General features: G+C 47.1%; 168 protein-coding genes and 3 pseudogenes (1 of these 171 only partly in view). 70 read left to right on the top strand and 101 right to left on the bottom strand.

Annotated elements, in window-relative coordinates:
- On the top strand, nucleotides 1–1,023 hold the 3' portion of the coding sequence (locus tag BUQ91_RS10040; protein WP_074209157.1) for a polysaccharide deacetylase family protein. 240 nt of this gene lie to the left of the window's left edge; only the last 1,023 of its 1,263 coding nucleotides appear in the window; its start codon lies beyond the left edge, outside the window; it ends in the stop codon at nucleotides 1,021–1,023.
- A gap of 115 nt (nucleotides 1,024–1,138) precedes the next feature.
- Here the strand turns inward: BUQ91_RS10040 and BUQ91_RS10045 are convergent, their stop codons facing one another.
- On the bottom strand, nucleotides 1,139–3,316 hold the full coding sequence (locus BUQ91_RS10045) for a glycosyl hydrolase family 8 (RefSeq protein WP_074209158.1): 2,178 nt from the start codon (nucleotides 3,314–3,316) through the stop codon (nucleotides 1,139–1,141).
- A 140-nt stretch (nucleotides 3,317–3,456) separates the two neighbouring features.
- Nucleotides 3,457–5,724, bottom strand: coding sequence for a response regulator (locus tag BUQ91_RS10050; protein ID WP_074209159.1), 2,268 nt, complete (start codon nucleotides 5,722–5,724; stop codon nucleotides 3,457–3,459).
- Between the two features lie 207 nt (nucleotides 5,725–5,931).
- Here BUQ91_RS10050 and BUQ91_RS10055 point away from each other — a divergent pair, with 207 nt between their 5' ends.
- Both BUQ91_RS10055 and BUQ91_RS10060 read left to right on the top strand, forming a co-directional pair.
- Complete coding sequence (locus BUQ91_RS10055) at nucleotides 5,932–7,473, top strand: HD-GYP domain-containing protein (RefSeq protein WP_074209160.1); 1,542 nt, start codon at nucleotides 5,932–5,934, stop codon at nucleotides 7,471–7,473.
- Between the two features lie 15 nt (nucleotides 7,474–7,488).
- Entirely contained in the window at nucleotides 7,489–7,842 is a 354-nt protein-coding gene (locus tag BUQ91_RS10060) for an Hpt domain-containing protein (RefSeq protein WP_072828001.1), read from the top strand.
- Between the two features lie 3 nt (nucleotides 7,843–7,845).
- Here the strand turns inward: BUQ91_RS10060 and BUQ91_RS10065 are convergent, their stop codons facing one another.
- Both BUQ91_RS10065 and BUQ91_RS10070 read right to left on the bottom strand, forming a co-directional pair.
- Entirely contained in the window at nucleotides 7,846–10,230 is a 2,385-nt protein-coding gene (locus tag BUQ91_RS10065) for an ATP-binding response regulator (protein WP_074209161.1), read from the bottom strand.
- A 190-nt stretch (nucleotides 10,231–10,420) separates the two neighbouring features.
- Nucleotides 10,421–11,569 carry an acyltransferase family protein gene (locus tag BUQ91_RS10070; RefSeq protein WP_072827749.1) on the bottom strand — a complete coding sequence of 383 codons (1,149 nt, stop codon included), beginning with the start codon at nucleotides 11,567–11,569 and terminating at the stop codon, nucleotides 10,421–10,423.
- 145 nt (nucleotides 11,570–11,714) lie between these two features.
- Between BUQ91_RS10070 and BUQ91_RS10075 the strand changes: the two genes are divergently transcribed.
- Complete coding sequence (locus tag BUQ91_RS10075; RefSeq protein ID WP_074209162.1) at nucleotides 11,715–13,235, top strand: HD-GYP domain-containing protein; 1,521 nt, start codon at nucleotides 11,715–11,717, stop codon at nucleotides 13,233–13,235.
- Here BUQ91_RS10075 and BUQ91_RS10080 read toward each other — a convergent pair.
- From BUQ91_RS10080 to BUQ91_RS10130, 13 genes and pseudogenes are all read right to left on the bottom strand, one after another.
- Nucleotides 13,228–16,863 carry a response regulator gene (locus tag BUQ91_RS10080; RefSeq protein ID WP_074209163.1) on the bottom strand — a complete coding sequence of 1,212 codons (3,636 nt, stop codon included), beginning with the start codon at nucleotides 16,861–16,863 and terminating at the stop codon, nucleotides 13,228–13,230. The genes BUQ91_RS10075 and BUQ91_RS10080 overlap by 8 nt on opposite strands.
- A gap of 137 nt (nucleotides 16,864–17,000) precedes the next feature.
- A complete protein-coding gene (locus BUQ91_RS15880; protein WP_254842347.1) occupies nucleotides 17,001–17,804 on the bottom strand; it encodes a carbohydrate-binding protein in 804 nt (267 codons plus the stop codon).
- Nucleotides 17,802–18,521 (bottom strand): annotated as a pseudogene (locus tag BUQ91_RS15885) (endo-1,4-beta-xylanase); the annotation flags it as partial. The pseudogene BUQ91_RS15885 and the gene BUQ91_RS15880, both read right to left, overlap by 3 nt.
- An 18-nt stretch (nucleotides 18,522–18,539) precedes the next feature.
- The gene (locus BUQ91_RS15890) at nucleotides 18,540–18,764 is read right to left on the bottom strand and encodes a hypothetical protein (protein ID WP_254842318.1); all 225 of its coding nucleotides are present in this window, start codon (nucleotides 18,762–18,764) and stop codon (nucleotides 18,540–18,542) included.
- Nucleotides 18,765–19,707: 943 nt separating this feature from the next.
- The gene (locus BUQ91_RS10090) at nucleotides 19,708–21,558 is read right to left on the bottom strand and encodes an endo-1,4-beta-xylanase (protein ID WP_074209164.1); all 1,851 of its coding nucleotides are present in this window, start codon (nucleotides 21,556–21,558) and stop codon (nucleotides 19,708–19,710) included.
- A 198-nt stretch (nucleotides 21,559–21,756) separates the two neighbouring features.
- Nucleotides 21,757–23,586 carry an endo-1,4-beta-xylanase gene (locus BUQ91_RS10095; RefSeq protein ID WP_074209165.1) on the bottom strand — a complete coding sequence of 610 codons (1,830 nt, stop codon included), beginning with the start codon at nucleotides 23,584–23,586 and terminating at the stop codon, nucleotides 21,757–21,759.
- 181 nt (nucleotides 23,587–23,767) lie between these two features.
- On the bottom strand, nucleotides 23,768–25,423 hold the full coding sequence (locus BUQ91_RS10100) for a carbohydrate-binding protein (RefSeq protein ID WP_074209166.1): 1,656 nt from the start codon (nucleotides 25,421–25,423) through the stop codon (nucleotides 23,768–23,770).
- 162 nt (nucleotides 25,424–25,585) lie between these two features.
- Complete coding sequence (locus BUQ91_RS10105; protein ID WP_074209167.1) at nucleotides 25,586–26,116, bottom strand: hypothetical protein; 531 nt, start codon at nucleotides 26,114–26,116, stop codon at nucleotides 25,586–25,588.
- A gap of 254 nt (nucleotides 26,117–26,370) precedes the next feature.
- Complete coding sequence (locus tag BUQ91_RS10110; RefSeq protein ID WP_074209168.1) at nucleotides 26,371–29,370, bottom strand: glycosyl hydrolase family 95 catalytic domain-containing protein; 3,000 nt, start codon at nucleotides 29,368–29,370, stop codon at nucleotides 26,371–26,373.
- Between the two features lie 219 nt (nucleotides 29,371–29,589).
- The gene (locus BUQ91_RS10115; protein ID WP_074209169.1) at nucleotides 29,590–33,084 is read right to left on the bottom strand and encodes a beta-galactosidase, LacZ type; all 3,495 of its coding nucleotides are present in this window, start codon (nucleotides 33,082–33,084) and stop codon (nucleotides 29,590–29,592) included.
- A gap of 268 nt (nucleotides 33,085–33,352) precedes the next feature.
- Nucleotides 33,353–35,416 (bottom strand): family 43 glycosylhydrolase, encoded by a 2,064-nt coding sequence (locus BUQ91_RS10120; protein WP_254842319.1) that lies wholly within the window; start codon nucleotides 35,414–35,416, stop codon nucleotides 33,353–33,355.
- Between the two features lie 20 nt (nucleotides 35,417–35,436).
- Nucleotides 35,437–38,037 carry a carbohydrate-binding protein gene (locus BUQ91_RS10125; RefSeq protein ID WP_074209171.1) on the bottom strand — a complete coding sequence of 867 codons (2,601 nt, stop codon included), beginning with the start codon at nucleotides 38,035–38,037 and terminating at the stop codon, nucleotides 35,437–35,439.
- Nucleotides 38,038–38,285: 248 nt separating this feature from the next.
- Nucleotides 38,286–40,178, bottom strand: a complete 1,893-nt coding sequence (locus tag BUQ91_RS10130; RefSeq protein WP_074209172.1) for a carbohydrate-binding protein — start codon at nucleotides 40,176–40,178, stop codon at nucleotides 38,286–38,288.
- Between the two features lie 331 nt (nucleotides 40,179–40,509).
- Here BUQ91_RS10130 and BUQ91_RS10135 point away from each other — a divergent pair, with 331 nt between their 5' ends.
- Nucleotides 40,510–40,716, top strand: a complete 207-nt coding sequence (locus BUQ91_RS10135) for a hypothetical protein (protein ID WP_139299732.1) — start codon at nucleotides 40,510–40,512, stop codon at nucleotides 40,714–40,716.
- 64 nt (nucleotides 40,717–40,780) lie between these two features.
- On the opposite strand, the gene BUQ91_RS10140 is transcribed toward BUQ91_RS10135, so the two are convergent.
- Together BUQ91_RS10140 and BUQ91_RS10145 are read right to left on the bottom strand one after the other, a co-directional pair.
- Complete coding sequence (locus BUQ91_RS10140) at nucleotides 40,781–42,277, bottom strand: carbohydrate binding domain-containing protein (protein WP_074209174.1); 1,497 nt, start codon at nucleotides 42,275–42,277, stop codon at nucleotides 40,781–40,783.
- A 249-nt stretch (nucleotides 42,278–42,526) separates the two neighbouring features.
- Entirely contained in the window at nucleotides 42,527–44,854 is a 2,328-nt protein-coding gene (locus tag BUQ91_RS10145; protein WP_074209175.1) for a beta-xylosidase family glycoside hydrolase, read from the bottom strand.
- A gap of 329 nt (nucleotides 44,855–45,183) precedes the next feature.
- On the opposite strand from BUQ91_RS10145, the gene BUQ91_RS10150 reads away from it, so the two are divergent.
- Complete coding sequence (locus BUQ91_RS10150) at nucleotides 45,184–46,683, top strand: prolyl oligopeptidase family serine peptidase (protein ID WP_074209176.1); 1,500 nt, start codon at nucleotides 45,184–45,186, stop codon at nucleotides 46,681–46,683.
- A gap of 373 nt (nucleotides 46,684–47,056) precedes the next feature.
- Here BUQ91_RS10150 and BUQ91_RS10155 read toward each other — a convergent pair whose 3' ends face one another.
- From BUQ91_RS10155 to BUQ91_RS10205, 12 genes are all read right to left on the bottom strand, one after another.
- On the bottom strand, nucleotides 47,057–48,715 hold the full coding sequence (locus BUQ91_RS10155) for a sialate O-acetylesterase (protein ID WP_074209177.1): 1,659 nt from the start codon (nucleotides 48,713–48,715) through the stop codon (nucleotides 47,057–47,059).
- A gap of 264 nt (nucleotides 48,716–48,979) precedes the next feature.
- Entirely contained in the window at nucleotides 48,980–50,587 is a 1,608-nt protein-coding gene (locus BUQ91_RS10160; protein WP_254842320.1) for a sialate O-acetylesterase, read from the bottom strand.
- Between the two features lie 88 nt (nucleotides 50,588–50,675).
- Complete coding sequence (locus tag BUQ91_RS10165; RefSeq protein ID WP_074209179.1) at nucleotides 50,676–52,751, bottom strand: carbohydrate-binding protein; 2,076 nt, start codon at nucleotides 52,749–52,751, stop codon at nucleotides 50,676–50,678.
- Between the two features lie 196 nt (nucleotides 52,752–52,947).
- On the bottom strand, nucleotides 52,948–53,079 hold the full coding sequence (locus BUQ91_RS15955) for a hypothetical protein (protein WP_256375015.1): 132 nt from the start codon (nucleotides 53,077–53,079) through the stop codon (nucleotides 52,948–52,950).
- A 27-nt stretch (nucleotides 53,080–53,106) separates the two neighbouring features.
- The gene (locus BUQ91_RS10170) at nucleotides 53,107–54,915 is read right to left on the bottom strand and encodes a hypothetical protein (protein ID WP_074209180.1); all 1,809 of its coding nucleotides are present in this window, start codon (nucleotides 54,913–54,915) and stop codon (nucleotides 53,107–53,109) included.
- 72 nt (nucleotides 54,916–54,987) lie between these two features.
- Nucleotides 54,988–55,248, bottom strand: coding sequence for a hypothetical protein (locus BUQ91_RS10175; RefSeq protein WP_074209181.1), 261 nt, complete (start codon nucleotides 55,246–55,248; stop codon nucleotides 54,988–54,990).
- A 103-nt stretch (nucleotides 55,249–55,351) separates the two neighbouring features.
- A complete protein-coding gene (locus tag BUQ91_RS10180; protein WP_074209182.1) occupies nucleotides 55,352–57,544 on the bottom strand; it encodes a carbohydrate-binding protein in 2,193 nt (730 codons plus the stop codon).
- 255 nt (nucleotides 57,545–57,799) lie between these two features.
- Nucleotides 57,800–60,022: a carbohydrate-binding protein gene (locus BUQ91_RS10185; RefSeq protein ID WP_074209183.1), complete on the bottom strand. Its 2,223-nt coding sequence runs from the start codon at nucleotides 60,020–60,022 to the stop codon at nucleotides 57,800–57,802.
- 187 nt (nucleotides 60,023–60,209) lie between these two features.
- The gene (locus BUQ91_RS10190) at nucleotides 60,210–62,438 is read right to left on the bottom strand and encodes a carbohydrate-binding protein (RefSeq protein WP_074209470.1); all 2,229 of its coding nucleotides are present in this window, start codon (nucleotides 62,436–62,438) and stop codon (nucleotides 60,210–60,212) included.
- A 122-nt stretch (nucleotides 62,439–62,560) separates the two neighbouring features.
- A complete protein-coding gene (locus BUQ91_RS10195; RefSeq protein ID WP_074209184.1) occupies nucleotides 62,561–63,778 on the bottom strand; it encodes a hypothetical protein in 1,218 nt (405 codons plus the stop codon).
- On the bottom strand, nucleotides 63,775–64,641 hold the full coding sequence (locus tag BUQ91_RS10200) for a DUF4423 domain-containing protein (RefSeq protein WP_074209185.1): 867 nt from the start codon (nucleotides 64,639–64,641) through the stop codon (nucleotides 63,775–63,777). Before BUQ91_RS10200 ends, BUQ91_RS10195 begins: the two co-directional genes overlap by 4 nt.
- A 410-nt stretch (nucleotides 64,642–65,051) precedes the next feature.
- A complete protein-coding gene (locus BUQ91_RS10205; protein WP_074209186.1) occupies nucleotides 65,052–66,242 on the bottom strand; it encodes an FKBP-type peptidyl-prolyl cis-trans isomerase in 1,191 nt (396 codons plus the stop codon).
- A 72-nt stretch (nucleotides 66,243–66,314) separates the two neighbouring features.
- Here BUQ91_RS10205 and BUQ91_RS10210 point away from each other — a divergent pair, with 72 nt between their 5' ends.
- Both BUQ91_RS10210 and BUQ91_RS10215 read left to right on the top strand, forming a co-directional pair.
- Nucleotides 66,315–66,878, top strand: coding sequence for a hypothetical protein (locus BUQ91_RS10210; protein ID WP_072827721.1), 564 nt, complete (start codon nucleotides 66,315–66,317; stop codon nucleotides 66,876–66,878).
- Complete coding sequence (locus BUQ91_RS10215; protein ID WP_074209187.1) at nucleotides 66,871–69,039, top strand: PorV/PorQ family protein; 2,169 nt, start codon at nucleotides 66,871–66,873, stop codon at nucleotides 69,037–69,039. Before BUQ91_RS10210 ends, BUQ91_RS10215 begins: the two co-directional genes overlap by 8 nt.
- A 311-nt stretch (nucleotides 69,040–69,350) precedes the next feature.
- Here the strand turns inward: BUQ91_RS10215 and rsmG are convergent, their stop codons facing one another.
- Entirely contained in the window at nucleotides 69,351–70,115 is a 765-nt protein-coding gene (gene rsmG, locus BUQ91_RS10220; RefSeq protein WP_139255881.1) for a 16S rRNA (guanine(527)-N(7))-methyltransferase RsmG, read from the bottom strand.
- An 80-nt stretch (nucleotides 70,116–70,195) separates the two neighbouring features.
- Between rsmG and BUQ91_RS10225 the strand changes: the two genes are divergently transcribed.
- The 3 genes from BUQ91_RS10225 to BUQ91_RS10235 all read left to right on the top strand — a co-directional run bounded on the left by BUQ91_RS10225 (nucleotide 70,196) and on the right by BUQ91_RS10235 (nucleotide 72,839).
- Nucleotides 70,196–71,587 (top strand): hypothetical protein, encoded by a 1,392-nt coding sequence (locus tag BUQ91_RS10225; RefSeq protein WP_074209188.1) that lies wholly within the window; start codon nucleotides 70,196–70,198, stop codon nucleotides 71,585–71,587.
- A 179-nt stretch (nucleotides 71,588–71,766) separates the two neighbouring features.
- A complete protein-coding gene (locus BUQ91_RS10230; protein WP_074209189.1) occupies nucleotides 71,767–72,153 on the top strand; it encodes a hypothetical protein in 387 nt (128 codons plus the stop codon).
- 32 nt (nucleotides 72,154–72,185) lie between these two features.
- Nucleotides 72,186–72,839 carry an epoxyqueuosine reductase QueH gene (locus tag BUQ91_RS10235; protein WP_074209190.1) on the top strand — a complete coding sequence of 218 codons (654 nt, stop codon included), beginning with the start codon at nucleotides 72,186–72,188 and terminating at the stop codon, nucleotides 72,837–72,839.
- 29 nt (nucleotides 72,840–72,868) lie between these two features.
- On the opposite strand, the gene BUQ91_RS15895 is transcribed toward BUQ91_RS10235, so the two are convergent.
- Nucleotides 72,869–73,216 carry a hypothetical protein gene (locus tag BUQ91_RS15895; protein WP_254842321.1) on the bottom strand — a complete coding sequence of 116 codons (348 nt, stop codon included), beginning with the start codon at nucleotides 73,214–73,216 and terminating at the stop codon, nucleotides 72,869–72,871.
- Between the two features lie 82 nt (nucleotides 73,217–73,298).
- Between BUQ91_RS15895 and BUQ91_RS15900 the strand changes: the two genes are divergently transcribed.
- Entirely contained in the window at nucleotides 73,299–73,898 is a 600-nt protein-coding gene (locus tag BUQ91_RS15900) for an FISUMP domain-containing protein (RefSeq protein ID WP_254842322.1), read from the top strand.
- A 75-nt stretch (nucleotides 73,899–73,973) separates the two neighbouring features.
- Nucleotides 73,974–76,253 carry a YgiQ family radical SAM protein gene (locus BUQ91_RS10245; RefSeq protein ID WP_074209192.1) on the top strand — a complete coding sequence of 760 codons (2,280 nt, stop codon included), beginning with the start codon at nucleotides 73,974–73,976 and terminating at the stop codon, nucleotides 76,251–76,253.
- Between the two features lie 133 nt (nucleotides 76,254–76,386).
- Here the strand turns inward: BUQ91_RS10245 and BUQ91_RS10250 are convergent, their stop codons facing one another.
- A complete protein-coding gene (locus BUQ91_RS10250; protein ID WP_074209193.1) occupies nucleotides 76,387–77,229 on the bottom strand; it encodes a 50S ribosomal protein L11 methyltransferase in 843 nt (280 codons plus the stop codon).
- A gap of 84 nt (nucleotides 77,230–77,313) precedes the next feature.
- On the opposite strand from BUQ91_RS10250, the gene BUQ91_RS10255 reads away from it, so the two are divergent.
- Nucleotides 77,314–78,351 carry a Fic family protein gene (locus tag BUQ91_RS10255; protein ID WP_074209194.1) on the top strand — a complete coding sequence of 346 codons (1,038 nt, stop codon included), beginning with the start codon at nucleotides 77,314–77,316 and terminating at the stop codon, nucleotides 78,349–78,351.
- Between the two features lie 258 nt (nucleotides 78,352–78,609).
- Nucleotides 78,610–79,452, top strand: coding sequence for a metallophosphoesterase (locus BUQ91_RS10260; protein ID WP_074209195.1), 843 nt, complete (start codon nucleotides 78,610–78,612; stop codon nucleotides 79,450–79,452).
- Nucleotides 79,453–79,586: 134 nt separating this feature from the next.
- On the opposite strand, the gene BUQ91_RS10265 is transcribed toward BUQ91_RS10260, so the two are convergent.
- The 5 genes from BUQ91_RS10265 to BUQ91_RS10285 all read right to left on the bottom strand — a co-directional run bounded on the left by BUQ91_RS10265 (nucleotide 79,587) and on the right by BUQ91_RS10285 (nucleotide 85,410).
- The gene (locus tag BUQ91_RS10265) at nucleotides 79,587–80,594 is read right to left on the bottom strand and encodes a virulence RhuM family protein (protein WP_074209196.1); all 1,008 of its coding nucleotides are present in this window, start codon (nucleotides 80,592–80,594) and stop codon (nucleotides 79,587–79,589) included.
- 91 nt (nucleotides 80,595–80,685) lie between these two features.
- Entirely contained in the window at nucleotides 80,686–81,471 is a 786-nt protein-coding gene (locus BUQ91_RS10270; protein ID WP_074209197.1) for a DUF2971 domain-containing protein, read from the bottom strand.
- On the bottom strand, nucleotides 81,468–82,238 hold the full coding sequence (locus BUQ91_RS10275) for a hypothetical protein (protein ID WP_074209198.1): 771 nt from the start codon (nucleotides 82,236–82,238) through the stop codon (nucleotides 81,468–81,470). Before BUQ91_RS10275 ends, BUQ91_RS10270 begins: the two co-directional genes overlap by 4 nt.
- A gap of 15 nt (nucleotides 82,239–82,253) precedes the next feature.
- Nucleotides 82,254–82,997, bottom strand: a complete 744-nt coding sequence (locus BUQ91_RS10280) for a hypothetical protein (RefSeq protein ID WP_074209199.1) — start codon at nucleotides 82,995–82,997, stop codon at nucleotides 82,254–82,256.
- Entirely contained in the window at nucleotides 82,981–85,410 is a 2,430-nt protein-coding gene (locus BUQ91_RS10285) for a hypothetical protein (RefSeq protein WP_074209200.1), read from the bottom strand. Before BUQ91_RS10285 ends, BUQ91_RS10280 begins: the two co-directional genes overlap by 17 nt.
- A gap of 143 nt (nucleotides 85,411–85,553) precedes the next feature.
- Between BUQ91_RS10285 and BUQ91_RS10290 the strand changes: the two genes are divergently transcribed.
- From BUQ91_RS10290 to BUQ91_RS10305, 4 genes are read left to right on the top strand one after another with little or no spacing between them, the layout of a single operon-like run.
- Nucleotides 85,554–87,296: a type I restriction-modification system subunit M gene (locus BUQ91_RS10290; protein WP_074209201.1), complete on the top strand. Its 1,743-nt coding sequence runs from the start codon at nucleotides 85,554–85,556 to the stop codon at nucleotides 87,294–87,296.
- 3 nt (nucleotides 87,297–87,299) lie between these two features.
- The gene (locus BUQ91_RS10295) at nucleotides 87,300–88,508 is read left to right on the top strand and encodes a restriction endonuclease subunit S (RefSeq protein WP_074209202.1); all 1,209 of its coding nucleotides are present in this window, start codon (nucleotides 87,300–87,302) and stop codon (nucleotides 88,506–88,508) included.
- 9 nt (nucleotides 88,509–88,517) lie between these two features.
- Nucleotides 88,518–89,174, top strand: coding sequence for an AbiTii domain-containing protein (locus BUQ91_RS10300; RefSeq protein WP_074209203.1), 657 nt, complete (start codon nucleotides 88,518–88,520; stop codon nucleotides 89,172–89,174).
- Nucleotides 89,175–90,065, top strand: a complete 891-nt coding sequence (locus tag BUQ91_RS10305) for an AbiTii domain-containing protein (protein WP_074209204.1) — start codon at nucleotides 89,175–89,177, stop codon at nucleotides 90,063–90,065.
- Here BUQ91_RS10305 and BUQ91_RS10310 read toward each other — a convergent pair.
- Complete coding sequence (locus tag BUQ91_RS10310; RefSeq protein WP_074209205.1) at nucleotides 90,062–91,090, bottom strand: hypothetical protein; 1,029 nt, start codon at nucleotides 91,088–91,090, stop codon at nucleotides 90,062–90,064. The two genes, BUQ91_RS10305 and BUQ91_RS10310, sit on opposite strands and share 4 nt — an antisense overlap.
- Before the next feature lie 649 nt (nucleotides 91,091–91,739).
- Between BUQ91_RS10310 and BUQ91_RS10315 the strand changes: the two genes are divergently transcribed.
- The 4 genes from BUQ91_RS10315 to BUQ91_RS10330 all read left to right on the top strand — a co-directional run bounded on the left by BUQ91_RS10315 (nucleotide 91,740) and on the right by BUQ91_RS10330 (nucleotide 96,451).
- A complete protein-coding gene (locus tag BUQ91_RS10315) occupies nucleotides 91,740–92,207 on the top strand; it encodes a polymorphic toxin type 50 domain-containing protein (protein ID WP_074209206.1) in 468 nt (155 codons plus the stop codon).
- Between the two features lie 263 nt (nucleotides 92,208–92,470).
- Nucleotides 92,471–95,740 (top strand): type I restriction endonuclease subunit R, encoded by a 3,270-nt coding sequence (locus tag BUQ91_RS10320; protein ID WP_074209207.1) that lies wholly within the window; start codon nucleotides 92,471–92,473, stop codon nucleotides 95,738–95,740.
- A gap of 116 nt (nucleotides 95,741–95,856) precedes the next feature.
- Nucleotides 95,857–96,132 (top strand): type II toxin-antitoxin system Phd/YefM family antitoxin, encoded by a 276-nt coding sequence (locus BUQ91_RS10325; RefSeq protein WP_074209208.1) that lies wholly within the window; start codon nucleotides 95,857–95,859, stop codon nucleotides 96,130–96,132.
- Nucleotides 96,122–96,451, top strand: a complete 330-nt coding sequence (locus BUQ91_RS10330) for a type II toxin-antitoxin system RelE/ParE family toxin (RefSeq protein WP_074209209.1) — start codon at nucleotides 96,122–96,124, stop codon at nucleotides 96,449–96,451. Before BUQ91_RS10325 ends, BUQ91_RS10330 begins: the two co-directional genes overlap by 11 nt.
- Nucleotides 96,452–96,507: 56 nt before the next feature.
- Here BUQ91_RS10330 and BUQ91_RS10335 read toward each other — a convergent pair whose 3' ends face one another.
- Complete coding sequence (locus tag BUQ91_RS10335) at nucleotides 96,508–97,575, bottom strand: glucokinase (protein ID WP_074209210.1); 1,068 nt, start codon at nucleotides 97,573–97,575, stop codon at nucleotides 96,508–96,510.
- 206 nt (nucleotides 97,576–97,781) lie between these two features.
- On the opposite strand from BUQ91_RS10335, the gene BUQ91_RS10340 reads away from it, so the two are divergent.
- The 6 genes from BUQ91_RS10340 (at nucleotide 97,782) to nagZ (ending at nucleotide 106,573) form a co-directional block, all read left to right on the top strand.
- Entirely contained in the window at nucleotides 97,782–98,504 is a 723-nt protein-coding gene (locus BUQ91_RS10340; protein WP_074209211.1) for a 1-acyl-sn-glycerol-3-phosphate acyltransferase, read from the top strand.
- Nucleotides 98,505–98,506: 2 nt separating this feature from the next.
- On the top strand, nucleotides 98,507–100,963 hold the full coding sequence (locus BUQ91_RS10345; RefSeq protein WP_074209212.1) for a ribonuclease R family protein: 2,457 nt from the start codon (nucleotides 98,507–98,509) through the stop codon (nucleotides 100,961–100,963).
- Between the two features lie 12 nt (nucleotides 100,964–100,975).
- Nucleotides 100,976–101,887, top strand: a complete 912-nt coding sequence (locus tag BUQ91_RS10350; RefSeq protein WP_074209213.1) for a hypothetical protein — start codon at nucleotides 100,976–100,978, stop codon at nucleotides 101,885–101,887.
- Between the two features lie 81 nt (nucleotides 101,888–101,968).
- A complete protein-coding gene (locus BUQ91_RS10355) occupies nucleotides 101,969–104,104 on the top strand; it encodes a histidine phosphatase family protein (protein WP_074209214.1) in 2,136 nt (711 codons plus the stop codon).
- 159 nt (nucleotides 104,105–104,263) lie between these two features.
- Nucleotides 104,264–105,400: a S66 peptidase family protein gene (locus BUQ91_RS10360; RefSeq protein WP_074209215.1), complete on the top strand. Its 1,137-nt coding sequence runs from the start codon at nucleotides 104,264–104,266 to the stop codon at nucleotides 105,398–105,400.
- Nucleotides 105,401–105,415: 15 nt separating this feature from the next.
- Entirely contained in the window at nucleotides 105,416–106,573 is a 1,158-nt protein-coding gene (gene nagZ, locus BUQ91_RS10365) for a beta-N-acetylhexosaminidase (RefSeq protein WP_074209216.1), read from the top strand.
- 261 nt (nucleotides 106,574–106,834) lie between these two features.
- Here the strand turns inward: nagZ and BUQ91_RS10370 are convergent, their stop codons facing one another.
- From BUQ91_RS10370 to rpmH, 4 genes are read right to left on the bottom strand one after another with little or no spacing between them, the layout of a single operon-like run.
- Nucleotides 106,835–108,688 carry a YidC/Oxa1 family insertase periplasmic-domain containing protein gene (locus tag BUQ91_RS10370; protein WP_074209217.1) on the bottom strand — a complete coding sequence of 618 codons (1,854 nt, stop codon included), beginning with the start codon at nucleotides 108,686–108,688 and terminating at the stop codon, nucleotides 106,835–106,837.
- On the bottom strand, nucleotides 108,685–108,936 hold the full coding sequence (gene yidD, locus BUQ91_RS10375; protein ID WP_074209218.1) for a membrane protein insertion efficiency factor YidD: 252 nt from the start codon (nucleotides 108,934–108,936) through the stop codon (nucleotides 108,685–108,687). The genes BUQ91_RS10370 and yidD overlap by 4 nt, the downstream gene beginning before the upstream one ends.
- Nucleotides 108,920–109,282 (bottom strand): ribonuclease P protein component, encoded by a 363-nt coding sequence (locus BUQ91_RS10380; protein ID WP_371590752.1) that lies wholly within the window; start codon nucleotides 109,280–109,282, stop codon nucleotides 108,920–108,922. Before BUQ91_RS10380 ends, yidD begins: the two co-directional genes overlap by 17 nt.
- 14 nt (nucleotides 109,283–109,296) lie before the next feature.
- Complete coding sequence (gene rpmH / locus BUQ91_RS10385; RefSeq protein ID WP_014546417.1) at nucleotides 109,297–109,452, bottom strand: 50S ribosomal protein L34; 156 nt, start codon at nucleotides 109,450–109,452, stop codon at nucleotides 109,297–109,299.
- A 489-nt stretch (nucleotides 109,453–109,941) separates the two neighbouring features.
- On the opposite strand from rpmH, the gene BUQ91_RS10390 reads away from it, so the two are divergent.
- The 4 genes from BUQ91_RS10390 (at nucleotide 109,942) to BUQ91_RS10405 (ending at nucleotide 113,901) form a co-directional block, all read left to right on the top strand.
- A complete protein-coding gene (locus BUQ91_RS10390) occupies nucleotides 109,942–110,451 on the top strand; it encodes a DivIVA domain-containing protein (RefSeq protein ID WP_072827696.1) in 510 nt (169 codons plus the stop codon).
- Between the two features lie 8 nt (nucleotides 110,452–110,459).
- Nucleotides 110,460–110,684, top strand: coding sequence for a DUF167 domain-containing protein (locus BUQ91_RS10395; RefSeq protein ID WP_072827695.1), 225 nt, complete (start codon nucleotides 110,460–110,462; stop codon nucleotides 110,682–110,684).
- 97 nt (nucleotides 110,685–110,781) lie between these two features.
- Nucleotides 110,782–112,257, top strand: coding sequence for a sensor domain-containing diguanylate cyclase (locus BUQ91_RS10400; RefSeq protein ID WP_254842323.1), 1,476 nt, complete (start codon nucleotides 110,782–110,784; stop codon nucleotides 112,255–112,257).
- A gap of 3 nt (nucleotides 112,258–112,260) precedes the next feature.
- On the top strand, nucleotides 112,261–113,901 hold the full coding sequence (locus tag BUQ91_RS10405; protein ID WP_072827693.1) for a sensor domain-containing diguanylate cyclase: 1,641 nt from the start codon (nucleotides 112,261–112,263) through the stop codon (nucleotides 113,899–113,901).
- 24 nt (nucleotides 113,902–113,925) lie between these two features.
- Here the strand turns inward: BUQ91_RS10405 and BUQ91_RS10410 are convergent, their stop codons facing one another.
- From BUQ91_RS10410 to BUQ91_RS10460, 11 genes and pseudogenes are all read right to left on the bottom strand, one after another.
- Nucleotides 113,926–114,801: a helix-turn-helix domain-containing protein gene (locus tag BUQ91_RS10410; protein ID WP_254842324.1), complete on the bottom strand. Its 876-nt coding sequence runs from the start codon at nucleotides 114,799–114,801 to the stop codon at nucleotides 113,926–113,928.
- Nucleotides 114,802–114,993: 192 nt separating this feature from the next.
- A complete protein-coding gene (locus tag BUQ91_RS10415) occupies nucleotides 114,994–116,214 on the bottom strand; it encodes a DUF1302 family protein (RefSeq protein WP_074209221.1) in 1,221 nt (406 codons plus the stop codon).
- Between the two features lie 116 nt (nucleotides 116,215–116,330).
- Nucleotides 116,331–117,102, bottom strand: a pseudogene (locus BUQ91_RS16060) (outer membrane lipoprotein-sorting protein).
- A gap of 2 nt (nucleotides 117,103–117,104) precedes the next feature.
- Entirely contained in the window at nucleotides 117,105–119,483 is a 2,379-nt protein-coding gene (locus BUQ91_RS10425; protein WP_083601231.1) for an efflux RND transporter permease subunit, read from the bottom strand.
- A gap of 5 nt (nucleotides 119,484–119,488) precedes the next feature.
- Complete coding sequence (locus tag BUQ91_RS10430; RefSeq protein ID WP_074209222.1) at nucleotides 119,489–119,881, bottom strand: ExbD/TolR family protein; 393 nt, start codon at nucleotides 119,879–119,881, stop codon at nucleotides 119,489–119,491.
- Complete coding sequence (locus BUQ91_RS10435; RefSeq protein WP_074209223.1) at nucleotides 119,874–120,440, bottom strand: MotA/TolQ/ExbB proton channel family protein; 567 nt, start codon at nucleotides 120,438–120,440, stop codon at nucleotides 119,874–119,876. Before BUQ91_RS10435 ends, BUQ91_RS10430 begins: the two co-directional genes overlap by 8 nt.
- On the bottom strand, nucleotides 120,440–121,159 hold the full coding sequence (locus BUQ91_RS16000; RefSeq protein ID WP_074209224.1) for an energy transducer TonB family protein: 720 nt from the start codon (nucleotides 121,157–121,159) through the stop codon (nucleotides 120,440–120,442). The genes BUQ91_RS10435 and BUQ91_RS16000 overlap by 1 nt, the downstream gene beginning before the upstream one ends.
- A gap of 334 nt (nucleotides 121,160–121,493) precedes the next feature.
- Entirely contained in the window at nucleotides 121,494–123,527 is a 2,034-nt protein-coding gene (gene feoB, locus BUQ91_RS10445; RefSeq protein ID WP_074209225.1) for a ferrous iron transport protein B, read from the bottom strand.
- The gene (locus BUQ91_RS10450; protein WP_074209226.1) at nucleotides 123,524–123,745 is read right to left on the bottom strand and encodes a FeoA family protein; all 222 of its coding nucleotides are present in this window, start codon (nucleotides 123,743–123,745) and stop codon (nucleotides 123,524–123,526) included. The genes feoB (BUQ91_RS10445) and BUQ91_RS10450 overlap by 4 nt, the downstream gene beginning before the upstream one ends.
- 15 nt (nucleotides 123,746–123,760) lie before the next feature.
- Nucleotides 123,761–126,010 (bottom strand): TonB-dependent receptor plug domain-containing protein, encoded by a 2,250-nt coding sequence (locus BUQ91_RS10455; RefSeq protein ID WP_074209227.1) that lies wholly within the window; start codon nucleotides 126,008–126,010, stop codon nucleotides 123,761–123,763.
- A gap of 105 nt (nucleotides 126,011–126,115) precedes the next feature.
- Complete coding sequence (locus BUQ91_RS10460) at nucleotides 126,116–127,318, bottom strand: hypothetical protein (RefSeq protein ID WP_074209228.1); 1,203 nt, start codon at nucleotides 127,316–127,318, stop codon at nucleotides 126,116–126,118.
- A 179-nt stretch (nucleotides 127,319–127,497) separates the two neighbouring features.
- Between BUQ91_RS10460 and BUQ91_RS10465 the strand changes: the two genes are divergently transcribed.
- The 4 genes from BUQ91_RS10465 (at nucleotide 127,498) to BUQ91_RS10480 (ending at nucleotide 131,745) form a co-directional block, all read left to right on the top strand.
- On the top strand, nucleotides 127,498–129,261 hold the full coding sequence (locus BUQ91_RS10465; protein ID WP_074209229.1) for an ABC transporter ATP-binding protein: 1,764 nt from the start codon (nucleotides 127,498–127,500) through the stop codon (nucleotides 129,259–129,261).
- Nucleotides 129,254–130,981, top strand: a complete 1,728-nt coding sequence (locus tag BUQ91_RS10470) for an ABC transporter ATP-binding protein (protein WP_074209230.1) — start codon at nucleotides 129,254–129,256, stop codon at nucleotides 130,979–130,981. The genes BUQ91_RS10465 and BUQ91_RS10470 overlap by 8 nt, the downstream gene beginning before the upstream one ends.
- Nucleotides 130,982–131,143: 162 nt before the next feature.
- On the top strand, nucleotides 131,144–131,446 hold the full coding sequence (locus BUQ91_RS10475; RefSeq protein ID WP_074209231.1) for a type II toxin-antitoxin system RelB/DinJ family antitoxin: 303 nt from the start codon (nucleotides 131,144–131,146) through the stop codon (nucleotides 131,444–131,446).
- Entirely contained in the window at nucleotides 131,443–131,745 is a 303-nt protein-coding gene (locus tag BUQ91_RS10480) for a type II toxin-antitoxin system RelE/ParE family toxin (RefSeq protein ID WP_074209232.1), read from the top strand. Before BUQ91_RS10475 ends, BUQ91_RS10480 begins: the two co-directional genes overlap by 4 nt.
- A 3-nt stretch (nucleotides 131,746–131,748) precedes the next feature.
- On the opposite strand, the gene BUQ91_RS10485 is transcribed toward BUQ91_RS10480, so the two are convergent.
- Complete coding sequence (locus tag BUQ91_RS10485; RefSeq protein ID WP_074209233.1) at nucleotides 131,749–132,345, bottom strand: class I SAM-dependent methyltransferase; 597 nt, start codon at nucleotides 132,343–132,345, stop codon at nucleotides 131,749–131,751.
- 73 nt (nucleotides 132,346–132,418) lie between these two features.
- A complete protein-coding gene (locus BUQ91_RS10490; protein ID WP_254842330.1) occupies nucleotides 132,419–133,600 on the bottom strand; it encodes an alpha/beta hydrolase in 1,182 nt (393 codons plus the stop codon).
- Nucleotides 133,601–133,705: 105 nt separating this feature from the next.
- Here BUQ91_RS10490 and BUQ91_RS10495 point away from each other — a divergent pair, with 105 nt between their 5' ends.
- Nucleotides 133,706–134,494 (top strand): ZIP family metal transporter, encoded by a 789-nt coding sequence (locus tag BUQ91_RS10495; protein WP_074209234.1) that lies wholly within the window; start codon nucleotides 133,706–133,708, stop codon nucleotides 134,492–134,494.
- Between the two features lie 107 nt (nucleotides 134,495–134,601).
- Nucleotides 134,602–137,304, top strand: coding sequence for an SUMF1/EgtB/PvdO family nonheme iron enzyme (locus tag BUQ91_RS10500; RefSeq protein ID WP_083601233.1), 2,703 nt, complete (start codon nucleotides 134,602–134,604; stop codon nucleotides 137,302–137,304).
- An 11-nt stretch (nucleotides 137,305–137,315) separates the two neighbouring features.
- On the opposite strand, the gene BUQ91_RS10510 is transcribed toward BUQ91_RS10500, so the two are convergent.
- Nucleotides 137,316–138,212 carry a LysR family transcriptional regulator gene (locus BUQ91_RS10510; RefSeq protein WP_074209235.1) on the bottom strand — a complete coding sequence of 299 codons (897 nt, stop codon included), beginning with the start codon at nucleotides 138,210–138,212 and terminating at the stop codon, nucleotides 137,316–137,318.
- A gap of 138 nt (nucleotides 138,213–138,350) precedes the next feature.
- On the opposite strand from BUQ91_RS10510, the gene BUQ91_RS10515 reads away from it, so the two are divergent.
- The 3 genes from BUQ91_RS10515 (at nucleotide 138,351) to BUQ91_RS10525 (ending at nucleotide 140,678) form a co-directional block, all read left to right on the top strand.
- On the top strand, nucleotides 138,351–138,890 hold the full coding sequence (locus tag BUQ91_RS10515; RefSeq protein WP_074209236.1) for a flavodoxin family protein: 540 nt from the start codon (nucleotides 138,351–138,353) through the stop codon (nucleotides 138,888–138,890).
- A gap of 17 nt (nucleotides 138,891–138,907) precedes the next feature.
- Nucleotides 138,908–140,107 (top strand): alpha/beta hydrolase, encoded by a 1,200-nt coding sequence (locus tag BUQ91_RS10520; RefSeq protein ID WP_217693439.1) that lies wholly within the window; start codon nucleotides 138,908–138,910, stop codon nucleotides 140,105–140,107.
- Nucleotides 140,108–140,180: 73 nt separating this feature from the next.
- On the top strand, nucleotides 140,181–140,678 hold the full coding sequence (locus BUQ91_RS10525) for a cyclophilin-like fold protein (RefSeq protein ID WP_254842331.1): 498 nt from the start codon (nucleotides 140,181–140,183) through the stop codon (nucleotides 140,676–140,678).
- A gap of 519 nt (nucleotides 140,679–141,197) precedes the next feature.
- On the opposite strand, the gene BUQ91_RS10530 is transcribed toward BUQ91_RS10525, so the two are convergent.
- The 8 genes from BUQ91_RS10530 to BUQ91_RS10565 all read right to left on the bottom strand — a co-directional run bounded on the left by BUQ91_RS10530 (nucleotide 141,198) and on the right by BUQ91_RS10565 (nucleotide 150,304).
- Nucleotides 141,198–143,297, bottom strand: coding sequence for a heavy metal translocating P-type ATPase (locus tag BUQ91_RS10530; protein WP_074209237.1), 2,100 nt, complete (start codon nucleotides 143,295–143,297; stop codon nucleotides 141,198–141,200).
- Nucleotides 143,298–143,412: 115 nt separating this feature from the next.
- Nucleotides 143,413–143,637: a DUF1490 domain-containing protein gene (locus BUQ91_RS10535; RefSeq protein WP_074209238.1), complete on the bottom strand. Its 225-nt coding sequence runs from the start codon at nucleotides 143,635–143,637 to the stop codon at nucleotides 143,413–143,415.
- A gap of 280 nt (nucleotides 143,638–143,917) precedes the next feature.
- Nucleotides 143,918–144,346, bottom strand: a complete 429-nt coding sequence (locus BUQ91_RS10540) for a flavodoxin (RefSeq protein ID WP_074209239.1) — start codon at nucleotides 144,344–144,346, stop codon at nucleotides 143,918–143,920.
- A 24-nt stretch (nucleotides 144,347–144,370) separates the two neighbouring features.
- Nucleotides 144,371–144,931: a DUF3793 family protein gene (locus tag BUQ91_RS10545; RefSeq protein WP_074209240.1), complete on the bottom strand. Its 561-nt coding sequence runs from the start codon at nucleotides 144,929–144,931 to the stop codon at nucleotides 144,371–144,373.
- 282 nt (nucleotides 144,932–145,213) lie between these two features.
- Nucleotides 145,214–146,338, bottom strand: a complete 1,125-nt coding sequence (locus BUQ91_RS10550; RefSeq protein WP_074209241.1) for a hypothetical protein — start codon at nucleotides 146,336–146,338, stop codon at nucleotides 145,214–145,216.
- 288 nt (nucleotides 146,339–146,626) lie between these two features.
- On the bottom strand, nucleotides 146,627–149,584 hold the full coding sequence (feoB, locus tag BUQ91_RS10555) for a ferrous iron transport protein B (RefSeq protein ID WP_074209242.1): 2,958 nt from the start codon (nucleotides 149,582–149,584) through the stop codon (nucleotides 146,627–146,629).
- Nucleotides 149,584–149,868 (bottom strand): FeoA family protein, encoded by a 285-nt coding sequence (locus BUQ91_RS10560; protein ID WP_074209243.1) that lies wholly within the window; start codon nucleotides 149,866–149,868, stop codon nucleotides 149,584–149,586. The genes feoB (BUQ91_RS10555) and BUQ91_RS10560 overlap by 1 nt, the downstream gene beginning before the upstream one ends.
- Before the next feature lies 1 nt (nucleotide 149,869).
- The gene (locus BUQ91_RS10565) at nucleotides 149,870–150,304 is read right to left on the bottom strand and encodes a metal-dependent transcriptional regulator (protein WP_072829744.1); all 435 of its coding nucleotides are present in this window, start codon (nucleotides 150,302–150,304) and stop codon (nucleotides 149,870–149,872) included.
- Nucleotides 150,305–150,559: 255 nt separating this feature from the next.
- On the opposite strand from BUQ91_RS10565, the gene BUQ91_RS10570 reads away from it, so the two are divergent.
- The 3 genes from BUQ91_RS10570 (at nucleotide 150,560) to BUQ91_RS10580 (ending at nucleotide 153,443) form a co-directional block, all read left to right on the top strand.
- Nucleotides 150,560–151,141 (top strand): xanthine phosphoribosyltransferase, encoded by a 582-nt coding sequence (locus BUQ91_RS10570; protein WP_074209244.1) that lies wholly within the window; start codon nucleotides 150,560–150,562, stop codon nucleotides 151,139–151,141.
- Nucleotides 151,142–151,234: 93 nt separating this feature from the next.
- Nucleotides 151,235–152,545: a nucleobase:cation symporter-2 family protein gene (locus BUQ91_RS10575; protein ID WP_074209245.1), complete on the top strand. Its 1,311-nt coding sequence runs from the start codon at nucleotides 151,235–151,237 to the stop codon at nucleotides 152,543–152,545.
- A gap of 88 nt (nucleotides 152,546–152,633) precedes the next feature.
- Nucleotides 152,634–153,443 carry a thioredoxin family protein gene (locus tag BUQ91_RS10580; protein WP_074209246.1) on the top strand — a complete coding sequence of 270 codons (810 nt, stop codon included), beginning with the start codon at nucleotides 152,634–152,636 and terminating at the stop codon, nucleotides 153,441–153,443.
- Between the two features lie 148 nt (nucleotides 153,444–153,591).
- On the opposite strand, the gene BUQ91_RS15715 is transcribed toward BUQ91_RS10580, so the two are convergent.
- The 6 genes from BUQ91_RS15715 to BUQ91_RS10600 form a co-directional block, all read right to left on the bottom strand.
- Nucleotides 153,592–153,762, bottom strand: coding sequence for a hypothetical protein (locus BUQ91_RS15715; RefSeq protein WP_175545457.1), 171 nt, complete (start codon nucleotides 153,760–153,762; stop codon nucleotides 153,592–153,594).
- Nucleotides 153,763–154,079: 317 nt separating this feature from the next.
- Entirely contained in the window at nucleotides 154,080–155,627 is a 1,548-nt protein-coding gene (locus BUQ91_RS10585) for a hypothetical protein (protein ID WP_074209247.1), read from the bottom strand.
- A gap of 160 nt (nucleotides 155,628–155,787) precedes the next feature.
- Nucleotides 155,788–155,952, bottom strand: a complete 165-nt coding sequence (locus BUQ91_RS15720) for a hypothetical protein (RefSeq protein WP_175566626.1) — start codon at nucleotides 155,950–155,952, stop codon at nucleotides 155,788–155,790.
- Nucleotides 155,953–156,329: 377 nt separating this feature from the next.
- On the bottom strand, nucleotides 156,330–159,023 hold the full coding sequence (gene leuS / locus BUQ91_RS10590; protein ID WP_074209248.1) for a leucine--tRNA ligase: 2,694 nt from the start codon (nucleotides 159,021–159,023) through the stop codon (nucleotides 156,330–156,332).
- Between the two features lie 73 nt (nucleotides 159,024–159,096).
- Complete coding sequence (locus BUQ91_RS10595) at nucleotides 159,097–160,050, bottom strand: hypothetical protein (protein WP_074209475.1); 954 nt, start codon at nucleotides 160,048–160,050, stop codon at nucleotides 159,097–159,099.
- A gap of 138 nt (nucleotides 160,051–160,188) precedes the next feature.
- Nucleotides 160,189–160,974: a hypothetical protein gene (locus BUQ91_RS10600; RefSeq protein WP_074209249.1), complete on the bottom strand. Its 786-nt coding sequence runs from the start codon at nucleotides 160,972–160,974 to the stop codon at nucleotides 160,189–160,191.
- Nucleotides 160,975–161,262: 288 nt separating this feature from the next.
- On the opposite strand from BUQ91_RS10600, the gene BUQ91_RS10605 reads away from it, so the two are divergent.
- Nucleotides 161,263–162,081: an outer membrane beta-barrel protein gene (locus BUQ91_RS10605; RefSeq protein WP_072829768.1), complete on the top strand. Its 819-nt coding sequence runs from the start codon at nucleotides 161,263–161,265 to the stop codon at nucleotides 162,079–162,081.
- A 128-nt stretch (nucleotides 162,082–162,209) separates the two neighbouring features.
- On the opposite strand, the gene BUQ91_RS10610 is transcribed toward BUQ91_RS10605, so the two are convergent.
- Nucleotides 162,210–165,335 carry a fused MFS/spermidine synthase gene (locus tag BUQ91_RS10610; RefSeq protein ID WP_074209250.1) on the bottom strand — a complete coding sequence of 1,042 codons (3,126 nt, stop codon included), beginning with the start codon at nucleotides 165,333–165,335 and terminating at the stop codon, nucleotides 162,210–162,212.
- A gap of 251 nt (nucleotides 165,336–165,586) precedes the next feature.
- Here BUQ91_RS10610 and metH point away from each other — a divergent pair, with 251 nt between their 5' ends.
- On the top strand, nucleotides 165,587–169,237 hold the full coding sequence (gene metH / locus BUQ91_RS10615) for a methionine synthase (RefSeq protein ID WP_074209251.1): 3,651 nt from the start codon (nucleotides 165,587–165,589) through the stop codon (nucleotides 169,235–169,237).
- A 248-nt stretch (nucleotides 169,238–169,485) separates the two neighbouring features.
- The gene (locus BUQ91_RS10620; RefSeq protein ID WP_074209252.1) at nucleotides 169,486–170,172 is read left to right on the top strand and encodes a DUF3800 domain-containing protein; all 687 of its coding nucleotides are present in this window, start codon (nucleotides 169,486–169,488) and stop codon (nucleotides 170,170–170,172) included.
- Between the two features lie 18 nt (nucleotides 170,173–170,190).
- On the opposite strand, the gene BUQ91_RS10625 is transcribed toward BUQ91_RS10620, so the two are convergent.
- From BUQ91_RS10625 to BUQ91_RS10635, 3 genes are read right to left on the bottom strand one after another with little or no spacing between them, the layout of a single operon-like run.
- A complete protein-coding gene (locus tag BUQ91_RS10625) occupies nucleotides 170,191–170,541 on the bottom strand; it encodes a P-II family nitrogen regulator (protein ID WP_072829777.1) in 351 nt (116 codons plus the stop codon).
- 2 nt (nucleotides 170,542–170,543) lie between these two features.
- The gene (locus tag BUQ91_RS10630) at nucleotides 170,544–170,957 is read right to left on the bottom strand and encodes a hypothetical protein (RefSeq protein ID WP_072829779.1); all 414 of its coding nucleotides are present in this window, start codon (nucleotides 170,955–170,957) and stop codon (nucleotides 170,544–170,546) included.
- Nucleotides 170,958–170,965: 8 nt separating this feature from the next.
- On the bottom strand, nucleotides 170,966–172,498 hold the full coding sequence (locus BUQ91_RS10635) for a DUF1538 domain-containing protein (protein ID WP_074209253.1): 1,533 nt from the start codon (nucleotides 172,496–172,498) through the stop codon (nucleotides 170,966–170,968).
- Between the two features lie 127 nt (nucleotides 172,499–172,625).
- On the opposite strand from BUQ91_RS10635, the gene BUQ91_RS10640 reads away from it, so the two are divergent.
- The 7 genes from BUQ91_RS10640 (at nucleotide 172,626) to BUQ91_RS10670 (ending at nucleotide 184,666) form a co-directional block, all read left to right on the top strand.
- A complete protein-coding gene (locus BUQ91_RS10640) occupies nucleotides 172,626–173,171 on the top strand; it encodes an RNA polymerase sigma factor (RefSeq protein WP_074209254.1) in 546 nt (181 codons plus the stop codon).
- Entirely contained in the window at nucleotides 173,164–173,505 is a 342-nt protein-coding gene (locus BUQ91_RS10645; RefSeq protein WP_072829785.1) for a hypothetical protein, read from the top strand. Before BUQ91_RS10640 ends, BUQ91_RS10645 begins: the two co-directional genes overlap by 8 nt.
- The gene (locus BUQ91_RS10650; RefSeq protein ID WP_074209255.1) at nucleotides 173,505–174,236 is read left to right on the top strand and encodes a Spy/CpxP family protein refolding chaperone; all 732 of its coding nucleotides are present in this window, start codon (nucleotides 173,505–173,507) and stop codon (nucleotides 174,234–174,236) included. Before BUQ91_RS10645 ends, BUQ91_RS10650 begins: the two co-directional genes overlap by 1 nt.
- 107 nt (nucleotides 174,237–174,343) lie before the next feature.
- Nucleotides 174,344–178,045, top strand: a complete 3,702-nt coding sequence (locus BUQ91_RS10655; RefSeq protein ID WP_074209256.1) for an exodeoxyribonuclease V subunit gamma — start codon at nucleotides 174,344–174,346, stop codon at nucleotides 178,043–178,045.
- Between the two features lie 2 nt (nucleotides 178,046–178,047).
- Nucleotides 178,048–181,746, top strand: a complete 3,699-nt coding sequence (locus tag BUQ91_RS10660; protein WP_074209257.1) for a UvrD-helicase domain-containing protein — start codon at nucleotides 178,048–178,050, stop codon at nucleotides 181,744–181,746.
- 1 nt (nucleotide 181,747) lies between these two features.
- On the top strand, nucleotides 181,748–183,886 hold the full coding sequence (locus tag BUQ91_RS10665; protein WP_074209258.1) for an ATP-dependent DNA helicase: 2,139 nt from the start codon (nucleotides 181,748–181,750) through the stop codon (nucleotides 183,884–183,886).
- 75 nt (nucleotides 183,887–183,961) lie between these two features.
- Nucleotides 183,962–184,666, top strand: a complete 705-nt coding sequence (locus tag BUQ91_RS10670; RefSeq protein ID WP_074209259.1) for a hypothetical protein — start codon at nucleotides 183,962–183,964, stop codon at nucleotides 184,664–184,666.
- Between the two features lie 194 nt (nucleotides 184,667–184,860).
- On the opposite strand, the pseudogene BUQ91_RS10675 reads toward BUQ91_RS10670, so the two are convergent.
- From BUQ91_RS10675 to BUQ91_RS10735, 14 genes and pseudogenes are all read right to left on the bottom strand, one after another.
- Nucleotides 184,861–185,394, bottom strand: a pseudogene (locus BUQ91_RS10675) (PDDEXK nuclease domain-containing protein); the annotation flags it as partial.
- Between the two features lie 647 nt (nucleotides 185,395–186,041).
- A complete protein-coding gene (locus BUQ91_RS10680; RefSeq protein WP_083601239.1) occupies nucleotides 186,042–186,623 on the bottom strand; it encodes a putative toxin-antitoxin system toxin component, PIN family in 582 nt (193 codons plus the stop codon).
- A gap of 17 nt (nucleotides 186,624–186,640) precedes the next feature.
- On the bottom strand, nucleotides 186,641–186,934 hold the full coding sequence (locus tag BUQ91_RS10685; protein ID WP_074209261.1) for a type II toxin-antitoxin system RelB/DinJ family antitoxin: 294 nt from the start codon (nucleotides 186,932–186,934) through the stop codon (nucleotides 186,641–186,643).
- Between the two features lie 323 nt (nucleotides 186,935–187,257).
- Nucleotides 187,258–188,184, bottom strand: a complete 927-nt coding sequence (locus BUQ91_RS10690) for a DUF4238 domain-containing protein (protein WP_074209262.1) — start codon at nucleotides 188,182–188,184, stop codon at nucleotides 187,258–187,260.
- Nucleotides 188,185–188,540: 356 nt separating this feature from the next.
- Nucleotides 188,541–190,460, bottom strand: coding sequence for an LlaJI family restriction endonuclease (locus tag BUQ91_RS10695; RefSeq protein ID WP_083601241.1), 1,920 nt, complete (start codon nucleotides 190,458–190,460; stop codon nucleotides 188,541–188,543).
- The gene (locus tag BUQ91_RS15810) at nucleotides 190,457–192,142 is read right to left on the bottom strand and encodes an AAA family ATPase (RefSeq protein WP_217693440.1); all 1,686 of its coding nucleotides are present in this window, start codon (nucleotides 192,140–192,142) and stop codon (nucleotides 190,457–190,459) included. The genes BUQ91_RS10695 and BUQ91_RS15810 overlap by 4 nt, the downstream gene beginning before the upstream one ends.
- Nucleotides 192,143–192,156: 14 nt before the next feature.
- Nucleotides 192,157–192,333: a hypothetical protein gene (locus tag BUQ91_RS15725; RefSeq protein WP_175566627.1), complete on the bottom strand. Its 177-nt coding sequence runs from the start codon at nucleotides 192,331–192,333 to the stop codon at nucleotides 192,157–192,159.
- Entirely contained in the window at nucleotides 192,330–193,514 is a 1,185-nt protein-coding gene (locus BUQ91_RS10705) for a DNA cytosine methyltransferase (RefSeq protein ID WP_074209265.1), read from the bottom strand. Before BUQ91_RS10705 ends, BUQ91_RS15725 begins: the two co-directional genes overlap by 4 nt.
- Entirely contained in the window at nucleotides 193,515–194,717 is a 1,203-nt protein-coding gene (locus tag BUQ91_RS10710; protein ID WP_074209266.1) for a DNA cytosine methyltransferase, read from the bottom strand.
- Entirely contained in the window at nucleotides 194,710–195,018 is a 309-nt protein-coding gene (locus BUQ91_RS10715; RefSeq protein ID WP_074209267.1) for a hypothetical protein, read from the bottom strand. The genes BUQ91_RS10710 and BUQ91_RS10715 overlap by 8 nt, the downstream gene beginning before the upstream one ends.
- On the bottom strand, nucleotides 195,011–195,949 hold the full coding sequence (locus BUQ91_RS10720) for a response regulator (protein ID WP_074209268.1): 939 nt from the start codon (nucleotides 195,947–195,949) through the stop codon (nucleotides 195,011–195,013). Before BUQ91_RS10720 ends, BUQ91_RS10715 begins: the two co-directional genes overlap by 8 nt.
- Before the next feature lie 10 nt (nucleotides 195,950–195,959).
- Nucleotides 195,960–198,350 (bottom strand): ATP-binding protein, encoded by a 2,391-nt coding sequence (locus BUQ91_RS10725; RefSeq protein ID WP_074209269.1) that lies wholly within the window; start codon nucleotides 198,348–198,350, stop codon nucleotides 195,960–195,962.
- Nucleotides 198,343–199,533, bottom strand: a complete 1,191-nt coding sequence (locus tag BUQ91_RS10730) for a DNA cytosine methyltransferase (protein ID WP_074209270.1) — start codon at nucleotides 199,531–199,533, stop codon at nucleotides 198,343–198,345. Before BUQ91_RS10730 ends, BUQ91_RS10725 begins: the two co-directional genes overlap by 8 nt.
- A 245-nt stretch (nucleotides 199,534–199,778) precedes the next feature.
- Entirely contained in the window at nucleotides 199,779–200,096 is a 318-nt protein-coding gene (locus BUQ91_RS10735) for a hypothetical protein (RefSeq protein ID WP_074209271.1), read from the bottom strand.
- Nucleotides 200,097–200,296: 200 nt separating this feature from the next.
- Here BUQ91_RS10735 and BUQ91_RS10740 point away from each other — a divergent pair, with 200 nt between their 5' ends.
- A complete protein-coding gene (locus BUQ91_RS10740) occupies nucleotides 200,297–201,094 on the top strand; it encodes a KilA-N domain-containing protein (protein WP_074209272.1) in 798 nt (265 codons plus the stop codon).
- A 63-nt stretch (nucleotides 201,095–201,157) separates the two neighbouring features.
- Here BUQ91_RS10740 and BUQ91_RS10745 read toward each other — a convergent pair whose 3' ends face one another.
- The 3 genes from BUQ91_RS10745 to BUQ91_RS10755 form a co-directional block, all read right to left on the bottom strand.
- Nucleotides 201,158–201,613: a hypothetical protein gene (locus BUQ91_RS10745; RefSeq protein WP_074209273.1), complete on the bottom strand. Its 456-nt coding sequence runs from the start codon at nucleotides 201,611–201,613 to the stop codon at nucleotides 201,158–201,160.
- Between the two features lie 188 nt (nucleotides 201,614–201,801).
- Nucleotides 201,802–202,104 (bottom strand): hypothetical protein, encoded by a 303-nt coding sequence (locus tag BUQ91_RS10750; RefSeq protein ID WP_074209274.1) that lies wholly within the window; start codon nucleotides 202,102–202,104, stop codon nucleotides 201,802–201,804.
- A 155-nt stretch (nucleotides 202,105–202,259) separates the two neighbouring features.
- The gene (locus BUQ91_RS10755) at nucleotides 202,260–203,045 is read right to left on the bottom strand and encodes a hypothetical protein (protein ID WP_074209275.1); all 786 of its coding nucleotides are present in this window, start codon (nucleotides 203,043–203,045) and stop codon (nucleotides 202,260–202,262) included.
- Between the two features lie 571 nt (nucleotides 203,046–203,616).
- Here BUQ91_RS10755 and BUQ91_RS10760 point away from each other — a divergent pair.
- The 10 genes from BUQ91_RS10760 to BUQ91_RS10810 all read left to right on the top strand — a co-directional run bounded on the left by BUQ91_RS10760 (nucleotide 203,617) and on the right by BUQ91_RS10810 (nucleotide 213,230).
- Nucleotides 203,617–204,771 carry a PDDEXK nuclease domain-containing protein gene (locus BUQ91_RS10760; RefSeq protein ID WP_074209276.1) on the top strand — a complete coding sequence of 385 codons (1,155 nt, stop codon included), beginning with the start codon at nucleotides 203,617–203,619 and terminating at the stop codon, nucleotides 204,769–204,771.
- A 345-nt stretch (nucleotides 204,772–205,116) separates the two neighbouring features.
- A complete protein-coding gene (locus BUQ91_RS10765; protein WP_074209277.1) occupies nucleotides 205,117–205,494 on the top strand; it encodes an Hsp20/alpha crystallin family protein in 378 nt (125 codons plus the stop codon).
- 543 nt (nucleotides 205,495–206,037) lie between these two features.
- A complete protein-coding gene (locus BUQ91_RS10775) occupies nucleotides 206,038–207,075 on the top strand; it encodes a metal ABC transporter substrate-binding protein (protein ID WP_074209279.1) in 1,038 nt (345 codons plus the stop codon).
- A 50-nt stretch (nucleotides 207,076–207,125) separates the two neighbouring features.
- On the top strand, nucleotides 207,126–207,779 hold the full coding sequence (locus BUQ91_RS10780) for a metal ABC transporter ATP-binding protein (RefSeq protein WP_074209280.1): 654 nt from the start codon (nucleotides 207,126–207,128) through the stop codon (nucleotides 207,777–207,779).
- Nucleotides 207,780–207,910: 131 nt separating this feature from the next.
- Nucleotides 207,911–208,753: a metal ABC transporter permease gene (locus tag BUQ91_RS10785; protein WP_074209281.1), complete on the top strand. Its 843-nt coding sequence runs from the start codon at nucleotides 207,911–207,913 to the stop codon at nucleotides 208,751–208,753.
- Between the two features lie 12 nt (nucleotides 208,754–208,765).
- A complete protein-coding gene (locus BUQ91_RS10790; protein ID WP_074209282.1) occupies nucleotides 208,766–209,218 on the top strand; it encodes a hypothetical protein in 453 nt (150 codons plus the stop codon).
- A 2-nt stretch (nucleotides 209,219–209,220) separates the two neighbouring features.
- A complete protein-coding gene (locus BUQ91_RS10795; protein WP_074209283.1) occupies nucleotides 209,221–209,496 on the top strand; it encodes a hypothetical protein in 276 nt (91 codons plus the stop codon).
- A gap of 161 nt (nucleotides 209,497–209,657) precedes the next feature.
- Nucleotides 209,658–210,161: a hypothetical protein gene (locus BUQ91_RS10800; protein ID WP_074209284.1), complete on the top strand. Its 504-nt coding sequence runs from the start codon at nucleotides 209,658–209,660 to the stop codon at nucleotides 210,159–210,161.
- Complete coding sequence (locus BUQ91_RS10805; RefSeq protein WP_074209476.1) at nucleotides 210,151–212,166, top strand: TonB-dependent receptor; 2,016 nt, start codon at nucleotides 210,151–210,153, stop codon at nucleotides 212,164–212,166. The genes BUQ91_RS10800 and BUQ91_RS10805 overlap by 11 nt, the downstream gene beginning before the upstream one ends.
- A 158-nt stretch (nucleotides 212,167–212,324) precedes the next feature.
- Nucleotides 212,325–213,230: a DUF58 domain-containing protein gene (locus tag BUQ91_RS10810; protein WP_074209285.1), complete on the top strand. Its 906-nt coding sequence runs from the start codon at nucleotides 212,325–212,327 to the stop codon at nucleotides 213,228–213,230.
- 141 nt (nucleotides 213,231–213,371) lie between these two features.
- On the opposite strand, the gene BUQ91_RS10815 is transcribed toward BUQ91_RS10810, so the two are convergent.
- A complete protein-coding gene (locus BUQ91_RS10815; RefSeq protein WP_074209286.1) occupies nucleotides 213,372–214,016 on the bottom strand; it encodes a CatB-related O-acetyltransferase in 645 nt (214 codons plus the stop codon).
- Nucleotides 214,017–214,076: 60 nt separating this feature from the next.
- On the opposite strand from BUQ91_RS10815, the gene BUQ91_RS10820 reads away from it, so the two are divergent.
- Complete coding sequence (locus BUQ91_RS10820) at nucleotides 214,077–215,444, top strand: carboxylesterase family protein (protein ID WP_072829841.1); 1,368 nt, start codon at nucleotides 214,077–214,079, stop codon at nucleotides 215,442–215,444.
- Between the two features lie 49 nt (nucleotides 215,445–215,493).
- On the opposite strand, the gene BUQ91_RS10825 is transcribed toward BUQ91_RS10820, so the two are convergent.
- The 4 genes from BUQ91_RS10825 to BUQ91_RS10840 are packed head-to-tail and all read right to left on the bottom strand — an operon-like array spanning nucleotide 215,494 to nucleotide 219,929.
- Nucleotides 215,494–217,548: an elongation factor G gene (locus BUQ91_RS10825; RefSeq protein WP_254842332.1), complete on the bottom strand. Its 2,055-nt coding sequence runs from the start codon at nucleotides 217,546–217,548 to the stop codon at nucleotides 215,494–215,496.
- Between the two features lies 1 nt (nucleotide 217,549).
- Nucleotides 217,550–218,659, bottom strand: a complete 1,110-nt coding sequence (locus tag BUQ91_RS10830; protein WP_074209287.1) for a GTP pyrophosphokinase — start codon at nucleotides 218,657–218,659, stop codon at nucleotides 217,550–217,552.
- Complete coding sequence (locus BUQ91_RS10835; protein WP_074209288.1) at nucleotides 218,659–219,228, bottom strand: HD domain-containing protein; 570 nt, start codon at nucleotides 219,226–219,228, stop codon at nucleotides 218,659–218,661. The genes BUQ91_RS10830 and BUQ91_RS10835 overlap by 1 nt, the downstream gene beginning before the upstream one ends.
- Nucleotides 219,229–219,230: 2 nt before the next feature.
- Nucleotides 219,231–219,929 carry an SIMPL domain-containing protein gene (locus BUQ91_RS10840; RefSeq protein WP_072829847.1) on the bottom strand — a complete coding sequence of 233 codons (699 nt, stop codon included), beginning with the start codon at nucleotides 219,927–219,929 and terminating at the stop codon, nucleotides 219,231–219,233.
- 218 nt (nucleotides 219,930–220,147) lie between these two features.
- On the opposite strand from BUQ91_RS10840, the gene pgi reads away from it, so the two are divergent.
- Nucleotides 220,148–221,812, top strand: coding sequence for a glucose-6-phosphate isomerase (pgi, locus tag BUQ91_RS10845; protein ID WP_072829849.1), 1,665 nt, complete (start codon nucleotides 220,148–220,150; stop codon nucleotides 221,810–221,812).
- Nucleotides 221,813–221,925: 113 nt separating this feature from the next.
- Here pgi and BUQ91_RS10850 read toward each other — a convergent pair whose 3' ends face one another.
- Nucleotides 221,926–223,863, bottom strand: coding sequence for a putative bifunctional diguanylate cyclase/phosphodiesterase (locus tag BUQ91_RS10850; protein ID WP_254842333.1), 1,938 nt, complete (start codon nucleotides 223,861–223,863; stop codon nucleotides 221,926–221,928).
- Between the two features lie 288 nt (nucleotides 223,864–224,151).
- Here BUQ91_RS10850 and BUQ91_RS10855 point away from each other — a divergent pair, with 288 nt between their 5' ends.
- Together BUQ91_RS10855 and BUQ91_RS10860 are read left to right on the top strand one after the other, a co-directional pair.
- Nucleotides 224,152–227,355 carry a histidine phosphatase family protein gene (locus tag BUQ91_RS10855; RefSeq protein ID WP_074209289.1) on the top strand — a complete coding sequence of 1,068 codons (3,204 nt, stop codon included), beginning with the start codon at nucleotides 224,152–224,154 and terminating at the stop codon, nucleotides 227,353–227,355.
- Nucleotides 227,356–227,501: 146 nt separating this feature from the next.
- Entirely contained in the window at nucleotides 227,502–227,891 is a 390-nt protein-coding gene (locus BUQ91_RS10860) for a hypothetical protein (protein WP_074209290.1), read from the top strand.
- Nucleotides 227,892–227,900: 9 nt separating this feature from the next.
- Here BUQ91_RS10860 and BUQ91_RS10865 read toward each other — a convergent pair whose 3' ends face one another.
- Nucleotides 227,901–230,570, bottom strand: a complete 2,670-nt coding sequence (locus tag BUQ91_RS10865) for a TIGR02171 family lipoprotein (protein WP_254842334.1) — start codon at nucleotides 230,568–230,570, stop codon at nucleotides 227,901–227,903.
- Nucleotides 230,571–230,686 lie beyond the last annotated feature (116 nt).

The following is a 230,686-nucleotide window of genomic DNA, read 5'->3' on the forward strand; positions in this document are numbered from 1 at the left end:
CTAAACGAAAATGCAGCCGGGTTTGCGGCCCTTGCTATCGCAGGCCATGAAATTGGAAACCACACCATATCGCACTGGCATTTACCCCAAGAAACAGACGAAGAACTTGAAGAAGATGTCGTGAAATTCGCAGACACTATCGAAGCGACGCTTGCAAAACACGGTGCCGATGTTCAAGTCATATCGTTTGCTACCCCGTTTTGCGAAAACGACGACCATGTCAAAACCATTATCGAAAAGCGGCATTTAATTAACCGCGATTGCACCTATGACGGAGCCCGAACAAAATGGAACGAAGAACCTGACTGGATGAGCATGCCGGCCAAGATATGGTCCCGTTCAGGCGCCACCGTGAACGAAATGCTAAACGCGCTGGATACAGCGGCATTCATTGGCAACTACGCAAACGCCAACCCGCTAGACCCCCAGATAACCGAAGGCACATGGCTCATTGTTTTACAGCACGACGTTTCTGAAAGGTTAATCGACAATTACGCCATCAACCCTGATGACATCAAGGCTCTTTTTGAGCGTGCCGTCAGGAATAAACTTTGGGTAGCACCAATCGGAACTGTAGGCGCCTACCAGCGCGCACACTTTGTTTTTGATAACGCTTTGATGACAAAAACAGATGACGGCTACAGCGTAAAATGGAAAATTCCAAACGAACGCATGCCCAAAAGCGTACCGCTCCGCGTACGGATAGATACGACGCGAGTCAGCAGCAAAACAATCATCGAGCAAGACGGAAAAGTTCTCACCCCCGAAAGCGATGGTTCCTACATTATCGAGTTCATGTCCAAAAGCCTCATATTGAAAAATACAGGAGAAGTTTCAATACCTAAGGCAATAAAGGCAACGCAAAACAAGCAAGCATACAAGTATACGCTATTTGATATAAAAGGACATAAACTTGAGAAGATAAACGATTTTGCAGTTCCAGAAAGATATCCGAAAGGCGTTTATTTCATTCGAGCAGAAGCAAACGGAATGCCGACAATCACGAGGAAAGTTGCTAGATAAAGCAATCGACATTTGCGCAAAGCACACAGACTTCTAGAGACAAAGCGACAAAAACAAAAAGCCGAGGCGAACGCCTCGGCTTTTTGCAATTTCGTTTTCGAACTTCGTTCGTGAATTACTTCACGTTGACGCGGTTCATTTCGGAACCAACGCGAACGATGTAGGAACCAGCGCTCGGAACGTTAACGGTGAGGTTGCTGTTCATGAGCATGCCACCGGCAATAGCCTTGCCCTGCATGTTGTAGACCATGAACACGTTACCAGCCTTAGCACCGTTGATTTCAAGTTTCATGCCATTTGCACGAACGCTGAAGCTCGGAGCAAAGGAAACCTTGTAGAGGCTAACAGGCTTGATTTCGATGCCAGTGAGCTTGACCGGATCAACAGCGGTCTTGCTTGCGTCGAGGAATTCGACAGCGCTGATGGTGAGTTCACCGAGGCCGCCCTTAGCGTCCTTGACTTCCCACTTGAGGCCCTTGATGCAGGTGAGGATTTCGCCGCCTTCCGGAGCGTTGTTCTTGCTAACCCAGTCAAGGATATTGATTTCCTTGCCATCACCCAAACCCTTGAAGCCGTATTCATACGGAGTCATGTCATAGGTCACAGCCTTGAATTCTTCGGAGTTGTCAACATAGATACCCGGTTCAGAACCTGCACCTGCGTTTTCAACTTTCTTCTTTTCGTTTTCGTCGGTGATGGTGTTGAGGATAGCCATGCGGATCGGACCAGAAGTCTTAGCCGTCACGCGGATGTACTGGATGCCGAGAGTCTTGAAGTTGACACCGCAGGAACCATCGTTCTTGCATTCGTCCTTCTTGAAGGAAACTGCAATACCAGCAGACGGATACTTGAGCGTGCCAGCCTTAGCAGCTGCTTCAGTCCATTCCGGTTCCGGACCGATTTCCATAGAAGCGCGAGCAACGATAGAACCATCATCAAGTCTGTAGAGCGGAGATGCGCCAGAATCCGGGACCATCTTGGTGCCGATACCGAGCTTGTCGTGGTATGCACCCCAGTTCCAGAGACCAGAGACAGCAACAGTCGTATCACCGAATGTCAAGTGTTCACCTTCGCCTTCGCTGATGGACGGAGCCTTAGACGGGTCCGGTGTGAACGGAGTGAAACCAGTGGTATTGTAGAGGTTCGGCATGTTACCCGTCACGAGGAGGAGGTAGAGCATGTTCAAAGTAGCCGGATAGTACTTTTCACCAGCAACAGAGCCTTCACCGCAACCCTGAGCGGTAGCGCAGCTTGTCTTTTCCTTGAGAACCTTGTAAACCGTACCGAGGTAGGTTTCAGCTTCCTTGCTGTCGATAGAAGACGTTGCAAGGCCGAGACCACCGGAGAAGGTAGAAGAAACGAAGCGACGGATATCGCTGTTATCAATATGATAAGCACCACCTTCGTACTTATAACCGGAGTTCACGCCACTAGCAGTGCGGGTTTCCGGGATAAGCCAGCTAACAACTTTCTTGTTGAATGCCTGAGCCTTGGTATCGCCGTACCAGTAATAAGCCCAAGCCATACGCCACGGCGTACGAGCAGCGTCATCGTAGAAACCGATATCGTTAGAAACGGCTGCAGATGTCAAAATCGGCTTGTGGGAGTTCCAGTCGCACCAGTCCGGCACAAGACCAGTCTTGGAATCCTGGCAAGCGTTCAAGTCAGTATAAGCCTGAGAGATAACACTAGACCAAGAACCGCCAGCAACGTCCTGGAAAAGCTGGAAGTTGGCAGTCGTTGCATAGCTCGGGTTGAAACCGTCATTCCACTGGTTACCCGGCTTAATCTTGCCGCCATTGATGTCGTTGGAAGCAATCCAAGAAATGAGGGACTTGCCTGCAGAGAGGTAAGAAGCATCATTCCACTGCTTGGAAGCCATCACGAGAGCGAGAGCAGCGTCAAAGTCAGCGTCAGATGCCGTACCGGAACCGCCATTGCAGCCGATACGCCAGTTCATGCCACCGCCACCAGCGCTATTGCTTGTCCATGTGTTGTAAAGTTTCTTGAAAACATCCTGATCGTCCATGTAGACGGAAATCAACATACCGTATGCAATAGCTTCAGAAACGGTAGAGCAAGTTCCTTCCGGAGCAAAAACCCAGCCCTGGGAAGCATCGTACCAGGCCTTCTTCCATGTCTGGTAGTGAGTCTTGATCATATCCGTATCGGCATATTCAATAATCTTGCCGTGCGGATACTTCATGTTCTGCGGGAACGGGAACTGTCCAGCAGTAGCCGTTACTGCAGCGAATGCAGCAAGGCCAAACATAGCTTTAACCAAAGTCTTCATATGAATTCCTTTTAAAAAAAGATTTCACCCATCCAACCTAAAAGATAGTTTGATACTATATAAAAAATCAACCCTTCTTTTGTAAAAGGATTGACATAATGCGTAAAATCACACGAAAAGTGTTCTTAAAACGTTCCTGTTCAGCGAGTTACGTTAACTTTTCTTTGCATTACTCTGTTCATCGTCTCTAGGACTTTCGCCACCACGAACGGTTTTGGCAAATGATCATCCATTCCGGCATCGAGAGACTTTTGGCGGTCTTCATCAAACGCATTTGCCGAAAGTGCAATAATTGGAATTTTTGCTTGCGGGTAAATCTTTCGGATGGCCTTCGTCGCCTCGTAGCCATCCATGACTGGCATCTGGACGTCCATCAGAATGCAATCGTAAAAATCCGGAGAATGTTCACGGACACGTGTCACGGCCTCGAGGCCATTTTCGGCGATATCCACACTCATTTCGGCATCTAGCAAAAAGTCCTGCGCAACTTCCCTATTGAATTCGTTATCTTCAACAAGCAAAACATGCTTGCCTTTCAAAAATTTACCTTCGTCGAGCGTATTCATTTCGCCATGGTCCAAGGCAACGTCGCTTTCTGTCGCTATCTTGAACTGGATACGCACATGAACAGTCGTCCCAAGCCCAATTTCGCTTTGGATATCAATTTCTGCACCGATCATATCGGCAAGGCGCTTTACAATGGACATTCCAAGCCCAGTTCCCTGCAAGCGGCTTTGCGTTGAATTTTGCTCGCGAGCGAATTCTTCGAAAATGTGTTCCAAAAACGCCTTGGACATGCCAAGCCCATTGTCGCTAATTTCAAAGTCAAATACAGTATAGCCATCTACTTGGCAGGGCAATTCTTCTACCGTAAAGACAACGCGGCCCCCATAAGTCGTAAACTTTTCGGCATTCGATATAATATTATACAGAATCTGGCGAAGGCAGTTCACATTCGCCATGACGAACTTATTCTTGACTTCCGAAAAGTCCCAAATAAACGAAAGATTCTTTTGACTCATCATGGGAACAAAACTTTCGCAAAGTTCCGTCATGCACGACGGCAAATTCATCATCCGTTCTTTCAGCATCAGCTGCCCGGACTCGATTTTCGCCATGTTTAGCACTTCTTCGATCAATTGGAGCAAGTAACCGCCCGATATGCGGATTTTCTTGAGCGCATCCTGAACATCTTCAGTATTTGTGATATGGCGTTCTGCACGATCGGCATAGCCTATAATTGCATTCATCGGCGTTCGGATATCGTGGCTCATGTTGAGAAGGAACTTCGATTTGGCCTCTTTGGCCTCGGCGGCAAAAGCATTCGCCTCGCGCAATTTATAATCCAATTCATTTTGGCGATATTTCAACTTGCGCCTAAAACCAAGCCATACGAGCGATGCAATCAAAGCCAATCCCAAAATTCCAAAGACTAAACCAAAAACAGCCACAATGCGGGAATGAGCATGCAACAATTCACCCGAATAGTTCGGCATTCGAAATCCCGCATACTTTACCACCTTTGCACGGACAACCTTAGGGGATAACGACAACACTCCCTTTGTCAAAATGGAAGCGAGTTCACGCGGAGCGCTCCTCGGCACAGCAATGCTCATTCCTTGTAACAAACTATCATAGCCGGCAAGCACTTGATCGTGCAAGTACTCCGGAGTAAACACCCACGCATCATCGTCACCAGTTATACCATAGCGGCCATCAAGCACAACCAAAGGTTTCTTTGTATCGTAGGTCATGACAAATTCATACTTCAAGCCATTGTGAAGTGCAATTTCGGCAAATATGTCGAGCAAAATACCTTTCGGCATGCCGTCATCGATAAACGCATACGGGAACACCGCATTGCGGACTGTCACTTTAAGCATGCGGTCGTTACCGCGAAACTCCTGCAAAAAAGCGCGTTCCCGTTCCGAAAGTACTGACAAATCCAAAGTTTCATCGCCAAAGTACTTGCTATTCATCTGGCTTTTCCAGTTCGGTTCTATCAAATTCATTTGCTGAATTGCATAATTGATTTCATTCAGCAACGTCGAATCTGATTTGCGAACGGCAATGCAATCGGAGCTGGGGCCAATAGGCAACGAGAACGCGAATAGGGATTCCAATTCCTTAGACTTGTTTACCGGTAGGACAATATCGACAGCACCGCTTTCGAGCCTTTTCAGCATTTCGTCACGAGACTTGCGGCCATAGGTAAAATCAAAATTCAAATTTGCATAGCGGGACATGCGGCGGAAAAGTTCATAGCCATAGCCATTTTTTTCTCCATTTTCCGAAATTTCATAGTAGCCGGAACTAGCATAAAACCCCACATTAATTTTTTGTGGTGCAGCAAAGGCTATTCCCCCCAGCAACAATAAAATCGGCAAAATGAAGATTTTTGCACGCATAAGCAAACATCCTGTCCAACAATCTTACATTTATATTACAGAATATATACAATTTTTATAAAAACGGCAATATTGAACATTTAAGCACAATATTACCGCCATTCGAGCGTACAATTATTTCAACGAGGTTACATTTTTCTTACACTAAATGTGCGAAATTATATACATTTAATATGTATTGTATTTGGGTTTTAAAGGAATGCGTATATGGATGAAAAGCGCCCTCTTATACTGATTGTTGACGATGTGGCCATGAACAGAGCCCTGTTGTCCGACATACTCAGTGACAAATACAATATCATCGAGGCGCAAAACGGAAACGAAGCTCTGCTCTTGCTCAGAGAACGGACATCCGAAATTTCACTCGTACTCCTCGACATCGTAATGCCCGAAAAAGACGGCATGGAAGTCCTCGCCATCATGAACAAGAACGGCTGGATTAACGAAATTCCGGTCATCATGATTTCTGGGGAAACAGCCCATTCGCTTATTGAAGGCGCCTACATGCTTGGCGTTACGGACTTTATCGGGCGACCTTTCGACGAGATGGTGCTCAAGAATCGAGTAAACAACACTATCCGCCTTTACCGGAAGCAAAAGAATCTTTCGGACCTCGTTTTAAATCAGATTTACGAAAAGACCCGCAACAACAGCATGATGGTCACCATGTTGAGCCACATCGTAGAATTCCGCAACGGCGAAAGCGGAATGCATGTACTCCACATCAACACCATCACCGAAATGCTCTTGCGCGAACTGCTACGCCAGTGCAAACGGAACAACATCACAAAGTACAATATCAACAAGAACGATATCGGAATCATTTGCACGGCGTCATCCATGCACGACATCGGGAAAATCACGATTCCCGATGAAATTTTGAACAAGCCCGGCAAACTCACGCCCGAAGAATTCAACATCATGAAAGGGCATACCGTAAACTGCGCCCAAATGCTGAACGCAGTCCCCATCGGAAAAGATGAACCCTTGATGAAATACGTCTACGAAATTTGCCGCTGGCACCACGAACGCTGGGACGGCCGCGGCTACCCCGATGGTCTCAAGGGCGATGAAATTCCTATAGCGGCACAAATCGTATCTATCGCTGACGTGTACGATGCCCTCACAAGCGAACGTTGCTACAAGCATGCATTCACGCACGAAAAAGCGCTCGAAATGATCCACAACAACGAATGTGGCGTGTTCAACCCGCTTTTGATACAATGCCTCGACGCCATAGCCGACAAGCTTGTGATTTCGCTACAGACGTTCGACTGGAGCAAGCAAGCCGACAAGGATTTCTTCTATATCGCCGACGCCATGATGAATAGCAGCCAGCATCCCATATACAACCAGATGTTTAGGCAGTTCATCGATGAGCGCAAGAAATCGCATTTCTTTGAATCTATGCTCGACGGTATGCTCTTTGAATACTCCTATACACCTGGCGTAATGAAGTTGTCTTCAAAGGCATCGAAGATTCTTGGACTTCCAAGAACTATCGTTGATGATTTTACCCCTAGCGATAACGAACAAAACAGCGCCGCAACAGAAAACCTGAAAATTATCCAAAAAATTTTACGGCGCCAGACAACCCCCAAAGAAAAGCCGACTATCATCAAACAGGCTTTCAACATAGACGGCAAAAGCACACCTTGCAACGTCAAGGTGCTACAGATATGGACCAAAGGAACGAACGAAGCCCCAGCACTCACTTCTGTATATGGACACATTGATATAATTCATTAAAAAAGGATGTTTGTTATGACTCTCTCTGAATTTTACAGCTCTCTCGGTGAATCTCTGGATGAAGTACTTGAACGTCTCCGCATGGAGTCCCGTATTGTGAAATACTTGGGACTGTTCCTCAGTGACCCCAGCTTTACCGAACTCAAGACCGCCTTTGACGGGAACGACGCAAAGACGGCGTTCCGTGCAGCCCATACGCTTAAAGGTGTTGCAGCAAACCTCGGCCTGAACAAGCTCGCCTCTTCTAGCAGCGAGCTTACCGAAGATTTGCGACCGGGAGAATTTACTGCAAATTCTCAAGCACTTTTGGAAAAGGTAGAACTGGACTATACCGTCGCTGTCGGCGGCATTAAGCAGCTTACTGCCTAAATTCTATTTCTTGAGGAATTTCTTTAGGGCGTCATCGAGTTGAGCGATGACAATCGGCTTTGCCAAATGACCGTCCATACCCGCCTCAAAGGACTTGCGGCGGTCTTCATCAAATGCATTTGCAGAAAGTGCGATAATCGGAATTCGTTTGTCGGGGAACATTTTACGGATGGCACGGGTAGCTTCAAAGCCATCCATCACCGGCATCTGGATATCCATCAAAATGCAATCGTAATAATCAGGGCCCTTTACTTTCAAACATTCCACAGCTATAGAGCCATCGGCTGCAGCTTCAACAATCACGCCCGCGCTTTCAAGAACATCCCTTGAAATTTCAAGATTCAGTTCGTTATCTTCAACCACGAGAACCTTGAATCCTTCGAAAGAAACAGATTCACGTTCGGAGTGCACAAAACGAACCTGTTCAACGACTTCCGGATTTTCCTGGATGCGCATGGGAATACGAATCGTAAACTTGGAACCTTCCCCAACCTTACTTTCAACATCTATACTGCCTTCCATCATATCGACAATGCGCTTTGTGATGGCAAGCCCAAGGCCTGTTCCCTGTTGCTTACTGACCGTAGATGTTCTTTCACGAGAAAATTCATCAAAGAGATGTTTCAGGTATTCCGAACTCATGCCGATACCCGTATCCTTGATGACGAATTGATACATTCCGTATCCTTCGCGGTCCGAAGGAACCTCACTAATATCGACATTTACAGAGCCACCCGACGGGGTGTACTTTACCGCGTTAGAAACAACGTTGATGAGCACTTGGTTCATGCGCAAGAAATCAACGTAGACATAGCGGTTCTCGACATCGTGACGAACAAATTCAAACTTGACATTTTTCTTTTCGGCGAGCGACTTGAGCATCGGGACAACGTCATCGCCGTTTTCATCCAAATTGACCGGATTCAAGTCCAATTCCACCTTGCCGCTTTCAATACGAGACATGTCCAGCACATCGTTAATCAAAGACAAAAGGTGTTCGCTCGAAAGTTTAGACTTGTTCAGGTAGTCAAGCGCCTTTGTTTTGTCATCGATGTTTTTTACGGCCATGTCGGTAAAGCCAATCATCGCATTGAGCGGTGTGCGGATATCGTGCGACATGTTGAAGAGAAACGCACTCTTGGCCTTGTTTGCAAGTTCTGCTTTTTCAAGGCTCGCCATTTCTCTTTTTGTTTCGGCATCGACACTATGGAAACCCGCAATCACGTGATTCTTGGAATTTTCATCCTTCACGAACTTAATTTGGTAGTAAATATCTTCGCCATCGATTTGCAACCTGAAATTGACGAAGTACATGTGTTCGCGCTCGACCATTTCGAGAACCTTCGCCGGTTCTGTCGCCGCACAAAAAGTTTCACGGTCGCTAGGATGCACAACGGTATTGACCAGGAGTTCCAAGCGCTTGCCAAAATTATCAATTTTAGACCATCCCGGTATAAATTCATCGAACACCGGATCAAAGCGATAATGAGCCTCGGAAAGCGTTTCGTAATCAACGTACACCACGCAACCAAAGTCATCGGACAAACCAGAAATCACAGCCATGTCTCGAATCGAGATTGCCTTACGTTCGGCCTTCGCGGTTTCTTCTTCGTCTACGTTTTCGAGAGTCACCACAATGTGGTTGTCGGAATCAGGGGTTTTCGCAGCCTTCAAACGATAATAAACCATCCGACCATCAATAAAGAAACGGAACGCAACAGACACTGCACGGTCATTTTCGAGACCATTCAAAAGTTTTTCTTTATTGATAAAATCCTTGACGGTATCCCAGTCTTCCTTGCAAACAACTTTCTCTAGCGCTTGTTCAAAGCCCTCAAAAAAATCAGTAATGTTTTGGAAATCAAGAGTTTTAGCCACGCCTTGCGCGTTAAATTCAATAAAAGAATTATCGTTTATATTTACGTAATAAATGTTATCGAAGCCATCACCAAGCGTATTTGCAATGTCGGAATACTGGTCCAGTTCACGCAAATGCATCTTGAATTCAATCTGTTCGGTAACATCGGTGCAGCACCCTTCAAGGCGGACTCCGCGAGTGTATTCATTATTTCGGCCACCATGGCTCCGCAAGAATATAATTCCGCGGGACTGGTGGTTCCAGGCGTACTCGAGTTCCGACATTTCGCCACGAGTCATCATGTCGATAGACTCGGCAAACTCTTCGTAATACGAGAGGTCGATGTTATTGCACCATAAATTGTAAAGATCTTCAGGGAGCGTTTCGTCGGGAAGTCCAAGAATTTGGAGGAAGGCTTTATCGGCATACATTCTGGGAGGTTTGCCGTCATCAAGCTCAATCGTCCACAAGCCGAGGCCTGCACTAGAAAGAATCGCATGCGTCAAGTCTGACGATTCAATACAGTCCATGATTTGCAGATCCTCCGACAAGAATATCCCTTCCAAACAACCATTAGCGGTTGCCCTATAGTATAAAATACACTTATTTTTAGGACTTGTTTGAGGAAAGACAAATAAAGTCTTGGATTTTAGGGATATTTAGCTGGTCGAACTTAGATAGATTGCCGCGCTTCGCTCGCAATGACGTGGATGCAGCCATCTAAGTTCTAGACTTTGCTTTCTTGCGGCGCCAGACTTTAAATTCCATGTACAGCGTGCTGACCGTGTAAATGAAGATGAGCAAAAGAATGGTATTCTTCGGACGGTTCAAGTTACAGATACCCCATGCAAACGTAATGATAGGCAAATGGATCAAATACGGGTAGAACGACGCGCGGCCGATATGGCGCACAAGCGGAATGCAGAAAAATCTCGCCAAGAAGCCCTTGCCCGAAAGGAGGCTCACCACAAACATGCCGTAAATAAAAATCGGTAGGCTATGATGAATAAAGTAATTATATCCGGGATTGGCATCGGGCCGCATCAAAAAGAGACTTCCATAAAGAGCCAATAGCAATATTGCCTGGGCAATACCGCTCACAAAATTCTTTTTGAGAAAATCAAACACGCCCTCGTTATACAGGCGATAAAGCACCATGCCAAACAAATATTCAAAAACGCGGACCGGCGCAAACATGTGGAAGAAGCGGTACTTTGCATCAAATCCATCAAACCAGAGATTGCCCGAATTGCCATACACGATAGCCCAAAGAATTCCCGGAATGAACACCGCCCCAAACAGCACCCAAAGCGTACGGCGGTTCTGCTTGATCAGCCAACGGCTGAACCACGGCGTAATCGCATAGCACAGGAAAAAACTTGTAAGCGACCATGAAGGCTCATTCAATTTCATGCCGAGATCGGGAACAATCGACCACGTCAGCGTGAGATGCATGAAGAGGCTGCGCCACGGGTGGAACATCTTCGAAAGCCCCGCCGATGCACAATCGCCAATTTCAGAGAGTGCAGGCAAATGCGTGTAGCCGCTCATCTTGAACATCACCAGTACAAACATGAGGAGCGTCATGAAGAAATGCAAGCGATAAAGCTTTGCAATGCGGCTAAACATGAAGGGGATTACAGGGATTCTGCGATCGGGGTCGCTATACTTGCTTGCAAAAAGAAAACCCGCCAACACATAAAAAATTCCCGCTGCAAAAGCCGGTGCCGAAATAATGGGCATTACCCATTTGCAATCGGACATGTACATGAGGGCGTTGGAACTGCCCAAATGAAGCATGACAATGTTAAGGCTTGCAAGCAGGCGCAAGCCATCGATAGCGGGAAAGTAATTTGCGGATTTCGACATTTCAGGGATAAAAAATAGAAAAACGTGCAAAAAACAGGGTTTAGGCAAAAAACGCGACAATAAAAATACCACTTTAAGTCGTTTTTTCTTAAATTAATACTACACTGCGTTTTGACTTTCCAGACGCGCAACACGATATAAGCCAATGAGTAACGAGAGGGCAAAAATATTAATCGTCGATGATGACGCGATGAACAGAGTCGTTCTTTCAGACCTGCTCTCGGACGAATATGATATCATCGAAGCAAAGGGCGGCGACGAAGCCATCGAGATTCTCGAAAAGATGGCTAAGGAAATCACGCTCGTCTTGTTAGATATGGTTATGCCAGGACGCGACGGGCTCGAAGTCCTCCAAGTTATGAACGAAAAAGACTGGATCAAAGGGACTCCTGTCGTGATGATTTCGGCCGAGACCTCAAGCCCTCACGTGGAAAAAGCTTTTGCACTTGGCGTTACCGATTTTATTTACCGCCCGTTCGACCAAATGGTCGTGCAAAACCGTGTACGCAATACCATCGGGCTATACGTGAAGCAGATGCAGCTTTCGGAACTTGTCACGGACAATATTTACGAAAGAACGCGAAATAGCGACATGCTGATTTCCATCTTGAGCCATATCGTTGAATTCCGCAACGGCGAAAGCGGCCAGCATGTTCTGCACATCAAAAAGATTACCGAAATTCTTTTACGCGCATTGCTCGCACGCACCAGTGAATACAATTTTACCGAAGATGAAATCGACTCTATCGCCACAGCATCTTCGATGCACGATATCGGTAAAATTACGATTCCCGACGAAATTTTAAACAAGCCCGGCAAACTCACGAAAGAAGAGTTCGATATCATGAAGCAACACTCCATGAATGGCGCCAAGATGCTCGACGCCATCCAGTTCTTCAAGAAAGAACCTCTGATGAAGTTCGCTTACGATATCTGCCGTTGGCACCACGAACGCTGGGACGGCCGCGGCTACCCCGACGGTCTCAAAGGGAACGACATTCCCATTAGCGCCCAGGTGGTTTCCATTGCCGATGTTTACGATGCACTGACAAGCGAACGCTGCTATAAAAAGGCGTTCACCCACGAAAAAGCACTCGAGATGATCCGCAACAACGAATGTGGCGTGTTCAATCCGTTGCTTTTGGAATGTCTGGGCGATGTCGCTGATCGTTTACCGCAAGAAATCAACGACCAGCGCACGAACAACTTGAGCGAAGCGGAATTTTCGAAAATCGCAAGGTCCATTTTCGAAAGCACCGAAGACGATACAAACAATATCATTGCCGAACAATACATAAACGAACACAAAAAAAGCCTTTTCTTTGCTTCCCTGCAAAGAGGGGTTACGTTCGAATACACCTACGAGCCTTCGCTCTTAAAGCTCGAAACCAAAAGGGCTAAGGACTTAAGCTTTCCGAAGACGATGGTCGAACCGGAAAACAATCCTGATTTTTGGAACATCTTTGGGCGAGAAAACTGGGATGAGTTTGCAAGACTATTGCACGATCCGCAGCTCAACAACGATTCCTTTATTTTCAACAGCGATATGAGAATCAAGGGACAAAAGAAGCCGTGCAAAATCAAGGTTCAACAGAACTGGAATAGGCGCGACCCGGAGAATCCGGAACTTATTTCTATTTACGGGTGCGTGGAATTTATTAAATAAGAAGATTCCTAAAGACTTTCTTGAGTTTGTCAACATCGATGGGTTTGGCAACGTGTTCGTTCATGCCTGCATCTAAGGCGGCCTTACGGTCTTCTTCGAACGCATTGGCAGTCATTGCAACTATCGGGACATTTTTGAAGTATTCATGATGCAAAGCCCTGATGCGGCGTGCGGCTTCGAGGCCGTCCATAACCGGCATTTGCACATCCATCAAAATTAGGTCATAGACATTTGGCTTTTCGGCACAGAGCATTTCTAGAGCAACACTACCGTCTTCGGCATAATCTACAGCAAAGCCCATCTCCTCCAAGACGCTTTCTGCAATTTCACGATTCAGTTCGTTATCTTCGACGAGAAGAATTTTCTTTCCCGAAAAATCAACGCCCTTTTCATCAACCTTTTGGGGGTCGTCTTTCATAACACCAATTGCACGTGCCAAGACATTATGCATTTCGGTAAAGAACAACGGTTTACTCATAAAGTCTGTCACGCCGGCATCACGAGCGGCGTTTTCTATATTCGTCCAATCGTAAGATGTCATGATGATAATCGGATTTTCGCTATTCGAGATAGAACGTATTTGGCGCACCATTTCGACACTTTCCAAATCCATCATGGAATCGTCGATAAAGATAACCGCAAAGTGTTCATGGCGTTCTACAGCTTCTTTTACTCGTAATACAGCCTCTTTGCCATACATCGTCCATTCCGAACGTAAGCCCAAGCGGCGCAATAAGTTTGTCGCGCTGGAACATGCATTGTAATCGCGATCAACGACAAGAGCACGTGCATTCTGCAAAGATTCAAGCATCGAAAAGTCGACCGTTGAATCTTGAATTTTCAACTTGAGACGGACGGTATATTCCGTTCCCTTTCCAGGGGCACTCACGACATCAATCGTTCCGCCCATCATGTCTACAATTTTCTTTGTAATAGACATGCCAAGCCCGGTGCCTTGCGTCTTAGAAAGCGTTGACGTGCGTTCACGTTCGAACGGTTCGTACAAGACCTTCAAGAATTCAGGGCTCATGCCGATTCCATCATCCTTGACATGGAATTCATATGATGCCGTTTTTTCGTCCTTGCCGGTCTGGCGCACAAACACATGGATATTTCCACCTGCGGGCGTAAACTTGACAGCGTTCGAGAGCAGGTTAATCAGCATTTGGTGCAAACGGAGTTTATCGCAAATAACATATTCATTTTCGATATCAAAGCTATCCGTATAAAGGTTCTGCTGTTTTACCCTGGCCTGCCCTAGAACAATCGTATTCAGGTCATGCATAATTTCGGACAAGCTGCAATTAACTTCTTCAAGGCGAATCTTGCCTGATTCGATACGGCTCATGTCGAGAATATCGTTGATTAGCGAAAGCAAATGCGTGCTAGAAACAACCGTTTTGTCCAAATAATTCTTGACTGTCGAAGGATCATCCAAGTTATTCAACGCTAAATTAGTAAACCCGATAATAGCATTCATCGGCGTGCGAATATCATGTGACATGTTCGAAAGGAACATGGTTTTTGCCTTGTTTGCAGACTCGGCTTGAACTAGCGCCTTTTCTAAAAGCACTTGCTGTTGCTCGAGCGCTATTTTCTGCTCTGCAATTTTGGCATCGAGTTCCATCTTTTGCGCCGTCACATTGTCAATGAACATAAACGCCAAAATAAAGCTTGTCGGAATGCCATTTTTACGTTCAATCACAAAAGTAGTTGCACGGCGCCATTCCCCTTTTAGGGCCCTATAGTTGTATTCGCGTTTATCATCATTTGCCAAGTACGAACGCATAAATTCGACATTCGCCATGTTCACCCAAGTTTCGCGGAACTCCGGCAAAACAGCCTTGCTAAATTCGAGAACTGCACTGCTGTATTTTCTATAACCGCCATAGGTACTTCCTTTTTCATAAATGGTCGACTCGCGGACGCCACGGATGGTATCATCTTCAAGATTTACAAAATAAACACCAAAGTAATCTTCATAGAGCCTACTATCGACATAGCGGTTCAGAATTTCGGCATCCTTGTCGGCAAATCCTAGCACAACGGCACGCGGTTTTCCATTTTCGGGCCCGACTTTCACGAACTTCATTTCGCAAAAACGCGCAACACCACTTTCATAACTGCGGTACTGCGTAATGAACGACTTTTGCAATGCCAACTGGGCCTTGATTTTTTCGATAGATCCCGCTTCAAGAACCATTTTCTTGTCGAGTTCATAGACAATACTATCAACATACATCTTGAATGCATCGGAATAGTGGATGCCGCTCGAAAAAATCGTTCCGAACTTCGATTCCGTATTTGCATTCATCGTGTACGGCGTGAGGCTATCCGTTTCAAGGTCAATGTAATAGACTGACGAATATTCCGTCGCAAGCACTTTAATGATATCGAAATTGCGCTCCATATCGCGTTTGTGTTCTTCTCTTGCAACGACTTCCTTATTGACATTTGCAACAGCAATTATGATATGGTCGTCTGCAGCCTTAGACCAAAGAACCTTGAGACGATAATACTGCGGTTCGCCATCGACAATAAGCCTGTACTCTACAGAAAAGGACTTATCCCTAGCCAACTGGGATAGCAAATAGTCCTTTCTCATAACAGAAGACAGTCTTTCGACATCTTGCGGATAGATAATCTTTTTGATGTCCCTTGCACATTCATCGAAAAAATTCTGACCGGACAGCAAAAGCTTTAGCTTGATATAGCTGTCTTCCTGATTGAATACGTCGTACGATTCGTCTTTCAGGTTCACGTAATAAATGATTTCGTATTCAACACTCAACGCATTCGCGATTTCGGAAAACTCGCGGTTTATCACCCCCGTACGCATTTCCTCGTCGCAGTCGGCGACACCAAGCACTACCGTAGATGTATTTTCATCGGATATCCGAACGAACTTCATTTCGAAATAACGGCCATTTTTTTGGCGGTAGTTAATTTCAAAATGGCGAACTATCGAGAGCATTTTTCGAATATTCTCGATTGACGCCATGGATAACAGGCGTTTGGCATCTTCTTCGCACACAATTTCTTTGCAGTATCGTTCTAGAGCATCGGAATACTTTGTATCTCTGCGGATTTTCTTTTCGAATCCACTTTCAGTCTTGGACTTGATATAAGAAAGCATCTTCTCGGTATCAAGTTCGATGCGATAAAGCACACTATATTCTGCAGCGAGCGCCTGAATGATGCGGTTACTTTCATCAATTTTCATGCGTTTGCGGATTTCATCATCCACATTCAAAAAACAGAAGGCAATGTGGTCTTCGTCGCGCCCCCGAGTCACCTGAATTTTGCAATACCGTTCTTTACCGGTGACAACTTCGCGCACCACGTACGAAAAACTGCTTTCTTTTTTAAGGCGTTCGCGGATATATTCTGCCGATGAAATATTTTTCAGTTGCTCACGGTCATCGGGATGGACATCTTCGGAAATAAACTTTTTTATGGCTTTTACGGCATTTTCGCCATTTCCATACTTTTTTTCGAGCCCTTTTCTGCGATAGTAAACAACATACGTGTAGTCCAATAAGTTTACATAATATGCAGAAATAAATTGCTCATAGAAAATATCAGCAAATAATTCGGCATATGCAGCTTGATTGTTACTATCACTCATTTTTGCTCCCGCTCTGCATTTAAATAAAATACATCATTTTTTCCAAGAGGAACAAAAAAAAGAACCTTCGAGGGGTTATCTCGAAGGCCTTTGGGTATAAACACCCTTTTTGGGGGAGTTCTGTGGATTAGAGAAACTTAGCGAGCGACACGGACCGACTTCACGGCACCATTCTTGACGGATCGGAGCAAATAGATGCCCTGAACCTTGATTGCACTCGTATTTTTGAGCGTTTCTACGGCTTCATCCATACTGTAGGCACTCATACGGCCGATACGGACACCGTTCACGTCAAAGACATAGTAGTCGCTGACTTCCGGAGTTTCATAGCTAACCTGAGTCTGGATGGAGATAGGCGGTTCATCACCCTTCGTGAAGTTGATGTAGTCAATATCAAAGTATTGTGCCGTCACATCCATACGGAGAATATGCTTACCGGCCGGGAGCGTCACCTTTTTCTTCACATCAATGAAGTCGTCCCAGCTTGACCCAGTAACATCGAACTCACCGACAGACTTTCCATCAATGGAGAGCTTGAAGGAGCCAGTTCCATCAGCAGCGACAGAAGCCGTTGCCGTATATTCGCCAGCTTCTGCGATGTCGACAGAATATTCCAGCCAGTCACCAGTCGTGTTATAACCAACAATCTTTCCGGTTGCCTTACCGTAGATGTCGACATCGGCGGCATCGCTCTTGCGGTAGTCGGAATCACCATGGTTTTCAGGATCGCCATCGCTGTAAGACACGTTGCTTACGCCATCGGTTTCACCGACACCGGTAATATCAAAGTCTTCGACTTCAATCTTGCCCGGGATTGGCAATGCAGCACCCTTGAACGGCTTGCGCGGCACTGGCTCAGGCGGTACATACGGAGCAAAGAGGCCCGTGTTGTCCTTGCCATCCTTGAGGTGCTGCTTGAAATAGTCCTTGAGCCAGGTCATTGCCGGACGGTCATTACCGTTCTTGATAAGGCCGGAGTTACCATTCGTGGTCCAAGTAGCGCCATAGACATAGCCCCAGAGGGTAATGCCTGCAACCTGCGGAGATTCCCAAAATGCCGGGATCTGTTCAGAATAACGCTGCTTTTGCTGGCTATCGTTATCCGTACCGATATCGTATTCGGTAATGAAGAGCGGCATCGGTTCGCCCTTGCCATTCTTCACGCTATTCTGGATTTTGTTCAAGGCGTTCTTGAAATCGCTGGCGTTCATGTCGGTCAAATCATGGGCCTGCTGGCCATAAGCATCAACCGGAGCGCCCTGTTTCACGAGCTTGTTCACAAGGTCAATACCTTCGTTAATCTGCCATCTGAAAGTATTGTAGTCGTTATAGATAAGGATAGCCTTCGGCCAGCGTTCACGAGCCATCTTGAATGCCGTTACCACGAATTCGTAGTTGCCGTTATCGCCACCGAGAGCAGGAATGATGTTGTTGTTCTTGCCGTAACCGGAATGATAGCTGCCACCCGATTTAATGGCTTCGTTCACCACGTCAATCATTTCGAGGTCGGGATAATGTTCGGCAACAGCATCAAACCATTTGGTAATTGCGGCCTTGGTATCGGCTGTGCTCAAGCCGTTGAGCCAGTTCGGGTACTGGGAGCCCCAAACGAGAGCATGGAACTTGAACTTGCCACCGTTCTTTTTGGCCCAATTGTAGCAGGCGTCGCAACCCGACTAGTTATAACGGCCACGGGTGCCTTCGATAGAGGCCCACTTACATTCGTTTTCAGCAGTAATCTGATTCCAGTAAGTGCCAAAGTCACTTTGGACTTGACCGCGTGTTGTAATATTTCCGAGGAACTTGGCACCACCATCAGCCATGCCAGGACCTGCGAATGCACTCACTGCACCACCCAATAGGGCAGCAGATATAAAACCCTTAATGAATTTTGATTTCATTTTCCACATCCTCTTAGGTTAAAACTCCTTTAACACCATTATAAACTTATTCTCATTTTTCTCAGTTTATTCTAAGAGGGGAAAATTTATCATTGCCAAAATGTCGATAAACGGAAGTTTACATTGTATTACATAAAAACGCTACAAGCAAAGCGGTCGTAGAAGCCTTATTTAAGGGGTTGCCTCCGTAAAAGGCTATCCTAATTGTTTCAACATATTATTGAGGCATTCGGGATAGGCGCTTATCTCAGAACTTAATATTGGGGTCTTTGGTTTTGGCGAGTACCGCTTGAAAACGGCTGGCCCTACAACAAACAACACTCTAATGCATGACCGCTAAATCGGTCTTGTGTATTTCAAAAAAAACGTCCAACCTATAAACTATGGGTAAATGAACCCAGAGGGTTAGATTATGCTCAAAAAAATGAGTAATAAGGTGAAAAAGGCGTGGATTTGGTTAAACAGGAATCAGAAATTGGTTCAAATCTATCTATGGATAGCTGAGCATCAGTGGGTTCCATGGTACATTTTCGATATGTTATCAAATTTATTTAGCTAAATCCAGCCAATGGAGTCCTAGTCCTTAACCTAATTAAGTTAGGTTAAGGCGGGAACAGTCACTAAATTGACAATTTTTGAATATAAATTGAGTAATGATCAAAAATAATCTTCGCCGTATTTTTACTAGTCGCGTTAACATAGTAATCTCGGCATCATAATTCCCTGTTTCAGTATTAGAACTAGAGTGTGAACCACCAACCTAGCTGGTGATTTTCGTTTATACAAGGAGATGCCCGGTCAAGCCGAGCATGACATGCATAATGGCGACCCCGCAACAAGTGCGGGGGACAATACAAAATAAACCAAAGAACCTTCGAGGGGGTTCCTCGAAGGCCTTTGGGTATTTAAGGCTCCCTTTCGGGAGTTATGGATTAGGAACTCTTTAGCGAGAGATGCGAACAGACTTCACAGCGCCATTCTGGACGGAGCGGAGCATGTAGACGCCCTGGTTCTTGATCTGGCTGGAGCTCTTGAGAATCTGGACGGCTTCGCTCATGGAGTAAGCGTTCATGCGGCCAAGACGGACACCATTTGCATCGAACACGTCGTAGCTGCTGATTCTCGGAGCCTGATAATGGGCCTTCGTATTGATGCCAATTTCCGGACCCGGTTCGTCACCACCGTTACCACCCGGATTGTCACCGCCATTGCCACCCGGATTGTCGGCAACTTCACCCTTCACGAAGTTGATGTAGTCGATGTCGAAGTACTGCTGAGTCACATCGAGGCGGAGCACATGCTTACCGGCCGGGAGCGTCACTTTTTTCTTTACGTCGGAGAAGTCATCGTAGCTGGTGCCAGAGACTTCGAATTCTGCGAGAGACTTGCCATCGAGGGAGAGCGTGAATGCGCCCGTGCCTTCGGTAGCGACAGAAGCAACAGCGGTGTAATCGCCAGCTTCAGCAACGTTGATGGTGTATTCGTACCAGTCGCCAGTCGTGTTATAGCCGAGAGCAACTCCAGTTGCCTTCTTGTAAAGGTCGGCACCGGTATCCTTGCGGTAGTCAGAGTCGCCATGGTTTTCGAAATCGTCGCCATAGGATTCATTGCTCGTACCGTCTTCATTCTTGCCCTGGCCCGGCTTATCGAAATCTTCGACTTCAATCTTGCCCGGAACAGCGAGAGCTTCGCCCTTGAACGGTTCCTGCGGAACAGGTTCAACCGGAGTGACAACGCCAGTGTTAAGGCCAGTGGTGTTCGCGCCCTTGTTCTTGGAGAGGTAATCCTTAAGCCAAGTCATTGCAGGACGGTCGCCGCCATTATCCTTGATGATACCGGAGTTACCATTGTTGATCCAGGTTGCACCATAAACATAGCCCCACAAGGTGATACCGGCAACATGTTCGTTTTCCATGAAGTAGGAAATCTGTTCCTGGTAGCACTGCTTTTGGATATTGTCGTTATCGGTACCGATATCGTATTCAGAGATGAACATCGGCATCTGGGTCTTGTTCCAAATTTCGCTAATGACACTCTTGAGAGTGTTGATGTTCAAGCAGGAACCGCCGCCACCGGTACCACCCGCGCCACCGCCTTGGCTCATCATGTCATGAGCCTGAAGACCGTAGGCGTCCACCGGAGCGCCGTTCTTCTTGATGGTGTTGATAAGATCAATACCCTGATCCTTGTTCCACTGAACGGTATTGTAGTCGTTATAAATCAAGATTGCCTTCGGCCAACGTTCACGAGCCATCTTGAAAGCGGTGGTCACGAACTGGTAATTACCGCCGTTATCGCCACCGAGAGCACCGATGATGTTGTTGTTCTTGCCGTAGCCGGAGTGATAGTTGTTGTTGCCCGTACGGATAGCTTCGTTCACCACGTCGATCATTTCGAGATCGGGGTAATGCTGCTTGACAGCGTCGAACCAAGCGGTAATCGCCTTCTTGGTTTCGTCAACGCTAAGGCCGTTCAACCAGTTCGGGTACTGAGAGCCCCATACAAGCGCATGGAACTTGAAGTGACCGCCGTTGTTCTTCGCCCAGTTATAGGCGGCATCGCAACCAGACCAGTTGTAACGACCGCGAGAGCCTTCGATAGAAGCCCACTTACATTCATTTTCAGCCGTAATCTGGTTCCACAACTTCGTAAAGTCGCTACGAACCTGGCCACGAGTAGTAATGTTACCAACGAACTTAGCTGCACCATCAGCCAAGCCCGGTCCAGCAAAAGCACTTACAGTTCCACCCAAAAGTGCTGCAGTTACGATACTTTTAATGAATTTTGATTTCATTTCCACATCCTCATAGTTAAATACCCATACAACCATTATAAACATATCCTTGTTTTAGGGGATAACCGCAAAAAGGCAAAAATTTATCATTGACAAAATGTCCATAATGGATTGTTTACAAAAAGGACCTTCGAGGGTGAACTCGAAGGTCTTTGAATAAGTAACTCCCTTTAGGGAGTTTTGGATTAGGAACTTGTTTTAGCGCGTAATGCGAACCGTTTTTACAGAGCCATTCTTGACAGAGCGGAGCATGTAAATGCCCTGAATCTTGATGGACTTCGAATTCTTGAGCATCGACACGGCTTCGTCTACGGAGTAGGCGCTCATGCGGCCAAGGCGGACACCGTTCATGTCGAAGACATCGTAATCGGCGAGTTCAGGAGTTGCCATACGAACATTCGTGCGAATGGCATTTTCCTTTTTACTTACAAAGTTGAAGTAGTCCACGTCGAAGTATTCTGCCGTAACATCCATGCGCAAGATATGCTTACCTGCCGGAAGCGTCACATCAGCAGAGACATCCTTGTAATCATCCCAGTTCGTGCCCGAAACCGGAATTTCGGCAATGGACTTGCCATCAATGGAGAGCTTGAAGGAAGCGTCTTCGCTTTCTGTTGCCACAGAGGCGGTCATGGTGTAATCGCCAGCTTCTGCGATGTTGACGGTGTATTCCAGCCAATCGCCCGTTTGGTTGTAACCTACGATAACGCCTGTAGCCTTAGCATAAAGGTCGACAGCCGAAGCGTCATCCTTGCGGTAGTCGGAATCGCCATGATTTTCGGAATCGTCGCTGAAAGAAGCATTGGTTGTACCATCTTCGTTGACACCCTTGCCTGGAACGTCAAAGTCTTCGGCTTCAATCTTACCCGGAATTTCGCGCACCTTGCCCTTAAACGGAGTTTGCGGTTCAGGTTCCACCGGAGTGAAAGTCACATCGTTCTTACCCTTGCTTAAGTTGTTTGCAAAATATTCTTCGAGCCAGTTCATGGAAGCGCGCTTGCGGCCATCTTTTTCGATGAGGCCGGTGTTTGCAACCCAGGTAGAGCCGTTGATATAGCCCCAAATGGTAATGCCTGCAACCCACGGAGTTTCCCACATGAACGGGATCTGGTTTGCATAATCGTTTTTCTGCTTGGTATCGTCCGCTTCGCCGATATCGTATTCCGACACGAGGAGCGGGAGGCCTGTCTCGTTATGGATTCGGGTCATCTTGCTTTCGAAATCAGACTTGCTCATGCCCTTGCAGTCGTGAGCCTGCTGGCCGTAAGCATCGACCGGAGCGCCGTTCTTGACAATAGTCTGGATGAGTTCGATACCTTCGTTGATCTGCCAGGAAAGCGTGTTGTAGTCGTTATAGATAAGCACAGCCTTCGGCCAGCGTTCGCGAGCCATCTTGAAAGCGGTGGTGATAAAGTCGTACTGGTGCTTGCCATTTACAACGCGGTCACCGCCGAGGGCTTCGATAATGTAGGAGCCGCCGCATTCGGTATCGTCGGTGCTGTGGCCTTCGGCACCTGCAGCAGGCTTGCCGTAACCGGAGTGGTAGTTGTTACCCGCCCAAATGGCTTCGTTCACCACGTCGATGTATTCGAGGTCCGGGAACTTGGCGGCAACGGCATCAAACCATTCCGTGATGTACTTTTTGGTGAGTTCTACGGTAATGCCCGGATTTTTCTTTTTGCAGAGGAAGTTCGGGTACTGGGAACCCCAAACGAGGGCGTGGAACTTGAAGTGGCGTTCGCCCGGTTTTTCCTTGGCCCACTTGTAGGCGCTTTCGCACTTGTCGAAGTTGTCCCAGGCGAACTTGCTTGTACCGCTGTTGCCATTAGAAAGGGAATGGATGGAGCCCCACTTACAGCCGTTTTCGGGTGTAATCTGGTTCCAATATTGAGCAAAGTCGCTACGAATCTGGCCGCCCGTAGTAATATTGCCCAGGAATTTTGCACCGCCATCGGCTAAAGCGGCATTTGCAAGAGAAGTAAATCCGGCGATGGCTACAACAGCAAGAGAAAGAGAGATTTTTTTCATAATCCTAATCCTATACCCAAAAGTTGAATACCCGTATGACTTTTTTAAACATATTCTCGTTTTTGAAAAATGCTCAAAAAACGCAAATACTTATCATTGATAAAAAGTCCATGATGGAATATTCGTAATAGAGATGCCCGATCAAGTCGGGCATGAGAGGCTTCGGCGGGCATGACAATGCTTACCTGATGCGGTGGCCGGTGAGGTCGAAGCGTTTGCCGTTTTTCTCGACGAAAAGCTTGTTATTTTGGATGCGGAGGCGGGGGGTTGCATTTTCGAGAGTGCGCGTGGAGGGAATTGCGCGGATTCCGACGGTTTCTTCGCATTTTTCACCTTCGCAGAAGCGAATATTGTCGATATTCACGTAATTGCCAACAATTTGCATTTTGAGGACGTGTTCGCCGGCTGCGATTTCGCCCAACTTGGATTGAATAGCGGAGTAATTTGACCAGTCTTCACCTTGTTTTGCGTAAATGGAGTCGGACACAGCCTTATTGTCAATGAACAATTGCACGCCAGCCTTTTCGGAAGCGGTCGCCATTTGCACTTCGACTGAGTAGGTTGCAGTCTTTGCGACATTGACCGTGTACTCAAGCCATTCGCCATCATTCGTATGACCGATGGCATAGCCTTTCGATTTATCGGCGGAATCTAAAGCGACGATATCCACAGCATCCTTGCGGTAGAAACCGCCTTCGTTGTCGGAAGACTTGTCGTAGAACGAGACGCGGCTGCCACCGAGGTCGTAGTTTTCGGCTTCGATTTTACCAGGGATTGCGGCAGGCTTGCCTGCGATTGCTTTTCCATCCGCATCAAAACCGCCAAACGGATCCTGTTGAGGAGGCGTTGTTTCAACAGTATCGGCCCAGGCCATCTGCATGCGGTCCACGCCGGACTGGTTCACAATCTGGAGCTTGGTGTTTACGCCTTCCCCGCTGCGCTTGGTCATGCTGTACCAGTCACCATCACGGAGGCCCGGCCAGTAGAAACTGCCCATTTCCCATTCGCGGAGCTGATCGGACATGCCGCGGATGTAAGCCGTGAAGTAGTTGGTGGGAGCCTTGTTGTAATCCTGATAATCGTAATGCACGCCCGCCTTGTCGCCAGGACTCATGGCGCCGCCCCATTCCGTGCAAACGGTGCGGTCAATGTACTTGCCAACCTTGCCCTTGAAGCTGTTTTTCCAACCCTGTTCGGTAGTGATGCTCATGTTCCAGAACGTGTATTCGTGAACGGCAAAGAGGCAGCCTTCAAAGCGCGGGTCGTCAGCGATGTCCGGAACGTTCCAAGCGAGGCCGGAGCCATCGAGCAAAATGTGGTCGCGCGGGACGTTCGGGAATTTCTTGAGCCAGTCCGCATAGAGATTGCGAAGGTCCGTCTTGTTATACATGTGCGGTTCGTTGAAAATTTCAAAGTAGGCGTTCGGATGGTCGCCGTATGTTTCGACGAGTTTCGCCCACATTTTCCACCAATCGTCCATGTTCTTGGGTCCCGCAGGCTGCGCGGGGCCCCAGTAGCCCATAGCCACTCGACCATGTTCAAGAGCAGCATCCAAAGCACCCGAATACATGTCAAAAGCTTTAAGAATGGTCGGTTCGTTCACCGGCATGCGCACGCTGTTTGTACCAAGCACTTCCTGGAACTGCCCGACAATACGGTCGGCAATGGCATAAGCCGATTCATGATTGTCGGAAAGGCTTAAGCCCGAAAGCACGAGGACGTCCGAGACGAAGTTGTCGCGCTTATCCGCCCAGTTGACTCCGCGGAACTGGCTTGTAACAGCGAATGAGTTTGCGCAAAGAAAAAAAGATAAACCAAGAACTCCTAACGTTTTCATAATAGCATCCTTTTTTAATCGTTCTACTAACCCACTTATAAAAGTATTCTTTGAAAGGGGCGAGCGAATATGGGGATGCTAAAATTCTTTTGTCAATTTATCAATAGGAAAAAGACTCCCTAAGGACGGGAGCCTACATACAATTGCAAGTTCTGTTAGCGATTATTCACGTTTTCTGTAATTGATTGTATAATTTTCACGTTCAAAAGAGACGTATTGCGTGCCGATGAAATTTGATGGGAGTGTCAACTCAAATTCCGAACGGCAAAAGCACATAGCCTCAAGACTATTATCTTCTATCCAAGTAGTGTCGTGCGTTACAGAGTCAACAACCGGAATACGAAGAATGTAATCGCTTGAAACAAACAATGTATCGTTACGAGTTTCGTAGAGAATCGTGTTAATTATGCAATTGTGATTCATTTCAAAAACGACGGTCGCAGAGCCATCTTCATTCATGAGAAAATCAATGGACTTATTTTCTTCTGCCGATGATTTTGCAAGCAGGTTACTGCCAAGTTCACTGCATGACTTCGATTCTTTGTAATCGGTTGTTTTACCTTTTACAGCCGATGTATTCGACGGAACACTGACTAATGAATTGTCAGCGTTAGAGTCTTCGGAGCAAGCGGTTAACAGCCCGAAACTAACGGCTATAGCGGATAAAACGAGCAGAAGGGTTTTCATGTTCATGAATTCTCAAAAAGTTACTTGGCGATATCAATATAACTTTTTTAAAGTAATATGAGCAAAAAGCCCCGAACCGTTGTGGTTCAGGGCCTTGTGAGTGAGGAGGAATGGTTTTATGGATCCTATCGGGCTTCGCCCTCCAGGATGACAATTGCGTGGATCCTCGACTTCGCTACGCTGCGCTCAGGATGACAATTGTGTATGGTGATCCCGTCCCGGCACAAGGCCGGGATGACATAAAGTGCGGGGTGACAAGCTTAACGGACAGTGAGTTTCATGGTCTTTTGCATGGAGCCGCTCTTGACGATGGCAAAGTACATGCCCGGCGCAAGAGGAGCGCCAACGCCAAATTCGGCGAGACCTTCACCGTGGCCGCGTTGCGAGCCAATGAACTTGCCGTTCACACCGACGAGATGGACAACGTAATCGTTTGCGGGAGCGTTTACCATCAAGGCAATGGATGCGTGAGAGTACGGCACGCGGCTTACGGAAAGCGAAGCATTATGCATTTTGGCCTGCGGGAGTGCCGTCGGATCAGCCTTCAAATTATACCAGTCCACATTGCAGAGGTACGTATCTTCGCCAGTGTACGTGAACGTGAGCTTTTGCTTGCCCGCCGGAAGCGTAATCTTCGTAGAAGATTCATACCAGTCGTTCCATCCCTTAGACTTTGCGGGGTCCACAGAGAGCGTTCCGAGAATCTTGCCCGTAGAATCCGTGACCGTGATGACACTTTCTTTTTCGGAGCCTGTTGCAACGCGACCCGTCAAGACGTAGCTACCTGCAGCCGGGACATTTATGTAGTACTGAGTCCAATCGCCATCGTTAATCCAACCAATGTTCGGAGTGCCAAGAGAATCTTCTTCGATTTGCACGCCGTCCATAGCCACATAGTTTTCAGCCTGAATCTTGTCCGTAATTTCAAGCGGTTCGAACGGAGCGTTCGTCACCTTGAGATTGCCATCGAATTCATAGACCTTACCAGCAACAGTTGCGGTAGAGTACTTGTTTGTACCCGAAACAACGTTCAGCGTGCTACCGACGAGAGATTTTATTGCAACATAGGTCAGCTTGCCGCCCTTCCATGCCATGGAATCGATTTCGAAACCACCGCGAGCGCGAATGCCCTTAACCGTTCCGTTTGCCCACTGCGACGGGAGTGCCGGAAGAAGATTGATTCTGTTGTTGTGGCTCTGCATAAGCATTTCGTTCACGCCAGAGACTGCACCGAAGTTACCATCAATCTGGAACGGCGGATGCGCATCGAACAAGTTATTGTAAGTCTTGCTCGGCGTGAGAAGCATGCGAATCATTCTGTAAGCATGGTCGCCATCGTGCATACGTGCCCAGAAGTTAATCTTCCAAGCGAGAGACCAACCGGTAGCATCGTCGCCACGCTGCTGAAGCGTAACGCCTGCGCCCTTGATCAAGTCTGGAGTTTCTTCAGGGGTAATCTGAGCGCTCGGGAAAAGGCCGTACAAGTGAGAAATGTGACGATTCTTGTTGTTCGGATCATCCCAATCTTGGAGCCATTCCGTAATTTGTCCGTACTTACCCGTCTTTGTCGGTGGGAGGCGCTTGACGGTTGCTTCCATCTTGGCACGGACATCTTCGTCAACGCCGAGAATCTTGGAAGCTTCAATCGTGTAGTTCAGCACATCGCGGATAATCTGGTTGTCCATCGTCGGACCAAAGCAAACGTTATAGCCACCATGGTCATTTTCCGGGGAATCGCTCGGAGCGGTGACTAAATACTTGTTGCCCGTAGTCGGTTCTTCGACGAGGCTGTTCACGAAGAAGAGTGCGGCACCCTTCATCGTCGGGTAAACATCCTTGAGGTATTCCTTGTCGGTCGGATTGTAGAGGAAGTGTTCCCAAAGGTGCGTGCTGAGCCAACCAGCGCCACTCGGCCAAAGTCCCCACGCACCGTCAATCGGAGCAGAGCGGTTCCAAAGGTCGGTATTGTGGTGTTCTACCCAGCCTTCATTTACGCCCCAGTGCACCTTGGCGGTCTTTTCGCCCTGCGGGACCATGGACTTGATTTTGTCAATGAGCGGCCAAACGCATTCATCAAGGTTACCAGATTCTGCAGGCCAGTAGTTCATTTCGAGGTTGATGTTGGTGGTGTACTTACTGCCCCAAATCGGGTTCGTGTCCTTGTTCCAGATACCCTGCAAGTTAGCCGGCTGGCCACCCTTGCGAGAACTAGCGATGAGCAAGTAACGGCCATACTGGTAATGAAGTTCTACGAGAGACGGGTCGTTCGTGGAATTGAAATTCTTGACGCGAGTGGAGGTGATATCGCCTGCGCTCTTGTCAGCCGTGCCAAGGTCGAGCTTAACGCGGTTGAAAATCGTCTGGTAATCCTTGAGATGTGCTGCAAGCAAATCTTCATAGGACTTCTTGGCAACTTTCGACATGATGTCGGAAGCGATGGCACCCGGATCACCGCTCACATCGTTATAGGACTTGAAGTTCGTCGCAGTCGTGAGCACTAGCGTTGCGCTATTTGCGCCCTGCACGTTGATGTTGCCGTTGGATACAGAAACCGTGCCACCATCGGTGAAAACGTTCAAGCGGTTCTGAAACTTGATGGAGTTGACGGTCACATCGTAAATGAGCGTGTTGCCGCTGTTCGACATTTTATTATTGCGATGCGGCGTGGTCATGGTTGCACCAAAACTCACCGAGCCATCCTTGTCCGCAGACAAGTGAACGACAATCACATGGTCCGGGTAGCTAGCGAAATATTCACGGGTATGCTTGACGCCGCCCACCGTGTAGGTTGTCTTTGCGATTGCAGTCTTGAGGTCAAGTTCACGGCGGTAATTGGAAGATCCCTTGTGCGAAGTAGAAATCACAAGATCGCCCACCGGCTGGAAACTTGCAGGCCCCGGTCCAATCATGTACTGGCTCACGATGGATTCTGCCGTGCGATAGTCGCCACGCCACAAGGCATCACGGGCATCTTTCAAATGGCTTGCCGCCCCCTGCTTGTTGTTATCGCCAGGGCCGCCCGACCAGACCGTACTTTCGTTAAGGCCGATGTAATCCTTTTCAACACCACCGTAAATAAGGCCACCCATGTAGCCGTTACCAATCGGAAGCGCGTTCGTGAATTCGGTACCGGCATCGCTATTGTACCAAAGCGTAAGCGGATTGTCCGTCGTCGCGACAGCACTTGAAAAACCTACTGCACAAGCAATTGCTGCAGTACCAAGGATACGACTTGCAAAAGATTTCTTTGTTTTAAGCATAGTGTCCTCCACTACCCTATTTAAATTCACCCTTATATAAAATACCCCTCGGAGAGGGGTTTTCATATAGGTTTAAAATTCTTCTCATTGATTTTTTATCAATAGGAAAAGGTTTATAAATGGCGGCCCCGCAACAAGTGCGGGGTGACATAATGAAAAAAGTCATCGCGGGACGTGTTGCGAGCCTCGCGATGACTGTGCTTCAATCGTTTTTATTTATTACTTCTTGACGGTGATGCGGAAGGCTTGGCCACCGTTCTTGGACTTCACGATATACACGCCAGAATTCTTGACGAGCCCAGACGTAATCGCATGGAGATCTTCGACACCGCGAGTCGTAAACGCACCGACCTTCTTGCCCTGAGCATCAAAGACATTGTAGTTCTTTTCTGCGACAGAGAGGTCACGAATCTTGCCCGGGAGCGCTACAGGAATAAGCCCTTCCGTATCAGGATTTGCACCTTCCGTAATGTCCTTATCCGGCTGATTTTCGTAAATCTTATTGATTTCATCCAGGCCGTACTTAGCAGGCGGAATTTCTTTATTCCAACCGAAGTTCTTGAAACCGAGGAGCGAGTATTCCGTCGGGTCGTTCAACTGCTTACGAACCGGAGCAATGCGGAATGCATGAGTGTATTCACGGTTTGCAGGCAAGCGGTATTGACTGAGCGGTTCAGCACCCCAGGAGTTGATGCCACCGACACCCATCTGGTGTAAATCCACTCGGAGTGTAATATCCTTATCGCGCTTGAGTTCCCACGGGAGCTTCACGTTGGTGAGCTGTTCCGGTGTGTAGTGCTGAGCACTGAATTCCATACGCGGATTACCCACAATCATGAGGCCCTTGCCCGTCTTTTCGTTCGTGAGAGTGGCCCACTTCACATCCGTGCGCTGGCCCGTTTCGCCAATTTCCATGTACATGACCGTCATAGAATCAGCATACGTCGAATAGAGTCCCATGAAGCTTCCACGATTACGTCCCATGTAGTTTTCATCTGGGCCACGACCAAAGTAACGGACCTTTTCGTAACCGCCCGGCACCGTAAAGAGCGTACCCACATTCGGGATATAACTCTTGGAACCATCCGGATTGAACGTGTAATTCACAACAATATCGCCGCTGCCATAAACAGTGTATGTCAACTTCATCTTTGAGCTGCCCACATCCGGGAATCCGAAGTTGAACGTCACCTGCGTTTCGCGAGCGGAAACTTCCTTGACTTCGGAAGTGACAGAGCGGTTGTTGCTTGCCTTGCGCCATTCGCCATGGCCACGTTCCATATTGAAGCCCTTGTCGTTATCAATCGGGGCGCGCCAGAAGTTCGGACGGCCGCCGTTCTTGATAATCGTATCGCCATCAAGAACGTAGCTTGCAAGCGTACCGGACTTTTCGTCAAACTTAATCTTGAAATCAGAGCCTTCAATCGTGAGACCATTGTTCTTAGTGACCTTGTGGGCCTCCATGGTGCTCACATCAATTTCAGTAGACCAGAGCTGGCCTAAATCAATGCCGAACTGTTCATGACCGATGCTGTAACCAGCCTTTGCCCAGAGTTCATCCTTTTTCAAGCGGAAATCGATATCCAGGAAGTACTCGGCACCGACTGTCGTTTCAATCTTCGGCATGTCAATCGTCACGGTCTTTTTCTGGTTCGGACCGATATTCATCTGGGAACCATCAATCTTGCCTTCCTTAATCACCTTGCCGTTTTCCTTGATCTGCCAGAAGGCATCGAGGAAGTCGCCAAGATTCTTGTAGAGGTAACGGCTTTCAATTTCAATCTTGCCCTTAGCGGCGTCTACGTTATGGACGCGCACCTGGCTGTACTGGTACTTGACTTCCCACATTTCCGGCTGGATTTTACGATCGGGGAACACAAGGCCGTTTGCACAGAAGTTGTCGTCGTTCTGCCAGTCGCCCCACATGCCACCAAATTCAAAGTACGGAGTTCCCTTGTGACGGAGACCCTGGTCGATGAAGTCCCAAATGAAGCCACCGAAAGCACGCGGGTTGCCGTAGAAGGCATCCATGTATTCTTGCAGGTCGCCCACGGAGTTGCCCATAGCGTGCTCGTATTCGCACAACATAATCGGCTTGTTGGCATCCCTATAATTTTGAATTGCATCCGGACCGAAGTACATCCAGCTGTTCACATCGGCATTGTTCCAGTCGCCTTCGTAATGCACAAAGCGAGTGGAGTCAATCTGGTGGGCGCGTTCACGTTCCGAGGCAAACACGTTACCGTTACCCGCTTCGTTACCGAGGGACCAGAGAATAATGGACGGATGGTTCTTGTCGCGCTGCACCATGGAATTCATGCGGTCCACAGCGGGGGCGCGCCAGTCGTCGCTATTTTTCGGAAGGTCGTTGTTGGCGCCATGGCTTTCGACGTTCGCTTCGTCAATCACGTAGATACCATACTTGTCGCACAAATCATACATCACCGGGTTGTTCGGGTAATGGGACATGCGGAGCGCATTGATATTGAAACGCTTCATGAGAATCACGTCTTTTTCCATGCGGTCGTAAGTGACTGCACGGCCGTTATCCGGATCGAGTTCGTGGCGGTCAACACCGTGGAACTTCACCGGCATGCCGTTCACGAGCAAACGCGGAGCGCCGTTTTCTTTCTTGATTTCAATCTTTCTAAAGCCAACCTTGTTACTTTCAACCTGGATAATCTTGCCGGACTCGTCCTTGAACGTGAGCACTGCGGAATAGAGGTCCGGAGTTTCGGCAGACCAGCGCTTCGGAGAAGAAAGCGGGAGATCGAAATGCACGCTCTTTTCACCAGCAGCACCAATGCCAGAAACCTTCTGGGCAGAGGGCTTGATGACTTCGGCACCGGAAGCATCGTACAAGGAAAGCTCGACAGTGTATTCGCCAGACTGCTTACCTGTAGAATTATAGACCCAAACGGTCGTCTTCAAGAGGCCATCTTTATAGTTATTCGTGAGAGTCGCATCAATCTGGAAGTCCTGAATGTGGACCTCAGGCACTGCGTAAATATAAACGTCACGCATAATGCCAGAAAGACGGATAAAGTCCTGGTCTTCGAGCCAGGAGCCGTCGCACCAGCGGAACACCTGTACGGAAATGTTATTCTCGCCCTTGCGGAGGTACTTGTTGATATCAAATTCATGGCCCGTGAACGTGTCTTCGCTATAGCCAACGTAATTGCCGTTCACCCATACATAGTAAGCGGATTCAACGCCTTCGAAGTGCAAACGGATGCGCTTGCCGTTCCAGCTTTCGGGAACCGTAAAGTTGCGGCGATAATGACCGACCGGGTTAAAGTCCGTCGGAGCGTAAGGCGCAGAAACGCGGTTGTTCTGGGACCACGGATAAATAACGTTCGTGTAAATCGGATGATCGTAGCCTAAAAGCTGCCAAGAACTCGGAACCTTGATTTTATCCCACTTGGAAACATCGTAGTTATCCTTGTAGAAATCATTGTTACGCTGGCTAGGCTTATCGACATGGAAGAATCTCCACTCACCCGAAAGCGTCTGATACCATTCAGAAGCGTGACGGTCGCCCTTCACAGCCTCTTCAACCGTAGAGTACGGCATCGAGGTCACGTGCGGATTCAACCTATTCACGCCAAAAATTCTCGGTTTGCCATTCCATTCATCGTTGGGTTGAGCAAACAAAGACGTCGCCAAAACCAAACCGGCTGACATCGCTAAAGACAAATTAATTCCGAACTTCATAGAGTCCTCCCGTTCATATTCCTGCATAAAAAATACCCCAATTTACGAGACATTTTTCATTTTAAAATCAAGGTTCTGTGGACATTTTATCAAAGGTCACGTTCGTTTAAACGCCCGTCATTACTGCAATTTGGAATGTTTTAATCTGTAGCGTCACATTTTTTGATAATTAATTCAGCAATAGAAAAAGCCCGCCAGAGGCGGGCCCAGTGAGGTTAGATAAAAAATTATAGATCCTTCGACTTCGCTCAGGATGACATTATTCGTGTCATTTCACGAGAACGCGGAAGGTCTTGGAGTGACCGAGACCACGAACCATGTACACGCCCGGAACATAACCTGCAGAGCGGATGGACTTTGCAAGGCTTTGGCCCTTAGCGTCAATGTGTCCGAGGTACTTGCCAGTCATGGTGAACACTGCGTAAGACTTTTCGGCAATCGGGAGTTCCACGCGAGCCTTCTTGATTCCAACTTTGTCATCGCAATCGAATCCCATGCAGAACTTGAACCAGTCTACATTCACGAAGTTGCCATTGATTTCCATTTTGAGCACATGTTCGCCCTTCGGGATTTCCTTGGTCGTTGCCTTGACTTCGGTATAATTAGACCAGTCTTCGCCCTTTTCAGCCTTGATGACATCGGTAATAGCCTTGTCGTCGATGTAGAACTTGACACCCACATCGTCAGAAGCTGTTGCCATGTTCACGACGATTGTATATTCAGATGCAATCTGGTTATCGACCGTGTATTCGACCCATTCGCCGTCTTCGGTGTAGCCGATGGCATAACCCTTAGACTTGTCGGTAGAATCGAGCTGGACAATATCCACTTCGTCTTCGCGATAGGCGCCGCCCTGATTAGCGCGATCGTTATCGTAGAAGGCCTTATTGTGGCCGCCCTTGTCATAATCTTCGGCCTGGATTTTGCCCGGAATTGCGGAAGCTGTGCCCTTGAACGGTTCCTGCGGAATCTTGGTTGCAGCACTTTCCATGTACCAATAGTCGAAATCAAAACCGCCCTGTTTTACAACAAAGTAGAGATCTTCGACACCGGCTGCATCCGTCAAAGCAAATGTATTTTCTTGCCAGCTGGAGCTCTTCGGCACATCAATCGTTGCAATCGTCGGACCCGTCGTAGAACCAGTATGAACTTCAAGCTTACCGCCATTACCCTTGGTGCAGATGATGATATTTTCGGCACCATCGCCCATATCCACAGAGCGAACCTTCGTGTAGAAGTTGCTGCCCATGTTGGTGAGGTAAACGTTATCGCCCTGCTTTGCCACATGCTTGATGATGGTGTATCCACCGCTCTTGTCCACATTGATGCCACCCACCCAAGACTTGGTTTCGGCTTCAACGCGTTCGAACGGGTCAAGATTCTTGATGGGCTTCTTGACGCCATCATTCGTAGACTTGATGGTCGGAATCGTACCGTCAGCATTCCAGGTAAATTCTTCAACTGCGGTAGAACGGCTATAGCCACCGCCGCTCACGTTCTTCTGGTTGTGATAGAAGAAGAAGCTGCGGCCCTTGAAGTCAATGAGGCCGGAGTGGTTCGTGAACGCAGTTCCATTGCCCTGGTCCATGATGATGCCGCCCCACTTCCACGGACCCGTCGGAGAATCACTGGTAGAATACGAGATTTTTTCAGGCACGCCATGGGAAGCATAAATCATGTAATACTTCTTGTCGCGCTTGTGAATCCACGGACCTTCGGTATAGACAGAGTTTCCATTCGGGGAAAATCCACGACTCATGTCCGTCACCTGAATTTGTCCGTCAAATTCAATCATATTCTCTTTAAGCTTAGCGTAATAAAGCTTCGGGTTGCCCCAGTAGAGCCAAGCCTGGCCATCATCGTCAATCCAAACAGTCGGGTCAATGTAATCCCAGTTCGGACCTGCAAGATGCTGACCATTACGAGCATCCTTGAACGGACCTTCCGGCTTGTCGGCCACAGCGACGTTAATAGCGCGGCCACCGCGAGTCGATTCTACAGTCACGTAGTAGTAATACTTGCCATTGCGACGAACAACTTGAGCAGCCCAGTCGCCGTTATCTTTCGCATTGCCGCCAAAGTCCTTGTTCGAAAGGATGAGCTCACCCATGTCGGTCCAGTTCACCATATCGGTGGTGCAAGAGACGCGCCAACCGTGCATGGTAAAGAAGGAACCGCCTTCGTCGTTACCCGTGTACACGCAGACGGTATCGCCAAACACAACCGGAGCCGGGTCCGGCGAATAGTACGTCTGGATAATCGGGTTCTCAGCAAGCGCATTGGACGCAAAACCAAGTCCAAACGCGAGAAGTATTTTACTTGTCATTTTCATATTGCACCCCATTTCCCAAACTATTTCACTTGGATCATTTTGCCAAAGACCTTGTTCACACTCTGGACAAAGTAGACACCAGACTTGAAGTTCTTTGCATGCATAGCCTGCATTACAGAACTTGTCGTCGGCATGCCCATCACGCGAATGACGCCCATGTGATGGCCGCGGATATCAAACACATTCAGCGTAGAGCTGCGAGAGATATCCATATTCAATCCGTAACGGACGTTCGGCTTAATCGCAAGGATTTCTTCCTTAGTCTTACCGAACTTGATCCAGTCAATGTTCAAGTAAGCACCCGTGATTGCCACGCGAAGCACATGTTCGCCAGCTTCAAGAGCGGTTGTCTTGCCTTCGACCGTACCATAAGTATTCCAGTCTTCGCCCTGCGGGGCTACAATCGTATCGCTGATTGCCTTGCCATCCATGAAGAGCTGGAAGCTAGAGCCTTCGAGACCGGTAGCCACGTTAGCGAGGAACACGTATTCACCAGCGGTCGTGACCTTCAAGGTGTATTCCATCCATTCGCCAGCCTGTGTGTAACCCACAGCGTAGCCCTTAGACTTGTCAGTAGAATCAATTTGAGTGATGTCCACGCCATCTTCGCGGTAGACGCCGCCTTCGTTCACAAAGTCCTTGTCGTTGAAGGAAACGCTCTGGCCACCTTCATCGTAGTTTTCCATTTCGATGGTGCCCGGAATGGTCATGTTTTCAACAAACGGAGCCTGCGGAACCACGTTGGAGAAGTCCGGAAGCGGAATGGTGTTGATGCGGTCACCGATGTTCTTGAATTCGCCCTGAAGGCCAGCAGCTTCGGCAACAGAAGCGATGTAGCCACCGTTGTTCTTTTCGGTAAACTGACCCGGAGCGTTACGGCCAACGCCGCTCGGAGCGTTCTTGTAAGAGTTGTTTTCGACAGCAAAGCCACTAGAGCCTTCGTCAAGATAAATCGGCAAAATCCAGTAATCCGACCACTTGGACTGGGACATATCATGGATGTAGTTTTCCTTGATTTCGCTACCCGTGCCCTGGTTGCTCAATGTATAAATCGGACCGGAGTCGCAAAGCAAACGGGCAATGTGGTGGATGTTGTTCTTATTAATTTTGTTGTTCGTCATGGCTGTTTCGCTCTTGGTCCAGCCATAACCCACAGAGATACCGGAATAGTTTGTATAGGACACTTCGTTATTTTCGATGACGACATAACGCGGATACCCGGCGGCAATGCCCACAGCGCCCTGATGTTCATTCGTCACGTTTGTCACGAGGTTGTAACGGATTGTATCGCGGGTACTGATTTCGTCCTTGTCCTTCGGATTGTACGGGATGTGAATTTCGGTCGTGGAGTCTTGAGAGAACTTGCCGAGCATAATGCCGCAGCCGCCGATTTCATAGAATACGTTGCCTTCAATCACGTCATCATTTGTACCAGAGACAAAGTCAAGACCAGTTGCAGCCATCTGCGTGAACGTGCAATTCTTGATTTTGAAATGGTGCGCATTTTCGACGCGGAAACCAGCATCCGGACGCCAGAGGAGGAACTTGTTAGAGCCAAGACGGCCGTTTTCAGCCATGACTTCGATGTTGAACATACTTGCCTGCAAATCCAGGAAGCCTTCTTCGCTCGGACGCAAGAAATTGGAGTTTGCAAAGGTTATGCCTTCAAAAGACATGTAACCAACTTTGTTCTTAGTATCCTTACCGAGAATGCTGAAGAGCGTATTGACGCGCGGAACGACAACATTTGCGGTCGCCATGTTTTCGCCTGCGCGGGCCTTGTAATAAAGCGTACCGGTCGATTCGTCCAAGTACCATTCGCCCGGCTGGTCGATAAATTCGTAAGCATTTTCAAGGTAGTAAACCTGCTGCTTCGGCGGATTGCTCATGAAAGCAGTGCCAAGCATCGGGTATTTGCGGCGGAAAAGCTTGCTTCTTTCAGGATCCTGCGGTTCAAACTTGAAGGTATTGCCCTGCTGGGAAATCTTGTCAAGACGCAAGATGCTTTCGGCCCACGCAATCATCAAATGGATTTCGACCTTCTTCGGATTCTTCCAGTCCGTAGACTTGATATCGCTGCTGTTGAGGAGGAAGGCACTGCCGGCAGAGTCCACTTTGTTCAAGCGGAAGAAGTTATGGTCGCCGTTATCGAGCAAGTTCGGCATACGCGCGCGAATTGCCTTTTTGCCGTTCACGTACATCTGGCGGAAACGGGCATCGACACCTTCGACCTTCCAGATATTGTTCTTTTCATCGTGAATCGTCCAGCCAGACATCGGGATACCGCCCGTAATAAGCGGAGTTTCGTTCGGATAGGCTTTATAGCGGACGTAGAAACCATCCTTACCGCCATCAGCCTCAGTAAAATTGACCGTAGACGAAAGCTGATAGGTTCCGCCACGAAGAATGACGGAGATATCGCCCGTCATGGTGCCGTTGATGGCACGCACAGCCTTCTGGGCCTGCGTAATCGTCTTGAACGGGGCCTCTTCGGTACCCTTGTTGGAATCGCTACCATTGGGAGCGACATAGAATGTAGCCTGATCAGCGGCGGTAGCAACAGTAACACCCAGGAAGAGTGCAGAAACTGCGGCAAGATGACCAATTGTTTTGAAGCTCATAATACCTAACCTCACGTTAAAAACCAAACATAGTTTGCCCTAACAACACTCTAAAATTATCCTTGAAATGCTTATTTTTTTATGGCTTTACACAAGAATTTGTGGACTGTTTATCCATGAAGGGAAGTGGTTGGTGGTAAGTGGGTTTTGTCGGGATGCAAAAAAATGCCTCGCGGGAGCGCGAGGCATTTTGAATGTGTTTGTGAGGAGAAATCTTTTGAAAAGGCTACGCCTCCCCCAAGTTTTAATTAGCGAACATTCACACGCTGGATTTGGTTACCCTTGACAGAGCGCATCATGTACGTACCACGTGCGTAGCCAGCGTTTTCGAGGGCTTGAGCCTTGCTCGCGCCGTTCAATTCGACACGACCAAGATGTTTACCCGTAGCGCTGAACACGTTATAGGAGTTCTCTGATTCAAAGGAAGTCAAACGAGCTTTAGCAAGCCCCACCTTTTCATCAACGAACTCGATGTAGTCAATATCCATCCAGTCGCCGGTTACAGTAAAGCGGAGAATGTGTTCACCCTCGGTCAAGTTCACGTCGGCCTTGACCTCGTTGTATTCGTCATAATTGTCTTCGCCAGCAGTTGCTTCAGGAACCGGAATTTCATCAGTAATGTCCTTGCCATCCATGGAGAGCTTGAAGCTCGAAGTGCTGTTGGCCGAAGCCACAGAAGCCTTCATGGTGTATTTTCCAGACGCGGCAACATTGACGGTGTATTCGAGCCATTCGCCAGCCTGGTTGTAACCGACAATCACGCCAGTTGCCTTCTTGTACAAGTCAACACCAGTACCCTTGCGGTAGTCAGAGTCACCATGGTTTTCAGTATCACTTTCGTTGTAAGTGGTGTTGCCCTCACCCACGCCGTTGATGTCAAAATCTTCCACTTCAATCTTACCCGGAATGGCAAGAGCCTTGCCCTTGAAGGGTTCGCGAGGAACAGGCTTGAGAATCAAACGGAGCAGTGCAGAGCCGTGAGCCGGGAGTTCAATTGAAACGTGAGAAACAGGTCCCAAATCCTTCTTTTTCCAAGCATCGCGAACTTCCACTTCGCCTTCTACGCCAATGTCAGCAAAGTTGCATTCAACAGTCTGGGTAGAGCCGTTGTTGTTGAGGAGCGCCACGGCAATGTCGCCATTTTTCAAAGGCTTGGTCCAAACTTGCTTGCCTTGCTTGTCAGAAATGCGGTGGCCCTGAACGCCCAAGGAATCCTGGTTAATGGCAATCATGTCCTTGTTCAGGTAGAGTTCCTTGGTCTCGTTACTCATGTTACGCACATCGGAACTGATCATGATGGGTGCCGCCATAATAGACCACATCGTCATCTGGGAGCGCTGTTCTTCGTAAGAAAGGCCCCTGTTGCCCACTTCGAGCATGTCCGGGTCGTTCCAGTGGCCGGGCTTTGCAATCTGCCAGTACTTGTTGTTGGCATCAATAATTTCGTAGACGCCGCGATACCAAGAAGTGGAAATCCATTCGGGACCGATATCGAAAGTGGTACGCCAGAGGTTCGCGATTTTAGGCATCCAGTCCTTGTATTCCCACATACAAATGCTGAACACGATGTCGCGTCCGGAATTGCGAAGCGCATTGGACATAGCGGTGTAATCTTTTTCCTGAGTTCTCGGATCGGAATCGCAGTTGTCGTATTTCCAGTAATCCACGCCCCATTCAGCGAGCTTCTTGGCGTCCTGTTCTTCGCGGCCATTGGAGCCACTTTCGCTTTGCCAGTTGCTATTGTAATGGTGGCAGGTGCGTTTGCCGCGGTCGCCGTAAAGACCGAATTTCAGGCCTTTCTTATGCACATAATCGGCAATGGCCTTCATGCCACTGGGGAAAGTTTTCGGGTTGTTCTGGAGGTTGCCCTGAGCATCGCGCTTGGTATCCATCCAGTTGTCGTCCAGATTCAAGTAAATGTAGCCAGCGTCCTTCAAACCGGAACTGACCATGGCGTCGGCAATTTCCTGAATCTGCTTTTCGTTGATGTTTTCGTGGAAAACGTTCCAGCTGTTCCACCCGAGCGGGGGCGTAAGCACCAAACTATCGGGATGGGCAAAAGCCGAACCCACCAAACCCGTTAAAGCCAAAGTTGCCAACACTCCAAGCTTGCAACCGTTCTTTTTCTTCAAACCAAACATAAGCACTCCTGTATCCTAAGTATTAATCATCCCCAAACTAAAAATACCCCCTAAAAAACAAAAAAATTAAAGGAATTACACATGTTCCTTTGACATTTTATCCACGATGGATAAGAAGATGGATAGCAAAGCCAGCATATTGACTTTCCCGCAGATTTTTTGTATATTATTTGTAGATGACAGGGTGGCAGACCAATCCACCTAAGATAAAAAAGAAAGGTCAACCAATGACAGGGTGGCAGACCAGCCCACCTAAGATAAAAAAGAAAGGTCTAAGATGAGCCGTATTTCGTTTTATATGAAATACGGCCTTTTTTATTTTGAGGAAAAAATGAAACTGGCACAAACCGTCTTTCTTAAGCAATCATTCTTTGACCGACATAAAGACCACAAGGAAATTCTCGCCAACAAAGCAGGCAGACACACAGACGAGAAAAAAGGATTACCCGGCATTGATTTTACCAAGTTGCCCATATTCAAATTTTCTTCGCTACAATATTTTATCGACGATGTGAAATCCGTTGTCAATTCTTTATGAATAAAAAAAGAGCGGCCCCTTTTTTGGGGACTGCTCTTGATTCGAGAGAGAGAGAGACAAATTTTTATCGGTCAACGTGCATCATGAACGAACGGGCTTTATCACGCAAGATGTAAACGCCCTTGCCATAGCCTGCATTTTTCATCGCTTTTTGCATGTTCGGCACATCGTTTTCGATGATTTCGACAAATCCGAGGCGTTTGCCCGCGAAGTTATAGACACCGAACTTGCCGCTTGCCGTTTTGAGGCGGATAGATGGAGCAAGCGAAATTGTCCCCGGATCGGGTTCCGCAATCTTCTTGAGCGTGACATTATCAAGCGTAAGCGTGCCTGTCGAGGCGCCCGCATTGAAGCTCAAGCGAGAATCCTTGTCGGTCGCCGCGGTCATCTGAAACTGGAAAGAATACTTTTTAGATTCCGTGCCGAGCTCAAAATTCGCTTTTTCGGTGAGGTAACTTGCCCACGGATCCGTGTGCTGTTCCACGTTCACTTCGAGCGTGCGGGAGGCGCCAGCGCTAGCTTCGAAGCTCACTTCGTACCATTGATTTTTCTCCAGATGCAAGTCATGCTGAATTACCTGCACTTGGTAATTTTCCGTGCCGACGGCAGAAATGTCGAGCTGATACTTGCCATTTTTCACGTCACCTGTAGCAGCGGCACTGCCGTGAGTCTGCAAAGTCCAGGCAACATCTGTCGAATCGAAACCGCCATTGAAAATACTATCGCGGTCGGTCGGCACCTGAATTGGCGGCGTAATGCTTGAACCGTCTAGCGAATAATTCTTGACAAAGTTCCAGATTTCAACGCTCGTGTTGACACTGACTGCCTCGTCCATGGAATACCAGTGGCCCTTGCCTGCAATGGTGAGCAAACGAACTTCGACATTGTCCTTGCAGCCGCTCCAGACTTCAAGAGAGGCGGCAGAGCCCGGCTTGCTTGATGGATACGGTTTTGTGACTTTGGAACTTGAAGAGCATTTTTGTGCAGAAACCCAACCCTTGAGGGTATTCACGGTGCTGTTGTAATTCACCACGTCATCGCTCGTGCCGTGGGTATGCATAATCGGCATGGCGCGCTTGGGCGAGTTTACCCCACCGCCACCGGAAACAGGGGCTATGGCCGCAATCATATCGCCCATCTTATTTGCTGCATGGTAGCTCATCATGCCGCCCATCGAAAATCCCGAAACATACACGCGACTTTTGTCAATGCCATACTTGTTGTACATTTCGTTGATAATCGCCTTGAGGAAATTGATGTCCTTGTCACCTCCAATGTCCCAAGCCTTATTTTGACCGTTCGGGAACACGACCACAAATCGAGCGGTATCAGCAATCGGTTCCCACTTGGCAGCGTTCTGCTGATACGGGGCATCCTGATTCATGCCGTGCATCTGGATAATGAGCGGGCGACCCTTTTCGATATTCTTCGGGGCGTACACGTTCATGGTACGGTTCGTGCCGTTCACATTAATGTTGTCTGCAAAAGAAAAGGTCGCGAAGCCAGCTAAGGCGGCAACCGTCAAGGCGCAGTGCGCCTTCTTGAAGATTTTACCAAACATTCCTCTACTCCTTGAGGTTTATTTCCCATTTTACCTATGAAGAAAATACCTTTTGGATTGGCGATTATCACTTAGCGGTAAACATTTTCCATTGCGGTTTTGACAATGGGTTGAGAGGCGGAAATGTGTAGTGGGGGGTGTTTCAAGAACAACCAAAAACGGCTTGGATATACCCGCAGGAAAGCAAGCTTTCCGCGGGTGCATCCAAGCCTCGGGGGTGTTTGGAGGAATTAGAATAAACTATAGAGATTACTTTGTTACGGAGAGGCGGTGGGTGAGGCCGGAGGTGAGGGACTTGACGATATACACGCCACTTTCCTTCACGAGTGAGCTTACCTTAGAGCGAACGTCGAAAGAGTTCGATGCATCAACGCGGCCGACAAAAGAACCATTGAGGCTGTAGACGCGATATGCCTGCGCGCCCTGCTTACCGTAGCGAATAGTATTTGCAATCCCTGTCGGTCCCGGAGCATCTTTACCCTTCACGAACGTAAAGTTGTCAATGTCGAGCCAGGCGCCAACAACCGTAAAGCGGAGCACGTGTTCGCCTGCGGGGAGCTTCACATTGGACTTTACCAAGTTGTATTCATCGTAGTTATCTTCGCCAGAACTTGCCGCCGGCACTGCAATTTCTTCGGTAATCTCCTTACCATCCAGAGAAAGCTTGAAGCTAGAAGTAGAGCCCGCCGCTGCGACAGATGCAAACACAGTGTAGTCGCCTTCTTCCTTCACGTTCACGGTGTATTCGAGCCAGTCGCCTTCGCTGTTATAACCCACAACCACAGCATCACCCTTCTTGTAAAGGTCAACGCCGGTACCCTTGCGGTAGTCAGAGTCGCCGTGGTTTTCGGAATCGCCGTCATAGTAAGAGGAGCCATCCTTGCCCTTGCCCGGAACGTCGAAGTTTTCGGCTTCAATCTTGCCTGGGATTGCATTTGCAGGGCAGTTTTCGCCAGCAGCGCAGAAAGGGGTCTGCGGTACAGGTTCCGAAGCAGTGCCGTCGAGGTAAATTTCATCATTTGCATCTACACCGACCTTGAACCAGTCGAAGTCAGCATAGCCGCCTGCAGTCTTTGTTGCAAAGTTGAAAAGGCCCCAGCGTACACCCACGAACATGTGCAGGTCGTAATTGAGTTTTACATCGCTACCAATCTTTGTCCAAGTGTTGCCATCGGTGCTGTAGTAGAAATATGCAGTACCGCGGTCAATGGGCAAATCGAAATCAATTCGCAAATAAACCTTGGAGTCCGAAAGAGCTTGGCTTGCAGCTTGTCTTTCGCCGTCCTTGTTTCCAGTGTACATCACAACCTTGTAGTTGCCGTTTTCCTTAGCAAGTGCAACAAAGCCCTTGTCATCTTGCAATGCCACAAGACCCGCCATGTCGCCATCCTTCATGCCCTTGCCATCCACAAGCGTACGGCCAGAACTCTTGGGGCCAAAGGAACGCTGCGTGAGCGTGTTCTTAGCGTTGACAATGCGGTTATCAGTACGACCTGTGGTAATGCGCAAGAATCCCGGATTTGCCGTCAAAGACCAATTCTTGTTATCCGGATTATGGTTCCACTGCCATTCCAGCGGAAGCACGTCGGAATCAAAGTCATCGGAAGTCACCATGCCATAGCCCGGAAGCGGAGATTCAGGCAAGTCAATTGTAGAAGGGGCCTTGGAACCGCTCGTCGGAACCGGCCAGCCATCCTTCCATTCCATCGGAACCAAGTGCGACATACGGCCGACAGGGCCAGAATCGCGGAACAAGAGAGCATACCACTTGCCATCCGGCGTATCGAAGATGCCACCCTGAGCAACACCGTTATCAGAGAGGAAGTACCTTCCGCTAAATCCAGAAAGCAAGTTCTTGGAACGGTAAACTATTTCGCTACGGCTCTTGCCGGCCGGCCAAGAAATCGTGAACAGGTAGTATTCGCCGTTCACCTTTTCCATGTGAGAGCCTTCCTGCTGCACATAATAGCTGTTGGTGCCCGTCACCTGATTCACGCTTACGCCGCCAACCTTACCGCTCTTGCCACCGGCCTTCACGCCGCTGGCATCGTCATTGAGCTGCACGTAGCTGATCTGGTCGCCAGAACCATAGAACACCCAAACCGTGCCATCGTCATCGAAGAAGAGCGACGGGTCGTGATAGAACGGAAGCTGCACTTCGGACCACGGGCCATTTTCGACATCGGCGGTTTTGTACAAATGCGTTTTTCCCGTCGTGTAGGACGGAGTCAATACGTAGAAGAATCCCTTGTGGTAGCGGATGCTCGATGCCCACGAACCCTTGCCGTAAGCATCCTGGCCACCATTCAAATTGATATTATTGCCGTTCGAAAGAGTCTGGTAGGCATACCCCACCGTGCGCCACTGGGCCAAATCCGTGCTCTTGAAAACAGGCACGCCCGGCGCAAAGTGCATCGTAGTCGTCACCATGTAATAGGCATCGTCGACACGGACAATCGAGGGGTCCGGGCTATCGACATACATAATCGGGTTATTGACCTTAACGGCTGCACTATTTACCACAGCAAAAGCGGCCAAAACCACAGCCGACTTTGTCATTTTACTAAACAATCCCATAAACAACTCCTTTCCAACCAAGGCTAGATAAGATTAACAACCATAATCTACCCCATTTACATGTTGTTTACCTGCAATCGTCTACCCTTTTTATGGATTTTTTATCAATAACACCCCATTACAGCCCCACATTACAGCCCCCAAAACGCGTTTTTTGTAAAAATTCCTTTTCACAATTTTCACAACGCTTTATAATTTTTCACAACACTATTTCGCAACACCAAAGAAACATCCATCTATATTTGTGGTAGGCCTGGCAAGAGTCTCTGGATAAGGCCAGGCCGGGTGTATTAAAAGGGTTGGAAACTTTTAACTTAAAAGGAGTCGTTATGACCATGTCTAAATTCATGGCATTCACGGGAACAGTAGCTTTGCTTAGCTCACTTTCCTTCGCTTGGAGCATCAGTGGCGTTGTTCAGAAAGAAAGCGGACAGCCACTCTCTGGCGTAAAAATTAGCTCGTTCAACTTCGCAGGGTTCGAAACCGTTTCCGCAGCGGATGGTTCCTTCGCATTGAGCAATGATGGAATCGGCATTCACGGAGTAGCCGCACCGAAGGCCTCCATTACCTTCAATCACAATGTAATCAGCATTTCTAACGTTAAAGCACAAACCATCACAGTATCTGTTATGGATGCTCTTGGCAAGGTTTGCGCTTCCAAGACAGAACACAACATCGACGGCTTTATGCAGGTCGACTTGAACAAGACTATGGCAAAGGGCGCCAAGTTCCTCCGCATCAACGCCGATGGAAATCGCGCTACCTACCAGATGGGCAAAACGGTCACCCTCATGAAGGAAGGCGATCCGCTGCCGTTCTTGCAGTTCGCAAAAGATGGATACCAGAACGCCACCTACCAGGCCAAGGCCGAAATCGAAACAGGCGTCATCGTAAGGATGACCAAGGCTAGCGCCCAGTCCAGCTCTAGCAAGAAAGTTGAATCTAGCTCTTCCGCTAAGCCGGAAAGTTCTTCCGAAAAGGCAGAATCTTCTAGCAGCGCGAAGATTGAGCAAATCATCGTTGACTGTGCTGGCAAGACTGCAAAAGCCGGTGACCAGACTGTAAAATTGACCGTCAAAGGCAGTTCAGGCCAACGCGAGTTCATCATGCATGTGCCGAGTGCCTACAAGGGCGACAAGGCCGTACCGCTCGTTATTGACTACCACCCGATTGGCGGTTCAGGTTCAGGCCAGATGGGTAGCACGACCTACAAGAAACTCACCGACCCCGAAGGCGTTATTTCCTTGTACCCGCAAGGCACCACAAAGACGATGGGCCCGGGTTGGAACGTCGGTCCTTGCTGCTCCAACGACGATGACCTTGAGTTTACTCGTGAAATGATCAAGTATGTCAAAGAAAAAGCCTGTATCGACCCGCAGCGCATCTACGCAACCGGTTTCTCGATGGGTGGCGGTATGAGTAACCACGTGGCCTGCATGATGTCCGATGTCTTCGCCGCAGTTGCTCCGGCAGCTATGGACTTGAACAAGACCAACAGCGCCAAATGCACGAAGGCACGTCCGATTTCTGTCATCAACTTCCGCGGTACAGCTGACAACGTCTGCCGTTACCAGGGTGGCGATAGCGGCTTCAACGACGGTTTGAACTTCCTCGGCGCCGAAGGCACCTTCAAGTACTGGGCAGAAGCAGACGGTTGCACCGGCTCTCCGACAACGAACAAAGATGGTTGCCAGGAATACTCAAACTGCAAGGACGGCGTGAAGGTCGTGCTCTGCACCAAGCAGGGTGGTGGCCACGAACAGGGCAATGGCAATATCGGCTGGCCGTTCCTCAAGCAGTTCACGCTTCCGGCAGAATTCGTGAAGTAATGAATCAAGTTTGATTTCATAATTCATCCTATAGACACTACAAATCGCTCCGGCAAAAGCCGGAGCGATTCTTTTTTGCACCTAACGCTAGCGCAATTACCGGCAACAACCGCGCGGCAGTCCCTTCCCCAAACCACGCAACCATTTACATATCGCGCAATCGTCGTTACGAGAAAAAGGCCTCCACATCACATACTCAAAAGGGCCCCGGCTTTCGCCAGGACCCTAAGAAGTCTCTCATTTAAATTTTATCGTGTTACGTTGCGCTTTAAGCCTTGCGACTGACTATGCCGCGTTTTACCCGTATATGAAGCCCAAAGCGACAGCGACGACAAAGAAGAAAGCGATTTGCTTTACTACTACCAACTCGTTTTTATTCATGTATCACCACCTTTTTCGTTAGAGATTTATCCCCGTTCTTGCGGACAAAGAACACTCCCTTTGCCTGCTTACGGAGTTTTGCGTTTTCCCTCACTAGATTCATCGCTTCGTCCATGCCCTTTGCGGTAAATGAACTGAGCTTAATGCCCTGCATGTCGAACACACTAAAGTTGCTTTCGGCTTCGGTCATGCTAAAGCGTACATTCTTGATTCCGATAGGCGGCTGGGAACTGATGGCCTTGAACTCAACGTAGTCGATATCAATCCAGTCATTGGTGATTTCGAGCTTGAGTTCGTGTTCGCCCTTGGTGAGCGTTACCTTGCCACCTTCCACTTCGGTAAATGTATCAAAGCCCTTGCCTTCGTTTGCGATTTCCGTACCGACCTTCTTGTCATCGATGTAGAGGACAAAGCTACCGGTTCCGTTTTCGCCAGCGACATTGGCTGTAATTCCGTAGTCGCCATCGGCTTCAACATTCACAGTGTACTTGAGCCATTCGCCCTTCTGGCAGTGGCCCACGGTAATACCCATGTTCGGCTGGTAAATGTCGACGTCATCCTTGCGGAGTTTGCCGCCTTCGTTACCCTTGCTTTCGTCATGGTAGGCTTTTTCGGCACCGCCCTTGTTGTAGTTTTCAGCCTGCACCTTGCCCGGGATAGCGATAGCTTCGGTGTACGGGCCATATTCCTCGGGCGGTTCATCCGGAACCGTAGACTGGCTCGGGTCCACAAGGTTTACCGGCGGAGCATCCGGATCAATCGTCTTGTCGATAAGCTTGAGCATTTCAGAGCAGTAGCGCTTGCCAAGTTCAATCACGCCGGCACGACCAAAGTGATACGGGTCCTTGCCGTTACCCTGCAAACCCTTGGAAGAAGCAAGCCCGAACTTTTTGAAATTGTTCTTGAGTTCGCGAATGCCGCCGTTCTTGCTAGAGCAGCAGTTCTGGCCTTCTTGGAGGAGTTCGCCTGCAACAAAGGGCACTTCGTTTTCGTCCAAGTCGAGAGCGTCAATCACGTCCTTATATGTCTTGTAAACCGTCTTGCGCCAGTTGGCATCGGTACCGTCACTTTCGCCCTGATGGAAAATGAAACCCTTGATGACACCCACTTCCTTTGCCTTCTTGGCAAGTTCCAAAATGCGTCCCGGAGGGTTGTTGTCGTAATCTCTGGGCCAGCCCCAAGACATGATATCCTTGCCATCACCTCTGAAATAAGCTTCGTACTGGTCCTTGTCAAAAGCGCGGATGCTTACAGCACCGATGGCGACCGGGATAATGCCCACGGTCACGCCCGGCAAGGAATCCACCATCGCGCGGCCAAAGTAGTCTGCCGGGGAGAGGTTTTCGAACGGGTGGAACATCGGCGGAATAGCCGCCACCCACTCACCCGTCTTGAAAGACTGGTTCGTTTTGCCGCTACGCTGGCTAGCATTTGCATTATGCGAAGCGAGCATGATAAAGTTCTTGGGCGGATTTGCCTGGTCCTCGGACGGGACGATATCACCGTTGCCCGCCATGTTGGACTGCCCGTAAGCAATGTAAATATGGAAGTTCGGGTTCGGAGCGGCATTTGCCCCCACCGCAAACACAGAAAGCCCAGCGGCAACGCCAGCAAGGGCCATGAATTTTTTGAAGTTTCTTTCCACTCTCATTTTTATATCCCTTAATCCAAAAATTATCCTTTTTAAAACTATCCTCTAAAAGCGGATTTAGCACGCCTGTAAGCTCCATATAATATGGACGTTTTGTCAATGAATTGCGAAATTCGTTCAAAAAGCGCATTTTGTAAAAAAAAAGAGTCCTAGCTTTCGCCAGGACCCTTTCATGGAGTCTCAATTTTTTACCCGTACACGAGGCCTAGAGCCACTGCGACGACTACGAAAAACGCAATCTGTTTTACAACAGCCAAATCTTTGCTATTCATAGACAACCACCTTCTTGGTCATGAGGCTTGCACCATCCTTGCGGATGAAGAACACGCCCTGAGATTGCTTACGGAGATTTGCATCAGTCTTGACGAGATTCATTGCATCAGCCATGCCCTTGGCCGTGAACGTTCCGAGCTTTTTGCCCTGCATGCTGTACACGCTAAAGCTACTTTCGGTTTCGGCCATGTCAAGGCGGACTTTTGCAATAGCGTTCGGCGGATCTTCCGACGGCACGCTAAATTGAATCCAGTCGATGTTTACGTAATTGGCGGTAATTTCGAGCTTGAGCACATGCTTTCCGGCCTTCAAGGCGACCTTTTCCTTCACGGATATCGTCTTGTACGTGTCCCAGGAATTATCGGCGGTCTGCGGTACGGAAACTTCATCCGTAATAGCCTTTTCGTCGATGTAGAGCTTGAACGCAGAGGTGGAATTACCGGCAGCGACACTAGCATCGATATTGTATTCGCCATCGGCCTTCACGTCAACCGTATATTCGAGCCATTCGCCTGCCTGCGTGTAACCAAGAGCAATGCCATCAGCGGTCTTGTACAGGTCAACGCCCGTATCCTTGCGGTAATCGGTATCGCCATGGTTTTCGGAATCTTCATCGCTGTAAGAGGCATTGCTCGTGCCGTCTTCATTCTTGCCGATACCAGGCTTGTCAAAATCTTCGACTTCGACCTTGCCCGGAATAGCAATCGCAGAACCCTTGAACGGTTCCTGCGGAACCGGGTCTACAGGCGCCACATTGATGAGCTTGAGCATTTCCTGCGCATAACGCTGGCCCATGCCGCGGTAGCCTTCCACTGTAAAGTGGAGACCGTCGCCCTTGCTGCCGTAGCCCTTGGAGCTTGCATAGCTAAAGTTCACGATGTACTTGGAAAGATTATGCACGCGGCTGTTAAAGCCTGCGCACGAACCGCCGTCGACCATTTCGCCAGCAACGAACGGAGTTTCTTCGGCATTCAGGCCAAGCTGCTTGAGCATGTATTCGTAGGTTTTCTTGACAATCTGTTCCCAGTTGCTCATGCCGCCATCGGTTTCGCCCTGGTGGAAGATGATGCCCTTGATGACGCCCTTTTCCTGAGCCTTCTTGGCGACTTCAATAATGCGGCCCATGGCATTGCCATCGTCACCGTAAGCCTTGGCTCCGTTCTTCAGCCAGCTTTCCGCAGAATTGAGGTAATTCTTGTAATCGTCCGGGTCAAACAAGCGGATACTCGTACCGCCCTGAGCCACCGGAATAATGCCAATTGTCACGTTCGGCAAGGAATCTGCCATGTGGCGGCCAAACCAGTCAGCCGGAGAAAGGCCGGCATTACACTTGAACATCGGAGGCACGGCCGGGTACATCTCGCCCACCGTCGGGCGGCCAAGATTCGAGCAAGACGTGGTCGCAAACATTTTTACGCGAGGATGTTCCTTGCCATCGACATTCTTGTCGAAGTTCGTCGCGTTGCCTTCCATGTTCGACTGTCCGTAGGCAATGTAAATATGGAAGTTTGGATCCGGAGCCGCATTTGCACCCGTGACCGCAAACATCGAGAGCCCCGCCGTTACGCCCGCGAGAGCCATCAACTTTTTGAATCTCATTTCCACACTCATTTTTTATCTCCTTTTTTCAAACTCTCAAAAAAAAACGGGAGCCAATTGCTCGACTCCCGCTTTAGGAATATGAAATTTATTTCGCCACAGAAATGCGGTAGGCCTTGCTGCCCTTGAGCGACTTCACAAAGTAAACGCCATTCTGGTGCACAACGCTCTTGGTCATGCGCTGGACATCTGCCTTAGTCGTGGCTTCGAACTTACCCACCAGCACGCCGTTCATATCAAACACGCTGTAGTTTTCAGCCTCGGTCGGCATGCGGAAATTAGCACCGCGCAAACCAATCGTCTTATCGTCCGGATCGGCAGCATCCTTGCCCTTTGCAAAGTTGAAGTAGTCGATATCGAACCAGGAACCCGTCACCGTCATGCGGAGGATATGTTCGCCAGCCGGGAGTTTTACGTTGGCCTTGACCTTGGTAAATTCATCGAAACTTGAGCCCGAAAGAGCGACATTTTCAACAAGCGTTTCGCCATCCAGGGAGAGTGAGAATCCAGACGTTGAATTACTCGTAGCGACAGAAGCGAACATGGTATAATCGCCTGCTTCCTTCACGTTCACGGAGTATTCAAGCCATTCGCCTTCTTCGTTGTAGCCCACAACGTAGCCCGTTGCCTTCTTGTAAATGTCAACGCCCGTACCTTCGCGGAAATTCGTTTCGCCACGGTCCTCGGAATCATTTTCGTAGTAGGATTTGTTAGCCTTGCCTGTACCCGGAACGTCAAAGTTTTCGACTTCGATCTTGCCCGGGATTTCAGCGACCTTGCCGCCAAAGGGTTCACGTGGCACAGGATCTGCCGGAGTGCCAACGCCAACGAGCGTCACGATGCAATCCTTGTTGCTCGAATTCCCTGCATCCATTGAAATCGTCACGGAGCCGTTCTTGACTTCGACTTCGCCTTCGTACTTGGCGTTCTTTGCTTCGCTGGTGGTGTACACGTGGAAGGACTGGACATCGGCGCCCTGCACCTTCACGGTGACACTCTTGGAATTTTTGTAGTCGCGGTTCACGAGCACCACAATCACAGAGTCGCCATCGGCACTCTTGTAAGCACTTGCAAAAACTTCCTTCTCGGGATTTGCCGTAGCGCCCACGCGGACAGCCCCCGGGCGGACAAATCGAGCAAACTGGCTCATCACGTAACCGCGCTTAGAAATCTTGCCGATTTCGTTCTGCGGAATCTGGAGTTTGTTGCCAAAATCCTTTTCCATGATGAGGCCGTAGCAGCGGCGGATGTACCACCAGGTGTACTGATTGAAATTGCCCACGACCATGGCGCGGTGGATTTCGTAAGCCACGTCCATGGCGTTCACGGTATCGCGCTTGTTGGCATTCGCCTGGTCACCCGTATTCGTAATCGTGCGCCAGTAGTTACCGCTGCCCTGGCTTTCGGTGTAGTGTTCCGTCATCCAGCGTTCGACTTTTTTCTGATCGGCAAGGCTGTACTGGAAGAAGTTGTCCCCAGTCCTTCGGTCACTCGCGTAAAAATGCGCGCCGAGAATGTCCCAGTTCTTGAGGGCATTGGCATCATTCAAGACCTTGTTGTAGAGGTTCTTGTCATAACGGAAGGATTCTGTAGAAATCACCTTCACGCCGTTTTTGCGCATCTTGTCGGCATAGCCCTTGGTGAAGTTGTAGATTTCGTCGGCACTCCAGCAGGCCCATTCACCGCACCAGTCCGGTTCGTTACTGATGGAGATAGCGTACAGGGGAACGCCCTGATTCTTCATGTAATCGTTAAAGCTATTCAGGTGGTCCACATACTTCTGGTAATTCGAAGAAGACATGTGCTGGTTCGCCCCTGCGTACGGCGATGTCCACGGAGTCGCATAAAGGATAAAGTCATCGCCGGCGTACTTTTTGGCATACTTTGCGGCCTGAACTTCCTTGTTGAAGTCATTGGAATTGGCGTAAACCGGAATACGGAGCGTGTTGAGGCCGATTGTGCCATCGCCCGTACCAAAAGCAATCTTCGCATCGGCTTCGGAAAGGCCGCCACCGCCCTGCCACTGGTTGTGCACCATGCCACCAAAACCGCGAATCACCTGGTGTTCTTCGGTCACGTCTACGTTCACAGTAGAAGCAAGCGCCGGAATAGCCAAAGCTAAACCAAAAGCGGCAACATTCAAAACATTACCCAAACTCTTCATTGTTTATCTCCCAATTAAAGATTTAACCCCTACACAAAAGGTTGCAATTTAAATCTATACCTCCCCCGTGGACATCTCGCAAAAGCGGGAAAATTTTCCGTTGACACTTTGGTAATGAATGAAAAACTCTATAAAAGAGTAAACAAAAAAGCCCCCAAACCGTTAGGTTTGGAGGCCATTTTTATTAGACTAGAGTCTATCCCAAGACATCGCCAAATGATGGAGGATCCGACGGCGAAGCTTCCAACAGATGGCCCTGATGCTTGAGTTCAACCACTTTCACTGTAGGGGTTGAGTATTCTTTTTTCTGTTCGGTTTCGTTTTTCATATTTACCCATTCGTATTATTGAATGTTTTACTTTTTCAAATAAACGCCCTTGGCCATGTGGCTTGCATCGCGGACAGAACGGCCCTTCAGGTCGTAAGTCTGCTTCGTATGGTTCAGGCGGATTTCTCCGGTGCGGCTGTTGAACTGGCCAATAACCGTCGTCTGTTCCTCGCCATCCTTTTTGCGGTCAACCACAACAACGTTCATCGTTTCCGGAATGTCGTTGTCGATAGATGCAGTCTGGCGCAAGACATAGGCACCGTTCGAGTTAACCGATTGCGGTACCGGACTCTTGTAGATATAGGCGCGGAGTGGCTTGATGAAGGCGCCTTCGCCCACCTTGACAAACTGGCCAACCGAGATGTCAGACGTGGCGGTACCCGCAAAGCCATAGGCCGCAGCCTTGTTCGTACCCAACACTTCCGGACTGTTGGCATCCCAGGTTTTGCCTTGGACAACGCCACGGAATACATAATTACCATACTTATTGTAATCATCAGACTGCATTACATCAAAATCACCATCCTCTGTCGGAGTCGCCTTAAGAACAAGGTCAGTCGTTTTATTGATTACAATGTTCGTTGCTTGGGATTTGAGCTTGATTAAATACGGCTTGTACGCTTCCATCGTATATGATACACTTAACCAAATACTGCGCCAAACAAGTTCCACAGCCACATACTTATTATTACTTTTATCAACGCCTATGCCGAGGAACTTGAAGACCAGATCTAAATTCTCGATTTCTTCAGCCTTGATTTCGAACGGGAACATAATAGTGGAATAATTATTTCCCCCTACGACAACAGGGAACGTACGTTTAAAAATAATCGTGTCAACAACCGTATCCTTCGCAAAGTTCACAGCTTCATTGCCGCTATAATCGCCGTCAATAATACCAATAGTCTTGCTACCAGGAGTTACAATTTCGACAGCTTTTGCTGGGCGCATGAAAGGATTTTCTTCAATACTTCCTTCTACATCATCGACGGTAACAGTACCGACAAGTCCATCAGATCCTCCAATGCTATAAGGAGCTTTCTTTCCCTTTATTGCTATAACTTTAGCAACATCTTTTGTAATTGTAACTTTTCCACAGGACCCACTGTTTCCACAGCCAATGCCGGCAGCACCTTTACCTCCCATTCCCGGCATCTCATCACCTCCCATTGCTATAATTTTACCGCCACTGATAGTTATATCGCCACACCCCGATTCTTCATAACCGCCACCGCCAATGCCAGCTGCATATAGACCACCAGCGGCGGTAATTTCACCACCTTCGATAGAGATATTGCCTCCATGAGCATCCATGCTAGAGCCAATGCCGGCCGCAGTGAAACCACCCGTTGCTTTAATTACACCACTTTTGATAACTATATGGCCACAATTTGTATAACGGTTACAGCCGATACCAGCTCCATAACCATTGCTACTTGCTTCAAGGGAACCATCACCCTCAATTGTCATCGTATATTTTTGGCCATTTCTATCATCTGGCACCTGGACGCCCGGGAAATTACGATCATACCCCTTCATGATATTCTTCCCCGTAAGAACGAGGGTACAGTTCCCCAGACACCTAATACCAGCCGATTCAAAACCATTATTCGCGCCAAGAACTTCAGCGTTTGAAAGCGTGATTCTAGCATTGTTGGCGACAAAAATTCTGACCTTCCTTTTAGTCCCATCAATGGTACCATATATGACATCACCATCCTCTAGCAAAAGTGCTTCACCATCTTTAGGATAGACTGAGATATTGTATTCCGTTGCTGCAAACGTTGCTGAAGCAACAAATAATAGTGCAGAAACCACACGATATATATTTTTCATATAAAATTCCTTTGTTATGAGTCGAGCATCCCTCAAAAATTACATAAATCATACATTTTTAACACGACTTCGTCAAGTTTGTTTATAATAAAAAAACACCTCGGAGCACTCGCTCCGAGGCGTAACAATGCCTTGCGGCATCATTAGGGTGTGTGGTTTAGGAGGATCTTTTAGATGAATACGGCTAGGGCAGCGGCTCCATAGCCAAAAACAGTTGCTAAAGCATTCTGCTTTAAACTCATAATCATCATCCCATAACTTCCCTTGCATGATTGCAAGATTTTCCACTTTGAAATTTAGATTTTCTTTTGCCAAATTCCCTATTTCTGCCATTTTTTATCATTGACATTTTGGTAATGGGGCAGCGATAAAAAACACCCCAGAGCTTTTGCCTTCGGGGTGCTTTTCGTTATTTGGTTTCGGAATTGTATGAATTTTATCTAGCAACAGACGTCATGAAGGTCTTGCGGCCGTCAATGCTCTTGAGCATGTAAACGCCCTTGGTAAAGCCCGCCTCGGAGAGCGCGACTTCAGCTTTTTTACCCCTGAGATCCACCGTGCCCATGAGCTTTCCGCTCACGCTATACACGCGGAATTCGCGGGAGCCGTTCGTCTGGAACCGCACAGCGTTCCCGATACCCACCTTTTCCACATCGCCAAGAGAGAACCAGTCCACGTTCACATTGTCGCCCGTAATCACGAGACGGATTACATGAGTGCCCTTGGTAAGCTTGGCCTTACCACCTTCGAATTCCTTATAAACGCTCCAGTCCTCGCCAGTCTGCGGAACCGTAATGGTATCGCCAATTGCCTTGCCGTCGGCCAAGAAACAGAAGCTTGCGCTTTCCATGCCTGTAGAAGCCGAGGCCTTGATGGCATAATCGCCATCTTCCGGAACTTCGACCGTGTATTCGAGCCATTCGCCAGAAGCCGTGTAGCCAATAGCCTTGCCCGAGCCGCCTTCGACAATATCAACGCCCAAATCTTCGCGGAACTTGGCATCGCCCTGGTTTTCGGAATCGTTATCGCTGTAGGAATCGACATCGCCACCGCGGCCAACGCCCGGGATGTCATAATGTTCAGCTTCAATCTTTGCCGGGAGCGTCACAGCCTTTTCGCCATACGGTTTCTGCGGTTCCGGAGGAGTCGTGCCACTGCCTTCGAAGCCCCAAGCCTTGATAGCCATCGTGGAGTCCTTGGAACCCTTGAACACGAAGAACAACTGTTCGACAATACCCTTGAGGCCTTCGACTTCGCAGGAGTTATCGGCAAAAGAGTTCTTGCTGCCGGTATTCTTGAGCGTGCAAGTGCCAGCGAGCGTACCCGTTGCAGAGCCCGTGCGGATTTCAATCTTGTTGCCATCATCCGTGCTTGCGGCCTGAACGGTCAAGCTCGTTGCAGCCGTGCCAAAGTCAACACCCGAAACGCGAATCCAGGATTCCTTGGTAGAAAGCGGGAGCAAGAGGTGTTCTGCGACCTTGCCCGGAGCCCAGTTCGAACGGCTACGGATGCCCTTCTGCTTGGAGCTCGTCAAAGCCGGGTACCAGTCATACGGATCAAAGTTTTCAATCTGCTTCGGGCCTTCCTTCGTGAAGGTCAGTTCCTTCATCGTCCCGTCGGCATTGTAAGTAAATTCATCGACGCTCACGCTGCGGTGGAATGCCGGCACCGGATTCGGGCGGCCGTCGTCAGCAGGAATCTTTTCCAAACCGTCATAGCCGTTTGCAATGCGACGGTCATGATAAGCCACATACCAGTGCCCCTTGAATTCGGCAATGCCATGATGGTTGTTGTTGTTCGCATTGATGTTCTGGCCGCCAATGTTCGGGTTCCCCATGAAGATACCCTTATATTCGTAAGGACCCATCGGGTTCTTGGACATACCGTAAGCAATACGCAAATCGGCCGTACTGTAAGAGAGGTAATAGTTGTCTTTGTACTTGTGGATATAGGATGCTTCCATCGCTTTTGGACCGCCGATTTTCAGCTGGGTCTTGGAGCTCACATCGAAGCCCTTCATATCCTTGTTGAACTTGTAAATATTGAAGATATTATTGTTGTTATTGGCTGCCGGGCGGCTATTGCTTTCGCCACCGCCAAACGTGAAGTAGCCTTGGCCATCGTCATCGAAGAAAATTGCCGGGTCGAAGCACCAACCAATACCGTCGCAGTCCGCAAGACCGCCACCCCAGTTGTTGATGAGCTTCTTGTTGCCAGAGACAGGGTTTGTCCACGGGCCAGCAATGCTGTCGGCACCGATGAGGCCAACGCCGCCACCACCGCCATCCGGGAATACAATGTAGAGTCTACCATCGTTCGGGTTCACCGCAATACCGGAAGCCCAAATATCGCCAATACCGTCGACCTTGCGGGCATCGTAAATGATACCGAAGTCGGTCCAGTTCTTCATATCCTTCGTGCGGAAACCGTAAAGGGCCTTGATATTATAGCCATTGGCATTCGATGCAGCAGGGTCATCCGAGTCGGTTATGACATAGAAATAAGTATCATCGGCAGCGGCACCCGGGTCGGCCAAGTAATGGTAAGCCGAAATCGGGTTATCGGCAAGCGCGCTCACACCAAAGCCCGCAAGCATCCCAAATACTGTTACGCTCTTAAGTAGTCTCATTGTTCACTCCTTAGGATCGATTACACACCGTCAATCCATCTTTTTTTATAAAACTATCTCAAAAAACGCCCCAAAGAGCCACTTTCGCCATATCTATTATGGACAAAAAGTCAATAAAAGGCTACGCCTTATAACTTTTTTTTCAATCCTAGAAGTACGTAAATCATTACAATTCGATAAAAAATGCTGTTAAAAAAGCAAAAAAAGGACTCCTGAGCGAGGAGTCCTTTCTAGAGGTGTGTGATTTATGGAAAATTAGCGGTTTCCGCGGACTTTTGCGACCGCGCCATTTTGACGGTTGCGGATGATGCAAACGCCCTGCACGTTCTTGGACTGCGGATTTTCGCGCCAGAGCTTCTTTGCTTCGTGGATATTGCGAGCCGTGAAGCTAGAAACCTTCTTGCCGGTCAAATCGAACACGTCGAAGTTTGCGACTGCATCTGCACCAAGCACCCTGAAGCCCTTGATACCAATCGTTTCGTCGTCCGGGTCCTTGGCATCCTTGCCCTTAGCAAACGTCATATAGTCGATATCGAACCAGTCGCCCGTAACGGCAAAGCGGAGGATATGTTCGCCGGCCGGGAGCGTCACGTTGGCCTTGACCTTCACAAAGTCATCCCAGCTGTCGCCGGAAACCGGGACTTCAGCGATGGACTTGTCGTCAATGGAAAGCGTAAAGCTAGCCGTGGAATTGTCCGTTGCCACAGAAGCAAACATCGTGTAGTCGCCAGCCTCCTTCACGTTCACGGTGTATTCGAGCCATTCGCCAGACTGGTTGTAGCCCACGACATAGCCTGTTGCCTTCTTGTAGATATCCACGCCGGTGTCTTCGCGGTAGCTCTTGCCACCGTTTTCAATGCCATGGTCGTCGGAATCGTTTTCACTGTAGGACTTGATTTCGCTACCGCGGCCAGAGCCCGGAATGTCGAAGTCTTCCATTTCAATCTTGCCCGGGATTTCCCAAGCCTTACCGCTAAACGGCTTCTGCGGTTCCGGCGGAGTCGTGCCACTGCCTTCGAAGCCCCAAGCCTTGATAGCCATGGTAGAGTCCCTGTCGCCCTTGAACACGAGGAACAACTGCTTTACAATGCCCTTGAGGCCTTCAACTTCGCACTTGTTTTCGGCATAGGTATTCTTGTTGCCAGTATTCTTGAGCGTGCAAGTACCAGCGAGCGTACCCGTTGCAGAACCAGTGCGGATTTCAATCTTGTTGTTATCGGCAGCGCTTGCAGCTTCGACTGTGAAGCCCGTTGCAGCCGTACCAAAATCAACACCCGAAACGCGGAGCCAGGATTCCTTAGAGGAAAGCGGGAGCAACACGTGTTCGGCAGCCTTGCCCTGCACAAAGTTAGAGCGGCTGCGGATGCCCTTCTGCTTGGAGCTCGTGAGTGCCGGATACCAATCGTACGGGTCAAAGTTTTCAATCTGTGCCGGACCTTCATCCGTCACCTTCACCGTCTGAATGGTGCCGTCAGCATTGTAGAACATTTCGTCTACGGAAACGCTACGGTGATAGCCTTCGTTCGGTTTCGGCTGACCGTCATCGGCCGGAATAATTTCCAGGCCGTTATGGCCCTTGGCAATACGGCGGTCATGATAGACAACATAAGAGTGGCCCTTGAATTCGGCAATACCATGGTGGTTATTGTTGCCGTTGATGCTACGACCGTTCATGCTCGGATCACCGAGAATCGTACCCTTCCAGGTGTAAGGACCCATTACGTTGTTAGATGTGCCATAGTCAATCGTCGGAGCGCCCTGCTGCCAACCGGTACTGTAAGAGAAGTAGTAAGTACCCTTGTGCTTGTGGATGTAAGAAGCTTCGAGCATTTTGCGGGTCGGCAAGTTGTTCACCTTCACATGGGAACCGTTGCCCACCGGGGCGTTCTTGGCATCGTTCAACTTGACAATGTCGAAGTTATCAGTGTTTGGACGGCTAGTGCTTTCGCCGCCGCCCCACGTCACGTAGGTGGTTCCGTCGTCATCGATAAAGATACCCGGGTCAAAGCACCAGGAAACGCCATCGCAACCGATAATGCCACGGCCACCAACAAGCTTATCCTTGCCCTGGCCCACAGCATTTGTCCAAGGACCTTCAATAGCAGGCGCCTTGATGTAGCCAATGCCGCCGCCACCGCCATCGGGGAACACGATATAGAACGTGCCGTTGTGTACCGCGATGCCAGATGCCCAAATGTCGTTAATACCGCTCACCTTGCGGGCATCGTAAATAATGCCAAAGTCGGTCCAGTTCTGCATATCCCTACTGCGGAATGCATAAAGGGCGTAAATCTTGTAACCGTTAGAATTAGCAGGCGCCGGATCATCGGAGTCCGTGATGATGTAGAAGTAATCATCGTCAGCAGCTGCACCCGGGTCAGCCAAGTAGTGATAAGTAGAAATCGGGTTGTCAGCGAGAGCGCTTACTCCAAAGCCCGCCATCAATCCAAACATCGTTGCTTTCTTAAGTAGTTTCATAACACTCCTTAGGATCGACCATACACCGTCAATCCATCCAATCTAAAAGTATGTCCAAAATCACAAAAAAGAACGCGGCGGTCCGCAAGCATCATGGACAAAACGTCAACGAGACCGTAAAGATTTGGATGCAAAAAAGGCCCCTCTTGCGAGAAGCCTTTATTGGATGGATGCGTGTATTAAGAAATTAGCGGGTGGTGCGAACCTTGGCAGTAGCACCAGTGCTACGGTTGCGAATGAGGCTGAAGCCCTGCACACCATGGGCGCCTTCGCGCCAAATCTTCTTAGCATCGGCCAAGTTGTGAGCCACAAAGGAGGCCACCTTCTTGCCGGTCAAATCGAACACGTCGAAGGTTGCGGTAGCCATCGCATTCATGCGAATCTTCTGGCGGATAGCCACTTCTTCACCTTCATCCGGATCCTTGGCGTCCTTGCCCTTTGCAAACTGGATATAGTCAATGTCCATCCAGTCGCCAGTCACCGTAAAGCGGAGAATGTGCTTACCAGCCGGGAGCTTCACGTTAGCCTTCACCTTGCTGTAGTCGTCATAGTTTTCTTCGCCATCGTTCTTCGGAACAGCAATCGATTCCGTAATATCGTCGCCATCGACGGAGAGCTTGAAGCCCGAAGTTGCATTGGCAGAAGCCACCGCTGCAAACATTGTGTAGTCGCCTTCTGCAGCCACATCCACGGTGTATTCCAGCCATTCATCTGCCTGGTTGTAACCGACGACATAGCCTGTTGCCTTCTTGTAGATATCGACGCCCGTGCCTTCGCGGTAGCTCTTGCCATCGTTGGAATCTGCACCATGGTCATCGGAATCATTATCGGCGTAAGAATCGTTACCTGCGCCATAGCCCGGTTCATCGAAGTTTTCCATTTCGATCTTGCCCGGAATTGCCCAAGCCTTGCCGCCAAACGGAGTCTGCGGTTCAGGTTCGCGCTTCGTGCCCTGGAATTCCCATTCCAAAACACCCATGGTCGAATCCTTGCCATTATTCTTGAACACGAAGAACACCTGGTCGATAACACCAGTAAGGCCCTTCATTGCGCAATCGTTATCCACGAAGGTCTTGTTATTAGCGGTCTTAGCAAGTTCGCAAGTACCGGCCAACGTGCCGCTCGCGCTACCCGTATGGATTTCAATCTTGTTGCCTTCGCCCACGTTAGCGGCCTTGATGCGGAGGTTTTCAGCACCCTTACCGAAGTCCACGCCAGAAACACGAATCCAAGATTCGCTACGGCTCGTAAGCGGCAAGAGCACATGCACAACGGGCTTGCCCTGAGTCCAGTCCGTACGGCTACGGATGTTCATCTGCTTGGAACTCGTCGTTGCCTTGTAGGTCTTGTACGGGTCAAAGTTCTTGATTTGCTTCGGTCCTTCACGGGTGAAGGTGAGCTTGTTCATCTTGTCGCCACTCCAGGTGAGTTCGTCGATGGACACGCTTCTGTGGTTTTCGTAGTTCGGGTTTTCGGAACGCACGCCCTGCTGCGTCGTTGCAGCCGGATGGTTATCGGAAGTCACCAAGCGACGGTCGTGATACACGGCATACCACTTGTCCTTAAAAGGAGCGAAGCCCTGGTGGTTGTTACCGCCTTCGCCATGAGCGTCCGGCACAGAGCCAATTCCCGGAATGACTGTACCCACAAAGGTATAAGGCCCCCAAATATTGTTAGACATACCATAGTCAATCACCTGGCTACGGTTGTTGAAGCTCAAGTAATAGGTGCTACCCTTCTTATGCAGGTAAGGAGCTTCAAAAGAGTTCGGCAAAGAGACCTTCTTCAAGGAGTTCTTGTCGAAAGTAATCTTGCCATTGCTTTCGGTAAAACTGATAATGTCAAAGTTGTTGCCGTAGGGGCGCTGGCCGCTTTCGCCACCACCGAAAATCACGTAACCCTTGCCGTCGTCATCGATCAAGATGCCCGGGTCAAAGCAATGCGCAATGCCATCGCAACCTCCGATAAGACTTCCGCCACCAGCAATTCTGTTGACACCATGGGTTTCCTTAACGGGGTCGGTATAAGGCCCGTCGATAGCCGGGGCGGTAATCATACCCACGCCGCTTGCACCATCGGGGTAAACGATATAGACCTTACCATTCTTGACGGCAATGCCCGATGCCCAAGTATTGTTCGGATAGTTCCCGAATTCACGCCTGGAGCGGAAAATCATGCCGTGATCAGTCCAGTTCTTCATGTCTTCAGACGTGAAGGCGTAAAGGCCGACAATATCGTAGTTCCAGTTCGTCTGGTTGTTATAGTCATCCACATCGGTCAAGATGTAGAAGGTATCACCGTCAGAGGCGCAAGAAGGGTCCGCCAGATAGTGATAGCTAGAAATAGGGTTGTCAGCAAGCGCACTTACACCAAAGCCAGCAAATAAGCCCAGTGCAGCCAAACGTTTCATGTTCATACACACTCCTTCGGACCAGCCATACACCGCCAATCCATCCATTATTAATCTACCTCCAAACAACAAAAAAAGACCTGCAAAGCGATGCAGGTCCATTGATAAAATGTCAATAGTGGATAAATCTACTCTTCTTTCCGGACAACGCTCTTCTTCACAACCGGGGCGTACGGGTCAAAGATACCGTAGCCAAAGACTTCGATATCGTCCACCCAGACTTCCGTATCCATAGCGCCGAAGATGCCAATCTTTGTGACACTGTCCTTCACCGCTTCCCAACCGTAGTTACCGCCATTGCTGTCAGCCGTATCCAGTTCCGCCGGAATCACGGTAAACTGCGTCCAGACCGTATCCGCATCGAAATGGCGCCAAGACTTGATATTGTCAGAACTTGTCACAGAATCATCGTTTACGAACCTGTCGAACGAGAACGAGACTCTAGACGGGGCCGAGACGCGGACCCAGAAGCGGATGGAATCCAGATTGCTCATGTTGACATAACCGCCAAGTTCACGACCGATAAGTGCCCAGTCCCACTGGGCCGCAGAATCGCGTTTGCAGATAAAGTGGGCGGCCTTACCTTCGCGACCAAGACCTGCCGATTCAATGTTGAAGCGAACCTCAGCGTTGAGCGATGCGGTAGCTTCCCAAACGCCAGCGCCATTTTCAAAGTCGTCAAATACAAAATAGTTCTTGACGTACGCAGAGTCGCCTAGATAAAGCCCAGCATCGGACTGCGCACCGACGTCTGCCTCAATGCGGCCATATTCCGTAACCGAGTCTGCGTCAGTTTCATTTACAAATGCAACAATCTCAACATTGCCGTTCGGGAGCGATTCAAATTCAAAGTAACCGGTAGAATCCATCGGGACCTGGTAGTCCAAGCCCTGCACAGAAACGGTTGCAGAACGGCGGACCAACTGCGGAAGACCGACACGACCGGAAACCTTGGTCGGTTCAGAAACTTCGACTGTCAAAGGAGTCGTGGAATCAGATTCCACATAGGCAATCTTTGCAAAGCCCTTCAAATTCAAGGAATCATTACGGGCTTCGATTACATAGGAGCCCGACGGGACATCAGACAGAACCACTCGGCCCTGTTCGTCCGTTTCGAAATGCAACTGGTAAAGGGAGTCCGAACCCAGTTCGGTTGCACCCGACAAATAAGATTCAGGGCGGACAATAACGTCCATACGTGCAGCAGGCGTGCCATCGGCCAATTGAGTAAGCACCGCGATGGAATTTTCCGTTTCCATCGACGATCCAGCGGTACGACCGCTATCGCAGGCGACATTGCACAGTGCCAACGTCGCCAAACCATATGTCCACGCCCGTTTAATCATTTTTTATCTCCTGCACCTTCCCCTTTTATTATAGTATTTTCCGAAGCCCCTCCTTTACGGGCTACCGGGTAAAATGCCATAGAAAGCTGCATAACACGATCAGGATTCTTGGCTCCGTCTACTCTTTTTTGGACTAAACGGCGGAATTCCCTCAACATGTCGCCCAAATCCTCGAAGCAGGACTGGTCTACAGAAAGAGTCAGTGTAGAAATATTGCGTTCATTGACGGGGACATTTTCGAGCGCATCGCTCGCAAGGCTCAACACCTGGCGCTGGAAATTGCGCACAGCCTTGGCCTTTTCGGGGCCCCCTACTGTCAAATGGGCTTCGGTGAGAGCAAGCTTACCCGATGCAAGCTTTTTCACGAGACCGACGCTCTTTAAAGTTTCAATGGCTTCGAGAGCCTGATCCTCGGTAATCGGCGGGCAAATGTCCCTTGCAATCTGCTTGACATTTACCACTCCACCGTTCAATTCCAGGTAGGCGCGTACCGCAGGAATCCACCAGTTTTCAAGAAGTTTAAGTTCGGCGGCTTGCAAAGAATGGCGTTCCACATCGCGGAGCGAAAGGGCCTTCGCCATAAGTTCTTCGCGCTTGGTCTTATCCTTGCTGACAGCAGCAGAATAGAGGAGGTCGAAGTATTCGGCCTCGCGACCACTCAGCGCAAGGATTTCCTTTGCCGCAGGTAATGCATGAGCAGGCAAGTGCTGCTTCTTTTGCAATACGCGATAGAGATAGCTGGAGTCTAGCCCGAGCTTATCACCCATCATGCGGTAGCTGTAGAAGGGCATCTCGACCTTGCGCCTGTCGTAGAATTCCTTCAAGAAGTCGCGGTAATCCGCTATGTCAGAAAAAGTAACCATCAATATCTAAAATATTTAAAACTTACCGCTGGGAACCTACAATGTAAACATTTGGTATGGATATTTTGTCAATGGGTAGGTCATTGGGTTAGAGAATGTGTCATCCTGAGCGGAGTCCGTAAGGGCGAAGTCGAAGGATCTAGTCATTGGTTATTAGTAGGTAATTAAAGATAATAAATAGATAGAATATCATTTTTGAGGGAAATGGCGAAAAAACGACTATTTCACAATTTTTTTGAACTTTCCGCAGAAAATTAATTTATTCAAAATAAATAAAATTTCAATTGACGCCAAATTTGCATCGCACAAAAAAAAGCCCGCGCACGGCGGACTTTTCTATTATAACCAAGACTTCGCTGGATTGGGCTAATGCCGTTCAGGATGACGAGATTGAAGGCGGGCGTTCTAACTTATTCTTCGCCGAGGTATTCCACAGCAAAGATAAGCGTTGCGCCACCAGGAATCGGACCTGCGCCGCGGCTACCGTAGCCAAGACCTGGCGGCACCACGAGGATTCTCTTTTCGCCGGGGAGCATGCCCTGCACGCCGAGTTCCCAGCCGCGAATTACGTTGCCTGCACCGAGTTCAAATGCAAACGGCTGACCGCGATCGCGGGAGCTATCGAACTTGTAACCGTTCACCATCCAGCCCGTGTAATGCACAATAGCGCGGTGGCCAGAACGAGCCGGTTCACCTTCGCCCTGCTTCACGACAGCATAGCGCAAACCTTCAGGGCCGTTTTCGTACTTGAGGAGCGTCGTATCCGGGAAGAAGTCCATGTTCTTTGCCAGTTCCGGATCCAGTTCAGAAGAAACCATTTCAACGCGGAACACGAGCGTAGAGTTCGGCGGAATCATCGAGAACGCCATAGCGCCGTAACCCATCGCCGGAGAAACGCGCAACCAGCGCACGCCGCCTTCGCGCATGCCCTCAAGGCCTGCTTCCCAGCCCTTGATCATCTTGCCTGCGCCCATCACAGCTTCGAGCGGCTTGCCCAAATCCTTGGAGCTACCGAACTTGCGGCCCGACAAGAGCCAGCCCGTGTAGTGAACCTTAATGGTATTGCCAGCAGCATTCAACTTGCCGTTACCGACCTTTTCGTCATAGACCTTGAGGCCTCGGCCCATGTCGCGCCACTTGAGTTTTTCGACATCGGCAGGGAATTTGTCTGCTTCGAGCGGCTTTTCAGCATGAACAAGTTCAACAACGAACATCAAATCGCTGTTAGGCGGAATACCTTCGAGCGAGTTGTCGCCATAAGCCATCACCGAGGGCACCGAGAGTTTGCGGACTTCGCCAATCTTCATGCCCAAAAGACCTTTATCCCAACCTTCAATCACCTGGCCCACGCCAACCGTGAATTCAAGCGGTTTTTCGCTGTAATAGGAATTTGCAAAATACGGAACTTCTATAGTCGAATCGGTTGTCGCTTTGTTCACAATGGCACTGTCTACTGCCAAATAGCCTTTATAATGGACCTGGATCAATTGACCTGCACGAATGGGCTCTCCACTACCTTCCTTGAGCGTTTCAGAGCTGAACGGAACAGCCCAAGCAACACTACAAGCAAGTAACACAAGAAAAAACTTTAATTTTAACATAATATCTCCTATCTTATAAAATAGAAAATGCTAGTTTTTGAGAGTAAGGATTTATCGTAAACGGATTTAAATATGCTATCAATCATTATCGTCATCGCGATTGTGCTATTGTCCATCGTCCTCGCCGGCATCGGCATTTATGTGGGCACGCGCAATTCCGACGAAAAAGAGCCGTCCAAACCGGTCATCGACGTATCGGGCCAGTATGCGGCTATCGGTCGCCCCGCCCGCGAGACGCTCACCGCCGTAAAGCCTTCCGAAGCATCGATCAGGGCATGGCTCGAAACGCAAGATTTAACACCAGAACAAAGGTTATCCTACATCGAGCAGTGGAACGCCACGCTAGAGGAAACCATCAGGACCATTGACGAAGGGGACAAGAACGGCACGGCCACTTACAGAATCGTGCTTGGTCCTAAAGGCAAAAATTATTGCAAATTCGTCAGCGAAGAAAATTTCATCACCCGCGAACAGATTCGTAATCACGCGGAAATTTTACCCCCCTATGTCTTGGGCTGCGACTGTAAGCTTTTACCGAAGCAACCCTGGGAAAACCCGAGTAAATCCGGATGGAAGGCAGTAATCCCGACACACGGAAACACCTATAGCGTCCCGGATTGGAGGCAACTTGCGTAAGTCACTATTATCTGCAATTCTTTTAGCACCAGCCATGGCTCTTGCCACAGGCTCGGCAATCATTACTCTCCAAATGCCCGTTGGTGCCCGCCAACTTGGTATGGGCGAAGTCGGTGCCGCACTTGCCGATGACGCTACTGCCATGTATTACAACCCGGCAGGCCTCGCATTTGGACCGCTCGCCGACGAATGGCGCAGTTCCTACAAAGCCGATGCCAAGCAAGCGCCGTTCTTTACGCACATGGCATCCCGTTCCAAGAACGGATTCTTCGACAAGAGCGAACTCTGGGCCGGTACTACAAAGGGTATTCTCAAATTCGACGGGGAACAGTGGGTCAACTACTACTCCGTCACCTTGCAGGGTAACGCAAAGATTAAGGACGCTGTACGTACCTTCGTCGGTACCGAACGCGGACTCGATGAATACACGCGCGTTGTCAAAGCTTTTAACGATGTGAAAAACGCAGACGACGAATCTCACGTCGTCGAAGTCAAGATGCCTTGGGACTTGGTCGTCAAGGACACCATCACAGCAATCCTCTACGAAAGCCTTACCGAAAAGCTCTGGGTCGGAACCCCGAAGGGTCTCTACCGCTTTGACGGCAAGGGCTGGAAGTCCTTCGAAACGGAACTCGGCGAACGCCGCATTACAGCACTCACCAAACAAGGCGCCTCCCTCTGGATTGGTACAGACAACGGCCTCTTCGTCTACCGCAATGGCGCTTTCGAACAGAAGGGTAAAGTTCTCCCGAGCCAAAAGATTAACGCACTCGTCTGGTCCGAAAACCGCAAGGAACTTTACGTGGCAGTCGATGGCGCTGGTGTTGCTCGCCTTACCCCGAAAAAGAGCTCTAACGACAAAGACCGCTGGAGCCTGTTCAACCAGGAAGACGGCATCATGGACTTGAACCCGACCGCACTTGCAGTCGACAGTTCGGGTCACGTTTGGGCAACCCACAAGGGCGGTCTCTCGCACTTCACGCTCCGCAAGTGGGAACAGGTACAGTTCGCCAACAACACTGTAAATGACGTTTCAGTAGACCGCAAGGGTGCAATTTGGATTGCAACCGACCTCGGTGTTTGGCGCCACCTGCCGGATTACGCTACCGCAAGCGGACGTAAGGCAGAACTCGAACGCAGCTCCAAGGAAGACCCCGAAGCCACCAAGCGCGACGACGAATGGACGCACTACCACCAGGGCAATGGCCTTTCGACCAACAGAGTCTGGGCAGTGCTCCCCGAAGGTAACGACGTTTGGTTCAGCACGGCAAACGGCATGGAGCAGTACAAGGACGCTGACTACCAGCTCACCGCATTCTACGAAAAGCTTTTACCGGTTTTGAACATTCCTGACCTTTACCACCTCTACGGCGGTATGACCATTCCGCTGAACGACTGGGGAACGCTCGGTGTTTCCGTGAACTTCGTTTCGTTCGGTTCTACAGTGGTTTCGGGCGACCTGGATGCAGATGACCTCGTGGCCTACAACAGTTCCGAAATCGTCGGCGGCGTAAGCTACGGCACGCGCTTCCCGAACGACTGGGGCCTCGGCCTTTCTATCAAGTTCTTCTACTCCGACCTGAGTTCCGGTGCAGCCGCCGGCGAAGAAGAAGCAACGACATTCGGTTATGCATTCGATATCGGCGTCTTGAAAAAGAACCTCATTATCCCGAAACTCAACTTTGCATTGGTCCTTGCAAACATCGGTCCGAGCGTCTACTATGTAGATAAGACAATCGAAGACCCGATTCCTTTGACTTGGCGCCTCGGACTTTCTTACGAAATCTTGAGCATGGCCGATTACAAGTGGACAGTCGCATTTGACTACAACCGCGAGGTTGTGATGGACGACGACAAGGGCAATCCGGAACCGTTCTACATCGCTTGCTGGAAATCGCTCTTTGATCCGGAAGACGACAAGACGAACACGTTCCTCCAGGGCGTTTTCAACTTCGGTACTGAATTCATTTATTCTAACACGATTGCTCTTCGCCTCGGTTACTTGTACGACTACAAGGGCAAACGTAACGAAGTGGACTTCGGTGTGGGCGTGATGCTCTCCGATGTGCTGCAGTTCGACTGGGCAACCATCAAGAACGTAGGCCGTGCAGACGGCGTTCGCGATGGCCAGATGCGCTTCGGCATGCTGTTCAAGTTCTAGGCTGCTAGTTATCAGTCATTAGTCACTGGTCATTAGTTAAAACTTGGCGGCTTCGCCGCATTACAACGAACGAAAAAAGTCAGGTGATGAGCCTGACTTTTTTAATGTCATGCCCGCCACCGAGCTCTTTGATCACTTAGTGCTTTGACGCTTTGCGTCAGCATCTTCGGCTCAATCATGACAGTCTGCAAGCAGCCTGTCGCGACACTCGCCTTGAATGCAACTAGCACTTACGTGAGCATGATCCGCGAATGGGGAGGGCATCTCCTTTTATATGATAATGGGAAAAATCGCGCCCTATTCCACGAGCTCTATTCTTCGCGTTCAAGAATAATCAGCGCGCGGTCCTGAGTGCTGTTCGGAATCGTGTAGAAATGCTTCCCGACAAACTTGTAACCGAAATCTTCAGGGTAGAAAGTCTTGAGTTCGTCAGCAACGGCAGGGCCCTTCATAAAGTACACGCGGCCGCCAACCTTGAGCGAATTTGCAATGCGCGGGAGCGTTTTTTCCATGAGTTCAAATGCACGGCTAATCACGCCATCGACAGGGATTGTCATGCTGCGGCTCGTGACCTTGTGACCAAACACGTCGATTCCCTTGAGGCCCATTTTTTCAATGACCATATTGAGGAAATTGATGCGGTTCGGGCGCGGTTCGCACAAAGTAAGTTGGATAGACGGATTCACAATTTTTAATGGAATTCCGGGAAATCCGGCACCACTGCCAACGTCTATCATGCGGGCAGGCCACTTGGGCACATAAGCGTTGATGAGCGTGCAGTCGGCATAATGGCGTTCGACCATCGTTTCAAAAGCATTGAGGCGAGTTAAATCCTGATCATCGTTATTCGCGCGGAGCAACTGGTGAAATTCCCAAATTTGCTTGAGCGTTTCGGGTTGGAGTTCCACACCGTAGTAATGCAAAAGCTTATCAAGCCCCGCAAGCGAGGGCGTTACGCGCTTTCCGTTAAAAAGCGGAAACTCCGTGCGAGGAGCCTTCATGTGAGGGATAAAGTCCTTGCCAAGCGCACTCGCACCACGGGGTTTGGAATTTTTTGACCAAGAAGAATTTGCCATGTTTCAAAATTTAGAAAGTTTTTTCATTCTTTTTTAGTCCAAAAGGCTCTCTCGCGTGTGTTTATATAAGGGAGGTTCTTTTGAATCGAATACTTTTAATTTTTGCACTCGCTATTTTCGCAATAGCCCAAGCCTACGCCGAAGAAACCGCAACGACCGCGCCACCGCTAGATGCTGCGCAAGTTTTCGAATGGTGGGACGACGGCATCATCACGCCTGCAGAGGCCGATGAAATTTTCTCCCGACTCGAAGAAGAAAACTACGACGAAGCCTGTTTACTCGCTGAAGTTTACGCGCAAGAACCCTGCGCAAATTTCAACAAAACCATCGAAAACAAAACACGTAAAAAGCGGAAATCTAAAACCGCAGAAAGCGCGCAGTCCGCAAAAACGACGCCGCCACCATCCATCATCCCGCACGGGTACGCTTCTTGGAAAGGCCAATACGACAGCAACGGTCACTTGAAAAAACACCGTGAAGAACTTCAAGTCCAGTTCTATTACTTCAGGCTCCGCCTTGGATCACAAGAATTGCTATCCTACCGGCGTGACGGTTACGAAGCTCATTTCGGACAAATTTCAACCCTAGAATTTCACAGCCATTTGCCGCTCGACACCCTCTGGGGAGCAACAGTTCTCTACCCTATCGGTAAATTCCGGCTAGGCGCGCACATCGACACAAGCAAGACATTGCATGCCGGGCTCGACTTTCGCCCCAACCGCACGAACCAAATCTCCACCTTATTTTGGAAATTCCCAAGCGCAACCGCCATCGCATTGCAAGCGCACACCACGCTAGGGCAAATTTCCAGCTGGTACCAATTCGGGCAAGACCTCCCGATTATCAAAATTCAACTGCAAAACCAAGGCGACCGCATCTCCTGGAAAACAACAGCCTACATCCACGGCGATTCCATCCCGCAAGGTCTCAACTTGAGCAAAATCATAGCCGAGAACCGCCTTTGGGCATCGCAAACAATCAACGTCCAATGGCCCGAAGTATACAACACCGTTTTCTCCATCAAGGCACGCGTGCTAAGCCCAATTGCCTCGGATTCTGTAAACGCCCGCTTCAAGGCAACCCTGACCTCAGGTCCCGACCGATTCCGCCCAAGCCTGAGCGCAACCTGCATCGAAGCAAGCGAAAACTGCAACCGCACCGAATGGAACGGCAGCTTAGAATCTACATGGGAATCGTTTACGTTCAAGGCAAGCGCCAAAGTCCGCCGCGAGGACAGCCGCACAAAAACACCCAAAATCGAACTCGGCGCAGGCTACCACAGCAACAACGCCCTCACCAAACTGACCATAGCATTCCCGCAAACAAACCCCGCAAAAAGCGTATCCGTTCAAAACGAAATCAAGCTAAACAACGACTGGCTTGGGTGTGATTTAGTCTTTGCGTTCAAGAAAACCAGAACCAAAACATTCAGTCCTAGCTACGCCCATTTGCAAGCTAGCCTCAAATTTTGAGACATTTTATCCCAAAAGGCACCCTTTTCAATAAACTGGACACATTTGTAACCATAATTTTCTTGAGGAAACAGGTTTACAGCCGTAAAGAAATCTATTATTAATAATACCCAAACACTCTCAGACTCCTTTAGGTTCCCTCCTTTGCCTGAAGGAGTCCTTTTTTTTATCTTAGGGATATGTCTTATATCGCAGCAATCATCGGTTCTATCGTCTTTTTGCCCTCCATCGCACTGAACATAGCGCTTGCACTGGGTGCACCGCTCGGCATGTACGCCATGAACGGCCGCCACAAGGTCGTACCGCAAGAAGTCCGTCGGGCATTCGTGTTGCCGATTATCATGCAATTTGTGGCTTTGTTTACCCTTTTAAGCGCAGGGCACGTGCTGCCTGAGACGATTCCATTTGGAATTATCAGAATCCTTGCATTTTTCTATGCAGTTTACCTGACGTTTTACACGGCAACGGTATTCTTTAGCCTGAGCGCCAAAGAACGCCATGTGATGGGACCGCTCGCCATAGCATCGACCATTTGCTTTTGGATTGTCGCGGTAGGGACTGTTTAGACGAAAGACGAGAGACGAAAGGCGATAGAGACATGGAAACGGCTGCACCAAAACACAATTACCAGGTCGATTTGGACCGCATCATTCGCAGGCTCGAAAAGACCGGCGAAGTGCCGACGCTCTTGTTGCACGCCTGTTGTGCGCCATGCAGCAGCTACACAATCGAATACCTTTCCCAATATTTCAAAATTACGCTTTTCTATTACAACCCAAACATAGCCCCCGCCGAAGAGTACCAGCACCGCGTAAACGAGATTAAACGATTTGTTGCCGAATTTAAGACAAAATACCCCGTTACACTCGTCGAAGGCGATTACGACCCGAAAAAATTTTACGATATCGCTCGCGGACTAGAGCATGAACCCGAAGGGGGCAAGCGCTGCCGCAAATGTTTTGAACTCCGCCTCGCCGAATCTGCAAAACTTGCCAAGGAACTGAACTGCGACTATTTCACCACAACGCTTACCATCAGCCCGATGAAGGATGCCCAGGTGCTCAACGAGGTGGTTCAGGAACAATGCGACATTTACGGCATCAAGCGCCTCCCGAGCGACTTCAAGAAGAAGGGCGGCTACAAGCGCTCCATCCAGCTATCGCACGAATACAACCTTTACCGCCAGAATTTTTGCGGGTGCGTGTATTCCATGCGCGAGGCACAAGAACGCGAAACGAATAAAACCGCGTGACATTTAAGGCGTTATTATATATAATTCTATTAAATGACCAAAATCAGGGGATACATATTCGCCGCATTATTCACCGTCGTAGCAGGCTGTAGCAACGACGTCGCTGACGCGCATAGCGAAGAACCCCATTCCGGCAATATCGAAATTATCAGAGTCCCCGACAGCACAGACAGCGAAAGTTCTTCAAGTTCGTTTTCACGCTCGAAAATAACAAACATCTTTTTTTCAAACCACGTAGAAATTCTTTCATCGTCAAGTATTGAGCCCTCGTCGTCGAGCAAAGCACCGGAATCAAGCAGTTCAAAGCCGGTCCCAAAATCGTCCAGTTCCGAGGCGAAATCATCAAGTTCCGAACCACCCAAAAGTTCCAGCGCCACCCAGAGCAGCTCCAGTTCCGACGCCCCCAAATCCAGTGCCGCACTCTATTTTTACGATTGCACCGAGCACGACTGCGTCACCATGGAATACTTGAATCCAGACGTTTCTTACGGCGAATTTTTGGACAAGCGCGATGACCAGGTTTACCGCACCATAGTCATTAGCAATCATGTGTGGACCGCGCAAAACATGAACTATAAAATCGAGACCGAAGAGAACGACGAAGTAACCAACTGGTGTTACGCCAACAACCCCGAACACTGCCAAAAATTTGGAAGGCTCTACACTTGGGAAGCCGCAAAAAAAGTATGTCCTGAAGGTTGGCATTTGCCCACTGTCGATGAATGGGGGGAACTTTTAAAGGACCACTCTTGCAGCATTGAACCTTATCAAGACACCGTTCTCATTTTCAATTGCTCCGGAGGCGAATTAAAAGCAGCCGAAACATGGGGCAAAGTCAACAAGGATCCCAACGGTTTTTCCGTCGTTGCAGCAGGAATTCACTACACAGACGGATTCCATTCGTACAACGAATACGCATTATTTTGGACATCAACAGAATTTGAAGATCCTTCCTTCTATGCGGCTAGTTTCAATGAATCCGATGGTGCTACCCTTTGGCCCCATAACAAAAACGAATACGGGCTATCCGTCCGTTGCGTCAAAGGGAACGCGGAATAAGACGAAAATAAATTTCGCCGGCACTTGCGTTTTCTATCTTTAGATTTATAAACTTTTCAACCCCAAAGTTCCATTATGTACGATCCTCGATTTTTACCCATTTGCAAAGAAGACCTGGACGAACTCGGTTGGGATTACGTTGACGTGATTATCATCAGCGCCGACGCCTACGTGGACCACCCTTGCTTTGGGCATGCGGTTGTCGGGCGACTTTTGGAACATGAGGGTTTGCGCGTAGCGATTTTGCCGCAGCCGAACTGGCGCGATGACTTGCGCGATTTTAAGAAGCTTGGCACTCCGAGACTTTTCTTTGCGATTTCGAGCGGCATGGATTCCATGGTGAACCACTACACCGCCGCAAAGCGCCTCCGCAGTGACGACGCCTTTACGCCGGGGAACAAGGCGGGATTCCGCCCAGATTATGCGACATACACATACGCCAAGATTTTGAAGAAGCTCTACCCCGACGTGCCGCTGCTCATTGGCGGCCTCGAATCGAGCCTTCGCCGCGTGACGCATTACGACTACTGGAGCAACAGACTCAAGCCGAGCATTCTTTTCGATACGCAGGCCGATATTCTCGTTTACGGCATGGGCGAAAAGCCTCTGAAAGAAATTGTTCGGTTGCTCAAAAAAGGCGTTCCGTTCTCGAGCCTGAATTCCGTTCCGCAGACCGCCTACTTGGCGCCCAAGGGGAACGTCCCGAAGAACAGCAAGTGGGAAGACTTGCGACTGTACAGCTACGAAGAATGTCTGGAAAGCAAGAGGAACCAAATCGAGAACTGCCGCAGGGTGGACATTGAATGTAACAAGTGGTTCCAGCACCGCATTCTGCAAGATGTCGCAGAACAGACCGTGGTGATTAACCCAGCCTACCCGCCGCTGGAATACGGTGAGCTGGACGAAAGCTTTGAATACCCCTACGCCCGCGAACCGCACCCGCGCTACAAGAAGCGCGGCAACATTCCGGCGTTCGACATGATCAAGTTCAGCATTAACACGCACCGTGGCTGTTTTGGCGGTTGCAGTTTTTGCGCCATCAACGCACATCAGGGCAAGTTCATCGCAAGCCGTAGCCGCGAAAGCATTCTGCGCGAAGTCGAAATCGTCACCAACATGGAAGGCTTTGCCGGCACGATTACAGACCTTGGCGGCCCCAGCGCAAACATGTACAACATGCGTGGCCGAGATCCGAGCCGTTGCCAAAAGTGCGCACGAGCCAGTTGCCTCACGCCCAAGATTTGCGACAACATGGACACGCACCATAAAGAAATTTTGGAGCTGTACCGCGAAGTGCGCAACCACCCGAAAGTGAAGCACCTGTTCATCGGAAGCGGCGTTCGTTACGACATGCTCTTGCAGGAGACCGACGACGAAGAGCTCCGCAAGGACCATGAAGAATACGCACGCGAACTTATCGACTACCACGTGAGTGGCCGCTTGAAAGTCGCTCCAGAACACACAAGCGATGCCGTGCTGAAATTGATGCGCAAACCGAGCTTTACGCTGTTCCACAAGTTCAAGGAATTCTTTGACGACGAATGTAAACGCATCGGCAAAAAGCAGCAGCTGATTCCATACTTTATCAGTAGCCATCCGGGATGCACCGAAGCCGATATGGCCGAACTTGCACTCGAAACAAAGCAATTGGGTTTCCAGTTGGAACAAGTGCAAGACTTTACACCAACGCCGATGACCATTGCGACCGAAATGTTCTACGCCGAGATGACGCCAGACGGAAAGCCGCTCTTTGTCGCCAAAACGCCCGAAGAAAAAGCAAACCAGAAGCAATTCTTCTTCTGGTACATTCCTGCAAACCGCCCGCACTTGCGCGAAGTTTTGGAACGCCTCAAGATGGGTAAGGTCAGTCGCTTGCTACTGAGCCGCACTGCAATGGCGGAGGGCAAGGAATACTTCCCGAGCAAGGAACGCGAAGAAAACGAAGACTTCCGCAATCGCGAAATGCAAAAGCGCGACGAACGCACAAATGCATTACGCCCGAAAAAAGAAAAGGTCAAGAATCGCTGGCGCGATGACGGGTACGAAAGTCGTGGATTCAGCGAAGGTCGTGAATCGCAAAGGGAACCGCGCGAATTCCAGTTCCGCGAAGAACGCTTTAGTGAAAGCCGCGGGAACCGCTTTAGCGAAAATCGCCGCGACTTCCATCGAGATGAACGTCGCGACTTTGACCGCCGAGGCAATGTATTTGATGACCGCCGCGGGAATCAGCAGAATGCGCCGTTCCGCGAGCACCGTAACGTTGAAGACAAGAACCGCTTCAACAGCGGCGAGATAAACCTCGCCAGCCGCCGTTCACACGGTAAAGGCTTCAAGAAGCCATCGTTTAAGAAGTAGTTTTAGGAGTGCGCAAGCACACTCCACCATTGCAAAATCACTTCGTGATTTTGCCAAACGCGCGGCTCGGTTATAGCCAAGCGAGCTTGGCTGCAACACTCGCCTTATGCGTTTGTCGCCCTAAAAGGCTCATTTAGGAGCGTGCAAGCACGCTCCACCATTCGCCTTTGGTGCGTTCGACGGAGACTTTGAAACCAGCCTCATCGAACCACTTGAGGATGTAATCCTTTTCGACTTCGAGCTGACCGCTGATGATGAGTTCGCCGCCTTCGGCGAGCAAGTCTTCGATGTCGTCGCGAAGCGGCCAAAGTTCGCTGCGGATCATGTTGCAGAGAATCACATCGAACTTCGTTCCATCCTTGAACGCATCCAGGAATCCGAGCACGCAGTCACTTTCACCAAAACCATTGCGTTCAAAGTTTTCCGCAATGCAGGGAATCGTGAGCGGGTCAATTTCCGTACCCACAGCAAGGCTTGCGCCCTTACGACGAGCAAACATCGCAAGAATGCCCGTTCCCGTTCCAATGTCGAGAACAGTCTTGCCCTTAAAATCGATATTTTCCATAAGCGCAGCACAGCTACTCGTCGTTTCGTGCTCGCCCGTTCCAAATGCAGTCTTTGCCTCAAGCTCCAAGACAACCGCTTCAGGATCTTCCGGCGTGAATTCCACCCAAGGTGGACGCACCCAAAGGTGCTCGCTCACAGCCACCGGCTGTGCGCGGTCACGCCACCACTTGTCCCAATCCTTTGCAGGCTCTTCGGTGACCTTGAAATTGTACTGCGGAAATTCCGCCACGATGCGGTCGCGTTCCGCCTTGTCGCCCGTGTAAAAACAGAACTCCGTGCGGCCAGCGGTCACCGGGTCGAGTTCTTCGAGCGTCGCAACACCCGCCTCGAAAAGCAGGTAGCTTGCAATTTCATATTCTTCATCGGGGCAATTGCCCTCAGCCTTGTACCAAGTTTCAATTTTCTGCATAGTTTAAATTTATCAAATTCAACGGAGCATTGAAACGCGCGCGCCAAATAACGCCGGAAAAAGAAATATATTTGAGAAAAGACCATGCTTTACATCCATCAATTCCCAGACTGGACGCGGTTCCGCTTCGATTCTCCCAAGGTGCTCCAAGCGCTTGGGCAGACACGCCTTGAAGAAGGCAAGCTCATCGGAATCATGCAAATCTGCGGACTCAAGGACATCGAAGCAAAACTCCTCGCCGAAGACATCGTCGCCAATTACGCCATCGACGGCTACACGCTGGACCCCGCGCACACACTTGCCGAAGTGGAACTCAAAAGCAAGGGCTCACAAAACTTTATCAAAAACTACCTCGGCGCCATCCAGAACGCCTCGCAGCCACTCACCGAAGAACGCCTATTCAACTGGCATTCCGCGATGGGTCAGAACAAAGTCTTAAAGTTTCGCGAAGTCCCGAATGAAGTGCAAACGACCATCGACGAAAAGCAACTCCATTTTGTAGGCCCGAATCCGGAACGCCTCCAAAGCGAAATGGAAAACTTTTTATCGTGGTTTGAAAGCGCAAATATAGACGGGGTGATTAAAGCCGCAATTGCACATTTCTGGTTCATCACAATCCGACCATTCGCCGACGCAAACGGAAGACTAGCCCGCGCCATCACGGCAATGCAACTTGCACGCACCGAGAACACGACTCATTGCCAATACGCGCTGAACAAACAAATTAACATTCACAAAGGCGAATACTTAAAGATCCTCGCACGCACACAAGCCGCAAGCGGTGACCTCACCGAATGGATTTTATGGTTCCTGCAAATGATGCGGGACGCCATCAAAGATAGCGAACAACTTTTCGCTTCTGAAATCAGCCGCATCCAGTTCCGCAGCGCCCACGCAAACGACACGTTCAGCGCCCGCGAACAGCAACTCATCGACGAAATCATGGCAGGCCGCCTCGCGCAACCCTTCACCGCTAAAGAAGCCGCCGCCTTCTTCAACGCAAGCCACGACACCGCCCTCCGTGAAATCCAGAGTCTCATGGACAAAGGAATTTTGCAAACAAACAACAAAGGCGGCCGCAGCATGCGATACAGACTGAAGGATGAAAGGGTGGAAGGGTAAATAAAAAACATCGGTAACCTTCCTGCTTTCCGGCATCACCAACCGGAGCGTGTTTTCCGATGCTTTTTAGATAATATACAATCAAATTTCACAAAAGTCAAGTTCCTTAATTTTTCACCTACATTTCTCTTTTTTCCATAAAATATATTCGGGAGCATGTCCGGCACTTGTCGGGGACATGATGGGTGGTTGATGGGTACTTGTAGGGTAAAAATTCGAAGCCTTGTTTCCAAATGCACGGGAATATAGATTACAGGCATGAAGTATTTCTTTATAAGCGACTTACATGTCGATTTCTATGCACCCTTGTCCCGCAATGTTTCAACATTACGAAAGTATTTTGAATCATTCTTCGAACGGAACTTTTTGCCAGCAGACGCTTGCTGTATCGCTGGAGATATCGCAAACGACTATTTCACCTACGTAGAATTCCTGAAGTTCATTGCGGAAAAATACAACTGCGTATACGTATGCCTTGGAAATCACGACATCATCATGGAGCTAGACGGACGATTCGGAGTTGACCGCGAATTTAAAACCTCTGAAGAAAAAATTGCCTACTTCATTGCAGAAGCAGATAAAATTCAGAACGTCATGTTGCTCGAGAATCGAATTGCAGACGGCATCGCTGGTTGCATGGGAATGTGCGATTTCAAGTACATGCATTCACCCGCAGCATCAGAAATCATGAATAAGATGTTATGGGCAACGCGATGGTTCGATGGCAGACATTGGAATTACATGAAAAATGACAGCGGACGCCTTTGGAAACACTACGACAGCGTTTTTCGCACACTCTCCCTAAAGCGACCCAAAATCATGATGTCGCATTTTCTGCCGCTGGAATTCGAAATGCCCGAACGCTACCGAAACGACCCATACTCAAACTTTTTCTATTTCCATGGAGCAACCTACCTAGAAAACTTGGACGATGGAAGCATCTGGCAAGCAGGCCACACGCACACCGCAATGAAACGGGAGTTCATGGATGCAAAGGGTAAACGTCACTTGCTCCTATGCAATCCCGTTGGATACCCTGATGAAAATCCCTATGCGGAATATGGATTGAGGCGGGAAGATTTTGTGGTGGAAGTGGAGTGAAACGGAGGAGATACTCAATCACTTTTCGCGATGTTTCGCTTCGTTCTCTATTATATCCTGCTTACGAACAATAGAGCCATGCCACGATGTAAGTCCCATATTAGGCTTTTCCGCAACCTGCGGAAACATCCGCATTACCCCTTCTTCTTTTTCACCTTTTTCTCAATACTTTTAATCGTCTCAAGATATGCCTTTTCCACAGGGCTTAGCGTTAATACCTGATATTTCCGATATTCATCAAGAGCTTTATCAACAGCCTGTTTGTGGCTCACGCTTCCCGCATTATCAAGGAGCTTTTCCCCTGTCGAAGAAAGCACCTTATCTAGATGCTCCACATAATCGCTCATGTGCATCTGATTATGGCGAATTGCCTGGACTTCCGCAAAATCAAAATAACCCGAAACTAGATTATTCAGCACCTTGAGTTCTTTTTCGTCCAAATAATTCTTAGCAACCACTACATCTTTTCTTGTCGGCATGCTCCCGCTAAATGTAGTCAAACCCATAAACGGTTTATCGGCATCCGCCCGTTCAAAGATGACTTCGGCTGCGGTATGCCCATGCGCAGCATAATGTAACTTGTTCTGCACCATCTTGAAAAAAGCGATGGACTCTTTGCTTTTAGGGTCATAATCAACGCTAGTCGCATACAAATCGAGAACTTGCCGATACAAAGCCTTTTCGCTAGAGCGGATATCGCGAATTCTATCCAAAAGTTCATACCAATAATTTCCGCCACCCGCTTCCTTGAGCCTCTGGTCATTCAGCAAGAATCCCTTTTTCAAGTATTCTTTGAGTTGCTCGGTTGCCCAGCGCCGAAAACGAGTCGCCAGGATCGACTTTACGCGATAACCGAGAGAAATAATCATGTCAAGATTGTAAAAGACCTGTTCTCTGCCAACTTCGCGAGATCCCTCAATTTGAACTGTTCGGAATTTCCGAACAGTTGCCCCTTCGTCAAGTTCACCTTCTTCGAAAATATGCTTGATGTGTTCGCTGATATTCGCCTTGCTCGACTGGTACAAATCTACAAGCTGCGCCTGCGTAAGCCAGACAGTTTCGTCTTCAAACCGGACATCAATCTTTGTCTGTCCATCATCAGTCTGGTATATAACAATTTCACCTGTTTTATTCTCTGACATCTAAAACCTCTAATTCCCGTTTTTCCTCTAGTCCTTAAAATAGGTTCTTGAATAACCTCGTGCAATAGGTAGGATTGTTGCAGCAAAATATTCATTTCAAAACATCGATAGGCTCTGGCCTCAGTCTAAACGCATCAGGGTCAACAGTCATTTTGTAAATCTTCATTTCAGGATTGAGCCCTCGTGCAACTTTCACAATTTCTTTTTGTTTATCTTCTGCGATATTAATGCTAAGATATAGCGAATAGAAACATTCTCTCCCAATCTGTGGGTAAAAACGAAGATCTTTAATGTCACTATTTCTTTTTCTATTCTTTGTCTTAGGCTGAAATTCACAAGGCGTAAGTCCGGGATGAGGCTCATCTAATATTAGTCGAACTTCCTGTTCATGCTCCCAAGCTTTCGCTTTGGTAGATAGTTGGTAATCAAAAAATCGTCCATTATCAAAATCATGGAAATAATCAGGTTTCTTGATAATGTCTTTATATTGTACCTCTAGTTTTTGTACACCAATACATTTTCCAAAAAATTTATTAGAAAGGTCCGCATCAGCCTTTTCCATGTCTATTCCAATGCACACGCCTTTATGATTTCCATAATAGCTCCACATAAGCAAAGCATCATTGACCTTAGATAAGCTGCAAATCCAAGCATTCTCCCAACTTCTTATGTACGAAGACGATTCTAATAATCTGACAATATGTGCCGGCCAGACTTTACATTTTGCCTCAGGAACATTTGAAAAATTTATCAAACTAGGATGGCAATCGAAAGGATCGTTCAATCTTGATGCGTTGGTAAATTGCAGATTATGATATTTCAACATATTCAAACCACCATCAGCATCAAGATATTTGTACAATACAGGTGATGTCATTTATTTTGACTCCCGTACTTCATTGTATTCTGAAGAATCAAATTCACTATATTTTTAATTTCTTTATCTACTTTTCGTTTCTCATTTTCTGTAAGATCCGTAGATTCTATTCCTTTAACAACTTTTTTTCCAGCACGACGAGTCGACCAATTTGTTTTTGATAGTAAAGCAAATAACACCGTTTTTAATTCACTTTGATATTCATCGATCAACTCTTTTGTTAATGACGATTGTATTTGATTTATAGTCTCTTTAGCGACACTATCTTTTACGTCCGTATTTTTTACATTTTCAAAATATTCCGATATAGATTGCATCCAATTCTCTAAATCATTTTTACCCCTTAAGTAATATGCATCTATAGGCAAAATCGTTGCTAAATTTGCAATCATTTTTTCATATTGTTCTTTTAGTTTATTCAGGTTTTCAAAATTTTCTTTTTGTCTAAAAAAAAGTGAATTATTTATCATTGGACCATATTGTTTCTTTGCAGAATCAATAGTTTTTTCATTCAATGCAGGAATAATTTCTTTTATTCTTTTAAAATAGTAATCCAAATAAGCATCCGCCATCTTATCCGCATTCAAACGATTTACTAAAAAGAATACTTCCAACAAATAATGAATTGATTCATTGATTATCCTTCGTTCTTCGGATTTTTTATTTTTATGATAAAGCCAATGAGCGGACAAGGCTCCAATCAAAGCACCGATAAACGTTCCCAAAACGCCTATTGTAGCGGGTATTAAAAATTTTCCATCCAGCATAAAATCTCTCCAAAATTAAGCAAAAGCTTCTTTTATATTAAGAGCATCTATTGTGGGCAGCATTCCATTATTCAACTTCTCTATTTCCTTATCAATGTCATTCATTGTTCGAACTTTTGATAATTTGAATTTAATATCATAACCCATTTCATTCAAGTATTTTTCCATCGAAAACAAAACAGAATCCCTCAAAATAGCTTTTGCGCGTTCTGTTTTTAAATGCATATAAGCCAAATAGAAGGCCGTCGCCTTTGAAGGATCTATCAAACTGAAGCCCCATGATATAAAAGCTTTTGATGCGGCCACAATATGGTTATCATATATATTTTTTAAATTCAAATCACGAGTATTCTCACACTCTTTCGAATCTTGCATATATAGATTTACTTTTTCTTGCAAAAAATCATTCAACAAAAGAACATTTTTTGAAAAAAGCTTTTCTCCACCCAATTCATCTGGAATGGTAAATTTCCAATCGTGCTGTTTTTTCTCAAAATGATAAATACAGCATCCCGAAATAAGCATTTTAGTCACAATTTCTTTCACACAATGTCCTAATTGGATAGCAATCTGACGCTCGCTACAATGCGATATCTGTGAAAACAAATCCATCAAATTAACATTTTCAGCCCCAATGATTTTAACATCAAATTTTTGGAAATAAGTATACTGGTTGATAAATCTTGTATGGAAACCAAACACAGGGCCTTTTCCACACAGAACAGAATAGGACCACCCGGAATCATTCTTCTTCATCATTGTTCCCTTCCAAATCACGTTTCAGACATTCGTTTTCCCACCCAAAATCACAATCTTGCAAATAAGGACTTTTCATAAAATAGTGTATAATGAAAAGATGTTCTATCTTCAAGTCACAAGCATAGCGCGGACTTTCTCTATATTCTTTTACAAGATGTCTAATAAGTGGACTTTCGTGTTTTACATCCGCATATTGTTCAAAGAGCATCGTCTTATTGGAATCTTTCATCTCATAAGATACATTTTCAAGCAACGTGATTATTTTTCTTTCTAATTCCTTGACAATTTGAGAACTCATTCCCATTTTCGTATTGTCAATACTCGCGAATAAGTATTCTTTTCCCTTTGAGGATAAAGAATTCATCGGTTTTTCTTTAAACCAAAGATCCATTTGTTTATTCCATACAGAATCAACCAAAGACATAAGTTTGTCACTTTGATAATATTCAGAGCAGATCAAAAATACACTGGATATAAGAATTGCATAATCAATAAATTCTTTTATTTCATCATTATTTTTCGCATAAATAGTTCGCAAAAAAATGGAAACCAGTCCATTTGTAATACATTTTTCTGCGACACTACAATCTCCCTTTATCGCAAAATCCATACTGTCATCAAACATTTTCAAAATCAACATTCCCGCATAATCAGGGATTTCTTCATCACGTTCTTTTACAGAAACGAGAGGAATAACATTTGCTGATTCAATTGTCAAACATTTTAAATGAGTAACATACTGATTTTTATAGTCGTTCTTAACCAAATTTTCAAATGCAATGATGGGATTTTTTACATCATTTACCAAAGAATCGTAAATAGAATTTATTTGATTTTCTAATTTAAACAACTTTGCCCAATACTCTTGTATACATTTTAATACAGCCGCTTTATAAATGGGTTGCAATTGAGGATCTTTGAGCCTGTTTTCAAAGCGATTAAAAACCTGTTTAGTCAGCAATTTGTAATTGGCATTTAAACGAATCGCTTCTTGTTGGCAAAGTACATCTAATATATACCAATGCGGAGTTTTAACATTTCCTTCTAATTTCAATTCCGTTTGAACTTTAGCATTAAATAACTCCATATCCTTCAATAGCGCCATACTAAATCCATGTTTATAAAAAGATTCTTTTTTATCTATTTCAATTTCTTGAACAATTGAGAATAGAGCCCTTTTATCATGGGAATTTGATAAATAAACAATCAGGTTTATTTCATGAATGAAAATATTTTCAATAAAAGATATCGCCCATTTCTCTTTGGAAAAAATAGCAGGCTTTAACGACCACAACCTATCAATAATTGCATGGGCCTTATCATAATTATTATTATTATATGCAAGAGTCTTAATATATTTACCAAATTCAGGTACAATAGCTGTAAATTCAACATCATTCGCATAAAGAACTATATCAGAAAAAAGTATTTCTTCCATGCTATCTTCAAACCAATAATCATCCGCTTCTTCAAGCGGCATTTGATTTTGGAAATTGAACATAATATTCAATCGCATATAATCTTGCAATACAACACTTTTGTAGCGATGTTTTTTTCCATACCAACGGCTATTTGTCGGAAAAAATCTCTTTATTACTTGATACCTTTGCAAGGCATCAATAATTTCTCGATCAAATTCAAAAAGTTCTCTTTTGGAATATTTCGATTCGCTTATTAAGATTTGGCTCAAGCACTCAAACCGACGAATTATCCTCCAACCTTGTTTTTTGCACAACTCAGCACAATCTTCAGGAAATCTTTTTTGGCTCAATTGGTGCAAATTTTCCCATTGCCGTTCCAATTGATTTCGTAAAAGAGGCACCCAATTTATAGGACTAAAAAAATTAAAAAGTCTTTTTCCTAGAAAAAGAAAAGACGGTATTATCAAAATGGCACTTACTATAGAAAAACCGAAAGCCAATATCGAATACTCATCAAAAATCAAGCATTTTCCGAGCATTATATACACGAATACGCTCGAAATAGTAGCAAATCGCATAAACAAACTACTAACACGGTCTTCAATTAACAAGCTACGAATTTCATATGGGACCTTCGAATAGGCTACGCTAGCAACAGATGTCAATCCCGCATAATAAAGACCAATAAATAAAGTTTCAATAGCCGCAACAGCAACTAAAATAGTCACATAATTGTCAAAAAAGAACTTCGTTTTTTCTACACATTTGGTAAAGCAAGGTTCTAAAAACCAAAATACCAACGCTATTATAGCCGCATAAATAATGCTCTTTACAGAATTCTTAATAAAGAGACTCACAAAATAGGTATCATCTTTAACATCAAATTTTTTTTCACCCCAAATCCGATATAAAAACCTAAGAAAAGCAACTTTCATAGAGCCTACAAATTTATAGGCTCTGATAAATTTGGGAGTTTTATCAAAAAGATTCATATTTCTCTCAAAACAACCTTTTAACCTTCATCCTTAAAATTCAATATACCTTTTTTCCCTTAAATGCACATGACACCTCAAAAAACCACTCCCCAATCTCCCCTCAAATAATCTATATTCCTCCCAAATACTCGAGACCCCCTATGACTGATATTGAACTCAAGAATTTGAAAGATCGCCTTTGGCATTCCGCAGACATTCTCCGCGCTGGAGCGCACCTCGCCGCCAACAAATACGGTCAGCCCATTCTGGGCCTAATCTTCCTGCGCTATGCGGACATTCTTTACAAACAGCATAAAGACGAAATCAACGCTGAGTTCGAAAAGCTCAAGGGCACCCGTCGTGCGCGCTCACTCAAAGAAATCTCCATCGAAAAGTGCGGTTTCTACTTGCCGGAATGCGCCTACTTCGACTTTATCAACGACGCCCCGGATGACGCCAAGAAAGCGACTCTCGTCAAGCGTGCGATGAAGGCTATTGAAGACGAAAACGAAAAGATGGAAGGGGTCCTCCCCAAAGATGTTTACGCACAGCTCGTTCCCGAAGAGGAACCCGATTTACTTTCGAAGATTGTCCGCATATTCAAGGACATTCCCGAAGATATCGGCATTGATCTGTTCGGCGAAATCTACGAATACTTCCTAGGCAATTTCGCTTTGTCCGAAGGCAAGGACGGCGGAACATTCTACACGCCAGCGACAGTCGTGCGTTACATGGTCGAAGTCCTGCAGCCAAGCGGTCACGACAAGAAATTCCTTGATCCGGCTTGCGGTTCGGGCGGTATGTTCGTGCAGGCGGCCCGTTACATGCACAAGCACAACAAGAGCGAAGAAGATGACACAATGTCTTTCCGTTGCTACGGCGTGGAAAAAGAGCCCGACACGGTCAAACTCGCCAAGATGAATTTGCTCCTGAACAATGTCCGCGGCGATATCACCGAAGCAAACTCCTTCTACAGCGACCCCTACAACGCATTCGGCGCATTCGATTACGTGATGGCGAATCCCCCATTCAACGTGGACGAAGTCGTTGTCGATAAAGTCAAGGAAGACGAACGTTTCAGCACCTATGGCGTTCCCAGAAACAAATCTAAGGCAGGCGGCAAAAAGACCTCGGACAAGAAAGAAACCGTCCCCAACGCAAACTACCTGTGGATTGGATACTTCGCTACAGCCCTGAACGAACACGGCAAGGCGGCACTCGTCATGGCGAATTCTGCAAGCGACGCCGGCGGCAGCGAACTCGAAATCCGCAAGAAGATGATTGAAGAAGGTGTCATCAGCCAGATGGTCACCCTGCCCTCGAACATGTTCAACTCGGTCACGCTCCCTGCAACGCTCTGGTTCTTCGACAAGCAAAAAGCGAGCAGCAAGAAAAAAGACGAAATCCTTTTCATCGATGCACGAAATGTGTTCACCCAAGTTGACAGGGCTCACCGCAAGTTCAACGACGAACAAATCAAGAACCTCGCCATCATCAGCCGCCTATACGAAGGCGACACGCAGGCGTTCAAGGACTTGCTCAAGGAATACAAGGAAAACCTCAAGAACGCTCCCGTAAACAGCGACGACAAAGAAGTCAAAAACAAGGATTATTGGCAGGCGCAAATCAACTGGCTCACCGAACGGTTCCCGGACGGAAAATACCAAGACGTAATTGGCCTTTGCAAAGTTGCAAAAATCGAAGGCGAAGATGGAATCAAGGATCAGGATTATTCGCTCAACGCGGGCCGATATGTGGGCGTTGTCATTGAAGACGACGGCATGACCGCCGAAGAATTCAAGGAAACGATGCTCGGACTGAACGACGATTTCGCCAAGCTGAGCGCCGAAGCGAAGAAACTGGAAAAACAGATTGCAGAGAACATGAAAGGATTGTTTGGGTAATATATGAGTGAATGGCAATCCTATAAAATAAAAGATGTTGGTACAGTTGTTACCGGCAACACTCCACCGACATCTAAAAGAGAATTCTATGGGACGGAATACAAATTCATTAAGCCCACAGATATGCAAGAAGGGCAAAGATTTGTTCCAGAAACAGAAGAATACTACTCGGAATTAGCTTTTCAAAAATATCAAAAAAGTTTATTGCCGAAAAATACTCCTTGCGTAGTCACAATAGGCTCGCTTGGAAAAAAAATGTGCTTGACAGACGAGCCAAGTTTTACGAATCAAGCTGTAAACGCAGTTATCCCAAACAAAGAATTTGACGGAGTTTTCTTATACTATTGTTTGCGAACAAGACTTGCTTATGTAAAACAGCTTGACAGCGGAACAACATCTGGCAGAGAAAATGTTAGTAAGAGCAGTTTTTCTAATATAACATTGAAAGCCCCTTCTTTACCAACACAAAAGAAAATCGCATCCGTACTTTCCGTCTACGACAACCTGATAGAAAACAACAACAAACGCATCAAAATTTTGGAACAAATGGCGGAGAACCTATACAAAGAATGGTTCGTCCGCTTCCGATTCCCCGGCCACGAAACCACCCCCATCGAAAACGGAATTCCTCGAGGTTGGACTGTTCAAAGAATGAACGATTTTTGCTATGTAACAGATGGGACACATGACTCTCCCAAACCTGTTGAAGAAGGAGTTCCTTTAATAACGGGAAAATGTATATCAAATGGATTTATCGACTTTGATGAAGCATATTTTATTAGCCTTAAAGACCATGAAAACATAAAAAAACGGAGTGGGCTTTCAACAGGAGATATTCTTTTCAGCAATATTGGAACAGTAGGAAATTGCTGTATAGTAAATTACAACCAAGAGTTCAGTGTAAAAAACGTGATTATTTTCAAGCCAAACAATACATCTAAAACAGCATATCTCTATTATTGGATGTTAAACGATTCTATGCAAGCCGTTTTTGCAACACAAACAAACGGTGCATCACAACAGTTTGTCGGCTTAAATTTCATGCGTAGACATAAAATTCTTGTTCCAGAATTAAAAGTGTTAACAGCTTTTGGAAATATAATTAAGCCAATTATCGAACAAAAGAACATGTTGCAAAAAACAAACGACAACCTCATCAAACAACGCGACCTGCTCTTGCCCCGCCTAATGAGCGGCAAACTCGCCGTATAGGTAATTATTATGGCAAAAATGGTTCTTGACTTACAGCAAGCCTGTCTCGACGAAAAAGTGTCCTGCTATAATTTATTACTCAGGGCGTATGCAATTGCTGAAAAATTAAACATCAAAGACATGGCTGAATTTTGCACCAATGAAATCAACGGCTACTATGACATAGATGATAAAACCATCCCATTATATCGTAAAATTCATGTAAATGCAGAGGCATACAAAGAGACTGCAAAACGTTGGGAGCCCATATCTTTTCCAGCTGGCAGTCCATGGTCCATGAGTATCATTGTTGAATCCATTGCCGAAATCGAAAAACTTGATCAATCCAAACGAGAAATGCTCGAAGTCCGATTGAATTACGATGAACAACTAGCCATTTATCAAATAATTGACATGCCCAAACCGTTACATGTTCGTCAAATTTTTATGGCTGCAAAGGTTACTTCGATACTCCAAATTGTCCGTAAACTCATTTTAGATTGGGCGTTGAAATTAGAAAAACAAGGTATTTTCGGAGAAGACCTTATTTTCTCCAGCGAAGAACAAAGTAAAGTCAAAGATGTTCCCTCAATCCAAATCATCATCAATGGCAATGTGACTAGTTCGAATGTTGCCGGCGTGCTAAACGATTCTATATCAAACATACAGACGCAGAGGAAGGATTAAATGTCTAAATTGGTTATAGAATTACAAAAAGATTGCATTAACCCAACCATTTCCTATACCACCCTTTTTCAAAAAGCGTATTTCATCGCACGCAAATTAGAACAAAAAGAAATGGCAGATTTCTTAAGAAATGAAATTGATGGATATGGCAATCAAGAGATTCCGAGTTTTCGATACATCAATGCAATATTCAAAGCAAAAAGTGCCAATGGTCCTTGGAAACCAATCATTTTAGAAGAAAATGATCCTTTAACTAAATATCAACATATTCCCGTAAAACAGGGCGTTCCTGAAATAGAATCTTTTTTTAACTCTAATAACGAAATAATAACGGCTCCAATATACTCAGAATTACATAAAGTTTTCGAAACGCTAGAGCCATCATTATCATCTAAAGATATTCGCGCTCATTTTTCAAAACATCAATATAAAACCATTCTTGAAACCGTTAAACGCATAATATCTGATTGGTCTATTTATTTAGAACAAAAAGGTATTTTAGGAGAAGAATATCAATTCAGTCAACAAGAAAAGGATATAGCAAAAACAATGACGATAATGAACTTTTATGGATTATCTATAAATGGATCAAACGTCATTGGCTCGATGACGAATTCTTCCGCAACAATCAACAATAATAACAGCTTTGATTTCAACGCCTTAAAGGAACTCATTACAAAAATAGAAACCGATTTAGAGAAAGCAAAAAATATCGAAGCAGAAAAGATTGACTCGTTAAAAGAACAAATCGCCTTACTAAAGAAGTCTGTTGAAGAACAAAACGAAACTTCTGCCATAGATTTACTAAAGAACATTGCCTCAGGAGCCATATCTTCCGGCATATGGTCTATTGGCACAACCGTTTCGGCTTTTTTGTCTTCATTGAACTAAATCCCATTACAATTCATATTTCCTATTGTCGTAACAACAGGAATCCTTTTATTCTCAGTTTCTCCATGGAACGTTAAAAAAGATTGGATCATCAGATTATAAATATCGAAATCATCATCTTTTACATGAATTTTTTCAAGTTTCTGGCAAAAAACATTTCTGATATTTCCATCGTCAATATCACCTAACGCAACCGAGAATAAACGATCTTCATCTTGCGCATTTTGATTCAAATGTTTTAAATCTGTTTTTTTAACATAGGGTAAATTTTCAATTCCATTAGTATTTAACAAGAACCATTCGTACGTTTTGTCATCTATTAACAAACGATTCAATTTATCCTTGCTTATAATTCTTGCATTATTGATTATCGCTCGGCCATAGAACCTAGAATTTATCTTATATAATAGGTCATATGTTATCGCATATCTTATTGTAAGTGGTCCTACATATTTTCGAAGTTTTGGATAAAGATGATATGAATTATATAGATGTAAAAACGCATTGAAATGTAATAAGAATACAACGGCATCTATAGGTTCGTCAAATATAAGAAAGCCACCATCACCGGTATCAATTAAATCATGTTGAATCCTATCATTTACATACCGATATGAAAAAAAAGATTCCGCATAAGAAAAGCATTTCTCAGCTTCTTTTCGTAGCAGAGAAAAAACAAATGGAATAAGTTTCTGTTTTTTATAATCGAATTGACTGTATTTAAAAATATCAATTCCAAGAACAGCTTTTTTATCATCTTCCCATCTAGAAAGAAACCCATCTAAAGACTTTTCAAAATCTATTTGTTCACTTTCATCGGGTTCTTTTGATACAAAATCAAACGACTCTCTGCTATCAATTCTATCCAAAAATGATTTTATTGTTTCGTAGCTGCAATTATTACTAGTGACCTCACGATTATTATCAGAGTGCTCATAATTATTATTAGTATTCTCACGACGAGAAGTAAAAGTACGAGGCTGCAACCTCATTTCAAATCTTGAATCGCTACCGTTTCTATACATTTTTTCCTCAAAAAAAATAGTATTCCTTAATATACTTCTTTGTTATTCAACAAGACTAAAACATTTTATATACAAAAAAAATATTACAAAATAGCAAACAAAGCAGGGAATCATGTTTTTGCAGAATAAATTATAATAAACTTCGTTTTTCAAGAAAATTCCTACATGACGGGATTATTTCACTGATAAAAAAAACATCACCCACAAGTTTTTTTAACAATTAGAATAGCACTATCTTAATGTTTTTCGCACAAAGAACTCTTTACACTTGTATTTTTTAGATGTGCGACATTTAGATGCAATTAGACATTTTCACTTGACTTGCAGTCAATAAAATTTGTATATTCTTTCGCGATAGCATTCGTCCCGCCGACACCGAGAAATTGACGCCGTTGGCGTCCGTACCATAGTCTCGGTCATAGTTTCAAGCAAGCTTGAAACTGCGACTCTCGACTCAGTACTATTCAGGGCGGGTAGTTCAACTCTCTGCTTAACGCCGACCTCCCTTTGTTCGCTCGACAGGCTCACAATTCGAGGCAGCATACACCCTATGGGGAAACTGGCCCCCTGGCGATTAACGTAGAGCACCCCCACATTCCGTGGGATCATCAATCTGTCATTCAACAGGTTTGTGAACTGGTGTTCTGCAATGGATCTATACACAACAATAGAAAAACTAATCGAGCAAGCTAAAGCAAGGGGAATCTATTCAGAACACGAACTATATGTCCTGTGGCCCACTTTTTTAAAAGAAAATCTCTCAAAACGCATAAACCCAGAATGTCAGAAAAAACATATCGTGGGTACAAAAACTTTTGAAAACTACAACAGGGTTTCCAAAGCTAAAGGATTTGCCGGAGCTGCCTATTTCGATTTCAACATCGATGTTTATAAAATCGTGCAACAATCTATCGGGACGGGCCTAGTCGTTTTCGACAAAACCGGAAAAATCAAAGAAGAAATCGTCAAATTCAGCAACGATATAGGCTTTGCCGGTTGCGAAGAGCTTGTAAGGACGAATGTAATATCGATTCGATATGCCAAGAAAGGCATTCACGCGACACCGGTCCATCCTATAAAATACGAGGACACCATAAACTTCCTCAAAAGTCGCTGAATGCCCTATATACAAAAAAAACATCGGTAACCTTCCAGCGACCCGGCATCACCAGCCGGCGCGTGTTTTCCGATGCTTTTATAATAATATACATTCTTATTTAACGAAAGTCAAGAGCAGCATAATTTGCCTTTCCAAAGTGGAACATTCCAAAGAAACCGAAATTCAGCAAATTCATTCATTTTCGCAAAAGAAAACTAATCATTAACACTCGTAGCATTTTTTCTATGGGTGTTTATTTATATTTAAATCAGAGATTTAAAATGAAGTCCTTTATTTCTGAAGACGATATTGAACAGGCAATCCTGAAAATGCTGGAGGCAGCCCCTTACAGCTATCAGGTTGTTCGTTGCGATCCGTCTCCAGAAAAAATGGAAGACCTCAACGATGGTACAGGCAGGGCGAATAAAAAGCAATGCGTCTTGCCAACTATTTTACGAGAATCGCTCACAAAACTCAATCCATACATTCCTTCGGACAAACTGGACGAGATTGCCCACGAACTGTCGCGAGACTATTCCGGCACAGATATCACCGCAACCAATTACACGCTCTATAAAAAGTTGCGTGATGGTGTTCGCGTAAAATTCATCAGAGATGGCAAATCAGATTTTGACGATGTAGCCTTTATCGACTTCGACAATCCCGAAAACAACACCTTTACGGCAGTATCGCAGATGTGGATTCAGGGACGTTTCAATTACCGCCGCCCCGATGTTTTGATATTTGTCAACGGTTTACCACTCGTCTTTATCGAATTGAAGAACAGCACTGTCAAGATTGAAGAAGCCTACAACAAGAACTTGACGAGTTACAAAAAGGATATTCCGAACCTTTTTGCACTTAACCAGATTTGCGTACTATCGAACGGTTTCGAAACAAAGCTTGGAGCGTTCAACGCCAGCTACGACTATTTCTTTGAATGGCTCAAGTCTAGCGAAGACGATAAAATCGACCGCAAGTATATCCGTGGCGAAGGCGTCAGTGCCGGGTACATGGTCAAGGGATTGCTGAACAAAGCAACTCTTATCGACTACATCGAAAACTTCATCTTGTTCGAAAATCAGTCCATCAAGATTATCGCCAAGAATCACCAGTTCATGGGTGTGAACAACTTGTGCGAGGCGGTCAAGAACCGCAAGGAACTGGACGGCAAGCTCGGCGTCTTCTGGCACACGCAAGGTAGCGGCAAGAGTTATTCGATGGCGATGTTTACCCGCAAGGTCAATCGCAAGTTCCATGGGAATTTCACTTTCCTCGTCATCACTGACCGAGAAGATCTCGATACGCAAATTCACAAAAATTTTATGCGTACCGAAATTATCGGACCGAAAGATGAATGTCAGCCTAAGAACGGCGAACAACTTCGTGATTATTTGAGAGGAAACAAGCCTTTCATCTTCACGCTGATTCACAAGTTTGGTTATGAAAAGGGCAAAAAATATCCGGTACTTTCGACCCGTGATGACATTTTTGTCTTAGTAGATGAAGCCCACCGCACGCAATACAAGACTTTAGCCGAAAACATGCGAACGGCGTTGCCGAACGCCAACTTCATTGCGTTTACAGGCACACCATTACTCGGCAGCAAGCGCCTCACGAATCAATGGTTCGGCGATTATGTTTCGGAATATAACTTTGCTCAATCCGTAGAAGACGGCTCCACCGTCCCGCTGTTTTACAGTAGGCGCGTTCCCGAAGTTGGCCTTCAAAACAACTTCCTCGATGATGATGTCGTTACGATTATCGAAGATGAAAACCTTAACGAAGAAGAAGCAAAGCTGTTAGAAAATTCCAGCTCTCGCATTCTGGAAGTCATCAAACGCGAAGATCGTTTAGACAAAATTGCAAGAGATATAGCCCACCATTTCCCGCGTCGCGGATTCCTCGGCAAAGGCATGGTTGTTTCCGTCGATAAGTTCACAGCCGTAAAAATGTACGACAAGGTTCAGCACTATTGGAAAGAAGAAAAGAAAGTGCTGACCATCCAACGCAATAATGTTGCTACGCAAGAAGAACGCGATCGCCTAACCGCAATCTTGAATTACATGGACAAAGTCGAGATGGCGGTTATCGTATCGGAAGAAGCGGACGAAGTTCAAAAATTCAAGGCGCAGGGTTTAGACATCGTTGCTCATCGCAACAAGATGAACGCAATTACCCCCGAAGGTAAAGATATCGAAGACCGATTCAAGGATCCTGAAGACAATTTGCAATTGGTCTTTGTCTGCGCCATGTGGCTTACCGGTTTTGACGTAAAGAGTCTAAGCACACTTTACCTCGACAAACCCATGAAAAATCACACGCTGATGCAAGCCATCGCAAGAGCAAACCGCGTATTCCCTGGGAAACCGTGCGGAATCATCGTGGACTATGTGAACGTATTCAAGTTCATGAAGCAAGCCTTGGCCGCATACGCCATTGGCGATGACGGCAGCAAATTCCCGGCCAAAGATATTGACCAACTGATTGGCTACATTGATGCCTGTATCGAAGAAGCCAATAAGTTCCTTTTGGAACGAAACATCGATCTTTACAAGATTTTGGAAGGATCGTCTACTTTCGACAAGTTGGATGATATTCGCGAAGCGTATAACAAAATTGTTGAAATTGACGAAGATGCCGAAAAGTTCAAGGTCATTTTGAACACCTTGCTGAACCTTTACGAAGCTTCGAAGCCAGAAATTTTTGAACGCGACTGGAGCAATCCGATTTTCAGTGCGCTCATCTATTTGCACGGACAATTTTTCCGCCTTATAAACGACGAAAAGATTGAAAAGGCTCGCAAACGCATGGGCGATTTGCTGGATAACAGTGTTTCATCGGAAAGCGTGAAAGTTGATGGAGCTGGCGAATTCCGCGATGTTTCGAGTGTCGCGAAAAACGGCGCAGCACAATCGTATGTGCGCGGGTCGAAACTGATAGACCTTTCCAAAATTGATGCGGAAGGTCTGCGCAAAGAAATCAAGCAGGCAAAATACAAGGCTGTCGAAATCAACGACATGAAGGAATTCATCGAAAAAGCCTTGCAGCAGATGATCAACAGGAATGTCACGCGAATCAAGTTCTCCGAAAGGTTTCGCAATATCATCAATCGCTACAATGCGGGCGGAACAGAAAACGAAGATTATTACGAGCAGCTAATCAAGCTTGTCGAAGAATTGAAGAAAGAAGATTCTCGCGCTGCTACGATGGGCCTGTCGGACGAAGAATTGGAAATTTTCGACTTGCTCGTGATGGGCAAGAAACTCACAAATGCACAAGAACAAGAAGTTCTGTTGACATCAAAAGCTTTGTACAAAAAGTTGAAGGATAACCGTCAAAAGATTCTTGTCGTCGATTGGTATAAAGACGAGCAGACTCGTGCGAAAGTCAAGAGCACAATCGAAGAAGTTCTAGATGCTCCCAAATCACCGCATTTGCCAGATTGTTATGACATCGACTTGTTCAATGCGAAAAGTAATCTGCTATTGAACCATTTTATCGATATGGCGGTACAGGGTTACGGCTGGGCCCGTGGCGTGATTTCATAAAAAAACTGATAGTTTCCAACTGCCCCACGAATCCACACCCCACCCCCATTGCTTAGTCTCGCAAATAAGACTATATTTAGTATCAAATTCAGTCCTTCAGCAAAGAAAGGGAAAACATGTCTACAATCAAGAACATCAAGCCTATTTCGTACATCAAGGCTAATGCTGCAAAAGTTTTGGACCATGTATGCGAATCACATGCCCCTTACATTGTAACGCAGAATGGAGAGGCTCGCGGAGTAATTCTCGACGTTGACACCTACCAAAAAATGCAAGATGGGCTAAAGCTTTTCAAGCTGTTCGCACAGAGCGAAGGCGAGGTTGCCCGCGGTCGAGTCATCCACCAGAAAGACCTATTCGATTCTCTGGAGAGCGAACTGAATGCCAAGTAAGAAGTATCTAGTTGTATGGTCTGAATCGGCAGCATTCGATCTCAAGTCTATCGTCTCGTTCATTGCAGCGGACAGCATGCAAAATGCACGCGAAACTTTCGCAAAAATCAAGAAGGAATGTCTGCTTCTTGAGCGGTTCCCTGATTTGGGCAAAATTCCTGTTGAGCTAGAGGCGTTACAGATTGGTGGCTACCGCGAATTATCCATCAATCCCTGGAGAATCTTTTACCGCAAGCAGGCAAACCAGATTGTAATTCTCGCAGTTGTCGATTCGAGGCGAGACCTCGAAGATGCCCTTTGGAATCGCCTGATGCGATAAAAAAATCCCAGCACATGGCTGGGACGATAGTCGCTTCGCAAGGAGATTTCCCGCTTTTACTTCTGCAAATTCAAACTTGCATTAGCAGCACCGTACAAACTAATGCTGTAATCCTTGATGAGGTAAACCGGGATCTTGTTCAAAAGCGGGCGGATGTTCGGGTTGTAGTTCTTTTCGAACCAGGTCATGAACAAGTTATCGCGTTCGAGCCAGCGGAGGTCTTTCTGCACCGTACCACCGGCGAGGTAGAATCCACCCAGCGGGAGGAACAACGTGCAAGCGTCGCTAGCAAAGCGGGCAAGCATCTTCACGAACATGCGCATCATTTCGGCAGCAACCGGATCGGTATCGCTTGCGCGGCTGATGTACTTCGGACGGTCATGCCAATCGGTTTCTTCAATCTTCTTGAAGGCATCGTTCTGCGGTACACCCTTGGTATCGCGCCACCATTCATAGAGGTGAGCAAGGCCCATGCCAGAGACAAGCGGTTCGACGCCCGGCACGGTGCCGATGCGCTTTTCCATGTAGTCGCGGAAGTCCTGAGATTCCTTGTCGAACGGTGCGAACGTGGAGTGGCCACCTTCGGAGCAAGCCGGGATGTACTTTTCGCCATCAAATGCGAGGAAGCCAACGCCCATGCCGGTACCCGGGCCAATCACGGCCTTGGTTGCCTTCTGCGGCTTCGGTTCACTTCCGTCGGTATGCTTGAACTTGAGAATTTGATTCGGGTCATCGACATCCAGAGTCGGGATGCCATAGCTAATGGCCATAAAGTCGTTAATCACGAGGGTCGGGATGCCGGTTGCATTCGTGATGGCATCGCCGTCAACACACCACGGGAGGTTCGTCATGACGCACTTGTTGTTTGCCACCGGACCTGCAGCGCTGATGCAGATGTGGGAGGGCTTCAAATCGGCGCGATTTTCAGCGGCTGCCTTGAGCGTTTCGCGGATCGGAGTGTCGAGTCCTTCAATGCACTGGCTCGGGCAAACGGTTTCGAGAATGAGTGTAAACTTGCCATCCTTGTAGCCTACAAGACCAAGATTCGTATTCGTACCACCGATATCACCCGCCAAAACAAGACGGTCAAACTTTGCATCGGGATTAAGCCATTTAATTTCCATAATTTAAAACTCCATGTTTTACGTTGAGGAATATAGTTTTTTCTCAAGGAAATAGGAGATTCACGATTAAATCAGGAATGTCAAGCGCATATTTATGCGCATGTAATAAAAACAACCGATTTACTCCGCTCAAAAAATATACATTAAGCCCATAGGGACCTATTTATATTGAGTGGGTCATAATTCACTTTTAACAAGCAGAGACCATGCGCGCTATTCTTGCACTCCTTTATTACATCGTCGTTTTCACTATCATGGTTGTTGCGGGTATCCCCTACACCCTCTATTGCGGTATCCGCGGGCACTGGGAAAACTGCACCAAGATTTGCACTTTCGCCTTCAGGAACATTATTTTCAAGCTTTTCGGCATTAAAGTCGCGATCAAGGGGGCAGAAAACATTCCAAAGGGCGTAAACTACGTCATCGTCGCCAACCACCAGAGCTTTTTGGACATCAACGTCGTCTGGCATTCCATCACGTCGGCGTCATTCATGGCGAAGGCAAGCCTCTGGAAAGCGCCCGTATTCGGCTGGGTCCTGAACCGCTCCGGCAACATTCCTATCCACACGAACCCGCGCAAAAACGCAGGCCTCGGCAAAATCCTCAAGAAACGCCTCGAAAGCAATTACAACATTGTCGTGTTCCCCGAAGGCCACCGCAGCGAAGACGGGCACATGTTCAAGTTCCAAAATGGAATTTTCCGTTTGGCAAAAGAACAGCACTTTGACATTTTGCCAGTTACATTTATCAATACCGGAAAGATTCTCCCAAAGGTCAAATGGGCGGTCTATTCCGGCACCGTCGAGATGGTCGTTCACCCGCTGATCCGCTATGAAGATTACGCCGAGAAGCCGATGGCCGACCTCCGCGACGAAACCCACGATTTGATTGAATCCGCGATGCCTTACATGCAGAACAAGGAGGCTTAATTATGGCTAGAGAATTACCGAGCGAAGAACAAATTATTGCAATACTTCGTGACGAACCCATGGTAGGGAGCCAGCTCCGTAGCGCTCTCGGCCTCCCGAAAAAACAGAAGATGGCTTTTAAGCAGCTCCTCGCCGACATGATCGAGCGTGGCGTTTTAAAGCGTTCTGCACACAAGGAATACCAGCTGGGCGATGGCGAACCGCTCGAAGACAAGCGCGAAAAGCGCCGCAAGAAACTTGCAGAGCAGGGCGTCGAAGACAACCGCCGTTTGGGCGCACGTAGCCGCCGTCAGACCGAAAAGGATTCCGGCACACGCGTGAAGCGCGGCATTCTGCACCAGACCGGTGAAGAAGACTGGCAGGTGACCGAACTCGATACGGGCAAGGTTTACGAGATGTGCCACCGCAGGCAGGCTCCGGGCAAGGAAGGCGAGACGATTAGCTTTACACTTTATCCGCATCCGAAGCTCAAGCATAGCTATTTGGCCAAGGTGGATCGTTCTGCCGAACTGAACAACATCAGTTGGGATGAAGTTAAAAAGCAATTCATGGAAGAGAGCAATCTTCCGAAAGGCTTTAGCCCCGCTATTGAAAAGTACGTGGCCTCCATTACGGACCCGACCGAAAAGGATTTCAAGGGCCGCGTGGATTACCGTAAGCTGGACATTCTTTGCATTGACCCCGAAGGCGCCATGGACCACGACGATGCAATCAGCGTGGAACGCAAGCCGGGTGGCGGTTACAAGCTCGGCGTACACATCGCCGATGTGAGCTACTACGTGCCTGAAGGATCTGACCTCGACGAAGAAGCTCTCGAAAGAAGTTATACTCAATACTTGCCGTGGACGGCAGTGCCGATGCTCCCGGAAAAGCTTTCTAGCGGTGTTTGCAGTTTGCACGAGGGTGTAGACCGTTGCGCATTCACTTGCATGATGGAATTGGACAAGCATGCCAACGTGCTCTCTTGGGATTTCCACCGCAGTGTCGTGAAGATTACGAAGGGCATCACGTACCAGCAGGCCGTGCAAATGATGGAAGCTGGCGACGATTCTATCAAGGCCCTTGCCGAAGTGACCGCGCTCCTCAAACAGAACCGCACCAAGGAAGGTTTGCTCGAATTCCAGACAACGGAATATGGTTGCAAGTTCGACGAGAATGGCGAACCGGTCAAGATTGTGCCGCGCGAACACGATGAATCGAATTCCTGGGTCGAAGAGTGCATGCTTATTGCAAACAACTGCTGCGCTAAGGAACTCAAGCAGCGCAAGCTGCAAGGCATTTACCGTATCCATGAAGCTCCGGACACCAAGGACATCATGGAACTGTACTACATGTACCCGGACCTGTTCAAGGACGCTCCGGTGATGTTGCGTGATTTGGGCAAGCCGCGCAGCGGCGATACGAACTTGAACCCGACAGCATTCAAGCTGTACGAACATTTGGTGAAGCGTGCCGCGGGCGACGAAACGCTCACAAATCGCATTTTACGCAGTATGCAGAAAGCTCATTACGATAGCAATAGCTTTGGGCACTTCGCATTGAACTGGCAAGATTACAGCCACTTCACTTCGCCGATCCGCCGTTACGCGGACCTTTGGTGCCATCGTGAACTGGCCCGCAAGGGTAAGGAAATCGAAGCCGAACGCGTGAACAGCGTGATTGAAGTTTGCGACTTGATTTCTGCAAATGAAATCAAGAACATGAAGGTGGAACGCATCGCCATCAAGGTGTGCAGTTGCTGGATTTTGAAGAGTCGCATTGGCGATAGCTTTGAAGCAAATGTAACGGGTATCGAAGAATGGGGCATTTACGTTTCCATCGACGATCCGATTGCCGAAGGTCTTGTGCGTTACCGCGACATCGCTGGCGACGACTTCTACGTGTTCAATCCGGACCAGGGCCTTGCATTCGGCAAGCGCAGTGGCCGCACCTTCCGCCGTGGCGACAAGGTGATGGTACAGTTGTTGCGCGTTGATCCGTTGCGCGGTCAGGCAGACTTCAGCATCACCGAAAAGCTGAGCCCCGAACCGAAGAAGCGCCGCAGCCGTGAAGATACCGAACGCGACATTCGCAACTTCAATGAACGCGCTGACCGCGCCGCAGCTGCCGAAGCACTTGGCTATGTAAGCCAGCCGGACGAAGACGACGATTTCGACGAACCGGAATATATTTCTGGCGGTCGCCGTGGTCGCAGAGATTTTGACGGTCCGATTTTCGAACGCACCGGTCGCGATTCTCGCGGTCGCAAAGGGCTCCTCAAGGACCGTAACGAATTCGATGAAGGCCGCCGTTCTGACAAGCGTGGAAAACACGGTTCTGACAAGCGCGGAGGTCGCGATTCCCGTGATTTCGGCGAAGGATTCCATGTGGCCAGCGAACCGCGTGAAGCAAGACGTGGCCGCAGGTCCAGCGAAAAAGGTCGCGGACGCAGCAGCCGCGGAGGCCGTCGCGGGAGATAAGAGAGGTAGTTGATGGACGCATGCAATAAAGTCGCCCTCTATGCCAGTTACCAGACCGGGGAAGACCTCCCCGGCTATGTCCGCTTTGCGCTCAAACATCTCGCGGAGACCGACTTCAGGGTCGTTCTCCTCACGAATCGCCGAACGCTTTCGAGCGACACCTACGATTTTTTAAAGGAAAACCACATTGAGCTTTTCCTCACCGAAAATCGTGGATTTGATTTTGGCATGTGGCGGCGTTATTTGCAACTGCAGGCGAACCGCACAGACGCTGCAGGCAACTACGCCCCCGGCATCATCACACGCGATGTGGAGCGCTTGCTGCTCATCAACGATTCGATCGTCTATTACCAGAACAAATTCAAAGAATTCTTTGAACGCGCCGAAAAAAGCAATGCAGATGTCGTTTCGCTCACGAGCAATGACGAATTTGCACCGCATTTGCAATCGTTCTTCTTGTACATGAAACCCGCCGCCCTCGGCGTGTTCTTCTTGCACATTTTCGAGACGCCGGAGCAAACGGAATTCTACGATGTCACCCGCAAACTCGAAGTGGGATTAAGCGAAAAATTCACCGAAGCCGAAGTCCTCATGGAATCGCTCTATCACACAGAGCGCCCTGTATTCTTCGCATACGACGAGATCACCCAACAAGGCGCAGGATTCATCAAACGCAAACTTTTGGAACGCCGCTTCGATTATGAAGAGAAAAAGCACTTTGTACGCCATCACGCCTACGATGCTCTCAACAAGGACTATGCTGCCCTTGTAAAAAACGCTGGACTCGACGAAGACTTTGACGAAAGCTGGCTCCCGAAATGCAACGAGACTCGCGCCGAGCGCATCAAGGACTTTATATGGGAAAAGGGATTCCAGCTTGTTGGATTCCCTGCGAAAAGGTTGTTGGATAAGATAAAGAAATAACGTTGATTGCACGGAGATTCCCGCCTGCGCGGGAATGACACGAATGGCGTTAGTCATTCATAATCAAAAAAAAGGTATGGAATGAGATTTTTTGGTTTAACAGCGATTGGTTTTGCTGCGGCATTGTTGGTTAATGGTTGTGGTTCTGACGGAAATCCATCAAGCGGAACCGGCAACAACTCCGGCAGCGGACCGGACACGCCTATTTCTCTTCTCGATACCTTGAGTGTTTTAAGTGCAGCGAACTTGCCTGCATGTGACGCGAACCATGAAGGTCGCGCCTTCTTTGTTCAGAACGAAAACATGCCACGCCTTTGCATCAAAGGCTCATGGCGCAGCACCGCGGACACTACAGATTTTAGCATTACCTGCAGCGACGGATTTTTGCACGCCGTCGATAAAATTGCAAATCAGCCCAATTTCGATGCAGATACCGTTCGATTCAACGGGTTACTGCGAGATTCCATTCAGGGAATCATACAGAACGGGCCTTTTGTTTTTGGAACTTCCGTTGTTCAGAACGAAGCAAACGAAATGAACTTCTACAGGGCCGACGGAATCGGACACACTGCAAGCACTTGCGTGCAAACCAACGACGGCCGCTACACGCTAGAAAGTGTCAGCACCAATTCAAACTATGTGAAAATTTCTGCTACGGGATTTTACAGAAACATGGTGACCGGAGGCACGTCCGCAAGTCCCGTGACACTTTCGGCTTTGACTAAAGTTGCAAACACTTCCGAAGATGCAGGCGCAACAATACCCCTTCGCGTTCGTAATTCTGTCAACGTGAACGTTCTCACGCAATTGGAAATTTCACGCATCGAGCAGCTCGCTATGAACCACGTTGATTTTACCGAAGCAAAAGCCCAAGCGGAACGCGAAATTTTTGCAGCCTTCGGCATCGATACAGTTCAACTTTATTCGCAACCATACTTCACCGACGGTCGCATGGATAAGCCCGTTGCCGAAGATTTGGACATGTTCGGGAACAGTGAATATAGCGCCGCATTGTTTGCGATTTCCGCAATGTTACAGGGAGACCGCAGCGAAGCTGATATGATGAGCCTCGTGAACAACCTCGCCGAAGACATCAAGGGCGATGGCATTTGGAACGACCCGAACTGGAAAATCAAAATTGCCGACTGGATTGTAGGCCTCGACACGCTCTGGAAATACAACGACATCCGCAACAACGTATCATCTTGGGGTGTTGCAGCCATTCCGAATTTCGAGCGTTACATGCGCGCGTTTGTCCCCATCGCTTACGGCTTTGAAGCCTGCACCGATATAAACGCAGGGCAAGTTACATTTGTGAACCAAGGGCAAAGCGCTCTTTTCGCTAACGACTATGAGCATGCCGACCATTCCACCGTTCGATTCATCTGCGACGTGAATTCCAAGGAATGGCGCATTGCACAACCCATCGAAAAAGACACCGCAGGATTTGGCCCCGGCGAATACGACAAGGAAATCCGCGAAGGCCGCGTCAGTCACGACACCTATTACATTTTCGATAGCGGCACATGGCGCGTAGCTACCCCGCAAGAAGCGGACGGTTTCACCGACCTTGTCGAAGTTTACGCCAACCTCAAGCCCAACGAAAAGGCGGTCTTCATCATCCGCCACAGCGAACGCACCGATGACACAGGCCCCACCGGCCACTTGACGAGCAACGGAAAAACGTACGCCCGCAATTTGGGAGCACGCCTCGCCGCCATCGCTCAAGAAGACTTCTACTACGGTTATTCTGGCTACACCCGCACGCAAGAGACCTGCGAAGAAATCGCAATGGGCAAAGGCCAAGTGGGTTACACGCTCGATGTTCTCCCTTACATGGATGGCGCTTGGTATGTCATGAATCCGAGTATTGCAAACAACTACGTCAATGCCGAAGGTGGCTGGGTTGTTTATTCTAAATACGCATTTACAGGCGCCTACGAAGACGCTTTCTATGACTTAGAAACACGCAGCGAAGAACTCCTCAAGAACAACATTATCGCAAGCCTCCCGGCCATGAAACGAGTCAGCATCATGTGCACGCACGATTACATGGTCGTGCCGCTCCTCGCCTACACCACTAACGGTCACGCGAACGTGCGCTACTATGAAAAATGGCGCTGGGTCAATTACCTCTCGGGCGTTGCAATGATCATCTCCGCCGACGGTTCCGTGCGCTACATCCCCGTGAAGGGACTTGAATCCGGAACGATGTAATTACACATTTTCCCCAAAAAAGTGTGATATACATCTATTTCACCATTTAAATTACATCGCCCCTCGCCCTAAACGATACGGAAAGCTTACTTTTCTAAAAATTCTGATATATATTTCTCTCCATAAAGGTCATTTAAAATCTATCCAGAGGGGAGCACTATGGATTTTGGGAAGCACGCATGGCCATTTTTTGCCATCGCTTTGTGCGTATTTTTTATCGCATGCGGCGACGACAATTCTTCTGGCGCTTCAGCAAACTTGAAAAATACACCGATTGCCGAAAGTACGGCTCCTGCATTTTTGAAGGAAGGTGACAAAGTTGCACTCCTTTCGCCCTCTTATACGACTCCCGATTCCACAATTCAAAAGACCGCAGAAGTCCTCAAAGATTGGGGATTCAAGCCGGTTATCGGCAAGAGCGTCAACAAAATCGAAGCAGGCAAATTTGCAGGCACCGCCGAAGAACGCGCCAAAGATTTTGAGGAAGCACTCAAGGACACAAGCATCAAGGCAATCCTTTGCAACCGCGGCGGTTACGGTGCCATCCAGCTCATCGATTTGATCGACCCGCAGCTCGTGAAAAAGAACCCGAAATGGGTTATCGGCTATAGCGACGTAACCACGTTACACGCCATGCAGACCAAAGCAGGCGTCATGAGCATTCACGGCACCATGAGCTCAAGCATTGCAAAAACCGAAGGCAAGGACGACAACAGCACACTCCTGCGCGATTTGCTCAAAGGCGAAGTTCCCACATACAAAGTACCTAAGCACAAGTACAATCAGCAAGGCAAAGCCGAAGGCATTCTCGTAGGCGGCAATATGGCAACGTTCGTGCCGCTTATCGGAGCAAGCGACATCGATGTTTTCCAGAATGACGGTATCATCCTCTTTATGGAAGAAATCGGCGAGAACTTACGCAATATCGACCGCATGTTTCATTCCATTGAACTTCACGGCGTGATGGAGAACGTAAAAGGCGTTATCCTTGGTGAATTTGTAAGCTCCGGGACCGACCTCGATTACGAAAGCACTGAAGCCATGCTCTCCAAATATTTGAAGGAATACGACATTCCTGTGATTTGCGGATTTCCCGCCGGGCATGACGATATAAACGTACCGATTGTAATGGGTTCCAAAGTAAAAATGGAAGTGACAAACGACGGAACTACAATTTCTTTCGACATCAAGGGCAAAAAGAAAACTATTGATACAGACAAAATCACAGTTCCACAGCCTCTCTCGAAAGCATTGCTGAAAATGTTTGCGGGAAAGACTTTCGATGTTGAAGAATAATTTTGAGGTGTTTTTATGTTTTACAACAAACATGTTATTGCGAGCATACTTGGATGTACAGCGACAGCATTTTTCCTAGCCGCGTGCGGCGACGATTCTTCGAGCGGGCCTTCGTCTGAAGATTCCGCAATCCAGAAATTGTCCATCCGCGAGAAGGTCGGGCAGATGTTCTTTGTACGCCCCGAAGCACTAGACACAAGCATCCATTGGAACGAATACGCAGAGCTCCCCGATTACAAGCTCGAGCAAGTCAACAAGACCATGTTAGCGGTCAACAAGGATTACCCTATCGGCGGCATGATTCTTTATGCACACAACATTGTAGACGAAACACAACTTTCGAAATTCATTGATGAAATTCGAAAGTTAAATGGCACACCGCTCCTTGCTATTGACGAAGAAGGCGGTCGCGTGGCACGTATCGCAAACAACGGAAATTTTGACGTTCCCAAATACGAAAGCATGGCCGCCATCGCGGAATCAGGCGACGCCAACAAAGCCTATGAGGCCGCGTTTACCATCGGAAGCTATGTCAAGAAATACGGTTTCGACATTGACTACGCACCAGTCGCTGATGTGAACACAAATCCAGACAACATTGTCATCGGGGCGCGCGCATTTTCGGATGATCCGGAGACTGCCGCTAAATTTGTGGTAAGCTACCTGAACGGTCTTGAATCCGCAGGCGTCATCGGCACGCTCAAGCATTTCCCCGGACATGGTGACGTGAGCACGGATACACATTACGGCTACGCCTCAACAAACAAGACTTGGGAAGAAATGCTCAAATGCGAAATGATTCCGTTCAAAGCGGGCATCAAGGCTGGCGCCCAGATGATTATGACCGCACATATCGCCGCCCCGAAGGTTTCTGGCGATGATTTGCCAGCAACGCTTTCGTCAGTGATTTTGCAAGACAAGCTGCGCGGTGAGCTCGGTTTTGACGGAGTTATCGTGACGGATGCGATGGACATGGGCGCTATCACCAAGCAGTTCAGCAATACCGAAGCTGCCATCAAATCAATTCAGGCAGGCGTTGACGTGGTGCTTTGTTCCAGAGAATTCACACAGGTTTTCGATGCCGTCGTCAAAGCGGTCGAAAAAGGTGAAATCAAGGAATCGCGCATTGACGAAAGCGTCAAGAGAATCTTGAAACTCAAACAAAGCAGATAAAAAAGGAGATTCCCGCTTCCTTCGACTGTGCTCAGGACAGGCTCTGGCGGGAATGACTTACAATACAAAAAGAAGCCGTGGATGCGGCTTCTTTTTTAAATGGCGATCCCGTCCCCATACGCGGATCATGACCACGTAAGCGCTGAAGCGCTAAGTGGTCAAAGAAAACAAGTCCGGGGTGACATCGCACAACGAGCATACCAAATGTGCGGCTAACGGCTATTATGACAAATGCGCGGGAGAACCCGCGCATTTTCTCAATTACTTCACGATTTCGGCGTCCTTGACGTTCTTGCCTTTGAGTTTGGAAGAAGTCTTCGGAGTAGAGCCGTTGATCGGTGGGAACTTGCTGTAGATGTACTTGTACTGAGCAATGCTCCAAATGTTACCGATAATCCAGTAGAGCACGAGACCGGAAGGCATCACGGCGCTGAACAAGAGCATCATGGCTGGCATCATCCACACCATCATCTTTTGCTGAGCCGGATCCATGCCGGCGTTAGAACTCATCGTCACCTTGGTCTGGAAGTAAGTCGTTGCAACCATGAGCCACGGGAGAATGGCAAGGCCGGACGGCATGATGATAGGAATGCTAATACCACTCCAGACAACGTCACTGCGGCTAAGGTCCGAGATCCAGAGGAATGCCGGAGCACCACGGAGTTCGATTGCACGACCGAGCACAAAGAAGAGGCCCATGAAAATCGGCATCTGGATGAGCATCGGGAGGCAGCCACCCGTGCAGCTAGCGAGCGGGTTGATGTTGTTCTTGCTGTAGAGTTCCATCATAGCGGCCTGCTTCTTCTGCGGGTCGGTACGATACTTGAGGTTGATTTCGTCGAGCTGCGGCTTGAGAGCGGCCATACCGCGAGTAGACTTGATCTGCTTCACGGTGAACGGAGTCGTGATACCGCGAACGATAATCGTCACAAGGATGATAGCCACACCGTAGTTCGGAATGATGCTGTAGAAGAGGTTCAAGAGCTTGAGAAGCATCTTGCAAATCCAGACGAACCAAACGTCTGCACCGCACCAGCTCCAGCCACTCACAATAATCTTTTCGTAGTCCTTGTTGAGCGAGGCAAGATCATCCCACTTGAGCGGAAGAATCATCAAGTCGTAGTTGATGGACTGAGCACCACGAACGTCGTCGGCAATCGTAAGCTTGTACGTACCCGGATCCACTTCGCTATCGTCAACCTTCATATGCTTCGTCTTGAGCACTGCCGGAACAGCTTCGTCGAACTGGACCGTCATGGCAACGTACTTGCGACGGAGACCCGCCCAAACGATCTTGCCTTCAGTAGCATTAAAAGAAGCCTGTTCGCGCGGCATTTCGCGTTCCACAGAATAACGGTCGTTAAAGACAACTTCGCTGAAGTAGTAAGTGCTACCGCCACCGAGACCCATGAAACCCTTGGACTTCGGAATATCTTCAGTTTCCTTGAGACCGCCCTTCCATGCGAGTTCATAAGCATTCGGCTGGAAACCGATGAACTTGTTTTCTTGACGGACTGCCGGGCCATCCTTCGTAAAGCCGTAAGAGCGGATAACCTGATTGCCGTTTGCATCCTGGAATGCGAACTGGACTTTGGCGCTGTCGGTCACGACAATCTTTGCAGGCGTGTTGCCAAGTTCGAACATGGCTTCGCTGAGGTCGGCGTTATCGAGCACCAAGTCAAATGCACCAAGCGTCGTATCCTGGATGAGTTCCGGGAACTTGCCGGTAGAATCCGGGAGAGCCTTAACGATGACGCTCTTGACCTTAGCACCCTTGTTGGTGAGGGTCATGATAAACTTGTCGTTTTCGACCGTCACGGAACGTTCTGCAATTTCTGCCTTCGGGGCGACAGATTGCTTCGCTTCGCTCGCAATGACGCTATCTGAAGTGGCTTCAGCCTGAGCACCGCCCAAGACCGGAGCTGCCTTGATTTCAGGCGTTTTCTTCGGCACCACGAGCGTGCTTGCAGAATCCTTGGAAACCTGAGCAGCCGCTGCCTTAGCCTTTGCGGCACGAGCGGCAGCCTGCGCCTCGGCATTTGCATTATTGACAGCCATCCACCAAATCACGATGACCGCGATAAGAATGGAACCAATGATTGTATTCTTGTTCATTTTTTATCCTTAGGGAGCGGAACGGGATCATATCCGCCCTTGCAGAAGGGGTTGCATCTTAAGACTCTAAAAACCGCAAGATAGAAACCTTTGAACGGTCCGTGTAGGCGTAAAGCTTCAATTGCGTAGTTTGAACACGTAGGCTGGAACCTGCAGACCCCATGAAAAAAATAGGGGTGAACCACTTGGTATATACGGATGGGGGCGATCAACACCGTCACCAAGGCTTGTTTAACCTTCTGCCACATCCGGCTGCTTATCCCATTCCATCTTGTGGAAAATTTTCTGGGCGGATTCACGGAAACGTTCAGAGGACATTTCCTTGGAATTGTCGCTCACGATAATCATCGCCCACACGGGCTTTTTGATGTTCGGGACAATACCATAAAAAAGTGGACGTAGAATCCTACGGCACTTATTGCGATACACGGCATTTCCGTTCTTCTTCTTGGCTAAGAAGCAGAAACGACAAAAACCGTCCGGAGCTTCAATCCAACGCATACTAAAAGAAGGCGCACGGACGAACTTTCCTTGGACGGCTACTTGCCGGTAAGCGGGCTGATTGGGCAGCCGATAAGAACGCAGAGTGGCTATAAGCCAGCCCCGACTTACTTCTTATAGATTTCGTCGCTAACGGTGAGGACCTTACGGCCCTTAGCACGGCGACGGCTCAAAACAGCACGACCCCAACGGTCTTCCATACGGGCCATAAAACCGTGCTTGTTAACGCGCTTACGATTGTGAGGCTGGAATGTTCTTTTCATGATAAAACCTTTCTATGAAAACAGAATTTTTTGAGACTCAAATTTAGTAAAATGTTGGTTTTTATCAAGGGGTTACACCTCCCCTAAAGGTTAAAAAATCGCCCCAAACGAGACCCAAACAAAAAGCATTCAACGAAAGCACAATGTATTCACAAGATATAAACAGATATTTTTAAAGAGCAGGTCAGTGGTCAATGGTCATTAGTCAGTAGATAATAGACATGCAAGCTCATGTCATTCCCGCCTTGAGCGGGAATCTCCATTCTCTATGACAAGGAGACGCCCTCCCCATACGCGGATCATGACTACTAAGCAGCAAAGCTGCAAGTAGTCAAAGACGTCAAGCGGGGCATAACAACGCCAACACATTTTCAAGCAAGATTTAACTCATAACTAGCAACTATTGACTAGTAACTAGTAACTAACAACTACCAACTTGCATTTCCTTTTATATCTTTTACATATATAATGGAGCAATAGTAGAATTTTATGGAACTTACCCCACTTGACATCAGAAATCAAACTTTCCACAAAAAAAGCTTCAAGGGTTACGATCCGGAAGAAGTGAAAGCGTTTTTGGAAACAGCCGCGACCGCATTCGAAAACATGTTCCGCGACCGCACCAACTTGACCGAACGCTTGAAGGTCGCCGAAGAACGCGTGAACTACTACCGCCAAATCGAAAAGACCATCCAGGATGCCGTAGTCACCATGCAGCGCACGATTAACGAAGTCAAAGCTTCAGCAGAAAAGGAAGCCGAAATCATCGTCGCCGAAGCAAAGGCACGCGCATTGCGCGAAGTCGAAAGCATCAAGCGCGAGAGCGAAAACCTGCGCACCGAAATCGAGCAGCTCCGCCAGCTCCGCACAAATTACTTCATCCGCTGCCGCGCCCTCATCCATAGCCAAGACGAGCTGCTCGCCGCAATGGAAAACGACCAGCAAAAAGAATTCGAAGCTCCGGTCCCTCCGCGAAATGACGGCTACGCCCTCACATAGTCTACGCTATGAGAATAAACATAAAGGTACATGCACGCAGTAAGCGCGAAAGCATCACGCCGCTCCCCGACGGAAGCTACAAGGTCGATGTCAAGGCCCCGCCGGTAGATGGCGCTGCAAACGAAGCGATTTGCGAACTTATTGCGGAACACTTCCACGTGCACAAGCGAGATGTCTCAGTGGTAGTGGGATCAACAAACAACAAAAAAGTCATCGAAATATTGGGGAGATAAGATGAAAAACCGGTTTAGAGCCTCAATTCAGACAAAAGTTTTGTTTTTGGCCCTAGCCGGGCTACTCCTTTGCGCGCTCGCCTTTGGCGGGCTTTGCTTGTATACTACAGATAAGGTTGTTTACGAGGGGACCGAAAAGAACCTGCAAAGTCTGACCAACATCGAGACTATCAAAATAAACAACCGGCTCAAAAATGTCGAGCAGTACGTGAACACGCTGAACATCGCCATCAACGGCATGCTCGACAGCCTCGGACAGCTGACCAACGAAAAGCAACTCGCAGAATTTACTGAAAAAAGCCGCGAACTCATTCACCTTACCATCGGGAATACAGAAAAGACTGTCGCAGCCTACTTGCGATTCAATCCAGAACTGACCTCCCCGACCTCGGGCGTTTTCATGGCGATGACTCCGACAGACCACGTCCTTCGATTCACAGAGCCTACTGATTTTTCGAAATACAAACCTGACGATACCGAACACGTCGGCTGGTACTACGCGCCCATTAAATCCAAGAGGCCCATCTGGATGGCGCCCTACTTGAACAAGAACATCGGCATTTACATGATTTCTTACGTTATTCCGATATTCAAGTTTAATAAAGTAATTGGCGTTGTAGGGGTTGATATTGACTTTGATTACTTGACCCGAGAAATCGCATCTATCCGCTTTTTCGACAAGGATTACGCATTTCTGACGGACCAATACGGCAACACGCTTTTCCACCCAACTATTCCTAAAGGCCATTCATTTACATTGCCGAACAATACGTTGCTCATTCATAACAAGCTCACTAACGGGATGAACTTGACTTTTGTTATTCCGAGAGCCTCGCTTTCCGCAAATCGCGACAATCTCATCAAGAATTTGGTACTCATCACGATGCTTATTTTGGTCGTGTTTATTTTCGCATCGCTGATTTTCGCAAGTTCGCTCACCAAGTCAATCCGTCTCCTTACAGATTACGCGAACAGGCTTATCGACGGTAAAATGGGTATCAGCTTAAACATCAAGCGGAACGACGAAATCGGAGACCTCGCCAAAAGTTTTGTCAACGCCAAGATGCGCCTCGCCGAAACGATGGGACAAATCAAGGGCCTTGCCTTCAAAGATCCAATAACAAACGTACGCAACAGGAATTCATTTGAACATTACATCAACGAATTCCACATTCGAGCAACATCTGGCGAAATCAGTTCTTACGGAGTCCTCGTCGCAAGCGTCGATAACTTTTTTAAGGTCAAGAACAAGTTTGGCAACACCAAGGCCGTAGCGCTCTTGCAAGCCGCAAGCAAGCTTATATGCACCACATTTGATCACAGCCCGGTATTTAGAGTAAATGAAGATGAATTCATCATCATCCTCATGAATAACGATTTAAAGAACTGCAAAAAGCTCCAGGAAAAATTAAAGGAAGGCATCGAAGCAACAGCTAACGCCGAAAAAGCGTGGGAAAAAGTCGAAATATCCCTTGGAACCGCCATTTGTAAAAACGTCCAATCGACTACACTTTCCGAACAATTGGTCATCGCCGAAAATGACATGTTAAAAGGCCGTGACAGCATCGAGTAAATTATGAAAATATCGATTCAATCAAAAATTTTAATTCTATCTCTATCTTGCACCCTCATCGGCACACTTTCACTCGGCATACTCAGCACCGTATTTATCAGCCGAACGACACAGCGCAATTCCATGCAATACATGAGGGACCAGGCAAGTGCCGAAGCCGCCAAGTTGAATTACATGTTCGAATCGCATGAAAAATACACGATGGCAATGGCTGCTGGAATTTTATCGCAAATAAACGAAGATTCCACATTTTTAACAAATAAAGAAAAACACCATGGCAATATTGAGGGAATCAAGGAACGTCTCGTTTCAACGATTTACAATCTTTCGGGCACTAAGAGCGTTTTTGTGAGATTCAACCCCAAAATAACAAACCCAAGTGACGGAGTGCTTCTCGTTAGAGATGGTCCGGATGATTTCTTTAAGCCACGCACACCGACAAACATTTCACAGTACAGCCCGACAGACAACGAACATGTCGGTTGGTATTACAAGCCCATTCTTTCGGGAAACGCACTTTGGATTTCGCCTTATTTTAACAAAAATTACAACGCCTATATCATATCTTATGTTATCCCCATGTTCCTGAACAACAAAGAAATTGGCGTTGCGGGCGTAGACATTGATTTCGATTTGTTGACAAAGCAGCTTTCGCAAGTTCACATCATGAAAACGGGATTTGCATTCTTGGAAGACAGCGAAGGACTTGTCGTCTACCACCCCACTCTTCCCAACGGGCTCACCTTCAAACCCGAAGACGACCAAGTGAAATTATCGTACCCGCTTCAAAACGGCATGAAACTTGTTATGGTCGCTCCGGTTCTCGAAATAAACGCCCAGCGTAACAAGCACCTCAAACAAAGTATCATATTCATCCTGTTCCTTTTGGCCTTTACAACGGCTATTTCGATTTTCTTCTCGAGAAGCATTACCAAGCCGCTCAAAAAACTTACAGCAGAAGCAAAAAAGATGATTATGGGCGACATGAATGCAGAATTCAACATTCGCCAGAACGATGAAATCGGGGACCTCGCCAAAAGTTTCTCTGCGGCCAAGTTCCATATCAACCAATACATGAAGCATATGCAAGGGCTCGCCTTTCAGGATTCGCTCACAAACTTGCGTAACAAAATGGCATACGACAGTTTCTTGAATGATTTGGAACAACGGATTCAAGAAGGCGAAGTAGAGTCATACGGCATCATCGTTTTGGATTTGAACAACCTTAAAGAAATCAACGACACTTACGGTCACGAAAACGGAAACGCTTACCTTATCAATTCGAGTAAATTGATTTGCCAGGTTTTCACGCATAGCCCGGTCTTTAGAATTGGCGGAGATGAATTTATAGCAATCCTTATCGGGGATGATTTGGACAATCACCATAACCTGCTGAGGCAACTCAAGGACGGCATGAATTCGACCAAGAACGCATCATTCCCGTGGAAGCAAATTTCCATTGCTTATGGCATTGGTATCGCCCCTGTCGCAAAATCAACGACTATCGCGGAAACATTCAACAAAGCCGACAAGAACATGTACAAGAACAAACGTGCCATTAAAATTGCGGAACACAGACCTTTGAGCCGCGACGAAGAAATGCACGAAGCAAAATACACTGCCGAAGAAGACAGCGAAAGCTAAAATCGAAAACGCAGTTATTGTAAATTAAGCCTTGTTCCGGAATTCCTTGGGCGTGCAACCCGTAAATTCCTTGAACGCCTGCGCAAACTTGCTGGAATTGGTATAGCCCACACGGCCTGCAACTTCGGCAATGTTGAATTTGCCATCCAACAAAAGCTGGGTGGCTTTTTTCATGCGGTATGTTTTGAGGTACGAGTAAATGGAATCGCCGTATGCAAGCTTGAAATACTTTTTCATCTGCGTCGGGCTCATCTCGATTTGCTTGGAAAGTTCTTCGAGCGTCAGGTGCTCTTCAACGTTTTCGCGAAGGATTTCACGCAAGAGTTCCATTTTACCTTTGTACTGGCTCGGAATTTTTGCAGCAGTCTCATACTTGGCTTCGGAATCAAGACGGCTCAAGAAGAGAATCAGCTCAAGCACCTTGATTTTGAAATAAGGCAAGCGGATATTTTTAGGGAGCCTGTAAAGTTCCGAAAAGATGTGGCTCACATGTTCGCTAGAAGGGAGCTTCAACGGGAGCGTAAGCGGTTGGATTTTCTGAATTACGGCCGCAAAGTCCACCCCCACGGCCTTGAACATATCCATAAGTTCGCTTTGGCAACGTTCCATAGAAAAGACAACAGCAATGCCGTGATAACAATGCACCGGGAATTGGAACGTCCTGCTAGAAGGCATCTGGTCCAAGAGCAACAAGCCGTTTTCTTCCATGGAACGCGGCAAGGAATTCGAATCCAGCCATTCCGAGCTGCCATTATGGCAATGTAAAACGATTAGGCTTTTCCCTTGATTTTCAAAGTTGAAGGTGAATTCTTTGAGGTGGAAATTGCTGTAAAAGACCTGCAATCCAGGCAACACATTATACACTAGAAGATGCCCGGTTCCCGTTTTATTTTGAAGCATATAATGCGAAAAGAAATCTGTATTCTGTATTAGAATCAGATTTCTATCAGGGATAGGCTTTATCATAATTCACTCTCTCAAAAATTAGACGAAACCAAGTATTTTAGATTAAACCAATTTTATTAGATTAAATCAACTAACTTAGACTAGACTAAATTTAGGCAATTTTCAAGAAAGCGTCAAGTAACTTATCTAAAAGAAAAACTTACCTTTTGCCCATATTTGTGTATTTTTCTTGTAAGTTTTAAACGTTCCACGCCTTCCCCCGAGCCAATCGCCGCCTAACGAAATCGTTATTTGGTCATTCAGGAGGTAATCTGCCGCCGGACGCACATAGAAACCGACATTATCGACGTCAAATATTCCATAAACGGAAAGTTTAAGCGTATTGTTCAAGACTTCCTTGGAAACTCGCGCTGTAATCATGGACGTATTCTGTTCCATTCCCAACACTTCACGGTAATCCATGATAGTCTTGTGCATGTACTGAGCCATGATGGTCCAGTTATCGCCAGCATACCAATCGATACCGATTAAGGCATTGAACGAACTTCTATGCCAATAATCCATTGAATTTTTCAAGGCAATCGGTTCACCGAAATACGCCGCCACTTCACCGCGAATCACGAGTTCACCCGCCGGAATCGAGACATCGCCACCGATGACATTCATCGGCTCGTATATTCCCTTAATCACGGCAGATTTCGTTTCCGGATCGTAGCCTGCAATCGTCACAGGCGACTTGTTGAAGGTTCGCAGCGCGGTAAGCGAGAAATCCAGATTTTCGAGGAAGAATCGCAGACGTCCGCCAACTTCACTGTTCTTTAGACGTTTTTCCGGCGTTCCGCTCAAATCCATACGCATGCCATTGGGCACAGGCATTTGCCACGGATTATCATCGCCCGTCGGAATCACGAAATACTCGGGAACCGGCACAAAAACAAGTTCTGCAGAAAAACTTTCGCCTGGATACTTGAGGTTGATTGCATTCACGGGCACGCGGATATCATCATAATCGTTCGCCATGAATTCGGTGTAATCCATAGGCGAAATGAGGTCGGTAATGCGGAGGCCATCGGCAACGCCCCACGTAATGATTTGGCGACCCGCCTTGACTTCGAGGAATCTGCCGGCATAGTCGAAATAGGCCTCACGGAGAAACGCGCCAGTCTGATCTTTGATAAGGCTATTGTAAGCAAGGTTCATACTCGAATAGAGCGATGCCTCGCCGTAATTCGCACGCATTTCAAGACGGAGGCGTGTCCGCGAAGACATAATCTTGTGCGGATGCTCCACCTGCAACGCGTGATACGAATCCACAAAGCCGTTCAGTTGCAGAGAAAGTTCGTCCTGCGCATACGCGGATAAGGCGAATGCTGCGGACAACAACGCGAGACTCAACTTTTTTATCATATCCTTCTCCATGGGAGATGCCCGCTCAAGGCGGGCATGACAACCGGACATTCACTGGATCATTCGCCCCTACAGGATGACAGAGAACATCACTTACTACTGTCTACTTCCTACTATCACAGTCCGCGTTCGAGCTTATTGACAGTAAAGATTTTGGAATCGACCTGGATGTTAAATTTTGGATCGAGGAAGAGGAGTTCTGTGGAGTGTCCCGTCTGCACATTCTTCATTTCCATCTTGCCGATAGTCCAGAAGCCGTCTACCTTCTTGATGTCCGAAGAAACCATTTGACGGTGGAGCTTACCGAGCTTGTCATAGAATTCGACCTTTTCGACAACATCACAATCCTTACGGATCCAGACAAGTTTCTTGGAGAAGATTTCGCCATCCTTCTTGGGAGTCGATTCAACAACGTAGTAGTTGAAGCCATTCGCAGATTCTTCGCGCAAGAGCTTGTGCGTATCTTCATCGACATTACGTTTACCGATATCATCGTAGGTAAAGTCAGAACCCATGAAATAATCGGTCTTGGAGCTCTTACCACTGATGCGGCGAGTTTTTTTTCAGAGCAGGCAAGTAAAGCCACTTATCGTCTTCCTTATTGACATCGTCATAATTCACGGTCAAAAATCCTGTACCCTTTACATCGTTAGGATACTGGAAGAACATAATGGTCTTGGTGTCTGCACCCACGTCCATCGCATACGACGTAATCTTACGAACACGCGTGCTGCCGTTCTTGTTCACGAGCTTCATTTCCATCGAGGAAGAGCGCGTGTCGCCATCCGGGCGGTCCTTGACCTTAATCATGATATCACGGGCATTTTGTTCGGCGGCAAACAGGAACGTTGCCGAAAGCAACATTGTTGCAATAAAATTCTTTTTCATTTTTATTTTTCCTTTCCACTAACAGTTTCTTTTCCAAAGATATGGAATCTCTTGACGAGTACCGGCGTCACGAGCAAGTCGGCCAAAAGGGCAGAGCCAAGGCCAATCGAGAGCACAAAGCCGAAGTTGAAAAGCATCGTGCATTTAGAAGTCATGAAGCCGCCGAAGGTCGCGCACATGATGAACGTTGTCATCACAAGGGCTGTACCGGTAGAACGGTACACACGGAGGATGGCACTGGAGTAGTTCTTGGTGCGTTCGAATTCTTCGTTCGTGTGGTTCACAAAATGAATCGTATCGTCAACAGCAAGGCCAATGACCATCGGGATAATCGTTGCACTCATCATGTCAAGCGGGAGTCCCATCCAACCGAGGTAGCCACCCACAAAGATGGCAGGGGCTACGTTCGGGATCATGCCGATAAGTCCCGTACGCAGGCAGCCAAAGACAATCATCAAGAGCACAGCGACAATCACGATGGAAAGACCGAAGGAACGAATTTGCCCTTTCACGAGATACTGTTGCATTGTGGTGAACTGGGGAATATTACCGACAGCAGAAACCATCGCTCCTGGGAAGAGTTCCTTACCCTTCTTGGTGATGGCAGCAATTTCTTTGTCCAGTTCGTTAGAGTTGTAAGTGCTGATTTCGACCATCATACGGAGGTAACGGTAATCGTAATCAATCCAATAATTCGATTCGGAACCGCCCGCATTTTCATAAAGCAAGAGAAGCTGCGCCACCTGTTCTTCGGTATCGGGGATGCGGTAGAACGATTCATTGTTCTCGTTTACAGTACGGTTCAAATCCTTGACGATATCGAGAATCGAAGTGAGGCGCTTGCTCAGCGGGAATGATTCGATATACTTACCGTATTCATCGAGTTTTTTCAAGTTCTCGACTTTCTTAGCATCATCGGGAGTCGGGAATTCGATTTCGAGGTCGTAAGAATAGACGCTACCGAGCGGCGATTCACCCATTTCGAGAATTTTGCTCACATACGGAACCTTGCGGCCCATTGTGCGTTCCACATCAAAGGACGGTTCCATCTTGAGCATGCCAACAGCAGAAATCGCAGCGACAATCGTAAAGCAAACGAGGATTTTGCCACGGTGTGTCAAAACAAACTTGCCGATACTTTCCATAAGCAATGCCATGCGCGTATCGCCACGTTTCAAGACATTCGGATTCGGCTGTTTATCCTTACCGAAGCTGAGAAGAATCGGAGATACCACAAGCACCACCGCAAGCACAAAGCCCACGGAAATGGCGGACAAAAGACCTACGGAACGAATGGGGCGAAGCATCACTGTGAGGAATGACAACAACGCCACAATCGTCGTAAGCCCAGAGAACAACAGCGACCAGCCCGTTTCGCGAACGGCGTGGATAACCGCATCCTTGCGTTTTCCGTGCAAGAGTAATTCCCTACGGAAGAACGAGTACAAATGAATATTATACGCAATAGACACAGCAAACGCTAGGAACGGCGGAATCATCATGTTCGTGGAATCCATGTAGAGTCCGAAATAACCCACCAAGCCAAACGTCATCAAGATGCCCGAAAGGGAGCTCAAAATCGGCGAGACGATACCGCGCAAAGAACGCGTGACAAGAGCCATCACGATAATGGCACAAATCATAGCAAGCATCATCACACGGCCCATTTCGACGTTGATGAACTTCATCTTTTCGGAGCTCATGTACGGCATACCGCCAGCATTCGGATGGAGCGGGGCGTATTCCGGCTTGTTGATGATGTCGTAAGCTTCGGCACCGGTCTGCATATCCGGAGAAATTTTGCCTTCGGCCTTCCACACGGAATCTTCAGGGAACGGGCGGAGTTTCACGATAATGAATGTATTCTTGCCATCGGCGCTCACAAGCTTTTTCAAGAATTCAGGCTTTGCGGCCACGCGACGCTTAATTTCGGCAATGCCAGCTTCATCCGTCGGGATTTCTTCCGGGACAATCTGCGTGATTTCCATGCCGTCTTCGGTTCCGAGCGTGTATTCAATGTTCGTGAGCGAAGTGACGGTTCCGTTAGAATACGAAAGATTGTCGCGGAGGTCTTCGGAAAGCTTGCGCAGCAAGCGGAGATTTTCCGGCTTGTAGATATCGTCACATTCCGTGAGAACCGAAACAAAGTAATCGTTTCCGAAGAGTTCCTTGAACTTGTCCGTCTGCACAAGCATCGGGTCGCCCTCGACAAAATAGCTGTCCCAAGAAGTTTCTACATAAATCTTCTTGGCACCGATAACCGACAACACCAAAAGAACAATGAGACCCGCTAAAAATACCAATCGGTGCGAGATTAGGTACTTCGCAAAGTTCTCGAACATTTGGTTTACCTTTTCGATGTTGATTCGAATCCGTGACATTTTTCTCACTCCTTTTTCAATTCATTGACGAACTGTATATTGTAAATCTTTTCCATCTGGAGAACGTCCAACACTTCGGCAACTTTTTCGTAAGGCGTTTTCTTGTCGATTTTCAAAGCGACCGGAGCCCTCTTGTTTTGCACCGCGGCACTCTTGCTTTTCAAGAGTTCAACCGTTGCGATTTCGCCATTGATGGCAATTTCCGTTTCGGAAAGTTCGATAAAGAAACCTTCGGAAACTTCTTGCTTGACTTCGCTTGAAGTTTCGGGCAAGAGAAGTTTAAGGACAGACTTGTCCTGCTTAAAGACTGATGTCACCAGGAAGAAAACAAGCAACAAAAAGACACAGTCAATAAGCGGTGTCATGTCCAAAGATATGCGATGACGTCTTTTAGCCATTACGGGACTCCGTTCTTCTGGCGTCGCGCTCCTGCAAAATTTTTCCTAAATGCAGAAGCACCTGGTTTTCAACTTCGTCCTGTTCCTGCTCCATGCGGGCGTTCAGGTAGTTAAAAGCAATCACGTGCGGGATAGCGACTACAAGTCCAAGGACCGTTGTCACGAGGGCAAACTTGATGCCCGTCGCAAAAGCGGATGGATCATCAAGACCCGAGGCCGCTATCACCGTGAATGCGTTGAAAATGCCCACCACCGTACCGAGGAGGCCAAGCATAGGAGAAATGGAAGCGATATTTTCGACAGTAGTAAGCCCTTTTGTCAAAGGCGAAAACGCAAGGCCAATTTCGGTGCGGATGCTTTCTGTAATGATGTGATGGTCGGTATTGCAAGTCACCACGCGATGTATTACCTTGTCCGTCAATCGGGGTTGTACCGTTTTGTTAAATACAATCAACGAAATGACTTTCCAAATGATAATGGCATAACCGATAAAGTTTATTGCCACCAGGATGTAACCAATAGATCCGCCCTGCTTTACAAATTCAAGAATAAAATTCATTACGATCTCCCTGCATTAAGTTTGTACTGGATTGGAATTTCTATCCGCCAGCGTTCTTTTTCTAAAAGTTTTGGAATGGGGTCGAATTTGCCCATATTTGTAACGGCTTCCAAAGCGCTATTGTCCAAAGAGGAATAGCGGCTCGATTCCGAAACTTCAATCTGTTCAATCTTGCCATCCGCAAGGATGGTGAATCTCACGCGGACAGTGCCTTCCTGCTTCAAGCGTTTAGCTGTCGCCGGGTAGTCCTTGATCTGTTCCAATTGTTTCTTGAGCGAACGCAAGTAGGTGCGCGTTACCATTTTCAAGGAATCCGGCGATGGTTTTGGAGGTGCCTTGGCTACAGGAGGCGTTGGCGCTGGTGGTGCTGGTGGTGCTTCTACAATGGGTTCTGCGGTAGCCACGGGCGCTGTTTCCACGATGGGGGGCGGATCCGGTTCTGGAGGTGTTTCTTCAACCGGTTTTTCAACGACTTTCGGGATTATTTTGCTCCGTACGACTTTCTTTTCAATTTTGGGCGCTTCAGGAGGTGGGGGAGGTGGCGCAATATAAACCTGTTCCGCATGAATTACGGGGGAATCTGCGCGATGTACAGGAATTTCTTTCTTTTGGAATAGCGGATTTAAGAGGGTTGCGACATGGATAAGGATTGCAACAGCAAGCCCGACATAAAAGGCCTTGTTGAAAGACAGTGCTGAGTAAATCCGTTTGCGAGTCATTTTTTCATCACTTTGGTGGTCACTTTAGGACGTGTAAAAATAAATCCAAATGGACGTCTTTTTCTACTCTAAAAGGGTCTTAATCAATCCGATTAGACACGGGTAACTTTTCGTCATTCTAAGCATAGCGAAGACAACTCAGCAGGCGAGAGTTGCGACAACGCTTGCGTTGTCATAACCGAGTCAAAAAGTTGGAGCTTTAGCCCAATCCAGTCATATTTAGCACTGGATCCTTCACGCTACGCGTTCAGGATGACGTAACGTAAACAAGTATGGCGCACCGTTCGGCACGCCATCCCCGCTTCTATTGTAGTCTGGGTTTTTCGAAGAAGTCCTAAAGCACCCACAGCGCAATACGGTAAACTATAAACGCCAAGCCGAGCGAAATTGCAAAGTAGTAACCCGCAATCGCAAGCATCCACTTAAGGGAATGCGTTTCACGATACGTTGTACCCATTGCAAGTACACAAGGGATATTGAACATCGATGCAAAAATAAATGCAAGAGCTTCCGGGATGGTCACCACGGCACGCATCATTTCGCCAAGATTTGCACCCGCCGCATTACGGGCAACAAGCGAGAACGCATCCGTTGTACTCGAGAAGACAACGCTCATCACGCCAAGCGACGCTTCCTTGCTAAAGATTCCGCCGATATACGAAATAAACAGTTGCCAGCGCATACCGAAAATCTGCGTAAACGGTTCAATCGCATTGCCAATGGTGTAAAGTACGCTATGTTCCACATTTCCATCTTTCGAATACGAAATAAGCCAGAACAAGAGGGACACAAACCAAATAACTGCAATCGCCTTCTTGAAAACCGCCCAGACATTGCGAGCAACCGTCTTGAGCAAAATTTTCCAATGCGGCTTGTGGTACGGCGGGAGTTCCATAATCATGCCCACGCGTTCATTCACCGGCATCAGCTTGTTTCCAAAAAGTTTAGACGAGAGCCAGAACGATGCAAAAATCATCGCTACATAAACCAAGCCAAACAGCGGAGCCGCCGAGCCAAAGAAAACGGAAGCAAGGAAAAGCACTACGGCAACTTTTGAGCCGCACGGGATCGACCACAAAAGCACCATCGCAAACAAGCGCTGTCCACGTGTATCTAGCACGCGCGTACCGCAAACGGCGCCGCCCGTGCAAGCAAGCCCCGATACCAAAGGCATAAACGCCTTGCCATGCAATCCAAGCCGTGAAAGCCACGAATCAAACACATACGAAGATCTCGCCAAGTAGCCCGTATCTTCCATCAAGCCAAATGTCACGAGAATCGCAAAGACAAAGCTCATCATGGCGACAGTCACAGATAGACCGCCAATGATAACGCTATTGATAAACGACGCTACAGAGGGCCACCAGCCAAGCGATTCACAGACACGATTCACAAACGGTTCCGCACCCCCCTGAAGGCCAAAGCAACCCATAATAATCGGAACTGCGATCATCATGCTTACCGCAAGTGTAATCACCAAAATGAAGAACGCGACAAACTTTCCCCAAATGCGATGCGTTGCAATCTTATCAAATCTGGAAAGTTTTATTGTTTTTTCGTTAGCCGAAGCGACTTCGCGGAGCGTTTCCGAAATAAAGCGGTACTTCGCTTCGCCCGTGATAAGCCCGCCATTCGAGCCTTCTGCCTCAAGGACATTCTGAATCTCTCGCCAAAGTTCCGGATTGATCGCTGCTTTAACTTCTGCACAGACAAGCACATCATTTTCCAAGAGCTTTGACACAATCCAGAACTTTTCACGATTACCGAAGTCTAGGTAATCAAGCAGCTTTTCGAGTTTCAAGATTGGCGAGGATTCGCGACCATCCGATACATTCGCCAAAGCTATTTCACGAATTTTTGTCGATGAAATTTTAGCAGGTTTTTCAACCGCCCTTTTCAAAATTTCAAAGAATTTCGAATAGCCTTCTAAATCCGATGCGGTAAAGCCAAGCACCGGAATGTTCAAAAGCTTTTCGATTTTCTGGACGTCAATCTTTTTGCCCTTCTGCTCGGCCACATCCATCATGTTGAGCACAAGCATCACCGGGCTTTTCACGCCCGCAAAATCTGCAAGCATGTAAAGGCTGCGTTCCAGCTGCGACGCGTCAACGATAATGCAGACAATGTCGGCATAACCATGCTCAATGTAAGTACGCGTCACAACTTCTTCGGCAGAGTTTGCCGTAAGCCCATAGCTACCCGGCAAATCGACAACGCGGTAAAGTTCTTCGCCCTGCGTAAAAAAGCCTTCCGCCCTTTCCACCGTTTTTCCGGGCCAGTTACCGACATGCTGATGCGAACCCGTCAATGCATTAAAAAGAGTGGACTTGCCGGAATTCGGCTGTCCCAGCAAAGCAATCGTTCTCATGCCTTCTCCACGTCAATCTGCATACATTCTTTGCGGTTAATCGCAATCATCGTATCGTGCGAATACACAAGAATCGGTGAACGTCCATCATTTTGCAGCACTAAAAACGGACTGCTCGGAGGAAGTCCCATTGACACGACACGGGAAACAAAACGGGAATCCCCGTTAATCTTTTGAATCAAACCTTTTTGATTTTCCTGCAATTCAGACAAACACATTCTTACAAACTCCTTCTATCTAAAACTGTAGCGAATCTTTGTTGCAAAACTCCTACCCGGTTTACTTTCACCAAACTTATCGTACGATTCGCTATCCGTGATGTTATCGACTTCAAAGCTCCAGCCCAGTTTATTATCCCAAATGGAATATTCAACGCCCACGTCCTGCGTGAACGAGGCTTCAATTTTACGATTCTGGCGGGAGCTAATTTTCCAGCCGTAGAAATATTCATCCGTATAATTTGCAGACCACCAGACTTTCAAGAAGTCTTCTTTGCCAAACAAATCGCCAATATGGAATTCCGCAAGATAGTTCATAAAGAATCGCGGAATGTTAGGCACAATCGCCTTCTTGGGAACGCCCTGTTTTGCCGTATATTTCATGTTACGCAAGTCCTGGAAAGTCCAGTTTGTCCCGAGCAAAAACCATTCATTGACATCCAACTTCACATCACCTTCGTAACCCCAGGCACGAATCGGATTCATGTTAAAGTAAGGCGTAGACATCTGTGCCGAACCCATGTAATGGATTTTATCCTTGTAGTACGAATAAAACACATCACCATCAAAGCGGAGCCTTGTCACAAGCGGCAATTCCTGCAAGTCTACAGAAATTCCAAAGTTGAAGTTATCAGCCTGTTCAGGCTTGAGGCTTGTCGCCGCGCTCACGCGAATGCCGTCGCCAAAGAGTTCTTCAGGAGTCGGCAAGCGCACAGCATGCTGATACGAAGCCTTCACAGAAAGTGGCTTTGCCACCTTGAACATCAAACTTTCATCGTAACTGAAATCATTGTAATCATTCGATTCCACCGCAGGTTCAATCAGAAGGCTCGTCGGCATATTGGAAATTTCAGCCTTCATGTAATGGAACTTGAAACCGAGAAGATTTTGGAGGCGAGATTCAAAGAAATTATTTTCAAGAGAAAGTCCCGTCGTTATCGAGAAAACTTCTCCCGGAAGCCCCGCCGTGTTAAACTGGGCCATTTTTGCGCCGTAGTCGTCCTCAGGATTTTCCTTGTGGTACTTGATGAGTGTATTCCAATAAATCTTTTGATCCTTAATAAACAGGTAATCAAAATTCAGCAAGTTATTGAAATCATACACCTGCACCGTGCGCAATCTCGGAAGTCCCATAGACACGAGTTCGCCCACATTCTTTTGCGCCGTATCGCAGCTAAACCAGTTGCGGCAATGGACTCGGCTCGTATCGATGATTTTATTTTCTGCAAAACCGAACGAAAAATAATCACCGAAATTCAAGTTTTTCGCAAAGAAATTTTTCTTGTCTAGTCCAAAAGAAGCACCGAAATTATAGCCTTCGGAGGTTGATTCCTTAATGCGATTTTCAATCCCCTGAATCTGCTTGTCAAACGTGCCAAAGCTTGCACCGAGTGAAATCTGGTCAAACCAGGCGTTCATCAAATTCGCAAAAGCCTGCACATTGTAAGAGGTGTAATGGTCATGATCACGAACAACACTCGTATCCGCGCCAGTAGAGCTCTTCATGTATGGAGCTGTAAATTCGTAATCGTTATCGGAATGGTTAAAGTAACCAGACACGCCAATTTCAAGGCTTGTAGCACCCGCAATGCTATCAATCAAATGACTTGCGGAAACTGACACTTTGTGCGTATTGAAGCTCGAAAAACTGTAAGAAGCGTCTACAGAATTTGTCGGGCGTTTTTTAGTCACAATGTTAATGGCACCGCCCGCGCCGTCTGTCGCAAAACGCGCCGGAATATAGCCCTTATAAACTTCGATATCTGCAATCTGGTCAATAGGAATATCGTCAAGTCCCAAATTTCCCTGCGTTTCGACAGGAACGCCGTTGACAAGCACCTTGATGTTCTTGCCTTCCATGCCGCGGATATTGATTTTGCCTTCGCTACCCATTCCGCCAGACTTACGCACTTTCACGCCAGACGCAGAATTAATCGCCTTAGAAACGCTCTTGCTCGTATTTTGCAATTCTGCGGCATCAATCGTAGAGACTGTTTCAACCTGTTTTGCAATGGCCGCCTGCTCCGCTTCAGATTCCGTCTCGACCGAGAGTAAATCCAGCTTTGTCACGTCTTCGGAACTTGTGGAAGCGCCCGCAGCATTTACTTCAGAAGCGCCACCATTGGGAGCATCAGTCGCATTGCTTTCCGCGACGGGTTCATCAAAATCTTCGAACGAAGTAACTTCGTCATCCTGCGCATAAGCAGAAACAACGGCAAATGCCGCAAAAGCGGCAAAAACAGTAGCAAACTTACGAATATTCATCTTCAATAAAACCCAGAACTACTTTTTACAAGAAGGAGATTCCCGGTCAAGCCGGGAATAACACAACACTGTCATGCCCGCCTCCGAACGGGCATCTCCAATTCATTACTTCAGCGGAACAATCCACATCGGGATCTGTTCAGACTTGGCAATCTTTTCAGCCTTATCCGTCTTCGGATCATAGCGGAAGTATGCATTGTCATCTTCTTCAGTAGAGACCGCAAAAATTACGTTGCCATCATCTTCCACATACTTGCCGTAGCTTGCCCAGCTCGAAGAATAACCAATCGGCAAAGCCTTGATTTTCTTGTTGGCAAGGTCAATCTGCACCGGCTTGCAAGTGTTATTGTGATAGCTATCCATATCCGTCCAGGTCTGCTGCAAATCGACCATCACGTTCAAGAAAGAATAGACATAGCCATCTTCCGACGGATACGTTGCCGGAGAGAGGTACTTGAAATTATCCTTCTTTGTAATGCCATCAATAGCGACATCCTTCGTGATGTACCAGGCATAATCCTTGTCAAACTTGGTTTCACCCACCTTGATACGGAGGAAGCCATCAACCTGGCCCGGAGCGTAGCCCCAAGAAGCATTACTGTAGCAGTAGATGTAACCGTCAAGCACCGTAAACGCCTGGTTCTGGGAGTCATCCAAGGAACCCACGGCAGCAACGCGGTCATCCTTAGCAACAGCGACGACTTCGTCCTTCTTGACATCGATAATGGCGACCTGAGCTTCGTTACCCGTAGCATAATCGCTCACGTTCTGCAAGAGACCCACATAGAGGCGACCGTCAACAATCACGCCAGTTCCCGGGCTCACCACGAGAGCGTCCTTATCCTTGTACTTGGAAAGGTCAATGGCGCCCGTCTTCTTCATGGTTTTCGGGTTGATGATGATCAAGGAATCAAGCATACCGCCCAAATAAGCCTTTTCATCGTTGACAAAATAAATGTGGTTTACCCAAGTTCCCGGGAGAGAGAGCTTTGCGGTCACCTTGCCAAGCTTGTTGTTTTCAGCCAAGCTGTAACGAGAAATAGAACCAACATCCAAATCAGCGATGAACAGGGAATTATCGTAATAGACAACACCTGCACGCGTACCGACTTCAACAAAGTCCTTGCCCAAATCATCCGTGTGATCGAGGGACATCGTGCCGATAAACATCGTTTCGCCCGTCGAAATGGAAGTCGCAAATTCGCGCTTGTAATCATCCGAATTAGAGCTTGCGTTGCTCGAAGAATCGCTACCGCAGGCAGCAAAAAGGCTTGCCGCAAAAGTAAGTGCAATGAGTTTTTTATTCATACATGACTCCTAGTGTTTATACACCTTTCAAGTTTCGCCCGCATTTTAGAAATCCCAAAAGACCGCCTCAACTCCAAATGGACTCAAATCAATCCAAAAAGTTAGATATGACTAATATAACCTTTAAAACAAGACATCAATAAATTAAAATTGGTGCGAAAAACAAACAGAAGGTAACTATGAGTGTTTTCAAAAGACTAACACCTTATATGCAATCGCGAAAAATTTTATATCCGTTTGCACTTTTATTTTCATCACTGAGTTCCATCGCAGGGATCGCTCCCTTTATATATGTATGGCTCATCGTCCGTGAATTATTCGCAGACACAAGTAAAATTTCATACGATATGGTCAAGCATTACGCATTGATGGCCGTCATTTTCTCGGCAGCCAGCGTCGTGCTTTACTTTTCCGCGCTCGTTTGTTCGCACTTAGTCGCCTTCCGCATCGAAGGCAACATCCGCAGAATCACCATGAAAAAATTGCTCAGGCTCCCGCTTGGCTTTTTCGACAAGAATCCCACCGGACGCATCCGCAAAATCATCGACGACAACGCAGCCGTCACACATACATTCATGGCGCACGAGCTTCCGGATTTAGCAGGGACCATCGTCGTTCCCATCGCCTCGCTCGTATTGATGTTCATTTTCGATTGGCGTCTTGGCATTGCTTCCCTCGTCCCAATTGCCTACGCCATCATCACGCTCGGTTCCAAAATGAACAAGAGCAAGGACTTTATGCAAAAGTACATGAAGTCTCTCGAAGACATGAATACAGAAGCGGTCGAATACGTGCGCGGCATCCCCGTCGTGAAAGTCTTCCAGCAAACTATTTACTCTTTCAAGAACTTCTATAAAACGATTGATGATTACCATCAAATGGTCACTGCATATTCCAGCAGTTGGAAGTTCATCATGTGCTCTTACACGACGCTCATCAACGGCGTCGCCCTCATCCTCGTCCCCACAACATTCCTCATCGCAACGAGTTCAGGCAACATCGCCGCAACAATCGTGGACTTGATGCTCTATGTCCTCGTGACCCCGGTATTTTCACAGTGCGTCATGCGCAGCATGTACTTGAGCCAAGCCGTAAACCAGGCAAAACTCGCCATTGGTAGCATTGAATCGTTGACAGATTACCCGGAACTTGCTACACCGACAAACCCGCAAGAAGTCAAGCATTTCGATGTTGAATTCAAGAATGTCAAGTTCACCTACCCCGGCACAGAAAATGAAGTCCTTCACGACATTTCATTCAAAATAAAGGAAGGCGAAACGGTTGCACTCGTCGGTGCATCTGGTGGCGGCAAGAGCACCATTGCAAAGCTCGTCCCGAGATTTTTCGATGCCAACGATGGTGAAATTTTAGTCGGCGGCGCGCCCATCAAGGAAATACCCCAAGAAGTCCTCATGAAAAACACATCATTCGTTTTCCAGAATACTCGACTCTTCAAGAAGAGTATTTTGGAAAACGTCCGTTACGGAACTCCTGAGGCTTCCATTGAAAGCGTCAACAAGGCGCTTAATCTCGCCCAATGCCGCGAAATCATTGACCGCCTGCCCGAAGGCATCAACACCATCATCGGTAGCAAGGGTACATACCTCTCCGGTGGCGAACAGCAGCGAATCGTTCTTGCGCGCGCCATTCTCAAGAATGCACCGATCGTCGTTCTTGACGAAGCGACCGCATTTGCAGACCCCGAAAACGAAAGCCTTATCCAGCAAGCACTGCAAACGCTTTCAAAGGGCAAAACAGTCTTGATGATTGCACACAGACTCACAAGCATCGTGAATGCCGACCAGATTCTCGTCGTACAAGGTGGCCGCATCGTGGAACGCGGCACGCACAAGGAACTCGTTGAAAAAGGCGGCATATTCGCCAAGATGTGGCAAGATTATCAGCAGTCCGTCAGCTGGACTATCGGAGGCAAGAATGTATAACTGGATTAAAAATCGTTTTGTCCTCTCTGATGAAGGTACAAAAACATTTATCAAAGGCGTATTTTGGACAACGTGGCATTACCTTTCGTTAATGCTCCCGCTTTCGTTCGTATTCCTCTTCCTCAAGGAATTCATGGCGAAAATGCAAAATCCGTCGGCAGAACCGCATAATTTCTGGGTTTACATAGCAATTGCGGTCGTCATTTACCTTGTCATGTACTTCATCTATGCGCTCTCTTACGACAGCACATACGAATCCGTCTATTCGGAATGCAAAAAACGTCGCATCACGCTTGCCGAAAAGTTGCGCAAGCTCCCGCTCGCCTTCTTTGGCAAAAAGGATCTTTCCGACTTGACATCGACTATCATGAACGACGTGAACGCCCTTGAAATGATTTTCTCGCACGCCGTTCCTGAAATTTTCGCAGTCGCCGCGATGCTCGTTATCTGCGCAGTCGCACTCATCATTTACAATCCGTTGATGGCGGCAGCACTTTTGTGGGTAGCACCATTTGCAGGCTTGCTCATTTATCTGTCCCGCAAATTACAGTTCAAAAACTTCAAGCATACCTACAATGCCGCCCGCGTCATTACCGAAGATATTCAGGAAAGCCTTGAAAATATTCAAGAAATAAAGTCCTACTGCGAAGAAGAAAGCGTCTGCAAAGCATTGGATGATCACTCCAAATTCTATGAACATTCCCAGATTAAAGGCGAATTCATGTCTGGTGTCATATTGAACGGCGCCCAGATTTTCTTGAAACTCGGCCTTGCTTCCGTTCTCATTTTCGGTTCTATCCTCCTTGCACAAGACAAATTAAGCGTATTTGATTACCTCGTGTACATCGTCTGCGCATCGACGATTTACAGCCCCATCTATCTCGTTCTAAACAACATAACGGAACTATTCTTCTTGGATGTTCGTCTCAAGCGATTCAAGGAAATGGACGATATGGAAGTCCAGCGCGGTTCCACAAAGTTTGAGCCCGCTGATTACGACATTGAATTCAAGAACGTTGATTTCTACTACAACGAAGAAAAGCAAGTTTTGAAGAAGGCTTCGTTCACCGCCAAGCAAGGCGAAATCACCGCACTCGTGGGCCCCTCTGGCAGCGGAAAGACAACCGCAGCAAAGCTCGCCGCCCGTTTCTGGGACATTCAAGGCGGCACCATCACGCTCGGCGGACAGGACATCTCAAGAATCGATCCCGAAACGCTCCTCAAAAACTTTTCCATCGTCTTCCAGGATGTCGTGCTGTTCAACACTTCCATCCGCGACAACATCCGCATCGGTAAACGCGACGCCACAGACGAAGAAATTCTGCGAGCCGCAAAACTTGCAAACTGCGATGACTTTGTCCAAAAGCTCCCGCAAGGTTATGACACAGTCATCGGTGAAAACGGCGATACACTCTCCGGCGGCGAACGCCAGCGAATCTCCATCGCCCGCGCCATCCTCAAGGACGCCCCCATCGTGCTCCTTGACGAAGCCACCGCAAGCCTCGACGTCGAAAACGAATCCAAGATTCAGCAGAGCATTTCGAAACTCGTGCAGAACAAGACCGTCATCATCATCGCCCACCGCATGCGCACCATCGCCAATGCAGACAAGGTTGTGGTGTTGCAAAACGGTCAAGTTGTCGAAACCGGCTCCCCCGCAGAACTCAAGGCAAAGGGCGGCCTCTTCGGCAAAATGCTCAAGCTCCAAGAAGTAAATTAGAACTCATTCAATAACCACCTACTAAATTGCCCCGGAGAAATCCGGGGCAATTTTCTTAACATATTCTTGTCATTCCCGCCTCCGAGCGGGAATCTCCATTTTTGTTCAGCGCCCCACTCAAATGTATTGCTTTTGTGCGGACAAATATGTATATTGAATAACATGAACAAAACCGCAAATTTATACGCCCGCATAGAGCCCGATGTCAAAGAACAAGCTGAAAACATCCTGGAAACTCTCGGTATATCCGTTTCCAGCGCTATCAACATGTTCTATAAGCAGATTATTCTGCAACAGGGAATTCCCTTCGATGTGAAGCTGCCTAAAGCTCCCGAAAATGCCGCTAAATGGTCAAAAGAGCGCCTCGACACGGAACTCGAAAAAGGATACAATGACATGCTGAAAGGTCGCACCCGCCCTGCAGCGATGGTCCTTTCCGATGTCAAGAAAAAATACAAGGTATGAATTTCAAAGTTTTCTTTTCTTCTGCCGCACAAAACGACATCGAGCAAATCTTTGATTATATCAGCATAACTCTTTGTTCGCCTATTGCCGCGAAGAATCTAATGGGAAAATTTCAAGAATCGGTTAACACATTATCCGATTTTCCTGAAGCATTCGCCTTATGTCAAGACGAACCTTGGTTTTTACGCGAAGTGCGTTCAATACCAGTCGGAAACTACCGACTTTTTTATCATGTCAATCACGACAAGCGAGAAGTCGTCATTTTGCGCATCTTTTATTACAGACAAGAAGCGAAATAATCTTCATTTCCCGCATTCCACATACGCTAAATCAATCCGCCCCTTGATAACGCAATTTTCCGTTATCGTCCAGCCATTCCCTTTTAAGAAAGACTTGTATTCGTCTTCCGTCCATTCGTGCGCAAAGCGGACACCGATAAGACTCAAAAACTTTTGCCACAAGTTTCTTTTGCCGTCAGCAGGGAATATAAAGTTCGGAGCTATCAGCACGCCGTCATCTTTCAAGACGCGGCGGATTTCCGCAAGCGCCTTTGAGGGCTCCGGGATAATGTGGAGCGCATTCGCGATTACGACCACATCAAAAGAGTTATCCAAGAAGCGTAACGATGTCGCATCAGCCACTTCGAAGCGCACGTTTTCAGGATTCTTCGCCTTGCGAGCCGTCTCAATCATCTTCGGAGCAAAATCAGTCGCTACCACATGATTCGCAAGCGGCGCAATATGCCGCGCAATCATCCCCGGACCAGTCGCCAATTCAAGCACATCCTTGCCCCGCGCGACCTCCCCAATCCGCTCATACATAAAATCATAAATGTTCTTCTGCGAACGCATCGTGAATTCATAAACCGGCGCAAAGATATCCCAAATGTTCTTACTCATCATTTTCTCCTAAAAAACGCACTTCCCTCATGACAAGGAAAGTGCGCCAACCGATTAAAACAAAATCTAGTTATTAAAAATTCTGTGCAACGACAATCTGCTTCCGCAAAACGGCACCATCCAAAAATTCAAACATCGTGCGGTAAGCGTTATCACGAACATCCTTGCGCGAGAGGAACAAGTCGTGCATGCCATCCGTAATCGTCACGGTCGTGACATCACTGCCCAATTTCGGAGCCCACTTTTCGAGAAGATTCACATCAAGCATGCAGTCGCAACGCATGTAGTCGTCATCCCACTTGACCGTGTTCACGGTGCAGCCGCTACGCATCATGAGAACAGGAGCCTTGATTTGCATTCCCGCATGGATCCACTTGATGCCGCGTTCCGTCGCGCGGAGGTAACCAAAGTACTGCTGTGGCCATTCATCGCTTTTCAATTCACGATTGAATTCCCACTCGCCTTTTTCACTTTTCAAAAGAGATATGTTGTACTTAGGGGCTTCCTGTTTTGGAGCGGGTGCATCGGGCAACAACAGCGCAATATCCGAGAACACGGGGAAAGCCACATTGCGAACAAACCAGCTATTTTTATAATCTAGGAACGGACTGTTCAAAACGAGAGCTGCAAAATCTTCGCTATTGCGTTCATTCAGGTAATTCGGCGTAATCAACCCACCCTGCGAATGACCGAGAATGACAAACGGCAATTTCGCATTCGAACCATTCGCCGCAATCTTCTTGCTGAGAGCTACAGCAGCATCCAACTCTGCATAGTATTCCTTGACGCTACGCATATCCGAGCGCGGCTCGCCTTCACTATACGAACGACCATTGTAATGCAAGTCAATTGCAAAGAACGCAAAACCCGCAGAATCCGATTTTTCCGCAAGTTCTTCCTGGAAGAAGTAATCATTATAACCATGCACATACAAGATAATTCCGCGCGGATTCGGTTCATGCGTCACCGCACGCGGAGAACTTCCGTAAGGATATTCAATTAACGTTGCATGAAAATCCTTATCATACGGTTTTACGTCAATCGGGTAAACCTGATAAGGTTCGCCAAGTTCCGGGTCCACAGCCTTCTGCGGCAAAGCGTTATCAATAATCGTCTGCAACGTAGCTGCCGAGAGTTGCTTACTGTAAGCTTCGTCCCGCTTCTTTTCCTTGCAGGCGGCAAGGCACGCATTTGCAGAAGTTGTAAAAAGCAATACGGCAGAGGCCGCGACAACAAAAGACTTTAACTTATTCATGCATCTACGATACAAAAATGCAATCGTTCACGCTACTCCAATTAGACTTTCAAAACTCCAGCGCGTTTTTTGAAATTGTCAAGTTTTAATACTATCTTTTTTCGTATGATTCAACCCATTTTACCCATTATCCAAGGTCTCACCATCCCGTTTTTAGGGACGGTTCTCGGCGCAGCCTGCGTATTCTTTATCCGCGGGCAAATGAAGCAGAACCTCAAGCGCGGACTTTTAGCATTTGCAGCAGGCGTCATGGTAGCGGCATCCGTCTGGAGCCTGCTCCTCCCGGCCATCAGCACCAGCGAGCATTTGGGTAAATTGGCTTTTGTACCCGCCGCAGTTGGGTTCTGGGCAGGCATTTTATTCTTGTACATTTTGGACAAAATCACGCCGCATTTGCATTTGGGCAGTCAAACGCCCGAAGGCCCGAGAGCAAAGCTCAAACGCACCACGATGCTCACGCTCGCCGTGACACTCCACAACTTGCCCGAAGGCATGGCTGTCGGCATTGTTTTCGCAGGTTGGCTTTCCGGGAACGTCGCCATCACACTCTCGGCAGCATTCGCACTTTCCATCGGTATCGCTATCCAGAATTTTCCTGAAGGAGCCGTCGTTTCACTCCCGCTAAAAGCCGAAGGCGCAACACGCAAAAAAGCATTCGCGCTCGGAGCGCTCTCTGGAGCTGTCGAACTGATCGGTGCATTGATTACCTTAATCGCCGCAGAAATTCTTTCGCCGTTCATGCCTTATCTGCTTTCGTTTGCGGCAGGCGCAATGATCTACGTTGTCGTTGAAGAAATGCTCCCCGAAGTGAGCGAAGGCGACCACTTTGACGCAGGCACAATTCTCTTCGCCGTCGGCTTCACGCTCATGATGGCACTCGACAGCGCGCTATAGAACAATACAAAATGTCCACAGCTAGAAAAAATTTTACAAACAGATTTGTAGCATTCGATGTATATTAAAAAATAGGGTTATGGATATTTCTACTCGTGGAGGTGCGTATGCACAAACTTTCCTCGGGTGTTTTAGCGGTATCGATTTTTACCGCGGGGATGGCTTGGAGTTGCTCGGATTCATCCGAAAAAGGGGTTTCACCGGATTCACCAAATGATGGCGATCCGCCCACAATCATTTCACAATCATCAGACGATTCACATGGGGATAGTTCCGCAAAGGATCTCTCCAGTTCAAGCGATGGCAAAGCCTCGGGCGTAGATTCCGTAAGCAGTTCGTCCTCAGACGAAAACATTTCAAAACATTCATCATCGTCAATCAAATCACCATCAAACGAAACTTCTTCATCTAGCACAAACGCATTTATATACACCGCTCCAGAAAATTTCTCGGATACTGTAAATGGTGCAATTTTTGATATGGTGTACGTTGCCGGAGGTTCATACACGCGCGGATGCGACAACTGCGCCGAACAAGACAAAATTTACGAATCTCCATCGCACAAAGTCACCTTGGACGATTACCACATAGCATCAACCGAAGTGACCATCGGACAATGGAATGCAATCATGGGCGGCAAAAAATCCGCATGGGAATCCGATAAAGCACCCAAAATTGGCGTTAGTTGGTTTGATGCTAACAATTTTGCATGTAAGTTAACACAAAAGACAGGGCGGCAATACCGCCTACTCACTGACGCTGAATGGGAATTCGCAGCGCGTGGCGGCAAAGACGGAATCGCTGACAAATTCAAATTTTCTGGAAGCAATAAAATAGACGATGTCGCCTGGTATTCCGAAAATAGCGGAGGCAAGTCACATGACGTCGCCACCAAGAAACCGAACAAACTCGGACTTTACGACATGAGCGGCAATTCCTGGGAATGGGTTTACGACTGGCTTGTCGCTTACACATCTTCTGATAAAATAAATCCAGTACAGCTCACAGGCTCGGGCAACAAGACGCGTCGTGGCGGAAGCTATGGCGAGCCCGCAGAATTTGCGAGAGTGAGCCGCAGGGCAATCCGCAGCCGCGACGGCGCCGCTGATATGGGATTTAGAATAGGGACATCTTCAAAACTCCCGCCCGGAATGGTAAGCCCATGCGAAGCCGCAAACCCTTCCGCAGCCGTTTGCAGCGGAGAAAAGAATCGCGATTGCCGCCTAATCACAAATGCCGATGAAGCCTGGATTAGCGACGATTACACAGTCATCATCGGAGAAGATGGAACTGCCGCCGTATCGGGCTACCCCAACATTTCAGGCCAATGGTACACGCTCAACAATCGCAGTTTCAACGTCGTCACAAGAACAGGCACCAAAACATACGCCTACTACATCTTCAGTGAAGACGAACTCACCATGATTAGCGACGACGGGATTCCTTATCGCCTATACAAAAGAAGTGCTACCGAAGCCAAGAACAAAATATCACTTCCGACCGTAAGTAATCCCAAAACATTATCACAGTTGATTGCCGCAGTAGAACCCGAGCGTCTCGTAAGCGATGAGCAAATTTTACACCCAGACACAAGCATTCGCGACAAACGCATCGCAGCCGAAAGTGGATACACTTGGTTCTTTGATGGTCGTTGCTGCGGCGGCAATCACAAATACCGCTTTCACCTTGACAAAAATGGCGATGCAGAATTCGTCGTAATGGATTATGACGACACGCACCATGAAAACATTCTCGCAAAAGGCCGCTGGTTCACCGTTGGCAACATCGGACTACACATCGTCCTGAACGGCAAATATTACAACTACCTTTACTCCGTGGGCGAACGCACCATGAGCTATAGCGAGTACATGCCCGCAGGCCCCATTTTCTGTCACATTTCCTTCCAAAGCTACGAACGAGGCGACTTCCGCATTTTCAACAAAACCGTTTATGACGATAACATAAAAAGACCTCGAGGTTTCAATGGAGAAAATCCAGTCTACGAAGCAGGCGATTATCAATGGGGATCCGAATCAACACGTTCTAACAACGATATACCTGCCCAATCATCCTCAAGCGCATCGCAATCAAAAGTATCTCTTGACGAGAATGGCTTCGCTACAGTAGCCGACGTTTACAAGAGTCTCGCCGCCAATGAAAAAGCGGTATTCATCATCCGCCATTCCGAGCGCGAAGATGATGTCGCCATGGAAACAGAACTCACTGCAAACGGCATCAAGATGGCTCAAGACCTGGGCAAGACTCTCAAAAGTAGCGAAGATTTTTCGTACATCACTTCTGGATTCGTACGCACAAATGAAACGGCAAACAACATTTCAAAAGGTCGAGGAGAATCCAGCCTCCCTAAACTCATCACAAATTACGACATCACAGGAAACTGGTTCCTGAAAATTTCAGCCGATTCGCTCGCAAAATACGCAACATCGCTTAGTCTTAAAGGAGGTTCCGTTGAATTGATGGCCCGTTGGGCCTATGACAACGAATACCCCGAAGCATTTTACGATCTTGAATCCCGTGCCGAAGAATTTATGCAAAGCGTCATCTTGAAAAACTTGCGCAAATGGAATCGCATCAGCATCATGGTTTCGCACGATATTTTCGTAATGCCACTAACCGTTTTCGGTTCACAAAAGAATGTAGCTCTCAAGTATCATAAAGACTACCATTGGATTAATTACATCGCTGGGCTTGCCATCATCATTAGCGCAGATAACAATTTACGCTATATACCCATAAAGGGCGCCGATTCAGGCGTCATCGATTATCTAGCAATGTACAAAGCAAAATAAGAAATTATTAATTATTCAGCTCGCTTGTCCAGTTCCGCCTTCAAAAACTTTAGGAATTGCGCGGCGGGCTTGCTGAACACGGGATTCTTTTTCCACACGACCACGAGACCGCTAGTACGTTCGGGTGAAATACGCACGAACGCAAAGGGACTGTCTTTCCCGGTGTTTATCAGGCGTTCAAGCGTAAGGGCGGCACCCATTCCTTGTTCTACACAGACGGCGGCATTGTATATAAGGTTGTAAGTGCCGACAATGTTGAGCGATTTCAAATCTCGCCCAAGCCACCCCGTGAATTCTCGGGAATCAAGTGTTTGTCGTGAAACTAACAGCGGAATATTCGCAAAATCACGGGCGATTATCTTCGATTTCTTTGCAAGCGGATGATCCCTGCGCAACAGAAGCCCCCATGTGTCTCGGTCGGGGAGCGTCAGGTATTCATATTTTGTTTTGTCGACAGGTTCTACCAATAACCCGAAATCAATCAAGCCTCGATCTAGTTTCTCCGTAACATCTTCCGCATTTCCGCTAGAAATGTTCAGGCAGATTTTCGGATATTGTTTCTGCATTTGCTTGCAGGCATCGGCGATGGGCTTGAAACCTTGCGTTTCGCCTGCGCCGATATACACGTCACCCGCGATTTCTTCCTTGCTTGATTCGGCAAATTCCTTTTGGGTGTATTTCACAAGTTCCATGATTTCTTGCGCGCGCTTCTTAAAACGCAAGCCTTCTTCGGTCAGCGTCGTCTTCTTGTTGCTGCGCACAAAGAGCTGCGCCCCGATTTCTTCTTCGAGTTCCTGCATCTGGCGCGAAAGCGTCGGCTGCGTCACAAAGAGCACATTGTTTGCCGCCTGCGAAAAACATTCCTGCTCGGCCACCGCCAAAAAATATTTAAGAGTCCGTAATTCCATAGGTATAAATATACTTTATTATGTCTAAAAAGCATAGCAAGCCATAGTAAATAAGTAATTGCTATTACATAGCGGTTTAGCTATATTAAGAACGTAAAGGAAAAAAAACGCGGGCACAACCTTAAAGGGAAAATAATTATGAAAAACGTTCTAGTGATTTCGAGCAGTTTGCGTGCCAAGAGCAATTCCGAGACCTTGGCGCAGGAATTTGCGAAGGGAGCTATTGAGGCGGGCAACAAGGTAGAAGTTGTTTCGCTGCGTGGCAAGAAGATTGCTTTCTGCACGGGTTGCCTTGCCTGCCAAAAGAAGGGCAAGTGCGTCATCAAGGACGATGCAAACGCCATCACTGAGAAAATGAAGAAGGCCGAAGTCATCGTGTTCGCGACGCCGATTTACTATTACGAGATGAGCGGTCAACTCAAGACGATGCTCGATCGCGCAAATTCCCTTTATGTAAGTGATTACAAGTTCCGCGAAATTTACCTGCTCGCTTCTGCTGCCGATACCGACAAGAAGGCGATGAACATCGCGAAGCGCGGCATCAGCGGCTGGATAGCCTGCTTTGACGGCGTGAAGTTCAAGGGCGGCATATGTGCCACCGGTGCCGAGAATCCCGGCGATGTCAAGGAACGCACTACACTTTTGAAGAAAGTGTACGCAATGGGAAGTAAAGTTTAACGACAAGGAGATAACTCATGAAATCCAAATTCTTAAGTGCGGCGTTCGCCGTGGTTTCCGCCTGCACCCTGATGGCGTGCTGCCCCGAAAAAGAAAACAATGCTGCGCAGGGTGCCGCAACGCCGGCCGCGCAGCCCACAACTGAAACAGCTCAACCTGCACCGGAGAAAGATATGAATAAGCTTAACCTCACCGCCGAATGGGACAAGGTTTTCCCGCAGAGCGAAAAGGTGGAACATTCCAAGGTCACTTTCAAGAACCATTTTGGCATTGAACTCGCCGCCGACATGTTCGTGCCCAAGGACACGAGCCTCAAGGCGAACGGTAAGTTCCCTGCAATCGCCATTTCGGGCCCGTTCGGTGCCATCAAGGAACAGTCCTCTGGGCTTTACGCGCAGCACATGGCGGAACGCGGATTCCTGACCATCGCATTCGACCCGTCGTTTACCGGCGAATCGGGCGGCGAGCCGCGCTACATGAACAGCCCGGACATCAATACCGAAGACTTCATGGCGTCTGTAGATTTCCTCTCGACCCGCGACAACGTTGACCCGGAACGCATCGGCATCATCGGCATTTGCGGCTGGGGCGGCATGGCGATTAACGCTGCCGGCATCGATACCCGCATAAAGGCGACCGTCGCTTCGACCATGTACGACATGAGCCGCGTCACCGCCAACGGTTACTTCGACCAGGCGAACAACGCAAAGGCACGTAACGAAATGCGCAAAGCTTTGATGGCACAACGCACCAAGGAATTCAAGGATGGCAAATACGAACTCGCAGGCGGCGTGGTAGACCCGCTCCCGACTGACGCTCCGTTTTTCGTGAAGGATTACTACGACTATTACAAGACCCCGCGTGGCTACCACAAGCGTTCGCTCAACAGCAACATGGGCTGGATTAAATCGGCTGGCACGTCGCTCTTGAACACAAAACTGCTCGCTTACGCCAACGAAATCGAAAGAGCCGTGCTCGTGATTCACGGCGAAAAGGCCCACAGCCGCTACTTCAGCGAAGGTGCGTTCGAAAAGATGACCGGCAAGAAGGTCAAGGTCCCCGCAAAGCTTGACCCCAGCAAGAACTGGAGCATGACCGTCGGCAACAAGGAACTCCTGATTATCCCGGGTGCAGTCCATACCGACCTCTACGACGACGTGAACGGCAGAATTCCCTACGACAAGATGGAAGAATTCTTCAAGACAAATTTGAAGTAACTTGACTGATGTCATCCCCGCGTAGGCGGGGATCTCCTTTTTATTATTGAATTAAATTTTTCAGAGAGTTTTTATGAAAGGACGTATCCTATACATTGTCATTTTATTGCTGTTCGCAGCTTGCTCTTCTGACGCGGCGTCGTCTGTCAAACCGTCGCAGCCTGAAGCTCAGACGCCGAAATCGTCCGCCAATTCATCCGCCCAAACGGAGGCTCCCGTGAAACTCAAGATCCATGTGAACGATACCACCTTCACGGCGACGCTCGAAGAAAATTCCTCCGCCAAGGCCTTCGCCGAATTCCTCGCGCAGGGCGACATGACGCTCGACATGCATGACTACGGCAGTTTCGAGAAGGTGGCCGACCTGCCGCGCAGTTTCCCGCGCAATGACAAACAAATCGACACCGACGCAGGCGACATCATCCTTTACCAGGGTAATTCCATTACTATCTACTACGACAAGAATTCCTGGAACTTCACGCGCCTCGCCCGTATTGACAACGTAAACAAGAAACGCCTCCAGCAGATTCTCGGCAAAGGGAACGTGAAGGCGACATTCTCGGTGGAATAAGTAGTTTTGGCGATTTTACTACCATAAATCTGCCAAAAGAGAATTTTTTTAGCCTGTTTTGGCAAAAATATTGTATATCCCGTAAAACCCATAATTCTAGCCGTAATTTTGCTATTGCGTCCATGCGGAGTTTTGCTTAATTTACACACTTACCACCGCCCTCGTGTACGTCACCAAGCCGTATGGAGGAGAGAAGCGCAAATAAGCAAATCCGCTAACGCAATGTCATCCCCGACTAGTTCGGGGATCGCCATCTCGTATAAAAAAAGTATTCCCTAAAACAAAGGGAATACATAAATCAAGAAGGAGATTCCCTCCCCATTCGCGGATCATGCTCACATAAGTGCTAGTTGCATTCAAGGCGAGTGTCGCGACAGGCTGCTTGCAGACTGTCATGATTGAGCCGAAGATGCTGACGCAAAGCGTCAAAGCACTAAGTGATCAAAGAGCTCGGAGGCGGGAATGACAAGCCTTTCGCAAAAACGCCTGACTTTTTCAGGCGCATTTTTAACACATCAATTATTCCACCTTCAACTTAGTCATGCTTTTTGCACAAATGCCCATGGTCGATACGTTGTGCAAGAAAGCTGACGTTGTCGGAGAAAGCATGCCGAAGAATCCGCCTAAGAGCAAGCTCGTATTGAACGCCACGATAAAGCGGTAGTTCATCATAATGCGTTCCATCAGCTTTTGGCTCAAGAGACGCAGTTCCACGAGGTCTTCGAGATTCTCGCGACGGAGCGTCACATCGGCTGTTTCGCGGGCAATGTCCGAAGCATCGCTCATTGCGACAGAGACGTTTGCCGCAGCAAGCGCAGGGGCATCGTTGATGCCATCGCCCACCATAATTACACGTTTGCCTTCGGCCTTCATTTGTTCCACATAATGGTGTTTATCTTCGGGCAAAACTTGAGCGAAGAACGTATCGATTCCTAAAAGTTCCGCTACGCGTTGAGCCGCATTTTTGCTATCGCCCGTAATCATCACCACATTCTTGATGCCACTTTCACGCAACCTGCGTATGGCAGCAGCCGCTTCTTCGCGAGGCGGGTCGCTAATGCACAAGGCGCCGGCAAGTTCACCACCGATGCCAAGGTAAATCACAGACGCAGCCCCCGCTTCTTTATCGATGATGCGCTGGTCCTCTTCGGACACAATCACCTTTTCGTCTTCAATCACAAAATGCTTGCTGCCGATGACCGCACGTTTTTCGTCAAGCGCTGTCGCAATGCCATGTGCCACAATGTACTTGACATCGGCATGTTCTTCTTCGTGAGCGATTCCGCGTTCAAGCGCAGCCTTCACAATTGCACGTGCCATGCTATGCGGGAAATGTTCCTCGATGCATGCTGCAATTTTCAGGATTTCATCTTCGCTGCGACCGCCAAACGGGATAATCTTTTCAAGACGCGGTTCTGCCTTCGTGAGCGTTCCCGTCTTGTCAAACACAATCGTATCCGCAAGTGCAAACTCTTCGAGATACTTGCCGCCCTTCACCGTCATGTCCATATCCGCCGCTTCACGCAGTGCAGAAATCACGGAAATCGGAGTCGAGAGCTTTATCGCGCAAGAGTAATCCACCATCAAGATGGAAACCGCACGAGAGATGTTCTGCGTGAACAAAAGCGTGAGTCCAAAGCCGAGGAAACTGAACGGCACGATGCTATCGGCCAAATGTTCGGCACGGCTCTGCACGCTCGCCTTCAAATCTTCGCTATGGTCAATCAGCTCGATAATCTTTTGAATTTTCGTGTTGCCATTGACCGCGCGAACCTTCACGACAATCGCACCTTCTTCCAGAACAGTTCCCGCAAACACCGTCTTGCCGCGAGTTTTCATCACCGCCTTGGATTCGCCCGTCATCGTCGATTCGTTGACAAGCGCTTCGCCTTCCATGACGCGACCGTCCACAGGAATCATGCTCCCAGAACGCACACGCACCAAGTCGCCAACCTGAACATCCTTGAGTTCAATCAGCACATCCACGCCGTCTTTCACGACCCAGACTTTATCGACTTTAACAGCAAGGCTCCCTGTAAGCGCCGTACGCGTACGCGCCTTGGTATAATCTTCGAGCAAGCCCGAAACGCCCAAAAGGAACATGACCGTCCCAGCAGATTCGTAATTGCGTTGCAACAACGAAGCACCAATGGCGGCACCGTCCAACACATCAACGGTGAGCTTTCCGCTCATGAGCGTTGAAACACCACGCGCCACATAACGCAACCCACGAACCACCGTAATTGCCGTGCGAATTGGGAACGGAACAAACCAGCGCAACAAATAGCGACGCGCAATCATCCCCATGAGGCTAGCCTTAAAGCCGTCATCAAGAGATTGCAATTGGTATTCCGTTTCGCCATCGCATTCCGGCAGCGATTTGGGGTTCAGCGATTTTGCAAATTCAAGAATCTGGCTACGACTCGCGCCGTAATCGCCGTTCTGCGGCTCATATTCAAGTAATAGTCCGCCATTGGCACTATGCACCACGGCACTTTTTACGCAAGGCACGCCTACACACGCCTTGTGAACACGCGCTTCATACTCACGATCAAAAGCATACGCTCCGGCGCGCAAACGCAAACGCCCCGGCTTATCGTAAACGATTCTGAATCTCATAATGAATCTTAAGCAAATACTGCAAGTTATCAGTCATTAGTCAATAGTTACTAGTTTAAAATTTGGCGGCTACGCCGCGATTATAAAAACCAATGACCAATGACTATTGACTAAATTACTTAATCCCTGCTTCTGCCTTGGCGTCGTTGCAGATATCGTTTGCTTCGTCCTTCATGTCTTGGAAAGCAGCCTTGGCATCGGCAGTGAACTTCATGCCATGAGCAAGTCCCTGAACGGCGAGTTCGCGAGTCTTCTTTGCCTTAAGCACTTTCTTTGCGACTGCGGAACCCACAGCACCTGCAACTACGAGCCAGAATTTTTCGTTTTTGAACATCGACATATCTATTCTCCTTATTAAAGAAAAATCAGCGGAACACCTGCCCGCTTTTAAAAATTAGATACTCTCCCCTGCGATTGCAAATCACAAACAAACTAAATACATAATTCACGAGACCCCGCGTCGCAGTTGAGTTTCACGCGACCGACGCTAACATTGTTAGTGAATTTCTAACAATGTTAGACTCTCTAATTTTGTTAGCGAGTCTAACATTTTGTGGATCCCCTCCCTGACGGTCGAGGATGACAACAACCAACTACGCTCCAGGATGACGGTACTACAATTACGAAAGCGCAAGAACCTTGCCGAGTTCACGGCATTTTTCTTTGCCAGCATCATCCGGAGCGCCTTCAATAGCGAGCGGATCATCAGCAAGCACGAGGCCCGCATTCGCAGCATCTTCTTTCCACGGATTCATCCATTCGCCGCCGCCCCAGCCGTAAGAGCCGAACAAAACGACCTTTTTGCCCGAAATCTGCGTCTTCAGTTGATCATAAAGCGGCTGGAATTCGCTATCTTCAAGTTCTTCGGCACCCATCGCCGGGCAGCCCAAAGCAAACTTGTCAAATTCATTGGCTTTTTCCACCTTAAAAGCAGACGTATTGAAAAGCGTCACTTCGGCACCAGCTTCCTTTGCTCCAGCGACCACTTCATTCGCCATAACTTCGGTATTTCCCGTTCCTGTCCAATAAATAACAGCAATTTTATTCATTTTTATCCTTTTGTTATCGGTTAGTTAACTTGCCACAGTCAATTCATCCAAAGAATCGCCCTGTTCAAAACGCTCATTGAAAATCTTGTGACATTTTTTGTAAACATCAAAGATATGCATCGAATTCGGTACATCGTTATAAACTTTCCAACACCCTATCACCTTGTAATTTTTTCCACCATATGCAATAAAATCTTTCACATCTTGCAACGGGTAACCTAAAAACACTCCCACTTCATGAGGGAAACAAACGGAACGCGCCATGCGCACTTGGAAAAAATTCAATAACGACTCTACATCAAACCCGATGTAGCCAAAACCTTTCAAAAAATCCCTAATCTCATAAGAATTACCCAACTCCTGTAAAGCGCTATTTCGGTAGACATATATAAAATAACGGCCACATCGTTCTGCAACAATGCGAGCCGAAACGCCCTTAGGATTCAATACGCGATTCCAACGAGCCAAAATATTGCAAAGCAAAACACCATCCGCATCATCAAGGCAAAATAAATTTGCCGTTTTAAGACCGGCAAGCGTCGGAGCGCAATGGCGAACAAGGCGAGAATCGATATTTTCAATCATGAACAACCTAAGCAAAAAGCAAAAAAAAATCCCGCCTACGACTTCCGCCGTAGGCGGGATAACCTATCCAGCATATATGAGGTAACGAATCTTATACACTAGCTGAGGTTCTATGGCAAAATTTCCTTTATCCTTATTTTAGAAATCTATACAACCAAATGCTACTCCAAATAGACTTGAAACAATCCAAATATTAGACAAAGCTAACATAAAGAAAAACCCCGCCAACAATTTTCATCGTGGCGGGATTTTCATCCTATGGCAAAAAATTAGAATAGTTTATTAGAAAGCAAATACAGTTTCGAGACCGAAGCCAAGACCCGTATCGTCGCCAGCATCATCGCCGACCGGGATATTGAACAAGGCAAAGCCAGTCACTTCAAGACCTTCGACCGGAGTGAAGTAAGCACGGAGGCCTACGTTGAACGTAGAGACGTCATCGTCCTTATCAATCGTGTTCGTGTGGTATTCCAACGGAAGACCAAGAGCAAGAGCATCGTTAATCTTCACGCCCGGTTCACCATAGACAAAGAAGTATTCAGGAATTTCTTCGCCATGAACAGTCGGAGTCTTGTCGTCGAAAATAGCGTAGAGCACAGAAGCCTTGATGCTGAACGTTCCGAGATCCAAAGCCGGCTCAGCAAGGAGTGCGTGCGTAGCCTTCGGATCATCTTCCTTAAGTGCATCTACATGCAATCCATAAACGAAGTGGAATGTAAATGCATCGAACTTCAAGTTTGCATCGAAGCCGGCATGCAATTCATTGTGCTTTGCTTCCTGATAGGACTTGTAATCAATGAACGGACGCAGCACATGTTCGCCAACGCCAAGTTCGTAAGCGAGGTGGAGGTCATAAGCAACGCCTACGCATGCTTCTTCATCACCTTCTTCAACACACACCTGATTGTCGTTGTCGCCGCGACCAAAGCCGAGGCCAAAAACAAGGCCATTATAGTCAATTTCAAAACCTCGGATATCGTGTTCTGCCATACCTGCGGCGTTATCAGCCGGATCATCATAATCGTAGAAGTTGAGGAAAGCGCCTTCCGAGAAAGTCAAGTCGCCAAACTTCACAGCAAACTTATCGCTATGCGTGTACTGGACAAATGCGCCATTATAAATGGCAGCCGGATCGGTCGTTTCGCCGTCAGCTTCGAGCTGTACGGATGCAGACCACTTTTCGTTAAATTTGACATCAACATTCAAATCAAATGTAGAAGCGTAGCTATGGCTCTGCGTATCGTCATTGATCACATCACCCGTGTAAGCGTCAAATTCAACTTCGCCAGAGAACTTGACTTCCGGGCCTTTAGATGCTGCTTCAGCTTCCTGAGCAAGAGCCGGAACGGCAAGGATAGATGCAGTAGCAAGACCAAACAAGAGATTGGATGTTAAACGTGTCTTCATTTTTACTCTCCTATGACGGTTTTTTATTTTTTTGTAACACCCCGTCTAGACTTTTACATTTTGTGTCACAAAATCCTAGGCTTTTTGCCCTTTTCGATATGTTTTAAGCAAAGAGCGTGCCAAGTTTTTATCAGTTCAATCCATTCCTGTTCTTCATTTGATTCAATCATTTTAGCCTACTCTATCTTTATTAGTTTAGTCTAAGTTAAGGGGTTTAATTAAGGGCCGAAGGCTTTTGGACCATCGGCCCTTAATGGTTCTTGACTCAAATGAAACTGGATCTAGATTTTAATCTTCAAATCGACCTTTCTTGTTTGCACTCATACCGAAGAGCTTGAGGAAGGCAAATGTCGCCACAAGCACAACAATCGAGCACACAATCCAGAACTTGTCGCCGCCCACCGGAATCTGGTAGAGGAGTATCGACACCGCCCAGGCAAGCACCGTCTGGACTACAGCCATCAACACACCAAGGCCAAGGCCGATTTCGCGAACGACCACGCCCATTGCAGCAAGGCAAGGCACGTAGAGCAAGATAAAGATCAAGAACGCAAACACCTGCCAGTTAAATCCGTCTACCGGATTTCCATTCTTGTCCGGGTTGTGGAAGTAAGAACGGAGGTTGGCATAGATGTCAGCAGTTTCACTCAAGTCACCTTCTTCGAGAGCGCCGATTTCATCTTCGCTCAGCGTGAGGCCAGCAGCAGCGAGCTTTGCAAACACCTCTTCGCGAGCCTTGTCGGCACCTTCATCTTCGCTGAAGGTCTCGATAGAAGCATATTCTTCACAAGTAATCGCCTTGGCTTCAAGAATCTTGTCGAGCGTGACCTTCTTGAGTTCTGCAGCATTCTGGGCTTCAAGTTCGCCAGAAGTTCCGAGAATATCCGTAAGAGAACCAAAGACTTCGCTCAAGTTTTCAGGAATCGTGCCAAGGGCTTCCTTGAATGCACCGAGAATATCCGGAGCACCGCCTTCTTCCTCTTCTTCGGCCGGGCATTCATCCACGCCAGCGATAAGGGGCTTTTCTTCGGCAGGGGCTTCAGCAGGCTCAGCGACCTTATTTGAGTCGGCTTCAGCAACCGCGCTATCCGCGACAGTTGCAGAGTCAACCACAGCCACCTTTGCAGAATCTACTACAGATACGTTACCTTCTGCGTCGGGGCGTTGCGGGGTGTCCCCGCTAGAAGGGGTAGCGGATGCCGTGTCAGTGGCAGGAGCGAGGGGAAGGCTTTCCCCACCACCTATTCTTTCGTCTTTCGTCTGTAGCGAGCCACCGGCGAGCGTTCTTTCGTCTGACACGTCGCCAGGACCCGCCATGGAATACAAGGAGTTCATCGTACCAATCACAGCTTCCTTAGCGAGGAGACCCGTGAACAGCGACACAGAAGCAGGCCAGTTGTTGGATTCAACGCCGAACGGTTCAAAAATCGGAGTAATCGCTTTACCAATTGCAGAGAGCAAGCTGTTTTCGGAATCCCCATTGCCAGCCGTGAATTCCGTTTCCGTCTTAATCTTGGATTCGTCAATCACGACACCTTCGGGGAGCGGGACTTCCTTTTCATCCTGCACCATAGCGTAGCCTTCTTCGCTCTTCACGATTTCGGTCTTTTCGCCATTGATTTCAGTATAAAGTTTGTCCACAAAGCCAAAACTGTTGAGGAAGCCAAGAACGGCAACGGCAATCGTAATCACCTTACCCGCACGGATAATGTAATCGCGCAGACGTAGCCAAGAATGGATCATCAGCGATTTGAATTTCGGCAAGTGATACGGCGGAAGTTCCATTACAAAGTTGCTCGCTTCGCCAACGAACAAAGAGCGACGGAGAATCAAACCGTAGACAATCGCGAACAAAACACCCGCAAGGTAAAGCGCAAACACAACGGTTCCTGCCTGAGCCCCAAAGAATGCCGCAGCAAACAACGCATACACCGGAAGGCGAGCGCCGCAGCTCATGAACGGCACAAGGAAAATCGTGAGGAAACGTTCACGCTTGGATTCGAGCACGCGAGAGCCCATAATGCCCGGCACACCGCAACCGAAACCGACCATCATCGGCACGAATGCACGACCCGGAAGCCCGAGGAATCTCATAAAGCGGTCAGCGACAAAAGCCGCACGCGCCATGTAACCCGAGTCTTCCAAGAAAGAAAGGCAGAGGAACATGAAGAAGATGACCGGGATGAACGTCGAAACCGTCTGGATACCGGCGCCGATACCGTCGGCGAGAATGGCGGACACAAAGCCCGGCGCATGGAACACATCCGTGAGCAAGTAACCGAGGCCATCCACAAAGATGGCACCAAACAGCACATCAAAGAAATCGATGAATGCAGAACCAATCGTGACTGCAACCCAGAAGACCAGGTACATCACCAAGAGGAATATCGGGAGCGAAGCCCAGCGATTCAAAAGCACAGAATCGAGCTTGTCCGACCAAGTTCTCTTGGAACGGTTCGAAAGAATTGTCTTGCCTGCAATTTCGTGAGCCAAGCTGTAGCGCGCATCTGCCATTGCAAATTCGCTTTCTTCGTTCAGCATCTTAGTCACTTCAGCCTTGTTAATCTTAACCTTGGCTTCGGCAAACTTATCTGCATAGCTCTTTTCGTTTCCCAAGTACATGAGCGAAACCCAGCGGGCATCCGTTCCCAAAAGCTTTGCAACCGGTTCAACCTGCGGTTCCAAATACTTCACGGCATTTTCGACATTCTCGCCGTAATGGATAGCCTTCGGAGTCATCTTCTTGCCAGCGACAACATGAGCCATTTCGCTGATGAAGTTCGTGATACTTCTTTCGTTCACAGCCGAAAGCGGAATCACCGGCACGCCAAAACGTTCAGCAAGGACATCCAAATCCAAGTGCAAGCCGCGTTTTTCTGCAATGTCGATCATGTTTGCAGCAATCACCATCGGGATCTGCATATCGACAAGCTGCGACGTCAAGAACAAATTGCGTTCGATATTCGAAGCGTCAATAATATTGACAATGAGGTCTGCTTCGCGAGTGAGCAAGTAGTCCACAGCGGCGCGTTCGTCTTCGGCATTCGCAAAGAGAGCGTAAGTACCCGGCAAGTCCACCACGCGAATGTGCTGGTTACCGAGTTCAAAAAAGCCTTCTTTCTTTTCGACAGTCACACCCGGCCAGTTACCAACACTCTGGCGAGCACCCGTAAGAGCATTAAATAGAGCCGTTTTACCACAGTTCGGGTTACCGGCAATAGCAATAGTAAAAAGCTTCGGAGCCATTAGACCCTCTTCAATTTAAGAACGTTCGCTTCTTGCTTGCGAAGCGACAGACGGTACGACAAAACACTCACCTCGATCGGATCCCCGAGAGGTGCAATCTGCAAGACTTCAAGCGTCACGCCACGCACAAGTCCCATAGAAAGCAATTTGGACTTGTAGCGGGCATCGCCCTCGTTATAACCAAGGATTTCCACCTTATCACCTTTCTTGAGGTCAGAAAACTTTGGTTCAAGATTCCATTTCTTTGTAGAGGTTTTGCCTCCACAACCGCAATTACAACCCATTTTATTTTCCTTTTTTTGCCTTTAAAGCATTCGCCTTTTTCGCAACAGCGCCTTCATTTCCCCTCTTCATGAAGTCTTCAATTGTCGAAAGAGTTTCAGCAGAAAGAATATGCTCCATGCTGCAGGCGTCCTTGTCAGCAATAGCTTCGGAAACGCCCAGACGGATCAAAAAACCCTTCAAAAGAATATGGCGGTTCAGCACATCGGCAGCCGCCTTACGCCCTTCTTCGGTGAGTTCCACACCGCTATAGGGTTCCTGAGTCACAAGGCCCAGCTTTTTAAGTTCAAGAATCGCTTTTGCCACAGAAGGCATCTTCACAGAAAGGGCGGCGGCAATATCCTTGACACGGGCAATCCCGTTCGCCAAGCGAAGCATGTGCACCATTTCCAAGTAGTCTTCGAGACTCTGGCTGAGCTTCACGTGATTGTTTTCCATATTTGATGATCCTTTAAACGTTAACGTCGCCTAATTTTATTAGACAAGACTAAAATTAGTAAGCCTAGGCTAATTAGTCAAGGCTAAACTTTTATAATTTTTTACTATTACCCTAGCAAAAGCCCCGCTATAACGGGCGTAAATCCTTATCTTTTACATATATATGGAGAATTTGACCATTTCTAAGGAAATTTGGGCATCCCCTTATTAATATGCGGTCTTTGCAAAAAATTTGCCTTTTGCTAGATTTCAAACATGAACTTTCTTGAGCAGAAAATCCTTGCCGATGGCGTCGTCAAGCCCGGCAACGTTCTTAAGGTTGACAGTTTCCTGAACCATCAAATTGATATTCGCCTGATGCACAAAATCGGCGAAGAGTTCAAGCGTCGTTTTGCCGATGTTGAGTTCAACAAGGTTCTCACCATCGAAGCTAGCGGCATCGCCATCGCGGCATTTATCGCCTATCTAAACGATGTTCCGGTCGTTTTCGCAAAGAAAGGTCAGACCGTCAACAGCACCGACGATAAATACGTGGCAAAGGCCTACTCTTTCACGCACAAAAAATTCAACGATATTTTCGTTTCGCGCCCGTACCTCAAGCCGACCGACAAGATTCTGATTGTTGACGACTTCCTTGCGGATGGTGAAGCAAGCAAGGCGCTTATCGATCTCGTGAAGCAAGCAGGCGCCGAACTCGTCGGTGTCGGCATCGCCATCGAAAAGGGCATGCAGCCCGGTGGCGCAAAGCTCCGTGCTGCAGGCATACGCCTGGAATCCATAGCCATCGTCGATAGCATGGACCCCGAAACCGGATTTATCAAGTTCCGCGAACAATAAAATCATAGATTGCTTCGCCCCATTCGGGGCTCGCAATGACGAAATAAAACATTCAAAGTTCGCAATGGCAAAACAAAGCATTTAAGGTGAAGCATGAAGACTTCGGACAACATTTATCAACTTGACGGACGCGTTCCGCTTTTGCAGGCGATACCTTTCGGCTTACAGCATGTACTCGCCATGTTCGTGAGCAACATTACCCCCATCATCATCCTTGCAAATGTTGTCGGGATCGAAAAGGGCATCACCGCTTCGCTTATCCAAAATTGCATGATTATCGCGAGCATCGGCACACTCATCCAGCTCTACCCCATCTGGAAAATCGGTTCCAGGCTCCCTATCGTAATGGGCATCAGCTTTACGTTTCTCTCCGTTTCCATTGCAATCGGCACTACGCAAGGCATGGGAACGCTCATGGGAGCGGTTATCGTTGGCGGTATTGTCGAAGGTTTGCTCGGTCTTTGCGCTAAATACTGGCTCAAGCTCATCCCGCACATCGTTGCGGCCACGGTCGTCACATCCATCGGATTTTCGCTTTTGCCCATCGGCGCAAACTCATTTGCCGGCGGCCAAGGCGCCGCTGACTTCGGTTCCGCACAGAACTGGATTGTTGGTAGCGTCACACTCCTCACTTGCTTGCTCACGCAGATTTTTGCAAAAGGATTCCTGCGTTCACTCTCCGTTTTGGTTGGCCTCATCGTGGGTTACGTTCTCGCACTTTGCATGGGCATGGTTGATTTCTCCGGACTTGCCAACAGCAGCATTATCGCGCTCCCGAAGATTCTCCCGTTCACTCCGGAATTCCACCTCGGTGCAATCCTCTCCGTTGTCGCGATTTACCTTGTCTCCGCTACAGAAACAGTCGGTGACTCCAGCGCCCTTTGCAGCGGTGCCCTCAAGCGCCAGATCCACAAAGTCGAAATGGGAGGCGCCATCAGCTGTGACGGCTTCGTAAGCACCATCTCCGGCCTCTTCGGTTGCACACCGATTACGTCCTTCAGCCAGAACGTTGGTCTCGCTTCACTCTCCGGCGTCGTGAACCGCTTTGCCATTGCGACAAGCGCAGGCATCATGCTCCTCGGCGGCCTCTTCCCGCCTATCGGCACGCTCCTCACGACCATCCCGCAAGCTGTTCTCGGCGGCTGCACCATCATGATGTTCGGCTCCATCCTCTTCGCCGGTTTCGGCATGATCGCCAAGAGCGGATTCTCGCAGCGCAACATGATTATCGTCAGCATGTCGCTCAGCGTGGGCCTCGGCTTTACTTCGGCCTCCAAGATGTTCCAAATCTTCCCGCAAACCATCCAGACCATCTTCGCAGAAAACTGCGTGGCCGTCGTATTCCTCCTCGCCGTAGCATTGAACCTGGTGCTCCCCAAAGAGAAAGAAGAACAAACAAAATAAAGCCGCTCTCGATTATAAGAAAAAACTATACCAAGTTACCTTTCCTCTGCAATATTTTCTATTTTCAAAAACTGGAAAGGTAGTCTATATGAACATTTTAAAAAAAAGCTTTTTCTCAAACGCAATCGCATTTGCTACAGCGGCAGTCCTTGCCGTAGGTAGCGTTTCGCAGGCACAAGCAAAGAACACAGATAGCGAAGACATTCGAATCGTCAAAGTAGATGACAGCAATTTCGAAAAAGAAATTCTGCACTCCAAGACACCGGTCATCCTTGAAATTTCATCGACCAGCTGCCCTCCGTGTCTCGTGATGATTCCGACTCTCATTGGCATCGCCAAGAACTACCGCGACATCAAAGTGGCCTCCGTCGGCATTGACGAGCCCGGCATAGACAAAATAAAGAACACACTCCCAATCCAAGCATTCCCTACATTTTTCCTCATCAAAAACGGACAAATCGTAAACCGTCTCGTCGGCGTTGTTAAAGAAGAACAACTCTTGCAGGCGCTCGATTACACGCCCAAAGCCGTCAAGCAGCAAGCCAAGAAGCCTGCGAAAAAGACCGGCAAAGACAGAAATCTTGTCTGCAAAGTAAACGGTCAATTTCATGGACTCAAAAACCTCGTCACAATTTCATTCGTATTCGGCGACACCGAAATCAAAAATGTCGACATCGTTACAGACGTATTCGTTCCACCAGAGATGTACGACAAGCGCGAAGAAATGATGGCACACATACAAGCAAGCGGCAAAGGCGAAGTCACCCCGACCATGGCCGGATTCCAAATGCACATCGACAACGATTGCCGCTTTATGAAAGCGATGGACATGAAACGCACATCCACCTATGGCGAAATGCGCGCCGGTCTCGAGCTGCAAGGTTTTAAGTGCGAATAAGTGTGGAGTAAGAAATTAAGGAAGGCGTTGCCATCGGCAACGCCTAATTTTCGCATAAGATATCAAAAAGCTATCTTTGCAGAGTCCGTTTAGCTAGATGTGAAATTTTCGCTGATTCCTGTCTGTTAAGCGGATTTTTTATTTGATTTCACCATTGTCTTTGATTACTCGTTATATGCCAGCCGCCGCCTTCGGGACAACGATAAACGTGCATTGTAATGCCCGTTACAAACCGACGTTCACTAGCAACCGCATTTGCATCATATTCGGTAAGATAAAGATTCTTTCTCTTACCGTCTTTACCACAACAAGTACACATGGCTATTTACCTCCATTTCTCGTCCTTGTTTCTTGAATCTGCCTGCCACGATTTCCTTGGACCTTGTCCCAGGTTATATTCGTTCCACGCGTACCCCAGTTTCCGTTTTTCTGATCACTTTCATTATTAGGCATAATTGTTTTCCTCTTTTTTCACCTTAGGCGGAATTGCCCTTGATGCAAAACAAAAATACCTTGTTCGCTTTTGAAGAACAAGGTATTCGAGTCGATAGAAATTTTCAAAAAAAAGGGGTAAAAGAAAAAAAGAGGGGATAGAGGAAAAATGTGAAAAAAAACGGGGGTATATGATGAACGAAACTAGACTAATCGTCGAACAATATCCTCCACTACCTTTTGCATTTCCCTTGGAGAAGTTTGTAGTTCACGCATGTCAAAATGAGTAAGTAAGCCAACTCCCGATTTTTGAACAGAAAGTACTGCAGAGAGAGAAATGCCTGCATCTCCCATTATTTTTAAGATGTTGATTTTGGGGCCAAGAAGATCACGCTTGAGACCTTCTCTATAGTCCGCATCAACATAACCCTTTTCGCTCATAGCATCAAAAATATCAAAGATACTTTCTGGAATTTGTTCCGTAGATTTTATTTCCGGAATTTTTATTTTGCCTAAGTTAGAAATAGATTTAACCTTTTCCGTATTTACCCCTAATGCGCCTAAGGTATCAGCAATGTATCTTGGAACTTCTTGAACTGATTTTATTTCTGGGATTCTTGAAACGTCAAAGCAAGAAACAAGTTTTGTCGTTAATGATTCGTAATTATCACCCTGCTCTATTGGAATAGGATTAGAAAATTGCGTCATTAAGCGTTCAATATCAATTTTAGGAGCTTTCTTACCATAAAGTTCTTTTTCGCTCGACTCAGACATTTTTCCTGAAATATTCTTCCTTTTCGCTTCTTCAACTTCTTCTTTTGACGTCAATTTTAGTTTGCAGATACGCCGCCAAGTTTCATGCGCTATGCATTCCAAAGTACTTCTTTCTTTTTTTACATAAAGCAATCGAAGTAGCTGTACGTTATAGTATCGACCTAAGTAGAATAAATTTTTCAACGGAACGCGAAAACCTTTGACGTCTCCAGTTTTTTCAGAGGAAACATTACCAAAGGCAACAAACATTTCCTTGAAGAAAATTGATTTATTTTCCTCGCTAAGTTTGGCAAAATCAACTTTATCCAATTGTTCTTTAAACCACTCACGAACATTATGTAATTCATCCGATGGGGAATCTATATAGTTTTTTATTGTTTCGAACTTTTGATTATGGTTCTCAAGCCATTCCCTATTATAGTCACATGGGGTGTCTTCTCTATCGTATGGATAATTAAAGAAGAACCTTTTAAAAAACTCTACAGACTCTATTCTTCTGTATTTGTATATAAAGGACGAAAACGTCCGAACGAATATAAATTGTTCAATTAAATATTGAAGCAGTTTTTTATCATCTGAAGAAAAATCCTTTGAATACAAGCAACGATTTACATTTTCAAATAATTTAAGACATTTGAGTTCTGATTCAAATAAAGATTGCTTTAATTCGCTCGGATTTGATGGTGTTGAGGAGACCTTAAAGAAAGTACGATAGCAAAAATCAAAAATCTTTTTTGAAAGAGAACTTCTTTTTTTCGTTTCTTCTGGAGAGATGATTTGTGGATCAAATTTTTCAAACTTTATAAAATCAATAAATGATTCAACGACAGCCTTATGAGCGTGTTCTATTGATTGAATTTCTTCAAATTTTGTTTTGAAGAAGAAAAAGAATTGTGCATGAAATCCCATATTTTTCAATATGGAATCGTAAGCGTTAAAAAATTCAATACAACAAGGCTCTTTATATTTTTTGAACATAGAACGCAATATACTTAATCCGTATGTTATAGAACAAGCGATTAAGGTTAAAAGAGTCGTTTATCATAAGCCCGAACGTTATAGGGCTAGAGCGAGGAGCACATTTAGGGGTTAAAACGACCAAAAATTTCGCTTTTTCGAAACAAAACAATCAAACAGTTTACAACCCCTCGGCTTCACGGGCCCACAGGTCATCCAAATCAGGGTGTTCCTTACGGAATCGCCTTAGCGCTTTATGGATTTCCCAATTTAAGTTCAGACCCTCAGTTTGGCACTTGGGTTTCAGTTCGTTATACAGTTCCTTCACTTTTTCTTCGAGTGTCATATTAGCTCCTTGTTTGAGCATAATATATGAAAACAATATGACAAATATTGTCACATTAAAAACTGTGATAAAGATACTATAAAAAAGGGTGCATACAAATAGACCGCAGCGAATAAGCTACGGTCTTCTTGTAAATCACTGGATCCTTCGACTTCGGCGCGATGTGCCTCCGCTCAGGATGACATAATCATAGATTGCTTCGTCGCCTTTCGGCTCCTCGCAATGACGTAATTCTAGTTGCGACTTCGTCGCAGTAGCCTGCGCCTCGGCAATGGACTCGCAAGCGATTCCGCTGCACTCGGCTTGCGGCTACTTCACCACAATGTTCACGAGTTTGCCCGGAACCACCCCGGAACAAGTCCGGGGCAGGCTCAATATTATGCCGGCTTGACAACGATATTGACCAACTTACCCGGCACAACAATCGACTTGACAACCTGCATACCCTTGGTAAATTCCTTGACGCGATCGTTGTCAAGTGCAAGCTTTTCCAAAGCAGCCTTGTCCAAGTCCTTGGCGACAGATGCCTTCGCGCGGACCTTGCCGTTCACCTGGAACACGACTTCCACGGTGTTTTCCACAGCCTTGGAGTGGTCGGCTTCGGGCCAGGCGACGTTCGTGAGCGATTCGTTGTGGCCGAGGATGCTCCACATTTCTTCGGCGATGTGCGGGGCAAACGGGTGCAACAACTTGACGAAGGTTTCGCACGGTTCGCGGTAGCGCTTGTCCATCTTCATCATTTCGTTGTTGAAGATCATCAGCTGGCTAATCGCGGTGTTGAAGTTCATGTTTTCGATGTCGCTCGTGACCTTGATGACGGTCTGGTGCATCACCTTCTCGATTGTCTCGGGAGCAGTTTCGTCAACGAACACCGGGGCTTCATCGCTGTCGCCGACAACAGAACGCCAGGCGCGGCCGAGGAAGCGGTTCATGCCTTCAATGCCCTTGGTCTGCCACGGCTTCACGGCGTCCAGCGGGCCCATGAACATTTCGTACAAACGAAGGCTGTCAGCACCGTAGTCGCGCACAACGTCATCGGGGTTCACGACGTTCTTGAGGGACTTACTCATCTTCGCCACGATCTGCTTGAGTTCGATGTCAGTACCCTTCTTGAAGTACTTGCCGTTCTTTTCTTCGACTTCGTCAGTCGGGACCTTGGAGCCAGCGGCATCTTCGTATGCAAAGGCAAGAATCATGCCCTGGTTGAAGAGCTTCTGGAACGGTTCGTCGGTAGAGACGAGGCCGAGATCGAACAAAACCTTGTGCCAGAAACGGCTGTAGAGCAAGTGAAGCACGGCGTGTTCGGCACCACCCACATAGAGGTCCACCGGCATCCAGTACTTTTCAAGTTCCTTTGCCACAAATGCGTCGCCGTTGCAAGCGTCGATGTAGCGGAGGTAATACCAGCAAGAACCTGCCCACTGCGGCATGGTGTTCGTTTCGCGGATACCCTTGCGGCCGTTCTTGTCCGTAACCTGGAGCCATTCGGTGGCGTTTGCGAGCGGGGACTGTCCGCCGTCACCCGGCTTGTAGTCCTTGAGTTCCGGCAAGAGCACCGGAAGTTCGGCATCGTCCACCGTAGAGATTTCGCCATCTTCCCAGTGGATAATCGGGAACGGTTCACCCCAGTAGCGCTGACGGCTGAAGAGCCAGTCGCGGAGCTTGTAGTTCACGGTAGCCTTACCGATCTTGTTGGCTTCGAGCCATTCGATGACCTTGGCGATACCCTGCTTCTTGTTGAGACCGTTCAGGCAGAGCGTTGCATTTTCGCTGTTGATGTAGGTGCCGTCGGCAGCCCAGCAAGCGTCCCCTGCAAGGACCTTCGGGCGAACGTCTTCGGGGCAGCTTGCATCCGGTTCCATGATGCAGATCACCGGGAGGTTGAACTTCTTTGCAAAGTCAAAGTCGCGAGTATCGTGAGCCGGCACAGCCATGATAGCGCCAGTGCCATAGCCCGTCAAAACGTAGTCAGCAACCCACACCGGAATCTTCGTGCCAGTGAGCGGGTTCACAGCGTAAGAACCAGTAAACACGCCGGTCTTTTCCTTGGCGAGTTCGGTACGGTCAAGATCGCTCTTCAAGGCGGCGGCGTGCACGTATTCTTCCACGGCGGCCTTCTGTTCGGCAGTCGTGAGTTCCGGCACCATAGCGTGTTCCGGGGCGACGACCATGTAGGTTGCACCGAACAGCGTATCGCAACGGGTTGTGTAAACGCGGAGCTTCTTTTCTGTCGGCTTGCCGTTAGCGTCGGCAATCGGGAAATCCACTTCGGCACCGTAGCTCTTGCCGATCCAGTTCTTCTGCATGTCCTTCACGCCCTGCGGCCAGTCGAGTTTGTCGAGGCCCTTCAAGAGGCGGTCGCCATAATGCGGGATACGCATGAGCCACTGCTTGAGGTTACGGCGTTCGACTTCCTTGGTACCGCACTTTTCGTGAGAACCGTCGTTCAAAACTTCTTCGTTAGCGCAGACAATCTTGCAGTGCTTGCACCACCACACCTGTGCATCGGCGTAATAAGCGAGGCGTTTGCCATCGCGGTACTTGCGGACTTCGTCCTTGCCCTTGGCTTCTACATCGGCCGGGATCGGGAGTTCTTCAATCGGGCGGCCCTTCTGCTGGTCTTCATCGAACCAGGTGCCGTAAAGGCGCTTGAAAATCCACTGCGTCCACTTGTAATACTTCGGGTCGGTGGTGTTGACTTCCTTGTTCCAGTCGTAAGAAAGACCGAGGCGCTTGATCTGGCGGCGGAAATTGTCGCAGTTCTTCTTGGTGGTAATGGCCGGGTGCGTACCGGTCTGAATGGCGTACTGTTCAGCGGGGAGGCCGAAAGCGTCCCAACCCATCGGGTGAAGCACATTGAAACCGCGGCTGCGCTTATAGCGGCAAATGATATCCGTTGCAGTGTAACCTTCCGGGTGGCCCACATGGAGGCCAGCACCACTCGGGTACGGGAACATATCCAAGCAGTAATACTTCGGCTTGGACTTGTCTTCGCCAGTCTTAAACGTCTGATGTTCTTCCCAGTAGGCTTGCCACTTGGTTTCGATTTCTTGCGGATTATACTTTGCCATTATTTATTCCTCTAACGCCACAGCGAAACCGCCGCGACCTCATTAAATTTCGAGGCAAAATTTAGAAAAATATCTAGAAGGATTCACATTCTTCCCAGTCGTTCTGCTCATTGAACCTGTAGCATTTCGTGCCATCAGACATTTCCACAGAACAAGTATCGCCGACAACGGTATCCTCTTTTTGGCAATTAGCGATTATTTGAGCCTTATCCGTGAGCGAAAGTGAAGCTTCTCTCCAAGCACCATTCCCAACATACGTGTAAGAATACTGGGAGCATCCTACACCTACAAAACATTCTTCCTTAGTGCACACGTCACCAACAGCAACACCCGTCGTATCACAGGTTATTCTCCGGTCTCTTAAGGTCCACAGCCCCTTTTCGCACCTATAATACTTTGTTTGTCCAACATAATGGAATCTAGGATTATTCGCCCCCACCCAAGCAGAATCCACCTTGCCTTCTTCTTCGGCAGAGCACGCCAACTCAGACAAACTATGGTATTCCTCATATCCAATTTGCACCCACTGATTGTTAGTGCACTTGTAATATAAGTTGCCTGGCCAGTGCGTATTGAAAAAGGCATAAAGTTCCTTGCGGCCTTCATTTTCGGCATTGCATTTTACTTCTTGCCATCCATTTTCTGCATAGGTATAAAGAGAAATTTCAGCATGGTCCAAAATCGAAAACGTTTCTTCGATTTTAGGGCCATAGGCTTCGAGCAAACAAAAATACTCCGTCTTCACGCCGTCAAACGCAGCAATACTAACAGCATCATGTTGTTCTCTACATTTTTCATTCATTTTTTCCAACGACGGGCGCTCAATTTCTTGAACAGAACTACTCGAAGCCACATCACTAGAAGATATTGGATTTGAAAAGGTTTCGCTGCTCGAAGATTCAGCCGCCGAAGATTCGGTTGCCATGGGCATCGGGTTATTCACCACATCGTCGCTGCATGCCGTAAAAGACAAAAACGAAAAAGATGCAAGCATCGCTAGCGCATAGCCATGATTCCTTCCGAACATAAAAACAACTCCCATTATGTTCCAAAATTTATCAGTAAAATACAAACTCACAATTTCAAAAACCATTTTTACAAAAATTTGTAAGAAAAAAAGAAGCCCAGGCATTTGCCCAGGCTCATTTGCAAGTCTAGAGAAACTTTACGGGGCATCTTCACCCGAATCAACATTGGTTACTCTATTCCAAGTACCGCTTACACATTTAAAAAGAATGACCACATTGCCTGTTTCATTTCCCAACGTCATCTTTTCTAGCGAACCTTCATTTTCAGCGGAACACTCTTTGGGCACAACTATACGATTTCTGTCCATAATACCGCCAGGCACATCACTCAAAGTACCCAAAGTACTCCAAATGCCACCTCCTTCATAAGTGTAGAAATACTCAGTAGATCCTAATCCAGCCATCCATTCCGTCTTGGAGCAAACCGCCCCCGGCGTAAGTCCGGTCGTATCACATGCGAGCCACTTATCTCCATGAATCCACGAGCCCTTTTCGCAACGATAATACTCCTCGGTACCCACAAAACGGAATCTAGGATTACCGTCATTCCCTGTCCATAAAGAATCGACTTCACCTTCGTTTTCATCATTGCATACTCTGTCAATCGGAGATTTAACAGACGACGAAGATTCCGGAGTCGCAGACGATGATTCAGGTATCAAAGACTTGATACTGCTCGACGAACTAAGCGGCAAAGGCTCTGAACTGCTGGACGATTCCAACAGCAAAATTTCCGAGCTGCTCGAAACCACATCGCTAGAAGACTCCTGAGCCGACGACTCCACAGCGCCCGATTCCGACGAAGACGATTCCGCAATTAACTGAAATGGACCGCTTACGATATCGTCATTGCACGCCGTGAACGGCAACAACGAGAAAGACGCCAGCATAGCCAGCACAGAAACACGATTCCTTTTGAACATAAAAAGGGCCCATCCTTTTTAAATACTACTTGATAAAATAGCATATTAAGCGTCATTTTATTTAAAATTTTATCAAAAATATATGATAAACAAGAGAACGGCTCTAGGTGGAATAGAGACTTTTCATCCCAATTAGCCTTTATTCCCTTTAAATAGCGCATTTCCGCCCTTCTGTAAACATTTTTTTCTTTTTATTTCAGCCGTATTAAAATATTTTTAAGTCGTTGAACCTCCACGATTTGTTATAATTTTGCCATGCTTTTAAGAAAATCTTGTTTACTTGCGTCCATGGTTTTAGCACTTACCACAAGTGCATTCGCTCAAAGTTCAGACGATGACGAATGGGTCTCTGCCGACTCCAACAATTCGGGTTGGTCAGAAAACAAACAGTCCGGTTCTTACGACGGATCGAATGACAGCGAATTCGCAAACGACGAAGAATACGCAAGTGCATACGCAAGATACAAGACCCAAACAACTTCCCGCTCCGAAATTAGCAAGCAGCGCAGCGAAGGCTTTTCGCAATCTGTTTTCTTGGGAGCTCGTTTACAGGGTGGTTTTAACACATTCCTCGGTTCCAATTCCGAAGGGTGGGGCGCAGGTTGGAACGCCGGTGCAGGTCTTATCATCAAGATTTCCATGTTCTCGAAGAACTTCAGCCTCGTGCCGGAACTTACGTTCAACTACCGTCAGTACAATTACGAAAAAAACATGGGCGTTTACACGAACAAGGCAAAGCTCAACATTATGCTATTTGAGCTTCCGATCATGTTCCGTTACACGTTCGAACAATACGACTTTTTTGCAGCCGCCGGTTTGCACCTCGGGCTTAAGCTAATGGGCGATACAGAATTCAGCTCCGAAGCTAATGGCGGCGTGGTCACCGGAAACGTAGACAAGAGCACCAACACATTTGTTTCGACGAATATGGAAGTGGGCCTCGCTCTTGAAGGCGGCTACATGCTCACGCGTAACGTTCACTTGAACCTCCGCATTGTCCAGAGCTTTACGAACTTGCTGAACCAAGGCTTGACGGTGGAACAGTCGTTTGCGAACTCGACACTCCTCACGTTCTACACCAACGTCGGTATCGCATTCTTGTTCTAATCGAATAGTTATTGGCCAGTGGTCACCAGTCAATAGTTAGAACTATGAAAAGCAAAAAAGGAAGCGTCAAACGCTTCCTTTTTTATAACTGAACAACGCTCGCCTCGCCCAGGACACCACACGGGCACTTACCTTCTGCGGAGTCTCGGGATTTCCTTCTGGATAAGGAGTTTCTCGATCGGGGCAAATTCTTCGTGCGGCTTGATCGCTTCCTTGTAGAGCACGTTAGCAAGCGTCGGGTTGTGCGCCAGGAACGCAATCAAAATTGCGTTGCGCAAGAAGAATTCATCCATCGCAGCGACTTCGTACTTCTCGTAGAATTTTGCAACATATTCCGCTGCAAGCCTGTAATTCTTGGCGCGGGCTGCTTCCATGATGTTGAACTCATCCACGAACGATTCCGGCAATGCCCCCGCATTCACAAGCTTGCGAACCTTAACATAGACCTTGTTCGTGTCGCGAGCTTCCATCGGCACGCCACGCATCCATTCCACATACTCTTCGCGGAATTTTTTCCAATCTGGGGAAGTTTCATCCACTTTGAATTTCGGGCGAACGAGGCTATCCACCGCCGTCGCTGAATTTTCTGCTTTTTCCTCACCGGCAACCGTCACCGTGACCGCAGCGGAAGAGACTGCCGCAGAAGAGACAGCCGCGGAATCCGCATCATTGTTAGAATCGTCAGCATTCGCGTCAAGCATCGCCGAGATGCCATCGAACGCCTTTTTGCGTTTTTTCACTTCTTTGATATAAGCGAGCAAAGCGCGTTCGCGGTACTTGTCCGTACCCGCCTTGAGCATGGATTGCACCTTTATCGGGCGGCGCAATGCATAATCTGCCGAGTCCAAATATTCCGGCCAGCAAATTTCGCAGCTGTCAAACACCTGCACAATACGCGCATTCGAATGCACGAAGCGAGCTTCTTCAGCCTTGTTGTCGACAATCGGGATAAACGTGCTATTCGGTTCCACGCCATCCAGGAGCGACGTAATCATCTTTGACGTAAAGAGGAAATTCTGTTCGCCAAAGAAATCCGGTTCGCGGTGAATGCGCTTGAATTCCTTCACGAGCGTCGGATCCGTGCTGAAGCGACCAATGGCACGCTGCATCACCGGTTCATCACTTGCAACAATGATAATGTCCGGTTCTTCAGGAGCCTTGTACAAACTCACGTACGGGAACGTCACGTCGAGCGCCTTCAAGATGTTGAGGAACAGCAAGTCATTGAATTCATATGTCTGGATCCATTGCACCCAAAGTCCGCCCGGTTTCATGTAGCGGCGCATCTTGGTGTAAAATTCATGACTGAACAAGCTTGCGACACCGCTCACCCACGGGTTCGAAGGTACGCTAATCATCAAGTCGTACTTGCGGCGGTTCGTGAGGAAGAACGTCTGTGCGTCATCAATGAAAATGTGAATTCGCGGGTCATCATAACCACGAGCGTTCCACGGATAAAATCCGCGAGCGAGGTTCATCATTTCTTCTTCGATTTCTACGCAGTCAAAATCGCGCACCAGCGGGTCGGCAAGCAAGTAATGCGCACCCATGCCGCTTCCAAAGCCGACCATTGCTGCATCGTAAGGCTTGTCCTTCATGGCCATCGGCATAAATGCAGTCGCCGCCTGCGTGAGTTCGTCGCCTTCAATCGGGCGTTCACGATTCTTGCTCATGCTCGCATCGGCCTTGCCGTTCGTCTTCACGTAATAATGCACGTCGGATTCGTGGAAGCTGATTGTCGCCGTCTTGCCGTCACGCACGATAATCTTCTCATCCGGATGCAAATTCTTGAACGCACGGAACGCACCCGACGTAATCATGTGCGGATCAAAATTCACAAAGAACGAAGGCAAAATCATAATCGCCGTCATCACGTAGAACAGCACGCTATAGCGAAACTTTTTGCGATAAATGACAAGCAAGACAAAGCCAATCATAAAGTCGAGTACAGCCGCGAGCACAAGCGAACCCTTGAGCTGCAAAAGCGGCAACAGCAAAAGTCCACCGCCGGCAGAACCGAGAATCGAACCGACCGTATTCCAGCCGTAAACCTTACCAATCGGAGCCTCGCTCTTGAACGCACGCGTTAAGATCAACGTAATCAGCGGGAGCGTCATGCCCGCAAAGAAACTCGTCGGCACCATCCACAAAATCGAAAGTACGTACTTGAAAATGCTCCAGCAAACATAACCGTCATTCGTCGTATTGAAAATCTGGTTTGCAATGTTCATGCCTTCCCAGAACGGCTTGTAAAAATACAGAGTGCAAAGCGCAAAGAATCCCATGAAAATCTGCGCGAGCGAAAGCACCACCAGCGAATCTTTTTTCAAGAGCTTTCCGCTCACGGCACTGCCAATCGCAAGGCCAAGAATAAATGCCGAAAGCATCTGGTCAAAGCTGTGGCTCGAAGATCCCATCAACAGCGAAAGCAAACGGATCCAGACAATTTCATAGACAAACGAAGTAAGGCCCGTAATTCCCGCTATCCAGAACCACATGTTCTTCGGAGGCATCGCAAGCTTGTGTTCCGCCACATAATCTTCATTGAGCGGTTCCGCGCGCATTTCGCGAACACTCGCCGCATCCCCGCCAGCCGTTGCCAGCGCCCCAGCGCCCTCTTCTTCAAGTTCTTCTTCGTACGTTGAAGGCGTCGTATATCCGATAAAGCAGAACACCGCCGCGAGCAAGAAGTTGATTGAAGCCGCGACGCAAAGCGTGATGTGGTTTCCGAGTTCCGGAATCAAGATGTAACTTGTGAACAAAATACCAATTGCACTGCCGAGGCTATTCGTAAAGTAAAGCATCGGGAGCGAGACTTCGGCACCGCTCTTGCGCATAAGACCCGCCGCGATGAACGGGAACGTCATGCCCACCGCAATCGCAATCGGGAGCGTCGAACCCGTCGCCAGCACCACCTTCAAAATTTCCGCCGCCCGCGAGCTCAACCCCGCCACAAAATTCGAATCGTAAAAGTAATCCGTAATCCAGATGTACATCGGGTGGTAAATCAACCCGCCAATGCCAATCGCAAGCTCCACCGCCGCATATCCGAGCAGCGGCCTCTTCACGCGCTCCACAAGCTTGCCCGCGACAAAACTGCCAATCGCAAGCCCGCCCATGTAAATGCAGAGCGTGAGCACCTGACCATAGCTCGAATGTCCGAGGAAAAGTTTAAGGTACCTGGCCCACGACCCCTCGTAAATGAGACCCGCAAAACCAGAGAGAGCAAAAAGCGCATAAATGACGATATTCATGAGTGCAAATCTATACTAATTAAGTAGTTATAAGTTTGACCGCACCTCATTTCCCTGTAATTTTTTCGAGACACGAACACAACCTATCATTCTCGACCCCAGCAGTCATCCCCGACTTGATCGGGGATCACCTTTCACTTTTAAATAGGATATATTATTATACAGCTAGTGACAGCAATTCTAGCATTTTTTATTTTTATGCATAAAAACAAATATACGCATAAATTCGAATTTTAAACACGGAACTTAAAATGACTCTTCGCGAAGCGTTCGAATCAAAGATGATGCTGCTCGATGGCGGCATGGGCTCTGTTATCCAGACTTACGGGATCAAGGGCGCCAACAACGACATGCTTTCCATCGAAAAGCCCGACATCATTCTCGACATCCAGCGTCGTTACGTGGATGCAGGCGTGGATTGCCTCACCACGAACACGTTCTCGAGCCAGCGCGTGAGCCAACACGAATACCACCAAGAACATCGCATCGCCGAGATGAACCGAGCTTCCGTGAAAATTGCGAAGCAGGCCGCCGAAGAAGGTTTCAAGAAATACGGACGCAAGGTCTATATTTTGGGCGACGTCGGCCCCACAAGCAAGATGCTCTCCATGAGCGAAGACGTGAACGACCCGGCTAGCCGCGCCATCACTTTTGACGAACTTGAAGATGCGTATTTGGAACAAATTTCCGTGCTCATGGAAGAAGGCGTTGACGCCATCCTCATTGAAACGATTTTCGATACGCTGAATGCAAAGGCAGCTCTCAGCGCTTACAGCAAGGCAAACGATGCACGCATTGAAGCCGCCAAGGCTGCAGGCACTCCCGAAGCCGACATCAAGCCAATCGAGGTGATGCTTTCGATGACCGTGAGCGACGCCTCCGGCCGTACGCTTTCGGGCCAGACCGTTGAAGCATTCGCCGTGAGCGTGATGCACATGCACCCACTTTCCATCGGCTTAAATTGCGGCCTCGGTGCAGACGGCATGGTGCCGTACCTCCGCCGCATGGGAGCTATTGCTCCGTGCTACCTCAGTTGCCATCCGAACGCAGGTCTTCCGAACCAGTTCGGCGGTTACGACGATACGCCCGAAGACATGGTGCGCCTGATGCGCGTTTATCTGGACGACAAGCTCGTGAACATGATTGGCGGTTGCTGCGGTACGACTCCGGAACACATCGCCGCGATGCGCCAGATGCTTGATGCGCTCCCGGCCGATTACAAGCGCCGTGAACCCGCGCCGAAGTACGTCACTAGCCCGCGCCTCCGCCTTGCGGGGCTCGAACCGTTGTTCAGAGAACAGGTTCGCCCGAGCAACGGCGCCGACAGCTGCAATGCCGATGATTTCGTGAAGGTCGGCGAACGTTGCAACGTCGCGGGCTCCAAGAAGTTCCTGCGTCTCATCAACGAGAAGAATTACGAAGAAGCGCTCGACATCGCCCGTAAGCAAGTCGATGACGGCGCCGACGTCATTGACGTCAACATGGACGATGGCCTCCTCGACGCCACCGCCGAAATGCGCACTTTCTTGAACTTGATTGCCTCCGACCCTGCCGTGAGCCGCGTGCCTATCATGGTTGACAGCTCCCGTTTCGAAGTCATCGAAGAAGGCCTCAAGTGCATTCAAGGCAAGAGCATCGTGAACTCGATTTCCCTCAAGATGGGCGAAAAAGCGTTTATCGAACATGCGCTCACCGTAAAGCGCCTCGGCGCCGCCGTAATCGTGATGCTCTTCGACGAAGAAGGTCAGGCCACGAACTACGAGCGCCGCGTACAAATTGCGTCCCGCGCTTACGATATCATGGTGAAGCAGCTGCACTTCGACCCTTCCGATATCATTTACGACCCGAACGTTTTGACAGTCGCTACCGGCATGGCAGAACACAATGCCTATGCCATAGACTTTATCCGTGCCGTCCGCTGGATTATGGACAACCTCCCCGGTGTCCGCATTTCGGGCGGTCTTTCGAACCTTTCGTTTGCATTCCGCGGCAACAACTACTTGCGCGAAGCGATGCACACCACGTTCTTGCATTACGCCATCCCGAACGGCATGGGCATGGCGATTATGAACCCGAGCGCGATTATCAAGTACAAGACAATTCCGCTTGAACTCCGCATGGCGATTACCGAAGTTATCTTCAACACGGAACCGGAAGCAAGCGAAGAACTCATCGAAATTGCAAGCCGCATGAACGCAGCCGCTGCAGCCGCCAAAGAAGCAGGCACCAAGTACGATCCAAAGGCCATTTTTGCCGTAAGCACAGGTGCAAGCAGCTCTTCTGACGAAGGCAATGCAGCCGCTGACGACAAGCCCACCACGCCCGAAGAACGCTTGCAAGAAGCACTCCTCAAGGGAACTTCTACAACGCTCCAGCCCGATTTGATGGAACTCATCAACCGTGGCGATAGCCCGGTCGGCATTATTTCAGGTCCGCTCATGGACGGCATGAACGAAGTCGGCCGTCGTTTCGGTGAAGGCAAGATGTTCCTCCCGCAAGTCGTGAAAACCGCACGTACGATGAAAAAAGCTGTGGAAATTTTGCAGCCTTACATCGAAGCAGGCAAAGATGCAAACGCATCGAGCCGCGGTAAAATCGTCATCGCCACCGTCAAGGGCGACGTGCACGATATCGGCAAGAACATCGTTTCTGTGATTATGGCTTGTAACGGCTATGACATGGTGGACCTCGGCGTGATGGTTCCCGAAGATGTGATTGTCAAGGCCGCGATTGAAAACAAAGCAGATATCTTGAGCCTTTCCGGTCTTATTACGCCGTCTCTCGAAGAAATGTGCACGGTTGCAAAGGCCATGCAGGCCGCCGGTCAGCGCATTCCAATTATTGTCGGTGGCGCCACCACCTCGCCCACGCATACCGCCGTGAAAATCGCTCCATGCTATGACGGCCCTGTTTTCCATGTGCGCGACGCCGCAAGCAATCCGGGCCTCGCCCAAAAATTGCTCGACCCCGCCACCCGCGAACAAACGATTCAAGAAAACCGCGAAGAGCAGCAGCGCATCCGCGACAAGCAAAACGGCATCAAGACCGAGGCTGCAAACGCCATGGCCGCAGCAACCTCCACACCGGAAGAACGCCGCTATAAATGCGACTGGAGCAAGTACCAGCCAGCAGAACCGCCGTTCATGGGCGAAAGCAAGCTCCCGCCGATTCCTATCGAAAAGATTATCCCGCTCATCAGCTGGGAATACTTCTTCTTCACTTGGAAAATCAAGCCCGAAGAGGAAGAAGCGAAAAAACTCAAGGCCGATGCCGAAGCACTCATCAAGTCGCTCACAAAGCCCGAATACGCGCTCCGCGCCGTTCAGGCATTCTACCCTGCAGCCGGTACTGAAAAGTCCGTTATCTTCAACACGGGCCGCACAGGCACAGACGCTGACCTTGTCGAAGTTTCGACCGCACGCCAGCAGAATCCCGAAGGCACTTGCCTTGCCCTCTGCGACTACATCGCTCCGGCAAACGCCAATACCGCAAGCGTTTTCGCATCCCCCGCAGGCAAGGACGTTTTCCGCGACATCGTCGGTGCATTTGCAGTGACCATGAGCGACACGTTCGTCAAGCGTTTAGAAAAGCTGAAAGCCGAACAGGGCGGCAGCGACTACGACGTTCTCCTCATGCAGACCGTTGCAGATCGCCTCGCCGAAGCAGGCGCAGAATACTTGAGCAAGGAACTCGAACGAAACAACGGTTGGAAGGGCATCCGCCCAGCCGTCGGTTACCCCGTGCTCCCGAACATCAAGGAAATCTTCAACATTGCAAAGCTCATCGATTTTGGCAGCGTAGGCATCAGCCTCACCGAAAACGGCGCCATGTACCCGCAAGCCTCCGTCAGCGGCCTCTACATCAGCCACCCCGAAATCGAATACTTCAATGTAAAGGTGTAACGCAAAACGTCGAACTTTCATAACCATTATAAATTGATTAATCAGTGATTAAATCGATTAATCACTTTTTCGCAAATTGCAATTTGCCGTTTTTCGCGTGAAAACGGCAATTTTTCTGTTGGCATGTTTTTTGCATCATTGACACTGATGAAATTATTATTTATCTTAAATATATCAGAGTCAAGAGTACTGCCTTTATGCGGTGCGTCAGGTTATCCTGCTTGGCTCTCTTTTATTTTGGAGGGCTGATGTATCTGTTGTATGCAGATGATTCAGGAGTCGCCTCTGATCCCAATGCCAAATACAGCGTATTAGCAGGTTTTGCAACATACGAAAACCAAACATATTGGATTCAAAAAGAAATTGATACCATTATGGAAAAATATCTAGGGCGTGCCGATATTGAATTGCACGCTAGTCCAATAAGAAGCGGGAAAGGATTTTGGCGAAGCGTACCCAAGCAAACAAGAGAAACTTTATTAAAAGAAAGCCTTAGCTACATAAAGGCGAATTACCCTCGCCAGTTTATTTTATTTGGAGCTGTCGTGAATAACAAAAAAGAAAGTGTGTCGGAGGAATTATTTTCGCAATTAACGAGTCGGTTTGACAAGTTCCTAAAGAGAAAGTTTATTAAGCATGGGGATTCTGCGAGGGGTCTTTGTATTTTTGATAAGTCAAAAATGGAAAATCAATACCAGAACTGGTCACGAATATACCAAACGTTAGGGAACCGCTGGAATGAAAAACTAAATAATTTTGCTGAAGTTCCATTATTTTTGGAATCATCGATATCTCGTTCTATCCAAATTGCCGATTTAGTAGCTTTCTCCCTATACCGTTATTTTGTACACAATGATAATTCGTATTATTCAATTATTGAAAGTTGCTTTGATAAAGAGAATAGCCAAAATCACGGTTTATTTGTTTTGGAATAATTAACGCGAAAAGTTCCCTTACTTTTTCTCTTCTGGTGCTTTGTGCTCCACCTTCCACGGCGTGAGCCCCACCACGTTATCGACCGGGAGTGCAAACGCGATTCCCTGCCCCATCGTATCAAGGCCTGCTTTTTCGTACAAAGCATGTAACACAGCATCTTTCACGTTCAGCGGCACAAGAATCATCACCACTTCTTTTTCAGGCTGGATAGCGATATGAAAAAATGCTTCCGCTTCTTTGTTCGCCGTACCACGGGCGTTCAAGACCGTGCCGCCACGAGCACCAGCCTCTTTAGCGGCCTCCATCACAGTGTCAGAGAATCCGTTATTCACAATGCAAATAATTAATTCATGTGTATTCGCTTTCATGATTATCCTCTCCCCACCTGAGAACGGTTGTCGCTCAAAAAGTTAAATACGGACTTGCCAATCACACTCGACATCGGAATCGTGTAGGCAATCCCCTTTCCATTCACAATCGTCCTGAATTTTTCTTCAAGACATTCCAAAACAGCAGGCACATGGTCTTCGCCAATGATGCTTATAATCACGGCACGTTCCGAATCAGCAAGGCCAAGTGCCGTCATGATTTCACGCGGTGCAGTTCCATGCCCGTAAAACACGAATTGCATATTTGCGCCAAAAGATTGGATGTAATCCATGTAAAAGTCAGCCTTTGCGCGGTTCACCGTTGTTACGAGAATCTTCAAGCGATTCATCGAAACCTTTGAATGGACCTTCTGAGGCGTACTTCTTTTCAAAACTTTTTTCACAGTTTCAACCATAATAGCCTCTACACAAAGTCAATAATTTGTTCATCATCAGCATCTTGCAAGCGACGCATCATAATTCTGTTGCGCCAAAGCCTTGCCACAATCGCCTTGAAACCAAGCACCTGAATCGTAATGAGCGGAGTCATCGCAACCATAGCCACAATACCGAATGCATAATTCAAAATCGAATCGCCGCCATCGTGAATCACGGAGCAGGCACCAATAGCCAAAGGCAAAATAAAGCTCGAAGTCAAAGGACCACTTGCAACACCACCGGAGTCAAATGCAATCGCCGTATAAAGTTTCGGCACAAAGAACGAAAGCCCCAGTGAAATAAAGTAACCGGGCAACAAGTAATAAATAATCGGGAATCCGATAATAATGCGGAGCATTGAAAGTCCAATCGAAATGCCGACGCCTACCGAGAGCGCAATCAGCATGGAGCGTTTGGTCACAAGGCCACCCGTCACTTCCTCGACTTGCTTGTTGAGCACATGCACCGCCGGTTCTGCAAGCACGACCACCATACCAATGATAAAGCCCGCCGTCACAAGCGCATGCGGACGCGCAGCCAGTTCACGGCCAATTTCAAAACCAATCGGCATGAACCCGACCGTCACAGCCGTCAAGAAAATTACAAGACCTATAAACGTGTAGCAAATTCCAACGCCCACCTGCACAAGTTTTGCCATCGGGAGTTTCAGCACCGTAAACTGGAGAGCACAGAAAGAGGCAACAATCAGCGCAAGCGCAATAAACACCTCTTTTGCAACAGTCAGGACAACCGGCCAAAAGTGTTCGCCAAGGCTAGCTTCAATAGAATATGCCGCAGTCGAAAGTTCATAAGTCAAATCGCCCTTCGAAAAAACGACCAAGCCCATCAAAGCCAAAATCGGACCCACGGAGCAAAGCGCAATCAAGCCGAAACTGTTTTCCGATGCATTCTTACCACCAATCGCACCTGCGACACCCACGCCAAGAGCCATGATAAACGGCACCGTAATCGGCCCCGTCGTCACGCCACCCGAGTCAAACGCAAGCGGTACAAACGAATTCCGCCCGACAGACACCATGAGCATCCCGAGCATGAACAGTACCATGTAAAAGAAAATGATAATCAGCGAAAGGTCTTTCTTGAATACAATCTTCAAAATCGCAAGGAGCAAAAAAATCCCGACGCCCACACCAATTGTCGAAATCAGCAAAATCGGTTTTACGGCATTTTTCACCTGTTCAGCCAGCACAGACAAATCCGGTTCCGCAATTGTAATGAGCACCCCCATCACAAAGCACACCGAAACAAGCAACAATAGACGCCGCGACTTGGTAAGCCCAGACCCCACATACGCCCCCATCGGCGTCATGGCCAGGTCCGCCCCCAAGTTAAAAAGACCTATCCCCACAATCAAAAAAACAGCGCTAATCGAAAAAACAACCAGTTCCTTCACCGAAAAAGAGACAAGTGGAGTATGCGAAACCAGCAACACAATAAGCGTGATGGGCAAAACGGAGGCAAAAGCCTCTTTTAATTTTTCAAAAAGGATTTTTTGCATCGTTCTAAAATATATTTTATTTCTTACTCATCTTGTCATGCCCGCCTCCGAGCGGGCACCTCCTTTTCAAAAAAAATTTCAAAACCCATGCAACCTACCCCCACCCCCATGCATCAAAAATAACGAAATGGACGAAAAAGTCATCATACAGAAAATCAAAGAAGGTAGCCGCGAAGCGCTTGGCATGCTGTGGAAAGCCCACAGTACAAACGTGCTGAACCTGGCGTTCAGAATGCTCAAGAACCGCGACGAGGCCGAAGATGTGCTGATGGACATTTTCGTTTCAGTTCCAGGGAAAATCAACAAGTTCCGCGGCGAGAGCGCACTCAACACTTGGTTGTACCGCCTCACCGTCAACGAATGCCTGATGAGGCTACGCTCCAAAAAGCGCCACGCCGAACTCGAAGAGGAACATATCGAGCTCGTGACGGTTTCCGCACTCGGGAGCAAACACGAGGAACAAACGGATTACGACCCGGAACTCTTGGAAATGGGCCTGTCAAAGCTCTCCGCCGAAACGCGAAGCATGCTTTGGCTCAAAGATGCCGAAGACCTCGGTATCAAGGACTTATCCGAGATTTACAACATGCCCGAAGGAACCATCAAAGCAAGGCTCAGTCGTGCACGTACTGTTGTCAAGAACTATTTACAGGAGAACGTGAACTATGCGTGATCAAATCGATTTTTCAAAACTCGATAGAATCAAGCCCAGAGAAGATTCTTGGGAAAAGGTCTGCGCAAGACTCGATTCTTCGAACCAGAAAAAGTTTATCAAATTCATCCAGGCGAGAACCATGTACGCCCTCGCCGCAAGCCTTATAGTTGTCTCGTTCCTCGCCGTCTTTACGGTATTCAACCGCATGGACTCCGAAACGCTCCTCATAACGAACGCCGCATCCGATGAACTTGTCTCGTGGTACAGCGAACTCGGTGAAACGAGCGATGACGAACTTGAAAATTTGGATACATACACTTCCATCAGCTATTTATTACAGGAGACAAAATAATGAACGCATCCACTAAAACCTTCTTTGCAAGCTTGATTATTTTCGCTTGCTCTCTTGGCTTCTTCATTGGAGCATTCGCATTCAACAACGCAGGTTTCTCGCCTTGCTCTAAAAATGGAATTTGCGAATTCCAGCCTGGCGATTGCTGCAAAAAGAATTTAGACTGCTGCAAGAAAAAGGCAGATTGTTGCAAGAAGAAAGCCCCTTGCGGCCCGGATTGCAAATGCCCACACTGCATGCGCCACGGTCAAGAATTCGGTGAAGGCCCACACCACCACAAGGGCGACCACTTCCGTGGTGAACCGCCGCGCGATCCGAATTTCAAGGGCAAAGATTTCGACAAGAAGTTCGATTTCAAGAAGGGCGAAGCCTTCATGGACTCTGTATTGCAAGTGACCCACGAACAGAAGACCGCACTCGAACAGCAGCGTCGCGTTACGGACTCTACGTTCAAGGCACTCCGCAAGCAAAAGAAAGAAGCTGAAAAGTCTCTCCGCGAAGCACTCGATGCCAACGACGACAAGAAAATTGCAGCCGCCAAAGCTGAAATTCTCAAGGCTCAAGAAGCTTTGCTCAACCACAGAATTAAGGGTGTCAAGGACTTCAACAAGATTCTTACCAAGGAACAGTTGGAAAAGTTCAAGACAATGCGGTTCGAACACATGAAGCACGACAAGCACCACAAAGGCGAACACGGCCCAGAACACGACAACGGTCAACCTCGCGATTAAGATTTTCTAAAACGCAACACATTTGATTTTCATGATTCCTTGATTAACAAGCCTTCGGTCGACCAGCCGAAGGCTTTCTGTTTTTTGCAAAAAGATATATTGTACTCATGCTGTACCTGAAATTTGCACTGAACCTCGAAAACCTCGCCGACGAAATGATTGACACCGTTTCCAAAGCATGGACAAACCCGTTTGAAGCACCGGCAGTTCTATTCCCGGACCCAAAACTGGAGCAATGGTTCAGGTTAAAATGGGTGCAAAAAAAGAAATCTCTTGTCGGTTTCAATTCCATGATGATCGACCGCTTTCTCATGGAAATCCTTATTGGCGATGACACGCACAAGAAAAAATTGAACTCCGACATGCTGAGAAACGTCATCCTTGCGCATCTTGTCAAGGAGACTAACGGCATCCCGAACTATCTGCAAATGGACGAAGAAGTCAAGCGTTACTTGGTGATTGACGGCAAGCTTGACGAGACGCATCTGTTTGATTTTGCAAGCAAGATGGCTTCGCTATTTTTGGAATACGAGACAAGCAGGCCGAGCAATTTCATCCGTCGCATTGACGGCACTTCGGCGCCGGGCATTCTCGACAAGTGGAAACAAGGGAAACTCGATTCATTTTTCGGACTCACGAACCGCGAAATTTCACAGCGTGAAAAATGGCAGCGCGATTTGTACTCCGCGATTTTCCATGCGCACGATAGCAAGCCTTCGCTTTTATCTGAAGTTTTCGAGAACGAGGCCAAACGCAAAAACGGCGAAAGTACGGAATATCTGACAATCCCGTATCTGTACATTGCATGTCACGACAATGCAGGCAACGTCAACTTCCACACAGAGCATATCGGCAATACACCGCTATTCATTTTCGGTCTTGGCGGCATGGGTCAATTCTACCGCGTTATCTTGCAGAAATACGCCGAGACACATGACGTTTACGCTTACATTCAAAACCCCTGCATGGAATTCTGGGAAGACACTTCAACCGTCCACAATCAAAGCGCGACTATCCACAGGAATTGGGTCTCACGAGACGGGCAATGGAGCGATAACACAGGAAGCATAGACAAAGTTCGTGAAAAGATGTCCGTTGATATTTCTGAAGCGGGCGACAGCAATGATGTGGACGACATTCCCGAATACACCCACGAAGAAGCGGAATCTGAAAACACGCTGCTTTGCAATTGGGGACGCTCCGGGCGCGACAATATCAAGCTTTGGTGCCAAGCCGCTAATTACGATTTTGACTTTCGTGCAGGCGACGAAATTAGCGATGCAAGCGAGCTACCGCACGACACGCTTTTGCACAAAGTGCAATACGCCATTGCAAACCGCATCAACACATTGCCCGACTTTAGCGCTGATGATTGCAAGCGCACAGATACTTCTTTAGACGTAACAGCTGCGCCAACCAAAATTCGCGAAGTCGAAGCATTGCACACTTCTATCTGCAAGCTCATGCAGCAAGGCGCGCGTGTGAACGATATTCTTGTAGTATCGCCCGATTTAGATGGTTACCGCACTGCCATCAAGACGATTTTTGACCAAACGCCTGAAAAGAAAAAATACGCCAGCGAGAACGATAAAGACAGTTTTTTGCACATTCCGTTTGCCATTGTCGACTCGCCTGCTAGAAGTTCGCAAACCGAAAACGTATTGGACAACTTGTTTACGATTCTCGAACAAGGGACTATCACACGCCCTACATTCTTTGCACTATTGCGCAATCCAGTGGTACAGCAAACGCGACACATCTGCGAAGATGACGTAGGCAAATGGGAAAGTTGGATCGAAGGCACCAACGTCTATCGCGACCGTGAGCATAAAAAAGAAGATTGGCTCGGCGGCGTGCGTCGACTGCTCCTTGCAAAAATGACGAAGAATCCTGTCATGACTTCGAGCGATATCCTTATGCCGTATTCCGACATGGCAACTAGTGACAACCGCTCACTCTGCAAGTTTGTCGATTGCATTGATTCACTCAAAAAATGGATGGATTTCGGAAAGGCCGGGCTAGTCGCAGACTTAGACAAGCTCACCGATTTTCTCAATGAATGGATATCGATGCCCGGCGCTCCGGAAGGATTTGCAAGCGAAACAATTATCGTAAGCAACGTCATGCAAGCCATCGAAGGCCTCCGCAACCAAATAGACGCTGGTCTCGAAAGCATCTCGTGGAAAATCATCAAGCAAACGCTCCTCACGGCAGCACAATCATCTGCTTACAGTTGCGGCACATTGTTCGTGAACGGCGTTACCTTCATGAACTTTATCCCGAACAGAATCATCCCCGTAAAGCATTTGTTCTTTATCGGCGGAGATTCCATGAACTTCCCGGGAGCAAAGCAGCACAACACGCTCGACCTCCGCAAATCTTGCCGCCCGTGGCCTGGCGATGATTCACCCATTGCAAAGCGCCGTTACGCATTCCTCTGCCAACTCATGAGTACAAGCGAAAGTTTCCACGTGAGCTACGTGAATCAAGATATTCGCAAGGATGCTGAACTTTACCCGACCTCCGTTGTAAACGACATCCGCAAATTCTTGGCAAATGCCGTGGGAAATGCCGCAGATGGGCCTGTCGCATCCGAAACTGCCGCGAAAATCAGCCCATCAGAAGTATGGCCCGAAAATAAAATATCGCTTGACGAAACACGTAATTTCGATGAGCTGTTCACGCAAAAAAGCCTTCGCAACAAACATGCATTCCTGAACATGATGCAAGACGGATTTGCACACGTAAATCCGAAAACGGGCGCCATGCAAACCGCGACAGAGAACGTCAACTTCAAATGCCCCGAACGCGTTCCGCTGTACATGCTCAGCGAATTCTTGAAAGATCCGTTCGAATTCCGCATCAGCCAAATGCTTGCGGCCTCAAATGCTGATGACCCCGAAAAGGAAATGTTCGAGCCCATCCATTTTGACGCACTGCAAAAAAGCGAACTTCTCAAAATGATGGTCGCTGCAGAACTTTCGCACAAGTCCGATGAACTCGAAAAATTCAAAAAGGAATCGGCACTTCAGGGAAACATGCCAGACGGCATTTTCGGAACAAAACTGCTTGCCGAAATCGAATCGAACAAAGCACAAATTCTAGAGCAAATGGGCGACACGCTCATTAATGAAATCAAGGATTCCTGGAGCTACAAAGCTAAAATTCAGGACATCCAGCTCAATCGCAAAAACGCCACCGGCAAGTGGACACTTTCGGGTACGCTAGATTGGTGCGACAACAACGATCTCGACAAAGTCACAAAAATGATTTCGGTCTCTTCGTCCGATAAAAATCCAAACTTATCCAAGTTCTTGCCCTCTTACATCAAGGCACTCGCCATTATTGCACAAAGAGCAAGTAACGAAAGCACCGCAGAAAAAGAACAAACTATTAAAATTGCAATCTACAACGGCGACATTTCAAAAGACGCGACAAGCGCCACCGTTGCCATGACGCCGCGAAAAGCAAACGAAATCTTGCAAGATATTTACACGGCTGCATTTGGCGATGAATCACAACTTCCGTATTCCAAGGCGGTTCCCGCAAGCATGCTCGACGCATCGGGAATCATCAACATTCGCGCCTTTAAAGAAAAACTGCTCAGCGAATCCTGGAAATACTTCGATAAAAAAACGCTATTCGATCCCATCACAGATGTGGGCTTTGACGCAATTAACTTTACAGATCAGTGGAAAGAAGCCACACAAAAAATGCGCGGCCTTATGCAATTTACGATAGATGAAGGCTCCAAGGCAAAAACATCTGAAAGTTCCGCTAGCAAAACTGTAAAAAAGAAGAAGGCATAATCATGGAAAATTTCAGTCTCCAAAAATTCGACCCTTCCAAAAGCCTTTTTATCGAAGCTTCTGCAGGCACAGGCAAAACATACACCATCCAATTGATGGTGGCGAAACTCATTAGCCTCGGGACGCCGCTAAAAAAAATTCTCATCGTCACTTATACTGAAAAAGCGGCAGGTGAATTAAAAGACCGCATCCGCAAAAAAATTGACGAAGTTCTTATCAGCAAAAAACTGGATAAGACCAACGAAAGCGAAAAAGAACTCGACAGTGAAACACTTGCACTTTTTTCAAAAGCATACCAAGACGTCGATAACGCCGCCATTTTCACCATTCATTCATTCTGCCAAAAAGCGTTAAAGGAATACGCCTACGATGCAGGCAGGCCCTTTGACATGTCGATGATTGACGATGCCGAAGTCGAAAATCTCATCGAGCAATTTATTCGAGACCGTTGGTGCGACAATTCAGATTTTCAGTTCTTGATTAAGCACGATTCTGCGCAAGCGATTACAAGAAAAATCACTGAAGGCCTCAAGAGCATCACGAACATTTACAAAGGGAGCGAAGGCAACCGCGAAATTATTCCGCTGGACAAGCCCGAAGAAATTGCAATTGGCGAAACGATTTTAAGCACAGAGGATTTGCACGTCATCGCAGCAGTCAGCAAATTTGACGAAATCCTCGCCATTCCCGCATTTAACGAAGCATACGCAACACTTGAAAAATATCCGTCTGAAAAATTCAGCAAGACTTCCAAAAACTGCATCGAAGACTTTTTGAACATACTCAAGCAATGGCAAAAAGGCAGTTCGCTATTTTCAGCCGTTTCGTTCAAGGATAACGAGTTTATTAGAACAAACTGGCCAGCAGATGCATACGAAGCATTTATCGCGTTTAAAAACCTGAAAGATTTGCTCGGTTCTATCAACAGCTTTTTACTGAACAAATTCTTGATAACGCAAGCCGCCAACGTTTTTGACGAATGGCAATCCTATAAAACCGAAATGAAATACCAGTCGTTCAACGACATGATTCTATCGGTTCATCGTGCAGCGCTTGACACAAGCAAAGGCGAATCCCTGCTAAAGACAAGACTCCGCGCACAATACGCCTATGCCATTATTGATGAATTCCAAGACACCAACCAATTGCAATGGGATATATTCAGTGCCGTATTCGACAAGATATTTGTCGTCGGCGACCCCAAACAATCCATTTACAGTTTCCAAAGCGCCGATGTGAACGTCTATCAAAAAGCGATTCACGAAATCAAAAACGGCATGTCGTTGCAAACAAACTTTAGATCTACTACAGGAATCATCAACGGTTGCAACGAACTTTTCAAAGGCGATTTTTTCACGCCCAACGAAGGCGCAACAAAGCTCGTAGATTTTGAGCCATCGCTCCCGCCGCAAAATAGTTCGCAAATCAAGGCACCGCCTCAAATCAACGGCAAAGAAATCGCCCCAATTTGGATTAGCGACGAGGACATTAACGAAGTAGATTTTGCACGTGCGGCCGTTCAAAAAATTGTAGACTGGTGTACATTTATCGATGATAAAAAAACAGCCTTGCAAGTATTCGACAAAAAAGACTGCACCAAATACAGAAACGTTACATTCAAGGATTTTGCCGTACTCGCACGCAGCCGTGCCGAAATGGATTCCATCGAAGATGCCATGCGTTCTGCAGGTGTACCCTTCAGCCGTTACAAAGACAGCAACCTTTTCAGCTGCCGCGAATGCGCCGAATGGATTGCCATTTTTAAAGCCATTGACGCCCCTGATTATTCCGCTTGGAACCGAAGACTTTTAAGCGAAGCACTCATCACGGACTTTTTCAGAATCGCAAAGCAAGACATTCACTATGCCGAAAGTAGTGCGTTTGACGACCCGAACAATCCTGTGCGTTTGCAATTGAACGCCTGGCGCGAACTTGCCCAAAGACGTCGCTACGCCGAAATGCTCGAACGCATTTACGGTGACACACAAGTCGAAGAACGCCTCACAGAAATTTCCAGATTGCAAAACTTGGCAAGACTCCGCCAAATCGGAAATTATGCCATCGAATACCTTTACAATCACAATTGCTCTATTGAAGACCTTGTCCGCCATCTAGAAGCGCTTGCAAACTACAGCGACAACGCCGATGATGAAGACGGCAACCTTGTAGAAAAAAGCAGCGACTATGACGCCGTACAAGTCATGACCATTCATGCGTCCAAGGGCCTCGAATTTCCGGTTGTGATTTCTGTTGCAGGGTTCAAAGGCAAAAGACCGGGAACAGGCCCGTTCCTTTATCATGACAACGATGAAATTCGCCTCGGGTTCAGCGAAAAAGCTAAAACAACTCGCGAACGCGAAGAACTCGAAGAATGGAAACGACTTTTCTACGTCGATTTCACACGTGCATCTTCGATCTTGATGTTGCCGCGCTACGAAAAATGGAAAAACACCAAAGGCGTCAAGGAAGAATACAGATTCCTCGAAGGCTCTATTAGAGGCCTGCTTGAAACAGCGCCGCAATTGACAACACATTTACCTAAAATCGAAAATTGGAATCCGCAACAGTTAAGCGAGACTGTCAAGGAACGCATCCTCAAGCCGTTCAATGCTCTTTCTGGAATCGGGAACGCATTGACCGCAGACGAAATTAAGAACAACATTACAAATCAAAAAAACGAAATGGTCCGCTTGCAGCAAAAGCTCGCCGATGCAAGCATCATGCAATATTCCTACAGTTCGCTTTCTGGCAAAGCCGATTCCGTAGTCGATACAGACGAAGGCGACCGTTTGAATCCAGAGGGTGCCGAAATAGCGACAGCGCGTACGCCAATTGTACAAATTCGGGATATTGACACCGAAGCGCACGATTGCACCATCGCATTTGACGAATCGCTCGATTACCAAACGCACCTCAACGAAACAGCGCAGAGATTCCCGCGCGGTTCGCACGCCGGTAATGCCTTCCATCGCATTTTCGAACGTACAAAGTTCCATCAATTCGGTTTGGAAAACAAGACGCTCGAAAACGCACTTGCCAACCCACAAACAAAGAACATCATCGAAGAAGAATTCAAACGCGAATCGCTCCCCATCTGGAATCATCGCGACTCTTGGATCGACATTGCCACACGCTATACTCGGAACACGCTAAACGCAAGGTTGCCGGAAATCGCGGGCTGTTCTAAAACGACCGATACATTCGCGCTTATAGACATTCCCGAAAGCGACCACAAGCCCGAAGTACAATTCAACCAAAATGCAAGCGACGAAAGCGATTTACTCAAGCGCTTCTGCAAAGGCTTTATCGACTTGCTGTTCGTCCGCAGCGTCAACGGCAAAAAGCGCTACTCCATTCTCGACTGGAAATCGGACCTGCTCGAAAACAGCACCTACACACCCGAAGCGCTCAAAGAAAAAGTCGATAACGACTACTCCATCCAACGAGTTCTTTACAGCTATTGCCTTATCCAATGGCTCAAGCAATTCTACGGTGAAGGCACTGCCGAAAACTTAAGCGAAGCCGAAATTTTTGAACAACATTTTGGTGGTATCTATTACGCATTCATTCGCGGTACCGAAGGAAACACACCCAAAGGCATTTACGCGCAAACTTGGAACAACTTTGCAGACCTTGAACACGCTTATAAGAAAATCAAAGACCTTATGATAAAGCCCTCCCACAGCAAGGAGGAAAATTAAAATGGATAATAAATTAATCGCCACCGAATTCCTCGACGAATTCATCGATGCGCTCATAGAAATGCGCGGTCTCATTGCGCTTGACAAACATCTACTCCATTTACTTTTCGAAATCAAAAAAGACGTTCCTCTGCAAACGCAAAAATTCTTAACGCTCTGCCTGTCGCTCCTTGACGATGGCAACACGCGCGTTCCGCTAGATGCATCGCAGTTCACAGACATGTGGACCCGCAAATGGAACGGCCTAGTCACACTCCGCATCAGCACCGTCGAAGAAGACATTGATGAAAGCAATTTCGCAAGTGTCGCCGATTTCGCCCACATTATTCGCGATGGCATTCAAGACATTCTGACAAACGACTTTTCTGCAATCATGGAAAGCCGCGAAACTGACACAACTTCCATCGAAGATGCATTAAGTTGTCCGTTCGTCCTCGCTAAACGCGAAAGCGGAGCGCACCTCTACTTTACCAAGCACTTCGATGCCAAATGCATCATCGAGCAATCCGCAAAAATCTTATTTAAAAACGGCAATACACCCACCGACGACGAAATCGAAAACTGCAAACAAAAAATTGCAAACATCTGTAAGCCATTCAGCAATGGCAAACCTTTCCTTATCAAGAAACGCCAAGCCGAAGCCATCATCCGCGGGCAAACAGAAAACCTCGTCATTACAGGTGGCCCCGGCACTGGCAAAACAACAGTAGTCCTTTACATTTTGTGGAATTTACTCGAAAGCCATAGCGACATGCTTGATTGGAACATTTACCTTGCAGCACCGAGTGGCAAAGCCGCCGACCGCATGCGTGAAAGCCTCATCGACGGCCTCGCAAGAATCCGCGAAGAACAAAAGACCAACAACGAACCCATATTCCGCAAGCTGAACGAACTCGAAAGTAGCACCATACACCGCCTACTCCGATTCTCCAAAAGCAAAGGCGGCTTTTCGTTCAACCGCGAAGAACAATTCCCCAAAAATTCAATTTTCGTCATTGACGAAGCAAGCATGATCGACATCGAAATGTTCGCCGCCCTCCTCGAAGCCATTCCCGAAGGCGCACGAATATTCATTCTCGGCGACCCGTTCCAGCTCCCCTCTGTTGACTCAGGAGCCGTCCTCGGCGAAATCCTCAAAGTGAACGAAAGCGGCAGCAACTTTTCTGTCAAGCTCAACGAATCCAACCGATTCGACGACCGTTCCAACATCGGAAAACTCGCTGCCGAAATCAAAACCGTTGCAGAAACAAAAGACAACACAAAGTTTGTTCCGCACAAGTTCACGAGCAGCGACGCATCTGCGAATGACATTTCGCACAGCTCAAACGAAACGGGAAGCGCTACGAACTTTAAAGATAAAGTTTTCTACAAGCAACTCGAAACCGACTCCGCACCGCTTTCGAAAAAAGAAGAAGACAAACGCATTGAAAACTTCATCGCCGAATGGTCCCGCGACTTTGCACAACTCCCCGCACTTGCAGAAAACATCCACCCTGAGCGCACCGGCACCGAAGCAAGCGACACCGACCACAGCGAAACCGCCCGCCGTAATGAAATCTGGCAGCTCTCGCTGACAAAGCGCATCCTCTGCGCCGAACGCCGAGGACTCCGCGGCATCGAAAACATCAATAAAAAAGTTTGTAGTAAAATCAAGAGCCTTTGGCGAGCGCAAAAGAAAAAGCAAGGCGAAACAATCCAATGGGACGACTCCGGCTACTTCCCCGGACAACTGCTCATCATCACCAAGAATCAGGAAATGTTCAAACTCTACAATGGTGACACAGGCATCGTAGTATTCGACGATAACACCCCCTGCCTCATGCTCAAAAAGGCGCCCCTGCAAAACAGCGAACTCACCGGAAAAACGCGCGATGACTTTGTCTTTTATCCGCTCTCGATTCTCCCCGAAGATTCGCTCACAACCGCATTCGCCATCACCATCCATAAATCGCAGGGCTCCGAATACAAACACGTTACCATGTTCCTCCCGACAAAAATCGGGCACCCGCTACTGACAAACCAAATTCTGTATACAGGAATCACCCGCGCCAAGGAAAGCGTCACCATCATCGCAAACGACGACACATTCAAAGCCGCAGTTACCACCGTCAGCGAGCGCAATACGGGAATTTCGCTATAGTTTTGAATTCTTTTGTACCTGCGCCCTCTTTTCTGTGTATATTTAAATAGTAAATAAGTAAACAAAGGACGAAAAATGGCAACAATTAAAGAACTCAAAGCAAATGGCGCCCCCCGTTTTAAAGTCCCGGGCAAAGAAGCAATCTACGAAGCCTTCGACCAGTTCCTCGCAGAAAACTTCCTCGGCGAAACCGTCGAAGCAATCCCCGCCGCCCCGGCCAACGGCGGCGAATTCGCACCACAGGCAATCGCACTCTACGCCATCGCCAACACCGCCAAAGGCAACGCAGGCCTCTGGAAAGCCGGCACCGGCACATCTTCCAAGAATTGGGACCTCAGCTTTTTGCAGGGCATCCTGAACCAGTTCTCGACCCTCCCGGCAGCAACCCGCGGCAAAACAGTCTCCGAAATCAAGGAACAGCTCGAAGACTTCGCCTCCAAGAAGTTCGCCAAGAACCCGGCAAACGCACGCAACGGCCTTTTGCACCTCTGCAACCCGAACATCTACCCGGCAATCTATTCGTTTGCAGACAAACTTGCAATTTGCAAGGAACACGCACGCCTGCTCGAAGACTTCAAACTTTCGAACCGCTGGGATAGCGGCCTCCTGAAGCTCAAGGTATTCCGCAAAGACGGCTATATCGCCATCCAGACCGACGAACAACTCTGCTGGATTTTCGACAAGCTCTCCGTGATGCACAAAATCGAAGACGAAGAATTCGACGAATTCATGAAGAACTACTTCACCGCCCCGAAAAAGAGCACCGCAAAGAAGAAGTAAGCATTAGAACGAAGGCCCGCGAAAGCGGGCTATTTTTTTAGTTTCCGCTTTTGGCTGCGGTGATGTCGGAGTTGATTTCGTTATTCACCTCCCAATGACCACCATTCTGACCACCCATTCCATTTGCAATCTCTGCATCAAACGAATAGTTTTCGTTCAGCGGTTAATGACGTTCTCGAATTTTGCAAGATCCATTACGTGACCTCCCTACCATCTTGCGTTTCGAATTCATTTACCCATTCCTTGACCTTCGCCTGCAATAATTTCTTGTCCGGCAGGTACAGCTCATAGGCGGAGGCGTAAATATTCGCATCTTCGGGCAAAGTCAGCTTCACAAGGGTATCCTTCTTCTCCTTGCAAAGCAAAATACCGATGGTAGGCTTTTCAAAATCCTGCTTTACATAGCGGTCGTAATAGTTTACGTACATCTGCATCTGGCCGAGATCCTGGTGCGTCAACTTGTCAACCATCAAGTCAACGAACACATAGCACTGCAACAGACGATTGTACAGGCTTGAACCATACTGCCGCTGCAACTCGCGAACCGACCAATTTCCGGAAGTAGCCTCTATCTCGTAAAAACGACGTTCATCATCATTCTTGATGCGCATGAGAACCAGATAATGGGTCCAACTTAACGTAAAATCAGGGGGATCGGAGATTTGACAATCACTGATTGTCAAATTGCCATATACCAAGAAAAACTGCCTCACCTGCCTCAAATTCGAAACCTTATTGAACAACGATTCCACCGCTTTTGCAGGGAAGTTCTCTTTATTATTAGCCATGTTAGCCTCCATGTGGTCACGACTTGTGACCGGTTGATGTTAGAGGCGTCCCCTAATTCTGAAATTACAGAATAAAAAAAGCGCACTAAGCCGAGAGCAGCGAAAATAAGCTTGCTTATTTTCATTGCCGAGGCGAATGCGTTAGCGTTCTAAAAACGCAAAACGCGGTTCTCCATTTGACAGAGAATCGCGTCGGGCATTAATGTACCTATTATTCAAAAAAAATGGCACAAATGCGTAAGGCGAGAGTCGCAGCCATGCTTGCATGGATATGACCGAGCCTAGCATTTGGCGCTTGCGCAACGGGGGCAAGAAAACTTTACAAGAGGAACTTGTAAGCAATCCTTACAAGTTGGGAACCACGAAAGGGTGAACTTATGTTCTCCCTCTATTTCGTAAACACCGTTTCCGAAATTCGGAGAAGTCCAAATCGTTCGCCAATGGCGAACGATTTATAAAATGAATCCAGCTTAATGTGAAATTTGGGGTATCCGAGATTTGACAATCACCGTCTGTCAAATTGCTGTATATTTTCCCAGCCATTTCACCGGATTGGGTGGTATTGGGTAGTTTATTGGGTAAATCCTTCACTTCCCGCTCCGGGCGGCGGCTATCTCGGCGTTTATCTCGTCGAGCGTCATACCTGCGGAACCGGCCTTCTCGGCATCGGCAGATAGCTGTTGCATGGTACGGAGCATGCGGCTTGCAACCGGGTTCGCATTATAGAACATTCGCCTGTCATTCACGAACATCGTACGCAGCGGAGCATCAACGATATCAAGAAATTCTCGTGGAGTAACAACAAAACCGCAGACCGGGAAATGTTTGGTGTTACCTGTAACCAAGTACGCGCCGTCGTCTCGCTTGGCCAGGACCACATTGTAAAACACAACGTCCTTTGGGTCGGGGAGCACGACTCCACTTGGCGGAGCATCGACATTCAGGCTGTGCTTCAACAACTCGGAAATAACAGTCTCAACGGTTTCCTGCTCCAGATTGAATTTAGGACGCGCAAGAACTTCCTTGTATTCGGCAAGAATCTCATTGTTCACAAGCATGCAAACGCGGCCAGATAAAATTCTCTGAATAACCTGCAACACTGGCGATTGCGGAGACCTGGTGATCAAGGCGGACACAATGACATTAGTGTCAATGACTGCATAAACCATGAGCCACCTCAACTAAGTTACTTGCCTGCTCGATAAGCGGCGATCTCGGCCTCGATTTCAGCCTCGCTCATGCCTGCGGCGGGGCCTCGCTGGGCCTGCCTGCGCAATTCCATGAAGGCCCTCCATCCGGGATTGGCATCGTAAACGGCGGACGGCTCGCGCAGTTCGAACGGGATGCCCTTCTCGGCGACGGCGCGCTTGAAAAAGATGCGGATTGCCGTGGGGATGTCGATTCCCAGGTTTTCGAAAAGCTCGGCGGCCTCGTTCTTTAGTTCTTCGTCCACGCGGACCTGCAACACGGTAGTAGCCATATCAACCTCCGTTCTATTACAAATATAATACAAAACATTACACACGTCAAGCACTAAATGCTGGAATATAGGCAGATTTATAGACAGGCGTTCCCCGGCCCAGGCCCCTGAGCTTGCCGAAGGGCCGGGTCGGGCTATATCGCAAGGCGCCCCGTGCGCGCCTACGGCACCCCCGCGCCGCTCTTGCAACGGAGCCGCGCAAGCGCGTCTCCGCCCCAAGGGGTCACTATCCCTAACGTAAATGCGGGATTACCTTACAGAACTTATTCGATGGCGAAACTGATGCGAAGGTTTAAACAGTTCATACCTTTGAAGAAAATTTTTTAAGGCTTTTTAAAAATAAATCTTTGGGACATTTGCTCTATCACCTTGTTGTAGTAATCTACCTGAACTTGATTCAAAGATATGGGCATCCATTTAGTATAACACTCCCTTGGAGAGATTAAGATTGCAACTTCAGGCGACATAGGATAATAAAGCTCCAAATCCTTATAGGTTAATTCCCCTTTACCCTTATACGAAGCACACACATTGACCACTGGTTGGTCTGATGTTATAAACAATGTTCCGGTTTTATTAACCAGCGGGAAAATTTTCATATCATCCGACATGATTATATTATGAGCCAATCTAGTCGCAAAAATCCAGCGATAAACATTTTGTGTATTCAGTGACAATCTTTCAATTTCGCCACCCACCTGCTTTGCACATGAAATATATTTTTCTTGCATAAGAGGCGTCCGTATGTATTGTAAAACAACCCAAAGAATAAATTCCATCTCGTTATCTTCAATCGACCAATATGAGGGCGAAAAAGTTTCTATATTAGTTCGCCATTCTGGGATTTTCCCCTCAATAACGGAAAAAAGTTTTTCCTCGGTATTCTTTTCTAACCAATTCGCCGCGGCCTCCCATTTCACCTGTTTGCAAAATGCCCAAAATTCGTCTTTCAAAGAAAAACATTTTAACCAACCCATCAATAGGCCTTTCAAAGGTTCTTGAGAATCCTCTATCCAAGCACGATAAAGAAAGTTAAGCTGTTCGCCTGTCAATGGAGTGGTCTTATAAAAATACTGCTGATTTGCAACATTTTCAACTTTTGGGGTGAATGTATTGCCGTTAGTTTTATCTTGGCACTCTAAATGTTCGTTTACATCTACCCATGCTTTCAAATAGCATCTTGGTACATAGTGCTGACGACGAACGATATCATCTTCTAACTTTTTTTCGACTTCTTCAAATTCAGACATACATAATCCTGCTCACAAAAAAATGCGAAATTTAAGGGAGCAATCTCAAATCACGCCTATAGACTAACTTTAGTTTATATTATTGTTATTTCAAAAGTCGTAAAAAGTAAATTATATTTTGCTTACAATAAAATGTACAAACTAAATAGTTTATATCTAATTATCGTCATTATTTTGCGCAAATTGCTACAAGTTTGCTAGAATTTCTTCTGACATTTGGCGAGCTTCTGGATAATCGGCGTTGATTCGCTTAGAATCTCTTATCTTTTCAAGAGCGTCCTTGGAACGGCCTTCGCTAATAATTCTTAATGGGAATTTAACCGTGTTCTCGTTCCGTTTATTTCAACGTCAAATTCTTAATTAATCACATCAATTACTTTCGGAGAATGTGCGTTTGTTGCATCATTTCCCTTATACGCATTGATGGATTCCTTTAACTCGCTTACACTAATAGAATCGTCAATTTTATAATTGCAGATTTCCACAACGATATAGTCTTCAGCGGAATGTGCGCTGCCAGAAAATCCATTTTTCCCCAATTCTATCTGCAATTTTTCAGCATCCATAACAGAGATGTTTTTCGAAATATCCCCTCGAATAATTCGACCGTCATCTGCATAGCCGATAAATTTTTTGCAGCGTTTCAAATCGGGATGAATCGGGTATTTGAATCCGTCTTTTGTTCTGTAGAAATAAAATAGAAACGACTCAGGCTTTAATGCATCGGCAATAAAGTTGAAATAAGGTTGTTTTAAATAACCGATCATAGTCAGCTGATTGTCAACATTTTCTTTTGACTTTCTCTGCAAAGTCTGTGAAGTATCGAGTATTCCTGAAAAAACATCTTGGAATTGAACTTCGCCTCTTACCTTATTGAGTTCGTCTTTGCAGGATTTTCCTTTTATATACGCATCCCACACAAAAGACGGCCTTAAAAACAGCAGATATAATGGGACAAGAGTTTCAACACCCCAATCCATCATAGTCACATGCCCGCGAAGCTTTATGTTTTCCGTTTCATCAGAATCAGAAAGCATTGGGAACAAGAATGCGTTAAAGACGGTGCAATGATATTGACTGAAAATGTAATCAAGGAAAGCTTTATGATAGACAAACTGCTTTACAACATCTTGAACACCGGGATTTCCACTAATTTTATTATTGGTTATACGAGGTAAATAGTATTTCCCGTCCAGAATGTAAAAGAGTTCTGAACCATCAGGATAATTGTATCTTGTAACAATGTCTGGAATTAGCGTCTCAACATTTTTGTCAAAGTTGCCATCTAATTTCCACAACGGCTTTGGAATATGCCTTTTCAATGTTTCATACTCATTCCCAAATATCTGTCCGCAGGCTTTTTCCCAAACCAGGTTCATGCAGTTTGTCCCATAGAGACTATAAGAGTTCTCCTGCGAACTTGTTCCGGATGTGGCGACAAATGTGTAAAGCGTTTTTAAAAGATTCTGCTTTCTTGTGATAAATTGGTTTGCAATTTCTCGTTCTAGACGGTAGAGGATATAATCCGTATCGCCAAAGTCCTTCAAATCTAATTCACTTAGAAGGACCTCCGGCATATCAAAGAAATCCAATATCGTCAATTCCTTAAGATATTTGGAGCATTGAGTAACGATGCATTCATGAAGGCGCTTGAAATAATCAAAATCATCATTTTGCGACGAGCGTGTTTTCAGTTCCAGATAATAAGGGCGATTGTCTTTTATATAGGCAAAGGTTTCGTTAATTGTTCGGTCCCAGTCGATTTCACCATCGCCATTGGTTTCTATGATTTCCTGAATGTTTGTATAGACACCGTTCTCGAAGTAATCCTGCAAAATGTGCAACGACAAAGCCAATTTGTTATACTCGTCTTTATCGTCCCTATTATGCAAATGAACCAATTCGCCTTTAGAATCGTATTTGCGAATAGCTTTAATTGCCAACTTCAATTCTTCGAGAATCTTTTCTTTATCGGAATATGTAGTGTATTTAGGGTAGCAGAAGACTACTTTATCTTTTACAGCGACAATGCCAACAAAGTCAAACTTGTAGCTTGCTCCTGAAACTTCTTCTGCAGAATCCGCTATGACAAGGTCGTCGTTGGTCAAATCCGCGAAATCAAGACTGTCTTTCTTGACAATTTTCACAATCCCGTATTTACGGAGTGTATTTATGTAGGCTTTTACATTTTCAGAGGTACATCCCAGACGCTCCCTAATCTCATTTAGGGAGTATCGCTTCAATTCTTGAAATAGGGATGGTTCTACTTTTGTCATTTCTTGAAGTTAAAAATGCCTTGGCCGATTTCGTCAAACTTTTTGCATATATCCGAGAAACGCAACTTGCCAACAGCATTTTCATCGAAAAGGTCGCCAGGACGCATTTTTACGGCATCTTCAAAGAGATACATCAGCACCTTGCTCTTGAAGGATTTGACAAATTCGTCGGCATTATCTTCTTTTTTGCCCTCAACCAACTTTAGTTTTTCTTCGGAAATAAAATAAGGACCAAGCAACTTATCTTCGTTGATTTTCATTTCTGTCAATTTGTCATTGATTGAATGACGAAGATCGTTCCACTTTACCCATTCACGACCAATGACTTTGCCGTCCGCATCTTTTTTGATTTCTACCGGAATGTCGTATTTTTCAATTCCCTCTTGGTTGTCATCAATACCGATGTATTCAAATTCCCAACGACGCTTGAATGCGGTATCCATCGGGAATACGCCCTGGTCGGCACTGTTCATTGTCGCCCAGATGTACATATTGGAAGGAATGCAAAGTTCCTTTTCGTTAATTCCATTATCAGCAAGAAAATTCCTAATATCTTCGCTAGCAGCAATGGGATATTCGCTTACACCATTTTTACGATCAAGAAGTTGGAATACGTCGCCAAAAACGGCAGCAACATTAGCCCGGTTAATTTCCTCAATAATAAGCAAAAAGTCATTATTGGAATTTTTCTTAGCGGCACAATACATACGCATGAATGGGCCGGGAACATATTCGTATTTTATTTGCTTTTTATCATCGCTGTCTTGAACCGGCTTATATGTCCCGACAAATTGTGCATAACTATAATTGGGATGAAATGTAACTCTTTCAACATACTTTATTTCAGTTTCTATTTCTGACGATCTTATTTGTGAAGCCTGCGCGCCCCTATAAATCCACCACATTTGGGGTTCAGAAAGTTCAAAGGTCTTTCGCAGTTCGTCAAGAGTCCAATCTTTTAAGAAATCTCCAAATTTAAAACCGATTGCATTTGCCCATTTGAGCGAATCGTTACCTCCCTTTTTATTCTGAATGAGATCCTTAATAAAATCAATATCTGTCAGTTGCTCATCTTTCTCTATTTGAATTTCATCTGAAATCGGCTTTGCATTGGATCCTATATAAAGTTCATCTATTTTATCATACTCACAATAACTAGACAAATCTTTCCTCTGAATACTTTTCAACTCATCGGAATATTTGAATCCAATAGAATTTAACAAAGTTAATTTTCTGGATTTTGTAATAGCTTCAGCAATCGCGTTCCTAATTTCATCTTTTTTATCTTTACTAATCTTTTTTTGGTCTTCAAAAGGAGAAGATTGTTTATTTATTGTAAAACTTTTTCCGGTGCCTGGGGCTCCAAAAACAACTCGCTGCAAAGGAATGCCAGATAATTGGGTATTTGCGTTAAAACTTTGATTTGCGGCCCCATCTAGTTCTTCTTTTTGGACATCAATAATTTTCCCGCTTAAATTGTTTTTAGAAATAAATTTTCCCAAATCAGAACTATTTGGAATATATGAAAGAAAATATTCTGTACTAGAACTCTTCGCCAATGTAAAGAAATCATCTTTATTTGCGGCCAAAGATAATCCAAGTTCATGAATAAAAAAATCTTTTATAAAAAGTGATTCGTCTAAATTTTGATAGACTTTATAATCACCTCGTGCAGGGCTCAATTTTAAATAGCCCTTTATATTTTTTTATCAAGTGAGGGCTTGAAATTATAATCATTATAAACAAAGGTGATGTATTCCTCAGTATTTTTAAACTCAAAGAACTCTTGAACATTCTTTGAGCTAAACTCCACTTGTTTTCCATAACTTGGATCTAAGTCGTTTGTTCGAAATTTAACGATAAGGATCTTCATTTAGTCCTCCTTTTCTTTAAAAATTCCATTAAGCTTTCGCCCATCGCTTTCCCTAAAAGCGGGGGAACTGCATTTCCTACTTGAACATAGGTCTCTTGTTGATTTCCAACAAAAACAAAATCATCTGGGAAAGACTGCAATCGTGCCGCTTCACGAACAGAAAGGGTTCTGTTTTCTGTCGGATGGATATACATGTATCCATCCATTCCAATGTGCGCAATAACAGTCCAAGAAGGTTGGTCCATTATCAGACGTTTCAGTCTATCATGGAAAATATCTTCTCTAAACGGCAAAATTCTTCGGATTTCAGGAGGTAAATCCATATATTTACCTCCTTGAGGCATATGAGGAAAAACCTGTTTAGCTCTGTCATTAGACATTCTACAAATGTTGTTAGAGACAAATCTCGAGCTATGATTTGAACGCATTATTTTCTGATATTCATTTAAGCGAGTATATTTAGAATACTCAACTTCCGAAACACGCCAATTATCCGTAATTCTAGGCAAATCACCAATAGCATCGCCAACGGTTACAAAATGTTTCAAACCTTTCTTATCTTCTTGATCATAATAATGAGTTGGCTTTGGATAGGAAAATTTCAGTTTCGATTTCTTTTGGGCGACCAAAAGCATTCTTTTTCTTGTCTGTGGCACTCCATAATATACGCTGTTCAAAACTTGAACAGGCTTGATTACTTCATAGAGTCCTTCTCCACCATTTTCTTCTTTTCCAATACTTTCAATAATCTTGACAGCTGTATTAAATATCTTGCCGTTATACTTTGTTATAAAATTCGGAACATTCTCAATAACAAATATTTCGGGACGAAAATATTCAACATACTTTAGGTATTCTAAAAACAGCTGATTTCTAGGATCCTTTTCTGTTGGCAAACCCGTAACAGAACGAATTTTTGCGTCTCCAATGGTTGAAAAAGTCGGGCAAGGAGGCCCTCCGATAATGACATCAACCTTTTTTTTACCAATAATCTTCGCAAATTTTTCGGGCGGAATCTCTCTTATGTCACCACAAATGGATTTTGAATGTTTGTGATTTAGTGCGTGAGTTTTTACAATGGTTTCTATATTATCTATTCCTCCAATGCACCTAAAACCAGCCAATTCAAGCCCTGTTGAAAAGCCTCCTGCACCACAGAACAAATCAATAAATTCGTACACTTAATTAACCTTTTTCAAAAATTTTTTGATAGCCTTTGCTAAAGCCTGTGCCATTAAGGGAGGCACGGCATTCCCAACTTGACGATACTGCTCTGTTTTAGAACCTTCAAAGAAAAAGTCATCTGGGAAAGATTGAACTCGAGCCGCTTCACGCACAGTAAAAGTTCGTTCCTGATTTGGATCAGGATGAATGAATAGATTTCCATCCTTGTAAAGGTGCGCGCAAATCGTTTTTCCTGGCTTACCCCATTCTTGAACAGTATATCTGTTTCCAAAATGCTTCGGATCGTGATTTACCAAATCGGGACGAACACACTGCAAATCTTTTAATTGCCAATTTTGATGCTCACTCAAAATACGATAGCGCTCTCGATCTTTCTCATTCTGAGTTCTTGCCGTATGGTTATAAACAGACTTAAAACCATCAGGTTTTATTTTAGAAAGAAAATCGTTATGAATATCTGTTTCGTAATTTTCCCAAACTTCTTTGCCTTCAGAAGGGAGTACAAAAGGCAAATCCGAAATTGCATCCCTAATTGTCACATAAGGCGGCAACTTTGATTTTTCATCGTTGCTATTGGTCTTTACAACACTCTTATATATCTCTTCGGGCTCAATATCAAGATCGTTTCTGACGCCAATGAGTATGACTCTTTCTCGAATTTGTGGGACACCGTAATCAGCGGCGTTCAAGAGAATGATTTTAGAATCATCACAAACCTTATAAGTCTTACGCATTTTTGAAATTATTTCGTCAAAAATTCTTTTTCCCTTCGGTTTTGCTGTAAGGATTCCACGAACATTTTCAAAAACAAAAAACTTTGGTTTAAAATGATTCAACACCAGCAAATAATTTTCAAACAAGTAATTACGCGGATCATCCTTCATTGAATTTGGATCCTGAGCTCGACCCTGTGTCGAAAACGCCTGACAAGGAGGGCCTCCAACTAAGATGTCTACATTCGAATCAATCCGTGATGACAATTCTTCCACAATATCTGGACGAGTAATATCATCGCATACAACGGCTTTCTCAATATCTGGAGCCTTGTAGCCATAGTGTTTCATTCTTGTCCGCAGAGTCTGGCAAGCAGTAGCATCCCATTCTAAGTGCAACAAAGCCTTAAAACCTTCTCGATAGAAGCCTTCAGATAACCCACCACATCCGGCAAATAAATCAATAAATGTAAACTTCTTAGGCATCTTTCTTCAGTTGCTCAGACAGAGCTTTAATAAATTCAGCATAACGCTTTAACGCATTGATTACGGTCGAATGTCCTTGTTTTCCGACTAACTCTTTTTCTCCGCCAACATCATACTTCTTGACAATTTGGTCAATACATTTTGGAAGTGTAATTAGAGAAACACGTTCTGCATCACATACTTTCTTTATTGCGTGAATATATTGAGGCACAGTTGATGGCAAACCAGATGGCGTGACTTGAGAATACCCACAATCAATAAGAAATTCTTCAAATAAATCCAAAAGTTTATTATCAGCCATTTGATGAGACCTCATTTGAAAGGTTTTTAAACACATTATGATATTTAATAATATTTTTTCGTATATTAATAATATCCTCGAAATTAAACTTTTTATCTTCTTTTGAAGTTTTCAGAATTTCATTTCCTTCAGCATCATATGCCGCCTGACAATGCGCTAATATATTTCGATTATCAATAATCTCAGATTTGTATGACTCGAGATTAAACTCTATGTCGCTTTCAGAGTCTTTCGCCTTTATCTTTTGAACAATGTAGTTAATAGCTCTAGCCGTTGTATACGACTCAAAACCTTGTTTAAATACAACATCCTTGATATTCTTAGTTCGCCAGACATGCGTACATTGCTTCTTACAACTTGAACTCTCTAAAGAAGTCTTGTTACGTTCTTCAATTGTTCCAACAATGTAATCACGCATATTTTTCTCATTTTCTGAATCATTGCAATAGTCGGAAACAATTTTTTTCATCACTACATCAAGTTCACTCACCTCGGACATGACAAGTCCACGAAGATTGCTTAGATCATTTAGTTTTTCCAAAGTTAAATTGATGACTGATTTCATTTTTTCTTTTAGCTCATCATAGGAGCGATTGTCTTTTAAACGAAGAAATGAAATCCTGTCCAAATTCGTTGCAGGCGGATTATGAAGAGCTGAATAGAACAAAACTTCAGCATTAACACATTTCTTTCGAATCGCCGTTATGAAATCAAGACCGTCCCCGCCTTCGCCAATATTGTAATCAGAGAAAATAACATCATATTTTTTTGACGGCGCTTTTTCTTCCGCCTCTCTTATGTTATCATACATATCAATACAAGGGTTGAAAAAAAGCCCTTGAACATAGGATTTAATTTCTCCATCCATTTCTAAAGATTGATATTCTTCTTTTCTATCATCGACCCAAAGGATGTTGTATTGTAAACTCATTACGATAACCTCACTTAAACGCAAATATAAATTTTACGCCATGACATTTATTGTCAATTTGTATGTCAACATTCATTTTTTTACAAATTTCCTGCACATGGTACAAGCCTAATCCTCCGCCATTCGTAGTAGAAAAGCGATAGTCAAAAACCTTTGGAAGAATTTCGTCAGAGATCCCGTGTCCATCGTCACTAAAGTTCAGCAAAACCGTTGAACCTTTTTCTTCCCATTGGATAGTAATGTTTTTTGCCTCCGCTTTTCGAGAGTTATCAAGCAGGCTATCCAGAACAACAATGAGATCAATCGGAGCAAATTGCAATTCATGCGAAATGGTCGTTTCTGCTACTGAAATATTCATGTCCTCATTAGCCAACGAATACACGTTGTTCATATATTCGTTAACAAAAGCAACAATATCTTTTGTTATTTTTTTTGACATCAAGTCAAATTTTGCTTTGCTTACAAAATTGGAAAGTGTCGCAATTTTGGTATTCTCAAAAATAATTCGCTGAATAAACGATATTGATTTCTCTTTGTTGTCTGAATTTATCGCATCAATCGCTTTTAGTGCTAAAGCATGAATAAAACTAGATGTATGCGTTATGTGGTGTTGCAAAGAGGCTAGCTGCTTGACATCTTTATTAACATCCGAAGACAAGAATAGATTTTCCGAACGCATCCTTTTATTTTCGGATTCGGCCTTATTCTGCTTCGCCTCGGCTATTTGGGCGTTATATTGCGCCTGGTCTCGTTCTTGGCTCGCCTTTTCCGCACGAAGATTCGCTTCCTCGGCTCTTTTTTCAGCATCTTCTTTTTGCTTCTGTAATTCAGCAATTTTTTTTCTGGCATCTTCTACAGATGCCATCAATTTGCCATCTTTTGTATTTTCTGCGATCCGTTCTAAATCGGTAATAACTTGAGGATTGGCATTATCGAACAAATTCGGCTCTTCAAAAATGTTTGCCAAGTCCTTATTGTAGTATATGACATCGATATTTTCATCGCTAATTAGGGTCTTTACCAACTGAACAAAGTCAATCTTACTCCCCAGACTAGAGTTGATTACATATTCTGCGGAATCTGAGTCCTTATCCTGACTTAATAAGGCCCTATTCCTTTCAACTTCGGCCTTATCTTTAAAATACTGTCTTCTTAAGAAGGCTTCGCCCCATAATACACCAGAAACATATCGCTCTAGTCGATGGTGGACCACATCGAACAACCTTAACAACTGAATGGTTGTCTCCGATTCAATTAGGCCACCATCGCGGCTAGAGACCTCTTTAAATTCGTCAATTTTGTCTGTCTGAATATCAACACGACCAAACAAATCACGAGTTCCAAGAAAACGATTATAACCCTGTTGAGCTCTATAATCGAGTTTCCAGCTATCATCTCCAGGATTACCAAAAGGAAGGATTCTAAAACCATTACGGAACAGAAAAACTGATCCATATTTAACGGGCTGGATGCCCATTTCTTCTGTGAAATTCTTCTTTGCCGCTCTGTTGAGAAAATAGAGACTTATTTTTACAGCCTTAAGTTTGTCGAAAGTATTCTTTTCCTTGATCTGATAAATTTTCGTATCACGGTCAATCAAAAGAGTTTCGATACTATCGGCATTTAATGAAACATCAATCTTTGTGGTCTTTAATCCGATAACTTTGGCAATACTATTTTTTAGTACGCCATTGACTATATCACGATCGTGTGCGTTCTTCTTTATTTCTTCGGCATCTTGCTTCTTTTCGTTTTCGCAAACGATTTCGATAGAAAAACTAGAAGTATCGGATAGCGGATTAATTAATTTTTCAAGTGAACGTTTTAATTCAAGAATCTTGGGGCGATCCCAATTTTCTCGAAGTCCACTTATCTCCAAAATAGTTCCCGTATTTTTTCTCTCTGGGAACGATACTTTTTCATCTAAAGAATCGTGTTCTACATTGATGTCAATAAATTCTTTTTTTTGGTCTTTCTCAAAATCCTTCCAATGTACAATTAGCCGTTCAGTTTGTTTTGACTCTTTCTTTTTTGTGGTTAATTGGAGATTTTCTCCCAACCTATCACACGAAAAACGACCTACGCCTTTTGCACCAGCATAATGCCTGCCAATTTTATCGCGATAAGACTGCTGTTTTTCATCTTCTGCATCTTCCGAGCCGTCTTTCTTTGCGGAATAAGCCAAAAAAAGCCACTTGTTTTTCAAGTCATCAAAAGTCATTCCCTTACCATTATCGGCAATCGTAATCTTATCGGATTCAAATATTATGACAACTTTTGAAGCGAACGCATCATAGGAATTTTTGACAAGTTCAAAAACCGCAATGTTATCATTGCGAATCAAATCTTTACCGACTAAATCCTTGATGGCTGAACTGACTTTAAATTGGACTTTATCCATTCATCACCTCCATCAAGGCTCTTCCCACCTGTTCTGCAAACAATGGCGGCACCGCGTTTCCGACTTGTGTATATCGAGGAACTTCTTTTTTCCTTAACTTTCCGCCCGAAGTATATTTTCCCTTAAATTCAAACCAATCGGGGAAACTTTGAATTCGAGCCTGCTCGCGCACTGTAAGAATTCGCGGTTCTTCGTAATGAACGAGTTCATCTGGAATTGACGTTATTGTCGGTGCTTGAGAATTCGCATCAAGGACTGTAACACCACGCCTTTTCAGATTTTCTATTAAGCCATCTTTGGGCGTTATTCGCTTGCCTTTGGGGGCATTCTGCAACAAATCGTTGTGCAATTTTATCACTGCGGCAGAATGATTGACAAAACGATGACTGTCAACGGCACCCTGATGATTCCGAAGTCCTTGACGCATCAGCCTTTGATAACCTGAATCGGCTCGACCATAGAACCCGGCTTGGAACCGTTTGGTATCGGGAGACTGGCATGTGCCGTTCGCTTCTTCCAAATCGCCAATAGCATCTCGAATAGTTGTAGATTGTCTGATTCCTTTTTCTCGGCAGAAATTATTTTTGTTGCCCTCCAAATGAGCAAATACTTCGGATGGGTCAGAATTCCGCATAGCAACAAGGATAAACCTACGCCGTTTTTGAGGAACACCGTATTGGGAGACATCAATAACTTTGGAATCCGTACGATAACCAAGTTCTTCAAGCTTCTTTATGACATAAGACGAATATTGGGATATTCGTCCCTTTTGGCTTTGAAAATGAACGGTAAAGCCATGTACATTTTCGAATATGAGCGCCCTGGGCTTGACTAACTCGACAAACCTTATATACTGTTTAACAAGCTTGTTACGCGAATCGCTCAGATCCCTTTTTCCAGCAAGTGAGAATCCCTGACAAGGCGGGCCCCCTGCTACCAAATCCACCTGGCCTTCCAGCTCACGAAGTTTATCTTCGTTTTCATCCAAAAATTTTTTGATATCATGTTCTTTCACATCCAACCAATCGGGCCACTGGAAATGATGACCATGATCAATCAAATTATACTTCAATGTAGAGAACGCATCTTTATTTTTTTCAATAGCGAATATGCCTTGCCAACCGGCATTTTGCAAACCAACGGACAAGCCGCCGCACCCTGCGAATATGTCGATATAGCGCATTTATGCCTCCATGCCTTTCACGAGGTTGCCAGGCCTTTTGGCCTTGTTGTCAAGAAATGTTGAATGCATACAATATCTCAAGTTTAATATACATATTTTCACCATTTAGGTAAATAGGAACATCTTTTTTCACTTACGTAGAGCCGGGGCGTTGCGGGGCCGGCGTATGAGGCCCCGCAGAGGGGGTGGTGAGCAACGGAGTGCGAGCCAGGGGGATTCTTCCCCCACCAAGTAAAAAGGCGGCGTCATTCTTCCATCAGTACCGCGATGTCGTCCTTGTCGAGGTCGGTGCCGAAGGCTTGCCGGTAGCTCGATTCCAGCGCCTCTCCGGGGGTGCAGTTTTCCCTGAACAGGACCATGCCGCTGTCCAGGCATTCCATGTCCAGCTCGCCGTCGATGTCGATGCTTTCCGGCCGGAACGTGGACCATAGGCAATAGTCGGTGAACCCTTCCCGAATGTCTTCTTCGAGCAGGTTGTCGCCCGTGCCCGCCTGGACTTTCAGGAACGCCTTTGCGCTCTTGACCCATGCGAGTATCGCGCCGCCGAACGTGTCGTTTTCCATAGAGCCTCCGCCCCGAAAGATAGATAATGCTAGTGACAGAAAATGACTTGTTAATTATGGCGATTTCGCCACAATTGATTTTCGAGAAATCTCTTGACAGGGCCCGTGCAAGGATGTATATTTAGTGAACAAATGTTCTAGTGCTCAAAATTTCAAAAAGAGTTGCGGTTTTACGCTTGTCCGCAGCGAAGGAGTGAAAAATGAAGATAAAGGTAATGGACGCCGAGATTTCGGTGCAGAGAATCGGGAACGAGGATTACATCTCGCTAACAGATATGGCTCGTAGCCAAATGCAGGAACACATTATTTTCAAATGGCTTAGCACCAAAAGTACAATCGAATATTTAGGTGAGTGGGAGTCCCTCTACAATCCAGATTTTAATTATACCGAATTCGGTACAATTAAAAATATGGCAGGAAGCAACAATTTCGTCCTTTCGACAAAACAATGGATACTTTCCACTAATGCCCTTGGCATAGTGGCAAAAACAGGCCGATATGGAGGAACATTCGCCCATAGGGATATCGCCTATCATTTCGGAATGTGGATTAGCCCACGATTTCACCTACTTCTCATTCACGAATACCAGCGTCTCAAGGCTGCAGAACAGGCTCAATTGGGCTGGTCCGTGCGGCGAGAACTGTCAAAAATCAACTACCATATCCATACGGACGCAATCAAGCAAAACTTGATTCCCGCGACGCTTTCGAAGCAGCAGATGAGCATGGTTTATGCAAGCGAGGCAGACGTTTTGAATGTCGCCCTGTTTGGCTTTACCGCGAAGGAATGGCGCGATGCCCATGCCGACTTGCAGGGGAATGTCCGCGACTATGCGACGGTGAACCAGCTGATTTGCCTTTCGAATATGGAATCGCTGAATTCCGTATTGATTAAGGAGGGGCTGCCGCAACCCGAACGCCTGCAAAAGCTGAACCAGATAGCCATTTCTCAGATGACTGTGCTGGAATCGATTGGGGAAAACAAGTTGTTGAAATAAGTTGTCTCGGGATTCTTTTGTATGGTCGCCGCAGATTTACCCCAGTGTGGTCCACATTACGCTTCACGTCATTTCTGACATGTGTCGTACGCCGAGGCCGCCCGGAGATTCTATCCACTCGGATTCCGGCCAGAGTTTGAATTTCAGTACGGACACGCCCAAGAAACCATTGTAAGTGGCAACATCCCCCGTCAGAATTTCGCCGATTATCATGCCGCATCCGTTTGTCTTGCCGAACAGCTTTTCGGCCTTGGCGCAGTTTTTCTTGAGTTTTGCGAGCGCGGTTTCGCGGTCTTTTGCGGTTGCTTTCTTCAGGAATTTGCTCCACAGTTTTTCCCACTTGGCGATGTCGTTTTGCAGGTCGTCTTCATGCGCGCGGGATTTGGAGACTGCGACAGCGAGGCGCTTGTTCGCAAACATTTTTGCGTTTGTCCGCCATTCAAATGTCTTTACGCCGGTAAGCACCAGCTGGGCGTATGGCGAGCGGATGACGAAGTAGTGTGACGGTTTACCTTGCATTTGGCGGGTCTCCGGAGAATGTTTGACTTTATTTAAAATACTCTAATGGCTGTCTGCGGTCAAGCGGGGCGTTGCGGGGTGTCCCCGCAGAGGGGGTGTCCGGAAGACCCGGCCCTTCGGCAGGCTCAGGGGCCTTAGCCGGGGCTGCAGGCAGGGGGAGGCTTCCCCCACCAAGTAAAAAGGCGGCGTCATTCTTCCATCAGTACCGCGATGTCGTCCTTGTCGAAGTCGGTGCCGAAGGCTTGCCGGTAGCTCGATTCCAGCGCCTCTCCGGGGGTGCAGTTTTCCCTGAACAGGGCCATGCCGCTGTCCAGGCATTCCATGTCAAGCACGCCGTCGGTGTCGATGCTTTCCGGCCGGAACGTGGACCATAGGCAATAGTCGGTGAACCCTTCCCGAATGTCTTCTTCGAGCAGGTTGTCGCCAGTCCCGCTTTGAACTTTCAGAAATACTTTCTCATCTTTCAGCCAAGCGAGTAAAGCGTTGAACATCAAATACAATCTCCTTTTTGCATATTGATTTTCAAATCACCAATTCAGCCATCAGTGGACTTAATTTGTAACAATCATAAATCGGTAGCAGTTGGCTGCCGATAAAACGAAAATGCGAAAACAGCAACAACCCGTTAGAGAATTTTTAATCTTGATTAATTTAACGGCTCTATCGGAACATCCCACAGAATCGTTTCTTCATGCTTTTCAGAGGCCTTCTTTAAATACACTTTTACGGGAGGCAAATTCGACTTCGAAACATTAAATACACACCATCTGTCAAAATAATCTATCAGGCCACCATTTTTTTTATAAAAAATATCGAGCGGAAAATCTTTTTTACTCAACGTAGTCAAAACATTCTCTAAATCAAGTCCACTAGAATCAAGCATTTCTTTAAAATCAAGATCTTCTTTCGGATATTCATATAAGACTTCTTTCAAATAAGCCATCTCCATCTCATAACGAACACATAAGTCTGTATCATCTTTTCCGAGTATGTCAGGGCGCGATTCAGGATTATCCCTAAAATAATTCATACGCGCAAGCGCATAGGCCAATGGTATTTTCTGCTTTAGCAAATCAGGCTTTATGTAATACCAGTGATTATCAGAGTCAAATAAATAGCAGTAGTCGGTAAACATCACTTTCGGATTAATATCTTTTTCACTTCGGCATATTTCATGCGGACAATAGTCACGCCAAACCCTTGTGCAAAAAGTTCTTGTATTACGATCCATTATAGCGGAATTATGTTCTGTACCAGGTGCACCAAGGACTTCCAATTGGCCAAGAGAAAACAATTTTTCCACTTTTTCCGGTGTATCGTAGTACTTTTGCAAAACAAAGCCGGCATATTCTAAATAACCGTCATTGATAACACTGCCGAACTGAATTACATCAGGTGAAACTCGACGTGCAATAACAGCATGTGTGCCCATAATAACTCCTTGATTGTTCATTTAACTGACAATACATGAAACTACATCCATCAAACAAGCCCCGTCAAGGGGTCGCTTTGTTGCCTAAATTTTCTATAAAACCTTCAAACAAGCACGAAATTCTGCAACGACCTGTTGCAGAATTCAAAAAAAATGCACCAAGCTGGTGCAGAATTAGACTAGCCTAAAAGAAAATTTTGCCGTCATTGCAGCCCCTTGATTCCGTCAAAGCGTTTATTTATATTGTTATCGTAATTCGATAATCCTCGCGACAGTCGACATAGACCTCTTGGTCCGTACGTGCATTCGCGGTGAGGCCCATCAACCTTCTTGTTGATGCTGTTGGATAGCTGGTAGGAACACGACCTACTCGAGAGCGTCCGCCAAACGGGCGCCAAGTAACGCCGGGGAAAACCCCCGCCAACAGTACCGCAAGAGCATCCCATTTTCAGCGCAACGCGCTGGAAATCCCCCACACAAAAGCAACCAGTTGTCGCAAAATCTGCGACAACTAACAACGCGCATTTTTTGCGTGTTGTTTGCACCACATTTCACAAAAAAGGATATCAAAATGACTGAAAAATCACCCGTAGATGTTCGCCAAGCCGTCAATACGATAAAAAACGCCATCCTTCAAAGCCAATATAGGGCGGCGAAGGTTGTGAATAGGGAACAATTGTCGCTTTACTTCGGAATAGGCCGATATGTTTCGGAACATTCTAGGAAAGGAGTATGGGGAACTGGTGCTATTGAACGCATCAGCGAACAATTGCAAAAGGAATTGCCTGGATTGAGGGGTTTTTCTGGCACAAGCATTAAGAAAATGCGCCAATTTTATGAAGAATGGGGCTTTATAATTCGACCGCCCACGGCGGGCGATTTGTCGAAATTTGATCAAAAATGCAATTTTTCCACTTCGTTAACCGATTTGGAAGGCATTGACTATACCTTACTCCTGGCACAAAATCGGCAGCCGATGGCTGCCGATATGATGAACAAATTTCTGTCAATTAGTTTTACTCATCATATAGAAATAATTACCAAATCAAAAGACCTGCAAGAACGCCTCTTCTACATCCACCAGACATTCGTCAATCATTGGGACAAAAACAAGCTCCGCGATATGCTCAAATCGGATCTTTTCCACCATCAAGGAAAATTGCCTAATAACTTTACAAACACGATGAACAGTTCAAAGAATGCTTTGCAGGCTATCGGAATGTTCAAGGACGAATATCTGCTCGATTTTATCAATGTCGAGGAATTGGGCGTTCGCGACAAGGCGGATATTGACGAGCGAGTTGTCGAAAAAGCTATTGTCAACAATGTTAAAAACTTCATCATGACCTTCGGACGTGACTTCGCATTTGTCGGTAATCAGTACCATCTAGAAAAGTTCGGGCATGACGAATATCCTGATTTGCTTTTCTACAACCGGGAATTGACGGCTCTTGTTGCAGTCGAATTGAAGCAAGGGGCTTTCAAGCCGGCTTATCTCGGACAACTAAGTGCTTACCTGCGCATTCTCGATAGCGAAGTCAAGAAGCCGTTCGAAAATCCGAATATTGGCATTGTACTTTGCAAGGAAGCGGATAAAACATTTGTGGAGTTTCTCATACAAGGTTACGATAATCCAATGGGGGTAGCCACTTATAAATCAGCTGAAGATGTTCGCAAGGTTCTGCCTTCGGAAGAAGACCTACGCAAAGCGATGGAAGAGGGGTAAACACTCCCCATTTCAAATTGATCCACCGGATGTTTCACGCGCGAAACACAGGCCGTTAATTTCTGAAATACCCGCATCGTCCGCGACGTTCCAACCGCATTTTTTAGCCTTTTCCGCTCACATTTCTGCGCATCCCTGGCCACTTTTATCCGCAAAAATCTCGTTTTTTCATCAAATTTCGACATTTCCGGGGCATTTTTGGAGCAATCATCGATACCACACAAAAAAATTTTTCCGCGCAACCCGCAAAAACGAAAAAGTTGGCACGGCTTTCGCTTAAGGTAGGGTGTAAAACAAAAGGGCCAACGGTAAACGCCGAGCCCGCAACAAAAAGAGGTTAAAATTATGATGAACACACAGATTCTTCCGAACGCTTTCTATGGTATCCAGAATTTCATTGACAGCTTGAACGCAGCAAACGCACAGGGCGAATGCACTTACACGCCGAAGGCTGACTACTACGAAACCGAAAACGGCTTTGCTCTCGAAGTTGAGCTGCCGGGCGTCAAGAAAGAAGATATGGACATCCAAGTAGAAAAGAATATTTTGACTGTCAAGGCCACTCGCGCCCGCAAGGACGAAAAGTTCACTTACGAACGCAGCTTCCGCTTGGCAGACGATATTAATACAGACAACATCAAGGTCTCCTTGGAAAACGGTATCTTGAAATTTGACCTTACCAAGAAAGCTCAGGCCGCAGCCCGCAAAATCACGATTGCCTAACCGGCAATCGGGCTAACGCCTAAAAAATTTCATAAGCTCCTTTTTCATACAACTCCTCCTTAGAACAACAAAAGGGTTCCCAACATCTGCTGGGAGCCCTTTTTTGATTGCCAAAGAACATGGTTTTTACTATCTTTTAATTTGAGAATCATTCTCAATTCAAATTTATTCAGAGAGATAACGTGTTTCACATACTAGACAAGTTAATGGTCACATTGGCGTTGCTCTACACAGAGCACCACATAGACCATCATTGCCATGGCGAGCACTGCCATACTTGTCACCATATACACCACTGTCTCAACCTTATTTCGGAATTTTGCTTTGAACTCGTCGAAGCCCCGATAGAGCTCATTTGCCGTTGTTTTCTTTTTAAACTGGTGCGGTTCGCGGTCATTGTTCTGCGGCCGATTACGCTCGTTTCGCAAAAAATCCTTTTACTGAATTAGACTAATTATCGTCAATAAGCGTCTGCGCTTACGCAAAAATATTCAAATAAAATCACGGCTCAAAGCCTTAAATTCAATTTTAAAAGGATTAAAAATGAAAAAGATTTCATTTTGTGGTTTGGCATTCGCACTTTTTGCAGCAACGCTCAGTTCCCTCGTCGCTTGCAACAATGTCGAAAAGAAACCGGAACAAAGCAAGCTCTCTATCGTCACAACAATTTATCCGGAATACGCATGGACTAAAGAAATTCTCGGTTCACGCGCAGACTCTGTAAATCTCACGCTTTTGATGAAGAACGGTGTTGATTTGCATAGCTACAAGCCCACGGCACAGGATATTGCAAAGATTGCAAGTGCTGACATGGTTGTTTACGTGGGTGGAGAATCGGATGAATGGATCAAGGATGCGCTCGAAGCATCCCCGAAAAAAGGCCGTTCCGAAATTAATTTGCTTGAAGCTCTCGGCGACCGCGTCAAGGCGGAAGAAGTTGTCGAAGGGATGCAGGCGGAACACGAAGAGCACGAGCATCATGAACATCACGACGAGCATGCCGAAGAGCACCACCATCATCACGACCATGAAGAAGAAGTCGAAAACGATGAACACGTTTGGCTCTCGCTGAAGAACGCCGAAATTTTGGTACAAAAGATTGCAACAGAACTTGCAAAGAAAGACTCCGCACACGCAAAGCTCTACACCGAAAACGCAAAAGACTACATCGCAAAAATTCAATCGCTCGATGCAGAATACCGCACAACCATTGATAGTGCCGCCCGCAAGACAGTTCTTTTTGGCGATCGTTTTCCTTTTCGTTATTTGGTGGACGATTATGGCCTTAAGTATTATGCTGCGTTTGTGGGCTGTTCCGCCGAAAGTGAAGCGAGCTTTGAGACAATTGCGTTCCTTGCGGGGAAGATGGATTCTCTATCGCTGCCGGCCATTTTCACCATCGAAAAAGGGAACCAGAAAATCGCACGCGCCATTCTCGAAGCAAGCAAAAGCTCAAAGGCAGCGCAAGTTCTTACCATCAATTCGATGCAATCGGTAACGGAACAGCAAATCGCCGAAGGGTTCAGCTATTTATCGATTATGGAATCGAATCTTGAAGTTCTGAAACAAGCAATTAAGTAATTGTTTAAGTAAAATGGAGATGTCCGGCTAAATCGGGCATGACAAGCTGAATGAGCAACAATAAACCTCTTATTAAATGCAACCAAATTACGCTCGGTTACGGTAACAAGAACATCGTCAATAGTTTCAATTACGAAATCAACATAGGCGATTACCTTTGCATCATTGGCAGGAACGGTTGCGGAAAGACGACTTTTTTGCGCGGGCTTGCCGGCGTGTTGCGCCCCAAAGCTGGGAAAATCGAACTTCGCGACAATTTACAGCGAAAGCAAATTGGTTACTTGCCGCAAATTACGGTTACGCAAAAGGATTTTCCTGCTTCCGTCGAAGAGATTGTGCTTTCGGCATTTCAGGGTAAAAGTTTGCTGCTCCCGTTTTACGGTCGTGCCCTCCGGGAGCGCGCCAACGAATGTTTGGCGCTCACCCGAACCGAAAACTTGCGGAAAGCGTGTTTCCGCGAGCTTTCGGGTGGCCAAAAGCAGCGCGTGCTTTTGGCGAGGGCGCTCTGCGCCGCCGAACGCATGTTGCTGTTAGACGAGCCCGTTACCGGTCTTGATCCTGAATCTTCGCAAAACATGTACAACATCATCAAGGAACTTCACGAGCAAAAGAAAATGACAATCGTGATGGTCACGCATGATGTCGAAGCAGCCACAAAGTACGCCACGCGAGTATTGGATTTTAACACCATGTTCAACAATTAATCTGTACGGTCACTCAATGCATCTCGTCATTCTGAGAAGCGAACCGCTTCGAAGAATCCAGTCATTTTTTCCATTGGATTCTATCGGTTCAAGGCCGGAATGACATTAAAAAATTCCACTTTCTATTTCAAATGCTCGACACTCTATTATTCTATCTCGACTTCCCGTTCGTGCGATACGCGATTATTGTCGGTACGCTTATATCGCTTTGTTCATCGCTCTTGGGAGTAACGCTTGTTCTCAAGCATTATTCTTACATTGGCGATGGACTTTCGCATGTGGCATTCGGAGCACTCGCCATTGCGTCCATTCTCAAAGTCACAAATAACATGTTCATTATTTTGCCAATAACTGTCGCGGTTGCGGTACTGCTCCTTTGCGGTGGAAAAGACGCAAGAATCAAGGGAGACGCCGCCATTGCAATGGTTTCCGCAGGAGCACTCGCCATCGGCTACTTGCTCATGAACATTTTCTCCGCTTCTGCAAATGTCGCAGGCGATGTTTGTACAACGCTTTTCGGCTCGATGTCCATACTTACGCTCAAGCCGACAGACGTTTATCTTTGCGTAGCCCTCTCGATTGTTGTCCTCGTAACGTTCGTGCTTTTTTACCACAAGATTTTCGCCATCACCTTTGACGAAAATTTCGCGCGAGCCACAGGCGTGAACGTTAATTTATTCAATTTACTCATCGCCATTATTATCGCAGTCATCATCGTCCTTGCGATGAACCTCGTCGGCGCACTTTTAGTCTCCGCACTCGTCGTATTCCCGGCGCTTTCTGCCATGCGCGTTTTCAAGAGTTTTTTCACAGTGACCATTGCCGCAGCTATTATTTCGGTCGTTTGTTCTCTCACCGGAATTCTCGTCGCCATTTTGGCCGGAACTCCCGTGGGTTCAACGATTGTCGCGATGGACATTGTCGCATTTTTCGTTTGTTACATCACAAGCGCTATTCGCAACAGAAAAGCGTAATTGGGGTATCGCATGAGAAAAAGTAATTTATATAAAATATTTAGAATTGCAGTCATTGTAACGCTTTGCTTATTTTCAATCACAAGCGCAAATGCAACCGATAAAGTTTCCGCCAACCGCGTTGACATAGACCTTTCTCGCATGAGCGCCACCATGGTCTATTCCATGGTTTATCAGATGGTAACCGAGCCCCAAAAATTCGTCGGCAAAACCATCAAAATGAAGGGAGCTTTCTCCAGCTATCAAGACGAAGAAACCGGGCGACGCTTTTTCGGTTGCATCATAAAGGACGCACTCGCCTGCTGTTCACAAGGGCTCGCCTTCGAAACAGCAAAGCCTCGAAAGTATCCTAGTGAATATCCAAGCGAAGGAAGCACCATCATAATCGTCGGCATTTTCGAATACGAAAAAGAAGAAGATGGAATCGGGTTCCCGATTATCAAGAACGCAAAACTTTTTAGATAAGAATGTTTCGTCTATCATACATGCACAAGTTCATCATCGTGCTGATTGCAGCATGCCTTTTGGCAGTTGCGCAGCACCATCATGATGATTTCGAGGAGCACGACGATTGCCCCGTTTGCGCGTTGATTCACGACGGATACAATCTAGATGATTTCACGCCTGTCGCGGTCGTATTTTGGATTCTGCTATTTATTCTACAAGTGCAGTACGCCTCGCGAAATCCGCAAACTTTTGTTCATCGTTATAACCCTCGCGGCCCTCCCGCCATCAAGACTTAACTGGATCAGAATCCAATCAATTCCATAAACTTGTACAAAAAAAATGTTGTTAACCCCTATCAACAACATTTGCAACCTTCTAGGCGCTTAGGTACACCTCCCTAAGCGTTTAGAAGCGTTGTCATTCTTCGCACACTTGTGCAAAAAACAAAGGATTTATAATGAAAAAATTCCATTTCTTGGCTCTCGCCATTTTCGCTCTTGTGTTCGCCGCTTGCGGCGACAGCAACTCCACCTCCACCGATCAGCACGAACACTTCGAAGCCGAAGGTTGGAACCTCTACTGGCCCGACTGGAAACTCGCCTACAGCGTTTACCAGGGCAAAGAAGACAAGAGCCTCGAAACGCTCCGCGTCAATGCAAACTGCCTTAGCGAACATTTGACCGTCAAGTTCCTCGACGATGAAAAAAAAGAAGTTTCCGCACCCAAAGACGACGAGCACACACTCGGCTGGAGCATTGGCGATGAATCCATCCTCGACATCGAAGCATGTGGCAGCTGGGGCTTCCACCTGAAAGGCGTCAAGGAAGGCGAAACAACGTTGACGCTCAAAGTCAAGCATCACGACCATGCCGACGCCCGCACGCCGGAAATCCGCGTCATTGTTGACAAAGCCTTGAAGGCAGAAGATTGTCCATTCCAGGACGATGACGATGATGAATAACACCCTTATTAGGGCTGTAATGGGGAGCCTCCTTTGCGGAGGCTTCCTTCATTTTTCATTCGCCCAAGAATTTGTACAGGATTTAGGCAATTCGACAATTGTTGCCGAACAATCCACCGAAACTATTTTAGACGGTTTGCGCAAAGACGAAGAACTGCAAGCCGAAAAACTCGATCGCAAAATTTCCACAACCATCGCAGAAACAATCAAAAACGAGCCCGATATTGCCATCCGCTCCATGGGTCCTGCAGCCGCACGCCCTGTTATCAAAGGACTTTCAGGCAGTCACGTCGCCATTACCGAAGACGGTTCCTTTTGCGGAGACATGAGTGCCACCTCGCCCGATCACGCCGTCGCTTCTGAAGTCTTGACCGCACACAAGCTAAACATCGTCCGCGGCCCTAGAATTTTGAGTGAATCTTTCGCTACCGCAGGCGGCGTCATACACGTCAACCACCAAGATATACCCTTCGAAATCGCGACCGTCCACGATTCTTTATCTAGCGATTCAAGCAACTCGCAACTTCACGGCTACGTCACCGGTTACACCGAAACAGGGCAACCGGGATTCGCCACCGTCGTAGGCGTGAACGGCAACATCCACGGACTATCGTTCAAAGGCGAAGTTTCTGCACGTAACATGGGCGACATGCAAACGCCCAATGGCACGCTCAAAAACACGGATATCGAAAACAGGAGCATCGCCATCGGCGCCGCCTACAGCCTCGAACGCTTCAAATTCGGAGTATCCTTCCGCTCGTTCAATTCCAACTACGGAATTCCCGGCGGATTCATCGGCGGGCACCCCAACGGCGTTGATATCGACCTTTTCAAGCGCGACTTGACTTTGCTCGGGCTTTACCTCCCCGCCCAAAAGTCCAGCGACACCTTGAGCGTCACATTCCGATTCAATCAGTACCACCACACGGAATACGAAACCAAGAAATACGTTGGCGCAGAATTCGCCGTCAATCAAGCAAACTTGCGCATTGAAAAATTCATCGCCAATAGCGGTCCATTTTTCGGTATTCGCCTCGGTACAGAACTCGACAGCCGCTCTGTCGAAATGGGCGGTTATGTCTTTACGCCTCCCACCAATTCTTACGCCGCATCGCTATTTTCCATCGCAAGTTTGAACGGATGGGATGGTTTAGAAATTACATTGTCCGCACGACTTGGAGGAGCATTTTTCAGACCACGCGAAAGCATCGTTGCAGACAAAGACGCCATCGAAGACCGCAATTTTGCGTTATGGGCATTCGCTGCCGAATTTTCACAAATCGTTGCTCCCGGGAAATTCCTGACACTTGATATTTTCCGCACCACACGCGCCCCGTCCATCGAAGAACTCTACAACCAAGGTCCGCATCTCGCCGCCTACACTTACGAACGCGGCTATCACAAGCTCGATGATGAAAGCGGTTACGGAGCAGAACTCGAATTTCGAGATTACGGCGAGCACATCAACTGGCGAGCCTCAACACACATCACCTGGTTCCTGAATCACTTGGCGCCACGCGCCACTGGAGACACCAACTGGTCCCAACTTTTGCCGATTTATCAAGTCAGCGGCGACGACGCGCTACTCATGGGTGCAAACGCATCCATTGAGACTTCGGCAGAGCAGGGTTTCTACGCCCAAGCAGGTGCAAGCTACGTTTGCGGATTTTACCAGAACGAAAACTGGAGCGACATGCCGCAAATTCCGCCATTCAAATTCCACGGCGAAATTGCTTACCTTTGGACACACGTTCGCGCGGGGCTCAACGCCGAATTTGCACTCGCGCAAAACCGTACCGACCGCTACGAAGAACGCACTCCCGGCTACATAACCTTCGGAGCCTCCCTCGAATTCCACTGGTCGCTCGCACTCGCCCACTACAGCATCATCCTCCGTGGCGAAAACTTGTTCGATGCCGACGTGCGCAACCACCTTTCTCGCCTCAAGTCCGTGATGCCCGAAAAAGGCCGCAACCTAAGCCTTCTCGCCAAAGCGGAATTCTAAAAATCACTGGATCCTTCACTATCGTTCAGGATGACAAAAACGCAATGTCATGCCGGACACCGTTCCGGCATCACCATTCTCCATTACATAGAAACGCATTTATGGTCTTTCCCGTGCGATATTTGTATATTCTTTAGCGAAAAAAAAGAAGAATTACGATGGCCGATAAAGAATTGCTTGATAAAGAAGTTTTAAAGACCGTTAGCCGCATTGAACTTTCTGTGCGCGGCACGCTCGACACCGTGATGACCGGAGCTTACCACAGTTCCTTCAAAGGGAACGGTATGGAATTCAGCGAAGTTCGCGAATACATGCCCGGCGATGATGTGCGCACGATTGACTGGAACGTGACCGCCCGAACCGGCACGCCTTACGTCAAAAAGTTCATCGAAGAACGCGAAATGACCATGCTCCTCATGGTCGATGCTTCAAGCAGCTCCGAATTTGGTTCTGGCAAGCAAATGAAAGGTGAAGTCATGGCAACGCTCACGGCTCTCCTCGCATTCGCCGCCATCAAGAACAACGACAAGGTAGGCCTCCTCATTTACACCGACCAAGTCGAACTGTTCATCCCGCCCGAGAAAGGCCGCAAACACGTGTTGCGCCTCATCCGCGAAATTCTCTACTTCAAGCCGCAGCACCACGGCACCAACACGCAAGTCGCCCTCGAATATGCCGGCAAGATTCTAAACCGCAAGGCAGTCGTCGTTGTGATGAGCGACTTCTTGGACGAAGGTTTTGAAAATGCATTCCGCGTGTTGCGCAAGCGCCACGACGTTCTCGCCGTGTCCGTCGTTGACCCGCGTGAAATGGAACTCCCGCCTGCAGGCCTCGTAGAACTCGAAGACCCAGAAACCGGCGAAACACTCCTCATCGACACCGGTGACGCCGCCTTCCGCGAAGCATTCGCCCGCGAAGCCAAACGTCAAGGCAAAGCCACCAAGGAACTATTCCAGCGCATGTCGATTGACTTTGTTCGCATCGAGACGCACGACGACTTCAAGGAAACAGTCGCCCCGCTCATCGAGCACTTCCGCCGCCGCGCTCGCGCTGCTAGCCGATAACTGTCAAAAAAACAATTACAAACGCCCTCAATTAATATTGAGGGCTTATTGTTTTACAGGTCGCTAGCAGATAACATCAAGTACCCTGAGCTCGCCGAAGGGTACCGCGCGCAATCATCCTGAACGAATGCGAAGGTCCAGTTACATTCCTTCTAGCATCCCCTTCAACTCCCGCTTCACGGTCTCCAAATCGCTATTCGTAAGCACCGGAATCAGCGTATTGATTTCTTCGATGGATTTGTCCCACCATTTGAACTTCAGCAAGAGCGAAGTCAGTTCTTCGTCAAAGCGGTAGCGGATTGTCTCCGCCGGATTCCCGACCACAACCGTGTACGGTTCCACGTTGCTTCCGACAACGCTATTCGCACCGATAATAGCACCATCGCCAATATGCACGCCCGGCAAAACCACCGCGTTCTGCCCGATCCACACATCGTTCCCGATGACGGTATCGCCCTTGAACGGCAAATCGCTTTTTGCAGGCGATTTCATATTCCAGCCTTCGAGCGTGTAGAACGGGAAAGTCGAAACAGCATTCATCTGGTGATTCGCGCCATTCATTACAAATTCCACACCAGCCGCAATCTGACAGAATTTGCCAATAATAAGTTTATCACCAATAAAGTCATAGTGGTGCGTCACATGACTTTCGAATTCCGAATCCGCGATGTACGTAAAATCTCCGACGATAATATTCGGATTTTTAACCGTAGGCTTGACATAGATTTCCTTTTCATAGCCTGCAATCGGATAAATTGTATTTGGATTGGGGATTTTTTCGCTCATACTCTAAATATATTTTAAAATTTGTATATATTTTCCTAAAATTTCAATCTGGAGGGGCGCATGAACACGCACATTTTCGGCCAAAAAGTTTTTTGGACCGTTCTCGCAACAGTCACACTTTTAGCCATTACCACAAACGCAGCAGAAACTCGCTATAAGGACCGCTTATTCGAGGTTTCCAAAGAAGTAGATGTCACTTATGCAGAAAAAGTTCCAAAACTAAGTTCACTGCATGATATCGCAAAATTAACCTTTTCCTTTGGAGACAGCATCTTCTTTTATACAAGCGAAAGCGAAGTAACACTCAGTTCCATGAAAATGGACATCTACACACCAAAGGGCGACACAGAAAAAAAACGCGCAGCAGTTATCGTTGCTCACGGTGGAGCCATGATTAAAGGTTCCAAAAACGATTTCAGCCAGCTTTCAATCACCTATTGCGATTCTCTTGCAGCACGTGGATTCGTGACAGCATCCATGGGATACCGCACAGGCGTATCGCTTAGAGGCGAAGGCAACTCTCTCAGCATTGACAGCGCTGATTTCGGACGATCAGTGTATCGCGGAGTACAAGATATCAACGCCGCAGTGCGCTACATGCGCAAAAACGCAGACAAATACGGAATCGACACGAACCAAATTTACCTTATCGGTAACAGCTCTGGAGCAATTCTTTCCATCGAAAACATTTATACAAACAACGAAAGTGAATTCCCAAGTTACATTAACTACGGCGATGCACCAGATCTCGGCCCACTGAATCTCTACGGCGAACAAGGCGTTGGTTTCCATGCAAATGGCGGTGTTTTCTTGTGGGGAGCAACACATGACCCCAGCATCATCGGCAGCAGCGAGGTTCCCGTCCTTCTTATTCATGGAACCGAAGACAAAACTGTTCCCTTTAAAGTCGGGCATCCACTCGATGGCGCTGCAAGAATGTTAAAGAGAATGGCACCTGAGGAATACGCACCACTTGTAGAGGCAATCGACTTTGTTGTCGAAACCCCTACACTTTACGGAAGCTACGTCATCGACTCCATCTTGAAAGCCAAGAATATTGAGCACGAAACATTTTTCGCAAACACTTCAACCCACGAAGTATACGACGAACTCGAATACGAAAAAACAGTACAAACAAAAGTTTTTGATTTTTTGTTTAAACTCGCTTCCTCAAATTCGACAACATCTATCGGCAAGCACACTATCGCATCTCGCGCATCGGGAATCCAGATGCAAAAGGGCAATTTGAGCTTCATCGTTACTCGCGGCAACAACCTAAAATACACCGTGATGGACCTTCGCGGCCGCCCAGCAATGTCGGGTAGAGTATCCGCAAATGAATCTGTAGACTTGAGCTCGCTTAGCAATGGCGTTTACGTATTACACGTGCAAGGTGAACGCGCCATACGCATTGGAATCAGTAAATAACGCGTCTCGCCAAAGCGAGCGTTCCATTCAAATTTAAAACTGTAAAATATTAAACAGAAGCAGGACGGTAGCCGAGCAGCTTCATGCTGTAAAGCGCCGTCCCTTTGCTTATACTGCGGACACCCGTAGCATAACCGAAAATCTTTCGCAGTGGCACGTCAGCTTTCAAAAAGTGCGTTTTGCCATCGCCTTCGATTTCCTTCACCTTGCCTTCGCGAGCCTGGATATCGCCCGTCACAAGACCAGCAAAATTCACGGGACATTCCAGCGAAAGTTCCATCACCGGTTCGTACAACTGCACATCCGCAGGCTTCACAAGTTTAGCGACTGCATCGACGCAGCACTTCTTGATCATCGGCGGGAGCGCCCCTTCCGTCCATTCAAAGCGATGGACTTCAAAACGTACGCCTACAAGCGGGCCCTTGCCGAGCACGCCGACTTCGGTCGATTCCAGGAGTGCCGAACGCACACCCGCCAAAATTTCACGCGGGGCACTTTCCATGAACTCCGCAGACAAGCGAATATCGTGAGCATCGCCTTCTAGAGGGGATGCCGAAATGCTAATGGACATTTTATGCGGCCCAATCTGGAACGTATTTTCTGCAGGTCCCACTTCACGGCACAAGCGTTCTTGCCAACGCACTTCGGGGCTACCGGCTCTCACTTCGCAACCAAATTCACGTTTTAAGCGGGCTAGCAGCACATCGAGTTGCACCTCGCCCACCGTATGCAAGTACCAGAAACCTCCATCGTCCTTTTGCACGCGGAAACTCGGATCCATTCGCGCCAGCACAGAGAGGCTGCGTTCCACGTGGGCATAATCTTCCGTGCGTACACATTCCACACGCGTCTGCAACAACGGCAAATAATTTTCGCTGATAGACGGCGCGGCAGTTCCGGCGGCATTTTCCGCGGCATCTCCTGCAGCTTCATAGATTGCTTCGCCTTCGGCTCGCAATGACGTTCCCGCGGCATCTCCCATCGAACTTTCATCGCGCATTCCACGACCGTCTAAATAAATCACTTGCCCAAGTTCCGTCTCAAACGGGCTGCGCATCGCATAAATATCGCCCGAACGGATTTCATCCACCGGCAAAAGCATATTCGCCTTGAGCCTCGAAAACTCAAAACCCGCCGGCCAATCACGGCGCAACAAATCCACATGGCTGCGGAACAGCGAAATCTCGCCAATCCCACGGAAATGCCTCAAACGCACAACTTGCCCAAGCTCATTTTCTCCAAACGTCGGAACTTCCGGCAAAAAGAACGAGAGCGCCGTCACGATGCTACGAACGCCAAAACCTTCCAGCGCAGAACCCGCATAGCAAATCACATATTCATCGCTTGCAGCAAGCGCTTTAAGCCCGCGCAAAAGCATCTTGGGCGGCACCGGCTTATTTTCAAGCGCAAGCGACAAAATTTCATCGTCAAAATTGCTTGCAAATTCCACCGCTTCGGCATAATACTTTTTCAAAAGCGCACGCTCTTCCGCAGAACCCGCATCCGATTCCCAACCGTCATCGAGAACTTCTGCACCCGATTCCGAATGCACCAAACGGCTTTGGCTCAACACATCGAGCACGGCATGCATTTTGCCATTTTTAAACTGTGGCACAGACATGAGCACCGGGCGCACACCAAGCGTTTCTTCAATGTTGATGAGCGTTTCGTCCAGCGAATAATCGGGATTATCGAGTTTATTTACAAATAAAATCGTACGTACACGCGATTCTCGCAACTTGCGGAACGAGGCAACCGTCTGCGTTTCGACACCACTTGCGGCACTCACCACAAGCACAGCGCCTTCCACAGCCGTAAGCGCCATATCGACTTCGGCTCCAAAGTCAACATGCCCCGGCGTATCAATAAAATTAAACCATGTATTTTTCCATTCGAAATGTGCCACGCCACTTTCAATCGTGATGCCGCGTTCCTTTTCTTCGGGCATGTAGTCCATCGTGGCCAAGCCATCTTCTACGCGCCCCGGGCGGTGAATTTCGCCTGCCGCAAAAAGGATTCTCTCAGAAAGAGTCGTCTTGCCCGCATCAACGTGGGCGAGAATTGCAATATTTCGAATCGGCTGTTTCATAAGCCAAAGATACATTTTACTGGTTCATGAACGAGAGTTTCAACGCCTTATCGTATAGTCGTTTCGCCCACTTTTCGTGACTCGCCGATTCACCGTAAAGATCATCCAAAACAGTCCGGATGCCCGCCACGCCACCACCTTTTTTCAGTATGAACACAGCAAGCAAACTAATCACGCCCAACGAAGAATCAATAATGTCCAAATCCGTGCTCGCAAGTTGGAAAGCCGCCAAATTATAGGCATCGTCGGTGTTTTCCTTGATTAGCCGGTCAACATCGCCAAGCGTCTTGAATCGCAAAAATTTTAACGCCTTGAGGAATGGCATAAGCGAGGATTCATGAATTTCGGCCTGGTTGATTGCCGCAATGCGTTGGTTCAACTTATCAAACGGTCGCAACTTCAAATAATTCGTAAACGAGTCGCCATTCAGCGCAACCTCATCAAAGCGCCCCGAACGCACCAGCGATTGCACATGGAACCTGTAATTATTGAGATCCGTACGGATTTTGCTAAACTGTTCATCAATCAATTCCAACATTCCCGCAAGGCGATTCAAGTTGCGCAAGTATTCCCGAGGAATTTCAAAACCCGACTTGTAGCCCGTATCGTGATCCAGCACCGCCCACACATGCTGCAAAGCCGTGCGCAATTGAATTTCAAAGTGAATTTCATTTATTTCAGGGCATTCCGGATCTTCGTACAGAGATTTCGGGATGGTACATATAAAATGCAACGAATTATATCCAAAGCTATCGAGTTCGTGCATTTTACGTTTATCAACGCTGTTTTTCCAGTCAATTTCGAACAAACTTTCAACAAGTGCCGCAATTTTGTCCACATCGTCATTGTAGAACGCAATCACGCGGGCACCCAAAATGTCCGTCAAATCCGCCAGAGACTTATACTTGCCATTTTTACGTTCAAGTTTTTCGGCAAGGCTCGCTTCTGCCTTGATTCGCGCTTCAACGGCAGTCACATAAATGTTATTCTCTGCCACTTTTTTCTTGAGCAAATCACAAACAAAATCTTTCAACCGCTCATAAATTGGCTTTTTTTCGCGATAATCCTCAAGAATCATCGTTTCAGCAGGATTCAACCCATATTTTTCTACAGAATCTTCGCCCATTATTTTCTACCACCAAATATTTTTTCAATTAAATCCGAAAATTCCGAATAAGCAAAAGTTCCTTCAAGTTCTTTCAGGGCCGCAGCCAAGCCACGATAATGCCACTCATGCTCTTTTATATCGGTCACATGGAAAATATTCCAAAGTTCATCGCCTTTTTGTACAAAATCGCGATAGATAATTCGAGCATTGCTTAACTTGTCTCCAAGCGCCACCATTTTTGCATCGCGACTTGCACGCGAAAGCCTGTCAATTGCAGCCTGCTTGCGGGCATGCCAAGAATCCGACTCGTTCACGCCTTCCATGAACACGTCAGATTCTTCTTCCACGAGTTTAGCCACACGGTCTCCAAATTCTCGACGGATATCATCCAACGTAACAGACGTATCTTCAACGGTATCGTGCAAAATAGCCGCCGCCAAAAGTTCCTGATCGGTTGTCATCGTAGCGACAATTTCGACAGCTTCCATCGGGTGGACAATGTAAGGGAAACCTTTTCCGCGACGTTCCGTGCCAGCATGAGCCTTGACCGCAAAAACAATAGCCTTATCGAGAACTGAAGTATCCATAATTAGTCCTCTAAGAAATACTGAACATTGGTAACAACGCGGACATTCTTGATGTACGGCGTATTTTCATCGCGGTCACTAATGGAGAACTGCCCCTGCGATGCAGTCTTGATTTTTCCGAGTTTGCTATCGGAATCCGCTGCAAACTTTTCACCGGCAGCACGGGCATTCTTGTTTGCTTCATCAATCATCGCGGGCTTAATTTCGTTCAGGCCATTGAAACTGTAAAGTTTGCGGTAGCGGTAATCATCACCACTGAACGCAATACCTTGCTTCAGCAAGTCGCCCTGTTTGCCCATGATATCACGGACGCGGTCCACATTCTTCGATGCAACCGTCGTCACGACAGTCGCAATGTAGCGGAACGGGCGCTTGTTGTCGCCATAACGTTCGCCTTGCACATCTTCGATTTCCGGAGCAGACCAGCTGATTTCGGAATCCACAACGCCATTGTCGCGCAGGAACTTTCCAAGCGTTGCATTTTTCGCCTGCACTGCATCATAGATTACAGAGAGGTCATTCCCGACTTCCTTGTACACGATAGGCCAAATCACAAAATCCGCTTTAACTTCGCGTTCGGAAAGGCCTCGGACAGAAACAACACGGTCCCTATCTTTCGTGTGCATCATGGCGCAATAGAGGAAAGCACCAAGACCGAGAATTGCAATTGCCAACACCAAAGCTTCTTTTACTCTAGACATATATTTCTCCTTCGCCGCAAAACACCCACGGCTATAAGTTTAATATACAATCTTGAGTAGTTACTAGTTATTGGTCAATGGTCATTAGTCGTTGGTTTTTACCCAAGACAACAACATGATTATACATCTAATGACCAAGAACTAATGACTAAAGACCACATTCTAATTTCTATATTTTCCCTCGTAACAAAAACCCGCGTGTGCGGAAAGGATAATCTATGTCTAAATTGACTGATTCTAAGGAATGGAAGGCCCTCGAGGCCCATGCCGAAGTCGCCAAGACTTGGCAGATGAAGGAACTCTTCGCAAAGGACCCGACTCGCGCTGACAAGTTCAGCGTCGAAGCTTGCGGACTTTTCCTCGACTACTCCAAGAACATCATCACCGACGAAACCATGGCAAAGCTCCAGGACCTCCTGAAGTCCGCAGGTTTCGAAGACATGCGCGCCAAGTATTTTGCTGGCGAAAAGATTAACACCACCGAAAAGCGCGCTGTGCTCCACACCGCTCTCCGCTACAAGGGCAACGATCCGATCTGCGTCGATGGCAAGGATGTGATGCCCGAAGTTCGCCGTGTGCTCAAGCACATGGAAGAATTCACCAAGCTCGTCCGCACGGGCAAGTGGAAGGGCCACACCGGCAAGTCCATCAAGTACGTTGTGAACATCGGTATCGGCGGTTCCGACCTCGGTCCGGTGATGGTCACCGAAGCTCTCAAGCCGTATGCTGAAAAGCCGGCTGCTGGCGAATACTCTCCGGAAGTCTACTTTGTTTCTAACATCGACGGCACCCACATGGCCGAAACCCTCAAGAAGGTGAACATCGAAGAAACGCTCTTCATCGTTGCTTCCAAGACATTCACCACTCTTGAAACCATGACGAACGCCGAAACTGCAAAGGCTGCAGTTCTCAAGGCTTTCAATGGCGACGAAAAGTCCATTGCCAAGCACTTCGTCGCTCTTTCCACCAACACCGAAGCCGTTTCCGCTTTCGGTATCGACACTGCTAACATGTTCGAATTCTGGAACTGGGTTGGCGGTCGTTACTCTCTCTGGTCTGCAATCGGTCTTTCCATTGCTCTCCGCATCGGTTTCGACAACTACATGAAGCTCCACCAGGGCGCTTACGAAATGGATCAGCATTTCAAGACCGCTCCGGCCGACAAGAACCTCCCGGTTATCCTCGCTCTCATCGGCGTTTGGTACAACAACTTCTTTGGCGCTTCTAGCTACGCCATGCTCCCGTACGACCAGTACCTCCACCGCCTCGCTGCCTACTTCCAGCAGGCAGACATGGAATCTAACGGCAAGACCGTCGATCGCGATTCTAAGCGCGTGAACTACCAGACGGGTCCGATCCTCTGGGGCGAACCGGGTACGAACGGCCAGCACGCCTTCTACCAGCTCATCCACCAGGGCACCAAGATGATTCCGTGCGACTTCATCGCCCCGGCCAACAGCCACAACAAGATTGGCGACCATCACCAGAAGCTCCTCTCCAACTTCTTTGCACAGCCGGAAGCCTTGATGAACGGTAAGACGCTCGCTCAGGCTCAGGAAGAACTCCGCAAGGATGGTAAGTCCGAAGAAGAAATCGCATTCCTCGCTCCGCACAAGGTATTCGAAGGCAACAAGCCGACCAACTCCATCATGATGGACTACGTTTCTCCGGAAACGCTCGGCGCCCTCATCGCCATGTACGAACACAAGATCTTCACGCAGGGCGTTATCTGGAACATCAACAGCTACGACCAGTGGGGTGTTGAACTCGGTAAGCAGCTCGCCAAGAAGATCCTCCCGGAACTTGCCAAGGCTGATGCTGAACTCAACCATGACAGCTCCACCAACGGTCTCATCCGCTGGTTCAAGGCTCACCAGGCTTAATCGCATGTCATCCCGGACTCCGTTCCGGGATCGCCATTGCCAAACGCAATTAAAAAAGTCGCAGCATTCCGCTGCGGCTTTTTTCATACCCTCAATAAATTCTACAAGTCGTTTTACGCGCTTATTCCCTTCTCTTCGAGCACCTTCATCACCTCGTCATACGGGAGCGGTTTCGAGAAGTAATAACCTTGTACGCGGTCACAACCGATTGCCTTTAGAAATTCCAAATGTTCCTGCGTTTCAACACCTTCAGCAAGTGTTCCCAAATGCAGGCGTTTAGCCATTTCGACCATCGACTGGATAACTACTTTGGACTTTTCGGTAAAGTTTCTCAAAAAGACCATATCAATCTTGATAAAGTCAAAATCATAATCCTTCAGCATATTCAACGACGAATATCCCGAACCAAAGTCATCCATCCAGACTTCAAATTTTTCATCCTGGAATCGCTTTATCTGTTCCTTGATATAGCCGCCATCATCATCTTCCAACACGGATTCCGTGATTTCGATATGAAGCATTTCGTGCGGAACGTTGTACATATCCGTAAAGCGCTTGACTTCTTTATAGATTTCGCTCAGCTTAAAATCCAAGCGCGAAAGATTGAACGAAACCGGCACACATTTATGCCCTAAATTCACCTCATTGCGATACCCTTCACAAACTTTTTTTAGAACAAATACATCAAGCTTATGAATCAAATGGGCTTCTTCAAGCACCCCAATAAAATCCAAAGGCGAAATCATACCATGGACAGGGTCCATCCAACGGGCCAGTGCTTCGAATCCACATAGTTTATTCGTCTTGACATCGATAACAGGCTGAAAGAACACCTTGATATGTTCGTTTTCGATTGCCTCGTCAATATGCGTAATCAAGTACATTTTCAAACGTTCACGAGAACTCATTTCGTCAACGTAAACAGCAACATACTCGTCATAACGGCCCTTGATAGAAGTTTCGGCAAGGCGAGCTCTCATAAAGCATCTTTCGATATTCTCGTTCGGTTCGCGCTGCGCATAAACGCCAGCCTTGACTTCCAATGCACCTTGCTTCGAAAAAGCGTGTATTTTATCGTGTATTTCTTTTACTTTAAAATTCATCCCGGCAACATCGCCAATCACACGGAACATGTCACACGAAACACGAGTTACATAACGTTCGCCAAAAAGTTTCCGGAGTGTTGAAGCTAAGACCTTGAGTGCAGCATCGCCCTCGCTAAAACCATACCTTTCGTTAAACGCCTTGAAGTTATCCACATCAAAAACGACAAACGCAAAACGGCTCTGCGTATCTTTAGAAAGAAGTTCCTGGACATAATTCGAAAACAGCAACGGGTTTGGAAGTCCCGTCAGCTCATCTCGGTTACGAGCAATTTCGGCCTGTTGCGTCAAACGGATTGCTCTGAAAATCAACTTTACAGCAATCGTAAGCGTAAGCCAGAAAAGGCTAGCTACGAACACCAAATAATTCAAGAACTCAGGCGTCACTTCGATCATGCGCACGCAAACATACATAGCAAGGTTCACGAACATGCTGAACGCCGTAACAAAGCCGATAAAGTCAAAACGCACAAAAGCTCGAGCGTCGCGGACACGTAATATCTCGTACCAAACAAATACCCACCAAAGAATAATGGCCACAGCATCTACAATAAATGCCATAAGTTGGGTTTTCCCGACTACCATACCTAAATAGCCAATTCCCACAAAAGAAGTCATCATAAAAAGCGACAGCGACCAATGAACCGAAAGACGCTTATAACAAACAATTACCGCAACAGGAATCAACAACACACGGCTTGTGTAATCAACAATTACATCCACCAACAGCGGAACAGCCCCAAACACATGAAAAAGCACACTCATCACGCCATGGTAAATGAAGTCCGATAAAATCATATACGGACATAACGAAAAAACGACGCCCCAAAAAAGGACCTCTTTCATTTTCTTTTTTTCGCCCAGAACGACAAGTGTCGCGAGGTAAACGCTCCCTACTAGCAATGACGGAAAAAAGAACACGTGACTCGCATATTCAATTAAGCTCATAATCACCTATTCCTTATGGTATAATATAATGAAACTACAGCGTTATAGCAAAACAAACGTGAAAAACAGCACATTTCAAACGCCATTAATACGCCTTTTATCGTAAAAAAAGTTTTCGCCCCCTAAAACAGTTCAAATCTTACATTGAAAAATGCCCTAAATTTCGCTAAAAAGCCCAAATTTGACAAATAATCAATGCTAACGAACTAACAAATGTAAGAAAAAGAAAAGATTATTTTCTAAATTTGCGGCGCGAGATAACAATAACAACCCCATAGGGAGCATTATATGAATTCCAAAATTCTGCTCATATCATCAACATTCTGCTTGGCTATGCTGAGCGGCTGTTTTGAAGAAGCCACCGAGGCAGCAGCAAACGAGATTCAGGAAAACCTGACCTCGGCTGTAGCCTGCACCACAGAACCGCTCAAGGACAATAGCGGTGTCAAGATCATCTGCGGAGGCGATTCCGTAGGCGTCGTATTGAACGGTAAAGACGGAAAAGACGGCAAGGATGGCGAAAACGGAAAGGATGGTCTTTCTGGCAAGGATGGCGAATCCTGCTACGTGACCAAGAATACCGAAAAGAACGGTTACGACGTTTTCTGCGGTGAAGAAAAGCTCGGCTTCCTTGCAAACGGCAAGGACGGTGTAAATGGTAAAGACGGCGAAGATGGCGCTCAAGGTGAAAAGGGCGACAAGGGTGATAAAGGCGATAAAGGAAACAAAGGCGACAAGGGAGACAAAGGAGATAAAGGCGACCAAGGCGATAAGGGTGACAAGGGTGATAAGGGAGACACCGGCGATAAAGGTGACAAAGGTGACTCCGGCAAACAAGGTGAAAAGGGCGATACCGGCGCTCAAGGCGAGAAAGGCGACAAGGGTGCCGATGGCGAATCTTGCACTGTTGTAGAAAACACTGAAATTGATGGTTACGATGTTATGTGCGGCAACAAGAAGGTCGGCGTGCTCCGTAACGGTAAAGATGGTAAAGACGGCGAAAAGGGTGACAAGGGCGATAAGGGTGATACCGGCGCTCAAGGCGAAAAAGGCGACAAGGGTGACAAGGGTGACTTCTGCTCCGTGAAGGTCAACGCTGAAATCAATGGTTTTGACGTTGTGTGCGGCGACGAAAAAGTCGGCGAACTCCATAACGGTTTGGACGGTGAAAAGGGCGAAAAAGGTGACAAGGGTGACAAGGGCGATACCGGTGCTCAAGGCGAAAAAGGCGACAAGGGCGATAAGGGTGACGCTGGCGAATCCTGCACCTTAGTGATTAACAAGGATATCAATGGTTATGACGTTATCTGCGGCGATAAGAAGGTCGGCGAACTTCATAACGGTCTGGATGGAGAAAAGGGCGAAAAAGGTGACAAGGGTGACACCGGCGATAAGGGTGATACCGGTGATAAAGGTGAAAAGGGTGATAAAGGCGACAAGGGAGACAACGGTGAAAACGGTCTCGATGGAGCTTCTTGCACAATTTCGCTGAACGAAGAAATCAATGGTTACGATGTTATCTGCAACGACAAGAAGGTTGGTGAACTCCGTAACGGTAAAGATGGCGAAAAAGGTGAAAAAGGTGACAAGGGTGATAAAGGCGATACCGGAGCTCAAGGCGAAAAAGGCGACAAGGGCGATAAGGGTGATAAGGGTGATGCTGGCGAATCCTGCACCATCACAGTAAATAATGAAATCAATGGTTATGATATTATGTGCGGCGACAAGAAGGTCGGCGAACTCCATAACGGTTTGAATGGTGAAAAGGGTGAAAAAGGCGATAAGGGTGACAAGGGTGATACCGGCGCCCAAGGCGAAAAGGGCGACAAGGGTGATACTGGCGAAGCTGGTAAGAACGGTACCGATGGCGAGTCCTGCACAATCGCTGCTAATAAGGAAATCAACGGTTACGACATCCTCTGCGGTGGCGTAAAGGTTGGCGAGCTCCTCAATGGTAAAGACGGCAAAGACGGTGCTAACGGCGAAAAGGGTGAAAAGGGCGATAATGGCGAAGATGGCGCTAAAGGCGAAAAAGGTGACGCTGGTGCCGATGGCCAGTCCTGCACTGTTGTTGAAAACGCTGAAATCAATGGTTACGACATTCTCTGCGGCGGCGTAAAGACCGGCGAACTCCGTAACGGTAATGACGGTAAGGACGGCGAAAAGGGTGAAAAAGGTGATCAAGGTGAAAAGGGCGATAAAGGCGACAAGGGTGACACCGGCGATAAAGGTGAAAAGGGTGATCAAGGCGAAAAAGGAGATAAAGGCGACAAGGGTGATAAAGGTGAACAAGGCTATATGGGTGAAAAGGGCGAACAGGGCTTGCCGGGCGAATCCTGCACTGTCATTGAAAACCTTGAAATCAACGGTTACGATATCCTCTGCGGCGGCGTAAAGGTTGGTGAACTCCGCAATGGTAGTGATGGCCACGATGGCGACAATGGTGTTAAAGGCGAAAAGGGTGATCCGGGCGAATCCTGCACCGTAGTCGAAAACCTTGAAATCAACGGCTACGACGTTTACTGCGGCGATACAAAGGTCGGTGAACTCCGCAACGGCAAGGACGCCATCCTTCCTTCATCCAGCAGCATCGCTTCTTCTAGCAGCGAAATCGCATCTAGCTCCAGCAGCGAACCGATTCCTTCTAGCTCAAGCGTTGAACAACTCAGCGAAGCATGCACAGCACTCCGCGCTAAAACAGACGTGTTCAATTCCCTGTACGATGTGCTCGGTTGCACCCTCTCTAACGAAAAGGTCGCTATCGTTCTCCGCCACGCCCAGCGTGACATCAATAAATACGGTGACGAGGACGGACTCATCGAAGTGGGCAGACAGCAGGCAAAGCAAGTCGGCGAAAAGCTGAAAAAACTTAACCTCGGTGACTTCTATTACATGTACACGAACGTCAAGCGCACTGCTGAAACCGCTCAAATCATCGCAGTGAATAAAGGCCAAAACGTTTCTACAAACTTGAACGACTGGCACAAACACAGCATTGACGGCCTTAGCGAAATCAACTTGAACTTGAAGGAATCCTGGTACATCAGACCCAACGGAAATGCCGGCAACTGCAAAGGCAGCGCAAGCTGGGGCTGGAGCTCTTACTCAAGAATTGCATATCAAGAATACGATAACAACAGCAACCGTCAGAACTGCGAAAATGCATTCTACCCCATCGCTGACAGAGTTAACGATTTCATCAACACCTACTTCACCTACGACCAAATGCACAAGTACACCTTGGCCATTTCACATGACCAATACACGGTCCCGTTTGTCATTACCATCAGTAACAAGCAAATCCACGATGACGTAGTAAACTCGAAGTATGACCTCCGCTTCCACAAGCACGACAACTGGCCACCTGACTTCAACTATTGGATTAACTACCTTGCAGGTTTCGTACTTATCGTGAACGAAAACAACAATGTTGTTAAGATCCCGGTCAAGGCTCTCGACGACGGGTTCTTGCGTAAATACGAAAATCCGTAAAACGATTTCTAATTCTCTCCAAGCCCCCTTCACGGGGGCTTTTTTTTATTTCAAGGAATACAACAAACCCCTTCGTAAAGTAATTATTAAATAACTATTTTGTAAGTAATACTTTGTTTTATATTTAGGGGAAAGGAGGTTACAAAATGGAAAACTTTTTCAATTCATTGTGCGACATTTTGGCAACCTCTCCCTGGTGGGTCCAAATCCTACTCGCATTTTCCATTGGACTTTGCGTTCTTTCGATTTTGTCCGTTTTTATATGCGACCTGCTTTTTATCCCATTGTATGGCGTACGAGTGCCTCAATTGCCTACGTTATACGTATGGCATGCCGGAATAAGTTTGCTCATCGATCTTTTAAAAACGTTCCATATTCCGACTAAAAAACTTGAACGCTGCAAGAATAAATACGAAAACGATATTAGAAGATTGGAAAACATCAAAGAACACATTATGCGCAAGGCAGCACTAAAAGAACCCGTTCAAAAAGAGCCCTCTCTTAGCAAACATTCTTACAAAGACATCGAAGAGTGACTTAGCGCTCTACTTTTCCAGCGTTTTTATCAACGAATCTAAACGAGTAGACAAATGTTTTGCACCAACAAAACTCAGATGGTCGCAATCATTTGCCATATCATCCGTATAGTCATGCATCCCAAATTTATTTTCGTCCACCATTATAAAATGCGGATACACTTGCGCTAAAGAATCAAAATAGGCCGCCGTTTTTAAAGCTTGGCTCCGCTTGGTTCCATGCCGCCCAAAACTGCCCGTATTTGCATAACCAGGAGACTGCGGATAAACAAGTCCAATAATTTTAAAGCCTTTGTTTTGCGTGCTGTCAATAAAGGCAGTCAAGCTATCCACACTATTGTCATAATTTTTTTGCCAACTTGCGAGCATGGCAGAATCATTCTTAATCTCTGGATTGTCACTCCAATAGCCGGGTTCCAACACCAGCAAGCCCTTCATATACACATAATTCAAAGAATCGGCTCTTGTATAGCCAACATTGGCATCGACAAAGCGAACAAATGATTGAGGCAGACCTTCTTTCCAGAAATTATGGTTTCTGTCATAAAAATAACCCGGAGCCTGTCCAAACGCATTCTGCATTCTACTAGCCTTAGAATTATGCATCAAATCATACGATATTTCAACAATCAAATACTTTAAATTTTTAGCATGCGGAATAAAATAATTATCCATCAAATAGAGTGATGCCCAAAGACTCCCACCAACGTATCCAAAATTAAGAGCCGATTTTGATATCTGCGTTGGGTCAAATCCCCTTTCAGTGCGGGATGTTCCTACGGCTATCACTTCTAAAGAATCATGCTCGTCCCAAAACATGCGCATTTTCAAGCTTGCAGCTCTTTCACCGCCTTGATAAATAGGGTCCCAGTACACGCCTGCACTATCCAAATCAAGATCTTTATTTCCAAACGTATTCTTGGGCATCACCCACATATTAGGGTGCCACAAATCTTCGCCTTCGACCAACTCGGTCACGCTAGAATCAAGAACATTCACTAACGCAAGTTTTGCATGTTCTCCTTGAAAATCAACAAGCGATACAACAGCTAGATTATCGCGATTCACCCATTCAGAATGATCAAACGAAAAACCTTTTGGCGCAGGAATTGCCTGTACCATTTTACCATTGCTATCCGCAACAAGCAAGCGTTCATGCACCCCGTATTTTTCATTTGCAAAAGACCTCCCTGTAGAACCGCCAAAATCCAAAAACAGCGTCTGATTCAAGCCATCCTTCGAAAGTGACGCATTGCAAGCCTGCTCACCATTATACCATACATCATCTTTTCCATTCACATGCACGCGCAACCTACGCGCTCCCGATACAGCTCGATTCAAACTTTGCGAAACACCGCTGTGGTACGCACCATCCATCAGTTTCTTCGCTTGTCCAAACTTCCCGTTTGAAAAAGGAATAATCCATGTCCCGCGAGCTAAGAATTCCGCATCATCGCTATTATCGGATGCATTGTCGACAAACACAATCGAAGTATCGCCACCTTCACTTACATGCCAACGTGGAATCACAGCCTTTTCAACATCGAGCTTTACAAGGCCACCATCATTTGCATCCAAGTTTCTTACATATACCGAAGAGGGGCCATCAACACCTTCTATCCCCGTGCAAAAAGCAACCTTGCTTCCATCAGGCGAAATATCAGGATGAAATACTTGAACCGTATCAAAAATTTCTATAGCACCTGGACTTCTGCCATCATAATCAATATAAACCAAATTGCCTGTCACATTGTTTCTAAAAGCAAGTTTCGAATGGTATGTTCCCACCTTCTCACGAACATCCGACGAGAAAGCCATCATCTTCATGTAATTTGTTGCAACACCATTTTGCTCATCTAATCCAGTGGCTTCAGGAATTTTTCCAAACGCCAAACGAAATCCTATATACCCAGATAACGTCGAAGGAGTTACAGGATAAACATCTCCACGAGTATTCAGGTTCATTTCAGAAGGAGCCTGAACCATCATACCCCCCTTGACGACTTTTTCAAGCGAACCAAACCAATCATTTGTCAGTTCAAGAGCGTTCCCCGCCAAATCACAAAAGCCAACCGAATCAGGGAACATGCACGGCTCATGGAGTTCAAAATTCGAATTTGTAGAATTCCAACTATACTTTTCAGGATTCCATGACTGCGATGCGGCCATCACCCATTCCGCTTCGGTCGGTAAACGAAAACCTTCTACATCGGAAAGAACTTCAAGTCCTTCTAAATTAATGCAATGACCTTTCGCATTAAAAAAGGGCCTATGGTACGCATAAACCGAATCATATCCAAACAACCTGCTATACGCATTTGCAAAAAGGACAACATCATAATAGGACACATTAGTTACAGGCAACTTATCATTTGCACAATCCAATGCAAAGTACCAGTCCTCATCCTTGGCAATTTTATCGAATTCAGCGCATGTCACTTCATGAATTCCTAGCGAGTAAGCGGAATCCAGCTTTACGCGCACAAGATTCTTGCCTAACAAAACAGAAGCGCCGTTAGGTACAATTTTCATCATTCCTTCACGAAGAGAATCCAGCACGATTACAGGAGTCGACTCCGAATCGACACCCACAGCCGGATTTTCACGTCCATTCCCATGCGAATCCGAGCATGACGCAAGAACCACGCATAAAAGGAAACACGCAAACAATCTTCTCATGGCTAAATCGCAAAAACACATGAACATAAAATAAAAAACTCTTGAGCAATATTTACCATGAACGGAATAATTTTCATCAACACTCATTGAAATAATTCGTATATTCACATACAAAG

Origin of the sequence: Fibrobacter sp. UWB11, assembly GCF_900143015.1 — a bacterium.
Taxonomy (GTDB): Bacteria; Fibrobacterota; Fibrobacteria; order Fibrobacterales; family Fibrobacteraceae; genus Fibrobacter.

Excerpts from the sequence above, each read along its gene's own strand:
- BUQ91_RS10045 (WP_074209158.1), bottom strand. The coding sequence starts at position 3,316 with ATGAAGACTTTGGTTAAAGCTATGTTTGGCCTTGCTGCATTCGCTGCA.
- BUQ91_RS10050 (WP_074209159.1), bottom strand. The coding sequence starts at position 5,724 with ATGCGTGCAAAAATCTTCATTTTGCCGATTTTATTGTTGCTGGGGGGA.
- BUQ91_RS10055 (WP_074209160.1), top strand. The coding sequence starts at position 5,932 with ATGGATGAAAAGCGCCCTCTTATACTGATTGTTGACGATGTGGCCATG.
- BUQ91_RS10060 (WP_072828001.1), top strand. The coding sequence starts at position 7,489 with ATGACTCTCTCTGAATTTTACAGCTCTCTCGGTGAATCTCTGGATGAA.
- BUQ91_RS10065 (WP_074209161.1), bottom strand. The coding sequence starts at position 10,230 with ATGGACTGTATTGAATCGTCAGACTTGACGCATGCGATTCTTTCTAGT.
- BUQ91_RS10070 (WP_072827749.1), bottom strand. The coding sequence starts at position 11,569 with ATGTCGAAATCCGCAAATTACTTTCCCGCTATCGATGGCTTGCGCCTG.
- BUQ91_RS10075 (WP_074209162.1), top strand. The coding sequence starts at position 11,715 with ATGAGTAACGAGAGGGCAAAAATATTAATCGTCGATGATGACGCGATG.
- BUQ91_RS10080 (WP_074209163.1), bottom strand. The coding sequence starts at position 16,863 with ATGAGTGATAGTAACAATCAAGCTGCATATGCCGAATTATTTGCTGAT.
- BUQ91_RS15880 (WP_254842347.1), bottom strand. The coding sequence starts at position 17,804 with ATGACCTGGCTCAAGGACTATTTCAAGCAGCACCTCAAGGATGGCAAG.
- BUQ91_RS15890 (WP_254842318.1), bottom strand. The coding sequence starts at position 18,764 with ATGAAATCAAAATTCATTAAGGGTTTTATATCTGCTGCCCTATTGGGT.
- BUQ91_RS10090 (WP_074209164.1), bottom strand. The coding sequence starts at position 21,558 with ATGAAATCAAAATTCATTAAAAGTATCGTAACTGCAGCACTTTTGGGT.
- BUQ91_RS10095 (WP_074209165.1), bottom strand. The coding sequence starts at position 23,586 with ATGAAAAAAATCTCTCTTTCTCTTGCTGTTGTAGCCATCGCCGGATTT.
- BUQ91_RS10100 (WP_074209166.1), bottom strand. The coding sequence starts at position 25,423 with ATGAAAACGTTAGGAGTTCTTGGTTTATCTTTTTTTCTTTGCGCAAAC.
- BUQ91_RS10105 (WP_074209167.1), bottom strand. The coding sequence starts at position 26,116 with ATGAACATGAAAACCCTTCTGCTCGTTTTATCCGCTATAGCCGTTAGT.
- BUQ91_RS10110 (WP_074209168.1), bottom strand. The coding sequence starts at position 29,370 with ATGCTTAAAACAAAGAAATCTTTTGCAAGTCGTATCCTTGGTACTGCA.
- BUQ91_RS10115 (WP_074209169.1), bottom strand. The coding sequence starts at position 33,084 with ATGAAGTTCGGAATTAATTTGTCTTTAGCGATGTCAGCCGGTTTGGTT.
- BUQ91_RS10120 (WP_254842319.1), bottom strand. The coding sequence starts at position 35,416 with ATGAAAATGACAAGTAAAATACTTCTCGCGTTTGGACTTGGTTTTGCG.
- BUQ91_RS10125 (WP_074209171.1), bottom strand. The coding sequence starts at position 38,037 with ATGAGCTTCAAAACAATTGGTCATCTTGCCGCAGTTTCTGCACTCTTC.
- BUQ91_RS10130 (WP_074209172.1), bottom strand. The coding sequence starts at position 40,178 with ATGTTTGGTTTGAAGAAAAAGAACGGTTGCAAGCTTGGAGTGTTGGCA.
- BUQ91_RS10135 (WP_139299732.1), top strand. The coding sequence starts at position 40,510 with ATGAAACTGGCACAAACCGTCTTTCTTAAGCAATCATTCTTTGACCGA.
- BUQ91_RS10140 (WP_074209174.1), bottom strand. The coding sequence starts at position 42,277 with ATGTTTGGTAAAATCTTCAAGAAGGCGCACTGCGCCTTGACGGTTGCC.
- BUQ91_RS10145 (WP_074209175.1), bottom strand. The coding sequence starts at position 44,854 with ATGGGATTGTTTAGTAAAATGACAAAGTCGGCTGTGGTTTTGGCCGCT.
- BUQ91_RS10150 (WP_074209176.1), top strand. The coding sequence starts at position 45,184 with ATGACCATGTCTAAATTCATGGCATTCACGGGAACAGTAGCTTTGCTT.
- BUQ91_RS10155 (WP_074209177.1), bottom strand. The coding sequence starts at position 48,715 with ATGAGAGTGGAAAGAAACTTCAAAAAATTCATGGCCCTTGCTGGCGTT.
- BUQ91_RS10160 (WP_254842320.1), bottom strand. The coding sequence starts at position 50,587 with ATGAGATTCAAAAAGTTGATGGCTCTCGCGGGCGTAACGGCGGGGCTC.
- BUQ91_RS10165 (WP_074209179.1), bottom strand. The coding sequence starts at position 52,751 with ATGAAGAGTTTGGGTAATGTTTTGAATGTTGCCGCTTTTGGTTTAGCT.
- BUQ91_RS15955 (WP_256375015.1), bottom strand. The coding sequence starts at position 53,079 with ATGAAAAACGAAACCGAACAGAAAAAAGAATACTCAACCCCTACAGTG.
- BUQ91_RS10170 (WP_074209180.1), bottom strand. The coding sequence starts at position 54,915 with ATGAAAAATATATATCGTGTGGTTTCTGCACTATTATTTGTTGCTTCA.
- BUQ91_RS10175 (WP_074209181.1), bottom strand. The coding sequence starts at position 55,248 with ATGGCAGAAATAGGGAATTTGGCAAAAGAAAATCTAAATTTCAAAGTG.
- BUQ91_RS10180 (WP_074209182.1), bottom strand. The coding sequence starts at position 57,544 with ATGAGACTACTTAAGAGCGTAACAGTATTTGGGATGCTTGCGGGCTTT.
- BUQ91_RS10185 (WP_074209183.1), bottom strand. The coding sequence starts at position 60,022 with ATGAAACTACTTAAGAAAGCAACGATGTTTGGATTGATGGCGGGCTTT.
- BUQ91_RS10190 (WP_074209470.1), bottom strand. The coding sequence starts at position 62,438 with ATGAACATGAAACGTTTGGCTGCACTGGGCTTATTTGCTGGCTTTGGT.
- BUQ91_RS10195 (WP_074209184.1), bottom strand. The coding sequence starts at position 63,778 with ATGATTAAACGGGCGTGGACATATGGTTTGGCGACGTTGGCACTGTGC.
- BUQ91_RS10200 (WP_074209185.1), bottom strand. The coding sequence starts at position 64,641 with ATGGTTACTTTTTCTGACATAGCGGATTACCGCGACTTCTTGAAGGAA.
- BUQ91_RS10205 (WP_074209186.1), bottom strand. The coding sequence starts at position 66,242 with ATGTTAAAATTAAAGTTTTTTCTTGTGTTACTTGCTTGTAGTGTTGCT.
- BUQ91_RS10210 (WP_072827721.1), top strand. The coding sequence starts at position 66,315 with ATGCTATCAATCATTATCGTCATCGCGATTGTGCTATTGTCCATCGTC.
- rsmG (WP_139255881.1), bottom strand. The coding sequence starts at position 70,115 with ATGGCAAATTCTTCTTGGTCAAAAAATTCCAAACCCCGTGGTGCGAGT.
- BUQ91_RS10230 (WP_074209189.1), top strand. The coding sequence starts at position 71,767 with ATGTCTTATATCGCAGCAATCATCGGTTCTATCGTCTTTTTGCCCTCC.
- BUQ91_RS10235 (WP_074209190.1), top strand. The coding sequence starts at position 72,186 with ATGGAAACGGCTGCACCAAAACACAATTACCAGGTCGATTTGGACCGC.
- BUQ91_RS15900 (WP_254842322.1), top strand. The coding sequence starts at position 73,299 with ATGGAATACTTGAATCCAGACGTTTCTTACGGCGAATTTTTGGACAAG.
- BUQ91_RS10245 (WP_074209192.1), top strand. The coding sequence starts at position 73,974 with ATGTACGATCCTCGATTTTTACCCATTTGCAAAGAAGACCTGGACGAA.
- BUQ91_RS10250 (WP_074209193.1), bottom strand. The coding sequence starts at position 77,229 with ATGCAGAAAATTGAAACTTGGTACAAGGCTGAGGGCAATTGCCCCGAT.
- BUQ91_RS10255 (WP_074209194.1), top strand. The coding sequence starts at position 77,314 with ATGCTTTACATCCATCAATTCCCAGACTGGACGCGGTTCCGCTTCGAT.
- BUQ91_RS10260 (WP_074209195.1), top strand. The coding sequence starts at position 78,610 with ATGAAGTATTTCTTTATAAGCGACTTACATGTCGATTTCTATGCACCC.
- BUQ91_RS10265 (WP_074209196.1), bottom strand. The coding sequence starts at position 80,594 with ATGTCAGAGAATAAAACAGGTGAAATTGTTATATACCAGACTGATGAT.
- BUQ91_RS10270 (WP_074209197.1), bottom strand. The coding sequence starts at position 81,471 with ATGACATCACCTGTATTGTACAAATATCTTGATGCTGATGGTGGTTTG.
- BUQ91_RS10275 (WP_074209198.1), bottom strand. The coding sequence starts at position 82,238 with ATGCTGGATGGAAAATTTTTAATACCCGCTACAATAGGCGTTTTGGGA.
- BUQ91_RS10280 (WP_074209199.1), bottom strand. The coding sequence starts at position 82,997 with ATGATGAAGAAGAATGATTCCGGGTGGTCCTATTCTGTTCTGTGTGGA.
- BUQ91_RS10285 (WP_074209200.1), bottom strand. The coding sequence starts at position 85,410 with ATGAATCTTTTTGATAAAACTCCCAAATTTATCAGAGCCTATAAATTT.
- BUQ91_RS10290 (WP_074209201.1), top strand. The coding sequence starts at position 85,554 with ATGACTGATATTGAACTCAAGAATTTGAAAGATCGCCTTTGGCATTCC.
- BUQ91_RS10295 (WP_074209202.1), top strand. The coding sequence starts at position 87,300 with ATGAGTGAATGGCAATCCTATAAAATAAAAGATGTTGGTACAGTTGTT.
- BUQ91_RS10300 (WP_074209203.1), top strand. The coding sequence starts at position 88,518 with ATGGCAAAAATGGTTCTTGACTTACAGCAAGCCTGTCTCGACGAAAAA.
- BUQ91_RS10305 (WP_074209204.1), top strand. The coding sequence starts at position 89,175 with ATGTCTAAATTGGTTATAGAATTACAAAAAGATTGCATTAACCCAACC.
- BUQ91_RS10310 (WP_074209205.1), bottom strand. The coding sequence starts at position 91,090 with ATGTATAGAAACGGTAGCGATTCAAGATTTGAAATGAGGTTGCAGCCT.
- BUQ91_RS10315 (WP_074209206.1), top strand. The coding sequence starts at position 91,740 with ATGGATCTATACACAACAATAGAAAAACTAATCGAGCAAGCTAAAGCA.
- BUQ91_RS10320 (WP_074209207.1), top strand. The coding sequence starts at position 92,471 with ATGAAGTCCTTTATTTCTGAAGACGATATTGAACAGGCAATCCTGAAA.
- BUQ91_RS10325 (WP_074209208.1), top strand. The coding sequence starts at position 95,857 with ATGTCTACAATCAAGAACATCAAGCCTATTTCGTACATCAAGGCTAAT.
- BUQ91_RS10330 (WP_074209209.1), top strand. The coding sequence starts at position 96,122 with ATGCCAAGTAAGAAGTATCTAGTTGTATGGTCTGAATCGGCAGCATTC.
- BUQ91_RS10335 (WP_074209210.1), bottom strand. The coding sequence starts at position 97,575 with ATGGAAATTAAATGGCTTAATCCCGATGCAAAGTTTGACCGTCTTGTT.
- BUQ91_RS10340 (WP_074209211.1), top strand. The coding sequence starts at position 97,782 with ATGCGCGCTATTCTTGCACTCCTTTATTACATCGTCGTTTTCACTATC.
- BUQ91_RS10345 (WP_074209212.1), top strand. The coding sequence starts at position 98,507 with ATGGCTAGAGAATTACCGAGCGAAGAACAAATTATTGCAATACTTCGT.
- BUQ91_RS10350 (WP_074209213.1), top strand. The coding sequence starts at position 100,976 with ATGGACGCATGCAATAAAGTCGCCCTCTATGCCAGTTACCAGACCGGG.
- BUQ91_RS10355 (WP_074209214.1), top strand. The coding sequence starts at position 101,969 with ATGAGATTTTTTGGTTTAACAGCGATTGGTTTTGCTGCGGCATTGTTG.
- BUQ91_RS10360 (WP_074209215.1), top strand. The coding sequence starts at position 104,264 with ATGGATTTTGGGAAGCACGCATGGCCATTTTTTGCCATCGCTTTGTGC.
- nagZ (WP_074209216.1), top strand. The coding sequence starts at position 105,416 with ATGTTTTACAACAAACATGTTATTGCGAGCATACTTGGATGTACAGCG.
- BUQ91_RS10370 (WP_074209217.1), bottom strand. The coding sequence starts at position 108,688 with ATGAACAAGAATACAATCATTGGTTCCATTCTTATCGCGGTCATCGTG.
- yidD (WP_074209218.1), bottom strand. The coding sequence starts at position 108,936 with ATGTGGCAGAAGGTTAAACAAGCCTTGGTGACGGTGTTGATCGCCCCC.
- rpmH (WP_014546417.1), bottom strand. The coding sequence starts at position 109,452 with ATGAAAAGAACATTCCAGCCTCACAATCGTAAGCGCGTTAACAAGCAC.
- BUQ91_RS10390 (WP_072827696.1), top strand. The coding sequence starts at position 109,942 with ATGGAACTTACCCCACTTGACATCAGAAATCAAACTTTCCACAAAAAA.
- BUQ91_RS10395 (WP_072827695.1), top strand. The coding sequence starts at position 110,460 with ATGAGAATAAACATAAAGGTACATGCACGCAGTAAGCGCGAAAGCATC.
- BUQ91_RS10405 (WP_072827693.1), top strand. The coding sequence starts at position 112,261 with ATGAAAATATCGATTCAATCAAAAATTTTAATTCTATCTCTATCTTGC.
- BUQ91_RS10410 (WP_254842324.1), bottom strand. The coding sequence starts at position 114,801 with ATGCTTCAAAATAAAACGGGAACCGGGCATCTTCTAGTGTATAATGTG.
- BUQ91_RS10415 (WP_074209221.1), bottom strand. The coding sequence starts at position 116,214 with ATGATAAAAAAGTTGAGTCTCGCGTTGTTGTCCGCAGCATTCGCCTTA.
- BUQ91_RS10425 (WP_083601231.1), bottom strand. The coding sequence starts at position 119,483 with ATGTCACGGATTCGAATCAACATCGAAAAGGTAAACCAAATGTTCGAG.
- BUQ91_RS10430 (WP_074209222.1), bottom strand. The coding sequence starts at position 119,881 with ATGGCTAAAAGACGTCATCGCATATCTTTGGACATGACACCGCTTATT.
- BUQ91_RS10435 (WP_074209223.1), bottom strand. The coding sequence starts at position 120,440 with ATGAATTTTATTCTTGAATTTGTAAAGCAGGGCGGATCTATTGGTTAC.
- BUQ91_RS16000 (WP_074209224.1), bottom strand. The coding sequence starts at position 121,159 with ATGACTCGCAAACGGATTTACTCAGCACTGTCTTTCAACAAGGCCTTT.
- feoB (WP_074209225.1), bottom strand. The coding sequence starts at position 123,527 with ATGAGAACGATTGCTTTGCTGGGACAGCCGAATTCCGGCAAGTCCACT.
- BUQ91_RS10450 (WP_074209226.1), bottom strand. The coding sequence starts at position 123,745 with ATGTGTTTGTCTGAATTGCAGGAAAATCAAAAAGGTTTGATTCAAAAG.
- BUQ91_RS10455 (WP_074209227.1), bottom strand. The coding sequence starts at position 126,010 with ATGAATATTCGTAAGTTTGCTACTGTTTTTGCCGCTTTTGCGGCATTT.
- BUQ91_RS10460 (WP_074209228.1), bottom strand. The coding sequence starts at position 127,318 with ATGAATAAAAAACTCATTGCACTTACTTTTGCGGCAAGCCTTTTTGCT.
- BUQ91_RS10465 (WP_074209229.1), top strand. The coding sequence starts at position 127,498 with ATGAGTGTTTTCAAAAGACTAACACCTTATATGCAATCGCGAAAAATT.
- BUQ91_RS10470 (WP_074209230.1), top strand. The coding sequence starts at position 129,254 with ATGTATAACTGGATTAAAAATCGTTTTGTCCTCTCTGATGAAGGTACA.
- BUQ91_RS10475 (WP_074209231.1), top strand. The coding sequence starts at position 131,144 with ATGAACAAAACCGCAAATTTATACGCCCGCATAGAGCCCGATGTCAAA.
- BUQ91_RS10480 (WP_074209232.1), top strand. The coding sequence starts at position 131,443 with ATGAATTTCAAAGTTTTCTTTTCTTCTGCCGCACAAAACGACATCGAG.
- BUQ91_RS10485 (WP_074209233.1), bottom strand. The coding sequence starts at position 132,345 with ATGAGTAAGAACATTTGGGATATCTTTGCGCCGGTTTATGAATTCACG.
- BUQ91_RS10490 (WP_254842330.1), bottom strand. The coding sequence starts at position 133,600 with ATGAATAAGTTAAAGTCTTTTGTTGTCGCGGCCTCTGCCGTATTGCTT.
- BUQ91_RS10495 (WP_074209234.1), top strand. The coding sequence starts at position 133,706 with ATGATTCAACCCATTTTACCCATTATCCAAGGTCTCACCATCCCGTTT.
- BUQ91_RS10500 (WP_083601233.1), top strand. The coding sequence starts at position 134,602 with ATGCACAAACTTTCCTCGGGTGTTTTAGCGGTATCGATTTTTACCGCG.
- BUQ91_RS10510 (WP_074209235.1), bottom strand. The coding sequence starts at position 138,212 with ATGGAATTACGGACTCTTAAATATTTTTTGGCGGTGGCCGAGCAGGAA.
- BUQ91_RS10515 (WP_074209236.1), top strand. The coding sequence starts at position 138,351 with ATGAAAAACGTTCTAGTGATTTCGAGCAGTTTGCGTGCCAAGAGCAAT.
- BUQ91_RS10520 (WP_217693439.1), top strand. The coding sequence starts at position 138,908 with ATGAAATCCAAATTCTTAAGTGCGGCGTTCGCCGTGGTTTCCGCCTGC.
- BUQ91_RS10525 (WP_254842331.1), top strand. The coding sequence starts at position 140,181 with ATGAAAGGACGTATCCTATACATTGTCATTTTATTGCTGTTCGCAGCT.
- BUQ91_RS10530 (WP_074209237.1), bottom strand. The coding sequence starts at position 143,297 with ATGAGATTCAGAATCGTTTACGATAAGCCGGGGCGTTTGCGTTTGCGC.
- BUQ91_RS10535 (WP_074209238.1), bottom strand. The coding sequence starts at position 143,637 with ATGTCGATGTTCAAAAACGAAAAATTCTGGCTCGTAGTTGCAGGTGCT.
- BUQ91_RS10540 (WP_074209239.1), bottom strand. The coding sequence starts at position 144,346 with ATGAATAAAATTGCTGTTATTTATTGGACAGGAACGGGAAATACCGAA.
- BUQ91_RS10545 (WP_074209240.1), bottom strand. The coding sequence starts at position 144,931 with ATGATTGAAAATATCGATTCTCGCCTTGTTCGCCATTGCGCTCCGACG.
- BUQ91_RS10550 (WP_074209241.1), bottom strand. The coding sequence starts at position 146,338 with ATGAAGACACGTTTAACATCCAATCTCTTGTTTGGTCTTGCTACTGCA.
- feoB (WP_074209242.1), bottom strand. The coding sequence starts at position 149,584 with ATGGCTCCGAAGCTTTTTACTATTGCTATTGCCGGTAACCCGAACTGT.
- BUQ91_RS10560 (WP_074209243.1), bottom strand. The coding sequence starts at position 149,868 with ATGGGTTGTAATTGCGGTTGTGGAGGCAAAACCTCTACAAAGAAATGG.
- BUQ91_RS10565 (WP_072829744.1), bottom strand. The coding sequence starts at position 150,304 with ATGGAAAACAATCACGTGAAGCTCAGCCAGAGTCTCGAAGACTACTTG.
- BUQ91_RS10570 (WP_074209244.1), top strand. The coding sequence starts at position 150,560 with ATGAACTTTCTTGAGCAGAAAATCCTTGCCGATGGCGTCGTCAAGCCC.
- BUQ91_RS10575 (WP_074209245.1), top strand. The coding sequence starts at position 151,235 with ATGAAGACTTCGGACAACATTTATCAACTTGACGGACGCGTTCCGCTT.
- BUQ91_RS10580 (WP_074209246.1), top strand. The coding sequence starts at position 152,634 with ATGAACATTTTAAAAAAAAGCTTTTTCTCAAACGCAATCGCATTTGCT.
- BUQ91_RS15715 (WP_175545457.1), bottom strand. The coding sequence starts at position 153,762 with ATGTGTACTTGTTGTGGTAAAGACGGTAAGAGAAAGAATCTTTATCTT.
- BUQ91_RS10585 (WP_074209247.1), bottom strand. The coding sequence starts at position 155,627 with ATGTTCAAAAAATATAAAGAGCCTTGTTGTATTGAATTTTTTAACGCT.
- BUQ91_RS15720 (WP_175566626.1), bottom strand. The coding sequence starts at position 155,952 with ATGACACTCGAAGAAAAAGTGAAGGAACTGTATAACGAACTGAAACCC.
- leuS (WP_074209248.1), bottom strand. The coding sequence starts at position 159,023 with ATGGCAAAGTATAATCCGCAAGAAATCGAAACCAAGTGGCAAGCCTAC.
- BUQ91_RS10595 (WP_074209475.1), bottom strand. The coding sequence starts at position 160,050 with ATGTTCGGAAGGAATCATGGCTATGCGCTAGCGATGCTTGCATCTTTT.
- BUQ91_RS10600 (WP_074209249.1), bottom strand. The coding sequence starts at position 160,974 with ATGTTCAAAAGGAATCGTGTTTCTGTGCTGGCTATGCTGGCGTCTTTC.
- BUQ91_RS10605 (WP_072829768.1), top strand. The coding sequence starts at position 161,263 with ATGGTTTTAGCACTTACCACAAGTGCATTCGCTCAAAGTTCAGACGAT.
- BUQ91_RS10610 (WP_074209250.1), bottom strand. The coding sequence starts at position 165,335 with ATGAATATCGTCATTTATGCGCTTTTTGCTCTCTCTGGTTTTGCGGGT.
- metH (WP_074209251.1), top strand. The coding sequence starts at position 165,587 with ATGACTCTTCGCGAAGCGTTCGAATCAAAGATGATGCTGCTCGATGGC.
- BUQ91_RS10620 (WP_074209252.1), top strand. The coding sequence starts at position 169,486 with ATGTATCTGTTGTATGCAGATGATTCAGGAGTCGCCTCTGATCCCAAT.
- BUQ91_RS10625 (WP_072829777.1), bottom strand. The coding sequence starts at position 170,541 with ATGAAAGCGAATACACATGAATTAATTATTTGCATTGTGAATAACGGA.
- BUQ91_RS10630 (WP_072829779.1), bottom strand. The coding sequence starts at position 170,957 with ATGGTTGAAACTGTGAAAAAAGTTTTGAAAAGAAGTACGCCTCAGAAG.
- BUQ91_RS10635 (WP_074209253.1), bottom strand. The coding sequence starts at position 172,498 with ATGCAAAAAATCCTTTTTGAAAAATTAAAAGAGGCTTTTGCCTCCGTT.
- BUQ91_RS10640 (WP_074209254.1), top strand. The coding sequence starts at position 172,626 with ATGGACGAAAAAGTCATCATACAGAAAATCAAAGAAGGTAGCCGCGAA.
- BUQ91_RS10645 (WP_072829785.1), top strand. The coding sequence starts at position 173,164 with ATGCGTGATCAAATCGATTTTTCAAAACTCGATAGAATCAAGCCCAGA.
- BUQ91_RS10650 (WP_074209255.1), top strand. The coding sequence starts at position 173,505 with ATGAACGCATCCACTAAAACCTTCTTTGCAAGCTTGATTATTTTCGCT.
- BUQ91_RS10655 (WP_074209256.1), top strand. The coding sequence starts at position 174,344 with ATGCTGTACCTGAAATTTGCACTGAACCTCGAAAACCTCGCCGACGAA.
- BUQ91_RS10660 (WP_074209257.1), top strand. The coding sequence starts at position 178,048 with ATGGAAAATTTCAGTCTCCAAAAATTCGACCCTTCCAAAAGCCTTTTT.
- BUQ91_RS10665 (WP_074209258.1), top strand. The coding sequence starts at position 181,748 with ATGGATAATAAATTAATCGCCACCGAATTCCTCGACGAATTCATCGAT.
- BUQ91_RS10670 (WP_074209259.1), top strand. The coding sequence starts at position 183,962 with ATGGCAACAATTAAAGAACTCAAAGCAAATGGCGCCCCCCGTTTTAAA.
- BUQ91_RS10680 (WP_083601239.1), bottom strand. The coding sequence starts at position 186,623 with ATGGTTTATGCAGTCATTGACACTAATGTCATTGTGTCCGCCTTGATC.
- BUQ91_RS10685 (WP_074209261.1), bottom strand. The coding sequence starts at position 186,934 with ATGGCTACTACCGTGTTGCAGGTCCGCGTGGACGAAGAACTAAAGAAC.
- BUQ91_RS10690 (WP_074209262.1), bottom strand. The coding sequence starts at position 188,184 with ATGTCTGAATTTGAAGAAGTCGAAAAAAAGTTAGAAGATGATATCGTT.
- BUQ91_RS10695 (WP_083601241.1), bottom strand. The coding sequence starts at position 190,460 with ATGACAAAAGTAGAACCATCCCTATTTCAAGAATTGAAGCGATACTCC.
- BUQ91_RS15725 (WP_175566627.1), bottom strand. The coding sequence starts at position 192,333 with ATGAAGATCCTTATCGTTAAATTTCGAACAAACGACTTAGATCCAAGT.
- BUQ91_RS10710 (WP_074209266.1), bottom strand. The coding sequence starts at position 194,717 with ATGCCTAAGAAGTTTACATTTATTGATTTATTTGCCGGATGTGGTGGG.
- BUQ91_RS10715 (WP_074209267.1), bottom strand. The coding sequence starts at position 195,018 with ATGGCTGATAATAAACTTTTGGATTTATTTGAAGAATTTCTTATTGAT.
- BUQ91_RS10720 (WP_074209268.1), bottom strand. The coding sequence starts at position 195,949 with ATGAGTTTACAATACAACATCCTTTGGGTCGATGATAGAAAAGAAGAA.
- BUQ91_RS10725 (WP_074209269.1), bottom strand. The coding sequence starts at position 198,350 with ATGGATAAAGTCCAATTTAAAGTCAGTTCAGCCATCAAGGATTTAGTC.
- BUQ91_RS10730 (WP_074209270.1), bottom strand. The coding sequence starts at position 199,533 with ATGCGCTATATCGACATATTCGCAGGGTGCGGCGGCTTGTCCGTTGGT.
- BUQ91_RS10735 (WP_074209271.1), bottom strand. The coding sequence starts at position 200,096 with ATGGAAAACGACACGTTCGGCGGCGCGATACTCGCATGGGTCAAGAGC.
- BUQ91_RS10740 (WP_074209272.1), top strand. The coding sequence starts at position 200,297 with ATGAAGATAAAGGTAATGGACGCCGAGATTTCGGTGCAGAGAATCGGG.
- BUQ91_RS10745 (WP_074209273.1), bottom strand. The coding sequence starts at position 201,613 with ATGCAAGGTAAACCGTCACACTACTTCGTCATCCGCTCGCCATACGCC.
- BUQ91_RS10750 (WP_074209274.1), bottom strand. The coding sequence starts at position 202,104 with ATGTTCAACGCTTTACTCGCTTGGCTGAAAGATGAGAAAGTATTTCTG.
- BUQ91_RS10755 (WP_074209275.1), bottom strand. The coding sequence starts at position 203,045 with ATGGGCACACATGCTGTTATTGCACGTCGAGTTTCACCTGATGTAATT.
- BUQ91_RS10760 (WP_074209276.1), top strand. The coding sequence starts at position 203,617 with ATGACTGAAAAATCACCCGTAGATGTTCGCCAAGCCGTCAATACGATA.
- BUQ91_RS10765 (WP_074209277.1), top strand. The coding sequence starts at position 205,117 with ATGATGAACACACAGATTCTTCCGAACGCTTTCTATGGTATCCAGAAT.
- BUQ91_RS10775 (WP_074209279.1), top strand. The coding sequence starts at position 206,038 with ATGAAAAAGATTTCATTTTGTGGTTTGGCATTCGCACTTTTTGCAGCA.
- BUQ91_RS10780 (WP_074209280.1), top strand. The coding sequence starts at position 207,126 with ATGAGCAACAATAAACCTCTTATTAAATGCAACCAAATTACGCTCGGT.
- BUQ91_RS10785 (WP_074209281.1), top strand. The coding sequence starts at position 207,911 with ATGCTCGACACTCTATTATTCTATCTCGACTTCCCGTTCGTGCGATAC.
- BUQ91_RS10790 (WP_074209282.1), top strand. The coding sequence starts at position 208,766 with ATGAGAAAAAGTAATTTATATAAAATATTTAGAATTGCAGTCATTGTA.
- BUQ91_RS10795 (WP_074209283.1), top strand. The coding sequence starts at position 209,221 with ATGTTTCGTCTATCATACATGCACAAGTTCATCATCGTGCTGATTGCA.
- BUQ91_RS10800 (WP_074209284.1), top strand. The coding sequence starts at position 209,658 with ATGAAAAAATTCCATTTCTTGGCTCTCGCCATTTTCGCTCTTGTGTTC.
- BUQ91_RS10805 (WP_074209476.1), top strand. The coding sequence starts at position 210,151 with ATGATGAATAACACCCTTATTAGGGCTGTAATGGGGAGCCTCCTTTGC.
- BUQ91_RS10810 (WP_074209285.1), top strand. The coding sequence starts at position 212,325 with ATGGCCGATAAAGAATTGCTTGATAAAGAAGTTTTAAAGACCGTTAGC.
- BUQ91_RS10815 (WP_074209286.1), bottom strand. The coding sequence starts at position 214,016 with ATGAGCGAAAAAATCCCCAATCCAAATACAATTTATCCGATTGCAGGC.
- BUQ91_RS10820 (WP_072829841.1), top strand. The coding sequence starts at position 214,077 with ATGAACACGCACATTTTCGGCCAAAAAGTTTTTTGGACCGTTCTCGCA.
- BUQ91_RS10825 (WP_254842332.1), bottom strand. The coding sequence starts at position 217,548 with ATGTATCTTTGGCTTATGAAACAGCCGATTCGAAATATTGCAATTCTC.
- BUQ91_RS10830 (WP_074209287.1), bottom strand. The coding sequence starts at position 218,659 with ATGGGCGAAGATTCTGTAGAAAAATATGGGTTGAATCCTGCTGAAACG.
- BUQ91_RS10835 (WP_074209288.1), bottom strand. The coding sequence starts at position 219,228 with ATGGATACTTCAGTTCTCGATAAGGCTATTGTTTTTGCGGTCAAGGCT.
- BUQ91_RS10840 (WP_072829847.1), bottom strand. The coding sequence starts at position 219,929 with ATGTCTAGAGTAAAAGAAGCTTTGGTGTTGGCAATTGCAATTCTCGGT.
- pgi (WP_072829849.1), top strand. The coding sequence starts at position 220,148 with ATGTCTAAATTGACTGATTCTAAGGAATGGAAGGCCCTCGAGGCCCAT.
- BUQ91_RS10850 (WP_254842333.1), bottom strand. The coding sequence starts at position 223,863 with ATGAGCTTAATTGAATATGCGAGTCACGTGTTCTTTTTTCCGTCATTG.
- BUQ91_RS10855 (WP_074209289.1), top strand. The coding sequence starts at position 224,152 with ATGAATTCCAAAATTCTGCTCATATCATCAACATTCTGCTTGGCTATG.
- BUQ91_RS10860 (WP_074209290.1), top strand. The coding sequence starts at position 227,502 with ATGGAAAACTTTTTCAATTCATTGTGCGACATTTTGGCAACCTCTCCC.
- BUQ91_RS10865 (WP_254842334.1), bottom strand. The coding sequence starts at position 230,570 with ATGAGAAGATTGTTTGCGTGTTTCCTTTTATGCGTGGTTCTTGCGTCA.